Below are 228,921 nucleotides of genomic sequence, written 5' to 3'. Positions count from 1 at the left end.
CGGCTCGTGCGGCGGGCCGAGGACGAGGCTGATCGCGCAGTCGTCGCCGAACACCTCACCCACGGCCGCGGCGACGGCGGGGACGAGATCCGCCACGGACGCACCGGCGATCGGCAGGCGGGCGAGGGTGGACACCGCGGCGGCCACGCGCAGCGCCTCCTCGGACGCGGCCGTCGCCTGCTCGGCCACACCGGCGGCCAGCTCGGCGATGCGCGCGTGCTGGGCGCGCAGCTCCTCGTCGACGGCCCGCAGCCGCTCGCGTGCCGTCTGGAGCTCGGCGGCGCGCACCTGCGGGTCCGTCGGCGGCCCCGGCGCGTGCGCCCGGCGGACGGCCCCGTCGAGCGCCCGCACGTCGGCCGAGAACCAGCGGCCGGCCTGCCCGGGGCCGGGCGCCGAGGTCTCCGACGCGGTCATGCTCACTCCTCCGCCAGCCGCCGAGCGGCACCGTGCAGCGGTTCTCGCACACAGATGGTGCGCAGGAGGTGCGGGCTGCGCAACCGGAGCGCGCCCGCTGCGGGCGGCGTACGCCCGGCCGGTCACAGGCGCGGGTCGACGGGCTCCGACTCGAGCGCCAGCACGGCGAACACCGCCTCGTGCACGCGCCACAGCGGCTCGCCCTCGACCGCACGCGCGAGCCCTTCGAGGCCCAGCGCGTACTCCCGCAGCGCGAGCCCGCGCTTGCGCCCGAGGCTGCGCTGCCGCAGCCGCTGCAGGTGGTGCGGCTCGGTGTAGTCGGGGCCGTAGATGATCCTCAGGTACTCGCGGCCGCGGACCTTGATGCCGGGCTGCACGGGTCCCCGACGCCCGCGCACGAGGTTCGCGAGCGGCTTGACGACCATCCCCTCGCCGCCCGCGGCCGTCAGGTCGGTCCACCACGCGACGCCCGCCGCGACGGAGGCCTCGTCGGCGAGGTCGACGACGAGCCGGGCCGTCGTGCGCAGCACACCGGTCGGGTCGGCGGCGGCGAGACGGTCCGCCACGTCGAGGTGCCACAGGTGGTCGTGGGTCTCGAACGTGCGCCCCTCGGAAGCGAGCACCTGGAACGGCGCGAGGCGCACCCCGTCGAGGCCGTCGGTCGGCCACACGTACCGGCGGTACGCGTCGGCGAACGCGTCCGCGTTGCGGCTGCGGGACTCGGTGCGGGCGAGCAGGTCGCCCACGTCCAGACCCCGCCCCGCGGCGGCGTGCAGCGTCGCGACGGCCGCCGGGAGGGACGTGCGTGCCGCCGCGCCGACCGACGCGTACTGCTGGCGCAGGAGCTCGGACGCCTTGAGCGACCACGGCATGAGCTCCGCGTCGAGCAGCAGCCAGCCGGTCGGGCCGCCGTCGGGGCCGAGCGTGTCCCACACGCCGGCGGACCCGGCCGCGTCGCGCACGACGGCGAGCAGCGCCTCGGCCCGCGCGTCGTCGAAGAACGGCCGTCCGGTGCGGGTGTGCACGGCACCCGTGACGCCGTCGGGCAGGCCGAAGCGGGCCGCGGCGGTCGCGCCGTCCCGGCAGACGAGCACGACGGCGCGCGAGCCCATGTGCTTCTCCTCGCACACCACCCGGTCGACGCCGTCGGACCGGTACGCCTCGAAGGCCTCCGCGGGGTGCTCCAGCAGGTCGCCGTCGGGTGCGGTCGCGCACGGGCTCATGGTGGGCGGCAGGTAGAGCAGCCGGCGCGGGTCGACGGCGAACCGGCTCATGACCTCGAGCGCGCCCGCCGCGTTCTCCTCCGCGACCGTGACACGCCCCAGAAGGCGCGTCTCGACGGCCCGGCGTCCCAGCACGTCGCTCACGTCGAGCACGTCGGGGTCGCGCCGGTCCGCCCCTACGGCCGCGGCAGGGTCCGTCCCCGCGACCGGGAACGGCTTGGGCGAGGCGAACCACACCTGCTCGGCCGGCACCTGCACGACCTCGCGCTCGGGGTAGCGCAGCGCAGTGAGGTGCCCTCCGAACACGCAGCCCGTGTCGAGGCACATCGTGTTGTTCACCCACGTCGGCACGGGCGTCGGCGTGTGGCCGTACAGGACGGTCGCGCGGCCGCGGTAGTCGTCCTGCCAGGCCAGCCGCACCGGCAGGCCGTACTCGTCCCGCTCGCCGGTCGTGTCCCCGTACAGCGCGAACGAGCGCACCCGTCCCGACGCACGCCCGTGGTACTCCTCCTTGAGGCCGGCGTGCGCGACGACGAGCCGGCCGTCGTCGAGGACGAGGTGCGCGACGAGCCCGTCGCAGAAGTCGCGGACCTCCCGCCGGAACTCGGCGCTCTCCCCCGCGAGCTGCTCGAGCGTGACCTCGAGGCCGTGCGCCGCCTGCACCTGCCTGCCGTCGAGCGCCCGCACGAGCTTGTGCTCGTGGTTGCCGGGCACCGCGAGCGCGTGCCCCGCCGCGACCATGCCCATGACGAGCCGCAGCACGCCCGGGCTGTCCGGACCCCGGTCCACCAGGTCCCCGACGAACAGCGCGCGGCGGCCCTCGGGGTGGGCGGCGTCGACCGGCCGCCCGGCGTCGTCGCGCACGAGGACGTACCCGAGCCGGCCGAGCAGGCTCTCGAGCTCCGAGCGGCACCCGTGCACGTCGCCGACGACGTCGAACGGTCCGTGGTCGTGCCGCAGGTCGCTGCGCAGCGGCTGCCGCTCGACCACCGCGGCGTCGACCTCCTCGACCGACCGCAGCACGTGCACGGTCCGGAACCCCTCGCGCGCCAGCCCGCGCAGCGAGCGCCGCAGCTGGTCGCGCTGGCGCGTGACCACGTGCGCGCCGAAGTCCCGGTCGGTGCGGGCGGCGTTGCGCGCGACGCACACGTCCTCGGGCAGGTCGAGGACGATCGCGACGGGCAGCACGTCGTGCGCACGCGCGAGCTCGACCAGCGAGCGCCGCGCGGTCGCCTGCACGTTCGTCGCGTCGACCACCGTGAGCAGCCCCGCGTCCAGCCGGGCACCGGCGACGTGGTGCAGCGCCTCGAAGGCCGCCGTCGTCGCCCCCTGGTCGTTGGGGTCGTTCGAGACGAGCCCGCGGAAGAAGTCCGACGAGAGCGTCTCGAACGGGCCGAACGCGCGGGCCGCGAACGTCGACTTGCCGGAGCCCGACGCACCGACGAGGACGACGAGCGACAGCGCCGGGACGGCGAGCGCGGTCATCGGGCCTCCTCCGTGGGGGTCGTGCGGCGGACGAGCACCGCCATCTGCGTGGGCGGCCCCACGTCGGGGTCGTCGTCGCCGATGCCGCTCAGCTCGACGTCGTAGCCGTACGCCTCGCCGGCGGCGTGCGCCCACGCCGCGAGCTCCGCGCGGGTCCACTCGAACCGGTGGTCGTGGTGGCGCATCGTGCCCGCGGCCAGCGTCGGGTAGCGGACGTTGTGCTCCGCGTTCGGGGTCGTCACGACCACCGTCGCGGGCCGGGCGGCGCCGAGCACGGCGCGCTCGAGGGCGGCCAGGCGCGGCGGGTCGACGTGCTCGATCACCTCCATGAGCACCGCGGCGTCGAACCCGGCGACCCGCGCGTCGGTGTATGTGACCGACGACTGCACGAGGTCGACCTTGGAGCGCAGCCGGTCCGGGAGCGTGTCGAGGTGCAGCCGCCGCGCGGCGACCGTGAGCGCCCGCGGCGAGACGTCGACGCCCAGCAGCCGGTCGACACGCGGGTCGGAGAGCAGCGCGCTCAGGAGGTGCCCCTCGCCGCAGCCCAGGTCGACGACGCTGCGGGCGCCCGCCGCGCGCAGCCGGTCGACGACCGCGTCGAGGCGGCGGCGGGCGAGCGGCACCGCGGCGGGCGGGTCGCCGTCCTCGCCCGGGACGGCCTCGACGGCCCCGGGCGCGTCGACGGGCTGGGTGACGTCGCCGGGGACCGCGTCGTCGAGCGCCTCGGGCGCCACGTCGTCCACCTCGGCGAGCCGGGCGAGCGCGCTCGCCGCGAGCGTGCCGCGGTGCGCGAGGTACCGGCGGGCGATCTCGTCGCGTGCGGGGTGCTCGGCGAGCCAGCCCTGCCCGACCCGGACGAGCTTGTCGACCTCGTCGCTGCCGACCCAGTAGTGCTTGGCCCCGTCGAGCGTGGGCAGCAGCACGTAGAGGTGGCTGAGCGCGTCCGCGACGCGCAGCGTGCCCCGCAGCCGCAGGTCGACGTACCGGGAGTCGCCCCACGCGGGCAGCTGCGGGTCGAGCGGCACCGGGCGGGCGTCGACGTCCCAGCCGAGCGGCTCGAAGAGGCGCCGTGCGGCGTCGGCGCCGCCGCGGCACGGCACGGACGGCACGTGCACGTCGAGGTCCCACGCCCGCCCCGGCAGGTCGGGTCGGGCGTCGCAGCGGCCGGCCATGGCGGTCCGGAACACCGAGCCGAGCGCGACGGCGAGCATCGACGACGCGGCGTAGGGGCGGTCGTTCACGTACTGCGCGAGGCTGAACGCCGCGTCCCGGCCGCCCTTGCCCCGCACGAGCGCGACCGGGTCGACCTCGAGCACGAGCGCCACCGTCGTGACGTCGTCGTCCGCCCGCGGGTACAGCACGTGGGCGACGCCGAACGCCTGCTCGAAGCGCTGGACCCGGTCGGGGTGCTTGTGCAGCAGGAAGCCGAGGTCACGGGCGCCGTCGCCGCGGGCCGTCAGGGTGAGGAGCACCCCGGAATCCTGCCAGCACGCGCAACCAGCACGGAGCGCTTTCGCCGGGCGGCTCAGGCTCGCTGCGGCACGGCGCCCGTGGCGGTGAACCCCGCCGCGCGGCGCTCGTCGGCGGCGGACCACAGGGTCGTCGACACCTCCGCCTGCACGAGCGGCACGACCTCCTCGGCGAACCTGCGCAGCACGTCCTCCTGCCGTGACGGCTCGAGGAGGTGGTTCACGGAGACCGACTGCAGGTCGTGGCCGAAGCTGGCGTGGTAGTCGAGGATCTTCTCGGCGACCCGCTCGGGCGAGCCGACGAGCGCGGGGCCCCGCTCGACGGCGTCCTCGATCGTCCGGAAGCTCGTCACCTTCCCGACCGCGGCGGGGTCGTGCCGACGCGCGTCCTGAGCGCGGACCAGGCCCTCGTACAGCGGCCGGTACTGCTCGACGGCCTCCTCGGTGGTGTCGGCGAGGAACAGCCCGCCGGACCCCGACCCGACGTACGCGTGCCGGGGGTCGTGCCCGTGCGCGGCGTGCTGCTCCCGGTAGTGATCGATGAGGACCTGGTAGGCCTCGCGCGGCTGCAGCGCGTTCGCGGAGACGATCGGGTCACCCCACCGGGCGGCGAGCTCGACCGCGAACCGCGAGGTCGCGGACCCGTGCCAGATGCGGAAGGGCCCGGAGAACGGTCGCGGCAGGGTCGTGGCGTGCTCCAGCGACGGCCGGTGGCGGCCCTGCCAGGAGACGTCCTCGCCGGACAGCAGCAGCCGCAGCAGCTCGTAGTTCTCCTCGAGGTACTCGTACTGCTTCGCGATGTCGAGGCCCAGCAGCGGGTACTGCAGCACCTCGTTGCCCTTGCCGATGACGATCTCCAGCCGCCCGCGGCTCAGCTGGTCGACGGTCGCGAGGTCCTCGGCGACGCGCACCGGGTCCAGCAGCGACAGCACCGTCACGCCCGTGGACAGCAGGATGCGGGACGTGCTCGCGGCGACGGCACCGAGGATCACGGTCGGTGCCGACGACAGCACCTCGCCGGCGTGCCGCTCCCCCACGGCGAACGAGTCGAACCCGAGCTCTTCGGCGAGGACCGCGTGGTCGATCACGCGCTGGAGCCGGTCGGACGGCGGGACGGCCTCGCCCGTGACGGGGTGCGGCGGGTTGAAGACGATGTCGAGCAGCTGGAAGCGCATGTCCCGTCCCCTCAGGCGGCCTGCGCCGCGGCGGCGTCGCGCGCGGCGACACCCTCGCGGACGAGCGGGATGACGTAGCGGCCGAAGTCGGCGGCGTCGTGCAGCAGGTCGTACCCGCGCGCGGAGATCACGCGGACGCCGAGGTCGTAGTAGGCGAGCAGCGCCTGGGCGACGGTCTCGGGCGTGCCCACCAGCGCGTTCGAGTTGCCCGCCCCGCCGGTCGCCTTCGCCGTGGCGGTCCAGAGCGCGGTGTCGAACCGCTCGCCCTGCGCAGCGATCTGCAGGAGGCGCTGCGACCCGGTGTTCTGCGGGGCGTCGACCGGGTGGTGGCGGCCGAGCGTGCCGCCGAGCGCCGCCGTGCGCGCCTCGATACGGCCGAGGACCGCGTGCGCCTTCTGCCAGGCGAGCTCCTCGGTCGGCGCGATGATCGGCCGGAACGCGGCGTGGATGCGCGGCGGGGTGACGCGGCCCGCGGCGGCGGCCTCGCGGTGGATGCGCGCGACCTGCTCGGCGGTCCGGTCGAGCGGCTCGCCCCACACGGCGAAGATGTCGGCCTCGGCGGCGCCCACCCGGTACGCGGCGTCGGACGAGCCGCCGAACGAGATCGTCGGGGTGCGACCCTCGTACGGCGTGACGTCGAGCACGAAGTCGCGGAACTCGTAGAAGTCGCCGGCGTGGTCGAACGGCTCGCGGCTCGCCCACGCCTTCTTGACGACCTGGATGTACTCCTGCGTGCGGGCGTACCGCTCGTCCTTCGTCAGCGTGTCGCCCTCGCGCCGCTGCTCGTGGTCGTTGCCGCCGGTGATGAAGTGCACCGACAGCCGGCCCTCGGAGAGCTGGTCGAGCGTCGCGAACGACTTCGCGGCGAACGTCGGGTACGACACGTTGGGCCGGTGCGCGAGCAGCAGCTCGATCGTCTCGGTGCGCGCGGCGGCGTGCGCGAGCAGCGCGGACGGCTCCGGGCCCGACGAGCCGTAGGCGAACAGCACGCGGGTCCAGCCGTACTCCTCGTGCGTCCGGACGATCCGCTCGAGGTACTGGCGGTCGAACGGTGCGGTGGTGCGCTCGGACGTCTCGGAGGCGTCGCTGGTGGTGGCGATGCCGAGGAACTCGACGGGCACGGTCTCTCCTGCTCTCGGTGGGTCCGCGGGGCGGCGGGGGTCTGTCAGACGGCTGCGGAGACGGGCTCGCGGTCCGCGGCGTGGGTGGCGCGTGCGGCGGGTGCCGCCCACGCCTGCGCGACGAGCTCGAACGAGCGCACGCGGTCGTCCGGGTCGTGCACCTCGGTGGTGAGCAGGAGCTCGTCGGCGCCCGTCACGCGCTGCAGCGCCTCCAGCCGCGCGACGACGGTCGCCGCGCTGCCGACGAACCGCGTGCTCACGCGGTCGAGCAGCAACGCCCGCTCGTCCTCGGGGCGGTCCTCCCAGCGGGTGCCCGTGCCGGGGCGGCGGTAGGTGGCCGCCCCGCCGCCGCCGCGGATCGACAGCACCCAGTCGGCGAACCCGTCGGCCAGCGCCGCGGCCCGCTCGTCCGTCTCGGCGGCGAGCACGTCGGCGGACACCACGACGTACGGCGCGTCGAGCACGCCCGGCCGGAACGCCGCGCGGTACTGCTCGACGGTCTCCAGCACCGTCGCGGGGCTCACGTGGTAGTTCGCGGCGAGCGGCAGGCCCAGCTCGCCCGCGACGCGGGCGCTCTCGCCGCCGCTCGACGCGAGGACCCACACGTCGAGGCCGGCGCCCTGCACGGGCGGGCTGACGTGGTGCCGGCCGTCGGCGTCGTGGAACGTCCCGGCGAGGAGCCCGAGGACGACCTCGAGCTCCTCGCGGAAGACGCCGGGCGTGCGGCTCGCGCCGACGACGCGGGCCTGCGCGAGGAACCGCTCGCGCAGCGCCGAGTCGCCGCGGTCGAGCGGCGGGGCCGCGGGGACGTGCAGACCGTCGACGTCGCGCGCGGGCTGCGGCGCGCGGTGCGGCGCAGCGGACGCGGCCGGCGCGGCTGCGGTCGCGGCCACCTCGGCTCCGGTCGCCGCTCCGGGCGCCGTCGACGTCGCGCCGGACGCGGGTGGTGCGAACGCCCGGCCGAGGCCGAGGTCGACGCGTCCGGGGTGCAGCGCGGCGACGGCACCGAACTGCTCGGCCGCGACGAGCGGGCTCGTGGTGCTGAGCAGCACCGCGCCCGACCCGACCCTGATCCGCGCGGTGCGCTCGGCCGTCAGCGCGGCGAGCACGGCGGGCGACGCCGAGGCGACCCCGGGCGCGAGGTGGTGCTCGGCGAACCAGAACCGGCGGTAGCCGAGCGCGTCGGCCCGCACCGCGAGGTCGAGGCTGGCGCGGATCGCGTCCTGCCCCGTGGCGCCCTCGCCGACGACCGCGAGGTCGAGGATCGAGAGCGGGACGCGGGCGGGGGTGGTGGGGCTCATGGCGGTCCTGTCGTCGGTGGTGCGGGGGTGGCGCGAGGGTTCGGGGGGCGGGCGCTCAGGCGGGGGCGCGGGTGCCGAGCCGGTGCAGCGCGAACCGGGCGGCGACGGCCCGCGAGGGTATGTCGGGGTCCTCCGCGGCGAGGTCGGCGAGGACGCGCCCGACGGCCGGGGCGAACTTGAAGCCGTGGCCGGAGAAGCCCGCGGCGACGACCACGCGGCCGCGGCGGTCGAGCACGAAGTCGTGGTCGGGCGTCGTCGTGTAGGTGCAGGAGACGGGGACGAGGTGGTCGGGGTCCGCACCCGGCACCCAGGCCCGGACGTAGTCGCGCAGCAGCGCGAGCTGCCCCGGCTCGGGCCGGTAGGTCCGCCGGTCGGGGTCGGTCACGGGTCCGACCCCGTGGAACCCGATCTTCAGGCCCTCCACCGGGTCGACGAGCCCGTAGGTCCCGCTGGGCCATCCGGCGAGGTCGCGCGGCTGGTGCGTGAACACCGGCCAGCTCTCGGGGGTGGGCGCGTGCGGGCGCAGCGCGACGTGCGCCGGCTGCTCCTGCGTGACGACGAGCGGCGGCAGCCCGTCGGAGACGTCCCGCGCGTCCGGGCCGTCCGCCGCGGTCAGGAGCCGCTGCGTCCAGGCGCCGACGGCGACGACGACCGAGCGGGCGACGAGCTCGTCGGTCGCGGTCCGGACCAGCACACCCCCGGGGACGGGCACGAGCGCGGTGACCTGCTCGCCGTGCCGGACGCTCGCACCGTGCCGGCGCGCGGCGCGCTGCAGCGCCTCGACCGCGCGGTCGGCGTGCAGGCGACCGGCGGTGCGGCTCTCGTGCAGGACCGGCAGCTCGAACCTCAGCCCGGGCCACCGCTCCGCCGCCTCGGCGGGGTCGACGAGCCGGGCGGCGACGCGGCGCGCGGCCAGTGCGTCCGCGAGGTCCTGCAGGCCCGGGCCGTGGCTGATCCCGTCGGTGTGCTTGAGCACGGGCGCCACGTCGGCCTCGTCGGCGACGGCCGACCACAGCGGGAGCGCCTCCTGCGCGAGGTCCAGGTACTCGGCCTGCGTGTAGGTCGTGCGGTAGATGCGGCCGCTGCCGTGCGACGCGCCGTGCGCGTGGCCGGGCGCGAACCGCTCGAGCAGCACGACGTCCCGGCCGCGCCGGGCGAGCTGCCAGGCGGCGGCGGAGCCCATCACGCCGCCGCCGACGACGACGTGGTCCACGAGGCTCATGCGGTGTCTCCTTCGATGGCGGCCGGAGCCGGGACGGTCGCGCGGGCCGCGGCCGCGGCTCGTGCGGGCCGGCCGGGCGTGCGCACCCGGCCGGCCCGCAGGGGTCACTCGGTCTTCGGGAGCCCCGGCGGGTTCTCCTCGGACTTCTCGATCGCCTCGTCCTGCAGGCCCCAGCGCTCGAGGACCTGGGCGTAGGAGCCGTCCTCGATCGCGTGGTTCAGCGCGGCCGTGAACGCGGCGGACAGGCCGTTGCCCTTGAGCGTCGCGGCGGCGATCTGCGCGGTGTTCGGCCAGCCGCCGTTGAGCGTGCCGACGACCTTGAACTCGTCGGGCGAGACGCGGACCTTGTACGCGGCCGTCGCGTTCGGGCCGAACGAGACGTCGATGCGGCCGGACTGCAGCGCGAGGATCGTGTCGCCGTCGTTCTCGAAGTACTCGACCGTGATCGGCTCGAGGCCGGCGGCCGTGTTCTCCTCGTCCCACGCCAGCAGGATCTTCTCCTGGTTCGTGCCGGAGCCGACGGCCACGGTGAGGCCCGCGATGTCCGCGGGCTCGGTGATCGACTCCAGGTCGGAGTCGGCGCGTGTGAGCCAGCCGAGCTGGTCGTTGCGGTAGGACGCGAAGTCGTAGAGCTCCTTGCGCTCCTCGGTCACCGTGATGTTGGAGATGGAGGCGTCGACGTCGCCGGACTGCAGCGCGAGCGGCCAGTCGGCCCACGCCTTGACCTCCCACTCGACCTTCTTGCCGAGGGCGTCGCCGATGAGCTGCGCGATGTCGGTCTCGTTGCCGATGGGCGTCTTCTCGTCGTCCGCGAGGAACGCGAGCGGCGCGACGTACGCGGAGACGGACACCGTCAGCGTGTCCACGTCCTTGTAGGCGTCGGGCAGCAGCGCGATCGCCTCGGCGCTCTCCGTGGTGCGGATGCGGTCCTGGTCGGGCGTCGTGTTGACCTCCAGGCCGGCCTTGTCCGCGGCCTCCTGCAGGTCGCTCCCCCCGGCCTCGTCCTGCGCCTCCGCGCTCGACGAGCAGGCGGCGAGCGCGACGAGCAGCGGGAGGGCGACGGCCGCGGCGAGGAGCCGGGTGCGGCCGGGGGCTCGGCGGGTGCGGGGCGTTGTCATCGGTGGTGCCTCTCGTGTGGTCCCTCGGACGGGGACGGGTGCGGTGCTTCTCGGGGGCGGAGCGGGTCGCCGGGCAGTGCCGGCGCGACGGGTCAGAGGACCTTGTCGAGGAACGCCCGGGTGCGGGCGTGGACGGGGTGGTCGAGCACCTGGGCGGGCGGGCCCTGCTCGACGACCCGGCCGCCGTCCATGAAGACGACGGTGTCGGCGATCTGGCGGGCGAACGCGATCTCGTGCGTGACGAGCACGATGGTCGTGCCGCCGTGCGCGAGGTCGTGGATGACGTCGAGGACCTCGCCGACGAGCTCGGGGTCGAGCGCGGAGGTCGGCTCGTCGAAGAGCAGCACCGTGGGTCGGGTGGCGAGCGCCCGGGCGATCGCGACGCGCTGCTGCTGCCCGCCGGACAGCTGCCGCGGGCGGGCGTCGGCCTTGTCGGCCAGCCCGACGCGCTCCAGGAGCGCCCGCGCCTCGGCCTCGACCTCGGCGCGCGGCCGGCCCTGCGCCGAGATCGGCGCCTCGGTGACGTTCTCCAGCGCGGTGAGGTGCGGGAACAGGTGGAAGCTCTGGAAGACGAACCCGATGCGGGTGCGCTGCCGGAGGATCTCCTTCTCCTTGAGCTCCCGGAGCGTGTCGCCGCGGCGGGCGTAGCCGATGAGGTCGCCGTCGAGCGCGACGAAGCCGCGGTCCACCTTCTCCAGGTGGTTGATGACGCGCAGCAGCGTCGACTTGCCGGAGCCCGAGGGCCCGATGACGACGGTCACCTCGCCGGGCCGGACCACGAGGTCGACGCCCTGCAGGACCTCGAGCGTGCCGTAGCTCTTGTGCACGCCGTGCACCTCGAGCAGCCCGCCGGGTGCGGTGGTCGTGGCGGTTACGCGGCACCTCCCCGGGCGGTGAGTCGGGTCCACGACCGGCGGACCGCACGCCGCGCGCGCTGCAGCGGCGTCGGCGGGAGGGTGCGCAGCGCGCCGCGGGCGTAGTACCGCTCGAGGTAGAACTGCGCGACCGTGAGGACGGTCGTGAGCACGAGGTACCAGATGCCTGCGACGAGCAGCAGCGGGACCACCTGCAGGTTGCGGCCGTAGATGACGCCCACGGTGTAGAACAGCTCGCCGTACGCGAGCACGTAGACGACCGACGTGCCCTTGACCAGGCCGATCACCTCGTTGACCGAGGTCGGGACGATGGTGCGCATGGCCTGCGGCAGCACGATCCGCCACTGCTGGCGGGCCCGCGGGATGCCGAGCGCCGCCGCCGCCTCGTGCTGGCCCTGGTCGACGCCGAGGATGCCCGCCCGGACGATCTCCGAGGAGTACGCGGCCTGCGAGAGCCCGAGCCCGAGGATCGCCGCACCGAACTTGTCGACCACGTCGAGCGTGCCGAACTCGGTGAACGCGGGCCCGAACGGGATGCCGAGCGTGAGCGTCGGGTAGAGGTACGCGAGGTTGTACCAGAGCAGCAGCTGCAGGATGAGAGGCACCGACCGGAACACCCAGACGTACGCCCACGCGACGGACTGCAGCAACGGCGAGCGGGACAGGCGCATGAGCGCGAGCACGGTGCCGAGCCCGAAGCCGACGACGGCCGCGACCGCGGTGAGCCGGATCGTGCCCCACAGTCCCTCGAGCACCGACGGCCAGGTGAGGTACTGCGTGACGACGTCCCAGCCCCACTTCTCGTTCGTCGCGAGCGAGCTCACGACCATGGCGAGCAGGACGGCCACCGCGGCCGTCGCGACCCAGCGGGCCGGGTGCCGCGACGGCACGACGCGCAGGCGCTCGAGCTCCTCGCGCCCGGACACCGCGGAGGTCGCCGCGTCACGCGGGACGTCCGCGACGGGCACGGGGACGACACCGGCGACGCGGCGGTGCACGTCGTCGTGGCGCAGGTCGAGGGTGCTCATGCGGTCCTCCGCTCGGTCCGCGTGCCGGTCGGCGTGCGCTCGCCCGCCTCGACGGCGAACGGCAGGTGGTTGCCGAGCACCGGCGAGGGGCACGTGCCGAAGTCCGTGAACGCGTAGGGCAGGTTGAGCGTGCGGTTGAGGTCGAGCCGCAGCGTCGTCGCCCCGTCGGCCGTGCGGGCGGTGTGCAGCACGCGCCAGCCGGCGACGTCGTCGGCCTCGTCGGAGAACAGCAGCGCGACGCCGTCGGTGCCGGGCGCCTCCACGAGACGCAGCGTGCGGACGGTGCCGCCCCGCTCCACGTCGACCTCCCCGACCACGGTCGCGTCGTGCACGAGCCCGGGCTGCGCCGCACCGACGACGACCTGCTGCGGCGCGTCGTACCAGCGCACGGGCGCGTCGAGCACCCAGGACTCGTCGTACGGGAACGTCGGCACGCCGGTGAACCGGCCCCGCGTCGCGGCCTGCGGGTCGCGCAGCCGAAGGCCGTAGCGGCCGGTGCGCCGCACGAGCTCGACGACGACCTCGACCTCGTCGGGCGCCGCGAGCGGGTCCCGGCCGGCGGGCAGGTGGCGCGCGACGACGAGCGAGCCGTCCTCCGGCACGTGCCAGGTGCGTTCCCCGCGCACCGGTCCGTCGGCGTCGGTCAGGGCGTCGTCGTCGACCGCGAGCAGGTGCGCGCCGTCGTCGTCGGCCGACCAGAGCCCGGGCAGCCCGGGCAGGAGGCGGCGCTGCGCGCGCAGCCACAGCAGGGCGACGGGCGTGAGCCAGCCGTGCGGGGCGGTGAGGGCGCGCTCACGCTCGGCGTGCCAGGCCTCCCAGGCGGCACGTGGGTCGGTCGCCGCGCCGGCGGGCGCGCCGGAGTCGGCCGGGGCGGCCGGCGGGCGGGTGGCGGTGTCGGTCATCGTGGCGCTCCTGTCAGCCGACGGGCTGCTGGTCGAGGTGGGCGGTCGCGGCACGGCCCTCGGCCGGGCGGTCGAGCCCGAGGTGGTCGCGCAGCGTCGGGCCGGCGTACTCGGCCCGGAAGGAGCCGCGCTCCTGCAGCAGCGGCACGACCGTCGCCAGCACGTCGTCGAGACCGTGCGGCGTGAGGTGCGGCACGAGGATGAAGCCGTCGCTCGCGTCCTGCTGGACGTAGCGGTCGATCTCGTCGGCCACGTGCGTGGGCGTCCCGACGAACCCGCCCCGGCTGGTCACCGCGATGACGAGGTCGCGGATCGACAGGCGCTCGGCCTCGGCCCGCGCGCGCCACGCGGCGACCACGGGGCGCGGGTCCTTGACGTGCCGCACGCGGCCCCGCGTGATGTCGGCGTTGCCGACGTCGGGCTCCACGTCGGGCAGGGGCCCGTCGGGGTCGTAGGCGGTGAGGTCCACGCCCCACACCTGCTCGAGGAACGCGATCGCGCCCGGGCCGGAGACCTGCTGGCGCCGGATGACGCGCGCCCGCTCGGCGGCGTCCTCGGCGGTGTCGCCGAGCACGACGCTCGTCGCCGGCAGGATCTTCAGCGAGTCCTCCCGGCGGCCGAGCGCGGGCAGCCGGTCCTTGACGTCCCGGTAGAACGCCCGGCCGTCCTCGAAGGTCGAGTGCATGGAGAACACGACGTCCGCGGTCGCGGCGGCGAAGTCGCGACCCTGCCCGGAGTCGCCGGCCTGGAAGAGCACCGGGTGCCCCTGCGGGCCGCGCGGCGTCGGGAACGTGCCGCGCACCTGGAAGTGCGGGCCGACGTGCTCGACGTCCCGCAGGAACGCACCACCCTCGCGGTCGCCCAGCACGGCGTCGTCGTCCCACGAGTCCCAGAGCGCGCGGGCGACCGCGACGAGCTCGGCGGCCCGCTCGTAGCGCTGCTCGTAGGGCAGGAAGCCGCCGCGGCGGAAGTTCGCACCGGTGAACGCGTCGGGCGACGTCACGAGGTTCCACGCGGCGCGCCCGCCCGAGAGCACGTCGAGCGTCGCGAACTGCCGCGCGACCTCCCACGGCTCGTTGAACGTCGTGTTGATCGTGCCGACCAGGCCCAGCCGGTCGGTCACGGCCGCGAGCGCGGCGAGCACGGGCAGGGTGTCGGGCCGCCCGACGACGTCGAGGTCGAAGATCTCGCCCTTGTGCTCGCGCAGGCGCAGGCCCTCGGCGAGGAAGAAGAAGTCGAGGCGCGCGTCCTCGGCCGAGCGGGCGAGGTGCTCGAACGACGCGAAGTCGATCTGGCTGCCCGAGTCGGGCTCGGTCCAGACGGTGGTCGAGTTGACGCCCGGGAAGTGCGCGCCGAGGTGGACCTGCTTGCGGGGGACGGTCATGGCGCGGCTCAGGCGATCGCGGAGGCGTAGCGGGAGGCGGGGCGCGCGAGCCCGAGGGTGTCGCGCAGCGTCGTGCCGGGGTAGGTGTCGCGGAACGCTCCCGCGGCGCGCAGCAGCGGGACCACCTCGTCGGCGATGCCGTCGACGTCGGTGTGCAGCGCGGCAGGCCGCAGCACGAACCCGTCGACCGCGCCCGTGACCGTCCAGTCCTCGACGGTCGCCGCGAGCTCCGCGGCCGTCCCGACGTGCGCGTACCCGTCGGGTCGGCGTGCGTCGCCGGCGAGCGCGTCGAGCAGGGCCAGGCGCTCGCGTGCCGCGGCGGCGGTCCCGCCCAGCACGACGAGCACGTCCGCGAGGACCCGGATCTCGTCGGGGTCGCGCCCGACGGCCGCGGCGGCGGCCCGGATCTCGGCGCGCTGCACGGCGGCGTCCGCGCGGTCGGTCACGGCGATCCGGACGACGTCCGCCTGGTGCGCGGCGAAGGCACGCGCGGGCGACGAGGTCGCACGCACGACGACGGGCGGCTGGCCCTGCGGCGAGCGCGGTGTGATCGACGACCCGCGCACGACGAACCGGACGCCCTCGTGGTCGATCCGGTGGATCTTGTCGCGGTCGACGAACCGGCCGGTCGCGACGTCGCGGATCTCCGCGTCGTCCTCCCAGCTGTCCCAGAGCTTGCGCACGACGTCGACGGCCTCGTCGGCCTCGGCGACCGCGTCGGCCTCGTCCTGCACCTGCTTGCGTCCGAAGGCCGCGGTGACCTGCGGCGACGTCGACCAGGCGACCTGCCAGGCGGCGCGCCCGTGGCTGACGTGGTCGATCGTCTGCAGCGCCTTGGCGACGTGGAACGGCTCGGTGTGCGTGGTGTCGACCGTCGCGACCAGCCCGATGCCCGCGCTGCGGGGGGCGAGCCGCGCCGAGACGAGGGCCGCGTCGAGCCGCCCCCGCAACGTGGTGTTGCGGCTCGTGTGGAGCGCGAACGCGTCGTCGAACAGGACGAAGTCGAGCGTCGCGCGCTGCGCGGTGTCGACGAGCTCGCGCAGCCGCTCGGGGTCGAAGAGCCGGTGCGGCTCCGACCCGGACGTGCGCCACGCCTCGGGGTGCGGGCCGGCGTCGGAGAGGTCGAGGCCGAGGTGGGTGCTGCGGGGAGAGACGGTCATGGGGGTGCCATCCGTTTCGGGGTGCGCGGCGGTGCGGACGCGCGGGTGCGCGCCCGGACCGGGGCGTGGCGGGTGCGTGGGACGGGTGCGGCAGGGGCCGCGACGGCGCGTCAGCGCTCGGGCTGCGCGGGAGCCTGTGCCTGTGCGGGGGGCCGGTGGCCGGCCGGCGACGGTGTCGTCGGGGTGCTCAGCGGGCGCGACAGGAGGGCGTGCAGGGGCGACAGCGACACGTGAGGCCGGCTGCGTGCCGGGGTGCTCGCCCGCTGCTCATCGCTCTCTCCTCACGGCAGGCCCTGGGCCTGCGTCCGCGCCGTTGCCGTGGGGTCCACGGCCTGGTCGTCACCCGGGGCACCCCGCCGCGCGGGAGGGTTGCCGTCCAGCGAGCCGGGGCTTGGTGCTGGAGCTCATGACCCCGGACCCGTCGGACCCCGGTGCCGAGAACAGTAGAAAACCCGACTGGATCGGTCAACTATCTGCCGGGCGCGGCTCACATCGTGGACAGCGGTGTCCACCGCGCACGCCGGAGCCGGCCGGCACCCGTGCGGACGGCGATCCGAATACCACCCGCCCGCGCCCCTCGCCCGACATGCGAGACGCCCCTTGCGGCAGGACGATGTCGTGTGGTGACCGAAGAACCCTGGTCACCGGGTCAGGTCGGTGGTCACGAGGCCGCCGAGTCGAGAGAGGCAGTCCGATGGCTCTGTGGCTCATCCTCATCATCGCCGGCGTCGTCATGATCGTCCTCGGCGTCGCCGTCGAAGCCGCGCAGGTCCTCCTCTGGATCGGCGTCATCCTGCTCGTCGTCAGCCTCATCGGCTGGCTCGTCGGGCGCGGACGACGCGCCGTCTGACCCGACCGCCACGACCGGAGAGGAGCCCACCATGGGTCTCGACGACAAGATCGAGCACGCCGCCGAAGAGGCGAAGGGCAAGGTCAAGGAGGGCGTCGGACGCGCGACGGACGACGAGCGCCTCGAGGCCGAGGGCCGCGGCGACCAGGCGTCGGCCAACGTCAAGCAGGCCGGCGACAAGGCCGCCGACGCCGTCGACGACGTCAAGGACGCCTTCAAGAAGTAGCAGCCGCTCGGCGGGGCCCGGCCTGGGACACCGGACCGGGCCCCGCCGCGGACCGCCCGCCCACAGCCCGGCGGGGCTCCCCGGACGCGTCAGAGAGGACGCCGACGTGGCGACGCGCAACGCCGTGCAGCTCATCACCTACGCCGACCGGCTCGGCGGCGACCTCCCCGGCCTCGCGCGGCTGCTGCGCTCCGAGCCGTTCGCAGGCGCGTTCGGCGGGGTGCACGTCCTGCCGTTCTTCACGCCCTACGACGGCGCCGACGCCGGCTTCGACCCCGTCGACCACACCGCCGTCGACCCGCGGCTCGGCACGTGGGAGGACGTCCGGGACCTCGCGCGCACGCACGACGTCGTGGTCGACCTCATCGTCAACCACGTGTCGGCGCAGTCCGCCGCGTTCCTCGACGTGCGGGCGCGCGGCGACGCGTCGCCCTTCGCGCCGATGTTCCTCACGCTGTCGTCGGTGTTCCCCGACGGCGCCCGCGAGGAGAACCTCGCCCGGATCTACCGCCCGCGTCCTGGCCTGCCGTTCACGGCGCTGCGGCTCGGCGACCGGCTGCGGTACGTGTGGACGACGTTCACGCCGCAGCAGGTGGACGTCGACGTCCGTTCCGAGGCAGGCCGCGCCTACCTGACGTCGATCCTCGACGCCGTCGCCGCCGCGGGCGTCGGGCTCGTGCGCCTCGACGCCGTCGGGTACGCCGTCAAGACGCCCGGCACGACGTGCTTCATGACGCGCGAGACGTTCGCCTTCATCGAGGACTTCACCGCGCAGGCGCGCGCCCGCGGCGTCGACGTGCTCGTCGAGGTGCACTCCTACTACCGGCGCCAGGTCGAGATCGGGCGCGCCGTCGACCTCGTCTACGACTTCGCCCTCCCCCCGCTCGTGCTGCACGCGCTGTACGCGGGCGACGGAACCGCGCTGGCCGGCTGGCTGCGCGACCGCCCCCGCAACGCGGTCACGGTGCTGGACACGCACGACGGCATCGGCGTCATCGACGTCGGCCCGGACCAGACGGTCGAGCCGGGCGACGAGCCGCGTCCCGGGCTGCTGACGCCCGAGCAGGTCGACGCGCTCGTCGCGGGAATCCACGCCCGCACGGGCGGGGCCTCCGCGCAGGCGACCGGTGCGGCCGCGTCCAACCTCGACCTCTACCAGGTCAACTCGACGTTCTACGACGCGCTCGGCCGCGACGACCACCGCTATCTCGCCGCGCGCGCCGTGCAGCTCTTCACGCCGGGGATCCCGCAGGTCTACTACGTCGGCGCGCTCGCCGGCGGCAACGACGTCGACCTGCTCGCGCGGACGGGCGTCGGCCGGGACGTCAACCGGCACCACTACACCGCGCAGGAGATCGCCGCCGACCTCGCCCGGCCCGTCGTGCGCGCGCTGCTCGGGCTGTGCCGGTTCCGGAACACCCACCCGGCGTTCGACGGTGACGTCGAGGTGACGCTCGACGGGCCCGTCCTCACGCTCGTGCGCCGCGGCGTCGCGCACCCGGGAGCGTCGGCGACGCTCGTCGTCGACCTCTCCACGGGTGCCGCACGCGTGGACTGGGACGGGCCGCACGGGCGCGGCCGGACGGAGGACCTGCTCCACGCCCCGCTCGACGCCGTGGGCACCGGGGCGGCGGGCGCCGGTTCCTAGCCGGGCGCGTCACCGGGCGGTCCTCGCCGCCGCCCACGCCCCTGTGCAGGTCAGCCGAGGCGCGGGAGCACCTGGTCCTCGTCGAGGACCACACGGAACGGGTCGCCGCGCTCCGCGAGCCGGTCCAGCACGGTGCGGACCGTGAACGCGTCCGGGCGCAGCCACGGCGCGTCGAGCTCGTCCCACGTGATCGGGGCCGACACCGGCGCCCCGGCGGCGGCCCGCGGGCTGTAGGGCGCGACGAGGGTCTTGTTGATCGCGTTCTGCGTGTAGTCCAGCCGCGCCTGGCCGCCACGCTCCCGCACCTCCCAGCGCCAGCTCACGAGCTCCGGGACCACGGCGCCGACCGTGCGCGACAGACGCTCGACCCACGCTCGCGTCTCCGCGAAGTCGGGGCCCGCCGCCACCGGCACCCACACCTGGACGCCTCGACGCCCGGTGAGCTTGGGCGCCGCGCGGACGCCGAGGTGCGCGAACGCGTCGCGGTGGAGCCGGGCGAGCACGAGCACCTCGTCCCACGTGGTCGAGCCGCCCGGGTCGATGTCGACCAGCGCGTACGTCGGGCGGTGCGGGTCGGACGTGCGCGACGTCCACGCGTGCCACTCGAGAGCGCCGAAGTTGGCCGCCCACACGAGCGCCGCCGGCTCGTCGACGACCAGGTACGTCGTCGTCTCCCCGTCGTCGGCCTCCGGGTTGTCCCAGCGCGGCAGCCAGTCCGGCGCATGGGACGGCACCTGCTTGTGCCAGAAGCCGGGCCGGTCGGCGCCCTCGGGGTACCGGTGCAGGTTGAGCGCCCGCCCGCGCAGGTACGGCAGGACGACGGGCGCGATGCGCGCCGCGTACGCCAGCAGCTCACGCTTGGTGACGGGCGCCTCCCCCGGCCGGCCCGGGAACAGCACCTTGTCGAGGTTCGTGACCTTGAGCCGGCGGCCGTGCACCTCCCACGTCCCGCCCCGACCGAGCTCCGCCAGCGCGTCGAGCGCCGTCTCGTCCTGCTCGCCCACCGCTCACCCCACGGTCCGCGTCGTCCGCCGGCGCTGCCCCCGGCCCCACCAGCCTGGACGACCGTGCGCAGTGCCGCGCGACGAGCCGCGCGGGAGGTCAGCCGACGAGGACGCCCCGGCCGGGCTCCCACGCGCAGCTCGGGTCCTCCGCGAGGAGGTCACCCGTGCGCGCGTACGCCTGCGAGCGCGACCCGCCGCACACGCCCAGGAACTCGCAGCGCCCGCAGCGGCCGCCGAGCGCGCCGGGGTCGCGCAGCGACGTCAGGACGGGCGAGGTGCGGTAGACGTGCGAGAAGGGCGCCTGCCGGACCGACCCCGCGACCATCGGGAGGAACCCGCTCGGGTAGACGTCGCCCACGTGGTCCACGAACGCGAACCCGCGGCCCGAGCCGACGTCCATCGGGGGCCGCGGGGGCCGCCGCGGGAAGTCGCCGCCCGCGAGCGCGACCGCGGTGTCCCGGCGCAGCCGCTCACGCAGCGCGCCGGCGGGGAACGCCGCGGCCGGGTCGGCGACCGACGCGCGCTGCACCGCGATCCGCCGGTAGTGAGCCGCCTCCGTGGCCTTGACCGCGACCAGGTCGGAGACCTCGTGCAGCCAGTGCAGGACGTCCTCCTCGTCCTGCGCCGACAGGGCGCCGAGCGTCTGCCCACGGCCCGTCGGGACGAGGAAGAACACGCTCCACAGCGCGGCGCCGGCGTCGAGCACGCGCCGCAGGACCCACGGCAGCTCGTGCACCGTCCCCGCCGTGACGGTCGTGTTCACCTGGAGCCGGATCCCCGCGGACCGCACGGCCTCCATCGCGGTGAGCGTCGCGTCGTAGACGCCCGGCACCCCGCGGAAGGCGTCGTGCGTCTCGGCCTGCGCGCCGTCGAGCGACACCGACACCGCCTTCGCGCCCGCGTCCCGCAGCTCGAGCAGCACGTCCCGTGTCAGCCGCGGCGTGACCGAGGGGGCGAGCGCGACGCTGAGCCCGATCGACGTGCCGTACGCGACGAGCTCGGTGAGGTCGGGCCGCTCGAACGGGTCGCCGCCGGTGAGCACGAGCAGCGGCCGCGGTGCCCCGAACGACGCCAGGTCGTCCATGAGCCGCTTGCCGTCGTCGGTGTCGAGCTCGCGCGGGTCACGGCGCGGGATCGCGTCGGCCCGGCAGTGCCGGCACGCCAGCGCGCACGCCCGCGTGACCTCCCAGATGACGAGGAACGGCCGGTCGGACACGTCGTGGTGCAGCACCCGCACCGGGCGCCCGCGCGCCCCCGTGCCCGCGACCGGTCCTGCTCCCCGCACCTCGTCCACGCGCGCCCCCTCGTCCGTGCCGTCCCGGCCAGCACCCACCGGCCCCGCCACGCTAGGCAGCCCGCACGTACCGGTCCGGGACCTACGTCCCGCCGGGACCCGGCCGCGGGCGGATCAGTACGTGAACGCCGCGACGCGCGTCTGCAGGTCCTGCGCCATCCCCGACAGCTCGCGGATCGAGGACTCCATCTGGCTGAGCACCTCGGTCGTGGACTGCGCGGCGGTCGCCACGCCCGTGATGTTCGCCGCGATCTCCGTGGCGCCCGAGGCCACCTCGACCACGCCGCGGGACATCTCGTTCGTCGTCGCCGTCTGCTCCTCGACCGCGGACGCGATCGTCAGCTGGTAGTCGTTGATCTGCGCGACGATGTCCGCGATCTGCCCGATCGCCGCGACGGCGTCCTCGGTGTCCGCCTGGATCGCCTCGACGCGCCGGGCGATGTCGTCCGTCGCGTTCGCCGTCTCCTGCGCGAGGTCCTTCACCTCGCCGGCCACGACGGCGAACCCCTTGCCTGCCTCCCCGGCACGCGCCGCCTCGATCGTCGCGTTGAGCGCGAGGAGGTTGGTCTGGGCCGCGATCGACGTGATGACCTTGACGACGTCACCGATCTCGCGCGAGCTCGTGCCGAGCTTCGCGACGGTGTCGTTCGTGCGTGCGGCGACCGTCGTGGCCTGCTCCGCGACCTTCGCGGCGTCGTTGGCGTTCTCCGCGATCGCGCGGATGGACGCGCCCATCTCCTCGGCACCCGCGGCGATGACCTGGACGTTCCGGCTGACCTGGTCGGCCGCCGCCGCGACGACACCCGCCTGCGCCGACGTCTCCTCCGCCCCGGCGGCCACCTGGGCGCCTGCGGCCGACATCTGCTCGGAGGCCGCCGCGACCGTGCTCGACGCCTCGTTGACGCCGGCCAGGGTGCTGCGCAGCGCGTCCTGCGCCCGCGTGAGGGCCGACGCCATCTCGCCGATCTCGTCGCCGGAGCTCACGGTGGTGGCGACCGTCAGGTCGCCGCCCGCGAGCGCGTCGACGCTGCGCCGCACGTCCTGCACCGCACGCCGCACGCTCGCCGCGAGCACCAGGCCGAGCGCGACGGCCACGACGATGCCGGCGCCCGCGACGGCGGTCATCGTCAGGCGTGCGCGAGCCGCCTCCGCCTCGGCCTGCTGCTGCCGCTCGACGACGGCCTCGTCGACGTGCGTGCCCAGCGCGGCGAGCGACTCGACGAGCGCGGCCCCGACGTCCGCCATCGCCCCTCGCTCCTGGGCCCACGTCTCACGGTCGTCCGCCATGGCGGGCGGCAGGACCTTGGCGTCGACACCGGCGCGGTACTCGCCGTAGACGGCGAGGAACTCGTCCCACTCGGGCGGCAGGTCGCCGTACGTGGTGCGGAACACGTCCGCGAACGCGTCGGCCTCGGTGTCGAACGCGCCGTAGGCCGCCTGCACCGCGTCGTACTGCTTCTGCTTGTCGGCCGCCGCGGGGTACGCGGGGACGCTCGTCACGGTGATGCGGACGGTCCACAGCGCGTTCGTCAGCGTCGCCAGCCCGGTCGTGACCTCCTCGACCGCCCGCGAGTCCTCGACGGCCTCGTCGGCCAGCGACGACAGCACGACGATCCCGTACCCGCCCACGAGGACGAGCACGGCGGTGAGGACGCCCACGAGGCCGAGGATCTTGGTGCGGATCGAACGGTCCGCGACGACACGGGCGCGCGGGTGGGTGCTGGCGGGCATGGCGGGGGGCCTCCTCGGTCGCGACGGCACCGGGGGTGTCTTCCCGGCAGCCTCCTGATCGGCTCGCGCACCGGACGTGTGACGGGACCCGCCGGGTGGTCCTGCGCAGAAGCGCCCGTTCGCCGAGGTGGTTGCCGGGCGCACCCGTCACGGTGCGCCCGGCGACACCCTCGGGACGTCAGACGGTGAACCGTCCGACGAGCGCCTGCAGCGAGGTCGACATGCGCGCGAGCTGCGCGACGGCGTCCTGCGACTGCGTGACCCCCTGCGTGGTGAGCTCGGCCGCGTCCGCCACGCCGGCGATGGTGGCCGCGATCTCGCCGGACCCGGTCGCGGCCTCGACGACGTTGCGGCTCATCTCCGACGTCGTGGACGTCTGCTCCTCCACCGCGGACGCGATGGTCAGCTGGTAGCCGCTGATCGCCCGGATGACCTCGTCGATCTCGTGGATCGCCGCGACGGCGCCGTCGGCGTCCTCCTGGATCGCCTCGACGCGACGCGCGATGTCCTCGGTCGCCTTGGCGGTCTCGGTCGCCAGCTCCTTGACCTCGCCGGCGACGACCGCGAAGCCCTTGCCCGCCTCGCCGGCGCGCGCCGCCTCGATGGTCGCGTTGAGGGCCAGCAGGTTCGTCTGGGCGGCGATCGACGTGATGAGCTTGACGACGTTGCCGATCTCCTTGCTCGACTCACCGAGGCGCCCCATGGCGTCGCCGGTGGTCGCGACGCTCGCCACGGCCTGCTGGGCGACGTCGGCGGCGCGCGTCGCGTTGAGCGAGATCTCCTTGATGGAGGCGCCCATCTGCTCCGAGCCCGCCGCGACCGTCTGGACGTTGCGGGAGACCTGCTCGGCGGCGGCCGAGACGGCACCGGCCTGCGCCGACGACTCCTGCGCCGTGGACGCGATCTGCGACGTGGTCGCCGACATCTGCTCGGCGGCCGACGCCAGCGACGTCGACGACTCCTCGATGGTGCCGACCATGCCGCGCAGCACGCCCACGGCCGCGTCGAGGGAGGCACCCATCCGACCGACCTCGTCGCGCGACGTCAGCCCCGCGGTCACGGTGAGGTCGCCCGCCTCGAGCGCGTCCGTGACCCGCCGCACGTGGTCCAGCCCGCGCACGATCCCGCGCGACACCGCGAGCCCGAGCCCGAGCGCGACGAGCGACCCGAGCACCAGGAGCGCGACGACCTGCAGCCGGCTCGCGCGGTAGTCACGCGCCGCGGTCGCCGCCGCATCGCGCGCGCCCTCCTTCTCGGACTCCACGAGGCCGGTGGCGGCCTCGGTCATCGCGTCGATCGACGGCTGTGCCAGCTCGTCGCGCGCGGCCGTGAACTCCGCGACGGCGTTGCGGCGGCTGAGCGGCAGCAGCTCGTCGTCCCGGATCCCGACGTACTCGTCGAGCCCCGCGGTGAACGCGGCCAGCATCTCCTCCTGCTCGGGCGTCATGGGGATCTGGCGGTAGTCCTCGACCGCGGCCCGCACCTCGTCCTCGCTGGCGGCGATCGTGTCCTCGACGGCCCGCTTGCCCGCCTCGTCGGCCGTGATCGCGTGGTTCGCGACGGACAGGCGCATCTGGATCATCGCGCGCCGCATCACGGCGGCGTGCTCGAGGCCGGCGAAGTTCTTCTCGTACATCCGGGTGGTCGCGGCGTTCGTCGACGCGAGCGCGGAGACCCCGAGCGCCCCGACGGTCACGCCGACGAGGACCGCGACGACGACCGCCGTCACGACCCGCGCGTTCACCCCCCGGTCGTGGAACCAGGACACGATCGGTACCCGTCTCGGCGCAGCCTCCATCACGGAGCCCCCTGTCTCGCTCGGGGCACCCTCCGTGAGCACCCTGCGCCGGATCGATCGGCCGGGGCAACCGAACGGGGATAGGACCTAGGTCGCCACCTGCACCGCCGTCAGCGCACCGGCGACTCCGTCGCCCGCCTGACCTCGGGGGTCGGGTCCTGCCGTCGACCGCCAGCTCGGCCGGTCGCGGAGCAGCACGCGGCGAGCCCCCGTCGCGCTCGCGTGCAGACGGGCGGCTCCAGACCATAGCGCGAACGACGAAGGCCCGGACCGTCTGGTCCGGGCCTTCGTCTTCTTGTAGCGGGGGCAGGATTTGAACCTGCGACCTCTGGGTTATGAGCCCAGCGAGCTACCGAGCTGCTCCACCCCGCGTCGGCTTGATTACCTTACGTCACCCGCCGGACCAGACCAAATCGGCGAACGTCCCACCCGGCTCGCCGGGCCGCCGACGCGCCGCGACCGCCCAGGTCAGGGGCACGCGCGGCAGACGAGTGGTCCTCGTCACGGCCGCGGGCCGGGCGCCACGGGTTCCCGTGGTCACCCGGCCCGCCGACCGTTGCGGTGGGCTCAGCCGCCCGCGGCCTCCAGGTCGGCCTCGGCCTTGACGGCGTCCTCGACGGCCTGCGTGAGCCGGTCCTGGGCCTCGCCGTAGGCGGCGAAGTCACCGGTCTGCAGCGCGGCCTGGCTCTCCTGCAGCGCCTGCCGGGCCTGCTGGAGCGCCCGGTCGAGGGACGCACGCGCGGTCGCCTGGTCCGGCGGCACGCCGTCGGTCGGGGACTCGGTGGCCCCGTCGGTGGGTGCCGGGGTCGGCTCGCCGGGGGCGGGGGTCTCCCCCTCGCCGGGCGACGTGCCGGCGTCACCGGCGTCCGCCCCGGAGTCGCCGCCGAACACCTGGTCCAGCGCGCCGTCGAGGGTGTCGGAGAACCCGATGGAGTCGCCGAACGCGACGAGCACGCGCTGCAGCAGCGGGAACGCGGTGCCGGAGGCGGCCTGCACGTACACGGGCTGCACGTAGAGCAGACCGCCGCCGACGGGCAGCGTCAGCAGGTTGCCGCGGACCACCTGGGAGTCGCCGCGCGCCAGGATGTTGAGCTCGTTCGACACCGTCGGGTCGGCGTTGAAGTTGTTGTTCACCTGGCCGGGGCCGGGCACGGTCGAGTCGCGTGGCAGCTCCAGCAGGCGCAGCTTGCCGTAGTCCTCGGACGGCTTGCCGGCCTCGCTGCCCGCCTCGGCGTCGACCGCGAGGTAGCCCGTGAGGACCTCACGCGCCCCCGAGCCGCCCGGGATGAACGTCGACATGAGCGAGAACCGTGCCTGCTCCTGGTCGGGCATCCGCAGCGTCAGGTAGTACGGCGGCTGCGCGACGTTGACGTTCGGGTGCGTCGGGTCGACCGGGTTGGCCCAGAAGTCGTTGCCGGAGAAGAACTGGTTCGCGTCCTCGACGTGGTAGCGCGTGAGCAGGGCACGCTGCACCTTGAACAGGTCCTCGGGGTAGCGCAGGTGGCTCATGAGCGGGCCGCTGATCTCGGACAGCGGCTGCAGCGAGGTCGGGAACACCTCGGACCAGGCGGCGAGCACCGGGTCCTCGGGGTCCCACGCGTACAGGTCGACCGAGCCGTCGTACGCGTCGACCGTGGCCTTCACCGAGTTGCGGATGTAGTTCACGGTCTTGGGCTGCAGGGCCTGGATGGTCTCGGTCGTCTCGGTCAGCGCGTCCCGCGTGGCGCTCTCGAGCGACCGGCCGGCCGAGTACGGGTACTGGTCGGACGTCGTGTAACCGTCGACGATCCACTTGACGCGCCCGTCGACGACCGCCGGGTACACGCGCCCGTCGAGCGTCAGGTACGGGGCCACCTTGGCGACGCGGTCGCGCGGGTTGCGGTCGTAGAGGATCTGCGAGACGTCGGTGACGCGGTTGGAGAACACGAGCTGCTCGTCGCCGAACTTCAGCGCGTACAGCAGCTTGTTCCACGGGTTGCCGATGCTCGGACCGGCGGACACGTCCTGGGTCGGGAAGCGCGTGAGCTCCTGGCCCGCGGCGTCGTCGGACGGGTAGTCGAACTCCCACCCGTCGCCGCTGGGCGCACCGACGATCGAGTACGTCGGCGCCTGCGGGCTGAAGTAGATCCGCGGCTCGTACTCGCCCATCGAGCCGCGCGACGGGATGCCGCCCTCCCAGAAGTCGGGGGCGCCCCGGCCGGCGGTCGTGTTGCCGTAGGCGGCGACGACGCCGAAGCCGTGCGTGTACACGGTGGTGTCGTTGGTCCAGTTGCGCTGCTGGTCGTCGAGCCCGTCGAGGTCGAGCTCGCGGACCGCGATGACCGTGTCGCGGCTCTCCCCCTCGACCTCGTACCGGTCAACCGACAGCGAGTCGGGGAAGTGGTAGAAGCCGCGGATCTGCTGCAGCTGCTTGAACGACGGGCTGACGACCTGCGGGTCGAGCAGACGCACCGACGCGGTCGTGTCCGCGTCGGCCCGCAGCGCGCCCGCCTCGGTGGTGACCTTGGCGTTGTACTCCGACGTCTGCACGTCCTCGAGCCCGTAGGCGGCGAGCGTCGCGTCGATGTTGCGCTGGATGTAGGGCGCCTCGCGGTCCTGCTGGTTCGGCTGGACCTGGAAGCGCTGGACGACGGCCGGGTAGATGCCGCCGACCGCGATCGCCGCGATGACCATGAGGCCGACGCCGATGGCGGGCAGCCGCCAGTTGCCGCGCACGGCCGTGACGAGGAACGTCACGGCGACGAAGATCGCGATGCCCGCGAGGATCGCCTTCGACGGGATGACGGCGTGCACGTCGGTGAACGCCGCGCCGTGGAACTTCTCGCCGGCCTTCGTGAGGATCGAGTAGCGGTCCAGCCAGTAGCTCGCCGCGATGAGCAGCATGAGCACGGCGCCGATGACCGACAGGTGCACGCGCGCCGCGCGGGTGGTGCGCGGCCCGCTCCCCCGGCCGCCGCCGACCCGCAGGCCGCCGTACAGGTACTGCGTCGCGATGCCGGCGATCGCCGCGAGGATCGTCACCGCCATGAGGAACGAGACGACGAACCGCAGGCCCGGCAGCGTGAACAGGTAGAACCCGAGGTCGATCCCGTACTGCGGGTCCTTCTCGCCGACCTCCTGCCCGTGCATCCACAGCTGCACGGTCGCCCACTGCTGCGACGCGGCGGCACCGGCGAACAGGCCGAGCACCGCGGGCCCGACGACCATGACGAGCCGGCGCAGCGGCTCGATCGCCTCGCGGTACTGGTCGAGGTTCGCCTGCTCGGGCGTCGAGGGCGCGTAGACGGGCCGCGACCGGTACCCGAAGGACAGGCTGCCTGCGACGGCGCCCGCCATCACGAGGAACCCGAGCACGAACAGGACGGCGCGCGTGCCCCACTCGGTGCCGAGCACCTGCAGGTAGCCGAGCTGGTCGAACCACAGGACCTCGGTCCACACCTGCGCCATGACCAGGACGAGGACGACGAGCACGCCGAGGACGACGAGCGTCGGGGCGAGCGCTCCGCGCCGGCGGCGGCCGGCTGGTCGTGGGCGGGGCGGGCTGGCGAAGGTCACGGAGGCGTCCTCGTCGTCGTCGGGCGGGTCGACCACGGTGTGCGCCGTGGCCGGCGGCTCGTGCACGCGCACGACCGCTCGCGGTGTGAACGTGCTGCTCGAGGCCCAGGTTCCCACACGGGTGCGACGATGGTCCGGTGACCCAGCCCTCCACCGCCCCGCACCCCGGACAGCAGGCTCTCGCGGACGCGGTCCGCGAGGTCGAGCACCACGTCGCCGCCGCCGGCTGGGACGGGCCGGTCCGGGTCTTCGCCCTGGTCAGGACGCAGGCCGCGCTCGCGACCGAGCCGGGTCTGGCCGACCAGCTCGCGGCCGACGTGCTCGCCGCGGCGCAGGCCGACGCGTGGCACCTCACGTCCGTCGAGCAGGAGGGGCTGCCGTCGGCCCCGGACCTGGAGTCGCTGCTCGCCGGGCTGTCGTGGCCGGACGCCGTCGACGGCGTCGCCGTGACCGTCGAGCGCGTCGTGCTGCCGCCCGCGGCCGAGGCCGAGATGCCCGCCGACGCGGACGCCGCGCTCGCCTACCTCATGTCCCACCCGGACCGCGCCGACGTGCGGCTGGCCGTGGGCGTGCTGCGCGACGGGCCGTCGTGGTGCGCGGTGCGCACGCGGGAGCACGACGCGGACGACCAGGTCGGCCAGGGACCGGACCTCGTGCCCGGCCTCGTCGCGGCCCTGCGCTCGACGCTGGAGTAGCGCCCGGCGGGCGCGCACGCCCTCGGGCCGGCACGTCGGCCGGTCCGAGCAGCCCGCCTGCCGCCCGCACGTCCGCGTGCCGGCCTGCGCGTCAGCCCTCCGACGGGCTCGCGGTGCCCGCGTCGGCCGTGCACGTCGGCAGGTCGCCGGCCTCGCCCGCCCCGATCGCCTCCATCGCCTCGCGCGCCTCGTGCAGGGTCGCGACGCGCACCACGCGCAGGCCGTCCGGCACGTGCCCGACGACCTCGTCGCAGTTGGCCGCGGGCGCCAGGAACCAGGCGGCCCCGTCCCGCCGCGCCCCCGCGAGCTTCTGCCGGATCCCGCCGATCGGCCCGACCTCGCCGGTGACGTCCATCGTCCCCGTGCCGGCGATGTGCTCGCCGTCGGCCTCGTCGGCCGCGGTGAGCTTGTCGACGATCCCGAGCGCGAACATGGTCCCTGCGCTCGGCCCGCCGATGTCGTCGATGCTGATCGTCACGTCGACGGGCATGTCGAACGTCGGGTCGATGAGCACGCCGATCTGCGCGCCCCCGCCCTCGCGCTCCGTGGTGACGACCGGCACGTCGACCGGCTGCCCGTGCCGGCGCACGGTGAGCGTGACGGTCTGACCGGGCTCGACGTCGGCCAGGTCGTCGACGAGCGTCTGGTAGTCGGGCAGCGGCGTCCCGTCGAACGCGACCAGGACGTCGTTCTCCTCGAGCTTGCCCTCGGCGTCGGTGCCCTCGACCGTGCCCGCCACGAGCAGCGTCGCCGGCACCTCGTAGCCCAGCTCGGTCAGGGCTGCGACCGTCGCGTCCTCCTGCGAGGACACCATCTCGGCCTCGTTGGACTCGTCGAGCTGCTCCTGCGACACGTCGGGCGGGTAGACCTGCTCGACCGGCAGGACGACGGACGACGCCTCGAACCAGCCCGTCAGGGCGCCGAGGATGCTCGTCGGGTAGCCGGGCCCGCCCGTGCTGGAGACCGTGGTCAGGCGCAGCTCGCCGGTCGAGTCGAACGTCTCCGCCCCGGACACCTGGATCATCGGCGTGCCGTCGAGCTCGCCGAGCACGTCCCGGGTCGGCCCCGGGCTGTTCACCGCGTACGGGGTCGGCAGCAGCACGAGCACCGCGAGGAGCGTCGCGGTGCCGAGCATGGCGGCGGTGAGCGTCATCGAGCGCGGCGCGAGCGGGCGCGGCTCCGGCAGGACGTCGTCGGACGACGGGTCGGGGGCGTCGAGCACCGACCGATCATCCCCTACCCGGCTGTGCGTCACCGACCGCGTCGTGCGCGCGCCTGCCGCCACACGGCGGCCGTCCCGATGAGCGCGACCGCGGCGCCGGCCGCACCGAGGGCCGCGGCGTCCCGCGACCCGACGCGCCGGCCCGCGACCGCGACCCGCCCCTGCACGCCCTCGAGCAGCACGTCGAGGCACTCGACGCTCGACCAGCGGGGCGTCCAGCCCGCCGCGAGCAGCCGGTCGGAGGCGACGGTCCACGGGTAGACGACGAACGCCAGCTCCGACGCCGGCGCGGGCAGCACCCCGACGCGGTGCAGCCGCTCGGCGGTGCCGAACGCGGTCGTCGCCGCGAGCTCGACCCGCCGCATGCCGGCCGCGGCCTCGACCTGCGACGGCGAGAGCACGTCGGTGGAACCGACCGTGAGCGCACCGGTCAGGCCGTGCTCGACGGCGAACCGCGCGGCCGACGCGACGTCCTCGACGTGCGCGAACTGCCACTGCCGCACCGCACCCCGCACGGTGAGCAGCCGCGGCGCCTCGAAGTGCCGCGTCACGAACGTGTCCACGCCCGCACCGGCGAGCGCCGCGGGCCGCAGCACCGTGAGCAGCGGCGACCGCCGGCGCCCGGCGCGGGCCAGCACCGCCTCGACCGCGACGAGCTCGCCGACGAGCCCGTCGTGCGGCGCGTCGGCACCGCGCGCCACCGGGTCGGCGTCGTGGATGACCGGGCGGTCGCGCCACGCCCCGTGCACGGCCGCCGACCCGACGACGACGACGTGCCGGGCCCCGGCCGAGCGCGCCGCCGCGAGCGCGCGCTGCGCCCGGGCCACCGCGCTCGCCTGCCGGTCCCGCGCCGCCGGCCCGTCGGCCGCCCCCAGGTCGCCGCGGTGCGCAACCACCAGCACGACGTCCGGGCTGCCCAGCGCCTCGTGCGGGTCGTGCTCGGGCAGCTCGTCGACCAGGCGTGCCGTCGGCCACGCCGCGCACAGCGCGTCCGCGACGGGCCCGCCCCCGAGCACGACGACGTCGTCCTCGTGGCGCCGACCGTCCGGAGCCGGGGCGCCCGTGCGCCCTGAGCGAACCTGCCCGCCCACCGTCCCTCGTTCCTGCGCTGCGTGGTTACCGTGGTTCGCAGCCCGGCCCCATCGTCGCAGGAGGTCCCCGTGAGCCCCGACAACCCCGCCGTGCCCGGGCCCGACGGACCCGAGAACCCGGCCTGGGAGCAGATGCTGCGCGCCATGCTGGGCGACGGCGCCGACGAGGCGATCCGCGAGATGCGCGCCCGCGGCTTCGACCCGTCCGCGATGGCCGCCGCGTCCGGCCTGCCCACCGACCCCCGCATGCTCGAGCAGGCGGTCGCCCAGATCCGCCGCATGCTGGCGGCGTCCGGCGACGAGCCCGTGAACTGGCGGATGGCGCACGACCTGGCCCGCCAGCAGGCGTCGCTCGGCGGCGACCCCTCGCTGAGCCCCGCGCGCTCGCGCGAGGTCCTCGAGGCGCTGTCGGTCGCGGAGCTGTGGCTCGACGCGGTCACCGACCTGCCGCCGTCGACGGGCACGCCGCACGCGTGGAGCCGGGCGGAGTGGGTCGAGGCGACGCTCCCGACGTGGCGCACGCTCACCGAGCCGGTCGCCGGCTCGCTGTCGGCGGCCCTCGTCGACGCCCTCGGCTCGAGCCTGCCGGAGGACGCGGCCGACGCGCTCCCCGGCGGGCTGGACCCGTCGCTCCTGCTGCGCCAGCTCGGCTCGGCGGTGTTCGGGATGCAGGTCGGCCAGGGCGCCGGCACGCTCGCCCGCGAGGCGTTCGGGACGACCGACATCGGCCTGCCGCTGCTCGACAGCCCCGCCCCGGCGCTCGTGCCGGCCAACGTCGACGCGTTCGCCGAGGGCCTGGACGCGCCGCGCGAGGAGGTCCGCCTGTTCCTCGCGCTCCGTGAGGCCGCCGCGACGCGCCTGTTCACGCACGTGCCGTGGCTGCGGGCGCACCTGCTCGCGACCGTCGAGGCGTACGCGCGCGGCATCCGGATCGACGTCGACCAGCTCGAGGAGGCGGTCCGCTCGATCGACCCGACCGACGCCGCCGCGCTGCAGGCCGCGCTGTCCGGCGGCGTGTTCGCGCCGCACACCACGCCCGAGCAGAAGGCCGCGCTCGAGCGCCTCGAGACGGCGCTGGCCCTCGTCGAGGGCTGGGTCGACGAGGTGAGCGCGGCCGCCGCGATCGCGCACCTGCCGCACACGGTCGCACTGCGGGAGATGGTCCGCCGCCGTCGTGCCGCGGGCGGCCCCGCGGAGCAGACGTTCGCGAACCTCGTGGGCCTCGAGCTGCGCCCGCGCCGCCTGCGCGACGCCGCCGCGCTGTGGGCGCAGATCGCGCGCGACGCAGGCCCGGCCGGTCGCGACGCGGTGTGGGACCACCCCGACCTGCTCCCGACGACGCAGGACCTCGACGACCCGGCCGGGTACGGGCGCCGCCGCGCCGAGGCCGTCGACGAGACCGCCGAGGTCGACCGGGCGCTCGCGCAGATCCTCGGCGAGGACCCGCAGGAGCCGCCGGCGGGCTGACGGCCCCGCTCGGTCCCGTCCGACCCGATCGCACCGGCACCGTCGGCGCGGGACGTCCGGGCGCGGTCAGGGCGGCAGAGGCGCGGTCGGGGCCGGACCCTCGGTCAGGCGGGTTCGAGCTCGTCGAGGGCGACGACCGCGTCCGGCCCGTCCACGGCCGGGTCCTCGTCGTCGACCGCGCCACCCGAGGTCCCGCCGGGCGGGTCGTCGGCCGCGCCGTTGCGGTCCGCCGCGTACGCGACGCCCTCGAGGAACCCGCGGGCCCGCTGCGTGCGCGGGTACGACTCGAGCTCGGCCCAGAACTCGGGGCCGTGCCCCGCGTGCAGCAGGTGCGCGAGCTCGTGCAGCAGCACGTAGTCGACGACCCACCGCGGCATCCCGCGCATCCGGTCGGACAGGCGGATCGTCCCCTCGCTGGGCGTGCACGAGCCCCAGCGCCGGCCCTGGTTCGTCGACCACGCGACGCTCGTCGGCTGCGCCCGCCCGCCCAGGTACCGCGCCGAGAGGTCCGCGGCGCGCGCCGCGAGCTCCTCGTCGGACGGCCGACGACGCCGCTCCTGCGCGGCGAGCCGGGTCAGCATGCGCCGCACCCACTCGTGCTCCTGCGCACGCGTGAACCGTGCCGGGATCGCGACGATCGTCCGGTCCCCCTCGCGCCACGCGGTCACCGTGCGCGCGCGCCTGCGCGAACGGCGGACCTCGACCTGCGAGAGGTCGTACGTGGGTTGCACACCTGCACGCTAGCCCTCCGGACCCCCGCCGTCCCGCTCTTCACCCCCCGTCCTGCGGCGCGTCCCGCGTGATCACGGGCCCGCGAGGGGTCGCCGCCGCTACTGTGGACGACGCTCGGGCGCATCCGCACGGACCGCGGCCGGCCGCCGGCACCGTCCTCGGTCCGGTGCTCGACACCGAGGGAGGACCACATGGCCGACACCTACTCCGGCGAGTTCTACTGCGTGAAGTGCAAGGAGAAGCGCGAGGCGGAGGGCGAGGTCGTCGTCTCCGAGTCGGGCCGTCGCATGGCGAAGGCCACGTGCCCCGTGTGCGGCACCAAGCTCAACCGCATCCTCGGCAAGGCCTGACGCGCCGAGTCACGCAGCACCGCATCGGGGGCGCCGTCCGGACGGACGGCGCCCTTCGTGCGCCCACCACCGGTCGACGTCCGGACGGCGCGGGCGGCAGAGCCACGCTCCGCCGGACGCCGGATGCCGGACGCCGGGCCCCGGGGCGCCACGGCCCGCCTGCGCCGACCCTGTGGACGACGGGCCGCCTCCCGGCGCGCCCGGTGCCACAGTGACGCGAGCGTCGAGGAGGGGTCATGCGTCTGCGTCCGGGTCTGCAGGTCCTGCGCCGCGGCGCCGCGGAGGTGCAGGTCGGGACCGACCCGCGGTGGGCCGTGCGGCTCGTCGACCTCGACCCCGCGGACGCCCGGGCGCTGACCGGCCTCGACGCCGGCACCGACCTCGACGACCTCGACGACCGAGGAGCGTCGGCCGACGCCGCCGCCCGCCTCGCTCCCCGGCTGGCCGCCGCGGGCCTGACCACGACGGACGACGGTCGGACCGCGCCGGGACCGTCGTGCGCAGACGCCGCCGTGTGGTCCCTGCTCCTTCCGGACGGGAACGGCCGGGGACTCGTCGCCACGCGGTCCGCACGGTGCGTGGGTGTCGTGGGCCTCGGCCCCGTCGGGCTCGCCGTCGCGGTGACGCTCGCCGCGGCGGGCGTCGGGCACGTCCTCCTCGACGACGACCGCCCGGTCCGCGCCGGCGACGTCGGCCCCGCCGGCTACCGCTGGGGCGACGTGGGGTCCCGCCGGGCGGCGGTCGCGGCGCGGCTGCTGCGGGACACGGCCCCCCGGGTGGGTGTGGACGACGGGACCCCTCCCGACCTGCTGGTCGTGGCCGAGCACGGGGCGGCCGACCCGGCGCGGTCGGCGGTGCTCGTCGGGTCCGCGGTCCCGCACCTGTCGGTCGTCGTGCGGGAGGGCGACACGGTCGTCGGTCCCCTCGTGGTGCCGGGCAGCGGCCCGTGCCTGCGGTGCCTCGACCTGCACCGCACGGACCTCGACCCGGGCTGGCCGGTGCTCCTGGCGCAGCTCACCGCACCCGCCGACGACCGTCCCGAGGTCGGCGTCGTCGCCGCGGTCGCCGCCGGCGTGGCGTCCGCCGCGGCACTCGCGCACCTCGACGGCGTCGTCGCGCCGCGACCGGGCGTCACGTTCGAGGTCACGCTGCCGGACGCGGTCCCCCGGGAACGCACGTGGGCGGTGCACCCCGACTGCGGGTGCACCGCCCTGCCCGTCCCCTCGGGACGGTGATGCGCACGAGGCCCGCACCCCCTCCGGTGCGGGCCTCGTCCGTCAGGCTGCCGGGGCCGCGTTCTTCCGCGGGCGTCCGCGACCGCGCTTCATCGGGACGACGACGCCGCCGATGAAGACCTGGCCACCCCAGACGCCCCACGGCTCGGCCCGCTCGAGCGCGCCGGCGAGGCAGCCCTCGATGATCGGGCACTCGCGGCAGAGCGCCTTGGCCCGCTCGACGACGGCCGTCTGCTCGGCGAACCACAGCTCCGGGTCGTTCGTCCGGCACGGGATGAGGTCGGCGACGAGCGCGTCGAACTGGGTGTCGTCGGTGGTCGCGGTGCTGCCCGTGGGAGGCCAGGCGCCCGATCCGCCCTGGTTCACGGTGTCGAGCAGCGTCGTGAGCCGCACGATGTCCTCCTGATGTCCTCGCTGGTGAGCGTGTCGTTCTGTTGACGGACCAGACCGACGTACTCACCCCGAGTCATCGGGGAAATACGAAGGCCGCGGGTCCGGGTGAGGGACTCCGCGGCCTGGTTGACGACCCTGTGGGGTCAGACCTGTGGAGCCCTGAGGCGGATGTAGCGGTCGTTGCTCGGGCGCTTGTGCCACGTGGGAAGGGAATCCGCTCCGGTGGCCGGGAACCGCAGCCGTGCGGTCTCGACGAGCATTCCGGCGGCGGACACACCACGCCCCTGGAAGCCGGCGCCGGTGGGCGCGACGACGACACGGGACGCCTGTGCGGCGCACGACGTCACGATCAGAGTCGTGTTCATCTCGTTCCCACCTCCTTCCGGCGAGGGGCTCGCACCTCTCGGCGCAGCCCACGTTCAAGGACGAGGATCACAGTAGGCCCGGCCTGTGACGTCGGACAACCGAATAAACGACATCTTGTCGACGAATCTGTGACGGTCGCCCGATCAGCCCTGCGGCACCGCCGCGACCGCCCGCCGCACCACGTCGAGGACCTCGTCTCCCAGCGACGCGAGCGCCTGCGCACCGACCCCCGGGACGCGTCCCAGCTCCTCGCGCGTGCGCGGCTGCTGCGCCGCGACGTGCGCGATCGTCGCGGCCGTGAGCAGGCGCGCCGGGCTGACCCCGGTCGCGCGGGCTCGCTCGTCGCGCCAGGCGGTCAGGTCCGCCACGACGCGCCGCACCCGCGGGTCCGCGCCGTCGGGTCCGCCGTCCACCGGCCCACGGCCCGTCCCCGGGCGCGTCCCACGGCGGCCCGACGACCCGTCGGGCCACACGGGCGTGAGGAAGCGGGACATCGACCGGTTCGGGCGGCCGCCGGGCAGGCGGGACCGCGACCAGGACAGGTGCAGGTGCTCGCGCGCGCGGGTCACGCCGACGTACAGGAGGCGGCGCTCCTCGGCGACGGCCGCCGGGGTGTCCGCGAGCGACGTCGGCAGGAGCCCCTCGCTGAGCCCTGCGAGGAAGACGGCGTCCCACTCGAGGCCCTTGGCGGCGTGCAGCGACGCGAGCGTCACCCCCTCCACCGTCGGCGCGTGCTGCGCGGCGACGCGCTCGTCCAGCTCGGCGACGAGGTCCGCGACCGTCGCACGACGACCGTCCGTCGCGCTGCCCCCGTCCCGTCCCGGGCCGGCCGCGTCGAGCTCGTCGGCGAGGGTCACCAACGCCTGCATGGCGTCCCAACGCTCGCGTGCGGCCCCGCGGGCGGCGGGCGGCTCCTGGGCCCACCCGACGGTGCGCAGGATGTCGCGGACGGTCTCCGGCATCGGCACGTCCGGGTCCGCCGAGCGCGCCCCGCCGCGCAGCAGCACGAGCGCGTCCCGCACGTCACGCCGCGCGAAGAACCGCTCGCCGCCGCGCACCTGGTACGCGATGCCGGCCGTCGCGAGCGCCTCCTCGAAGGCCTCGGACTGCGCGTTCGTGCGGTACAGGACGGCGATCTCGCTCGGCCGGACACCGCCCCGGACCAGGCGTGCGACCGCGTGGGCGATGCCGACCGCCTCCGCCTCGTCGTCGTCGTAGGTCGTGAAGCGGACCTCGGGACCGTCGGGGCGCTGCGCGCGCAGCTCCAGCGGCGCGGGCCCGCCCGCGCGACGGGTGGCGTCGATGACCTGGTTGGCGAGCGAGACGACCTGCGGCGTCGAGCGGTAGTCGCGCACGAGGCGGACGACGGTCGCGCCCGGGTGGGCCGACGCGAAGGACGTCAGGTGGTACGGCGTCGCGCCCGCGAACGAGTAGATGGTCTGGCTCGGGTCGCCCACGACGCACAGCTCGTGGCGGCCGCCCAGCCACTGGTCGAGCAGGAACTGCTGGAGCGGGCTGACGTCCTGGTACTCGTCGACCACGAAGTAGCGGTACTGGTCGCGGACCTCGTCCGCCACGTCGCGGCGCTCGGCGAGCATCGCCGCGAGCAGCAGCAGCACGTCCTCGAAGTCGATGACGCCGCGCTCCGTCTTGACCTGCTCGTACGCCGTCATGAGGCGCGCGACGGCCTGCGGGTCCTGGCCGCCGGGCGCCGGGCGGCCGATCGCGGCGACCGCCTTCTCGTACTCGTCGGCCGTCACGAGCGAGACCTTCGCCCACTCGACCTCCGACGCGAGGTCCCGCACGCCGACCCGGTCCACCGACAGCCCCACCCGGCGGGCCGCCTCGGCGACCACCTGGGCCTTCTGCTCGACGATGCGCGGCGGTGCCCCGCCGACGACCTTCGGCCAGAAGAAGCCGAGCTGCCGCAGCGCCGCGGCGTGGAACGTGCGCGCCTGCACGCCGGACGCGCCCAGGCCCCGCAGCCGCGTGCGCATCTCCCCCGCCGCGCGCGCCGTGAACGTCACCGCGAGGACGTTGGCCGGCCGGTACACGCCGGTGCGGATGCCGTAGGCGATGCGGTGGGTGATCGCGCGCGTCTTGCCCGTGCCCGCACCGGCCAGCACGCACACGGGACCGCGCAGCGCGGTCGCGACGGCCCGCTGCTCGGGGTCGAGGGCGTCGAGGAGGGCGTCGGCGGACATCGTCGACCAGTGTCGCAGCCCGGGCCGACACCACCCGCGGCCCGTCCCCAGGTCGACCGTGCGTGTGGTCCACGCCACACCGCACGCGCGGAACGTCGTGCCGTGCGACCGTGTTGAGGCACCTGACGGGCGAGCCCCGTCGCACCCGCACCGGGGCGGCACCGACCGGCCCGACCGACGACCCGCGAGGACGCATGACCACCGAGACCTTGCCCCAGGCCGGCACCGTGACGATGTACTCCACGACGTGGTGCGGGTACTGCCACCGGCTGAAGAAGCAGCTGGACTCGGCCGGCATCGGGTACACCGAGGTCGACGTCGAGCAGGACCCCGACGCGGCGCAGTACGTGGAGTCGGTCAACGGCGGCAACCGCACCGTCCCGACCGTCGTGTTCCCCGACGGCGGCGCGCTCACCAACCCGTCGCTGGTGCAGGTCCGCGAGCGCCTCGGCGCCTGAGCCGCGACCGCGGCCGTCGCGCGCGCGATCACCCCGGCCCGGACGACGGGCCGAGGGCGGCGGTCACCAGGCCGTCGGCTCCCGCAGCGGCTCGCCCAGCCAGTCCTCGACGAGCGCCCGGGCGATCGACGCCGGCCCGGGCGGGACGACCTCGCCCGCCGCGACGGCCGCGCGCAGGTCGTCCCGGCTGAACCAGCGCGCGTCGAGAACCTCGACGCCGTCCGCCGTGACGGCGGTGGAGCGCGCCCGCGCGCGGAACGCCACCATGAGCGACGCCGGGAACGGCCACGGCTGGCTCCCCCGGTACTCCACGTCGCCGACGACGACGCCCGTCTCCTCGGCGACCTCGCGCCGGACCGCGTGCTCCAGGGACTCACCGGGCTCGACGAAGCCCGCGAGCGTCGACCAGCGGCCCGCGGGCCATGCCGCCGCGTGCGCCAGCAGGATCCGGTCCTGCTCGTCGAGGACCGCCATGATCACGGCCGGGTCGGTCCGCGGGTAGTGCTCGGAGCCGTCCGCGACGCAGCGGCGCACCCAGCCCGCCTGGACGGAGACCGTCACCGCTCCGCACCGCGGGCAGCGCGGGTGGCGCGCGTGCCAGGCGTCGAGCGCCACGGCCGCCGTCGCGAGCCCCGCGTCGCGCGCCGACAGCGCCGCACCGACGACCCGCAGCGGCGACCAGGCGGTCCCCGGCGGGAGGACGGCCGCGGGCGGCACCTCGTCGGCGGACGCCGGAGCGTGCACGAGCACGTCCGAGGCGGAGCCCGTCGGCGGCGCGGCCCGGCGCCCGAGCACGCGGCGCGCGAGGAAGGTCGTGCCCTCGTCGTCACGGCCCAGCAGCAGCCACGCGTCGTCGGCCGCGTCCGGCGCGTCGACGTCGGACGCACCGGCGTGGTCCGCGTGCCCGCCGACCTCGCGCCCGCCGAGCTCGCGCCCGCCGACCCCGTGCACCTCGGCGCCCGAGGACGCGTCGCCCGTCGCGACGGCACCCGCGAGCGCCTGCGCCTCGTCGACGGTGACGAGCGCGAGGGCACCGTCGACGGTCGTGACGACCGCGCCGTCGTCGACCAGCAGGACCCGGGTGGTGGACGTCGAGAGCGCGGCCTGCACGCCGTCACCGCGACGCTCGGCCGCCCTGTCCACCGAGGCACGGGACAGGGGCAGCTCGTCGACGATCACGCCGACACCGTACGCGGAGCGGGCGACGACGGCGGCACGGGCCGGGACGCGGACAGGCAGGAGACGTCCGCCGCCGCACGTCGGGTGCCCGGCGGGCCCCGCTCGCGGGCGCCGGCGCGGCGGGGACGAAACGCGCGCGACGGACGAAGGGGACCGACACGCCGCGGGACGACGACCCGCGCGGCGACGCACCGACCTACCCTGGTCGACGTGCCACGCTCCCCCCTCGCCCTCGCCGCCCTGGCGACGGTCGCCGTCCCGGGCCTGGACGCGTACGACGTCCGCCGTCCGCCGCAGCCCGGCACGGACTACGACGTCGCCGTCGTCATCGACGCCCAGCGCCGCCGGTGGGTGGTCCGCGCGCCGGGCAGCGCCGCCGCCGGTGCCGCGCTCGAGGCCGAGGTCGAGCTGCTGGGGGCGCTCGCGGAGCACGCCGAGGCCGGACGCCTGCCGTTCGCCGTCCCCCAGCCCGTCGGGTTCGCGCACCTGCCCGAGGGCGGGCGCGCCGCCGTGCACGCCGAGATCCCCGGCGCACCGCTGCGCGTCGAGACGCTCACACCCGGCCCGGGGCTCGCCGCGGACGTCGGGCGCGCGCTCGCCGCGCTGCACGAGCTGCCCACCGCGACCGTCGAGAACGCCGGGCTGCCGGTCTACGAGGCCACCGAGTACCGCCAGCGCCGCCAGGCGGAGGTCGACGAGGCGGCCCGCACCGGCAAGGTCCCGCCCGCGCTGCTGCGCCGGTGGGAGGGGCAGCTCGAGGACGTCGCGCTGTGGCGCTTCCGGCCGACGGTCGTGCACGGCGACCTGTCCGCCGACCGGGTCCTCGTCCACGAGGGCCGCGTCAGCGGGATCCTCGGCTGGGGCGACGCGGTCGTCGCCGACCCTGCCGACGACCTCGCGTGGCTGCTCGTCGCCGCCGCGCCCGAGGTGGCCGACTGCGTCTTGGAGGCGTACCTGCTGCGCCGCACCGAGCTCACGGACCCGCACCTGCAGCGACGCGCGTTCCTCGCGGGCGAGCTCGCCCTCGCCCGCTGGCTCCTGTACGGCGTGCGCAGCGGCGACGACGAGGTCGTCGAGGACGCCGTGGCGATGCTCGAGGACCTCGACGAGCACACCCAGGCCGTCGAGGCGGAGTCGGCCTCCTACGCCTGACCCACCCGCCGGCCCAGGTCCGCGGGACGCCCTGGCGCGTCGGGGGCCGCGTCCGGCAGGATCCCGCCGTCCGGCGGCCTCTGCCGGCCCGACGCGAGGAGACCCGTGCGACGCCAGCCCGCCCTCGCCGTGACGCACGTCGTCACGGTCGCCGTCACGGCCGGCTGCTCGGACCGGAGCCCGGACGGCTTCGCCGTCGTCAACGAGAGCGACACCGCCGTGAGCGTGAGCCTCGTGGGCGCCGCCGCCGTCGAGGTCGGCGCCGGGAGACGTGCGGTCGTCGAGACGGAGGACTGCCTGGGCACGGGGGTCGTCGTCGCGGCGGACGGGCCCCCGGCGGTCGAGATCGACGGTCCGGCGTGCGTGGCGTCGGTGCGGCACGTCCGCGCGGACCACACCGCCGACGTCTCGTCGATGCACGGCTGACGGGGTCGCGACCGGACGTCTACGGGCGGTCCGGCGGCGCCGGTGCACGCCGGGACTGCGACTCGGTCGCACGCCCGGGGACGGCCGGGTTGGCACCGCCGCGGTCCACGTTGGACGGCGCCGAGCGGGTGCGCCCGACGCCACGGGCCGGTCCGTCCCCCGGCGCCTGCGCGGACGCGGCCGTCGCGCGGCGCAGCAGGTCCGTGATCTCGGGCTCCGCGAGCAGCCGCTCCGGGTACACGGTCTCCCCCGTCCCCACGTAGCAGAACGCGGCGCGCACGAGATCCAGCGGGGTGCCCGTCCAGCGCGACCACGCGAGCCGGTAGACGGCGAGCTGCAGCTCGCGGGACGCGCGCGCCGCCGGGTCGGACGGCGGCGCGCCCGTCTTCCAGTCGACCACGACGACGGGCCGCACGGCCGCGCCGGCGCCCGCTCCGGCGGGCTGCGGCGCGGCCTCGCGCCCGGCCTCGTCGTCGGCGAACACGGCGTCGATCCGCGAGCGCAGCACGTAGCCGTCGACCGACGTCTCGACGTCCACCTCGATCGCCAGCGGGCTGCGGTCCGCCCACGGCGTGCGCAGGAAGGACGCGCGCAGGGCCGCCTCCTCCAGGTCGACCAGGTCCGAGTCGTCGTCGGCCCCCGGCAGCGCGTCGAGGTCGACGAGCGTCGCCGCCCCGTACCAGCCCTCGACCCAGGCGTGGAAGCGGGTGCCGCGCCGGGCCTGGGGGGACGGCTCGCGCGGGACCGGGCGGCGCAGGCCGCGCGCGAACTCCGCCGGGTCGGCGTGCAGGCGAACGAGCGACGACGCGGACAGGTGCGCGGGCAGCTCGACGCCGCGCTCCGGGCGCCGCACCCGCTCCTGCTCCGCGAGCAGCCGGTCCGCCAGGTCCTCCCACCGCGACCCGCCGGGCTGCCCGCTCGAGTCCGCGCCCGCCGCGAGGGCGTCGCGCACGAGCGTGGCCGCCGCCTCGACGGCGGGGCGCCGACCCGGGCCGCCGTCGACCGCGAACGGGTCGGCGGGCCACTGCGCGGTCAGCACGAGCTCGTCGCGCGGGTTGCCGACGCCTTGCTCGGGCCGCTCGACCCACGACCCGGACCCGACGACGCCCGCCTCGGCGAGCTCCTCGAGGAACGACGAGAGCTCACGCGGCCTGGCCGAGTCGCCCCACCACGCCGCGGTGAGCAGCAGGTCGCTGCGCGCGCGCGTGAGCGCGACGTAGGCGAGGCGACGCTCCTCGGCCACCTGGTGCAGGCCCGCGTCGAGGAGGAACTGCTTGCGCCGCTCGTCGAGGTCCTTGTGGTCCGCCGCGCCGGCGTACGCTAGGACGGGCAGGTCGTGACGGTCACCGCGCAGCGGGTACGGCAGCGTGCCGAGCCCGGTGAGCCACGCCGAGTCCTTCGGGCCGTCCTGCCCGCGCGTGCGCGTCGCGGGCAGGATGCCGTCCACGAGCCCGGCCACCGCGACGACGTCCCACTCGAGCCCCTTGGCGGCATGGATCGTGATGACCTGCACCGCGTCCGGGTCGGGCTCGGCGACGGGCATGTCGAGGCCGCTCTCGCGCACCTCCGCCGCGTCGAGCCACGTGAGGAAGCCGCCGAGGGTCGGGTGGTCCGCGGTGCGCGCGAACTCGACCGCGACGTCGCGGAACGCGTCGAGGTTGGCCCGCGCCCGGCCGGGGGTCGTGCCCGCGCGGGCCGCGACCTCGATGTCGAGTCCCAGCAGGCGCTCGGCCTCGGCGACCAGCTCGGGGACGGCGAGGTAGGTGTGCGACCGCAGGGCCGTCAGCAGCCGGGCGAGCTCGGCCAGGCGGGCGCGGCCCGCGTCGCTGAGCTCGCGGCCGTTCCGGCTGCGCCACCCGGAGCGGGGCAGGTCGTCGAGCGCGTCGACGATGCTGCGCTCGTCGACCACGTCCGCCTGCACACCCGTGTCCCTCCCCGCGCGGCGACCGGCACGCCCCGCGAGCTCGTCGGCCCAGGCCCCGAGCGCGTGCAGGTCGGCCGCGCCCAGGCGCGTGCGGCCCCCGGTGAGCAGCCGCATGAGGGCGTCCCCGCGCGACGGGTCGTGCGCGGCCTGCAGGGCGGCGACCAGGTCGACGACCTCGGGCGTCGCCAGCAGCCCGCCGAGCCCGACGACCTCGACGGGGAGCCCGGCGGCGCGCAGCGCGCGCTGGACCGCCGGGAACTGCGAACGCTTGCGGCACAGCACGGCCGCGGTCACGCGCTCCGTCCCGGGCGACGCGGGACGCCACCGCGCAGCCACGAACTCCGCGACCGCGCGCGCCTCGTCCTCGACCGTGTCCGCGACGTGCGCGTGCACGCGTCCGTCACCCGCCCCGGGCCGGGCCGCGAGCACCGGCACCTCGACGCGCGCGGCGGCGGCGCGCAACGGCCCGGCGACGACGTTCGCGGCGTCGAGGATGCGACGGTCGTTGCGCCACGACGTCGACAGCACGTGCACGTCGGCGGGCCGGCGGCGGCCGTCCGCGTCGACCGCCGGGAACGACGTCGGGAAGCTCTCGAGGCCGCCCGCGCTCGCGCCGCGCCAGCCGTAGATCGACTGGTGCGGGTCGCCGACGGCCGTGACGGGGTGCCCGTCGCCGAACAGCGCGCCGAGCAGGGTCAGCTGCGCGTAGGACGTGTCCTGGTACTCGTCGAGCAGCACGACCCGGAACCGGTCGCGCTCACCGGCCGCGACCTCCGGCACGTCGCGGGCCAGCCGGGCCGCCAGCGCGACCTGGTCCCCGAAGTCGATCGCGTCCGCCGCGCGCTTGCGCTCGCGGTACTCGGCGACGAGGTCGAGCACGCGCGAGCGCTCGCCGAGCAGCCGCACGAGCGCCTGCACGTCACGGTACGGCTCCCGGCGCCGGCCCGGTCCGTCGGGCGTCGCCGCGATGGCCTCGACGATCTCGGCGATCCCGCTCTGCGCCTGCGCGGGCGTCAGCAGGTGCTCGTCGAGCGCGCCGCACAGCGACAGCACGGCGTCGACGACGGTCGAGACGGCCGCGTCGGTGTCGACGTCGCCCGTCCACGCCTCGACGACCTCGTGCGCGAGCTGCCACTGCGCCGCCTCGCCGAGCAGGCGCGCGGACGGGTCGAGGCCGAGCCGCAGCGCGTGGTCGGTGACGAGCGACGACGCGTACGCGTTGTACGTCGCGACCGTCGGCCGGGCGAGGCTGCCGAGCACGTCGCCCGTGGTCCCGGCGAGCGCGGCACCGCCGGGCAGCTCGACGCCCTCCTGCGCCGCCGCCCGGGCGAGCCGGCGAAGCCGCCGCCGCACGCGCTCGGCGAGCTCCGCCGCGGCCTTGCGGGTGAAGGTCAGCCCCAGCACCTGCTCGGGCGCGACCAGCCCGTTCGCGAGCAGCCAGACCACGCGCGCCGCCATCGTCTCGGTCTTGCCGGATCCCGCACCGGCGACGACGAGCGCCGGGGACAACGGCGCCTCGACGACGCGCTCCTGCTCGGGGGTCGGCGGCGGCTGGCCGACGAGCGCGGCGATGCGGGCGGCGGGCAGCAGGCTCATGCGACCACCTGGCTGCCCTCGGTGCGTGCCGGGCAGGACCGTCGCACGGGGCACCGGTCGCACAGGTCGTTGGTCGTGGCGGCGAACGTCGAGGCGGCCATCCGGTCCGCGACCTCGTCGACGAGCGTGCGGGCCCAGCTGGGGCCGTCGTCCTCGCCGCCGAGCGCGGGCTGCGGCCGCTCGGTCGCGTTCGAACCGGCCCCGACGTACACGAGCACCGCACCGGTGCTGCGCGCGTCGGCGGGGAGCTCCGCGAAGGCGCCCCCGTCGACCGCGAGCTGGTAGGCCCCGAGCTGCGGGTTCACCTCCGCCTTCGCCTTGCTCGGCACCGTGCTGCCGGTCTTGAGGTCGACGACGCGCACCGGCGTGCCGGCGTCGTCGGGGGCGGCGGGGTCCCGCTCGACGCGGTCCACGGTCCCCCGCACGACGGCCCGGTCGGTGCGCAGCGTGAACCCGCCCTCGACGAGCAGCGGCGCACCCGCGCCCTGCAGGTAGCCCGCGAGGCGGTCGATCATCGCGTCGGCGCGTCGTCGGGTGGCACGGGCCGGCCAGCCGTCGCCGAGCCCGAGCTCGCTCCAGCGCCGGTCGAGCTCGGCCGCGAGCTCCGTGCGCGTACCCGTGGGCAGCTCCTGCGCGATCGCGTGCACCAGCGTCCCGAGCGTCTGCCCGCTCGAGTCGGCGGCGGTGCCGCCCGCGGCCTCGAGCGCCCAGCGCAGGGCGCACCGCTGCGCGGTCTCGAGGCGGGACGGGGACACGGGGACACGCTCGTCGTCCGCCCACAGCGGGGAGTCGGTGGTCGGGTCCGCCAGGCCGTGCCACTCCGCCGGGTCCGCGCCGGGCACGCCCTCCCGCGCGAGCCGCGCGAGCGTGCGCACGACCGCAGGGTCCGGGCGGGCGCCCGACGCCACGGCGTGCTCGAGGGTGCCGCGCAGCTCCGCGACGAGGCCGCGCAGGTCGGCCGCGGCGGGGGCGGTGGTGCGGCGGTGGTCCGTCTCGTCGTCGGCCGGCTCGACCAGGTCGAGGAACGGCGACGGCTGCTGGTCGGCGTCCGCGACGGCCGTCACGACGAGCCGGTGGCGGGCGCGGGAGCACGCGACCGCGAACGACCGCAGCTCGTCGGCCAGCACCGCCGCACGAGCCTGCGCGGCACGCGCACCCGGGTCGGTGCCGTCGACGGCGCGGTCCGCGACCACGTCGACGAGGGCCTGCGAGCCGAGCAGCGAGTCCCGCAGCCGCAGGTCGGGCCAGACGCCGTCCTGCACGCCCGCGACGACGACGACGTCCCACTCCTGCCCGGCCGCGCCCGCCGGGGTCAGCACGGGGACGGCCAGGCGCCGCGCGGCCGCCGCGAGCGAGTCCGACGGCAGGTCCTGGGCGGCGAGCCAGTCGGCGAACGCGCCCGCGGTGGCGCGCGGCATCCGGTCGACGAACGTCTCGGCCGCCCGGAACAGCGCGAGCACCGCGTCGAGGTCCCGGTCGGCCCGCTCCCCCGCGACGCCGCCCACGAGCGCCGCGCGCCGCCACGGCTCCGCGAGCCCCGACGCGTGCCACAGCGACCACAGCACCGTCTGGGCGTCGGCCCCCGGACGCTCCGCCGCGCGCCGTCCGGCGGCGAGGACCTCCGCGAGCCGGGCGACGGGGCGGGCCACCGACGCGGGCAGGGACGCGACCCGCCCCACGTCCTCGAGCGCCTCGACCAGCAGGACGTCGCTCGTGCGCCCCCCACCGGCCGCGAGCTCCTCGGCCCGCAGCGCGCGCCGCACCCGGCGCAGCCCGACCGCGTCGAGCCCGCCGAGCGGGGAGCACACGAGCCGCGCCGCGGCCGCCGGGTCGAGGGGGGCGTCGCCGACCACCACGCGCACCGCCTCGAGGAGCGGCCGCACCGCGGGCTCCTCGCGCAGCGGGACGTCGCTGCCCACGACCGTCACCGGGACCGACGCGCCGGCCAGCGCGCGCCGCAGCGCCGTCACCTGCCCGCCCGAGCGCGCGACGACGGCCATCCGGTCCCACCCGACACCGTGCTCGAGGTGCGCGGTGCGCAGCGTGTGCGCCACGAACGCCGCCTCCTGCGCCGCGCTCGGGAGCACGGCGGCCTGCACCTGCGGCGGCGCGGCGGGGTCCGGCCGGAGCGCCGAGGCGGCGCGCCGGTGCTGCACCGCGCCGACCGACCCGATGCGCTCCGTGACCCGCGCGGTCACCTCGCGCACCGCGGGCCCGTGCCGCCAGACGGTCCCGAGCACGAGCGTCGCGGCACCCAGCTCGCCGTCGCCGTCGCCCGCGACGGGTGCGCGCCCGACGAGCGCGGGTGACGCGCCGCGGAACGTCTGCACCGCGGTGTCGGGGTCGGCGAGCAGGAGCAGCCGCGCGCCGTCGGCCGTGAGCACGCGCAGCAGCCGGGCCGTCGCGGACGTGCTCTCCTGGTGGTCGTCGACGACGACGAGCCGCCAGCGCGGGCGCGGCACGTCACCGACCTCGTCCTCCCAGGCCACGAGGGCCTGCGCGGCCTCCTCGACGACCACGGCGGGGTCGAGGCGGGCGCCCAGGTCGGGCGTCGCGGACCGCAGCACGAGCACGTCGAGGTACTCCTCGTACACGCGCGCCGCGGTCTCCCACTCGGGCCGCTCGTGACGCCGCCCGAGGTCGGCGAGGTCGGCCGGCGTGAGACCCCGCTCCGCCGCGCGCATGAGCAGGTCCCGCAGCTCGTCGCGGAAGGCCCGCATGGTCGGGACGTCGGCCGGCACGTGCGGGGGCCAGCGCAGGGGGACGCCCTCGCCCGCCGCGTGCCCCGCGAGCAGCTCGGCGAGCAGCAGGTCCTGGTCGGCGCCGCCGACGAGCGTGGGCGGCACGTCGCCGAGGAGCGCGGCACGGGACCGCAGCACGCTGAACGCGACCGCGGGGGCGGTCTGCACGAGCGGGCGGCCCGACGTGGTGCGCAGCCGGGCCGCGAGCCGGTCGCGCAGGTCGGCGGCAGCCCGGCGCCCGGCCGACACGACGAGCACGTCCTGCGGGGACAGCCCCGCGTCGACCGCGGCGACGACCGTCTCGAGCGCGACGGTCGTCTTGCCCGTCCCGGGCGCGCCGAGGACCAGGAGCGCGGGGTCCGGCCCGTGCACCGCGCGGTCGACCGCCGCCGCCTGCGCGTCGTCGAGCACCACCCGGCTGCCCGGCCCCGACGACGGCCCGTCGGCGAGGGCGGGGCGCACGAGGCGCAGCGCGGGGGTCGTCGTCACGGCGCCGATCCCATCACGGACCGCCGACAACCACCGCCACCCCGAGGTCCCCCCGCGTGGCCGCCCGCTACGGCGCGGGGAACGGCCAGGGGTTGGGGACGCACGGCGCCGCGCGGTACGACTGCTGCTGCATGAGCGGCGCGAGCGCCCCGGGCGCGGGGCACGTCTCGTGGCCGTGGCCCAGCAGGTGCCCCACCTCGTGGTTCACGAGGTACTGGCGGTAGGCGGCCTTGTCCGCGGCGTACTCGTCGGTCGCGAGCACCCATCGGCGGAAGTTGAGGACGGCGTTGCCGCTGCGGCCGCAGGACACCTGCCCCTCGGTCTCCAGCGGGTAGCAGAGGTCGTCGACGGTCTCCGGCGACGCGAGCAGCACACGGAGCTCGGCGTCGCCGTCGGTGCGCGCGAAGGACACCGAGCCGTCAGCGCCCCAGCCGCGCGGGTCGTTGAGGGTCGCCATGACGGTCGCGGCGAACCTCGCCCCGTCGACGGGGAGCCCGTCCTCGACCTCGACGCGGATCGTGCGCACCCGGCCGGTCCCGGGACCCGGGTCGGATCCCGGGACGACGGTGAACGTCTGCCGGGCGCGCTCCGGGACGTCGGCGGCGAGCAGCCCCGACTCGACGTCGACCATCGTCAGGCCGGGTGGCAGCGCGAGCACCGGGGGGTCGGCGGAGAGCAGCGTCTCGTGCGCGACGACCGGCTCCTCGACCGGCGCACGCAGGCTGCCGCGGCTCGCGGTCTCGTCGCCGTCGGCGGCGCGGTCGTCGGCGGCCGACGCGTCCGGTGCCGTCGTGCTGCGCACCGCCGCGAGGCGCGCGACCTGCGCGGACCGTCCCAGGACGTCGCGGACCGCCTCCGTGGCGGCACCCGCCGGCAGCGTCACGACCGCCGTCCCCGCTCCGACGAGCAGGCCGCCCACGGCGACCACCGCGCCGACGACGGCCCGGCGTCCCCGCCCAGGACCGCGCCCGGCGGCGCCTCCGCGGCCGACCGGCGCCACAGACGCCCCGGCTGCGTCCGTACGGGGCATCTCGGGCGGGGTCACCCGGACATCGTCGCATCCCGGACACGTGCCGTGGCTACCATGCCGGGATGACGGACGGGACGGACGGCTCGCGTGCCCGGCCGCGCGGCCCCCGCATGGCCCGGGACGCACGGCGCGCGCAGGTGCTGCGCATCGCGCAGGGCCTGTTCTCGTCCGAGGGCTTCCACCACGTCTCGATGGACGACATCGCGGACCGCGCCGAGGTCAGCAAGCCCGTCCTCTACCGGCACTTCCCGTCGAAGCTCGACCTGTACCTCGCGGTCGTCGACCAGTGCGGCGCGGACCTGCTCGCCGCCGTCGAGGACGCGGTAGCCCCCCTCGAGGCGGGCCCGGTGCACCGCGGCGCGGGGCGCGACGTGATCGCCGCGATCGTGCGCGCGTACATCGACTTCGTCGACGTGGCGGGCGAGTCCTCGACGCTCCTGTTCGAGTCGGACGTCACGCACGACGCCGACGTGCGGGCGCGGGTGGAGCACGCGTCGTCCGAGGCGGCGCGCCGGATCGCCGCGGTGCTGTCCCGGGTGACCGCGCTCGCGGACGACGCGGCGGCCACGCTCGCCGTCTCGCTCATCGCGATGGCCCAGGGCGCAGCGACGCACCGGCTGCGCACGACGCCGGTCGCGGACGCGGCGCGCACGGCCGAGCTCGTGACGCAGCTCGCGTGGGGCGGGGTCGCGGGCCTCGTCCGCCCCGACTTCGTGTACGAGGACGCCTAGGATCGTCGAGGCGGGCCCCCGGACCCGCGAGCGGACGACCTGGAGGACGAGGAACAGATGGCCGTGGAGATCACGATCGGCGTGCAGAACCTGCCGCGGGAGATCGTCCTGGAGACCGACCGCACGGCCGACGAGGTCGCCGCGACGGTGGCGGCCGCGCTCGACGGCGGTGCCGTGCTCGAGCTGACCGACACGCGTGGCCGCCGGGTCATCGTGCCGACGGCGACGCTCGGCTACGTGGAGATCGGCTCCGAGACGAAGGCGCGCGTCGGCTTCGGCAGCATCTGACGCCGGGGCCCGCAGGCCACGCACGACGAGGCCCCGCCGACCGTCCGGTCGGCGGGGCCTCGCGTCGTCCTGGCGGGCCGTCCTGGCGGGCCGTCCCGGCCCGCGCGTCAGGCCGTCAGGCCCAGCCGGGACATGCGACGCGTGTGCTGCGCCGTGAGCTCGCCGAACAGCTTCGTCGGCGGGTTCGCCGGCGACGGGCGCCCCTCGGCCTGCTGCTCGGCGGGCGCGACGGGCTCCTCGCGCTGCTCGACGAGCCGCACGAGGCCGGGCCGCTGCACGAGCAGCCGCTGCACGACGCCGAGCGCCTCGCCGACGAGCCGCCGCCCCCACAGCGCGAGCCGCGCGGACAGCACGCCGTCGTCCGAGCCGGCCGCGTCGAGCTCGGCGACCGCGAGCTCCGCGTGCGCGGCGTCGTCGAGCACCGCCAGCACCACGCGTCGGGACTCCTCGTCGAGACCCTCCGCGGCGAGGCGGCAGAAGTCGTCCGCGACGCCGTAGCCGACGTACGCCTTGAGCAGCCGCTCCCACCACGTGCTGGGCTGCGTGCGCGCGTCGAAGTCGTCGAGCACGTGGTCGAACTGGCCGATCGCCGCGACGGGGTCCGCACCGAGCTCGGTGAGGCGGGCCAGCACGGTGTCGCGCCGTGCGACCGCCGCCGCGGCGAACCGCGTGAGCTGCAGGCGCTGGTCGGTGGACGGGGCGACGGCGGCGTCGGCGGCGAGCCGCGCGAACGCGACCTGCTCGAGCTGCGCGACGAGCCCCAGGAGCTCCACGGTGTCCGCGTGCCGCACCCGGTCGGGACCGTCCGTCACGGCGGCCGCCGGCCCGGCCGGCGCCCCGGTCGCGTCGTCGGGACCGGCCGGGCGTGCGTGCGTGGTCATCCGTGGATCGTATGCCCACGCCCGGCACGCCGCGGCCGGTCGGGCCCCCGCCGAGGGCCCGTCCGATACGCTGTGCGGGTACATCGGTTGCCCGGTCGTCTCGGAGGGGACGCCGTCCCCGGTCCCAGGACCGGCTCGCGCAGCGCCGGACGTCGAGTCCGCACGCGGCTCGCGAGCGACTTTCACGATCGGCTGCCGGCCAACCCGCGTGGTGACCGCTGTCGCCCGGGAGGGTGCGACCGCCGGTCGCCGCCCGGACAGCGCGCGGCCCACCACCCTTCGCAGTGAGAAGCGACCGTGACCACGACCGACCACAGCACCGTCACCCCCGACGACGCGACCACCGGGACCGCGGAGACCGCCGCCAGCGCGCTCGCCGCCCCCCTGACCCGTCCGCTGCGCAGCACCGCCTCGTCGGTGCAGGCCGTGGACGCCTCCTTCGCGGACTTCGACGTCCGCCCCGAGATCGTCCAGGCGCTCGCCGACGCGGGCATCTCGCACCCGTTCCCCATCCAGGCGATGACCCTGCCGGTCGCGCTGTCGCGGCACGACATCATCGGCCAGGCCAAGACGGGAACCGGCAAGACGCTCGGCTTCGGCGTCCCGCTGCTCAACGCGGTCGTGGCCCCGGGCGAGGACGGCTACGACGCGCTGCCCGCGCCGGGCAAGCCGCAGGCGCTCGTCGTGGTGCCGACCCGTGAGCTGGCCGTCCAGGTGGCGGGCGACCTCGCGACGGCGTCGGCTCGGCGCTCGGTCCGCGTCGTGCAGGTGTACGGCGGGCGGGCGTACGAGCCGCAGATCGACGCGCTCAACAAGGGCGTCGATGTGGTCGTCGGCACGCCGGGCCGCATGATCGACCTGCTCAAGCAGCGCCACCTCGACCTCACCCGCGTGCGGACCGTCGTGCTCGACGAGGCCGACGAGATGCTCGACCTGGGCTTCCTGCCCGACGTCGAGACGCTGCTCGCCGCGACCCCCGCGTCGCGTCACACGATGCTGTTCTCGGCCACGATGCCGGGCGCGGTCGTCGCCATGGCGCGCCGCTACATGACGCAGCCCACGCACATCCGCGCGGCCGACCCGGACGACGACGGCAGCCAGACCGTCAAGAACATCAAGCAGGTCGTCTACCGCGCGCACGCGCTGGACAAGGTCGAGCTGCTGGCCCGCATGCTGCAGGCGAACGGCCGCGGCCTGACGATCGTGTTCGCGCGCACCAAGCGCACGGCCGCGAAGGTCGCCGACGAGCTCGTTGAGCGCGGGTTCGCCGCGGGCGCCCTGCACGGCGACCTCGGCCAGGGGGCGCGCGAGCAGGCGCTGCGCGCGTTCCGGCACGGCAAGGTCGACGTGCTCGTCGCGACCGACGTCGCGGCGCGCGGCATCGACGTCGAGGACGTCACGCACGTCGTCAACTACCAGTGCCCCGAGGACGAGAAGACGTACCTGCACCGCACGGGCCGCACCGGCCGCGCGGGCAACAAGGGCACGGCCGTGACGTTCGTCGACTGGGACGACATGCCGCGCTGGTCGCTCATCGACAAGGCGCTCGGACTCGGCATCCCCGAGCCGGTCGAGACGTACTCGAGCTCGCCGCACGTGTACACCGACCTCGACATCCCCGAGGGCGTCAAGGGTCGGCTGCCCAAGGCGCAGCAGACGCGTGCCGGCCTCGCCGCGGAGGCGATCGAGGACCTCGGCGAGACGGGCAAGCGCGGCGGCGGTCCCCGTGCCGGCGGTGCCGGTCGCGGCGAGCGTCGGGACGGCGAGCGTCGGGACGGCGAGCGTCGGGACGGCGAGCGTCGGGACGGCGAGGGACGCGGTGGCGAGGGACGCGACGGCGGTCGCGGTCGCCGCCGCGGCGGCCGCGGCGGTTCGGGCGCTCCGAGCACCTCGGACGCCCCGGCCGGCGACGCCGCGCCGAGCGCCGAGGGCGCCCCGTCCGACGCGCCGCGCGCCGAGGGCGCCGAGGGTGCGCCCGCGGGCGAGGGCCGTCGCCGGTCCCGCAACCGCCGGCGCACGCGCGGCGGCCGTCCCGCCGAGGGTGGCGCCGCCGCCCCTGCGGAGGCCTGACCGGCGCACCTGCCGGCGCGAACGACACGCGAGGGGCGCCCGTCCGACCGGACGGGCGCCCCTCGTCGTCTCCCCGCCGGGCGGTGGCGGGCGGTGCCGGGCGGCGGTGGCTCAGGCCGCCGCGACGAACGCCTCGACCGCGTCGGCGACGAGCTGCACGGCGATGGCGGCGAGCAGCAGACCCGCGATGCGCGTGACGAGGATGGTGCCGGACTCGCCGAGGACCCGGTGGATGACGTTGGCGAACCGCATCGCGAGCCACAGGCACACGTGCACGGCCAGCACGCCGAGCGCGATCGCGACCCAGTCGGCCGCCGAGCCGTCGGTCTGGGTGACGAAGACCATCGTCGCCACGATCGCGCCGGGTCCGGCGAGCAGCGGGGTGCCGAGCGGGACGAGCGCGACGTTGACGTTGGTGTTCCCGGACGGCTGCGGCTCCTCCATCTTGCCCGTCAGCAGCTCGAGCGCGACGAGCAGCAGCAGCAGGCCGCCGGACGCCTGCAGCGCGGGCAGCGACACGTGCATGTACGACAGCAGCGACTGGCCGAACAGCGCGAACGCGACGATGACGCCGAACGCGACGGCGACCGCCTGCCGGGCGGCCCGGTTGCGCTGCGCGCGGGACATGGCGCTCGTCAGCCCGAGGAAGATCGGCACCGTCCCCGGGGGGTCCATGATGACGAACAGCGTGATGAACACCGACGCGAACAGGTGCACGTCGAGGACGTCCGACACCCAGGCTCCTTACCCTCCGAGCACCGGCACGCGGCCCTGCTCCTCGATGGCCGCCAGGACGTGCGGCCCGGTGAGATTCTCCCCCAGCCGGTTGGCCTTCCCGGACCCGTGGTAGTCGCTCGACCCCGTGACCAGCAGCCCGAGCCGCCCGGCGATCGCGGCCAGACGCTCGCGCTGGGCCGGCGAGTGGTCCCGGTGGTCGACCTCGACCCCGGCGAGGCCGGCGGCGGCGAGCTCGTCGAACACGGCGTCGGGCACGACCCGGCCCCGCGCGTCGGCGCCCGGGTGCGCGAACACCGGGACGCCGCCCGCGGCACGGATCGCCCGGACGGCCGCGGCCGCCGCGGGCGCGTAGTGCGGCACGTGGTACGGCCCGTCGGCGCGCAGCAGGTGCGCGAACGCCGCGTCCCGGTCCGGCACGACGCCGCGCTCCACGAGCGCGTCCGCGATGTGGGGGCGGCCCACGACGACCGCGTCCGCCGCCTGGTCCAGGACGTCCTGCCAGGTGATCGGCACGTCGGCGGCCAGCAGCTCCACGATGGCCTCCGCCCGGTGCAGCCGGGCGCGCCGGGTCCGCTCGAGCTCCGTGACGAGCGCGGGGTGCGTCGGGTCCTGCAGGTAGGACAGCAGGTGGATGCTGATGCCGGACGAGCGCGCGGAGACCTCGGTCCCCCGCACGAGCCGGAGCCCGTGCGCCGCGGCGGCGTCGGCCGCCTCGTCCCACCCGGCGGTCGTGTCGTGGTCGGTGAGCGCGACGACGTCCAGGCCGGCGGCAGCGGCGGCGGCGACGACACCGGCCGGCGCGTCCGTGCCGTCCGACGCGGTCGAGTGGGTGTGCAGGTCGATGCGCATCGGGCCAACCTAACCGGGGCGCGCGACGCGGGGCGCCGCCGACGGACGGTCCCCGCGGCACCGGTGGGACAATGGCGCGATGACCACGGAGCCCCTGCCCGAGACCTCGACCGACCACGACGAGCAGCCGCTCGCGGACCGCGGGAGCAACCGCTCGCAGCGGCCGGGGTCGGCGGAGTTCCTGCGGTTCGTGACGTCGGGCTGGGGCGAGCGGCCCGCGTCGAGCGCCGCGCGCGGCCCCGCCGCCGACCACACGGCCGCCCGCCGCGCGGCCGTCTCGGCGCAGTTCCCGGGCGACCGCCTCGTGATCCCGGCCGGGACGTTCAAGGTGCGGTCGAACGACACCGACTACCGGTTCCGCCCCCACTCCGCGTTCGCGCACCTCACGGGTCTCGGCGTCGAGCAGGAGCCCGACGCGGTGCTCGTCCTGCACCCGGTCGAGGACGGCGCGGGCGACGACGGCGGCGGCCACCAGGCCGTGCTGTACCTGCGCCCGCTGGCGGGCCGCGACACGGCCGAGTTCTTCTCCGACTCCCGCTACGGCGAGTTCTGGGTGGGTGCGCGCCCGACGCTCGAGGACGTGCAGACCGAGACGGGCATCCGCACCGCGCACCTGGACGACCTGCGCGACGCGCTCGCGAAGGACGCGGGGCCGGACGGCGTGCGGCTGCTCGTCGTGCCGGACGTGGACGAGGCCGTGGAGGCCGTCGTCGAGGAGATCCGGGCGACCGAGGAGGCGGGGACGCGCGACGAGCGGCTCGCGGAGGCGCTCTCGGAGCTGCGCCTGGTCAAGGACGCGTACGAGGTCGAGCAGATGCGCCTCGCGGTCGACACCACGATCGAGGGCTTCGAGAAGATCGTGCGCGCGCTGCCCGCCGCGCAGGAGCACCGGCGCGGCGAGCGCGTGATCGAGGGCACGTTCGTCGGGCACGCCCGCCAGGAGGGCAACGCCGTCGGGTACGAGACGATCGCGGCCGCGGGCGAGCACGCGACGACGCTGCACTGGATCGACAACGACGGCCCCGTGCGCGCGGGCGACCTCGTGCTCGTCGACGCGGGCGTCGAGGTCGACTCGCTGTACACCGCGGACGTCACGCGCACCCTGCCCGTCGACGGCACCTTCACCGAGGTGCAGCGCCGCGTGTACCAGGCGGTGCTCGACGCCGCGGACGCCGCGTTCGCGGTCGCACGGCCGGGCACGAGGTTCCGTGACGTGCACGACGCCGCGATGCGCGTCATCGCCGCGCGCCTCGAGGAGTGGGGCCTGCTCCCGGTCACCGCCGAGGAGTCGCTCGAGCCCGACAACCAGCACCACCGGCGCTGGATGGTGCACGGCACGAGCCACCACCTCGGGCTCGACGTGCACGACTGCGCGCAGGCGCGGGCCGAGCTCTACCTGGACGCCGAGCTGCAGCCGGGCATGGTGTTCACGATCGAGCCCGGCCTGTACTTCAAGTCGGACGACCTGCTGGTGCCGCAGGAGTACCGGGGCATCGGCGTGCGCATCGAGGACGACGTGCTCGTCACCGCGGACGGCCACGAGAACCTCTCCGCGGCGCTCCCCCGCGACCCCGACGCCGTCGAGGCGTGGATGGCAAGGCTGCTCGGGCGCTGACGCCCGACCGGTCTCAGCGGCCGCCGGCGTCCCCCGCGGGGGGTGCCGGCGGCTGCGGCACGTCGGGGCGCGCCGGCGGCTGGGCGGGACCGCCGTCGGCTCCCGGCGCGGGCGCCGGACCGGGCGTGGGCGGCGTGACCGTGGGCCGCGCGGGCCACCCCGACTGCACGCCGCCGATCTCGCGCAGGAGCTCGCGCGCCTTGTGCGCCTGCTCGGTCTGGCAGAGCACCGCGTAGGACGAGGCGACGATCTGGCTCGACGACGTGAAGTCCCGCCGCCCGCGCGAGAACGAGTACGTGATGACCGAGAAGAGCAGGCCGAACGCCCCGCCGATGAGGATCGCGGGCACGAACGGGCTGCTCGACCCCGGCGGGGCGAACAGGCTGAGCAGCAGGCCGACGAAGAGGCCGAACCACGCGCCGGACATGAAGCCGCCGAGCGCGACGCGCGGGTAGGACAGCCGGCCGGTGACGCGCTCGACCATCCGCAGGTCGGTGCCGACGATCGTCACGAGCTGCACCGCGAACGCCTTGTCGGCCAGGTGGTCCACCGCCCGCTGCGCCTCCAGGTACGTCGCGTACGACGCGACCGTCTCGCCCTGCGGCGGCGTGGGGGTGCGGGGGACGCGCGGGCCCGTGAACGACATGCGGCGATCCTCCCGCACGCCGCGCGCGGGTGCCACCAGCCGTCGCGGCCGGGCGCGGTTAGGCTGGCCGCCGTGAGCAGCGTCGGGACCAGGGTGTTCGTCGCGCGCCTCGCCGGCACCACCGTCTTCGACCCGATCGGTGACGAGGTCGGGCGGGTGCGCGACGTCGTCGTGCTCGTGCGCCCCAAGGGCCCGCCGCGCGCCGTGGGGCTCGTGGTCGAGGTGCCGGGCAGGCGGCGGGTGTTCCTGCCGCTCACGCGTGTGACGTCGGTCGACGCGGGCCAGGTCATCTCGACGGGGCTCGTGAACATGCGCCGGTTCGAGCAGCGCTCGACCGAGACGCTCGTCGTGGGCGAGCTGCTGGACCGCCCCGTCGAGCTCGCGGACGGCTCCGGTCAGGCGACGGTCGAGGACGTCGCGATCGAGCTGCAGCGCGGCGGCGACTGGCTCGTCACCAAGCTGTTCGTCCGGCGCCGCCGCCCGGGCAAGTCGGGGCTGCTGCACCGCCGCGGGGAGACGCTGCTCGTCCCGGTCGACGCGGTCGTCGCGCTGGGCCGCACCTCGACCGCCGCGCAGGGCGCCGAGCTGCTGCTCGCGCAGTACGAGGACCTCAAGGCCGCGGACCTCGCGGACGTGCTGCACGACCTGGGCCGCACGCGCCGCCTCGAGGTCGCGTCGGCGCTCGACAACGAGCGGCTCGCCGACGTCCTGGAGGAGCTGCCCGAGGACGACCAGGTCGCGATCCTGCAGGGTCTCGCGCTCAACCGCGCGGCCGACGTGCTCGAGGCGATGCAGCCCGACGACGCGGCGGACCTGCTGGGCGAGCTGCCCGACGACCAGGCCGCCGAGCTCCTGGGGCTCATGGAGCCCGAGGAGGCGAAGGACGTCCGGCGGCTGCTCGCGTACGAGGACAACACCGCGGGCGGTCTCATGACGACCGAGCCCGTGATCCTCGGCCCGGAGACGTCGATCGCGGCCGCGCTGGCCCACGTGCGCCGGCAGGACCTGGCGCCCGCGCTCGCGTCGATGGTGTTCGTCGCGCGTCCCCCGCTCGAGACGCCGACGGGCCGGTTCATCGGCGTCGTGCACCTGCAGCGCATGCTCCGCGAGCCCCCGCACGAGGCGATCGGCTCGATCGTCGACACGGACGTCGAGGCGATCCCCGTGGACGCACCGCTCATGTCCGTGACCCGCCAGCTCGCGACGTACAACCTGCTCGCGCTGCCCGTCGTCGACGAGGACAAGCGCCTGCTCGGCGCGGTGTCGGTGGACGACGTGCTCGACCACCTGCTGCCCGAGGACTGGCGCGAGACCGACGAGGAGCCGACCCTCCCGTCGGTGCCCGCGACCCGCACGACGGGGACGGTCGGGGGCGGTCGTGGCTGAGCGGCTCGACCAGCCGCGCGAGACGCGGCGGGTGCTGCTGCCACGCCCGCGCGTGGACGCCGACCGGCAGGGGCAGTGGTCGGAGTCGATCGCGCGGTTCCTCGGCACGCCGCGGTTCATCATCTGGCTCACGCTGTTCTGCATCGTCTGGATCGCGTGGAACACGTTCTCGCCGGTGGCGCGGTTCGACAAGGCCAGCAACGGCTTCACCGCGCTGACGCTCATGCTGTCGCTGCAGGCGTCCTACGCCGCGCCGCTCATCCTGCTCGCGCAGAACCGGCAGACGGACCGCGACCGCGTGCAGGCCGAGCAGGACCGCCAGCGCGCCGAGCGGAACCTCGCCGACACCGAGTTCCTCGCCCGGGAGATGGCGGCGCTGCGCATCGCGCTGTCCGAGGTGGCGACGCGCGACTTCGTCCGTTCCGAGCTGCGCAACCTGCTGGAGGAGCTCGCCGAGGAGCGCGAGGCCGAGCGGGAGGAGCGCGAGCGGGAGGAACGCGAGCGGGAGGAACGCGAGCGGGAGGGACGCGAGCGGGAGGGACGCGACCGGGACGGCGACGCCACGGCGTGACGCAGACCCGCCCGCGCCCGGCCACGGGACCCTGGTCCCGGAGCGACCCGGCCCGCCACCTACGATGAGGGCATGCCCCAGCCCGACCTGACGCCCCTGGACTCGGCCGTCCGCACCGCGCTGGCGACGGTGCTCGACCCGGAGATCCGGCGCCCGATCACGGACCTCGGCATGGTCCGCTCGGTCGACCTGCGCGAGACGCCGGCGGGCGCCGCGGTGCGCGTGGGCCTCGACCTGACGACGCCCGGCTGCCCGCTCAAGGACACGCTCACGCGGGACGTGACGGCGGCGGTCGCGTCGGTCGAGGGTGTCGCGGAGGTCGCGGTCGACCTGGGGGTCATGACGGCGGAGCAGCGTCAGGAGCTGCGCCGGATGCTGCGCGGCACGGACGCCGAGCCGGAGATCCCGTTCGCGAAGCCCACGTCCCTGACGAAGGTGCTCGCGATCGCGTCGGGCAAGGGCGGGGTCGGCAAGTCGTCGGTGACGGCGAACCTCGCGGTCGCGATGGCGGCGGACGGCCTGCGGGTCGGCGTGGTCGACGCAGACATCTACGGCTTCTCGATCCCCCGCATGCTGGGCGTGACGCGGCCGCCGACGAAGGTCGACGACATGCTGCTGCCGCCGGTCGCGCACGACGTGAAGGTCGTGTCGATCGGGATGTTCGTGCCGCCCGGCCAGCCGGTGGTGTGGCGCGGCCCGATGCTGCACCGCGCGCTGCAGCAGTTCCTCGCGGACGTGTTCTGGGGCGACCTGGACGTGCTGCTGCTGGACCTCCCGCCCGGGACGGGCGACATCGCGATCTCGGTCGCGCAGCTGCTGCCCGGCTCGGAGATCGTCGTGGTCACGACGCCGCAGGCCGCGGCGGCGGAGGTCGCGGAGCGCGCGGGGGCGGTCGCCGTGCAGACGCGCCAGCACGTCGTCGGGGTCGTGGAGAACATGTCGTGGCTCGCGCAGCCCGACGGCTCGCGGCTGGAGATCTTCGGGTCGGGCGGCGGCGAGCGCGTCGCGGCGAACCTCGCGCAGCTCACGGGCGGCGACGTGCCCCTGCTGGGGCAGGTGCCGCTCGACGTGTCGCTGCGCGAGGCGGGCGACGGCGGGACGCCGGTGGTGCTGTCCCACCCGCAGTCCCCTGCGGCGGTCGCGCTGCGGGAGGTCGCACGCTCGCTGGCGGCGCGGCGGCGCAACCTCGCGGGACGGTCGCTGGGGCTCACGCCCGCCGGCTGACCGGGCGACGCCGTCCGGGCGTCTGTGTTTGAAGTTGTTCGGTTGTGTGTGATGATGTCGGGGTGTTGGCGAGCCAGCGGCAGGAGCACATCCTCGGCGTCGTGCGGGCGCACGGGGCTGCGCGCGTCGCGGACCTCGTGACCGCGCTCGACGTCTCCGACATGACCGTCCGGCGCGACATCGCCGAGCTCGCCCGCGCGGGCCTCGTCCGCCGCGTGCACGGGGGCGCGGTCGCCCCCGACGCGGGCGGCCGCCCCACCGACGAGCCCGGCTTCGAGGCCAAGCGGGCGTGGGCGCAGCGGGAGAAGCACGCGATCGCGCAGGCCGCGCTCGCCTCGGTCGAGCCGGGGCAGGCCATCGCGCTGTCCGCGGGCACGACGACCCACCTGCTCGCCGAGCTCCTCGCGGCTGCGCCCGCGCTGCGCCCGCTCACGGTCGTCACCAACTCGGTCGGCGCGGCCGACGTCCTGCACCACGCCGCCCCCGGCGCCGACCGGCTCGAGGTCATCCTCACCGGCGGCGTCCGCACGCCGTCCGACGCGCTCGTCGGTCCCGTCGCCGACACGGCTCTCGCACACCTGCGCGTCGACCGTGCGTACCTCGGCGTGCACGGCCTGGACGCGGACGGCCTCACCACGCCCAACCTCGCCGAGGCCGCGACCAACCGTGCGCTCATCGCGTGCGCCGCCGCGACCACCGTCGTCGCCGACCACTCCAAGTGGGGGGTCACCGGCCTGGCCCGGATCGCGACGCTCGACGAGGTCGACGTCCTGCTGAGCGACGACGGCCTGCCCGCCGACGCCCGGACCGCCGTCGCCGCGCACGGCACCCGCGTCCAGCTCGTGCCGGCACCGGCCGGCGCCCCCGCAGCACCCGCCCCACCCACCCCGCAGCAGCCCACCGGAGGCCGTCCGTGACCACCGCTCCCCCGCCCGTGCGCAAGACGACGACCCGGCTCGCCGACGGCCGCGACCTCATCTACTTCGACGACAGCGAGCCGTACGTCTCGGGCGCCGCGACGCGCCGCCTGGACGACCCGCGCCCGCTGCCCGACCGGTTCGCCCCTGTCCTCGACGAGCACGGGACCGCGCACCCGGTCACGGGCCCCGAGCTGCGCCGCGACCCGCTCACCGGGGACTGGGTCGCCGTCGCCGCGCACCGGATGAACCGCACGTTCCTGCCGCCGGCCGACGCCAACCCGCTCGCCCCCGCGCGCCCGGGCGCGGAGTACCAGGACGGCGAGATCCCCGACACCGGCTACGACGTCGTCGTGTTCGAGAACCGCTTCCCGTCGCTGCTCGCCGTGCCGGGCGTGATCGACGAGCCGACGGCCGTCGACGGCGAGGACGTGTGGGTCCGTCGCCCCGCGGCCGGGCGCTGCGAGGTCGTGTGCTTCTCGTCGGACGCGACCGCGTCGCTGCGCACCGTGGGTCCGCGCCGCATGCGCACGATCATCGAGGCCTGGGCCGACCGGACGCAGGAGCTCGGCGCGCTGCCCGGCATCGAGCAGGTGTTCGTGTTCGAGAACCGTGGCAAGGAGATCGGCGTCACGCTGCACCACCCGCACGGGCAGATCTACGCGCTGCCGTACCTCGCGCCGCGCACCGACGCGATGGTCGCGCGTGCGACCGAGCACCACGCACGCACGGGCCGCCTGCTGGGCCGCGACCTGCTCGACGCCGAGCTGCGCGCGGGCACGCGCGTGGTGCTCGAGTCGGAGCACTGGGTCGCGTACGTGCCGTTCGCGGCCCGCTGGCCTGTCGAGGTGCACCTCGCACCGCGCCGTGACGTCCCCGACCTGCCGGCGCTGACCGACGACGAGCGCGAGGACCTCGCGCACGTCTACCTCGAGCTGCTGCGCCGGCTCGACCTGTTCTTCGTCGACGACGAGTCGGCGATCCCGCTGCCGTACATCGCGGGGTGGCACCAGGCGCCCACGCACGAGGGACGCGAGGTGTCGCGGTTGTTCCTGCAGGTGTTCTCGGTGCTGCGCGCACCGGGCAAGCTCAAGTACCTCGCGGGCATCGAGTCCGGGCTGGGCGCATGGGTCAACGACACCACGCCCGAGCGCATCGCGGCGCGTCTGCAGGACCTCGCGTGAGCGCCCCGCAGTGGCTCGAGGCGTGGTCGGCGCCGGACGGTGCCGCGCGGGCGCGTGCGCTGTTCGTCGAGCGGTTCGGCGAGGAGCCCGACGGCACCTGGTCGGCCCCGGGGCGCGTCAACCTCATCGGTGAGCACACCGACTACAACGGCGGCCTGTGCCTGCCGGTCGCCCTCCCGCACCGCACCTACGTCGCGCTGCGCCGCCGCGAGGACGGCTCGGTCCGCCTGACGTCGGCGCAGGACGCGGGCCGGCTCCGCCAGGTCGCGCTCGCCGACGTCGCCCCCGGCACGGTCGAGGGGTGGCCCTCCTACGTCGCGGGCGTCGCGTGGGCGCTGCGCGAGGACGGGCACGCGGTCGGCGGGTTCGACGTCGCGGTCGACTCGTGCGTGCCGTTCGGCGCGGGCCTGTCCTCGTCGGCGGCGCTCGAGTCCGCCGTGGCCGTGGCGCTCGACGCGACCTCCGGCCTGGGCCTGGCGGGCCCCGGCGGCGACCCGGACGACGCGGGCCGCGCGCGCCTCGCCGCGGCGTGCGTGCGTGCCGAGAACGAGATCGCCGGCGCCCCGACGGGCGGCATGGACCAGTCGGCGTCGCTGCGCGCCCGCGAGGGGCATGCGCTGCTCCTCGACTGCCGGGACGGCTCGGTGCGGCAGGTGCCGTTCGACCTGTCGGCGGACGGGCTCGCGCTGCTCGTGGTGGACACCCGCGCGGAGCACGCGCTCGTCGACGGCCAGTACGCCGCACGGCGCGCCGCGTGCGAGGCGGCGGCGGCCCGGCTCGGGGTGCCGACGCTGCGCGAGATCGCCCCGTCCGGGCTGGAGGCGGCGCTCGCGACGCTCGACGACGGGTCCGACGAGGGCGCGGTCCAGGTGCGCCGGGTGCGGCACGTGGTCGGCGAGATCGCGCGCGTCGAGGAGTTCGTGGCGCTGCTCGACGCGGGGCGTCTGCGCGAGGTCGGGCCGCTGATGGACGCGTCGCACACGTCGCTGCGGGACGACTACGAGGTGTCGTGCCGCGAGCTCGACGTGGCGGTCGAGGCCGCCCGCGCCGCGGGTGCGCTCGGCGCGCGGATGACCGGCGGCGGGTTCGGCGGCTCGGCGATCGCGTTGGTCGAGCACGACCGGGTCGACGACGTCGCCGCGGCGGTCGCGGGCGCGTTCGCGGCCCAGGACCTGCGTGCCCCGGCGTTCGCGGTGGTGCTGCCGGGGGCTGCCGCCCGCTGACGGCCGCCGCGCTCCGGTGCGCGAGCGGGTGACACGGGTCAGCCGTCTCGGTGACGGACGGATGCGCCGGACGGGTGAACGATCGCCTACCCTCCACCCCCGTGCCTCCTTCGTCCTCTTCCTCCGCTTCCCGCCCGCTTCGCCCGGTTCTCGCGGCGCTGACCGCCGTCGCCTCCCTCGCCCTCGTCGGGGCGTGCGCGAACGGCGCGGGGGGTGCGGACGCGCCCGCGCAGTCGGCGGCCCCCGCGCCCTCGAACCCGCTCGACGCCTACTGGGCCCGCACGGGCACGCTCGGCGACCCCGACCGCGACCGCTACGAGCTGGAGCAGAGCCTCGTCGAGCGCTGCATGACGGAGCAGGGGTTCGACTACGCACCCGTGCCCTACCGTCCTGCGTCGGTCGAGGTGCTCCCCGGGTACGGCACGCTGCCGTGGGCCCGGGAGTTCGGCTACGGCGTCTCGACGCACGTCGAGGCGATCGACGCGGCCGTCGGCGTGCCGGGCCCCGACCCGAACACGGCCGCGGTCGGGCGCCTGTCCGAGGCGGAGTCGACGGCGTGGTCGATCGCGCGCGAGGGCGCCGGCGCGCAGGCCGAGGGCGGCTGGCAGGTCCGCGGCTGCGAGGGTGAGGCGGAGCACCAGGTCGCGGCGGCGGCGCTGCCGTGGGACGACCCCGACCGGGTGGCGCTGCTCGAGGCGTACGCGGCCGCGCCGCTGGACCTGGCGGCGAGCCCCGAGGGCGCGGAGGCGGTCGCCGCGTGGGCGGCATGCGCGACGGCGGCGGGCCTCGAGGCGGCGACGCCGGCCGCGGCGCGGCAGCTCGTGGTCGACGCGCAGGCGTCGGGGATGCCCCGCGACGAGCTGCAGCACCTCGAGGTCGAGGTGGCCGTCGCCGACCTGACCTGCCGCGAGTCGTCGGGGTTCACGGCGGTCGAGCGTCGTCTGCAGGACGCGCACGACCAGGCGTTCGTCGACGCGCACGTCGCCGAGCTGGACGCGCTGGTCGAGCGGTGGGGCGACGCCGGCTGACGGTCCTGGCGCTAGTGCGCGTGGCGCAGTAGTGTTCGCCGCGGAGTAACACCGTTGTCCTCCCGCGGGTGGATACGAGCCCCGGGCGACCGTCGGTACGGTGCCTCCGCCGCGCCGTCCGCACGCCTGTCCGCCCGACACCGCGAGGAGCTCGCCCGTGGGCGTCACCCGCCGCATCATCTTCCCGACCATCCGCCTGCTGCTGTGGGCCGTCATCGCCGCCGCGCTCGTCAAGATCGCGTTCGCCGGCGCCGAGCTCGACGGCCCCGTCGACGCCCTCGTGCCCACCGGCGCGGTCGCCGAGCCGACCGTGCAGGCGGAGACCGGCACCATCACCAACGCCGTCACCGTCCAGGGCTCCGTCGTCGCCGACCCCGCGGTCGCCGTCCGTGCCACGCTCGCGGGCGCGGTCTCGAAGGTCCTCGTGGCCGACGGCGCCGCCGTGCAGGCCGGCACCCCGCTGCTCGAGATCCGCCAGGAGACGCCCCAGGAGCCGCTGGTCAGGACCGACCCGGTCTCCGGGGAGCAGGTCACGACCGAGCGCAAGCCCAAGGTCACGGTCGAGGTGGTCAAGGCACCCGTCGCCGGCACGCTGGCCATGCCGACGCTCAAGGACCAGGTGGTCGCGGTCGGCGACGAGGTCGGCACGGTCTCCCCCGGGAGCCTGTCCGTCAGCGGCACGCTCACCCCCGAGCAGCAGTACCGGCTCGTCGGGGCGCCCGCGACGGCCCAGGTCACGCTCAACGGCGGCCCCGCCCCGTTCGAGTGCACGGGCCTGCGGGTGGGCGCGGCGAGCACGGGCGCGGGTGCGGACCAGGGCGAGGACGCCGGCACGACGCCCGCGTCCGGCACCCTGACCTGTGCCGTGCCGGCGGGCGTGACCGCGTTCGCCGGGCTCGGTGCGACGCTCGACGTCGTCAACGGCGAGGCGACCGACGCGGTCGTCGTCCCCGTCACGGCCGTCCAGGGCATCGTGCAGAACGGCAACGTCTGGGTGGTCACGAAGGAGGGGGCCGAGCCCGAGCAGCGGGCCGTCAAGCTCGGCCTCACCGACGGGCGCACCGTGCAGATCACCGAGGGCCTCGCCGTCGGCGACACGGTCCTGCAGTTCATCCCCGTGCCCGGCGGCGCGGGCGAGGTCGACTGCAACGACCCGTCGCAGTTCGACCCGGCGGTGTGCGGCGGATGAGCCTCCTCGAGCTCGCGGACGTCACCCGGTCGGTCCGGCTGCCCGACGACAGCCTGCTGCACATCCTGCGCGGCGTGACGCTGGACGTCGACGCCGGCGAGCACGTCGCGATCGTCGGCCGCTCCGGCACCGGCAAGTCGACGCTCCTCAACATCCTCGGCCTGCTCGACGCCCCCACCTCGGGCCAGTACCTGCTGGAGGGCACGCCCGTCCAGCGGTTGTCGAACCGCACGCGCACGGTCCGCCGCGGGCGCGACTTCGGCTTCGTGTTCCAGCAGTTCAACCTGCTGCCCGGCCGGACCGCGCTGGAGAACGTCACCGCTCCCCTGCTGTACGCACGCGGCCGGCAGTTCTGGGGGCGCACGCGGATCGCCGCGGCGATGCTCGAGCGCGTCGGCCTCGGCGACCGGCTCGACACGATGCCCGACAAGCTGTCCGGCGGCGAGCAGCAGCGCGTCGCGATCGCCCGCGCGCTCGTGCGCGGCCCGCGCGTGATCCTGGCCGACGAGCCGACCGGCGCCCTCGACGTCGAGACCGGCGGCGAGGTCATGGACCTGCTCGACGACATCGCGTCGCAGACCGGCGCGGCCCTCGTCACCATCACGCACGACCTGGCCGTCGCCGCGCGCGCCGAGCGCCAGTACCGGCTCGCGGAGGGCGTGCTCGTGCCCATCACGCTCGACACCGCGTCGCACTGGGTCGGCGACGTGCCGACCCAGGTCGCCGACCGCTCCGCCGCGGTCGAGCGCCGGTTGCTGCCGACCGGGACGGGCGCCGTCGACGGCCCCGCCGGCGGCGCGTCCGGCACGGCCGAGGAGGTGCGCGCGTGACCGGGGTCGTGGGCGCGCTCGTCGAGGCGTGGGACGAGCTGCGGATCCACAAGCTGCGCGTCCTGCTGGCGCTCGTCGGCGTCGCGTGCGCCGTGACCGCCATCACCGGCGTGACCGCCGCCGTCGCCATGATGAAGCAGGCCTTCGACGAGCAGTCGGAACGCATGAACGGCCGCAGCGTCACCGTCACGTTCGACGCGTGGCCGATGTCCGAGAACCCCGAGGGCACGGTCGAGACGCTCGACGCGCAGTACGCCACGGCGCTCGAGCGGTACGGGATCGAGTACGCGAGCCGCAGCCAGTACGTCGAGGTCGAGGCGCGGTTCCCGGACGGCACGCAGCGGGTCCAGGTGCAGGCGGTCGACCCCGAGCTCGCGGTCCTGCGCCGGCTCGTCCCGCAGTCGGGCCGGTGGTTCACCGACGCCGACGCGGAGGCGTACGCGCCGACGCTCGTCGTGAACGAGTCGTTCCTGCGGGCCCTCGGCCACAGCGACCTGTCCGGGCGGCCGACCGTCGAGCTGGGCGGAGCGACGCCCGTCACCGCCACCGTCGTGGGTGTGACCGCCGACGACTGGCCAGACATGCCCCCGACCGCGTACGTGCTGTACGACCAGTACGCACGCTGGCTGTCCGGCTCCCGCCCGGGCGCGGAGGGCGGCCCGTCGCTCATGTCCGGCCAGGCCGCACCCCAGCTGCTCGTATGGGTCCCCCGCACCGAGCACCGCGCGCTGCAGGAGCAGATCCGCCGCGACGTCCGCGCCTCGATGCCGGGCTGGGACGTGCAGTCCTACGACAACGACTTCGACCAGGGCGGGATCGACGCCGCCGCCAAGTGGGTCGGGATCGGGGTCGGCGGGTTCGCGCTGCTGCTGGGCGGCCTCGGCCTCGTCAACATCGCGCTGGTGACCGTCCGGTACCGCATCCGCGAGATCGGCATCCGCCGCTCCTTCGGTGCGACGTCGGGCCGCGTGTTCTTCGGCGTGATGCTCGAGTCCGTCGTCGCGACCGTCGTCGCCGGCCTGGTCGGGGTCGTGCTCGCGGTCGCCATCATCAAGAACCTCCCCGTCGAGCGCGTCTTCGGCGGGCAGATCCAGGACATGCCGCCGTTCCCGTTCTCGGCCGCGCTGGTCGGCATGGCCGCGGCGACCGCCGTGGGCGCGCTGGCCGGGCTCATCCCCGCCACGTTCGCGGTGCGCGTCAAGGTCATCGACGCCATCCGGTACTGACCGTGGCCGCCCGGGCCGCGCGACGACCAGGCCCGCAGGAGGAGCCGGCACGCCCGCCGAACTCCTCCCTGAGGTGGACCCGCGGCCCGGTCCTGCACCGATATGGTCCGGTGCGACACGAGTGATACCTCCCGTCACGCACGCCGTCCGTGCGCGAGCCGAAAGGTCCCTGCCGATGCGATCGCCCCTCGTCCCCGCCGCCCTGACCGGGTGCGCCCTCGTGCTGCTGCTCGGCGCGTGCACCTCCGGTGGCGACACCCCCAGCGGCGACGAGTCGCTCTCCTACGAGGACAGCCCGCTGTCCGCCTACTTCGAGAAGCTCGGCGGCTCGCCCGAGGACGCCGACATCCAGGCGCAGGCGCGCGAGGCTGAGGAGCTCGTCGCCTCCTGCATGCAGGAGCAGGGCTTCGAGTACCAGCCGCAGGACGTGTCGCAGATGATGTCCGACCCTGAGGACTCCGACCTGCCCGACTGGGACTCGCTCGAGTTCGCCGAGCAGTACGGGTACGGCGCCACGACCGGCGAGGCCCTCTCCGAGGCGCAGCCGAGCGAGGAGTGGGTGGACCCGAACGCGGAGTACGTCTCGGCCATGAGCGAGGGCGAGCAGGCGGCGTACTACGAGGCGCTCTACGGCAAGCAGGACGAGATGCCGGCCGAGGGCGAGGAGGTCGAGTACGACTGGACGACCGCCGGCTGCCAGGGCGAGGCGCAGCACACGGTCTACGAGGAGGGCCAGGTCTGGGACGACCCGGAGTACAAGGAGCTCATGGACGAGCTGACCGACCTGTACACCCGGTCGCAGGACAGCGAGGACGTCAAGAAGGCTGCGAAGGACTGGCAGCAGTGCATGGCGGACGCGGGCTTCGACTTCGACAACCCGGAGGCCGCGCAGAACAGCATCTACGAGGCGCACAGCCAGATCCCGTTCGCCGAGGACGGCACGCAGGACGCCGCCGCGCTCGCCGAGCTCAAGGAGAAGGAGCTCGCGACAGCCGTCGCCGACCGCACGTGCCAGATCGACGTCGACTACACGAACGTGCAGATGCGCGCGCAGTTCGCGATGGAGCAGGAGTTCATCGACGAGCACAAGGCCGAGCTCGACGCGATGGTCGAGAAGGCCGAGAGCGCGGGCAAGTGACGGTCGAGCGGATCCGAGAGGGAGGCGGGACGCCGCGATGAGTGCGATCGCAGGCGGTCGTCGCACCGTCCTCGTGCTGGTGGCAGTAGCCGTGGTGAGCCTGGCCGCCGGGCTCGGCCTGAGCCAGGTGCTCGTCTCGCCGGGCAAGGCCGCCGCCGACGCCGCACCGCCCGAGGCGGGGCCGATCACCGTTCCGGTCGAGCGCCGGGTCATCTCGAACGAGGTGATCCTGCGCGGGGACGTCGGCTACGAGGACCCCGTGGGGCTGCGCGTCGAGACGGCCGACCTCGGCAACACCGCCGTGGTCACGGGCCAGGTGCCGGAGGTCGGCGTCACCCTCGACGCGGCGTCGGTCGCGCTCGAGATCGTCGGACGGCCCGTCATCGTGCTGCCCGGCGAGCTCCCGACGTACCGCTCGCTGCGCGCGGGCGTGTCCGGTCCCGACGTCGCCCAGCTGAAGCAGGCGCTGACGTCGCTCGGCATCGACGTCGGCGACGCGGGCTCCGCGACGTACGACGCGCGGACGGCCGCGGCGGTCCGCGCCCTCTACCAGCGGGTCGGGTACGAGCCCCCGACCGCGGGCGAGGAGCTGCAGACCGCGGTCACCACGGCCCGCGAGGCGGTCCGCACGGCGCAGGACGCGCTCGGTGCGGCGCAGCGTGAGCTGTCGACCGCGTCCGCGGGTCCGCTCCAGTCGGTGCTCGTCGGCCTGGACTCCGCGGTCGCCGTCGCCCAGGCGACGCTCGCCGAGGCGCAGGCGGCCTGCGCCGCTGCGACCCCCGAGGAGCCGTGCAGCCAGTCCGCGGTCGTGGCCGCGCAGGGGCAGCTCGACGAGGCGGTCGCGGCCCGGTCCGAGGCCGGTGCCCGGCCGGACGTGTCGGCGCAGAGCGCCTCCGTCCGGTCCGCGCAGCAGGCCCTCACGGCGGCGCGCGAGCAGCTCGCGACCGCGGAGGCGGCCACGCTCACGCCGCTGCCCGCGAGCGAGGTCGTGTTCGTCCCGTCGCTCCCCCGCCGCGTCGACTCCGTCGAGGTGCGCCGTGGCGGAACAGTCACGGGCGAGTTCATGCGCGTGTCCGGCGCGACCGTCCAGGTCACCGCCACCGCGTCGCGCGCCGACGCCGACCTCCTGACGGTCGGGGCAGCGGGCGTCGCCGTCCTCGACGACCTCGAGATCCCGGTCACGGTCGCGTCCGTGGGGCCGACCGGCACGGCCGGCGGCGAGCAGGCGGCCGGCTCCGGCGACGGGGACGGCACCGGCGACGGCGCGGCCGGAGCGGGTGACGGCGGCTCCGGCGACGGCGCGGGCGGGTCGGGTGACGGCGCGACGTCGGGCGGGGACCGCCGGACGGTCGTCTTCACGCTCGGCGCGCTCACGCCCGAGCAGCTCGCGACCATCCAGGGGGCCAACCTGCGGATCCGCGTCCCCGTCAGCTCGACGCAGGGCGACGTCCTCGCGGTCCCGCTGGCGGCGCTCACGGCCGGGCCGGCCGGGGAGTCCCGTGTCGAGGTCGCGGACACGAAGGGGGCGTCGCACCTCGTCACCGTCACGACCGGGCTCGCGGCCGACGGATTCGTCGAGATCGCCGGGTCCGAGGAGCCGCTCGAGGAGGGGACCCTCGTCGTGGTCGGGGTCAGCGAGGAGCGGCCGGACGACGAGCCGACCGAGGCGGAGGACGCGTGACGGTGCTCGACCTGCTCGGCCCGCAGGAGGACGTGCAGGCACCGTCGCCGGTCATCGAGCTGCGCGCGGTCGAGCGGGTGTTCGACGGCGACCCGCCCGTGCACGCGCTGCACCCGACCGACCTGCGGGTCGAGGCGGGCGAGTACGTGTCGATCATCGGCCCGTCCGGCTCGGGCAAGTCGAGCCTGCTCAACCTGCTCGGGCTGCTCGACCGGCCGTCCGCCGGCGAGTACCTCCTGGACGGCGTCCCGACGGCGGACGTCGGCGAGGGGCGTCGGGCCGCCCTGCGCGCGGGGCACATCGGGTTCGTCTTCCAGTCGTTCCACCTGATGCCGCACCGCACGGTCCTCGAGAACGTCCTGCTCGCGACGCTCTACAGCGGGGTGCCGCGGGCCGAGCGGCACGACCGTGCGATGGCCGCGCTCGAACGCGTCGGGCTCGGGCACCGCGTCGGCTTCCTGCCGCCCGTCCTGTCGGGCGGCGAGCGGCAGCGCACCGCGGTCGCGCGCGCCGTCGTCGCGCAGCCCCGGCTGCTGCTCGCCGACGAGCCGACCGGCAACCTCGACTCCGAGAGCACCGAGGGCGTCCTCGAGCTGTTCGACGAGCTGCACGCCGACGGCCTGACGCTGCTCGTCATCACGCACGACGTCGAGGTGTCCGCACGGGCGCAGCGCCGCGTGCGCATCGCCGACGGCCGCCTGCAGGAGGTCGCGTGAGCACCACGGTCGCGACGCCCGCGCGCGCCGACCGGTTCGGGGTGCGCGACCTGCTCGCCGAGGCGGCCGCCGGCATCGGCGCGCGCCCCGGGCGCCTGCTGCTGACGATCCTCGGGACGGTGCTGGGCATCGCGTCCGTCGTCGTCACCGTCGGACTCGCGCAGACCGCGGCCGGGCAGATCAACAAGCAGTTCGACGCGGTCGCCGCGACGCAGGCCGTCGCCCGTCCGTCCACGGAGCGCGGCTTCGACGGGAGCGAGCGCGCGACCTCCACGCTGCCCTGGGACGCCGCCGAGCGTGCTTCGCGGCTCGCGGGCGTCGAGGCCGCCGGCACGTTCTCGACCGTCGACGTCGAGGACGCCGAGGTCTCGGCGGTCCCGGTGCACGACCCGTCCGCGGCGCGCACCACGCCGCCCGACGTCCTGGCCGCCTCACCCGACGCCCTCGCGGCGGTCCGCGGCCGGGTCGTGCAGGGCCGGTGGTTCGACAGCGGGCACGACGCGCGCGCCGACCGCGTGGTCGTGCTCGGCGTCGACGCGGCCGAGCGGCTCGGGGTCACGCGCGTCGACCGGCAGCCGTCGATCTTCATCGGCGAGGACGCCTACCAGGTGATCGGCGTCGTGGACGACGTGCAGCGGCGGACCGACGTGCTCGGCGCGGTGATCATGCCCGACGGGACCGCGCGCGCCGACTTCGGCCTCGCCGCACCCGAGGAGCTGCACGTCCACCTCGCCGTCGGCGCGGGCCCGGTCCTCGCCGAGCAGCTCCCCGTGGCGCTCGAGCCGAACGCTCCCGAGACGGTCGACGTGCGTGCGCCCGCGGGCTCGTCCGGCGTCGAGGAGAGCGTGCAGGCCGACATCAGCACGATCTTCCTCGCGCTCGGCGGGGTCGCGCTGCTCATCGGCGGCGTCGGCATCGCGAACGTCACGCTGCTGTCGGTGCTCGAGCGGGTCGGCGAGATCGGCCTGCGGCGCGCGCTCGGCGCGACCCGGCGGGACATCGCCGCGCAGTTCATGGTCGAGTCGGTGATCGTCGGCCTGCTGGGCGGGCTGGTCGGTGCGTCGCTCGGCGTCGCGACCGTCGTCGGCGTGAGCGCCGCGCAGGACTGGACACCGATCCTCGACCTGCGCATGGTCGGCGTCGCGGCCCTGGCCGGCGGCCTGATCGGGTTGCTCGCGGGCCTGTACCCCGCGCTCAAGGCCGCGTCCGTCGAGCCCGTCTCGGCGCTGCGCGGCGGGGTCTGACGTCAGGCGCGGTCGCGTGCCCCGGGGGCCGCGTCGCGCGTGACGTCCTCGTGCACCGCGAGGAAGACGGAGTACGCCGTGCCGCCGGGCGTCGGTGGGCGGTCCGCGAACTCGTCGGCGAGCGCCTGCAGGCGCGCGAGAAGCTCGGCGTGGCCGGTCGCGTCGAGCCGCAGCCCCAGGCGGGTCGCGACGACGGTGTCCGGGTCGACGAGGCGGACCTCCTCGAGGAACGTGTCGATGAGCGTCGGCACCAGCCCGCTCTTGTCCCGCAGCCCCCACGTGCGGCGGGTCGCCCGGTACGGGACCTCGCGGGACCCGCGCGCGCCGCGACGCACGGGCTCGGCGACCAGGAACCCGCGGTCGACGAGCGTGCGGACGTGGTGGAGCACGGTCGCGGGGTTGCGGTCGAGGCGCTCCGCGAGCTCGCGGTTGGTCAGCGGCTCGTCCAGGCACAGGCGCAGGATCCGCAGGCGGACGGTGCTCGCGAGGGCACGTGCGTCGGCGTCCCGGTCGCCGTGCCCGTCGTCCGGCGCGACGTCCTGCTGCTGTGCTGCGGTCACGGGACCAGCCTCGCACACACTGATTGACTTTTCTCAACCAGTCGCGCCACCCTGGCGTCGTGAGCACCGCACCCCCTCCCGCCGAGGCGCCTCCCGCACCCCGACGGTCGCTCGTCCACCACCCGGACTTCCGCCGGCTCTGGACGGGCGACGCCCTCGGGCAGCTCGGCGCACAGCTCACCGGCATCGCCCTGCCCGTCCTCGCGGTCCAGAACCTCGCCGCCACCGAGTGGGAGATGGGCGTCCTCACGGCCGCCGAGACGCTCGCGTTCCTCGTCATCGGCCTTCCCGCGGGCGCGTGGGTCGACCGGATGCGCAAGCGCGACGTCCTCGTCGTCGCGGACGTCGTGCGCGGGACCGTGCTCGCCGTCGTCGTGGCGGCCGCCCTCACCGGGCACGCCTCGATGCCCCTGCTCATCGGTGCAGCGCTCGTCGTGAGCGTCGCCAGCACGTTCTTCGACGTCGCGCACCAGAGCTACGTGCCCTGGCTCGTCGGCCTCGACCACGTCGTCGAGGGCAACTCCAAGCTGCAGTCCACGCAGTCGGTCGCGATGGTCGTCGCCCCCGCCGTGGCCGGGGCGCTGCTGCGCGTGGTCACCGCACCGCTGCTCATCGCGGCCAACGTCGTCACCTACCTGCTGTCCGCGTTCGCCGTCAGCCGCATCCGCCACCGCGAGCAGCCGCCCGCACCCGAGACGCGCCGCCCGCTGCGCGCCGAGATCGCCGAGGGCCTGCGCTTCGTCGTGCGCCAGCCGCTGCTGCGCCGCATCGTCGCGTGCACCGGCATCGGCAACCTGTTCGGCAGCGCGACCGGCGCGCTCGGCGCGATCTACGCGCTGCGCGTCCTGGGCCTGGACACCGCGGCGTTCGGCACCGTGCTGTCCGCGGGTGCGATCGGCGGGCTCGTCGGCGCGGTGGCCGCGGACCGGCTGTCCCGGCTCGTGGGCGAGGCACGGATCATCCCCGTCTCCGCGCTCCTGTTCGTGCCCGCCGCCGCGCTGCCGCCCCTCGCCGCGGTCGTCGACTGGCCGCCGCAGGTGCTGCTCATCGCCGGCGGGGCGCTGTTCAGCTTCGCCGTCGTCGTCTACAACGTCGCGCAGGTGAGCTTCCGGCAGCGGCTGTGCCCGCCCGCGCTGCTCGGCCGCATGAACGCCTCCGTGCGGTTCTTCGTCTGGGGCACGATGCCGCTCGGCGGGCTCCTCGGCGGCTGGCTCGGCACGACGATCGGCGTCGTCCCGACGCTGTGGGTCGGCGTCGCGGGGGTCTTCGTGTCCGCTCTGCCGGTGGTCCTGTCCCCGCTCGTCCGCATGGACGAGCTGCCGCGACCCGACTCCCCCGCCGTGACGACCGACGGCAAGGACGTCACGTCGTGACCGTCGGTCTACGCCAGGGTCTTCTTGAAGAACACCGCTGAGTCGTCGTAGCCCAGGGCGACGTAGAAGGGGCCGGCGCGGCGGCTGGCGAGGGCGACGTAGGCGGCGCCGCCGTCACGCGCCCAGCCCTCCGCGTGGCGCATGAGCTCGCGACCGACACCGCACCGCCGGTGGCTCTCCTCAACCATCAGCTCCTCGACCCAGGCGACCGGGCCGTTGGCGAGGAACGTCGGGTGGAGGTGGCCCAGCAGGTAGCCGACGATCCCGCGGTCCGGCGTCTCCGCGACCGCGACGAGCGTGCCGGGCGCCTCGCCGAGGCTGCTCCAGGTCACGTCGAACGCTGCGCGTTCCGGTGTGAACGAGGTGGCGAAGTCGCGGGCCAGGGGCCACACCGCACCGGCGTCGGCCGGTCGCGCAGGACGGACGAGGACACGCTGGTCGACAGGCACCGATGCAGTCTCCCGGGTGCGCGTGCGGGCGGCAACGCACGGCCAGAACGCCTCAGAGGTCGTACTCGACGACCAGCGGCGCGTGGTCGGAGAAGCGCTCCGCGTACGTCGGCGCACGGTCCACCGTCGCCGCCACGGCCGCGTCGGCCAGGTCGGGCGTCGCGAGCTGGTAGTCGATCCGCCACCCGGAGTCGTTGTCGAACGCCTGCCCGCGCCACGACCACCAGGTGAAGGGGCCGGGGCCCTCGCCGCCGAGCTCACGGCCCAGGTCGCGCCACGACAGGTCGTCGAACCAGCGGTCCAGGTACGCGCGCTCCTGCGGCAGGAAGCCCGCCGACCTGAGGTTGCCCTTCCAGTTCTTGATGTCCGCCTCGCGGTGCGCGATGTTGAGGTCGCCCGCCACGACCGCGTACCCGCCGGCCTGCGACAGGTCGCCCAGGCGCGCCGTCACGTGGTCGAGGAACGCGTACTTCTCGTCCATCGAGGGCGTCCCGAGCGTCCCGGAGTGGATGTAGGTCGAGACGACCGTGACCGTCCGCGCCGGGGCACCGTCGTGCGACGGCACCGCGAGGTCCGCCTCTACCCACCGTCCCGTGTCGCCCGTGACGCCCGTCCTCAGCCCGATCCGCACGGCGTCCATGGGCAGCCGGGACGCGATGGCGACACCCGCGCGGCCCTTCGTCTCCGACGCCTCGTGCGCGAGGTGCCACCCGTCCTCGGCGGTGAGGTGGTCGGCGAGGATCTCGTCGGACGCGCGGACCTCCTGCAGCAGCAGGACGTCGGGCTTGCGGACCGCGAGCCACTCCCCCATGCCGCGCTTGTAGGCCGCGCGGATGCCGTTGACGTTGACGGTGGCGATCGTGAGCACCGGACCATCCAACCCCACGCCACCGACACCGCCGCACGGGCGGCGACGGCGTCACTCGCCGCGGTAGGCGGCCTCCAGGGCTGCGATGTCGAGCTTCTTCTGACCCAGCATGGCCTGCGTCGCGCGCGCCGCACCGGCCGGGTCGGCGTCCGGCGAGACCGTCCACTGCGCGAGCTGGCGCGGGACCACCTGCCACGACAGGCCGAACCGGTCGGTGAGCCAGCCGCACGCGACCTCCTGGCCGCCCCCTTCGAGCAGCGCGTCCCAGTAGCGGTCGAGCGTCTCCTGGTCGTCGACGTCCACGAGGAACGAGAAGGCGGCGTTCAGCGTGAGCGAGTCACCCGCCGCGATGGCCGTGACGGGCATGCCGTCGAGCACGAACTCGACGACGAACGCGTCGCCCTTCGTCACGCCCGGCATGTCGGCGGGCGCGTGGACGACGTTCGTGACCTTCGAGTTGGGGAAGATGGAGACGTAGAACTCGGCGGCCTCGACGGCGTTGTCGTGGTACCAGAGGTGCGGCTGGACGATGCCCATCGTGGGGTCCTCCCGGGATCGGCGGTCGATCGGGTCGTCGACCACTCTCCTCCCGACAGACCGGCCCCGGCACCCGAAGTCATCGGGTGCCGGGGCCTGGGGTCGGCGCGAGGACCCGCGTCAGCCCGCGAGGCGCTCCGCGGTGTCGACGACGTTGGTGAGCAGCATCGCGCGCGTCATGGGCCCGACGCCGCCCGGGTTGGGCGACACCCAGGACGCGATCTCGAGGACCCCCGGGTCGACGTCGCCGACGACGCGGCTCTTGCCGGTCTCCGGGTCGGTCGCGCGGGACACGCCGACGTCGATGACGACGGCACCCGGCTTCACGATGTCGGCCGTGATGATGCCCGGTACGCCCGCGGCGGCGACGATGACGTCGGCGTTGCGGGTGTGCTCGGCGAGGTCCTCGGTGCCCGTGTGCGTGAGCGTGACGGTCGCGTTGATCTCGCGCCGCGTGAGCAGCAGCCCGATCGACCGGCCGACGGTGACGCCGCGACCGACGACGACCACGTCCGCGCCGTGCAGGTCGACGTCGTGCCGCAGCAGCAGGTCGACGATGCCGCGCGGGGTGCACGGCAGCGGGCTGGTGACGGGCTCGTTGACGCGCAGGACGAGACGCCCAAGGTTGGTCGGGTGCAGGCCGTCGGCGTCCTTGTCGGGGTCGACCAGCTCGAGCACGCGGTTGGTGTCGATGCCCCGCGGCAAGGGCAGCTGGACGATGAACCCGGTGCACTCCGGGTCCTCGTTGAGCCGACGCACCGCGGCCTCGATGTCCTCCTGCGTCGCGTCGGCCGGGAGGTCCTCCCGGATCGAGGCGATGCCGACCTCCGCGCAGTCGCGGTGCTTGCCCTCGACGTACCACCGCGAGCCGGGGTCGTCGCCGACGAGCAGCGTGCCCAGCCCGGGCCGGACCCCCCGGGCGGCGAGCGCCGCGACCCGCTCGGTGAGCTCGGCCTTGATCGTCGCCGCGGTGGCCTTGCCGTCGAGCAGCTGTGCCGTCATCCGTGCCGCCTCAGTACTGCTGGAGGCCGGAGTACAGCGGGAACGCCTCGGCGAGCTTGGCCACGCGGGCCCGCAGCGCCTCGACGTCCGTCGCCGCACCGCCGACGAGCGCGGTCGCGATGATGTCCGCGACCTCGGTGAACTCGGCGTCGCCGAAGCCGCGGGTCGCCAGCGCGGGCGTGCCGATCCGCAGGCCCGAGGTGACGCGCGGCGGCCGCGGGTCGAACGGGACGGCGTTGCGGTTCACGGTGATGCCCGCGGCGTGCAGGAGGTCCTCGGCCTGCTGGCCGTCGAGGTCGGAGTGCCGCAGGTCGACGAGGACGAGGTGCACGTCGGTGCCGCCCGTGAGCACGCTGACGCCGGCGTTCGCGACGTCGGCCGCGGTGAGGCGGTCCGCGATGATCCGCGCACCGTCGATCGTCCGCTGCTGGCGGTCCTTGAACTCCTCGGTGCCCGCGACCTTGAACGAGACGGCCTTCGCGGCGATCACGTGCATGAGCGGACCGCCCTGCTGGCCCGGGAAGACGGCGGAGTCGATCTTCTTGGCGTACTCCTCGCGGCTCAGGATGAAGCCCGAGCGGGGGCCGCCGATCGTCTTGTGCACGGTCGAGGACACGACGTCCGCGTGCGGGACCGGCGACGGGTGCAGGCCCGCGGCCACGAGGCCCGCGAAGTGCGCCATGTCGACCCACAGCTTGGCGCCGACCTCGTCGGCGATCTCCCGCATCGCGGCGAAGTCGAGGTGCCGCGGGTAGGCCGACCAGCCACCGATGATGACGTCCGGGCGGTGCGCGAGCGCGGCGGCACGGATGGCCTCGGGCTCGATGCGGAACGTCTGCGGGTCGACGCCGTAGGCGGCCACGTCGTAGAGCTTGCCGGAGAAGTTGATCTTCATGCCGTGCGTCAGGTGGCCGCCGTGCGCGAGCTCGAGGCCCAGGATCTTGTCGCCCGCGTTGATGAGCGCGTGCAGGACGGCCGCGTTGGCCGTGGCGCCCGAGTGCGGCTGGACGTTGGCGTGCTCGGCGCCGAACAGCGCCTTCGCACGGTCGATCGCGATGTTCTCCGCGATGTCGACCTGCTCGCAGCCGCCGTAGTAGCGACGGCCCGGGTAGCCCTCGGCGTACTTGTTGGTGAGGACGGAGCCCTGCGCCTGCAGGACCGCACGGGGCACGAAGTTCTCGGAGGCGATCATCTCGAGCGTGCCCTGCTGGCGGGCGAGCTCGCCGTCGAGGACGGCGGCGATCTCCGGGTCGAGCTCGGAGATGTTCTGGTCGAGGATCGGGGTCTTGTCGGCGCTCATCGGGCGACTCCCTGGGGCATCAGCGGACGGATCTTCTCGTGACGGGAGGTGTGCACCGGCACGCGGGCGGGCACGCACACACTCTCGCTGGTGTGGTGACCGTGGGCCCAGGCGTCCGACCCGAAGTCTGCTGCTGCTGCGTCGCTCCCCGGTGGTGACCCACCCGCTGCGCCAGTCGCGACCGGCCCAGAGTAGCAACCCGGCACGCCACGGCCACGCCCTTCCACCTCGTGGGCGACCTGTGGATGTCGCGCCCGCGGCGGGGACGCCCTCCCCTAGCGTCCCGGCGACGGCGACGGGCCGTCCGGGCAGAGGGAGACGACCGTGCGACGCACCGTCAGCAGCACCGTGAGCACCACCGACCGACGGGTCCTGTGGGCCGTCCTCGCCCTGGGGGTGCTCGTCGCCTGCGTCGTCGCGGCCTGGCTGGCGTCCCCGGGCCGCACGGCGCGCCCCGCGGGCACGAGCGGGCCCGTCGCCGTCGACGGCGACCGACCGGTGCGGATGCTCGGCACCACCGTCCGGACGCCCTGCTTCACCTACGACGTGCCCGACGAGGGCTGGGTGCTGGTCCCGGGCGCGGCGGGCTGCACCACCGCCATCAGCTACGGCGAGGTCGCGGACGACCTGACGACGCTGCACGTGCGCGCGCAGGCCGGGACCACGGGTGGCGACGTCGCGGAGCTGGTCGAGGTGAGTCGCCGGTCGCTGGCCGACGCGGGGATGGACGACTGGGAGGTGGACGTGACGACGGTGGGGGGCCGGACCGTCGTGCGGATGAGCGGTCGCGACGCGTGGGGCTTCCCCCGGGTCACCTACCAGGTGCCGCTCGAGGGCGAGCGGTTCTCGCAGGACGGCCGCGCGTTCGACGCGGTCTGGGTGGACGGGCCGCCGTCGAGCGCCTCGGAGGCGTGGCTCGACGCGGTCATCCGCTCGCTGCGGGTCCGCTGACCGGTGGGCGGCGAGCGCCGTCGCGGGGGTCCTCGAAGACGGCGAGCCAGCGACGCAGGACGCGTTCGAGCTGCTCGGCGTCCGCCGGGTCGAGGGCGTCGAGGAGGCGACGCTCGTTCGCCATGTGGTCGGTGAACGCGGCGTCGATGACCTCGCGCCCGCGCGGCGTGAGGGCGACGACACGGCCCCGCCCGTCGGTCTCGGAGACCCGCCGGGAGACCAGCCCGGCGGCCTCGAGCCGGTCGACGCGCTTGGTCATGGCACCGCTCGTGACGAGCGTGTTCGCGCACAGGTCGCCCGGCGTCCGTTCGTACGGTGCGCCGGCGCGGCGCAGGGTCGCCAGGACGTCGAAGTCGCCCTCGCCGAGACCGTGCCGCCGGTAGACCGCGACGAGCTCCTCCGTGAGGTGACCGGCGACGCGGTGCAGGCGCCCGATGACCCCCTGCGGCCGCACGTCGAGGTCGGGCCGCTCGCTGCGCCAGGCCTCCTGGATGCGGTCGAGCCGGTCGGGGGCGTCGTCGCCGGTCGTCATGGGGTCGATCATATCTTCCAAGGAAGGTATGTTGTCTTCCATGGAAGACAAGTCGCTGCGCTGGTCGCTCCTGACCGCCGTCGCCCCCCTCACGTGGGGCACGACCTACTACGTGACGAAGCACGCGCTGCCGGCCGACTTCCCGCTCTGGGGCTCCGTGCTGCGCGCCCTGCCGGCCGGGCTCGTCCTGCTGCTCCTCGTCCGCCGGCTCCCCCGCGGCGCGTGGTGGTGGCGCTCCCTGGTCCTCGGCACCCTGTCGATGGGCGCGTTCTTCGCGCTGATCTACGTGGCCGCGCAGCTCCTGCCGTCGAGCGTCGCCTCCACGGTCATGGCGACGTCACCCGTCGTCATGATGCTCGTCGCGTGGGCGCTGCTCGCGCAGAAGCCCCGCGCGCTCGGGCTCGCCGGTGCCGGGCTCGGCGTCGTGGGCGTCGCGGCCATGCTGCTCACGGGTGGCGGTGAGATCCAGCCGCTCGGCGTCGCCGCGTCCGTCGCCGCGATGCTCATGTCCAGCCTCGGCTTCGTGCTCGCCACTCGCTGGGCCGGCGGCGTCGACGTCGTCTCGTCGACCGCGTGGCAGCTCGTCGCGGGCGGGCTCGTGCTCGTCCCCTTCGCCGTCGCCGTCGAGGGCGGGCCGCCGCCGCTGGACGCCCGGGCGCTGCTCGGCTTCGCCTACGTCTCGCTCGTCGCGACCGCGGTCGCGTACCTCGCGTGGTTCACCGGCCTGCGCAGGCTGCCCGCCGGCACCGTCGGCCTGGTCGGGCTCCTCAACCCCGTCGCGGGCGTGCTCGTCGGCGTCGCCGTCGCGGGCGAGCGGCTCGGGCCGCTGCAGGTCGCGGGCCTCGTCGTCGTGCTGCTCGGCGTGCTCCTCGGTCAGCCCGCCGCCGACCGGCTCCTGCGCGCCCGGCGCTCGCGCTTCGTGGACGTGAGGGAGCCCGAGGAGCTGACCAGCAGCATCCCCGCCACGGCGAGCCGCTGACCCTGCCACTGGTCCGCTCGTGAGAAGCGCGCCAGCCAACGGGGGCCACCGCGCCGACGGACGACGAGCGGCACCAGGACGAGCGCGAGAACACCGACGGACGGCAGCAGCCGCACGGCCGCCTTCGCGGGCTCGGCCAGCACCGCGAGCACGGACAACCATGCCCACAGGAGCGCGGACACGCTGCCGATCGTGACGACGATCCACGAGCGCGGCACGGCCAGGCAGCCACCGAGAAGGGCTCCGAGCGCGAGCAGGACGACGAGCGCCAACATCATCCCCACCGCCGCCGAAGCGGCGTTCTCACCGACAGGCGACCCGGCGAGCACCGCGACCCCGACCGCGGCGGCGCTCAGCATCACGCCGACGCCTGCGGCGACCAGCACGAGCGGGAGGAGGAGCGGCCACAGACGGGCCGCGACGTGACGTCGCCAGGCTGGTTCGCCCACGGGAATGCCGCCGTTCAGCCAGGCGAGCCGCTCGTCGACGAGCCACTGCCGGTACCGCGTGATCACCCGTTCGTGACGGGCGAGCGAGTCAGGCACCCGCTGACCGCCGGAGTCCAGCCAGAGGACCTGTGACAGTCCCCCGAGAAACGCGTTGACCTGGGCCAGCGACACGCTCAGCAGCACCGTCGCGACCCTCGAGCCCCCGGCACCGGAACCGAGGACCGCGTCGACGGCGATCCAGAGACCAGCGCAGGTGGCGACGATCCCAGCGACCACGCTGGTGACCGCCAGCGCACGCTCCTGGATCGCCTCCTCGAACGAGGCACCGTTGATGACGGCCGTCCCGGCGCTCCGGACGATGATGGCCTGGAACGACAGCGCGAACGCCAGGACCGCCAGTCCTTCCCTCGCCGGGACTCGGGGCACAGCCGTCACGGCGGGGAGCCAGTCGCCCGTGGTCACGACGGCCAGCGTGGCCGTCGTGACCACGGCGAGCAGCCACATCGAGCCGCTGACTGACAGGCTCCGGCGGACGAGTGCTCGGGACGCCTGGACCCTGTCGCGCGTGCTCGGCGTTCGGCGTGGTGGCCGTGCGGGTGCCGTCATCGCGCCGTCAGGTGGCATCCCACAACCGCCGGTAGTAGTCCGTGCGTGCGGGGTCGGGCGCGACCCCGTAGGCGTCGAGTAGCGGCTCCTCGTAGCCCGGCCCGTAGTTCCACAGGGTGCTGTAGGTCGCGACGGCCAGGTCCGCCCAGCGGTCGGCGACGCCCAGAGCACCGAGGTCGACGTGCGCGAGCCACGAGCCGTCGTCCGCCAGGAGCGTGTTGGGCGCGCAGGCGTCGCCGTGGCACACCACGAGCCGGTCGACCGGCGGCGGCTCCCCCAGCGCAGCCCGCTCCGGCGACCGGCCGCCCTCGCGCGCGTCCGCCACCGCCAGCCGCCGCGGGACGCCCCAGTCGAACGGGCACCCGTCGAGCGGGAGCGCGTCGTGCATCGCCCGCAGCCCGGCCCCGATCGCCCGCACCGCCGTCAGGGGCTCGTCGAGCCAGCGCGGGTCCACGGCACTGCGCCCGGCGAGCGGGTGCGTCACGATCCACGCGCCCTCGTCGTCGGCGCCCGCCTCCAGCACGGTCGGCACGGGCGTGAAGCGCGCCGCCCAGCGCAGCCGCACCACCTCGGCGTCGAGGTCGAGCGGCAACCCGGTGGGCACCCACTTGACGAAGCGCTCGGGCTCGTCGAGCAGGAACGTCAGCCCGCCGAGCTCGTTGCGCCACACGACCTCACGCACACCGCCCATGCCCGCCACGGCTCGCGGCACGACCGCCGGGTCCACCGGCCGCCCCGCGAGCTCCGCACCCGCGACGGGCACACGCCCGGAGCCGGGCACGTCAGGCGTCGGCGCGCTCGTCGTCGCCGAGGATCTTGCGCAGGTACGCATACGTCAGGTCGCCCGCGAGCTTGTCGTGCTGGTGCTCGTAGCCGTGCTTCTCGTACAGCGAGATGTTGTGCAGCGAGTCGCGTCCCGTGAAGACCCAGACCTCTTCGATGCCGTCGGGCAGGATCGGCAGGATCGCCATGAGCAGGCGCGTGCCCACCCCCTTGCCCTGCAGGTCCGGGGCGACCGCGAACCGGCCGAGGGTCGCCTTGGTGCCCTCGGTGACGACGCGGATCGAGCCGATGAGGCGGTGGCCCGACCACGCGCCGAGCGTGATGACGCCGTCCGCCGTCAGGTCGGCGCGGAGCTCGTCGAGCGTCTGCGTCAGCGGCGGGATGTGGGGGTCCCCGTACTGCTGCGCCTCCGTGACGAACGCGGCGCGGCGCAGCGTGAGGAGCTCGCCCGCGTCGTCGAGGGAGACCGTGCGGATGTCCAGGTCGGCCTGCGTCATGGCGTCATCGTCTCAGCCCCTCGCGCGGGCGCACTACTCTCAGGGTCGTGTCCGACGCCGCGTCTCAGCATGCAGATGAGCCCACCCACTGGGTCCTGACCCTGTCCTGCCCCGACCGTCCGGGGATCGTGCGGGCCGTCGCGGGCGTGCTCGCGGACCACGGCGGGAACATCACCGAGTCGCAGCAGTTCGGCGACCCGCTGTCGGGGCTGTTCTTCATGCGGGTCCAGGTGTCCGCGTACGCGCCGCGCGAGGTGCTGGCCGGCGCCATGAGCACGGTCGCCCGCACGTTCGCCATGACGTGGTCGCTCGACGTCGTCGGCCGGCCCGTGCGCACGCTCGTCATGGGCTCGACCGCGGCGCACTGCCTCAACGACCTCGCGTTCCGGCAGCGCTCCGAGAAGCTGCCCGTCGACCTCGTCGCCGTCGTGTCCAACCACACCTCGCTCGCGCCGCTCGCCGAGTTCTACGACATCCCGTTCCACCACGTCCCGGTGACGTCCGCGACCAAGGCGCAGGCCGAGGCACGGCTGCTGGAGCTCGTCGAGGAGCTCGACGTCGAGCTCGTCGTCCTGGCGCGCTACATGCAGATCCTGTCCGACGACCTGTGCCGCCGCCTCGCGGGCCGGGTCATCAACATCCACCACTCGTTCCTGCCGTCGTTCAAGGGCGCGCGCCCCTACGCGCAGGCCCACGACCGCGGCGTCAAGCTCATCGGCGCGACCGCGCACTACGTCACGGGCGACCTCGACGAGGGGCCGATCATCGAGCAGGACGTCGAGCGGGTCGACCACACGCGCTCGGTCGACGACCTCGTCGCGCTCGGGCAGGACGTCGAGCGCCGGGCGCTGGCGCGGGCCGTCCGCTGGCACGCCGAGCACCGCGTCCTGCTCGACGGGCACCGCACGATCGTCTTCCGGTAGGCGACCCGTCCGGCGCACGGCGACGGGCCCGCCGCCCCCGCAGGGGTGACGGGCCCGTCGGCGTGCCGGGAGGTCAGGGCGTGGTCGCGCCCAGGGTGTAGGAGCCGGAGCCCGCGTAGGCGTACACGCCGTACCGGTACTGGCCGGCGGTGCCGGTGTAGCTGATCGTCTCGTCGGCCGACGAGGACGTCGCCGACGCGACCGACGCCCACGAGGACCCGTTCCACTTCTGCAGGTAGAGGTCGAAGTCGGAGCCGGTGGGGCCGTCGAGGCACAGGCGGATCGTGCCGCTCGAGGACACGGTGACGTAGCTGCCGCTCGGCTGGATCGCGGAGCGCCCGGTGCTGAGCGAACCCGTGTAGGTGCGCGCGTAGCCCGAGCAGCCGGTCGGCGGCGGCGGGGTCGTGCCGCCGGAGGTGACGAGCGTCAGGCCGTAGGCGGAGAGCGCCTCGTTGACGGGCTGGAAGTACGTGGTGCCGCCGCTGGAGCAGTTGCCGGAGCCGCCCGACGTCATGCCCTGCGCCTGGTTGCCGGCGACGAGCGAGCCGCCCGAGTCGCCGGGCTCGGCGCACACGTTCGTGCGGATGAGGCCGGAGACGCTGCCCTCGGCGTAGTTGACGGTCGCGTTGAACGCCTGGATGGTGCCGCACCGCCAGCCGGTGGTGGAGCCCGAGCGGCACACGGTCGCACCGACGGCGGCCTGGGTCGAGCCGGCGACGGCGACCGTGCCGCCGCTGTAGTTGTTCACCGCGCCGACGGGCGTGTTGCCCGACGCGACCCGCACCCACGCGTAGTCGTTGCCCGGGAAGCTCGAGCCGGCGAACGTGCCCGACGGGCTCGTCGTGGCCGCGCCGGTGCGGCCGCAGTGCCCGGCGGTCACGAAGCCCCCGGTGACGGCGAACCCGACGGAGCAGCGGCCGCCGCCGATGTAGTACGCGTTGCCCCCGATGACGTCGATGAACGTGCGCGGGGCCTCGGTCGTCTCGACGACACGGACGGCGTCGGCCGGGACGCCCGCGGCTGCGACCAGCGAGCGCGCCTGCTCGACCGCGCCCGCGGTGGCGTTGACGACGACGCTGTTGGTGGTCACGTCGACGTACCAGGACGGGACGGTCGCGGCGACGGGCGTGAGGGCGGCGTCGAGGCCGGCGCGCCACCCGTCGAGCTCGGCGAGCGTGTGGGCGGCGACGACCGGGCGTGCGCCGGCGGCGCGCACGGCGGGCCCGTCGGCGGCGTCGGTGACGGCCACGTGCAGGACGTTCGCCTTCGGGTCGAGCCAGGCGCCGGCCCAGTCGGCGCCGATGCGGGCCTGCAGCGTCTGCTCGGTCTCCGCGGCGGCGGCCTGGAACGCGAGGCGGTCCTGCGCGGCGCTCCGCGACATGCCCAGGTCGCGCTGCATGGCGTCGAGCACGCCGTTCGCGACCTTGGGCGCGGAGGTGGGGCCGGGGGCGTCGACGTCGGGGTCGGGCGACGCCGCCCAGCCGGCGGCGGGGACGAGGGCGAGCGCGGTGGCGAGCCCGGCGATGGCGATGGTGTGTCGCATGCGTCTCATGTCACAGCTCCGTAAGTAGACGAATGACTGGTGTCATCGACTGGTGCGACACGGATGCTACTGGGCGGTAGCGCTCCCGCGGAACGGTGACTTTCCGGGCATCTCGGCATCTCTCGGAGCACGACAAGGGGCCCGCACCCCTCCTCCGGTGCGGGCCCCTCGCGGTGCGGCGGCGCGGGGTGGGAGCTGCGGATCCCCCACCCCGCGACCACATCAGCCGCCGAACCAGCCGAGCAGCCACCTCCACGAGGCGCCCGGCCCGTCCTCACCGAACCAGTCCCGCACGCCGTCCCACCAGTGGGACGGGTGGTGCGAGCCGGTCGTGTCCTTCTCGACGAGCACTGCCACCGTACGGGCTGGCACCGTCACGGCGCCCGTCGACCGGTCCCACGTCGTCGCCTTGACCACCGAGTCGCCGCCCCGCGCCTGCACCGTCGAGAGCGTGTACCGGTCGCCCGCGAGCGCCGGGATCGTCTGCGTCGTCGCCTCGTCGGAGGCGTTGACGACCACGAGCAGCCCGTCGAGCTTCCGGTCGACGTCGCGGTCCCAACGCCGCGTCTCCCGGTTCCAGCCGCCCTCGTCGGCCACGTGCATGACGACCACGCCCGGGTCGGCGTCGGGGCCGGAGCCCGGGAACGTCACCTTCCGCTCGATGAGGTCGGCGGAGCCGAGCCGGAACAGGGGCGTCGAGAACCGCAGACGGAGCAGGTCCTCCGCGGCCGCCGAGGCCGCCGCGATGTCCGCCGGCGCGGGCTTGAGGGCCGGGTCGGCGAGCAGCGGCTGCTGGAACGCCCACTTGGCCTCGTTGTCGGGCCGCGGCGGCAGGCCGCGACCGAAGCCGTTGTCCTGCATCGACGGGTCGAACAGGTTGAACCAGTCGCCCGAGTCGTAGGAGTTGCGGTCGAGCGACTTGCTGCGCAGCAGGTCGGCGCCCGCGTGCCAGAAGCTCGGCGTCTGCGCCAGCGCCGTGGTGGACAGCGCGACGGTGTTCATCCGCACGCGGTCCGCCATGGTCGTCGACTGCGGGAGCTTGTACGTCAGCGCGTCGAACAGCGTCTCGTTGTCGTGCGCGTCGACGTAGGTGACGACCTCCTCCGGCGAGTCCGCGTAGCCCGCCGGCTGGCCGTTGTAGTCCAGCTCGTCTCCCGCCTGGACCTCCCCCGCCGAGGTGAGGAACGCGTAGTCCCGCAGGTTGCCGGCCATGCCGAGCCGCACCAGGTCGGCCGCGTGCTGGACACGAGCGAGCTGCTCGGCCTCGGTGCCGTTGACCGGGTCGCCGTTCGGGTCGGTGTACGCCCCCGAGCCGAAGCCCTGGATGCGCGGGTTCTCGTCGAACGGGCCGCCGCCGCGGACCGCGTCGCGCAGCCGGTCGGAGAACGTGCCGATCCCCGTCCCGCCGAGCTGCCCCTGCGTGGCCTGGTAGAAGAGCCGGTTGTCGGCGACCTCGCCGAAGTTCCAGCCCTCGCCGTACAGGTAGACCTTGCGGCCGTCGACGCCGTCCTTCTTCGGCGTCAGCCCGTCGAGAGCGTCGCGGACCGCCTCCATGGTGTCGCGCGAGTGGTGGCCCATGAGGTCGAAGCGGAACCCGTCGACCTTGTAGTCACGAGCCCACGTGACGACCGAGTCGACCATCATCTTCTCGGCCATGCGGTGCTCCGTCGCGACGTTCTGGCAGCACGTGGACGTCTCGACCGCACCGGTCGCGTTGAGCCGGTGGTAGTAGCCGGGGACCACGCGGTCGAGGACCGACTTCGGGTCCTGGCCGCTCGCCGCGGTGTGGTTGAACACCTGGTCGAGCACGACCTGCAGGCCGTCGGCGTGCAGCGCCCCCACCATCGTGCGGAACTCCGCGACGCGCGCTCCGCCGTCGGCGTCGACCGCGTACGAGCCCTCGGGCGTCGTCCAGTGCAGCGGGTCGTAGCCCCAGTTGAAGCCGTCCTGCGCGGCCACCGCGGTGACGCACGCCTGCTGCTCGGGCGAGTCCGGCGGGAACGCGGCGAGGTCGCACTGCGGCGTCGCCTGGTCGGCGCGGTCCTCGGGGATCGTGGCGATGTCGAACGTGGGCAGCAGGTGCACGGTCGTCAGCCCGGCGTCGGCGAGCGAGCGCAGGTGCTGGCGCCCGGCGCCGTCCGTCGCGAACGCGAGGTACGTGCCGCGCTTCTCGGCCGGGACGGTCGGGTCGCTGATCGAGAAGTCGCGGACGTGCAGCTCGTAGATCGTCTGGTCGACGGGCCGCACGACGGGCTGCTTCGCCTTCTCCCACTGCTTCGGGCGGTACTCCTTGTCCGCCAGGTCGACCAGCACCGAGTGCGTGCTGTCGAGGGTGAGCGCGACCGAGTACGGGTCGGTCACCCGGTTGACCTCGACGGCGTCCGTCGTCGGGGCGTACACCGTGACCTCCCACAGGTAGGCCGCGCCCTTCCACGACTTCTTCCCGGCGACGGTCCACGTGCCGTCGTCCTGGAGCTCCGCCGCGACGCGCTGCGGCTCTGCGGAGGTGTCCACCGCACCGGACCGGTTCGCCGGCCAGAGCAGCAGGTGCACGTCCTGGGCCGTCGGCGCCCACAGCGCGAGCGTCGGGACGCCCTTGCGCCACGTGGTGCCCAGCGCCCGGTCGGACGCGTCGTCGGCGTACAGGTCGTCGAGCACGCCCGGGACCTGCACACCGGTCGCCGCCTGGAGCGCGCCGTCCGCCGCCTCCTGGGTGACGAGCAGCTCGCCGCGCAGCAGCTCGCGAGCGTCGTCGGCCGACGCGTCGACCCGCAGCGCGAGGTAGCCCGCGAGCGCCGGGAAGCGTTCGAGCTGCGCGTCGCTGAGCCCGTCGGGGTCGTAGGTGAGGTCGACGGTCGTCGTCGCGCCGGTCACCGCCCCGTCGGTCACGCCGAGCGAGCCGTCCGGCGCACCGTGCAGGTGCCACGTCGAGGCCGCCGGGTCGGTCGCCCACTCGGCGGGCCACGCGATCGTCTCCGCGTCGATCCACTGCGCCCGCTCCTCGCCCGTGCCGGGCAGCGGCGGGTCGGTGACCTCGACCGTGAGGACGTGCGTCGCGAGGACGTAGGAGAACGTCACGGGCTTGCCGCCGGGCACGGTGAACGGGATGTTCGCGCCGCCCGGGGCGCCGCCCGCGCCGTAGTTCTCGTCCCACGACAGGCCGTGCGCGACCTTGGCCTCGTACGCGCCCGCGGGGATCTTGTCCGTCGTGAACGTGTAGGTGCCGTCGCCGTCCGGGTCCTGCAGCCACGTCCTCAGGCAGTCGGGCGACCAGTCGGCCGCGCAGCCCAGCTCGGAGTTGTGCGAGCCCGGGACCGTGAGGACCGGGCCCTGCGCGGTCGACGTGAACCAGTGCGTGACCGGGTCGTAGTAGAAGGTCACGGCGGTCGGCGCCGCCAGCGTGTACGTGACGTTCGCACCGTCGCGCACTCCACCCGCGCCGTAGTTCTCGGTCCAGGAGCCGCCGATGGCGACCTTGTACTCGTACGAGCCGGCGGGCAGCGTGAACGTGCCCGCGTAGACGCCGTCGGCCCGGTAGGTCAGGCGCGCGGTCTCGCACGCCGGTGCCCAGTCGCCTGCGCAGCCCATCTCGCTGTTGTGGCTGCCCGGCACCGACACGACGAGGTCGCCCGGGTCGGGGCCCTCGTCCACGTCGCCGTCGACGCGGATGCCGACGCTGCCGAACGTCGAGGCCGCCGACCGGTGGCCGGCCGCGTCGACCGTGACCGCGCGGTACTCGACGAGCGTGCCGCGGTCGAGGTCCGTGACGTCGTGGTAGACGCGCGGGCTGGTCGTCTCGGACGTCCCGAGCGCGGTCCAGCCGGTGTCACCCACGACGCGGTAGGCGAACGACGTCTGGCTCCACATGTCGTCCGCGACGTCGGCGCCGACGGGAGCGACGCCGCTCACGGCCGCACCCGCACCGGGCACGTCGACAGTGATCGGACCAGCGGTGGCCGGGGCGCCGACCGTCGTCCCGGCGCGCAGCACGACCGCCGACAGCGCGGGGATCGTGAGCGGCACCGTGCCGTCGGCCGCGGCCGTGACCGTGCCGGTCGTGCCGTAGAGGCCGGTGAACGTCGCGCCCGGGGTGAGCGTGTCGACCGTGACCGTCGCCGGCGCCGTGCCGTTGTTGAGCGCGACGAGGTGCTCGACCTTCTCCGACGCGTCGACGCGCGAGAACGCGTAGACGCCGCCGTCGGAGTAGCGCTCGATCTGCGCACCCGTGCGCAGCGCGGGCGTCTCGGCGCGCAGCGCTGCGAGGTCCGCGATGGTCCGGTAGAGCACCGTGTCGGTGTCGTAGCGGTCGACCGCACCGGCGGTCGTGCCGTCGAGCAGCGCCTGGTCGGCGTACTCGTCGACCTGCGTCGCGAACAGCGACTGGCGCGCGTCCTTGTCCGTGCCGTTGAGCGAGCCGTCACCGACGAAACCCTGCTCGTCGCCGTAGTAGACGACCGGCTGCCCACGCGTCAGGTACATGAGCGCGTGGGCGAGCTGCGAGCGCGCCTGCGGGTCGCTCGCGTTCTTGACGAAGTAGCCGATGCGGCCCATGTCGTGGTTGCCGAGGAACGTCGGCAGCGCCTGCGCGTTCGACGTCGGGGTCGTGTAGTAGTCGTCGCCCGCGAACAGGGTCGACAGCGCCTCGGCCGACGAGGAGCCGCCCGCGTACCCCGCGGCGGCCGACTGGAACGTGAAGTCGAGGACCGCGTTCATGTCGGTCCGGCGCACGTACGGCGACAGCTTCGCCGGGTCGGCGTCGTACACCTCGCCGAACATGAAGAAGTCGGGGTTGCCGACCGACGCGGCGTGCTCGCCGATCGCGGTGGCCCACTCCTGCCAGAACTCGAAGTTCACGTGCTTCGCGGTGTCGATGCGGAACCCGTCGATGCCGAGGTCCACCCACGCCTCGTAGACGTCCTCGAACCCGTCCACCACGGTCGGGTGCTCGGTCATGAGGTCGTCGAGGCCCGAGAAGTCGCCGTACGTGACGGACTCGCCCGTCCACGTCGAGTTGCCGCGGTTGTGGTACAGCGTCGGGTCGTTGAGCCAGGCCGGGACCTTGACGTCCGCGTCGGCCGGGTCGACCACCGGCGTGTACGGGAACGACGTCGCGGGGTCGAGCGCGGGGAAGTCACCGGTACCGGCGTAGTCGCCCGGGTCGAACGGCGTGCCGTCGGCCGCCCGGTACGGGTCCGTGGCCTGGTCGACGTAGCCGTACGTGCCCTCGGCGTAGTCGATGACGTCCGCCGTGTGGTTCGTGATGATGTCGAAGTACACGTCGATCCCGCGGGCGTGGGCCTCGTCGATGAGGGCCTCGAGCTCGGCGTTCGTGCCGAGGTGCGGGTCGATCTGCGTGAAGTCGGTGATCCAGTACCCGTGGTACCCGGCGGACGCGTCCGCGCCGGTCCCCTGCACCGGGTTGTTCTTGAAGGACGGCGTCAGCCAGATCGCCGACGTGCCGAGCCCTTCGACGTAGTCGAGCCGCTCGCGCAGACCGGCGATGTCGCCGCCGTGGTAGAAGCCCTTGTCGGTCGGGTCGAGACCCGTCGTGAGGCGGTCGCCCGTGAGCCCGCCGGTGTCGTTCGACGGGTCCGCGTTGGCGAACCGGTCCGTCATGACGAAGTAGAAGCTCTTGCCCGCGCCCGGGTCGCGGACGGGCTCCGCGACGAGCGCCGCGTCGGCGTCGGTGTAGCCGCCGCCCAGCCCGAGCGGCGTGACCGAGGTGCGGTGCGTCGCGTCGTCGTACGTGACGCGCAGCGTGGTGGGTCCGGCGAGGACGAGCGGGCTGTTGTCGCCCGAGCCGTCGACGCCGTACGACTCGTCCCACGCGTCGTTGAGCGCGACCTTGTACTCCCAGGCGCCCGCGGGGACCTCGAAGTCGGCCGTGAACCGGCCGTCGCCCGTCGGGGCGAGCTCCGTGGCGGCGCAGTCGGGTGCCCAGTCGCCGGCGCAGCCGAGCTCCGACTGCAGGCTGCCGACGAGGGCGGCTGTGGTCGCGACGGCGGCGGCGGGCGGCGCGGTCGCCGCGGCGAGGGCGGCGGTGCCGACGAGCCCGGCTCCGACCGCGAGGGCGGTGAGCCCGGCGGTGAGCCGTCGTCCGGTCGGGGCGGGTCCTCCCGCAGGGGCAAGGGGGCGGCGCGACATGGCGACTCCTTCGTCGACCCGGCACAGCGGTGTGGCGGGACGTCGCCGACCGTACTTCCTTGCAGCAAGTTGCAGCAAGGGTTTCGGGCGTATCGGAGGAGCGTTCGCCAACCGGACATCCCGACGCCCAGTCCAGCACGCCGACGACGTCCCCGCCCGGCGACGCCGACGACCTCCCGCTCCCGACCGGGCCGCGCGGCTCGCCTCAGTGCGGGACCAGCAGCTCCGCGACCCGGCCGCGCACGTCCTGCGTCACGACGGCGTCGTCGACCTCCGCGACCTTGTCCCGGCTCGTCGCGCCCGACACGAGCGACACGTGGCGACGTCGCACCCCGAGCGCGTCCGCCAGCGCGGCGAGCGCCGCCTCCGTCGCCGCGCCGTCGACCGCCCGCGCCTGCACGGCCACCACCAGCCGGTCCCCGTGCAGCCCGCCCACGCGGGTCCGCGACGCCCCCGGCCTCACCCGGATCGCGACACGCACGCCCCCGCCCCCTCCCGGCGCCCCGCCGGGCACCACGTCAGCCCCGCGCGCCCGTGCGGCGTCACTCGGCGCGCTCGTAGAAGACCTTGTGCCCGCTGTCGGGGTCCGGGTGGAAGTACACCGACCCGCTGGGGGCGACGTACAGCTGCACGCCGCCGACACGGGAGGTCCCGCCGGCCACGTCGTCGACCGACAGGTACACGACGTCGGACGCGCTCATGTCCAGGTACTCCCACGTCCCCGCGAGGTCGACCACGTCCGCGTCCGTGACGTCGCCGAGCACGTCCACCGGCACGTCGACGGCGTCGAACCCCCCGTCCGGCCGCAGCGTCAGGCCGCCCTCCCCGTCGACCGCGACGTACTCGCCCGGCAGTGTCTCGGGATCGACACCCTGCACCGCGCAGCCGGCCGTCGCGAGGAGGACCGCGAGCACGGCCGAGGCACCGATCCCCCACCGCGGAACGGACGTCGCGGCACCACCGGCAGGCGTGCGGGACGCCCCGTCGGTCCGGTCGTGTGCGGACGGGCGGGTGGCTGTGAGAGGCACGCCTGCACCGTAGCGGTCACCGACAGCGGCCCGTGGAAGCGTCGCGCCTGCTCGCAGCCTCGACGACGCGAGCCGCCGGAGGACGCCGGCGTCAGACGAGCCCCAGCGCGCGGACCGCCTCGCGCTCCTCGACGAGCTCCGCGACGGAGGCGTCGATCCGCTCGCGGGAGAAGTCGTCGACGTCGAGGTCCGGCACGATCCGCCACTCGCCGCCCGAGGACGTCACCGGGAACGACGACACGAGCCCCTCGGGCACGCCGTAGGAGCCGTCGGACACGACGCCCGCCGACGTCCAGTCGCCCTCGGGGGTGCCGTGCACCCAGGTGTGCACGTGGTCGATCGCGGCGTTCGCCGCCGACGCGGCCGACGACGCACCGCGCGCCTCGATGATCGCCGCACCGCGCTTGGCGACCGTCGGGATGAACGTGTCCCGCACCCACGCCTCGTCGTCGACGACCTCGAGCGCCGGGCGTCCGGAGATCGTCGCGTGCGTGAGGTCCGGGTACTGCGTCGCGGAGTGGTTGCCCCAGATGGCGAGGCGCTGGATGTCGCTCACCGTCGAGCGGGTCCGTGCCGCGAGCTGCGCGAGCGCCCGGTTGTGGTCGAGCCGCGTCATCGCGGTGAACCGGTCCGCCGGGACGTCGGGCGCGTGCTGCGCCGCGATCCACGCGTTCGTGTTGGCCGGGTTGCCCACGACGAGGACGCGCACGTCGGACGCGGCTCCCGCGTTGATCGCGGCGCCCTGCGGGCCGAAGATCCCGCCGTTCGCGCTGAGCAGGTCGCCGCGCTCCATGCCCGCGGTGCGGGGGCGGGCGCCGACGAGCAGCGCCACGTTCGTGCCGTCGAACGCGGCGGTCGCGTCGTCGTGGATGTCGATGCCCGCGAGCAGCGGGAACGCGCAGTCGTCGAGCTCCATCGCGGTGCCCTCGGCGGCCTTCACGGCCTGCGGGACCTCGAGCAGCCGCAGCCGCACCGGCGTGTCCGGTCCGAGCAGCTGGCCCGACGCGACGCGGAACAGCAACGCGTACCCGATCTGGCCGGCGGCTCCCGTGACGGTCACGTTGACAGGCTGGCTGACGGGCACGGCGGCCTCCTCGTTGACGGTGCAGGTGCGCACCCGCACGCTATCGCGTCGGCGTCCGCCGGGAACGCCGACGGCGCCCGTCCCGGGAGGGAGCGGGCGCCGTCGGTGGGGCTCAGGCCAGGCGCGCGGCGAGGTTCTCGTCGAGCGCGGCGAGGAACTCCTCGGTCGTCAGCCACGGCTGCTCGGGGCCGATGAGCGCCGCGAGGTCCTTCGTCATCTTGCCGCTCTCGACGGTCGTGATGACGACGTCCTCGAGGGTCTCCGCGAACTGCGTGACCTCGGGGGTGCCGTCGAGCTTGCCCCGGTGCTTGAGGCCGCCGGTCCAGGCGAAGATCGACGCGATCGGGTTGGTCGACGTCGGCTTGCCCTGCTGGTGCTGGCGGTAGTGGCGCGTGACCGTGCCGTGCGCCGCCTCGGCCTCGACGGTCTTGCCGTCGGGCGTCATGAGGACCGACGTCATGAGGCCGAGCGAGCCGAACCCCTGCGCGACGGTGTCGGACTGCACGTCGCCGTCGTAGTTCTTGCACGCCCAGACGTAGCCGCCCTCCCACTTCATGGCCGCGGCGACCGTGTCGTCGATGAGGCGGTGCTCGTAGGTGAGGCCCTTCTCGGCGAACGCGGCCGCGAACTCCTCGTCGAACACCTCCTGGAAGATGTCCTTGAACTGGCCGTCGTAGGCCTTGAGGATCGTGTTCTTCGTCGACAGGTACACCGGGTAGCCGCGCTGCAGGCCGTACGCGAACGAGGCGCGCGCGAAGTCGCGGATCGACTCGTTGAAGTTGTACATGCCCATCGCGACGCCACCCGTCTCCGGGTAGGTCACGACCTGCTGCTGGATCGGCTCGGAGCCGTCGGCCGGCGTGAAGGTCAGCGTCAGCGTGCCGGCGCCGGCGACCTTGAAGTTCGTCGCCTTGTACTGGTCGCCGTGGGCGTGACGGCCGATGATGATCGGCTTGTTCCAGCCCGGGACCAGGCGCGGGATGTTGCTGATGATGATCGGCTCGCGGAACACGACGCCGCCGAGGATGTTGCGGATCGTGCCGTTCGGCGAGACCCACATCTTCTTCAGGCCGAACTCCTCGACGCGCGCCTCGTCGGGCGTGATCGTCGCGCACTTCACGCCGACGCCGTGCTCCTTGATGGCGTGCGCCGCGTCGATCGTCACCTGGTCGTCGGTGGCGTCGCGGTTCTGGATCGACAGGTCGTAGTACCGCAGGTCGATGTCGAGGTACGGGTGGATCAGGCGGTCCTTGATGAACTGCCAGATGATGCGCGTCATCTCGTCGCCGTCGAGCTCGACGACCGGGCCGACGACCTTGATCTTCGCCATGCGGGGGTCTCCTGTGCCGTGGGGACGGGCCCGTGAAGGCCCAGGGGCCGCGCCGCCCGCTCAGCGCGCGACGGCCGGCGTTTCCGCGGACAAGATTACTCGACGTCAAGACATCTCGGGGACCGGACGGTGTCCCGTCTCGGTGCCCCCGCTCACACTTCGCTGGCATGCTGGCCCCCATCAGCAACGGCGCGGCGGACGGGTGACGAGCCCGCACGTGCACGGCGCCCGCGGACCCGCTCACACGATCGGACCCCCATGTCCCACGACACCCCCGACCAGCCCGCCGACGCGCCCCGGGCCGCGGACCCCGCGCCGGGGGCCGCCGCCGCCGCGAGCGCCGACGCCGCCGCCGCGCCGTCCCCGGAGGCCGCTCCCGCGCCGTCGCTCGCGAAGCAGGCCCCCGTGACGCCGCCGCCGCCCGCACCCGCCCCCGCACCCGCGGACGACGACCTCGACGCCTACGTCGTGCCCGCGGGCACGCTCGTCGCGGCCGGACCCGGGCTCCTGTCGCGCTTCGGCGCCGAGGCGTTCGGGACGTTCGTGCTGGTGCTCGCCGGCATCGGCACGGCCCTGTATGCCGGCGCCACGGGCGCAGGGGCGCTCGCCGTGGCGCTCGCGTTCGGTGTCGCGCTGCTCGCGGCGCTGTCCGCCGTCGGGCACGTCTCCGGCGGGCACTTCAACCCGGCCGTGACCTTCGGGGCGGCGCTCGCAGGCCGGACCTCGTGGAAGGACGTGCTGCCGTACTGGCTCGCGCAGCTCCTCGGGGCGGCGGCGGCCGCGGCGGTGCTGTTCGTCGTCGCGACCACGCTGCCCGCCCTCACGGGCCAGGAGCGTCAGTTCTTCTCGTCGGCCGCGAACGGGTTCGGCGAGCACTCGCCGATCGCCGCGCAGACCGGCGAGGGCTTCTCCTGGATCGGCGCGGGCCTCGTCGAGCTCGTCGCCACCGCGGTGCTCGTCGGCATCATCCTCGGCGCCACGGACCGCCGGGCGAAGGCGCCCGCCCCGGTGGCGATCGGCCTCGCGCTCGCCGCGCTGCTCCTCGTCGCCACACCCGTCACCAACGGCTCCCTGAACCCGGCACGGTCGTTCGCGGCGGCGATCTTCGCCGAGGGCTGGGCGTGGAGCCAGATGTGGCTGTTCTGGGCGGCACCCCTGCTCGGCGCGGCGATCGCGGCGCTCGTCTACCGCGCGTTCGCCGCCGAGCCGGTCGAGGACAACCTGCTCGAGGAGGACGACCTGTACGTCACGACGCAGGACACGCTCGTGGTCGAGGAGCACCGCGGCGCCTGAGCACCACCCCGACGCCCCGGCGTCCGCCCCCGGCCGTCGCACCCGCGACCGCCGAGCGGGCGGGCCCGGGGCGTCGCTCCGTCAGCCCGCTCCGGGCAGGACGTGCGCGAGGAAGCCGATGGACGCCGCCGCGCCGAACAGCAGCAGCAGGTCGAGCGGCTTGGCCCGCACCGAGACGGCGACCGGCCCCGGCGACGGCCGCACGGCCCGCACGACGCCGCACACCGCGAGGACTGCCGCGAGGGTGTACGCACCGGCGCGCGCGCCCGTCGCGAACGCGACGAGCAGGGTCAGCAGCACACCGCCGGCCGTCCACCACAGGGACGCGTTGCGCGCGGCGTCGAGCGAGGCCCGGGCGATGGCGCGCGGGTCGAGCGGCGCCTCCTCGACCGGGATCGGGCCCGTCGACGGGACCGGAGGGTCGGCGGGAGGGACCGGTTGCACCGGCTTCGGGACCTCGTGCCCCATGACCCGCTCCTGCACCATCGATCGATCGCCTCCCGACGGGAGACTACCGTTGCGCGGGTGACGACCAGGACCTCCTCGGACGACCAGCCGCACGTCACACCGCCACCGGTCCGCGCAGCCGCCCCCGTGCCGCGCGACGTCGTCGTCGTCGGCGCCGGCCTGGCCGCCACCCAGACCGTCGCGGCGCTGCGCGAGCGGGGGTTCGACGGCCGCGTCGTCGTCCTCGGCGCCGAGGGGGTGGCCCCCTACGACCGCCCGCCGCTGTCCAAGCACCTGCTCGACCGGCCCGGCCCGACGTGGCTGACGGACGAGATCGGCACCGACGTGACCGTCCTCGCCGACGAGGTGCACCTCGACCGGCCGGCGCGTGGTCTGCGCGTCGACGCCGCGGGTGTCGCGGTGGGGACGGACACCGGGGAGGTGACCGCGGACGCGGTCGTCGTCGCCAGCGGAGCCCGCGCCGTGCGGCCCGCCGGGTGGGAGGCCGCGCTCACGCTGCACACCGCTGCGGACGCCGACCGGCTGCGCGCCACCGTCGGGCCCGGGCGCCGGCTGGTCGTCGTGGGTGCCGGCTGGATCGGCGCGGAGGTCGCGGGTGTCGTCGCGGCGGCCGGTGGCGAGGTCACCGTCGTCGAGGCCGCCGCGTCGCCGCTCTCCGTGGCGCTCGGAACCGCGGTCGGCGCGCTCACGGTCCCCTGGTACGCCCGGGCCGGGGTCCGGCTCGTCACGGGGGCGCAGGTCGTCGAGGTCCGGCCCGACGCGGTCCGGCTCGCCGACGGCACGGTGCTCGCCGCCGACGCCGTGCTCGCCGCGGTCGGTGCCCGCCCGGCGACGGCGTGGCTCGGCGACGCCCTGCCCCGTGAGCCCGACGGGTCGCTGCGGGTCGACGCGTCGCTCGCCGTCGTGGGCGCACCTCGGCACGTGCGCGCGGTCGGCGACGTCGCGCTGCGGCGGTCGGCCCGGCACGGCTGGGTGCCCGGCGGGCACTGGGACGGCGCGTTGCGCACGCCCGCGGCGCTGGCCGCAGACCTGGTCGGGGACCCGGCACCGGCCGAGGACGTCGCGCCCTACGTGTTCTCCACGCAGCTCGGCCACGAGCTGGCCCTGTTCGGCCTCCCCGGCGCCGCCGACGACGTGGAGCTGCGCGGCGACCCCGCCGACGACGCCGGGTGGACCGCGCTGTGGTTCCGGCCGGGCACCGGCACGTGCACCGCCGTCCTCACGGTCGACCGCCCGCGCGACGTCGGGGCGGCCCGCCGGCTGTTCGCCGGTGCCGCGCTCCCTCGTCTCGACCGCGGGCTCGCGCGCGACGCCGGCCGGGCCCTGCGCGAGGCGGCCCTCGCCTGACCCCCGAGCGACGCTGAGGCCTCGCGTGCGACTGATGCGGGCCCCGCGTGCGACTGGTGCGGGCCCGGGGCGCGCGGCGGCGCCCCGGGCCCGGTCGCGTCAGTGCGCGAAGTGGCGCGTGCCCGTGAGGTACAGCGTGACGCCCGCGGCCTGCGCCGCCGCGACGACCTCCTCGTCGCGCACCGAGCCGCCCGGCTGCACGACCGCGCGCACGCCCGCGTCGAGCAGGACCTGCAGCCCGTCGGCGAACGGGAAGAACGCGTCGGACGCCGCGACGGCGCCGCGCGCGCGCTCGACGTCGCCCGTGTTGGCGCGCTCGACGGCCAGGCGGCAGGAGTCGACGCGGTTGACCTGGCCCATGCCGACGCCGACGGACGCACCGTCTGCGGCGAGCAGGATGGCGTTCGACTTCACGGCGCGCACGGCCCGCCAGGCGAACACGAGGTCCGCGAGGGTGGCGTCGTCGGCGGCGTCGCCGGCGGCGAGGGTCCACGTGGTCGGGTCGTCGCCGGGCGCGTCCACCCGGTCCACCTGCTGCACGAGCAGGCCGCCGGTCAGCGGGCGCTGCTCGACGGCCGCGGCACCGAGCGGCGTGACCTGCAGCAGCCGCACGTTCTTCTTGCGCGTCAGGACCTCGACCGCCTCCGGCTCGAAGTCGGGCGCGACGACGACCTCGGTGAACACCGGGGCGATCTGCTCCGCTGCGGCCGCCGTGAGCGTGCGGTTGGTCGCGATGACGCCCCCGAACGCCGACACGGGGTCGCACGCGTGGGCCTTGGCGTGCGCGTCGGCGACGTCGGCGCCGACCGCGATCCCGCACGGGTTGGCGTGCTTGATGATCGCCACGGCCGGGGCGTGGTGGTCGTGCGCCGCGCGCCACGCCGCGTCCGCGTCGACGTAGTTGTTGTAGCTCATCTGCTTGCCGTGCAGCTGGCGCGCACCCGCGAGCCCGCGACCCGCAGCGCCGTCCGCGGTCACGTACAGCGCGGCCGCCTGGTGGGGGTTCTCGCCGTAGCGCAGCACGTCCGACCGCGTCCAGGTGGCACCCGTGAACGCGGGGAACGCGTCCTCGCCCGGCGCGTAGTCGGTCGCGAACCAGCCCGCGACGGCGACGTCGTAGGCGGCCGTGTGCGCGAACGCCTGCGCGGCCAGCGCGCGGCGCTCGGCGAGCGTGAAGCCACCCGCGGCGACGGCCGCCGCGACGTCGGCGTACCGCGCGGGGTCGACGACGACGGCCACGCTCGGGTGGTTCTTGGCCGCGGCGCGCACCATCGACGGCCCGCCGATGTCGATCTGCTCGACGCACTCGTCGGGCGACGCACCCGAGGCGACCGTCGCGGTGAACGGGTACAGGTTGACGACGACCAGCTCGAACGGCGCGACACCCAGGTCCTCGAGCTGCGCGAGGTGCTCCGGCAGCCGCGTGTCGGCGAGGATCCCGGCGTGCACGCGGGGGTGCAGCGTCTTGACCCGGCCGTCGAGGCACTCCGGGAACCCGGTGAGGTCCTCGACGCGCGTGACGGGCACGCCCGTGGCGGCGACCGTCGACGCCGTCGAGCCGGTCGACACGATCTCGACGCCCGCGGCGTGCAGGGCGGCCGCCAGCTCGGTCAGGCCGGTCTTGTCGTAGACGCTGACGAGCGCGCGGCGGACCGGGCGACGGGCGGCGTCGGAGAGCCCGGCGGCAGGGGTGGCGGAGGAGGACATCGGCAGCTCCCGGAGGGGTGGGTCGGTCGAGGGACCCAGGCACCCAGGCGGGCGGTGCTCGGCGGGGGCACTGCGGCCGCTCCCCGGTGGTTGCACCCACCTGCGCCAGTCACGACCGCGGCCGAGTCTATCCGGTCGACCCCGTGCACGGGCTCCTCCGGTGCCCCGCGACGCGGGTCGCGGCCGGTGTCAGGCGGGCGGTCCGATGACGGCGGTGCGTCCCTCGACGTGCAGCCCCTCGCGCACGATGCGCCCGACGCAGTCCACGAGCAGCCGGCGCTCGACGACCTTGATCCGCTCGTGCAGCGTGGCCTCGTCGTCGCCCGGCAGCACCGGCACGGCCTCCTGCGCGAGGATCGGGCCGCTGTCCACGCCCGCGTCGATGACGATGACGCTGCAGCCCGTGACCTTGACGCCGTACGCGAGGGCGTCGCGCACGCCGTGCGCACCGGGGAACGACGGCAGCAGCGCGGGGTGGGTGTTGACCATCCGCCCGCCGAACCGCTGCAGCGACGGGGCGCCGAGGATCTTCATGAACCCCGCGTGGACCACGAGGTCGGGCGAGAACACGGCCATCGCCTCGGCCATGGCGACGTCCCACGCGGCGCGGTCCGGGAAGTCCTTGAGCGACACGACGGCGGTCGGCACGCCCGCGTCGCGCGCGATGTCGAGCGCGCGGATCCCGGGCCGGTCCGACACCACGCCCACGACCCGCCCGCCGAACGCGGGGTCGTCGTGGGCGGCGAGCAGGGCCGCGAGGTTGGACCCTGTGCCGGACACGAGCACGACGATGCGGCCGGACGCCCGGGTGGCCGGTCGGTCGTCGGCCGGGCCGGGGCGGGCGGAGGTCTCGGGTGCGCCGGGAGTCACGGCGCCGACCCTACCCGCGGCGCGCCGACCGCCGGACCGTGTGCCGCGGGCGTGGTCGCGGTAGGCGTGCTCGTGACGGGCGTGGTCGTGGCGGGCGACGACGCGCCGCGCGCACGGGTCGGGCTCGCGTGGTCGGCGCGGGCGCCGCCGCCGCGCGGTGCGGGACAATGGCGCGGTGAGCAACCCGTACGCCCCGCCGGAGGACCGCCCGCGCACGCAGGACGACACCCCGGCCGCGCCGGCACCGGGGCGCCCGGAGCCGGCGCCCGCACCGCGCCCCGCGGTCACGGTGCCCACCGAGGCGGACCGCCGGTCGACCGACGGCGCCCCGGACCCCGACGGCGTCGTCAGGACGGCGGAGCGCGCGCGTCTCGTCGGCATCCTGCTGCTGTCGTCGGTGCTCGTCGCGACGCTCCCCCTGCCGTGGCAGGCCGCGGCGACGGTGTTCGCGCTCGCCGCGCTGGTGATGGGGATCCGCACGCTGGTCGGGGCGGTGCGTGCCCGGGCGCGCGGCATGCTGCCGGGCGTCGTGGCGGCTCTCGTCGTGCTGTCGGCGCTCTGGTCGTTCGGCTCGGTGGGTCGCCTGCTCGCGTGGTCGGTCGAGGTGGAGCGTCAGGAGTGCATGGCGGGGGCGCTGACCGTCACGGCGACGCGGGCGTGCGAGCAGGCGTACCAGAAGGGCCTCGTCGACCTGCAGGACTCGCTGCGCGAGCGCGCGAACAGCTGAGCCGACGCGCCGGCTCGGCGTCGCGCACGGACCGAGCTCGACGCCGGCGACGGCGGCGGCCGGTCAGTCCCGGGAGCGCACGCGGAGCACGCGCCGCAGCTCGGCGCGCAGCAGCGCGTCGCCGGGCAGGACCACGAGCAGGCTCCCCAGCAGGACACCGAGGGCGACGGTCCCGCCGACCGCCCACCCGTGCGCTCCCACGGACGCCATCCGCCCCGGCCCCGCGGCGCCGCTCGCCGCGGACACGAGCAGGGCGACCAGCGCCCCCGCGCTCACGGCGAGCACGCCGCACGTCGCGGCCGCGTGCCACGCCCGTTCGGCACGCAGCCGCCGGTGCACGTAGACGCCGGCGACGAGACCCACGAGCACGAGCACCACGGGCGCGGCCACCGACGTCGGGCCGACCGCGTCGGCGGACGGCAGCGCGCCGAGCAGCGGGACGGCCGGCAGCGGGGTGGTCGTGACCTCGGCCGGGGCGAACCGGCTGCCGAGCCCCACCGCGAACCCGGGCCCGGCCAGCCACGCGAGCGCCCAGACGACGAGGTTCGGCAGGAACGCCAGCTCGGCCACCGCGAGGACCACGCCGCCGACGACGTCGAGGCTGAGCCCGCGCACCACGTCGGCGACGGTGGCCCGCCCGGCGAGCACCCACACGGCGACCAGCAGTGCGGCCACGGCAAGGAGCAGGGCGGTCGCGAGCAGTCCCGCCGCGGCGCCGACCCGGGCGAACGGCGCGACGCGCGACCACGCGGGCCGCGTGAGCTCGCGTCCCGACGGCGCCCCCGGGCGCCGCAGCAGCCCGGCACCGAGTCCCGCACCCGCGACGAGCAGCGCGCCGACGGCGGTCCGCAGGACCGTGCCCGCGCCACCGCCGTGCAGGGCCGCGACGACGACGGCGACCAGGAGGTAGGCGCCCACCGCCGCGGCGTACCCGGACCAGCGCGCGACGCCCGACCGGCGCGCGGACGCGTAGCAGGTGAACACCGCGAGCGCCGTCAGCCCGAGCGGCACGAGCGTGACGGGCGTGCCCGCGACGACGACCGGCGTCCCGTGCCCGAGCAGCCACAGCGCCCCACCGACGCGGACCGCCTGGGTCCAGCCGACGCCGTCGTTGCTCGGGTCGGCGGACGTCGCGACGAACGCGGCGACGGCGGGCAGCGTCAGGGCCGCGAGCGAGAGGACCGCGGCCTGCAGCGCGCACAGCGCACCGGTCGCCCAGTGCGGTGCGCCGTCGAGCGCGCTCGTGAAGAACGCGGACCGGCGGCGGTCGGCGGGTGCACCCGTGCGGCCCGTGCGGGTCAGCACGGGCGGCCGGCCCGTGGGCGGTCCTGCGGCGCTCATCCGGACATCGTCGCCGCAGCCGGACGGACCCGCGGGCACCTGGCCCCGGCGAGTCGGGACACCGGGTGCGTCACGTCCCCGGACGACCGTGGTCGCCGCTGCTCCTGCGGGGCAGGTGCGGCGGCGACCACGAGGCCCGTGCGGGACGGGGGCGAGCGGACGGCGTCAGGCGGGCGTCAGGCGCGCGTCAGCAGCTCGCGCGCGAGGGCGGCCGTCTCGGACGGCGTCTTGCCGACCTTCACACCCGCGGCCTCGAGCGCCTCCTTCTTGGCCTGCGCCGTGCCCGACGAGCCGGACACGATCGCGCCAGCGTGGCCCATCGTCTTGCCCTCGGGGGCGGTGAAGCCCGCGACGTACCCGACGACCGGCTTCGTGACGTGCTCGCGGATGTAGGCCGCGGCCCGCTCCTCGGCGTCGCCGCCGATCTCGCCGATCATGACGATGACCTCGGTCTCGGGGTCCGCCTCGAACGCCGCGAGCGCGTCGATGTGCGTGGTGCCGATGATCGGGTCGCCGCCGATGCCGATGGCCGTCGAGAACCCGAAGTCCCGCAGCTCGTACATCATCTGGTAGGTCAGCGTGCCGGACTTCGACACGAGGCCCACGCGGCCCGGGCCGGTGATGTCCGCCGGGATGATGCCGACGTTCGACTTCCCGGGGCTGATGAGACCGGGGCAGTTCGGGCCGACGAGCCGAACGCCCTTGGCCTGCGCGTAGGAGAAGAACTCCGCGGTGTCGGCCACCGGCACGCCCTCGGTGATGATGACCACGAGCGGGATGCCCGCGTCGACGGCCTCGACGACCGCGCCCTTGGTGTGCGCGGGCGGCACGAAGATCACGGACACGTCCGCGCCGGTCTTCTCGATGGCCTCGGCCACCGAGCCGAACACGGGGACGTCGACGTCGCCGAACGACTGGGTCGTCCCGGCCTTGCGCGGGTTCACGCCGCCGACGACGTTCGTGCCGGACGCGAGCATGCGCGTCGTGTGCTTGGTGCCCTCGGAGCCGGTCATGCCCTGGACGATGACCTTGGACGCCTCGGTGAGGAAGATCGCCATGTCTGTCTGCTTCTCTCTGCTTCTCGAGGCGGGTCTCAGGCGGCGGCGTGCGCCAGGCGGGCGGCCTCGTCGGCGCCGCCGTCCATGGTGTCGGCGAGCGTGACGAGCGGGTGGCCCGCGTCCGCGAGGATGCGGCGGCCCTCCAGCACGTTGTTGCCGTCGAGGCGCACGACCAGCGGCTTCGACGCCTCGTCACCGAGGATCTCGAGCGCCGCGACGATGCCGTTCGCGACCGCGTCGCACGCGGTGATGCCGCCGAAGACGTTGACGAACACCGACTTGACCTGCGGGTCCGTGAGGATGATGTCGAGGCCCGCGGCCATGACCTCCGCGGAGGCGCCGCCGCCGATGTCGAGGAAGTTGGCGGGCTTGACGCCGCCGTGCGCCTCGCCCGCGTACGCCACGACGTCGAGCGTGCTCATGACGAGCCCCGCGCCGTTGCCGATGATGCCGACCTCGCCGTCGAGCTTGACGTAGTTGAGGTCCTTCTCCTTGGCGCGCGCCTCGAGCGGGTCGGCGGCGGCCTTGTCCTCGAGCGCCTCGTGGTCGGCGTGCCGGAAGTCCGCGTTGGCGTCGAGGGTGACCTTGCCGTCGAGCGCGACGACCTCGCCGTCCTCCGTGAGGACCAGCGGGTTGACCTCGACGAGCGTGGCGTCCTCGTCACGGTAGACGAGCCAGAGCTTCTGCAGGACGTCCGCGACCTCGCCCGCGATCTCGGGCGCGAAGCCCGCGGCGGCGACGATCTCGTCGGCCTTCGCCTGGTCGATGCCGGTGCGCGGGTCGACCGCGACCCTGGCGAGCGCCTCGGGGCGCTCGACCGCGAGCTGCTCGATCTCCATGCCGCCCTCGACGGACGCCATCGCGAGGTAGCGGCGCTCGGCGCGGTCCAGCAGCAGCGAGAAGTAGAACTCCTGCGCGATCTTCGCGCCCGCCGCGATCATCACGCGGTGGACCGTGTGTCCCTTGATGTCCATGCCGAGGATCTCGCCGGCCTTCTCAGCCGCCTCGTCGGCGGACCGGGCGAGCTTGACGCCGCCGGCCTTGCCGCGGCCACCGGTCTTCACCTGGGCCTTGACGACCACGACGCCGCCCTCGGCGGGCAGCAGGCGGGTCGCGGCCTCGCGGGCCTCGTCGGGGGTCGTGGCGACGATGCCGCCGAGCACGGGCACGCCGTGCTTCTCGAAGATGTCACGTGCCTGGTACTCGAACAGGTCCACTGTGGTCCAGTTCCTCTCGTCCGACCGGCCTGCGCGACCTCGGTCCGGCCGCAGCGCCGTCGACGATCGTAGCCGCCGGGCGGAGATATCTTCACATCGAGAGATGTGGTGTGCGCGACGTCACCGACGCCGGTCAGCCGTCGACGACGGGCACGTCGGTGAGCCGGAACGCCGGGCCGCCGAACGGGATGTTCGCCGTGGTCGCGTAGTGCACCGGCACGTCGACGGTGACGCTCTCCTGGCCCGCGTCGGGCCAGACGACGGTGACCGTCCGGGTCCCGCCCAGCGGGACGACGTTCACGAGCCGGTCGGCGAGCGGCTCGCGGATCTCGCGGTCGCCGACGACCCGACGGACGTAGTCGAGCGCGTACGTCCGCCGGTCGCCCTCGAGGAGCGTCACGTTGGTCGCGGCGAACTGCAGCGACGCGTCGAACTCGCCGCGGGCGTCCCACGCGCCGCTCGCGAGCGTCCCGTCGATGGTCTCGCTGTCGCCCGCCACGTGGGTCACCTCGAGCTCGCCCACGAGGTACCGGCCCTGGCGGCGGACCTCCGGCAGCCGCACGGTGAACGTGTCGTCGTCGTCCTGGTAGCTGACGCCCTCGGCGCCGGACGCGACCGGCCCCTCCGCCACGGGCAGCTCGCCGGCCACGGGCTCGGCGGCCTCGGGCTCCCCCTGCGGCACGAGCACGATCTCGACGCGACGGTTCAGCGCACGTGCGTCCGGGGAGGTGCCGGCGACGGCCGGCTGGCTCTCGCCCTTCGCGTCGACCGTCACGTCGAACCCGGACAGGTCGGCGACCTGCGCGAGGCGGGCCGCGACCGTGGCGGCCCGTCGCTGCGACAGGTCGAGGTTGTAGGCGTCGTCCGCGACGTCGTCGGTGTGCCCGACGACCGTGAGCGTGCCGCCGGGGTACGCGGTCACCTGCGCCGCGGCCGCCGCGAGCGCCGCCTCCGCCTCCGGTCCGAGCAGGTCGGAGTCGACCGCGAACAGCACGTCGGACGCGACCTGCACCGTCACGGCCTCGGGCGTCTGCCGTGCGCGGACGGTCCCGCCGACGACCTCGGTGTAGGCCTCGAGCGGGACGACGGGTGCGTCGGCGACACCGCCCTCGGCGAGCTCCTCCGGCGGAACGGTGAGCACCCCCGCGTCGTCGGCGGGCACCACCGGCACGTCCGCCACCCAGCCGCCCTGCGGCAGCATGACGTCGACGCGTCCGGCGTCCGGCGCGGCGAACGCCGCGTACACGACCTCGTCGCCGTCGGCCGCCTCGTCGCCGGCGTCCGTGGCCGGGCCGCCGGGCGTGCTGTTGCCGGACATCACGGCCCGGTCGAGCTCGTCGCGCGCGACCGGCCGGACCACCCCCTCCTCGGTGTCGACGAGCCGCACACCGCTCGGGCCGGGGCTCGACAGGTTCTCGAAGACGTCCCAGAGCGCGAACCGGAGGAACGGGGTCTGCGTCGGTGCGGCGACCCGCAGCACCGCGACGTCGCCGTGGACCGCGACCGGCCCGACCTCGAGCTCGACCTCCTCGCCGTCGAGCACGACCGTCCGCACGACGGGCTCGACGGCGACCGCCGTCGCCGTCGGCCCGGTCGGGCCGGGTGCGGGCTCAGGCCCGGCCGTGCACGCGGCGGTCAGGGCGAGCACCGCCACGGGGACGAGGGCGGTGGTGGGGCGCAGGCGCACGCGGGGTCCTCCGGTGGTCGGGGTCGGAGTCGGATCGGGTCCGGGGTGGGGGTCGCGGCGCGCGGAGCGGCCGGCGCGACCTGCGACGGTACCGCGCGGCGCGGCCCGACCGTCGTCCGGTTCGTCCGGTTCCCTCGTTCGTGCGGAGCATCCTGGGAGGCGCGGCGGGGACCCGGTGCGTCAGCAGCCGACGCAGCGCGTCGCCGTCGGGCGGACCGCGAGCCGCGCGGGATCGATCGGCCGCCCGCAGACGAGGCACGTGCCGTAGGTGCCCGCCGCGAGCCGGCCGAGGGCCGCATCGACCTCCGCGAGCCGCTCCTGGGCGGCCCGGGCGAGCGCGTCGACCTGCGCACGCTCGAAGGCGATGGTCGCCCCCTCGGGGTCGTGCTCGTCGTCGGCGTTGCTGTCGCGCGACGCGTCCACGACCGCCGTGTGGTCGTCGCGCAGCGCCGCGAGCCGTCGCGCCGCCTCCGCGCGCACGTCGAGCAGCCGCTCGCGGGCCTCCTCGTCCACCATGCGTCCAGCGTCTCGCACGCCACCCACGCACGGCCCCGGGGGCCGCACGCTACGGTCGCGTGCGTGCCGACGCCCATCCCGACGCCCGTCCGCGCGTCCGTCCTCGCGGCGCTCGCCGCACGGGTCCCGCCCGCGGCCGGGCGGCCCGTGCTCGTGGGCGTGGACGGGGTCGACGGCGCGGGCAAGACCGTGCTCGCCGACGAGCTCGCGACGGTCCTGCGCGCGCAGGGGCGGACGGTGGTGCGGGCCTCGGTCGACGGCTTCCACCGGCCGCGCGCCGAGCGGTACGCCCGGGGACGGTCCTCGCCGGAGGGCTTCTACCTCGACTCGTACGACCTCGACGCGCTGCGCCGCGAGCTCCTCGAGCCGTTCGCGGCGGGCGGGTCGCGCCGGTACCGCACGGCCGTCCGGGACGTCGCGACCGACCGCGTCCTCGACGGCGCCCCCGCCACGGCCCCGGACGACGCGGTGCTCCTGGTCGACGGCATCTTCCTGCACCGCCCCGAGCTCGCGCCGTGGTGGGACGTCTCGGTGTTCCTCGACGTGCCGTTCGCGGTGACGTACGCGCGGATGGCCGTGCGGGACGGCTGCCCGGCCGATCCCGAGGACCCGGCGAACACGCGGTACCGCGAGGGCCAGCGGCGCTACCTGCGGTCGGTCGACCCGGCGCGGCGGGCGACCGTCGTGGTCGACAACGCCGACCCGGCGGCGCCCGTGCTCGTGCGCGCCGACGCCGTGCCGGCCTGACGCGGCCGCCAGGCGTCGTCAACATCGGTTGACATGCCGTCGTCCGTCAACCTATGTTGACGGCATGTCCGCAGAGCTCCTGACCGCCGCCGCCGGCGAGGACCCCGCCGAGGGCCTGCGTGCCGTCCGCTCGCTGCGTGTCCTGGCCGACCGGCTCGAGGCGCTGCACGTCGAGCGCGCCCGCCGCCTCGGCTGGCCCTGGCAGCACATCGCCGACGCGCTCGGCGTCACCCGGCAGGCCGTCCACAAGAAGTACGGGAAGAGGTACCCCTGATGTTCGAGCGCTTCTCCCACGACGCCCGCGTCGCCGTCGAGCAGGCCCAGACCGTCGCCCGCCGGCTCGGGTCGAACCACATCGGCGCCGAGCACGTGCTGCTCGGCGCGACGGCCCCGGGCGACGCCGTCGCGCGCCGCGCCCTCGCCCGCGTCGGTGTCGAGCCCGCCGACCTCGAGCGCGCCGTGCGCGCCCGCCTGTCCGACGCGCTCGACGCCGACGCGCTCGCCGGGCTCGGCATCGACCTCGACGCGGTGCGCGAGCAGGTCGAGGCGACCTTCGGCCCGGGTGCGCTGGACGTGCCCGCCGCGAGCACCCGCCGCGGGCACATCCCGTTCGACACGCACGCGAAGAAGATGCTCGAGGTCTCGCTGCGCGAGGCGATCCGGTTCCAGCACCGCCGCATCGACACCGGCCACCTGCTGCTCGCCGCCGCGCGCCTCGACACCACGCCCGCCGGCCGGGCGCTGCGCGACCTGGGCGCGGACCGCCCCGCGGTCGAGGCAGCCGTGGTCGCGACCTGGGCCGATGCCGCCTGACGGCGCCGCTGCGCGGGCCCGTGGCCTCGCGGCCGGCCGGTTCGCGGCACGGCAGGCGGGACCGGCCGGGCGGGCAGGCGGGGACCACGGCGCGGGGGGCGCCGGACCCGGCCCCGCTCAGAGCTTGGTGACCGGCGAGTACCGCAGCAGGAGCCGCTTGGTGCCCTCGGTGCCGAAGTCGACCTTCGCCACCGCGTTCGGCCCGGCGCCCTCGAGCCCCACGACCGTGCCGAGCCCGTACGCGTCGTGCGTCACACGGTCGCCGATCGCCAGGCTCGGGACGGCGGCGTCCGACCGCGGGGTCGCCGAGCCGAACTTCGCACCCGTCGACGGCAAGGACGCGCGCGGCTCCTTCTCGGCCCGGCCGCCGGCCCTCGTCCCCGACCCGCCCGAGCGGTAGCCGCCCGATCCGGACCCGCCGCGACCCGAGCCGTAGCCACCGCCCGACCCGAAGCCCGACCCCCAGCCGCCGCGCAGCGACGACGTCGACGACTCGCGCCGCCGCCAGTCGACCAGCTCCTCGGGCAGGTCGTCGAGGAACCGGCTCGGCGGGAACTCGTTCGGGACGCCCCACGCGGTCCGCACCGCTGCGCGCGAGATGTACAGCCGCTCGCGCGCGCGGGTCAGGCCGACGTACGCGAGCCGGCGCTCCTCGGCGAGCTGGTCGGTGTCCGTCAGCGACCGCATGTGCGGGAACGTCCCGTCCTCCATCCCGGTGAGGAACACGACCGGGAACTCCAGGCCCTTCGCGGTGTGCAGCGTCATGAGCGTGACGACGCCCTGGTCCGGGGTCCGCGGGCCGTCCTCGTCCGCGTCGGCACCGTCGGGCGTCGGGATCTGGTCGGAGTCCGCGACGAGCGACACGCGCTCGAGGAAGTCGGCGAGGTCCCCGTCGGGGTCGCTCTGCTCGAACTCGGTCGCGACCGCGTGCAGCTCCGCGAGGTTCTCGACGCGCGACGCGTCCTGCGGGTCCTCGCTCGCACGCAGCTCGGCGAGGTAGCCGGACCGGTCGAGGACGGCGCCCAGCACCTCGGCGGGCCCCGCGCCCTGGAACGCGAGCACGCGCAGGTCGGACATCATCGACGCGAACGACGACAGCCCGGTGATCGCGCGCGTGCCGAGCCCCGGGACCTCGTCGAGCCGTTCGAGCGCGGCACCGAACGAGATGCGCTCGCGCTCGGCGAACGACGCGACCATCGCCTCGGACCGGTCCCCCAGCCCACGCTTCGGCACGTTGAGGATGCGGCGCAGGTTGACGTCGTCGTCGGGGTTCGCGATGGCCCGCAGGTACGCGACGGCGTCCTTGATCTCCTTGCGCTCGTAGAAGCGCGTCCCGCCGACCACCTTGTACGGCAGCCCGACGCGGATCAGCACCTCCTCGAGCGCGCGCGACTGCGCGTTGGCCCGGTAGAAGATCGCGACGTCGCCGGGCCGCACGCCGTCGGAGTCCCCGAGGCGGTCGATCTCCTGCGCGACGAACCGCGCCTCCTCGTGCTCGGTGTCGGCTACGTACGCGACGATCTGCGCGCCCTGGCCGGAGTCGGTCCACAGCCGCTTCGGCTTGCGCCCGGGGTTGCGGCTGATCACGGCGTTCGCGGCCGACAGGATCGTCTGCGTCGACCGGTAGTTCTGCTCGAGCAGGATCGTGCGCGCGTCCGGGTAGTCCGCCTCGAACTCGAGGATGTTGCGGATCGACGCGCCCCGGAAGGCGTAGATCGACTGGTCGGCGTCGCCGACGACGGTCAGCTCCCCGCGCGGCACCTCCTCGCCGTCCGCACCCGCCGCCGAGCCGCTGTGCCCCACGAGCTCGCGCACCAGCACGTACTGCGCGTGGTTGGTGTCCTGGTACTCGTCGACCAGCACGTGCCGGAACCGGCGGCGGTAGTGCTCCGCGACCGCGGGGTGCGCCTGCAGCAGGTGGACCGTCGACATGATGAGGTCGTCGAAGTCGAGCGCCTGGGCCTGGCGCAGCCGCGCCTGGTAGCGCGTGTACACCTGGGCGAGCGCGGTGTCGAAGTCGTTCGCCGCTCCGCCACCGTTGGTCGCCGCGAACGTCTCGGGGTCGACCAGCTCGTCCTTGAGCGCGGAGATCTTCGCCGACAGCGCCTTGGCCGGGTACTTCTTCGGGTCGAGGTCGAGCTCGCGCGCCACGAGCGTGAGCAGGCGCTGCGAGTCGGCCGCGTCGTAGATCGAGAAGCTCGAGCGCAGGCCGAGCGTCGCCGCCTCGCGGCGCAGGATCCGCACGCACGCCGAGTGGAACGTCGAGACCCACATGTTCCGCGCGGCGGGGCCGACGAGCTGCTCGACGCGCTCGCGCATCTCCGCCGCGGCCTTGTTGGTGAACGTGATCGCCAGGACCTCGCCCGGGCGGGCCCGGCGGGTCGCGAGCAGGTGCGCGATGCGGTGCGTGAGCACGCGCGTCTTGCCCGAGCCGGCGCCCGCGACGATGAGCAGCGGGCCGCCGTGGTGCACGACCGCCTCGCGCTGCTGCGGGTTGAGGCCGACGAGCAGCGCGTCGGCCCTCTCCTGGCGGCGGGCGTCGCGCTCCTGGGCGTCCGTGTCCTCGCCGCGCGGAGGCACGACGGCGGGCAGGCCCGACGGGTCGCCGGAGCGCCGGCGGGTCGGCACGGCGCCGGCCGGGACGGGCAGGGAGAGGCTCTCGAACAACGATGTCATGACGGCACCAGCCTAGGCGCCGCCACCGACACCCGGATCACGCGGCCCACGGCCGCGCCGCCCGCTCGGGTCCGTCCCGCGCACCGGCGCGGTCAGGCGCGCGGTCGGGCGCGCCGTCACGTGACGGCGAGCCCCACGCCCCACGCGGCGGTCGCGACGAGCGCCCCCGCGAGCTCGACGAGGATCGTCACGCCCGTGGCCTGCAGCGCTGCCACCGTGGCCTTCCAGGCGGGCGCGTGCTCGCGCTGCCGGACCCGCTCCGCGACGTACGTGCCGACGACGAACCCGAGCGGCAGCCCGACCACGGGCACCACGAAGAACCCGACGACCCCGAGGAGCCCGCCCCACACCAGCGTCGAGCTCGGCACGCCCTTGCGCTGCAGGTGGCGGCCGGCGAGGAGGTACTTCCCGACGGCCGCCAGCCCGGTCGCGAGCACCGCGACGGCGACGACCGTCCACCCCGCGGGCCCGCCGGTGATCGCGCCCCACGCGATCACCGCTCCCGCCACCAGGAGCCCGCCGGGCAGCACCTGCACGACGACACCGAACAGCCCGACCAGCACGACGGCACCGATCAGCACCTCACCGACCACACCCATGGCGGCAGACCCTAGCCGCCCGCGGGCCCGGCCACGCCCCGGCGCCCGGTCATGCCCCGGCGCCGGTCACGCCGCGTCGCCCGGGCTCAGCGCCAGAGCACCGCGATGCCGACGTTGAGGACCGTGAGACCGAGGACCGCGCCGAGCAGGCCCTTGGTGACCTTCTCGGGGCGCCGCGCGCCGTAGACGACGAGACCCGTCACGACGAGCGCGACCACGAGCTTGACGGCGACCTTGGTGGTGTTCGGGTCGCGCAGCTCGTCGCTCGCCGACGCGAGGCCGACCATGAGGATCCCCGTCACGAGCGCGGTGAGGATCCCGTGCAGCGCGCCCCTGGGCAGGCGGGTGTCGCGCATCGTCACGATCGTCCCGCCGAGGACGATCGCCCAGCCGAGGAGGTGCAGGAAGAGGAGCACGTGCTGCAGGAGTTCCATGCCCCCGGAGCCTAGTCGAGCGTCGGGGCGTTTTCTGACACCGCGTCAGGTCGATCGGGTCGGTCGCGTCACAGCAGGCGGCGCGCCGCGGCCCACCGCGTCAGCTCGTGCCGGCTCGAGAGCTGCAGCTTGCGCAGCACCGCGGACACGTGGGTCTCGACCGTCTTCACGGAGATGAACAGCTCGGAGGCGACCTCGCGGTACGTGTACCCGCGCGCGATGAGGCGCATGACCTCGCGCTCGCGCGCCGAGAGGCGGTCCAGCTCGTCGTCGCCCGTCGCGACGTCGCCCGCGGCGGCGCCGAACGCGTCGAGGACGAACCCCGCGAGCCGCGGCGAGAACACCGCGTCCCCGCCCGCCACGCGGCGCACGGCGTCCGACAGCTCGCCGCCGTCGATCGCCTTCGTCACGTAGCCGCGCGCGCCCGACCGGATCACCGCGACGACGTCCTCCGCGGCGTCCGACACCGACAGCGCGAGGAACCGCGTCGTGCCCTGCAGGTCCGTGCAGCGCCGGATCACCTCCGCGCCGCCACCGCCGTCGCCGCCCGGGAGGTGCACGTCGAGCAGCACCACGGGCGGCTGCAGCTCGTGCACCACCCGCACCGCCGACTCGACGTCGTCGGCCTCCCCGACGACACGGACCCCCGCGTCGAGCGACGCCTTGACGCCCGTGCGGAACAGGTGGTGGTCGTCGACCAGCACCACGTCCACGGCGGTCGCGTCCGCACCGGTCGTGCTCATGACCGTTCCCCTCCCTCGTCCACCGGCGCCGCCGCACGGACGGGCACCACGAGGTGCACCTCCGTGCCGCGGCCCGGTCGGCTCGTCACCGTCGCGGTCCCCCCGCGCCGGCGCACCCGTCCCATGATCGACTCCCGGACGCCGAACCGGTCGGGACCGATGGCGTCCACGTCGAACCCGTCGCCGCGGTCGCGCACGAACACCTCGACCGCGTCCGACCGGACCTCCAGGTACAGCGACACCGGCGGGCGGCCGTGCACGACCGCGTTGACCAGCGCCTCGCGCGACGCCTGCACGAGCGCCTCGGTGTCCGCGTCGGGGACCCGGTCCCCCACGACGACCGCGTCGATCGCGACGGGGTCACCCGTCGGGCCCGAGCGCGAGTCCTCGACCTCGGCGACGACGTCCTTGAGCGCCGCCGCGAGCGACGTGCCCGGCGCGGGGCGCTCGTCGTACATCCACTCGCGCAGCTCGCGCTCCTGTGCGCGGGCCATGCGCGCGACCTCCGCCGCGTCGTCGGCACGCGCCCGGATGAGCGCGAGCGTCTGCAGGACCGAGTCGTGCAGGTGCGCCGCGATGTCCGCGCGCTCCGACTCGCGCGCCCGCGCCGCCCGCTCGTCGCCGAGCTCGCGCACGAGCCGCAGCCACCACGGCGCGAGCACGAGGGCGACGCCCGCCAGGACGGCGACCGCGGCCACGACGGCCTGCACGAACACCGCAGGCTCGACGCCCGTGCCCGTGATCTGCGCGACCAGCAGCAGCCCACCGACGCCCGCGAGCACGACTCCGCCCAGGAGCCGCAGCACGCCGGTCGTCGGCCGCCCGGTCTCGGTGCGCCACCGCTGCCGCGGGACGTGGTCGAGCTGGCTCCACGCGAGCCCCAGCCCGCCGAGCAGCACGAGCGACGGGAGCAGCCAGTCGAGGTCCAGGTCCGCGCCGCGGCGCACCGCGACGAGCACGACCGCGACCACGACGAGCACCGCACCCGTGACGATCGCCGAAACCGGCAGCCGCCGCGCCGGGTCGGCGTCGTGCTGGCGGCGCGCGAGCCGGGTCAGCGCCGTCGGTCGCGCCTCCTGCGCCGCCGCCGCGGGGTCACCCTGCGGGATGGTCAGCCACCAGAACAGGTAGAGCAGAGGCCCCACCCCGGCGACGGGCACGAGCAGCAGGAACGCGAGCCGCACGAGGCCGACGGGCACGTCGAGGTGCGCCGCGAGGCCGATCGCCACGCCCGCGAACCAGCGGCCGCGCGCGGGACGGCGCAGCGGCAGCCGGGTGCGGGCAGTCCCCGGCGTCGCGGGGGCGGGTGCGGACGTCACGGACCGATCGTCACACGTCCGGGACCCTGCCCACGGCTCCCCGGGGCTGTTCAGGGCCAGGATCAGGGCGCGACCGGGGCAGGATCAGGGTCGGCTCAGGGGGGCACCGGATGCCGCCGGGGTACCGGTGCGCGTCAGGATCGAGCCATGGACACGACCACTCCTGCCGGCGGCCAGGCCGGCCCGGACCCGACGAGCATCGGTACCCCGCCGAGCCCCGCGACTCCCCCCGCCCCGACCGGATTCTTCGCCGCCGTGCGCCGCACCGGCATGTTCCGGGGTGACGACCGCTGGATCGGCGGCGTGTGCGACGGGCTCGCCCGTCGGTTCGGCCTCGACCCGCTGCTCGTGCGCGGCCTGTTCGCCGCCTCCGTGCTGCTCGGCGGCCTCGGCCTCGTGGCGTACGGCGTCGCCTGGGCGCTGCTGCCCGAGCAGCGCGACGGCCGCATCCACCTGGAGGAGATGGTCGCGGGTCGCTTCGACGTCGCCCTGCTCGGGGCGCTCGGCGTCCTGCTCGTGGGCCTGGCGCGCGGCGACCAGTGGTTCTGGTTCTGGGACGGCCCGCCCGGGTGGCTCCAGGGGATGCTCTGGGTCGCGTTCGTCGTCGGCCTCGTCGCCCTCGTCGTGACCGCGGCCAACCGCCGGTCGCCCCGGCCGGTGCCCGTGTGGACCGCCCCCGCGGCCCCCGGCGCCCCCGGCACCGACCCGTGGGTGAAGCAGCCCGCCGCGACCGGTCCCGCGCCGCGCCCGACGAGCCCCTACGGCCCGCCGCCCGTCCCCCGCCCGACGAGCCCGTACGCGGCGACGCCGGCGAGCCCCTACGCCTCGGCGCCCGTCGGCGCACCCCCCGCGCCCGGTCCCTACGGGCCCTACCGGCAGGGCCCGCCGCCGGTCCCGCCGGTCCCGGTGCCCCCGCACCCGCCCGTGCCGCCCGTGCCGCCGCGGCCGCCCAAGCCCCGCACCCTGGGACCGGGCGTCGGCACCGTGGGCGTCGTCGTCGCCCTGAGCCTGCTCGGCGTGGCCGTCCTGCTCCTCGCGGAGCGCTCGGGCGACTTCACCGGACCGGTGCTGCTCACCGCGCTGGGCATCGGCGTCGTGCTCTGCGGCCTCGGGATCGTCCTGTCCGGCCTGCGCGGTCGCCGCAGCGGCACGCTCGGCTTCCTCGCGATCACCGGCATCCTCGTCGCGCTCCCCGTGGGCGCCGCGCAGAACGCCGACTGGGTGTGGGAGGACGGCTCGTTCCGGCAGCTCGAGGCCAGCACCTACGTCGTCGACTCGCGCGACTCCGCCGCGGCCGGCTTCGACCTGGGCTTCGGTGACGCGACGCTCGACCTGACGTCCCTCCCGCTCGACGGCACCACGCTCGACGTCCCCGTCTCGATCGGCGCCGGGAACCTGACGATCGTCGTCCCCGCCGACGCCGCGGTCGCCGCCGACGTCAAGGCCGGGGTCGGCAGCGTCACGTGGGCGGTCGACGGCGAGGAGCGCCGCACGGAGGGCATCGGCATGGCCGACCAGACGTACCGGGACGAGCAGTCCCGCGACGGCTCGCCGCAGATCCTGCTGCACGTCAGCGTGGGTGCCGGCGACCTGCGGATCGAGGAGGACCGATGAGCACCGACGACACCCGTCGCGACGAGGAGACACCCGTGCACGACGACGACACCCCGGTCGCGGCCACGCCGGACGACCGTGACGGCGAGACCCAGGTGCTGCCGCCGCACGACGCGCCCGACCCGCTGGACGAGACCCAGGTCCTCCCGCCGCACGACGCGGCCGACCCGGTCGACGAGACCCAGGTCCTGCCGCCGCACGACGCGCCCGACCCGGCCGACGAGACCCAGGTCCTGCCACCGCACGACGCGCCCGACCCGGCCGACGAGACCCAAGTCCTGCCACCGCACGACGCGCCCGACCCGGCCGACGAGACCCAAGTCCTCCCGCCGCACGATGCGCTCGACCCGGCCGACGAGACCCAGGTCCTTCCGCCGCACGACGGCACCGCGCCCCTGCTGACCAAGCAGCCGGCGCCGACGGCACCGCTCCCCGCGGCCGCCGCCCCGTCGGGCCCGACGCCGACGGCCGCCGGACCGGCGGCCTCCGGACCGCCGCGACCCGAGCCGGTCCCGCCCGTGGCGGCCCCGGCGGTCGCGTCTCAGCCCGTCGCGGCCGTCCGCGCGCCGGACCCGGTGCGGGCCGACGACCGGGCGCCGGACGACGCGCCGCGTCCGCGGCTGCGTGTGGGCACGGTCGTGTGGGGCCTCGTGCTCGCCGCGATCGGCGTGGGGCTGCTGGCCTGGGCCGCGGGGCTGTCGATCGACGTGCAGCTCGCGCTCATCGTGCTGCTGGCCGCCGCAGGCGGGCTGCTGCTCGTCGGGTCGATCGTCTCGGCGGTACGCGCGTCACGGCGCTGACGCCACGCACGAGAGGCCGGCCCCCGCTCGGGGACCGGCCTCTCGTCGTCGATCCCGTCAGACCGTGGAGCCGGCCGGCGGTGCGGTCGCCGGGGCGGCCGCCATCGGCGCGACCCGGGCGACCGTGCCCAGCTTGCGCAGCGCCCACCCGACGAGCACGAACGTGACGCCGACGCCGAACACGAGCAGCGCGACGCCGAACGCCACGACGGACGTGAACAGCGAGGCCCGCAGGAACGACGCCGTCATGACGGTCTGCCGCGCCGGGTCCTCCCGGTCGAGCTCGGCGTACGTCTGGCCGTCGGTCTCGGCCAGCGCGTGCGTGTTGATGATGTCGGCCTGGACCCAGGCCTCCCAGGGGGTGTCGACGAGCTCCCCCTGGAACGCCGTCGCGTCGTCCGACACCGTGATCTTCTCGGCGGCGAGGTTGCTCGCCACCGCTCCCCACGTGACCCCTCCGGCGACGATGAACACGACACCGAGGATGAGGACGATGAGGCCGAGGACGCGCGCCGTTCCCGACCGCTCCCCCACAGCAGTACTCGACATTTCCCAGTCCCTTCTGCACCACCGACAGAACGGGCCCGGACACCCGGGCCCGACAGGCCGAGCTCACGAGACAGCAACCGTGCGCGTCGAGCGTATCCCCAGGTCGTGGCGGGGGCAGGAGGAGGCGGGCGACACGCCCTCGGCGGTGCGACGTCCGGCGGCCCGCGGGGCGATGCCGCGGACGGCGGCCGGGCGGTCCGACGCCGGTGCGCCGGACCGCCGGCTGCCTGCCCGTCAGGCGGGGACGGGGACGGCTCGGGCGTCGTCGGCCGCGCCGGGCGCCGGGGCGTCCGGGGACGCGGGCGTGGCGAGGGAGCGCAGGGACGCCCCCGCGAGCAGGAAGCCGGTGCCGACGCCGACGACGAGCAGCGCCACGCCGAACGCGGTGACCGACGTCATGAGCGACGCGCGCAGGAACGCGGCGGTCTGGACCATGGGGCGGGCGGGGTCCTCACGGTCGAGCTCGGCGTAGGTGCGCCCGTCGGACTCGGCGAGCGCGTGCCCCTGGATCGCCTCGGCCTGCGCCCAGGCCTCCCAGGGCGTGTCGACGAGCTGGCCGGCGAACGCGGCGGCGTCGTCGGAGACGTGGATCTCCTCCTCGGCGAGGCTGGCGGCGATGCCGAACCAGGTCGCGATGCCGGACACGAGGAGCAGCGCCCCCAGCGCGAGGACGAGGGTGCCGAGGAGCCGGGCGGGCCGGCGGCGTGCACGTGCGGACATGGTGGTCCCCCTGTTCGGGTCTGCTTGCGGACAGGTCGTGACGGGGCGGCTCCGGCTGAGACGCGCCGCGGGTCGCCGACGCTACCCACAGTCATGTCCGCGATGCCCGTAGTTGTCCAGCATGTGACTGCGTTTGCATGAATCGAAACGCTTAGGCCGCCGCTGGGCCGCCGAGAGCAGACGGCGAGGTCAGCGCAGCGCGCGGGCGCGCTCATACTCGGCGAGCGCCGCCCCGAGCACGTCGTCCCACCCGAACGCGGGCCGGACCGTGCGGTTGTGCTCCCGGATCCCGGCGAGCAGGCGGCCGTCCTTCGCGAGGTGCACGACGGCCTCGGTCATCTCGGCGTCGTCCGTCACCAGCAGCCCGTCGACGCCGTCGGTGACGAACTCCGCGATGCCCGTCCCGCGACGGGCGACGATCGCCAGCCCTGCGGTGCGGGCCTCGAGCGCGGCGATCCCGAACGCCTCGAGCTCCGCGGGCGCGAGGAACACGTCCGCGTGCGCGTAGGCGGCCCGGACCTGCGGGCGCGGCAGGCGTCCGCGCAGGTCGACCACGTCATCGAGGCCCTGCGCGGAGACAGCGGAGCGGACCCGGCCCAGCGCGGGCCCCGAGCCGATGAGCGACAGGTGCAGGCGCCCCCGCGGGAGCCGGCGCGCGGCCGCGCCCACGAGCTCGACCAGAGGCACGGCCCGCTTCCGCGGGGCGAGCCGCATGGTCGAGACGAGCCGGACCGGCGCGTCGTCGTCGTGCACCACGGCAGGGTCGTCGTCGCACGGGGCCCACGCGTCGAGGTCGAGGCCGTTCGGGACGACCGCGACCGGGGCGTCGAACACGTCCCGCACGCGCGCCGCCGCCGCGCTGCTCACCGCGGACAGGGCGACGGGGGCGTCGGCCCACCGCGTCCGCCGGACGGCACCCCGGAGGGCCGGGACGGTGCCGTCGAGCATGCAGTGCCACGTGACCGCCGTCGGCAGGCCCGCGTCGAGCGCGAGCCGTGCGCCGTCGAACGCGAACGGCGACAGCACGCCCGCGTGCACGTGCACCACGTCGGGCCGCAGGTCCCCGAACGCCGCGCGGAGCAGGCGCGGACCGGCCGCCGGGTTGACGGGCAGGTCGAACGGCAGCCGCGCGCCCAGACGGTGGACGTGCACCCCGCCCTCGACGTCGACGATGCCCCCGCGCTCCCCCGCCGTGCCGAGCGTCGCCGTCAGCACGTGGACCTCGTGCCCACGGTCGGCCTGCCGCGCGGCGAGGTCACCGACCTGCGACTCGATGCCGCCGGTGCGCGGCGCGAAGCAGTCGGAGACGTGGACGATCCGCACGGGCGCCCCCGTCAGGCGCGCGCGTCGATCGCCGCGACGGCCTCGCGGTGCACGCGCCGCTCGAGCACGAACGACATGACGGGCACGACGCCCGCGGCCGCGAGCGTGAGCAGGCGGCCGAGCCGCCAGCGCATCGTCGACCACAGGTCGAAGCACGTGACGAGGTAGACCACGTACACCCACCCGTGCACCATCGCGATGATGCGCGCGGCCTCGGACCGCGGGTCCCCCTCGACGGTGAACCCGGGCACCTTCAGGACGTACTTGAGCAGCATCTCCACGCACAGGAGCAGCAGCATCGTGCCCGTGATCCAGGCGAGCACCCGGTACCGCTGCGCCGCCCCGCGGGCCTTGCGGACCCAGGGGTCGGTCGTCGTCGCCGTGCTGTCGCTCACGAGCGCTGGCCCTTCCGTCGTCCCACCGGTCACTCCCACTCGATCGTGCCCGGCGGCTTGCTCGTCACGTCGAGGACGACCCGGTTGACCTCGGGCACCTCGTTCGTGATGCGCGTCGAGATCGTCGCGAGGACGTCGTAGGGCAGGCGCGTCCAGTCGGCCGTCATGGCGTCCTCGGACGACACGGGCCGCAGCACGACGGGGTGGCCGTAGGTGCGGCCGTCGCCCTGCACGCCGACCGAGCGGACGTCCGCGAGCAGCACGACGGGGCACTGCCAGATCTCGCGGTCCAGGCCGGCCCTCGTGAGCTCCTCGCGCGCGATCGCGTCGGCGGCACGCAGGACGTCGAGACGCTCCGCGGTGACCTCGCCGATGATCCGGATGCCGAGGCCCGGGCCGGGGAACGGCTGGCGCCAGACGATCGCCTCGGGCACGCCCAGCTCGAGGCCGACCGCGCGCACCTCGTCCTTGAACAGCGTCCGCAGGGGCTCGACGAGCTCGAACTGCAGGTCGTCCGGCAGCCCGCCGACGTTGTGGTGCGACTTGATGTTCGCCGCCCCCTCGCCGCCGCCGGACTCCACGACGTCGGGGTAGAGCGTGCCCTGGACGAGGAACTTCACAGCCTCGCCGTGCGCGCCCGCGTCCTCGACGACCTCGCGCGCCGCGTCCTCGAACACGCGGATGAACTCGCGGCCGATGATCTTGCGCTTGGTCTCGGGGTCGGTGTGGCCCGCGAGCGCGTGCAGGAACCGCTCGCGCGCGTCGACGACCTTGAGCTGCACGCCGGTCGCGTCGACGAAGTCCTTCTCGACCTGCTCGGCCTCGCCGGACCGCAGCAGCCCGTGGTCGACGAACACGCAGGTCAGCTGGTCGCCGACGGCCCTCTGCACGAGCGCCGCCGCGACGGACGAGTCCACGCCGCCGGACAGCCCGCAGATGACGCGCGCGTCGCCGACCTGCGTACGGATCCGCTCGACCTGCTCGGCGATGACGTTGCCGGGGTTCCAGTCGGGCGCGAGGCCCGCACCCTCGTAGAGGAAGTTCTCGAGCGCCTTCTGGCCGAGCGGCGAGTGCTTGACCTCGGGGTGCCACTGCACGCCGAAGAGGCGCCGCTCGCGGTCCTCGAACGCGGCGACGGGGCTGCCGGCGCTCGTCGCGAGGACGTCGAACCCCTCGGGCGCGGCGTGCACGGCGTCGCCGTGGCTCATCCAGACCGTCTGCTGCTCGGGGCTGCCCGCGAGCACGGTGCCGGCGTCGGTGACCTCGACGGCGGTGCCGCCGTACTCGCGCTGGCCCGTCTGCGCGACCGTCCCGCCGAGGGCCTGCGCCATCGCCTGGAAGCCGTAGCAGATGCCGAGCACGGGCACACCGGCCTCGAACAGCGACGGGTCGACGAACGGGGCGCCCGCCGCGTACACGGACGACGGGCCGCCGGACAGGATGATCGCCGCCGGGTCCTTCGCGAGCAGGTCCGCCACGGAGGCCGTGTGGGGCACGATCTCGGAGTAGACGTTGGCCTCGCGCACGCGCCGCGCGATGAGCTGCGCGTACTGGGCGCCGAAGTCGACGACGAGGACCGGGCGGTGGGACGGTGGCTCAGGCGTCTGGGTCACGCCCTCAGGGTAGTCGTCGCGACGGGGTCCTCGGCCCGCTCGTCCACGGGCCCGGCGCACGGGGGGACGCGCGGGGGACGAGGTCGCGGGCGCGCGGGCGAGGGCGCCGATAAGCGTTCGAGCGGTGTCGGTACCCGGTCGTAGCGTTGACGCTCGTGCGCTCACTCCCCCTCGACGACCCCGGCACCCCGCCGCTGACCGGACCGCTCACCTACCTGTGGTGGCTCGCCCGTCGGCAGTGGGGCATCCTCACGGTCGCGCTGCTGCTGGGGATCGTGCTGTTCGCCTGCCAGGCACTCCTGCCCTACCTCACCGGTCGCGCCATCGACGGCGGCCTCGAGCACGGCTTCGGCCCGGACCTGTGGCGCGCCGCCGGGTCGCTCGCCGCCCTCGGCGTCGTCAGCGCCGCCGCGGGCGCCGTCGGCCACCGGTACGACGTCCAGAACTGGCTGCGCGCCGCCTTCACGTCCTCGCAGCTCGTCGGCCGCACGGTCGCGCGCTCGGGCCACACGATCACCGCGGAGCTGCCCACCGGCGAGGTCGTGTCCGCGGTCGCCAACGACGCGCTGCGCGTCGGCGAGGTCTACGCGGTCGCGGCGCGGTTCGTCGGCAGCCTCGTCGCCTACGGCGTCGCCGCGGTCCTCATGCTGCGCGTCTCCGTCCCGCTCGGCCTCGTCGTGCTGCTGGGCCTGCCGACCGTGGCCGCGGCGCTCGGCCTGCTCGTCAAGCCGCTGCAGAAGCGCCAGGTCGCGCAGCGCGAGGCGTCGGGCCGCCTGACGACGCTCGGGGCCGACACCGTGTCCGGGCTGCGGATCCTGCGCGGCATCGGCGGCGAGGGCGTGTTCAACGCGCGCTACCGCGAGCAGTCCCAGCGCGTGCGCCACCGCGGCGAGGAGGTCGCGGTCACGCAGTCGTGGCTCGACGCCCTGCAGGTGCTGCTGCCCGGCCTGTTCGTCGCGGTGCTCATCTGGCTCGGCGCGCACATGGCCCTCGACGGCACCATCACGCCGGGTCAGCTCGTCTCGACCTACGGGTACGCGGCGTTCCTCGCGTGGCCGGTGCAGAACGCGACGATGTTCCTGCAGTCGGCGACGCGCGCGCACGTCGGCGCGGGCAAGGTCGTCAAGGTGCTCCAGGTGGTGCCCGCGACGGGTGCGCGCCCGGGCACGGCCGAGGCCCCGCCCGCGGGCTCACCGCTGGTCGACGAGACGAGCGGCGTCGTGCTCGAGCACGGCCGCGTCGTCGCGCTCGTGAGCGCCGACCCGGACGAGTCCGCACGCATCGCGACCCGCATGGGCCGGTTCGACGACGAGGCCGAGAAGGACACACCCGTGCGCCTGGGCGGCGTGCTGCTCGCCGACCTCCCCAAGGAGGACGTCCGGCGGCGGGTCGTCGTGGCCGAGGCGACGCCGCACCTGTTCTCGGGCGCGCTCGGCGAGGAGCTCGACGTGCACGGCTCGGGCGACGAGCAGCGGCTGCTCGAGGCCATCGCCCTGGCCGACGCGCACGACGTCCTCGACTCCGTGCCGGACGGCCTGGCCGGCGAGCTGCCCGAGAAGGGGCGGTCGCTGTCCGGCGGTCAGCGCCAGCGCGTCGCGCTCGCGCGTGCGCTGCTCCTGGACCCGGAGATCCTCGTGCTGGTCGAGCCGACCAGCGCCGTCGACGCGCACACCGAGGCACGCATCGCGTCGCGGCTGGCCGACCACCGGCGCGGGCGCACGACGCTCGTCGTGACCGCGTCGCCGCTCGTGCTCGACCACGTCGACGAGGTGCAGCTCGTCGAGGACGGCCGGCTGATCGCGCGCGGCACGCACGCCGAGCTGCTCGACGGCGCCGCCGGCCCGGCCGTGGCCGCCGCCTACCGGCGGGTCGTCGGCCGCCAGATGGACGAGGGCGACACGCCCCCGGACGGCGTCCCCGTCTCCGACGGGCTCGCCGACGAGATCTCGCACGCAGGAGGACGACCGTGAAGCTCCCCATCGCCGACTCGGCGGCGGTGCGCGCGTACACCGCCCGCCTGTTCCGGACGCACCGCTCGGACCTGGGCCGGATCGCGACGCTGCACACGCTCGCCGCGGTCGCCGGTCTCACCGGCCCCCTGGTGCTCGGTCGGCTCGTCGACGCCGTGACCGGGGGCACGACCGCGACGTACGTCGACACGCTCGTCGTCGTCGGCGTCGTCGCGGTGCTCACGCAGACGGTGCTCATCCGGTTCGCGCAGCGCACCTCGATGGTGTTCGGCGAGAAGGTGTTCGCCGAGCTGCGCGAGGAGTTCATCTCCACGGTCACGTCGCTGCCGCTGTCGACCGTCGAGCGCGCCGGCACGGGCGACCTGGTGGCACGCACGACGAACGACGTCAACCGGCTGCAGCACGCGGTCCGGTTCGGCGTGCCGCGCGTGATCGTCGCGGTCGTGACGATCACGCTCACGGTCGTGGCCAGCGTCCTGCTGTCGCCGCTCGTCGCCGTCGCGATGTTCGTCGGCGTCCCCGGGATGCTCGCGATCGTCCGGTGGTACCTCAAGCGCGCGACGCCCGCCTACCAGCGCGAGTCGGCGTCGTACGCCGCGCTCAACGGCACCATCACCGAGTCCGTCGAGGGGGCCCGGACGGTCGACGCCCTGCGGCTCGGCCCTCGCCGGCAGGCCCGGGTCGACGCCGACCTGCGCGAGGCGTTCGCCGCCGAGAAGGTCACGCTCGACCTGCGCACCGTGCTGTTCCCCGGCATCGACCTCGCGTTCGTGCTCGCACCCGCCGCGGTCCTGCTGTGGGGCGGCTACCTGGCGTCGCAGGGCTACGCGACGCTCGGCGCCGTCACGACGATCGTGATGTTCACCTACCAGGTCAGCGGCCCGGTGTGGGAGCTCATCTTCTGGGTCGACGAGATCCAGGTCGCCGCGACGTCGCTCGCGCGCATCGTCGGCGTGCAGCTCGTCGAGACGGACCGCACGGCCGGCGACGTGGAGCCCGTCGACGAGGACCTGAGCGCCCGCGGCCTGCGGTACGCGTACCGCGAGGGCCACGACGTGCTGCACGGCATCGACCTCGACCTGCGCTCCGGGGAGCGGCTCGCGGTCGTCGGCCCCTCGGGCGCGGGCAAGTCGACGCTCGGTCGGATGCTCGCGGGCATCCACCCGCCCACGGGCGGGTCGGTGACCGTGGGCGGCGTGCCGCTCGTCGAGCTGCCCCTGGAGGACCTGCGCGGCCACGTCGCGCTCGTCACGCAGGAGCACCACGTGTTCGTCGGGGAGCTCGCCGACAACCTGCGCCTCGCGCAGGAGGACGCGACCGACGCGGACCTGGAGCGTGCGCTGCGGGCCGTCGACGCGTGGGAGTGGGTCGCGGCGCTGCCCGACGGCCTGCGCACCGAGGTCGGCTCCGGCGGCACGCCGCTCACGCCGGCCCAGGCCCAGCAGGTGGCGCTCGCCCGCCTCGTGCTGCTCGACCCGCACACGCTCGTGCTGGACGAGGCGACGTCGCTGCTCGACCCGCGCGCCGCGCGGCACCTGGAGCGGTCGCTGTCGGCCGTCCTCGAGGGGCGCACGGTGGTCGCGATCGCGCACCGCCTGCACACCGCGCACGACGCGGACCGCGTGGCCGTCGTCGACGGCGGGCGGATCACCGAGATCGGGCCGCACGACGAGCTCGTCGCGGCGGGGGGCGACTACGCCGCCCTGTGGCACTCCTGGCAGCACGAGTGACATGACCGCGCCGATCGCCCTGCGAGGGGGTGTCGTCCTCCCGGACGACACCCTCTCGTGGCGCTTCTCGCGGTCGAGCGGGCCCGGGGGGCAGGGGGTCAACACCGCCGACTCGCGCGTCGAGCTCTCGGTCGACGTCTCGGCGGTGCTCTGGACCGTCCCCGAGCAGGAGGTGCGCGTCCGCGAGCGCCTCGCGCACCGTCTGCGCGGCGACGTGCTGACCGTCGCCGCGTCCGAGCACCGCTCGCAGCTCCGCAACCGCGAGGCGGCGCTCGCACGGGTCGTCGCGGCTCTCGACGAGGCGCTCGCTCCCCCGGGTCCGCCCCGACGCGCCACCCGGCCCAGCCGGGCCTCGCGCGAGCGCCGGGCCGCGGGCGAGCGTCAGCGCCGCGCCGTCAAGGAGCTCCGCCGGCGACCCCCGCTCGGCGGCTGACCCGGTCCGCGCGGCCGTCCCTCCCGGCGCCGCCTCCTCGCGCGGGTGCGACGACCTCGGTGCAACCCGGCACCTGCGAGCCGTGGCGCGTCGACCACGTCCGGCGGTCCGGTCGGCCACGCCCACGGCGGCCCGGGACGCCCCGCTCAGCCGCCGGCGCGCACCAGCCCCGTCTCGTACGCGACGACCACGGCCTGGACCCGGTCCCGCACGCGCAGCTTCGCCAGGATGCGCCCGACGTGCGTCTTCACCGTGGCCTCGGACAGGAACAGCCGGTCGGCGATCTCGCCGTTGGACAGGCCCTCGGCGACCTCACGGAGCACCTCGACCTCGCGAGGCGTCAGGCCCGCCAGACGCGGGTGCGGGGCGTCCCGGCCCCGGTCGGCGCCCGCGGCAGGCAGGTGCTCGGCGAACAGCTCCAGCATGCGGCGTGTGACCCGCGCCGAGACCACGGCCTCGCCGCCGGCCACGGTCCGCACCGCGGCGGCGAGGTCCGCGGGCGCCGCGTCCTTCAGCAGGAACCCGCTGGCACCGGCGCGCAGCGCCGCGAACGCGTACTCGTCGAGGTCGAAGGTCGTGAGCACGAGCACGCGCGTGGCCGGGTGCGTCTCGACGATCCGCGCGGTCGCGTCGATGCCGTTGACACCGGGCATGCGGACATCCATGAGCACGACGTCGGGGCGCAGGGCGGCGACCTGCTCGATCGCCGACTGACCGTCCTGCGCCTCGCCGACGACCTCGAGGTCGTCCGTGCTGTCGATGAGCAGCCGGAAGCCCATCCGGATCAGCGCCTGGTCGTCGACCAGCAGCACGCGGATCATGCCTCTCCCTGCGTCGTCGGGTCACTGCCGGGACCAGGTGCGGCGCTCACGCCGCGGGTCGCGCCGGCGCCCGCCCCGGGCAGCACCGCGCGCACGCGCCAGCCGTCGCCGTGCGGACCCGCCTCGAGGGTGCCACCGAACGCGTCGACGCGTCCCGCCATGCCGGTGATCCCACGCCCCGGGCTCCTCGACGCACCGGCCGCGCCGGTCACGGCGGGCACGACGGCGTCGGGTCCGGCTCCCCGGTCTGCGACGACGACCTCGAGCGCGTCGGCGGCCCGTCGCACCACGACGTCGACCGCCGCGGTGCCGGGCGCGTGCCGCAGCGTGTTCGTCAGCGACTCCTGCACCACCCGGTACACGGTGAGCTGGGCCGTGGGGTCCAGGCCGTCGAGCCCCGCTACCACCAGGCCGGACGTGCGCACGGGCAGGCCCGCGGTGCGGAAGCGGTCGACGAGGCGGTCGAGGTCCTCCACCCCCGGCTGCGGGGCCGTCAGCACGTCACCGCCCGAGGCGTCGCCGTCCGCGACGTGCGGAGCACCCGGGGCGGGCGTGTGCAGCACCCCGAGGATCCGGCGCACGTCCTCCAGCGCACCACGCCCGGTGTCGACGAGCTCCTCGAGCGCGTGCCGTGCGTGCTCGGGCGACCGGTCGAGCGCGGCCGCCGCACCGCCGCCGAGCGCGACCATCACGGTGATGGAGTGCGCGATGACGTCGTGCATCTCCCGCGCGACGCGGGCGCGCTCGTCCGCCTGCGTGAAGCGCGCACGCTGCTCCTGCTCGGCGGCGCGCGCCGCGGCGGCCTCCTCGAGAGCGGCGGTCCGCAGCCGCGTGGTGCGCACGAGCGTGCCGAACGCGACGCCGAACAGGGCCAGCACCACGACGGGCAGCGCGGTCACGATCCACCACGGCGGCACGACGTCGCCGAGCTGCCCGGGCAGCCGGAACCACCCGACGGCGTCCAGCTCGCCGGGGACGCCCCCGGCCGCGAGCGACCCGACCAGCGTCACGAGCGGCGCTGCCCGCGCGACGACGAGGACCGGGACGACCACGGCCGCGGTCAGGAGCCACGCCGTACGCGGTGGGCACGCGGCAGCCACCGTGAACAGCGCGGCGCCGATCGCCAGCTCGTACCCGTTGGTCGCACCGGCGAGCAGCAGGGAGCCGGCGGCCAGGACGGCGACGGTCCCGGCCACCAGCAGGGGACGCCTGTGCCGCGCGAGCAGCACCGCCGCCCCGACGAGCGTGAGCACCACCGACGCGGACGCCATCGCGTCCGTCCGCTGCTGCCCGACGTGCCGGCTCAGCAGGAACATCGACTCGGCGCCCACGGCGAACGCCACGCCCCACGCGACGAAGACGACCACGAGGGTCGCCGTCCCGAGCACCCGCAGCCACGGCCCGGCGGTCGTGCCCGCCGGGCCGCGCAGGTGGGGTGCCGCGTCCGTCACCCGGGCATCCTCCCAGCCCACCCGCTCACGCGTCCCGGCGGCGCAGCAGGACGGCGGCGACGACGACCGAGGTCACGGCCCACGCGACGAGCACGCCGAACCCCTCCCACGGCCCGAGCGTGACGCTCTGCGACCCCGACGTCACCGAGCCCATGGTGTCGGAGGTGACGAGCCGGGAGCCCGCGGCGGACGGCAGGAGCGCGGCCAGCTGCTGCAGCGGCTCCCACGGGATGCGCGCGAACGCGGGCTCGACGACGAACACGAGCCCCATGACGGTCGCGATGCCTGCCGCGGAGCTCCGCAGGGTGGCGCCGATCCCGAACGCCAGGGCGGCCATCGCCACCAGGTAGAGGGGTACGCCCAGCATGAGCCGCAGGTGCTCGGGGTCCGCGAGGTCGACGGTCATGCCCGCCCGGGCGAACGAGGGGGCGGCGCCGGCCCACCCCGCGGCGGCGCCCGCGAGCCCGGCGACCAGCACGGCCCCGAGGACGACCACGAGCTTCGCGACGAGGGCCGGGACGCGCGCGGGGGCCGCGGCGAGGGTCGAGCGGATCTGGCCGGTGCGGTACTCGGCGGTGACCGCGACGACGGCGAGACCGCTCAGCGCGAGCTGGGCGACCAGCAGCCCGGACGTCGCGTACACCGGTCCGACGAGCGCGCCGTCGGGGACGTCCTGCGCGATCGAGGCGATGCTGGAGGCCCGCAGCCAGCCGAGCGCCGCGAAGGCCGCGACCGCGAGGATCAGGGTCCACCACGTCGAGCGCAGGGACCGGAGCTTGACCCACTCCGCGGCGACGAGCCGCCCGAAGGTCACGGGCTGCACGGCGACCCGCGGGCGGATGCGGGTGGCGGACGGGGTGGCGGACGGGGCTGCGGCGGTCATCGGGTGGCTCCTGACACGTGACGGGTGGGGACGTCGGCGGTCGCGCGGTACTCCACCGCGTCGCCGGTGAGCTCCAGGTACGCGTCCTCCAGGGACGCCTGGACGGGCGCGAGCTCGTGCAGCACGATCCCGGCGCCCGCGGCGAGGGCTGCGACCTGCGGGGCGGTCGCGCCGGCGACGTCGAGGACGTCGGGGCCGGTGGACGTCAGCTCGACGCCCGGCGCCGCCGCGAGCAGTGCCGCGAGCCGACGCACGTCGGGCGTCCGGACGCGCACGGCGGGCGGGCCGGCGAGCGCCACGACGTCGGCGACGGGCGCGTCGGCGACGACCCGCCCGCGTCCGATGACGACGAGGTGGTCCGCCGTGAGCGCCATCTCCGACATGAGGTGCGACGACAGGAACACGGTGCGCCCCTCGGCGGCGAACCCGCGCAGCAGGTGCCGCACCCACAGGACCCCCTCGGGGTCGAGACCGTTGACGGGCTCGTCGAGGACGAGCGTCTCCGGGTCGCCGAGCAGGGCCGCGGCGATCCCGAGCCGCTGGCTCATGCCGAGCGAGAACCCCCCGGCGCGCCGGCGTGCCACCGGGCCCAGGCCCGCGATCTCGATGACCTCGTCGACGCGCCGGTGCCCGAGGCCGTGCGAGAGGGCGAGCGCGAGCAGGTGGTCCCGGGCGGTCCGGCCGCCGTGCACCGCCTTCGCGTCGAGCAGCGCACCGACCTCGCCGAGGGGTGCGCGGTGCTGCGCGTACGCCCGGCCGTTGACGGTGACCCGGCCCGAGCTCGGGCGGTCGAGCCCCAGCATCATGCGCATCGTCGTGGACTTGCCGGCGCCGTTCGGCCCCAGGAACCCCGTCACCTTGCCGGGCTGGACCGTGAAGGTGACGTCGTCGACGGCGGTCCGGTCGCCGTACCGCTTCGTCAGTCGTGTGGCCTCGATCATGCGTCCTCCTGCGTTCGGATGAGACTCGAACGTACGGACGCGCCCGGTGCCGCCGGGACGCCCGTGAGGACCATCCGTGCCGGTCGTGCGCGTACGCCGCGAGGACGACCTCGTACGACCTGGGACGGCGCCCGGCGCCCGGATGCGCGCGACCGGCGCCGGCCCGCCCGGCCGTCACCGCCCGGACGTGGGACGGTCAGGAGCCGCCGGACCCCGACGGCTCGGGCGCTGCCTGGACCGTGGGCGCGGGCATCTCGGGGCGGCCGCCGGCGGCCTCGTCGCGGACCAGGCGCCACCACAGCAGGACGGCGAAGCCGCCGAAGATCCACCACTGCGCGGCGTAGGCGAGGTTCTGGACGTTGAGGCCCGCACCGGGCGAGCGCGGCGGGTCGAGCAGCGCGACGTCCGGCGACTGCGCGGGGTCGGACGACGCGACGACGAGGTAGCCCGTCCAGATCGGGCCGCCCCACACGTTGAGCAGCTCGGGCGAGGAGATCGCGTCGGTCCGGCCGTCGCGCACGCCGCTGCCCGCGGACTCGGACACCTGGAGGTAGCCGAGGAGGTCCACCTCACCGGAGGGCGGCTCGTCGGCGTCCGCCGGCGCGGCCACCCAGCCGCGCACGACCGGGAGCACGGCGTCCTCGCCGTCGGCGGCACCGGGCACCCGCAGGGGCGTGAGGACGAGGAGACCGGTCGTGCCGTCGTGCGCGCGCCCGGGGACGAGCAGCTGGCCGTCGGCGTCGTACGTGCCGGTCACGGACACCTTGCGGCCCACCAGGTCCCCGTGGAAGGAGGTCTGCGGGGCGAGCACGTCGGCGAGCGGGACGGGGTCGGCCGCGACGAGCTCGGCGACGTGCCGCTCCTCGGCCCGCGCGCCGCGGACCTCGGCCCGGTCGAGCTGCCACGCGCCGAGCCGCGCGCACACCGCCGCGGCCCCGAGGAGCAGCAGGAGCAGCAGCACCATGCGCGGCCGGCGGGCGGCCCGCCACAGCGTCGTCGGCGCCTGCGGGTGGGTCACGCCGCCACGGTAACGCGCGCGTGGCGCACGTCTCTCACCCGCCCGGAGCACACGGGGGCGACGGCCGGGTGACGGGCACCTCGACGACCGCTGACCTGCGCGTGGACACCCGTCGACCGCCCCGACGAGACGAACGTCACCACGGGCGTCCGGCGGTGGATTGCGGTTGTATGGCGGGTGGGCGTGCCACTGTTCACCGACGTTAGGTCGGAAGTCCCGGACCGGGGTGCGATCCCAGGGAACGCTGGCTGCGGGGGCACGGCGAACAACATGCCGGACGACGATGGGGAGCGACCAATGAGCACTGCGACGTCGGCCGAGACCACCTGGCGCAGGGGGTCCGGCGACACCGTCACCGCGGAGACGCTGGAGAGGATCGACCAGTGGTGGCGGGCAGCCAACTACCTGTCCGTCGGGCAGATCTACCTGCTCGACAACCCGCTGCTGCGGGAGCCGCTGACGCGTGACCACGTCAAGCCGCGCCTGCTCGGCCACTGGGGGACGACGCCGGGACTGACCTTCCTGTACGCGCACCTGAACCGCGTCATCGCGGAGCGCGCGCAGTCGACGCTCTACGTCACGGGCCCGGGCCACGGCGGTCCGGGCCTCGTCGCGGGTGCGTACCTCGACGGCACGTACTCGCACGTGTACACGGACATCACGGAGGACGAGGAGGGCATCAAGCGGCTCTTCCGCCAGTTCTCCTTCCCGGGCGGGATCCCGAGCCACGTGGCCCCGGAGACGCCGGGCTCGATCCACGAGGGCGGCGAGCTCGGCTACGCGCTGTCCCACGCGTACGGTGCGGCGTTCGACAACCCGGACCTGCTGGTCGCGGCGGTCGTCGGCGACGGCGAGGCGGAGACGGGCCCGCTGGCGACGAGCTGGCACTCGAACAAGTTCGTCAACCCGGTCAAGGACGGCGTCGTCCTGCCGATCCTGCACCTCAACGGGTACAAGATCGCCAACCCGACGGTGCTCGCGCGCATCAGCGACGACGAGCTCGAGGCGCTCATGGTCGGCTACGGCCACAAGCCGCACGTGTTCGTCGCGGGCTTCGACGACGAGCCGGCCGAGCAGGTCCACCGCCGCTTCGCGGAGCTGCTCGACGAGGTGCTCGACGAGATCGCGGACATCAAGGCGCAGGCGCGCGACGGCAAGGACGACCGGCCGCAGTGGCCGATGATCGTCTTCCGCACCCCCAAGGGCTGGACCGGCCCGGCGTACATCGACGGCAAGAAGACGACGGGCTCGTGGCGCGCCCACCAGGTGCCGCTCGCGAGCGCGCGGGACACGGCGGAGCACCTCGACGTGCTGCGCGAGTGGCTCGAGTCGTACCGCGCCGACGAGCTCTTCGACGAGCAGGGGCGCCTGCGCGAGGAGATCCGCGCGCTGAACCCGCCCGAGGGCCTGCGGATGAGCGACAACCCGCACGCCAACGGCGGCCTGCTGCTCAAGGACCTGCGCCTGCCGGACTTCCGCGAGTACGCGGTGGACGTGCCGACGCCGGGCGGGTCGATCAGCGAGGCGCCGCGCGTGCTCGGCCAGTGGCTCACGGACGTCATCCGGCAGAACCCGGACAACTTCCGGATCTTCGGCCCCGACGAGACCGCGTCGAACCGTCTGCAGGCGGTGTTCGAGACCACGGACAAGCAGTGGAACGCGGACTTCCTCGGCGAGGAGGTCGACGACAACCTGTCGCGCGCGGGCCGCGTGCTGGAGATGCTCTCGGAGCACCAGTGCCAGGGCTGGCTGGAGGGCTACCTGCTCACCGGCCGCCACGGGCTGTTCAACTGCTACGAGGCGTTCATCCACATCATCGACTCGATGTTCAACCAGCACGCCAAGTGGCTGAAGGTCACGAACCACATCCCGTGGCGCCGGCCCATCGCGTCGCTCAACTACCTGCTGTCGAGCCACGTCTGGCGGCAGGACCACAACGGCTTCAGCCACCAGGACCCCGGCTTCATCGACCACGTGGTCAACAAGAAGGCCGAGGTCGTCCGGGTGTACCTGCCGCCGGACGCGAACACGCTGCTCTCGACGTACGACCACTGCCTGCGCAGCCGGCAGTACGTCAACGTCGTGGTGTCCGGCAAGCAGCCCGCGCCGAACTTCCTCACGATGGACGAGGCCGTCGCGCACTGCTCGCGCGGCCTGGGCATCTGGGAGTGGGCCGGCACGGAGGTCGCGGGCGAGAAGCCCGACGTCGTCCTGGCCGCTGCGGGCGACGTGCCGACGCTCGAGGTCCTGGCGGCGGCGGACATCCTGCGTCGTGAGCTGCCGGACCTCAAGGTCCGCGTCATCAACGTCGTCGACCTCATGCGCCTGCAGGACGAGCGGGAGCACCCGCACGGCCTGTCCGACGCGCAGTTCGACGGCCTGTTCACCGCGGACCGCCCGGTCGTCTTCGCGTACCACGGCTACCCGTGGCTCATCCACCGCCTCACGTACCGCCGCAACGGGCACGCGAACATCCACGTGCGCGGGTACAAGGAGGAGGGCACGACGACGACGCCGTTCGACATGGTCATGCTCAACGACCTCGACCGGTACCACCTGGTCATCGACGTCATCGACCGCGTGCCGAACCTGGGCACCGCGTACGCGGGCCTGCGCCAGCGCATGGTCGACAAGCGCATCGAGGCCCGCGAGTGGACCCGCGAGCACGGCGACGACCTGCCCGAGGTGCGCGACTGGGTCTGGCCCGACGCGGGCGAGACCGGCACGGAGCAGGGTGGCCCGCAGCAGTCGGCGACCCTCGCGACGGGCGGTGACAACGAGTAGCACCCGTCGGGGCCCCTGACGGGGCCTCACCGGACCTGGGACGGGTCGCGCCGACGCCACCGCGAACCGCCGCGACCCGTCCCGCCGGTCCATGCACGACACGCAGGAGCACCGAGCACCACCCCCGCACCCGGGGTCCAGCACCAGGAGACGCCCACCGTGGCTCGCAGCATCTACCTCACCTCCCCCGAGGGGGACTCCGGCAAGTCCGTCGTGGCCCTGGGCCTCGTCGACCTGCTCTCGCGCACCGTGCAGCGGGTGGGGGTGTTCCGGCCGGTGGCCCGCTCCACCAAGACGCGTGACTACGTCCTCGAGCTGCTGCTCGCGCACGACGGCGTCGACCTGACGTACGAGGAGTGCGTCGGCGTCACGTACGAGCAGATGCTGGCGGACCCCGACCAGGCGCTCGGGCAGATCGTGCAGCGCTACCACGAGGTCGCGCGCCGGTGCGACGCGGTCGTGGTGGTCGGCACGGACTACACGGACGTCGCGGGCCCGACCGAGCTCGCGTACAACGGCCGGATCGCCGCGAACCTCGGCGCGCCCGTGGTGCTCGTCGTCAACGGCAGCGGCCGCACGCCCGAGGCGATCCACCAGGTCGTCGACATCGTCGTCGCGGCCATGCAGGACGAGCACGCGCAGGTCGTCGCCGTGACCGTGAACCGCTGCGGCCCAGCCGCGGTGGACGCCGTGAAGGCGGAGGTCGAGCAGGGCACGGGGCTGCCGACGTGGGCCCTGCCGGAGAGCTCGCTGCTCACCGCACCGACGGTCCGCCAGCTCATGGAGTCCGTCGGCGGGCACCTGCTGGCGGGCGACGAGGAGCTGCTGTCGCGCGAGGTGCTCGACGTGCTCGTGGGTGCGATGTCGGTCGAGCACCTGCTGGACCGGATCGCCGACGGCGCCGTCGTCATCACGCCGGGCGACCGCTCGGACGTGCTGCTGGGTCTGCTCATCGCGCACCAGGCGGAGGGCTTCCCGTCCCTCGCGGGCATCATCCTCAACGGCGGGTTCGAGCCGTCGCCGGTCGTGCAGCGCCTCATCGACGGCCTCGGCACGCGGCTGCCGATCATCGAGACGTCGCTGGGCTCGTTCCGCTCGGCCAGCGCGGCGGCCGCGACCCGCGGGCACCTGAGCGCCGACTCGCAGATCAAGCTCGACACCGCGCTCGCGCTGTTCGAGGAGCACGTCGACGGGACCGCGCTGCTGGGCGCGCTCGACGTCGCGCGCCCCGAGGTCGTGACGCCGCTCATGTTCGAGTACGAGCTGCTGGACCGGGCCCGCGCCGACCGCAAGCACATCGTCCTGCCCGAGGGCAACGACGACCGCATCCTGCGCGCGGCGTCGACGCTGCTGCGCCGCGGCGTCGCGCGCCTGACGATCCTCGGCGAGCCGGCCGCGATCCGCAGCCGCGCCACGGAGCTGGGCCTCGACCTGGCCGACGCGGACCTGATCGACCCGCACGACCCCGAGCTGCTCGAGCGGTTCGCGGCGGAGTACACCCAGATCCGCGCGCACAAGGGCATGACGCCCGAGCGGGCCCGCGAGATCGTCCCGTCCGTCTCGTACTTCGGCACGATGATGGTGCACCTCGGCCTCGCGGACGGCATGGTCTCGGGCGCCGCCCACACCACCGCGCACACCATCAAGCCGTCGTTCGAGATCATCAAGACGGCCCCCGGCACGAACAACGTGTCGAGCTGCTTCCTCATGTGCCTCGAGGACCGCGTGCTCGTGTACGCCGACTGCGCGGTCATCCCCGACCCGACGGCCGAGCAGCTCGCGGACATCGCGATCTCGTCGGCGGCGACCGCGGTGCAGTTCGGGATCGAGCCGCGCATCGCGATGCTGTCGTACTCGACGGGCGCGTCGGGCACGGGCGCCGACGTCGACAAGGTGCGGGCCGCGACCGCGCTCGTGCGCGAGCGTCGCCCCGACCTGTCGGTCGAGGGCCCGATCCAGTACGACGCCGCGGTCGACGCGTCCGTCGCCCAGACGAAGCTGCCCGACTCGGCCGTGGCCGGCCGCGCGACGGTGTTCGTCTTCCCCGACCTCAACACCGGCAACAACACCTACAAGGCGGTCCAGCGGTCCGCCGGCGCGGTGGCGGTCGGCCCGGTGCTGCAGGGGCTCAACAAGCCGGTGAACGACCTGTCGCGCGGTGCCCTCGTGCAGGACATCGTCAACACGGTCGCGATCACGGCGATCCAGGCGCAGGCGCAGGACGCACCGGCAGGCGCACCCACGACCACGACGGAGGCGGTCGCCCGATGACCAGCACGCAGCACACCACCACGCGAGGCACGGTCCTCGTCGTCAACTCCGGCTCGTCGTCGATCAAGTACCAGCTGGTCGACCCGGTCGGGGGCGAGGCGATCGCGTCGGGCCTGGTCGAGCGGATCGGCGAGGACGTCGGCACGATCAAGCACACGTACGCGGGCAGCACGACGCAGCGCGACGAGCCGATCGCCGACCACGGCGCGGGCCTGCGTCTCGTCCTCGGCCTGTTCGACGAGATCGGACCGGAGCTGGCGTCGGCGCACATCGTCGCCGTGGGCCACCGGGTCGTGCACGGCGGGTCGGACTTCGCGGGTCCCGCGCTCGTGGACGACGACGTCGTGCGGCGCATCGACGCGCTGTCGCCGCTCGCGCCGCTGCACAACCCGCCGAACCTCACGGGCATCCAGGTCGCGCGCGAGCTGCTGCCGGACGTGCCGCACGTCGTCGTGTTCGACACCGCGTTCTTCCACACGCTGCCCGACGCAGCTGCGACGTACGCGATCGACCAGGGCGTCGCGACGGCCTACGGGGTGCGGCGCTACGGCTTCCACGGCACGTCGCACCAGTTCGTGTCCGGCGAGGTCGCGCGGTTCCTCGGCCGACGCGTCGAGGACCTCAACCAGATCGTCCTGCACCTCGGCAACGGCGCGTCGGCGTCGGCCGTGCGCGGCGGCGTGGCGGTCGAGACGTCGATGGGCCTGACCCCGCTCGAGGGGCTCGTCATGGGCACGCGGTCGGGCGACCTGGACCCCGCGGTCCTCATCCACCTGCAGCGCAACGCCGGCATGTCGGTCGACGAGATCGACGACCTGCTGAACCGCCGCTCGGGCCTCAAGGGCCTCGCGGGCGAGAACGACTTCCGCGAGATCCACCGCCTCGTCGAGGAGGGCGACGCGAGCGCGCGCCGCGCCCTGGACGTGTACATCCACCGGCTGCGCAAGTACGTCGGCGCGTACCTGGCGGTCCTGGGCCGCGTGGACGTCATCACGTTCACGGCGGGTGTCGGCGAGAACGACGACATCGTGCGCGCCCTCGCGCTGGCGGGCCTGGAGCCGCTCGGCATCGCGGTCGACGCGGAGCGCAACGCGGGCCGTAAGAAGCAGCCGGTCGTCATCTCCCCCGACTGGACGCCGACGAAGGTGCTCGTCCTGCCCACGAACGAGGAGCTCGCCATCGCGCGCCAGGCGGTCGCGACCATCGAGGCCGCCGGCCTGGAGGGCACGAGCGAGGAGACGGACCCGGCCCCTGCCGCCGCGGGCCACGCCTGACGCCTCCCGCCCCGCAGCAGCCCGACGCCCCCGACCGCACGCGCGGCCGGGGGCGTCGGTGCGTCCGGCTCAGGGCAGGCGGGCGGCCTTCATGGCGCGCAGCACCTGCCCGTACACGCGCGGCCACGTCTCGGTCCCGAGGTCGAACAGCCGGTGCAGGCCCAGCCCGGAGTGCACCCCGTGCTGCACGGCGACCGTCTGCACGCGCGTCGTCTCCCACAGCCCCTCACGCCCGTGCCGGTGCCCGTGCCCCGACGCGCCGATCCCGCCCTGCGGTGCACCGAGGGAACCCCACGCGGCGACGTACCCCTCGTTGACGTTGACGGTGCCGGCCCGCACGCGCCGGGCGAGTGCCGCACCGCGGCGCGTGTCGGCCGTCCAGATGCTCGCGTTGAGGCCGAGGTCGCTGTCGTTCATCGCGGCGACGGCCTCGTCGTCCGACGCGACCGGGTAGAGCGCGACGACGGGACCGAACGTCTCCTCGCGGTGCAGGCGCGCCTCGGGCGGCACGTCCGCGAGGATCGTCGGCTCGTAGAAGTACGGCCCGAGGTCGCTGCGGTGCACGGCCCCGGCCAGGACGGTCGCGCCGTGCCCGATCGCGTCCTCGACGTGCTCGACGACGGTGGCCAGCTGCGCGGCGGACGTGAGCGACCCGACGTCCGACCGGTAGTCGAGGCCGGCGCCGAGGCGCAGCGCGCGCGTGCGGCGTGCGAACGCCTCCGCGAACGCGTCGAACACCTCTCCGCGCACGTACACGCGCTCGACGCTCACGCACACCTGCCCCGCCCCGACGAAGCACGCGCGCACGGCCCCCTCGGCGGCGACCTCGACGTCGACGTCCTCCGCGACGTACATGGGGTTCTTGCCGCCGAGCTCGAGCGTCGCGGGCACGAGCCGCTCCCCCGCGGCCGCGGCGACGACGCGCCCGGTCGCGGTCGACCCGGTGAAGCTCACGTGGTCGACGTGCTCGACGACCGCGGCGCCCACGGTCGGGCCGTCGCCGACGACGACCTGCAGCAGGCCCTCGGGCAGCCCGGCCTCCTCGAGCAGCTCGGCCGCCCACAGCGCGGTGAGCGCGGTCTGCGGGTCGGGGCGCAGCACGACGCCGTTCCCCGCGACGAGGGCGGGCAGCACGTCGCCGAGCGTGAGCGTGAGCGGGAAGTTCCAGGGCGCGACGATGCCGACGACGCCCACGGGGTGCCGCAGCACGCGGGTGGTCGTGAGCCCCGGGATGAGGCCGGGCACGGTCCGCGGGCGCAGGTAGCGACCGGCCCGCACGGCGTAGTGCCGGGCGACCATCGCGATGTCGCAGACCTCCTCGAACGCGGACGCGCGGGACTTGCCGGACTCGAGCTGGATGAGGTCGAGCACGTCGCTCTGCCGCTCGAGCACCAGGTCGTGCAGCCGCGACAGCACCGCGGTGCGGCGACGCAGCGGGGCCGCGGCCCACAGCCGGTGCGCGGCTCGCGCGGCCCGGGCGGCACGCGCCACGTCGTCGGGCGTGGACAGCGGGACGGCCGCGATGGGGCCGCCCGTGAACGGGGCGTGCGCGGTGTGGGTCGCCGCGCCCGGCTGCGCGACGACGCGCGCGAGCAGGGTGCGGACGTCGTCGGGCTCGAGGACGTAGGTCGCGAGCGGGTCGGTCTCCGGGTCGTGCAGCTCGGTTCCGTCGTGCGCCATGCGCGTCAGGGTACGCGCGGCACCACCGGGACGGGCCGTGAGGGCGGCGGTGCGGCGCGGTCCGCGTCGTGGGCGAGCGCGACGAGCCGCTCGGCGGTCGCGGCCACGAGCGCGTCCGGCCCGACCGGCTCGTCGGCCGCGATGCCGAGGTAGGCGGCCCGGGCGCGGCGCAGGACGGCGGCGGAGTCGGCGGGCAGGTCGTCGGCGACTGTGGCCGCGGCCTCGTCCTTCGGCACGATCCAGCCGGTGCGCACCGTGACGACGACGCGCGCGAGGGTGAGCAGCACGTTGCGCTCGTCGCCCCGCAGGTCGTCGAGCAGGGCGCCGACGCCGTCGAGCACCGCACGGCGCAGGTCCGCGCCCGGGACACGGTCGAGGACCGTCACGGCACCGGGCCCCACGACGGGGACGCCGTGCGCGCGCACGACCGTGAGCAGCACCGCGAGGTCCGCGTCGACGCCCCGCCGCGGCAGGTCCCCCGCCTCGCACCCCTCCCGCAGCCACTCGCCGTACAGCAGGTCGCACACGGGCGGGTACCGCCAGGGCAGGACGTCGTCGCGCACGACGACCGCGAGCTCGACCGGCCGGGCCGCCGCGTCGCGGCGCGGGTACCGGCCGGACACCTCCAGCAGGCCCGCGACGAGGGCGGCGCGGCGCGCGTCGTCGAGCGGCCGCGCGACGACCGCGAGCACGTCGACGTCGCTGTCGGGGCGCAGGCCGCCCGCGACCGCCGACCCGTGCAGCCACACCCCGACGAGGTCGTCCCCCACGACGCGGCGCAGCAGCCCGCCCACGTCGGTCGCCTCGCACGGCACGGGCGCGGCGTCCGCCCGCCACGCGCGCGGCCCGGGCGCGGGCCAGGTCCCGGCGCCCACGCTCAGACCCCGAGGGTGGCGCGGACCTCGGGCACGAGCAGGGCGACGACGGCGGCGCGGGCCGCCTCCGCCGAGGGTGCCGCGAGCGCGGCGGCGGCGATCGTCGCGCACTGCGCGCGCGTGTGGTGGCGCAGCGCGTACCGCACGGCGGGCACGGCGCCCGCGGACATCGACAGGCTCGTCACGCCGAGCCCCACCAGGACCAGCGCGAGGAGCGGGTCCGACGCGGACTCCCCGCACACGCCGACGGGCTTGTGCAGCTCCTGGCCGGCCCGGGCGGTCGCGTCGACGAGGTCGAGGACCGCGGGCTGCCACGGGTCGAGCAGGTCGGCGAGCTCGCCGCGCAGCCGGTCGGTGGCCATCGTGTACTGCGCGAGGTCGTTGGTGCCGAGCGACACGAAGTCGACCTCCGCGAGGATCTCCCGCGCCCGCAGCGCAGCGGCGGGGACCTCGACCATGACGCCGACCGTGGCGATGCCGTGCGCGCGGGCGCGGGCGGCGAAGTCGCGGGCCTCGGCCGCCGTGGACACCATCGGTGCCATGACCCAGGGAGGCGTGCCCGCCTCCGACTGCGCCGCACCGAGCGCCGCGAGCTGCACGTCGAGCAGCTCCGGGTCGCGCCGCACCAGCCGGTAGCCCCGCACGCCGAGCGCCGGGTTCTCCTCGTCGGGCTGGGTGGCGAACGCGAGCGGCTTGTCCGCGCCGGCGTCGAGCGTCCGCACGACGACCTTGCGCTCCCCCATCGCGGCCAGCGCCTGCGCGTACGCGCGCGCCTGCTCGTCGCGCGTCGGGGCGGTCGTGCGCTCGAGGAACAGCACCTCGGTGCGGAACAGGCCCACGCCCTCGACGGCGGTGCCGGCCACGCGCTCGGCGTCCTGCGGCGTCCCGATGTTCGCGAGCAGCTGGACGGCGTGCCCGTCGGCGGTGGCGCCCGGGGCCTCGTCGGCGGCGAGCGCGTCCTCGGCCTGCGCGCGCCGGGCCAGCTCGGCCCGCAGCGCGTCGTCCGGGTCCACCGTGACGGTGCCGGCGGCCGCGTCGACCGCGACCTCGGTGCCGTCCTGGAGGGTCGTCGCGAACGGGACCTGCACGAGGCACGGCAGGCCGAGCTGGCCCGCGATGATCGCGGTGTGGCCGGTGGGTCCGCCGAGCTCGGTCACGATCGCGAGGACGTTGTCGAGGTCGAGGGCCGCGGTGTCGGCCGGCGCGAGGTCCCGCGCGACCACCACGGACGGCCGGTCGAGGGCCGGCACGCCCGGGGCCGGCAGCCCCAGGGCTCGGGCGACGACCCGGTCGCGGACCGAGTGCAGGTCGGTGACCCGCTCGGCGAGGTAGCCGCCGGCCTGCTCGAACATGGTGGCGAACATCGCCACGACCCCGTCGACGGCGTGCACCACGTGGTCGCCCGCGGCGACGCGCGTGAGCACCTGGCTGCGCAGCGCCTTGTCGTCGGCCATCTGCGCGGTCGCGGCGAGGACGTCGCGCACCGTGCCGGTGGCGCGCGCGGACTGGGCCCGCAGGTCGTCGACGACGTGCGTGAACGCGTCGTCGACGACCTGCCGTGCGGTGGCCGGGTCGGCCGGGACCCCGTCGACGAGCAGCGGGGCGTCGTCCTGCACGAACGGCGCGGGCTGCACCTGCGCGACGGGCCCGACGACCCCGCGACGGCCGACGCCGACGCCGCGCAGCACGCGGTCGCCGGTCACGACGCCGACCCTCCCGACGCGCCCGTGGGGGCGTCCTGCGCGTCGAGGTCGGTCTCGAGCAGCGTGACGAGCTCGTCGAGCACGCGCTCGGCACCGTCCTCGGTGGTGAGCGTGACCTCCTCGCCGTGCGGGACGCCGAGCGACATGACGAACAGGATGCTGCTCGCGTCGACGGGCTCGCCGCCCGGCCGGGCGAGGGTCACCGGGACGCCGGTGGCGGCGACCGCGTTGGTGAAGATCATCGCCGGGCGGGCGTGCAGCCCCACGCGGGAGGCGACGACGGCGGTGCGCTGAGCCATGGGTTCTCTCCGTTTCCGATGCGATCCGGCCGGTGCCGCGCTCAGGCGGTCTGGCCGACGAGGGCCTGCTGGTCGGCGGCCTGCTCGGCCTGCACCAGCGGGTTGGGCTTGGCGCTCTTGAGCACGACGACCACCGCGGCGGTGACGACGGTGCCGATGGCGACCGCGGCGAGGAACCCGAGCGGGTTCCCGATGAGCGGCAGCACCCAGATGCCGCCGTGCGGGGCGCGCAGCGTCGAGCCGAACGCCATGACGAGCCCGCCCGTGACGGACGACCCGACCACGGACGACACGATCACGCGCCACGGGTCGGCGGCGGCGAACGGGATCGCGCCCTCGGAGATGAACGAGGCCCCGAGCAGCCACGCGGCCTTGCCGTTCTCCTGCTCGGCGTGCGTGAACAGCTTCTTGCGCACGACGGTCGCGAGCGCCATCGCGAGGGGCGCGACCATGCCGGCGGCCATGACGGCGGCCATGACCTTGTACTGGGTGGCACCGGCCTCGAGGCCCTCGGTGGCCAGGCCCGTGACCGCGAAGGTGTACGCGACCTTGTTGATCGGACCGCCGAGGTCGAAGCCCATCATGGCGCCGAGCAGCAGGCCGAGGAGCACGAGGTTGGAGCCGGACAGGCCGTTGAGCCAGCTGCTGAGCCCGTCCATGAGGCTCGCGATGGGGCGGCCGATGACGACGAACATCACGAGCCCGACGACGAACGACGACAGCAGCGGGATCACCACGACGGGCATCACGCCGCGCACGCCCTTCGGGACCTTCCAGCGGGAGATCCACAGCGCCACGAACCCGGCGAGGAAGCCGGTCACGAGACCGCCGAGGAAGCCGGCGCCGACGGTGACGGACACCGCGCCCCCGACGAACCCGGGCACGAGGCCGGGCCGGTCGGCGATCGCGTAGGCGATGAAGCCGGACAGCACGGGGACGAGGAACCCGAAGGCCACCCCGCCGGTGCGGAACAGCAGCACCGCCCAGTCCTGCAGCGAGACGACGTTGAACGACGTCATGAGGTCCTCGACGGGCACCTGCGTGACGAGGACGACGCCCTCCTCGCCCCACGCGACCTGCGCGAGCATGAACGACAGGGCGATGAGGATCCCGCCCGCGGCGACGAACGGGATCATGTACGACACGCCCGTCATGAGCCACTGCCGGATGCGCGTGCCGGCGCCGGCGCCGGAGTCGACCTTGGTCGCGGGGCCGGTGCCGGGTGCGTGCGCGGTGGCGGCGGGGGCGGGCACGCCCGACGCGACGGCCGCGACGGCGGCCGCGATGACGCCGGGGGCGTCGTGCACGGCCTTCTTCACGCCGACGTCGACGAACGGCTTGCCGGCGAACCGGTCCTTGTCCTTGACCTCGAGGTCGGCGGCGTAGATCACGCCGTCGGCGTCGGCGATGACGCGCGGGTCGAGCGGCATCGAGCCGGCGGCACCCTGCGTCTCGACGGCGACCTCGTGGCCGGCGGCGCGGCCGGCCTGCTCGAGCGCCTCGGCGGCCATGTACGTGTGCGCGATCCCCGTGGGGCACGAGGTGACGGCGACGAGCTTCATGCGGGCACGACCTCTCGGGTGACGATCTCGGCGACGGTCGCGGCGTCCGGTGCGTCCTTGAGGGACGTCCGGAACGACTCGTGCACGAGGCGCCGCGCGAGCGCGGCGAGGATCTGCAGGTGGGCGCTGTCCCCCGAGTCGGGGGCGGCGATGAGGAAGACGAGCGTCGCGGGCCCGTCCGGGGCGCCGAAGTCGACGCCCGCGGGCACCTTGCCGACCGCGAGGCTCGGCACGGTGACGTGCGCGGAGCGCGCGTGCGGCAGGCCGATGCCGCCGGGCATGCCGGTCGCCATCTGCGCCTCGCGGGCACGCACGTCGGCGTGGAACCCGTCGGCGTCGGTGACACGGCCGGCGGCGGCCAGCAGGTCGATGAGCTGACGGGTCGCGTCGTCGCGGTCCGTCGCGACGAGGTCGACGGCGACCAGGTCGGCGGTGATGAGGGGGGTGGTCACGTCACAGCTCCTTCAGCGCGGTGCGGGGGTCGGGGTCCTCGACGACTCGGACGTCGTCGAGCTGGATCTGGTCGGGCAGGGGCACCTCGGTGCCCGGCAGGAGGACGGCGGCACGGCCGAAGGCGACGGCCCGGCGCAGGCGCTCACCCGCGTCGCCGTCGCCCGCGAGGAAGCCCGCGAGCGTCGAGTCGCCCGCACCGACGGTGGACTGCGGCACGAGACACGGGCCGCCCGCCCACCAGGAGCGCTGCGCGGACACGAGCAGCGCACCGTGCGCACCGAGGCTCACGAGCACCGCGCGGGTCCCGGCGGCGACGACCTCGCGTGCGGCCTCGACGACGTCGCCGACGGTCACGAGCTCGCGCCCGACGAGCTCGGCGAGCTCCTCGTCGTTGGGCTTGACGAGCGCGAGGCCGCCCGAGCGAACGGCCCGCGTCAGCGGCAGGCCCGACGTGTCGAGCGCGAACGGCACCGCGTGGCGTGCGGCGAGGCCCGCGACGCGGACGAAGAAGCACTCGGGTGCGCCGAGCGGCAGCGAGCCGGCGCTGACCAGCGCGGCGGGCTGCAGGGCCAGCTGCTGCTCGACGGCGGCAAGGAGCGCCTCGACCTCGTCCTCGGTGAGCGCCGGGCCGGGCGCGTTGACCTTGGTCGTCGTCCCGCCGCGCTCGACGAGCGTGAGGTTGGTGCGCGTGTCCTCGGCGACGGGCACGGGCAGGGCGGGCACGCCCTGCTCGCCCAGCAGCTCGGTGAGCCGCGCGCCGTCGGCGCCGCCGACGGGCAGGACCGCGAGCGTGGGCACGCCGTGCGCGACGAGCACGCGCGAGACGTTGATGCCCTTGCCGCCGGGGTGGACCCAGGCAGCCTCGGCCCGGTTGACGCCGCCGACCTCGAGCCGGTCGACCTCCAGCGCCCGGTCGAGGCTGGGGTTCGGGGTGAGCGTGAGGATCATGCGCGCACCACCCGGGTGCCGGCGGCCTCGATCTCGTCGACGAGCTCGGGCTCCGCGCCGGTGTCGGTGACGACCGTGTCGACGTCGGCGAGCGGGACGACGTGCGCGAAGTCCACGCGGCCGAGCTTGGTGTGGTCCGCGAGCACGACGGTGCGCCGCGCGCTGCGCACGAGCGCGCGCTTGACGGCCGCCTCGGCGAGGTCGGGCGTCGTGAGCCCGTGCTCGACCGACAGCCCGTTGGTGCCGACGAACGCGACGTCGGCGTGGATGTCGGCGAGGGCGCGTACGGCCCACGACCCGACGGCCGCGAGCGTGCGGCCGCGGACGGTGCCGCCGACGAGGTGCAGCGTGATGCCGGGGCGCGGCGCCAGGACGGTCGCGACGGGGAGCGCGTGCGTGACGACCGTGAGCTCGCGGTCCGACGGCAGCAGCTCGGCGAGCCGGACCGTCGTCGTGCCCGCGTCGAGGATGACGGCGCCACCGTCGGGCAGCTCGTCGAGCGCGGCCTTGGCGATCCGCTCCTTCTCCCCCGCGAGCACGCCCTCGCGGTCCGCGATGCCGGGCTCGAACCCGAGGCGCTCGACGGGGATCGCGCCGCCGTGCACGCGACGCACGAGCCCGTGCCGCTCGAGGGCGGTCAGGTCGCGCCGGATCGTCTCCGGGGTGACGTCGAGCTGGTCCGCCAGCGCGGTGACGTCCACACGGCCCTCGGCCCGGGCGCGAGCCAGGATCTGCTGGTGCCGCTCCGGTGCGTACACGCTGCCTCCGTCGTGCCGGACGCCGCTCCCGTAGCGACGTCTGATGCGTCCAGAGTCCTCGCCACACCGTTGCATGTCAAGCCATTCGGGCCCATTCGGGCACAATCAAACGTTGACCTGGACGCTTGTTCCGGGCAGCGGATGCCCGTTTCCCGCCACGACCGGGCCTCTACGGGCAGAGACCGGGCATCGGACCAACCGCAGATGTCCGATCGGGCATCTGTCCGCGCACGGCCGCCGCGGTGTCCCCGGGATGCGACGACGCCCGCCCCGGAGGTCCGGAGCGGGCGTCGTCGGTGAGCCTGTGGCGCGTCGGTGCGACTGGCGTCGGTGCGGCTGGTGTCAGTGCGACTGGTGTCAGTGCGGCTGGTACGGCGAGACCACGACCTCGACCCGCTGGAACTCCTTGAGGTCCGAGTAGCCGGTCGTCGCCATCGCCCGGCGCAGCGCGCCGATGAGGTTGAGCGTGCCGTCCGCCGTGTGGCCGGGGCCGAACAGGATCTCCTGCAGCGAGCCGGCCGTGCCCACCTCGACCCGCTCCCCGCGCGGCAGGTGCGGGTGGTGCGCCTCGGGACCCCAGTGCCAGCCGCGGCCCGGAGCCTCCGTCGCCCGCGCGAGCGCCGCACCCAGCATCACCGCGTCGGCGCCGCACGCGACCGCCTTGACCAGGTCGCCCGAGCGGCCGACCCCGCCGTCCGCGATGACGTGCACGTACCGGCCGCCGGACTCGTCGAGGTAGTCCCGCCGCGCCGCCGCGACGTCCGCCACGGCCGTCGCCATGGGCGCGTGGATGCCCAGCGACACGCGCGTCGTGTGCGCCGCGCCTCCGCCGAACCCGACCAGGACGCCCGCGGCGCCCGTGCGCATGAGGTGCAGCGCCGCCGTGTACGTCGACGCGCCGCCGACGATCACGGGGACGTCGAGCTCGTAGATGAAGCGCTTGAGGTTGAGCGGCTCGGCGCGACCCGAGACGTGCTCGGCCGAGACCGTCGTGCCCCGGATGACGAACAGGTCGACGCCCGCGTCGACGACCGTGCGCCACAGCTCCTGCGTGCGCTGCGGCGACAGCGCGCCCGCGACCGTGACCCCGGCCGCGCGGATCTCCTTGAGGCGCGCGCTCACCAGGTCGGGCTGGATGGGCGCCGCGTAGACCTCTTGCATGCGCGCCGTGGCGCGCGCCGGGTCGAGCGCCGCGATCCCCGCGAGCAGCGGGGTCGGGTCCTCGTAGCGCGTCCACAGGCCCTCGAGGTCGAGCACGCCCAGCCCGCCGGCCTGACCGAGGGCGACCGCCGTCGCGGGGCTCATGACCGAGTCCATGGGCGCCGCGAGCACCGGCAGGTCGAAGTGGTACGCGTCGATCTGCCAGCCGACCGAGACCTCCTCCGGGTCCCGCGTCCGCCGCGACGGGACGACCGCCACGTCGTCGAAGGAGAAGGCCCGCCGTCCGCGCTTCCCGCGCCCGATCTCGATCTCGTTGCTCACCGCACCAGGCTACCGGCGCGGCCACCCGCCCCCGCCCACGGCACGATGGCGGCATGCGGACGTGGCCTCTCGACGTGGACGGACACCGGTTCGAGGTCGGCGAGCGCGCCCCGGGCACCTACGACCTCACGTGGGTGACGGGCCCGAACGACGGGTACGGGTTCACGATCGGGACGAACGACGGCTCACCGGTCCCCCCGGAGAGCCTCGAGAGCGCTGCCCGCGACTTCCTGCGGGACGTCGACCCCGAGACCGGGTACCTGCGCGAGGACTGAGGCGGCACGCCGGTCGTGTCGCTGCGTCGGGGTGTCGGTGGCGGGTGCGATCCTGGCGAAGCGGGCGGCACGACGGGCCCGCCGCCCGGAGGGCCGGTGCCCCGAGGGCGAGCACGACGGACGAAGGACGCGCGATGGGCTGGAACGACGGACCCCTGCTGGGCTTCGACACGGAGACCACGGGGCTCGACGTCGACCGCGACCGGATCGTCACCGCCGCGCTGGTCCGCCGCGACGCCGCAGGCACCCACGTCCGCACGTGGCTGCTGGACCCGGGCGTCGAGATCCCCGAGGCCGCGGCGTCCATCCACGGCGTCAGCACCGAGCACGCGAAGGCGCACGGCGTCGCCCCGAAGGCGGCGCTCGACGAGATCGCGACGGAGCTCGCCGGGGCGTTCCGCGCCGGCGTCCCGGTCGTCGCCTACAACGCCGCGTTCGACCTGTGCCTGCTCGACGCGGAGCTGCGCCGCCACCGGCTGCCCACGCTCCCCGACCGCCTGCTCGGCGCCGCGCGGCCCGTCATCGACCCGCTGGTGCTGGACCGGGCCGTGGACCGCGAGCGTGAGGGCAAGCGCAAGCTGGTCGACCTGTGCGGCGTCTACGAGGTCGTCGAGTCGGGGGACCTGCACAACGCGGACGTCGACGTCGTCGCGACGCTCGACGTGCTGGAGCGGATCGTCGGCCGCTTCCCGCACCTCGCCGACCTGGACCTCGACACGCTGCACGAGTACCAGGTGACCGCGCACCGCGCGTGGGCGGAGAGCTTCAACGCCTGGCGCACCGAGAAGGGGCTCGACGGCCCGGGCGCGGAGCCCACGTGGCCCGCGCGCGAGCCCGTCGGCACGCTCTGGTAGCACGCCCTCGGCCGCCGCGCACGGGGACGACGACGCCCGGGCACCCGCTCGGGGGTCCCGGGCGGCGCGGCAGTCAGCGCGAGCTGTAGTTCGGCGCCTCGACCGTCATCTGGATGTCGTGCGGGTGGGACTCCTTGAGCCCCGCCGGGGTGATCCGCACGAACTGCCCCTTCGCCTGCAGCTCGGGGATCGTGTGCGCACCGACGTAGAACATCGACTGGTGCAGCCCGCCGATGAGCTGGTGCGCGACCGCCGCGAGCGGGCCACGGTAGGGCACCTGGCCCTCGATGCCCTCGGGGACGATCTTCTCGTCGGTCGTGACGTCGGCCTGGAAGTAGCGGTCCTTCGAGTACGAGACGCGTCCGCGGGAGGCCATGGCGCCGAGCGACCCCATGCCGCGGTAGTGCTTGTACTGCTTGCCGTTGACGAACACGAGCTCGCCCGGGGACTCGTCGCACCCCGCGAGCAGCGAGCCGAGCATCACCGTGTCCGCGCCCGCGACGAGCGCCTTCGCGATGTCGCCCGAGTACTGCAGGCCGCCGTCGCCGATGACCGGCACCCCCGCGGGCTTGCACGCCTGCGCGGCGTCGTAGATCGCGGTGACCTGCGGCACGCCGACGCCGGCGACGACGCGCGTCGTGCAGATCGAGCCCGGGCCGACGCCGACCTTGACCGCGTCCACGCCCGACTCGACGAGCGCGAGCGCGCCGGCCGTCGTCGCGACGTTGCCGCCGATGACCTGGACGCCGCGCGTCGCGGGGTCCGACTTGAGCTTGCGGACCATGTCGAGCATGAGACGTGCGTGCCCGTTGGCCGTGTCGACCACGAGCACGTCGGCGCCTGCCTCGACGAGGGCCGTCGCACGCTCCCACGCGTCGCCGAAGAAGCCGATCGCGGCACCGACGACCAGGCGCCCGTCGGCGTCCTTCGTCGCGTCCGGGTACTGCTCGGACTTCACGAAGTCCTTGACGGTGATGAGGCCCCGCAGCACGCCGCGCTCGTCGACGAGCGGGAGCTTCTCGATCTTGTGCTTCGCGAGCAGTGCGGCGGCCTCGTCCCGGTCGATCCCGACGGGGGCCGTCACGAGCGGCATCGCGGTCATGACCTCGCGCACGCGGCGCGTCTCGAAGTCGGCCGCGGGGACGAACCGCAGGTCGCGGTTGGTGATGATGCCGAGCAGGCGCCGGTCGTCGTCGACGACGGGCAGGCCCGACACGCGGTAGGTGCCGCACAGGCGGTCGAGCTCGGCGAGCGTCGCGTCGGGCGAGACCGTCACGGGGTCGCTCACCATGCCCGACTCGGAGCGCTTGACCCGGTCGACCTGGTGGGCCTGGTCCGCGATGGACAGGTTGCGGTGCAGGATCCCGACGCCGCCCTGCCGGGCCATCGCGATCGCCATGCGGGACTCGGTCACGGTGTCCATCGCGGCCGACAGCAGCGGCACGCGCACCGAGATCTCGCGGGTGAGCCGCGACGTCGTGTCGACCTGGCTCGGGATGACGTCCGTCTCCCCGGGGAGCAGCAGGACGTCGTCGTACGTGAGTCCGACCCGCGCGAAGGGGTCGTTCGCCGAGGGGGTGCCCGTCATCCCGCAAGGATACGTCCGCACGGACCCACCCCCGGGCGCGCGGTCCGCCCGCCGGACGGCGTCCCGGGCGCACCGCGCACGGCCCGCCGGCCCCGCCCGCCCCGGCCAGCCGCGGCACCGCTCCGCGGGCCCGAGGCCGGCGCCGGCGGCCGGAGGTCAGCGGATGAGTCCCCGGCGCAGGCCGATCGCGACCGCCTGTGCGCGGTCCTTGGCGCCGAGCTTGCGGAACAGCCGGCGCGCGTGCGTCTTGACGGTGTCCTCCGAGAGGAACAGCTCCGCCCCGATCTGCGCGTTGGACCGGCCGTTGCTCATGCCGATGAGCACCTCGATCTCGCGCTTGGTCAGCGGCGCCGGGCCCGGCTCGGGGGGCCGCACCGTCGCCGTCGACCGCGGTCGCCGTGGCACCGCGCACGCCCTCGGGCGCCGGGCCGCCGATCGGCGTCGGCACGTCGACCGCCGGGCGCTGACCGCCCTGGACGGGGAGCACCGCGCTGGCCAGCACGTGCGCCGCGACCGCGGACAGCTCGGCCCGGCCGACGTCCGGGGCGAGGAAGCCCCGCGCACCGAGCGACAGCGCACGGTCGAGCGCGACCGAGTCGTCGGGGTTGGCCAGCAGCACGATCGCCGCCGAGGGTGCGACGGCCCGCAGCCGCCGGATCGCCTCGGACGCACCGGGCACCGGCAGGTGCGCGTCGAGGAGCACGACCGTCGGCGGGACCCGCCGCGCGAGCGTGACGAGCTCGTCGACCGAGGCCGCCGCACGCACGGGCGTGAGGGCAGGCACCCCGATCGAGGTCACCACCAGGCGCTCACGGATCACCGCTGAGCCGTGACAGACCACGACTCCCGCCATCGTTCCTCCAGTTGCCAGTTGCCGAACCGTTGTCGGACGTCCGTCGGCTCCGACGGATGTGGCGCGGCCCCCGCCGACCTGTCCGCGACCCGGACGTCCTGATGTCACGGGTATCGGTCGACGCGCACGCAGACGTTAGCCCTCTCGGGCCACCTGGCGCCTCCCCGTGCCCCGTTTTCTCCCGCCGCGGGGGCTCCTGGCGTGGATTGTCGCTCGGCCGGTCGGGCGACGGCCGGGCGGCCCCGAGGTGCGTCCGGACGGGTCATGCGCGGCGACCGCGGGGGCCTCAGCGGGCGGTGGGTCGCGCGACCGCGAGGACCTCGTGCAGGAGCCCGGTGAACGTCCGCGCGCGGTGCACGTGGCGCGCCACGGGGACGTGCTCGTGCGCGGTGTCGGGGAGCATGACGAACTGCGGCACGTCGGGGTGGTCCTTCGCGAGGCGCTCGACGACGCTCAGGTCCGGGTCGGGGCGCCGCCCGACCGTCACCACGGCCCGCGCACGCGTCATCGCGACGAGCTCGGCGGCGTGGTGCCCGCCGACGGGTCCGCCGACCATGCGCGCGTCGACGCCGTGCTCGACGAGCGCGGCTGCGAGCGCGTGCACGACGAGGGGACGGTCCTCGCCCGCCGGGACGAGCACGAGCACGACGGGGCTGCTCGGGTGGGGCGAGGCCGCGGTCGCGGCCCGCAGCGCAGCGGACGCGGCGGCGCGCACCGTGAGCGGCGCGTCGACGCCGGGGCGGTCGACGACCGTCTGCCGCGCGAGCCGGGCGAGCGCGGGCTCGACGAGCTCCGTCCACCAGCGCGCGGCCGAGCCCGGCGCGGTCCCGAGGGCGAGCAGCCGCGCGCAGCGCTCGGCGTCGCCCGCGAGCGCGGCGTCGACGACCGCGGTGGGGCTGGCGTCGGGGTGCGGGGCACGCGGGTGCGGCACGGTGTCGACCGTGCTGCCGCGGCCCGGGGTGTCGACGTCGGTCGCGAGCGCGATGCGGGCGGCCTCGCCGGGGGCGACGCCGTCGAGCGTGAGCCGGCGCATGACGAGCAGGCGCTCGACGTCGGTCGCGCTGTAGCGGCGGTGGGCGCCGGCGGCGTGCTCGGACGGCCCGAGGCCGTAGCGCCGGTCCCACGTGCGCAGCGTCGCGGGCGCGACGCCGAGGCGCTTGGCCACGGCGGCGACGGCCAGGGCGGGCGCGGCCGTCCCGGTCGCGCCCGTCGCGGGCGTCGAGCCGTCCTCGTCGGCGGGCATGACGCGATTGTGCCAGCCCGTCGGGGCGTCCTCGACGGACGACGGGCCGGATCGCGTCGCGCGTCGGCGCGGCGACCAGCACAGGCGTCCAGAACCGCTTCATCACACGATCGTGCGAAGCGGTCTTGAACAACTTCTGGCGCGGTTGTACTGTTTCGCTTCATCGCACCACCCGCACCACCGTGCGGGGCTGCCTGACAACCGAGCCACCGAGCGCGACCGCCTCGCGGGACCGCGGACTCGGTACGACTGAGGAGGACGCATGGCGGAGATCTCGCGGTTGCCCGGACCGGTGATGGACCTGTGGGAGTGGCAGTTCGAGGGAGCCTGCCGCGACGCCGACCAGGACCTGTTCTTCCACCCGGAGGGTGAGCGGGGGTCGGCACGACGCCGGCGCGCCGAGGCCGCGAAGGCCATCTGCGCGACGTGCCCGGTGCTCAAGGAGTGCCGCGAGCAGTCGCTCGCGGTGCGCGAGCCGTACGGCGTGTGGGGCGGCCTGTCCGAGGACGAGCGGGCCGCGATCCTCGCGCAGCGCAACGGTCGCCGCGCCGTCGTCTGACGCTCGCCTCGCACGAGCCGGAGAGGCCCGTCCCGCGCACGCGGGGCGGGCCTCTCCCCTGTCCGCACCGGGCGCGGCGGCCGTCGCCCGCGCTGCACCGCCGACCGGGCCCCGAGGACGACGACGGCCCCCCGACCGCTCCCGCAGGAGGGTCGAGGGGCCGCGGAGGGTGCGCCGCCGGACGTCACGGACGCACGACGGGCACCCCGGACGTCACTTGACGACGACCGCGAGGATGTCGCGCGCCGAGAGGATGAGGTACTCCTCGCCGGCGTACTTCACCTCGGTGCCGCCGTACTTCGAGTAGATGACCTTGTCGCCGACGGCCACGTCGAGCGGGACGCGGTTGCCGTTGTCGTCGACACGGCCCGGGCCGACCGCGAGGACCTCGCCCTCCTGGGGCTTCTCCTTCGCGCTGTCCGGGATGACGAGACCCGAGGCCGTCGTCGTCTCCGCGTCGAGCGTCTTGACGACGATCCGGTCCTCGAGGGGCTTGATGGAGACCGACACAGCGGACCTCCCCTTCGCATGTGAGTAGTTCCGAGCAGTCCGAGCGCGCCGGCTCACGTCGTCGCGGGTGCCGTGACCAGGTGCGCAGCTGGCACACTCACCGGGAGAGTGCCAGCTCCTCACTCTAGGAAGGCGTTAGCACTCGGTCAAGGCGAGTGCCAACGACCCGCCGGGGCGCGGCCGCGGGACGGCGGTCCGGGCGCTCGGTGGGCTCCCGCACGGCGTGCGAGGATCGCCCGCATGGACGCCGCCGGCCTCACCGCACTGCTCAGCCCCCAGGGCTGGGCCCTGCTCTCGGCGCTCCCGCCCTACGACGAGCACCGCGCCATGGCGCTCTCGGAGCGCCTGCACGCCGAGGGCATCGACCCCGGCCTCGTCGCGGCCGCGCTCACGCAGTCGCGCCTGCGGTCGCGCGCCCGGGCGAAGCTCGGCGACTTCGCCGACGGCATGCTGTTCACCGCCGCGGGGCTCGAGCAGGCGACGCGCCTGACGGTCGCCGCGCACCACGCCCGCCGGTACCGCGACGCGGGCACCACGCGGGTCGCCGACCTGACGTGCGGCATCGGCGCCGACTCGCTCGCCTTCGCCGGCGTCGGCCTCGCGGTGCTCGCGACCGACGTCGACGAGGCGACCGCCGCGATCGCCACCGTCAACCTGCGGCACTTCCCCGACACCCACGTCCGGCACGGCGACGGCCTCGCGCTCGACCTGCGGGCCGAGGGCGTCGACGGCGTCTACGCCGACCCCGCACGGCGCACCTCCGCGGGCAGCCGCGTCTTCGACCCCGCCGCGTACGCGCCGCCGCTCGACGCGGTGCTCGCGCTGCGGGACCAGGTCCCCGCGCTCGGGCTCAAGCTCGGGCCGGGCGTGCCGCACTCCGCGCTCCCCCGCGACGCGCAGGCGCAGTGGGTCTCCGTGGACGGGGACGTCGTCGAGGTGGGCCTGTGGTTCGGCCCCTGGCACCCGAGGGCCCCGGCCGCTCGGCGCTCGTGCTGACCGACGGCGGTGCGCACACGCTGCACGCCGGGCCCGACGGTCCCGCGGTCGTCCCCGCCGGGCCGGTGGGCGCCTACCTGTACGAGCCCGACGGGGCCGTCATCCGCGCCGGGCTCGTCGGCGACGTCGCGCAGCGCGTGCACGGCACGCTCGTGGACACCACGATCGCCTACGTGACGTCCGACGAGCTGCACGACGAGCCGGTGGCGACCGCCTACCGCGTGCTCGACACCCTCCCGTTCGGCCTCAAGCGGCTGCGCACCTACCTGCGCGAGCGCGGCGTCGGCCGGCTCACGATCAAGAAGCGCGGCACGGCCGTGGTGCCCGAGCAGCTCCGCAGGCAGCTCGACCTGCGCGGCGACGCCGAGGCGACCGTCGTGCTCACCCGCGTCGCGGGACACCAGCAGGTGCTGGTCGTGGAGCGCGTCTGATGGCGGCCCCGGTCACGCTGCCGTTCGCCCGCTCCGAGCGCTCCACGGTCGGGCTGGAGTGGGAGGTCGCGCTCGTCGACGCCGACTCCGGCGACCTGCGGCAGGCGGCGCAGTCGATCTTCGACGCGGTGCGCCCGGCGGACGGGAGCGACCACCCGTCCATCAAGCAGGAGCTGCTGCTCAACACCGTCGAGGTGTCCTCCGGGGTGTGCCGCACCGTCGGGCAGGCCGGCGAGGACCTGCGGCGGGCCCTCGACGAGGTCGCCGCCGCCGCGGAGCCGCTGCGCATCCAGCTCATGGGCGGCGGGACGCACCCGTTCGCGAACTGGGCGCAGCAGAAGGTCTCCGACAAGCAGCGGTACGCGACGCTCATCGACCGGACGCAGTGGTGGGGCCGGCAGATGCTCATCTTCGGCGTGCACGTGCACGTCGGCATCGAGGACCGCGACAAGGTGCTGCCGCTGTCGCGCGCGATGCTCACGGTGTTCCCGCACCTGCAGTCCCTGTCGGCGTCGTCCCCGTTCTGGGGCGGCAAGGACACGGGCTACGCGTCGAACCGTGCGCTGCTGTTCCAGCAGCTGCCGACCGCGGGGCTGCCGTTCGGCTTCGCGCGGTGGGAGGAGCTCGAGCAGTACGTCGGCGACATGCTGCACACCGGCGTCATCGACCAGTTCGACGAGGTCCGGTGGGACATCCGGCCCGCGCCACGGTTCGGGACGCTCGAGATGCGGATCGCCGACGGCGCGACCAACCTGCTCGAGGTCACCGCGATCTCGGCCCTCACGCACTGCCTCGTGGAGCACTTCTCGACGATGCTCGACCGCGGCGAGACCCTGCCGACCATGCCGCCGTGGTTCGCGCAGGAGAACAAGTGGCGCTCGGCCCGGTACGGCATGGACGCGATCATCATCACGAACGCCGCGGGTGACGAGGAGCTCGTCACGGACGCGGTCTCCCGGTGGCTCGTGGAGCTCGCGCCCGTCGCGGAGCGGCTCGGCTGCAGCGAGGAGCTCGACCAGGTGCGTGTCGTGCTGCGCCGCGGCGCGTCCTACCAGCGGCAGCGCGCGGTGGCGCGGCGCAACGCGGGCGAGCTCGACGCCGTCGTCCGCTCGCTCGTCGCGGAGATGGCGGCGGGCCGGCCCCTCTGACGCCTGGGCACGGGCGGCGCGGGCACACGTGCTCGCGCGGGCACGGCACGGCACGGCACGAGCGCACCCGGCGCCGACGCACGCCGCGGGGGCCGCTCCGGAGCTGCTCCGGTGCGACCCCCGCGGCCGGTCGGTCAGGCGCGGCGCTCGCGGCGGTAGAGCGAGCGCGCCCACACGTAGCCGGCGACGCCCAGCACGGCGCACCAGGCCAGCGCCTGCACGACGACGGCCCCCTCCAGGCCCTCGCCGCCCGCGAGCAGCCCGCGGACCGTCTCGATGATCGGCGTGAACGGCTGGTGCTCGGCGAACCAGCGCACCGCCGTCGGCATCGTCTCGACCGGCACGAAGCCGCTGCCGAGGAACGGCAGGATCAGCAGGATCAGCGGCGCGTTGCTCGCCGTCTCGACGCTGCGCGCGTTCAGGCCCAGCGCGACGCACAGCCAGTTGAGCGCGAGCCCGACGGCGGACAGGACGCCGAGCAGGGCCAGCCAGTCCAGCGCGTCGGCCTCGGGCCGGTAGCCCATGGCGACGGCCGCGCCGAGCACGAGCGCCACCGCGACCAGCGCCTGCAGCAGGAACCCGACGACCTGGCCCGAGAGCACCGACCCCGGCGCGATCGGCATGGTGCGGAACCGCGCCATGATGCCGCCCGCGGCGTCCATGGCCGCGCTCGTCGCCACCGACGTCGCGCCGCCGACCACCGTGAGGACCAGCAGGCTCGGCGCGATGTAGTCCAGGTACGCGGCGCGGCCGTCCGCGCCGGGCTCGACGCCCGGCGCGACGCCGGCCCCGAACGCCCCGCCGAAGACGTACACGAACAGCACGAGCATGAGGATCGGGCCGAGGACGAGGAAGACCGTCAGCCCCGGGTAGCGCACGGCCCGCAGCAGGCTGCGGCCGACCATCGTGGCGACGTCGGCCACCGGGCGCGGGCGGGCGGTCGCGGGCAGGGTCGTGGCGACGGCGGTCATCGGACGGTCTCCTCGTCGGTCGAGACGGTGCCCGTGCGGGCGCCGGTGCGGGTGTCGGGATCGGGGTCGGTGTCGGAGGGCGGCGCGGTGAGCGCGAGGAACACCTCGTCGAGCGAGCCGGCGTCGTGCACCTGCTTGAGCTCGGCCGGCGTGCCCTGCGCGACGACCCGCCCCTGGTGCAGGACCGCGACGGAGTCGGCGAGCTGGTCGGCCTCCTCCAGGTACTGCGTGGTGAGCAGGATCGTGGTGCCCGCGGCGACCAGCGCCCGCACCTCGTCCCACAGCGCTCGCCGGCTGCGCGGGTCGAGCCCTGTCGTCGGCTCGTCGAGGAAGACCACGGACGGTGCGCCCACGAGCGTCAGGGCGAGGTCGAGCTTGCGCTTCATGCCGCCCGAGTACGTCGCGACCGGCTTGCCCGCGGCGTCCGCGAGGTCGAAGCGCTCGAGCAGCTCGGTGGTCCGGCGCTGCCCCTCGGCACGTCCCAGGTGGTGCAGCCGCGCCATGAGACGCAGGTTCTCGGCGCCCGTGAGCAGGTCGTCGACGGCCGTGATCTGGCCCGTCACGCCGATCGACGCGCGCACCGCGTCGGCCTCGCGCACCACGTCGTACCCGGCGACGCGGACGACGCCGGCGTCGGCGCGCAGGAGCGTCGACAGGATGCCGACGGTCGTGGTCTTGCCCGCGCCGTTCGGGCCGAGCAGCGCGGTGACGGTCCCGGCCGGCACGACGAGGTCGACGTCGTCGAGCACGACCTGCTCGCCGGACGACGAGCGGTAGGTCTTGCGCAGGCCGGCGATCTCGATCGCCGGCCTGGCGAGGGTGGTGGGCATGGGAGCTCCTTCGGTGGCGGTGGGTGGTGTGCCGTGGCGCGGCCCGGTCAGAGGCTCCGGGCCGTGATGTCGCCGAGGCTCGTGGTGGCGGTGACGGCGAGCTGCGGCGTGCCGTCCGTGCGCAGCGCGTCGCTCACGCGCCCGAGGGCTGTGCCCGCGTCGAGCGTCGCGGCGACGCCGGCCGCGGCGGTCACGTCGATGTCGCCCATCTGCGTGCTGAGCACGACCCGCCCGCCGTGGGCCTCGGAGACCCGGACGTCGCCCTTGGTCGTGGCGATCTCGGCGGGACCGGCCAGGCGGCCGACCACGACGTCGCCCGCGGCCGCGGTGATCCGCGCGGTGGCGACCTCGTCGAGGGTCACCGCGCCGTAGGAGCCCGCGACCGTGACGTCGCCGAGCCGCCCGACGGCCTGGGTCTGGGCGCTGCCGTCCACACGGACGTCCGAGCCGGCAGGCAGGTGCACGGTCACGTCGACCTGCCCGGACGGACCGAGCAGCTCGTGCCGGACCGGCGTCGTGATGCGCAGGACGCCCTCACGCAGCTCGACGTCGGTGCGTTCGGCGGCGGCGGTGTCCCGTCGGCGGGACGGGTCGGTCGGGCGCAGCTCGACGGTCGTGTCGGTGCGCGGTCCGGCGACGAGCCGCACGCGACCGGCGGGGACGTCGACGGCGACGGACAGCGGGTGCGGCGTGGCGAAGGTGTGCACGGTGTCTCCTCGGTCTGCGGTGCGGGTCGGTGTGTTTCCGATGTGCGAAACGCTACGTAGCGTTTCCTAGGCACGCAACATCCTTGTTGCATCGGAACGCCGTTACCGCAGGTCAGCCGGACCTTTTCGTTGCACCAGGCCACCACGCAATGCAACACGCCTCGGCGCACCGCGTTGCATTGGGTGTCCGAGAACGCTACTGTCGCCCCCAGCGACGAAGGAGGACCGCATGCCCGGGGGCCGGCTCACGCAGCCCGAGCGCCAGCAGATCGCGCTGGGGCTCTCTGACGACCTGACGTACGCCGAGATCGCCCGGCGGCTCGACCGCCCGACCTCGACCGTCACGCGCGAGGTCCTGCGCAACGGCGGCCCCGGCTCCTACCGCGCCGACCTGGCGCAGCGCGCGGCCGCGCGTCGCGCGCGCCGCCGTCCCGCCACGGCACCCGCTGCGCCGTCACCCGCGCGGTCGGGCGACGCGCACGCGCTGCGCGAGTTCGAGGAGTGGTTCACGACGCTGCTCATGCAGTCCGGCCTGCCGCGCACCCCCGCGGGCGTGCTCATGTGCCTGTACCTCAGCAACGACTCGGGACTCACCGCCGCGGATCTCGTGCAGCGACTCGGCGTGAGCCCGTCGGCGGTCTCCAAGGCGATCGCCGGGCTCGAGACGCACGGCCTGGTCCTGCGCGAGCGCGTCGCGGGCCGCCGCGAGCGCTACGTGGCCGACGGGGACGTCTGGTTCCGCTCGCTCCTCACGGCGGCCCGGACCAACGCCGACCTCGCCGAGGCGTCCCGCCAGGGCGCCCAGCTGGTCGGGCCCGACACACCCGCCGGGATGCGCCTCGCCAGCATGGCGCGGTTCATGGACCTGGTCAGCGACAGCATCCTGCGCGCGGCGGCGGACGCGCGGGTGATGCTCGAGACCGAGGCCCCCGACGCCCCGGCCGGCGCGGCGTCGGCCTGACCGCCGACCCCCAGGGCGACCAGGGCCCGTGCGGTCACCCCGCGGGGGTCACGAGCACGTCGTCCCAGCGCACGGTCACGGGCCCGGTGGTCGCGGACGACGACAGGTAGGACATGAGCCGCACGGAGCCGGCGGCCTGCAGCGCCGCGGTGCCGTCGGTCGCGGCGTACTGCCACGTCGACGGCTCCGGGCTGCCCTCGAGCCACGCACGTGCACGGACCGTCGTCGGCGCCGTCCCCTGCACCTGGACGCGGACCCGCAGCCGTGCGCCGGGCGTCAGGACCACCCCGGGCAGGGTGCCTCCCGTGAGCACCGTGCCGGTCCGCTCCGTGTGCAGCTGCACGGCACCCGTCGTGAGCACCTTGACCCGCGCACCGAGGTCCGCGCCGCCGACGACCCGGCCGGACAGCGTCGCGTACAGCGGCCCGTCGGGGACGGAGGCCAGGGCGAGGCTCGCCGTGAGGTCGGTGGACGTGCCGGACACCGCGCCGAGCCCGGCGGTGAGCGTGGCACCCGCCGGGACCTGCATGGCGCCCGCGCCCGCCGCGACCGAGAAGCGCGACGCGCCGCCCGCGACGGTCCAGGGCCCGCCCGTCGCCGCCGCGCCCCAGCCACCGGTCACGGTCCGGTCGAACGGGTCGGCCGCGAGCACGCCGACCGGGGGCGGGGCGCTCACGGTCACGGCCCGCGCCGTGGACGCGACGGCCCCGTCGTCGTCGGTGACCGTCAGCGTGACGGTGTAGGTGCCCGCCGCCGCGTAGGTGCGTGCGGCTGTCGTGCCGGACGCGGTGGCGCCGTCGCCGAACGCCCACGACCGCGCGACGACGATGCCGTCCGGGTCGCTCGAGCCGGACGCGTCGACGGCCACCGTGAGCCCGTCCGTCGCGACCGTGAACGACGCGACGGGCGGCTGGTTCACGGGTGGGGGCGGCGGGGGCGCCGCCCCGATGCGGGTCGCGAGCAGGTCGTCCCAGCGGACCGTGAGCGCCCCGCCCGTGGTGGTCGAGCTCACGTAGGTCATGAGGCGCACGCCGCCGGCACCCTGGAGGGCCGGGGTCGCGTCGGTCGCGGTGTGCTGCCACGTCGACGGCTCGGGCTGCCCGTCCTCCCACGCGCGCACGCGCACGACCGTCGGGCCGGTCCCCTCGACCTGCACCCGCACGCGCAGCCGCTCGCCCGAGGTCAGCGAGACGCCCGGCAGCGTGCCGCCCGTGAGCACCGTGCCCGAGCGTTCGGTGTGCAGCTGGACGGCGCCCGTCGCGAGCACCTTGAGGCGCGCGCCGTAGTCGCCGGACCCGACGACCCGCCCTGACACGGTCGCGTACAGCGCGTTGCTCGGGATGCGGTCGAGCGCGACGGAGGCTGTCACGTCGGTGGCCGTGGACTGCACCGAGCCCAGCGTCGAGGTGACCGTCCCGCCCGGTGCGGGCGACTGCTGCCCCGTGCCGCCGCCGACCGCGAACCGGCTCGAGCCGCCGCCCACGGACCAGGCGCCGCCGGTGTCGGCACCGCCCCAGCCGCCTGTGAGCGTGCGTCCGAACGTGTCGGCGGCGAGCGGCCCCGGGTCGGGGTCGGGCGGTACGCCCGTCATGGCGTACGGGAGCGTGAAGCTGCTGTCGGCGTCGGTCTCGTACCGGTCGAGCGTCGGCGAGTACGTGGTCGCGCGGATCTCGTCGGCGGCGGGGTCGAACGTGTAGTACCGCAGCCAGCCGTCGCCTCCGCGGGCACGGTCCTGGTAGTCGGTGAGGACCGCGTGCACCGGGTCGCCGCACGCGTTGGTGTCGGTGCGCCGCGCCTCTCCGAGGTCGCCCTCGCTGAAGTGGCCGCTGACGACCAGGAAGACCGAGCACGAGGGCCGCACGAGCTCCTCCCAGATCGCGCGGCCGCTGTTGCCGCCGTCGGCCCGCGCGACCTGCGTCGTCAGGCCGCCCGCGGTGTCGACGTAGGAGTGCGTCGCGACGATCGCACGCCGCTCGGGATACGCGGCGAGCACCCGCCGGCCCCAGTCGAGCGCGTAGTCGGGGGCGTTCATCTCGAGGCTGAGCAGGAGGAAGTCCATGCCGCCCGCGCTGAACAGCGCGAAGCTGTCCATGTTCTGCCGGTCGACGGGGTCGGGCCCGACGACGTGCTGCCCGAGGTGGCCGCCGTAGGACGCGGCGGCGCCGTTCCAGGAGGCGTTCGCGTACCGGCTCGGCGGGAAGTACTGCCGGAACAGGGGCGCGTCGCCCGTCGTGAGGTCCATGTCGTGGTTGCCCGGCAGCACCGCGTTCGGCACGCCCGCGGCGTCGAGCACGGCCATGTGCTGCGACGCCCGCTGCCACTGCACCTCCGCCGTGTCGACCCCGACGAGGTCGCCCACCTGGGAGACGAACGCGATGTCGAGGTCGTCGCGGTGGTCGGCGATCCACTGCGTCTGCACGCCCATCGTGGCCTGGTTCGTCGACGTGCTCACGTAGTTCTGCGTGTCGGGCAGCACGACGAACGTGAACGGCTCGGGGTCGGCGGCGCCGGCGGGTGCGGCCACGAGACCCCCGGCCAGCACGGCACCGACGAGGGCGAGGGTGCCGGCGAGACGACGGCCGTGCCGGCGCGGGCCGGGGACGACCGCGCGCGCGTGCGCGAGGCGACGGGGGTGCTCGGGCCGCTCGTGGCGGGCCGACGCAGGGACGGGCATGGCGGCTCCTGGGTTCCGGTCCAGTGGAACGGGCGCGGCAAACCATGTCAATCACCCACGAAAGGGACCGCCGGGTGAACTGCTACGGCACTAGTTGTCATTGCCCGCTAGCAGGCATAGCCTCGCCGTGTGGACGACAACCGCGACCCCCAGCTGCTCAAGGGCGTGCTGCCGATGCTCGTGCTCGCGCTGCTGCGCGAGGACGAGTCGTACGGCTACGAGCTCGTCACCCGCCTGCGCGACGCCGGGCTGCAGGACCTCGGCACCGGCACCCTCTACCCCGTGCTCAGCCGGCTCGAGCGCGACGCCCGCGTCTCCTCCCGCCTCGTCGCGTCGCCGTCCGGGCCCGCCCGCAAGTACTACGCACCCACCGACGCCGGCCTCGCCGAGCTCGCCCGCGCGCAGCGCTCGTGGCAGCACCTGAGCGCCACCGTCACGCACGTCCTCGACCACCCCGCCACCGACCCCACCGGGAGCACCCGATGAGCACCCTGACGCTGCGCGACCTGCTGGTCCGCGAGGCCTTCCTCACCCGCTTCTCCTGGGCGGTGCAGGACTACCCCCGTTCGGAGCGGCTCGTCCGCGACCTGCGGCGCGAGCTCACGGCGGCGGCCGACGACGTCGGCGTGCGTCGCGCCGTCGCCGACCTCGGGCACCCGCGCGTGCTCGCCGAGGGATACCTCGCGACGCTCGACCACCGCGTCCCGCGCTGGGCGACGGGCGCGACGTGGGCCGCGCTCGCGGTCGGCGCGGTCGCGTACCTCGTCGTCGCGTACGCGGTCGGCACGCTGGACACCCTCGCCGACCTGGGCGGCGGCACGCTCACCCGCACCACGCTCGGCGCCACGACGGTATACACGTCGACGGACGGCGAGCTCTCGGTCGGGACCGAGGCGTCGTGGCAGTGGCTCGTGCTCTACGGCGCGGTGTTCGCCGTCGTGTTCACCCTCGGCGCGCGGCTGTGGCGCCTGCTGCCCACCCGGGAGCGGGACCTCACACGAGCACCTGCGTGAGCGGCATCGAGGAGTCGACCGGCAGGTCGAGCGACGACGGCGGCAGCCCGCGGCGCACGACGGCCGAGCCCAGCGCCGCGATCATCGCGCCGTTGTCCGTGCAGTAGCGGATCGGCGGGATGCGCAGCTCGATCCCCGCCTCCGCGCACCGCTTCGCGGCCATGTCGCGAAGCTGCGAGTTCGCCGAGAAGCCCCCACCGACGACGAGCGTCTCGACGCCGTGCGCGCGGCACGCGGCGATGGTCTTGGCCGTGAGCACGTCGGCGACCGCCTCCGCGAACGACGCCGCGACGTCGGGCAGCGGGATCTCCTCCCCCGCGTCCTGCCGCGCCTCGACCCAGCGCGCGACAGCCGTCTTGAGGCCCGAGAACGAGAAGTCGGCGGCGTGCCGGGCCTGGTCCTTCGGGGCCGTGAGGCCGCGCGGGAACCGGATCGCGTGCGGGTCGCCCTCGCGGGCGAGGCGGTCGATGTGCGGGCCGCCCGGGTACGGCAGGCCCAGCAGCCGTCCCACCTTGTCGAACGCCTCGCCGGCGGCGTCGTCGAGCGTCGAGCCGAGCTCGGTGACGTCGACCGTGTCGTCGAGGAGCAGCAGCGAGGAGTGGCCGCCCGAGACGACGAGGGCCATGACCCGCTCGGGGAACGGCCCGTCGACGAGCTCGTCGACGACCGCGTGGCCGATGACGTGGTTGACGCCGTACAGCGGCTTGTCGAGCGCGATGGCGAGCGCCTTGGCGGCGGACGCCCCGACCGTGAGCGGGCCGACCAGTCCCGGGCCCGCCGTCACGGCGATCGCGTCGACCTCGCCGAGCGACACGTCCGCGGTCGCGAGCGCCCGCTCGATCGTCGGGACCATGGCCTCGAGGTGGGCGCGCGACGCGATCTCGGGGATGATCCCGCCGAACCGCGCGTGCTCGTCGACCGAGCTCGCGACGGCGTCGACCAGCAGGTCGTGGCCCCGCACGAGCGCGACGCCCGTCTCGTCGCAGGACGTCTCGATCCCGAGGACGAGGGGCTGGGCGCCGGTCGCGGACATGGGGACCAGGATAGGCGGGCGCACGGCGTGACCACCGTCACGTCCGTGGCCGGAATGTCGACGGGTCGTTCACGATTCAACCAACCATGACGACCGACAGCACCGTCCTCGACGGCCTCGACTTCCCCACGTCCGGCCTCGCCGTCCCCGACGACGTCGCCGACCTGCTGTTCCGGCAGGCCCGCACCGTCGGCGCGTTCACGCCCGAGGAGGTCACCGACGAGCAGCTCGCCGCCGTGTACGACCTCGTCCGGTGGGGCCCGACGGCCCTCAACACCGTCCCGCTGCGGCTGCTCGTCGTGCGCACTCCCGAGGCCCGCGCCCGGCTCGCCGCGCACATGAACGAGTCGAACCGCGAGCGCGTCCTCGCCGCCCCCGTCTCGCTCGTCCTCGCCGCCGACCCCGGCTTCCACGCGCACCTGCCCGTCCTCGCGCCGCACATGGCCGCGCTCGCCGACGCGCTCGAGCCGCAGCCCGAGCAGCGTGAGCAGATGGCCCGCACCAGCGCGCTCCTGCAGGTCGGCTACCTCATCGTCGGCCTGCGCGCCGCCGGCCTCGACGTCGGCCCCATGAGCGGCATGGACGCCCACGGCATCGACGCGGAGTTCTTCGCCGAGTCGGGCTGGCGCTCGCTCCTCGTGGTCAACGTCGGGCGCCGCGACGGCGTCGGCACGCCGCACCCGCGCGCCGCGCGCCTGGACTACGACCAGGTCGCGCGCACCGTCTGACCGCGCCACGCCGCAGGGCCGTCCCGCTGCCGGGGCGGCCCTGCGGCGCGTCCGGACGGTCCGGCGCGCGCCGCGGGCTGCCGGAGGCGACGCGCGGGGACGCGGCCGGGCCGGTCAGCGCCCCGTGGCCACCGGCCGGGCCGGGTCGTTCGACCACTGCGACCACGACCCCGGGTACAGCGCGGCGGGGACGCCCACCGACGCGAGCGCCGCGACCTCGTGCGCCGCGGTCACGCCGGACCCGCAGTACACCGCGACGGGCGCGCCGGGCTCGACCCCGAGCCCCCGGAACCGCTCCCGCAGCGCGTCGTCGGGCAGGAACGTGCCGTCGGGACCGAGGTTGCCCGCCGTGGGGGCGCTCACGGCGCCCGGGATGTGCCCGGCACGCGGGTCCACCGGCTCGACCTCCCCGAGGTAGCGGGGCAGGGCACGCGCGTCGAGCAGCGTGCCCTGCCAGGCGGCGGCCTCGTCGGCCGAGACCGTCGGCATGCCACCCGTGGTGAGCACCACGTCGCCCGCCTCCGCCGTCACCGGCCCGGCCTCCACCGGCAACCCGGCCGCCGTCCATGCCGCCAGCCCGCCGTCCAGCAGGCGCACGTCCGTCAGGCCCGCCCAGCGCAGCAGCCACCAGGCGCGCGCCGCCGACGTCGCGCCCGCGTCGTCGTACACCACGACGGCGCGGTCCTCCCGCACGCCCCAGCGCCGGGCGGCGACCTCCAGGTCGGCGACGGCCGGCAACGGGTGCCGGCCCTCGGCCGGGCTCGGCATGGCCGCGAGCTCGGTGTCGAGGTCGACGTAGACCGCGCCCGGCAGGTGCCCGGCGAGGTACTGCTCGTGGCCGTCGTCCCGGCCCAGCGACCAGCGCACGTCCAGCACGACCGGCGGCTCGTCGCCGGCCGTCAGCCCCGCCAGGTCGATCGGGTCGACGAGCACCGCGTCGCGTGCCGCCGACGCCCCCCGCCGCTCGGTCCGCTGGTCCGTCATCGTGCCTCCCCCTCGTGGCGGCGCAGCTCGAGCCGCATGGTCCATGCGTCCGCATTCTCCGGCTGGTAGTACCCGCGGCGCAGGCCGAACCGCTCGAAGCCGACGCTCTCGTACAGGTGCAGCGCAGGGTCGTTGTCGACGCGGACCTCGAGCAGCGCGACCGCGGCCCCCAAGGTGCGCGCCCGGTCGAGCAGGGCGCCCAGCAGCAGCCGCCCCACGCCCTGCCCCTGCCGGTCGCGCGCCGTGCCGATCGTCATGACCTGCACGTCGAACCCGTCGAACCACAGGCCCGCGTACCCGACGAGCGCACCCGACGCCGTGTCCTGCGCCCCGACGTACCAGCGCCCCGGGCCGACGACCTCCTCGGCGAGCATGGCGGCCGACCACGCGCCCGCGCCGAACAGCTCGACCTCCATCGCGACGAGCGCCGGCACGTCGTCCGGGGTCAGCGCGCGGACGACGACGCCCGGGCGGCCGTCGGTCATCCGAGGACGCGCTTGCGCGCCGCCGACGGGACCGCGTCGGGCCGTCGCAGGTACAGCGGCGCCGTCGGCAGCTCCGCACCGCGGGAGGCCCGCAGCCGCGCGAGCGCCGCGAGCTCGACGGGATCCGGGTCGAGCAGGCCGTGCGCGTCGAGGTCCGGGTCCGCGACGCCGAGCACCGGGTGCAGCAGCGCGCCCCGGCCCACGACGGCCGCACCGGCGACGCGCTCGTCGGCCGCGACGTCCGCCGGTGCGGCGACCTCGGGTGCGACCAGCACGTCGACCTCCCCCGGGCCGGTCACCCGGTACAGCGACCAGTACACCTCGCGGCGCCGTGCGTCCGTCGCGACGAGGACGGTCGACCCCGGCGCGAGCACGCGGGACGCCGACGCGCCGATCGCGTCGAGGCTCGGCACACCCAGCGCCGGCACCCCCAGCGCGAGCGCGAGCGTGCGCGCGGTGACGAGGCCGACGCGCAGGCCCGTGAACGGGGCGGGGCCGGTCCCGACGACGACGGACGTCAGGTCGGTGCGGTCGACGCCCGCGTCGGCCAGCACGGCCGCGACCATCGGCGCGAGGAGCTCGGCGTGGTGCCGGGGCTGGTCGTCGCTGCGAGCCGCGAGGACGGCACCGGAGTCGTCGAGCAGGGCGACGGCCACGGCCGCCGAGGTGTCGAGGGCGAGGACGGGCACGGCGTCAGCCTGCCAGGTCCGCGCCGGGCAGCTCCACGCCCACCCAGCGGCTGCCGACGGCGCGCACCGTGACGGCGCGCTCCCCCGCGGCGGCGTCGACGTCGTCGCCCGGCGCGACGCCCCCGCGCGGCCGCGTCAGGCTGACCTCGAGGCGGTCCGCGGCGAGGCCCTCGACCCACCCCTCGCCCCACTCGACGACCGTCACCGACTCGTCCAGGCTCGCGTCGAGGTCGAGCGCGTCGACCTCGTCGAGCGACGACAGGCGGTACGCGTCGACGTGCACGAGCCCCGGACCGCGCACGCCGTCGGGTCCCGGCACCGGGGGGTGCTCGCGGGCGATGATGAACGTCGGCGACGCGACCTGCCCGCGCACGCCGAGGCCCGCACCGATGCCCTGCGTGAGCGTCGTCTTGCCCGCACCCAGGTCACCCGTGAGCACGACCAGGTCGCCCGCGCGCAGCACCCGCGCGAGCGCGCGGCCGAACGCACGCGTCGCGTCGGCGTCGGGCAGCGTCACGCTCGTCGACGCGACGGTCTCGTCGCGTGTCTGCGCGCCCGCGGGCGCACCGTGCCGGCCGGTCATCGGGCCACCTCCTGGGTGCGGTCCGCCCCCTGCGAGGGCGCCGCGGTGTCGACGTGGACGCGCGGCACACGGGCGCCGACGCGGGTGACGATCTCGTACGCGATGGTGCCGGCGGCGTCCGCCCAGTCCTGCGCGGTCGGGCCGCCGTCCGCGCCCGTGCCGAACAGCTCGACGCGGTCCCCGGCCACCTCGCACGCACCCGGCCCGAGGTCGACGACGACCTGGTCCATGCAGACGCGGCCGGCGACGGCGAGCGTGCGGCCCCCGACGCGCAGCGGCCCGCCCGGGCCGTCCTGCCCGCCCGACGCGTGCCGCGGGACGCCGTCCGCGTACCCGACGGGCACGATCCCGACGACCGTCTCCTGCGGCGTGACGTACCGGTGCGCGTAGGACAGGCCCTGCCCGGCCGGCACGGTCTTCACCGTCGCGAGCTCGGCCTCGAAGGTCATGGCGGGCACCAGCCCGAAGTCCGCGGGACCGCCGACCTGCGGCACGGGCGAGAGCCCGTAGACCGCGATCCCGGGGCGGACCAGGTCGTGGTGGACCGACGGGTCGGTGAGCGTCGCGGCCGAGTTGGCCAGGTGCCGCACCTCCGGGCGCAGCCCGGCCTGCTCGACGGTGCGGACCGCGTCGGCGAACACCCCGGCCTGCGCGCGCACGGTCGGGTGGGCGGGCTCGTCCGCGAACGCGAGGTGCGACCAGACGCCCACGACCTCGACGGCCCCCTCCGCCTGCGCGCGCAGCACGGCGGGCAGCAGCGCCGCCAGGTCGCCCGGGGTCAGCCCGTTGCGGCCGAGGCCCGTGTCGACCTTGAGGTGCACGCGGGCCGTGCGATGCGCGACGCGGGCCGCCGCGACGACCTCGTCGAGCGCCCACGCCGCGGCCACGGACACGTCGACGACCGCGGCGACGGCGTCGGCGAGCGGGGCGCCGGGCGCGTACAGCCAGGTCAGGACGCGCGGCCCGACGACGCCCGCGCGCCGCAGCTCGAGCGCCTCGGCGACCTGCGCGGCACCGAGCCACGTGGCGCCGCCCTCGACCGCGGCGCGCGCCGACGGCACGAGCCCGTGCCCGTACGCGTCGGCCTTGACCACGGCCATGACCTGGGCGGACGGGGCGTGCGCCGCGAGGCTGCGCACGTTGCCGCGGATCGCGGCGAGGTCGACGACGGCTCGAGCGGGGTACAGGCTCACGGCGCCCAGTCTCGCACCCGCGGGCGGCACGACGGGCCGGGGCGTCGTCCCCCCGGGCGGGCGGCTCACCGCGGCCGCACCACGACGTCCGCGCGCGCGGCCGTGCCCGCGACGAGCCGCGCGTTGCGCTCGTCGGGCCCGTGCGCCCACGCCCGCGCGGCGTCCGCCGGCTTGCCGAACGCCTCGTGCCGCGCCACCAGCCGGGCGAGCCGCACGTCGTCGTCCGGCGCGACGAACCACGCCTCGTCGAGCAGGCCCGCGACGGCACCGAACCCGTGCGCGTCGAGCAGCAGGTAGTTCCCCTCGGTCACGACGAGCGGGACGGCCGGCCCCACCGCGATCGCCCCCGCGACGCCGTTGCGCAGGTCCCGCCGGTACTCGGGCGCGTAGACGACCTCGCCGGCGGGGGCGTCCCGCAGCCGCCGCAGGAGCGCGACGAACCCCGCGGCGTCGAACGTGTCGGGCGCGCCCTTGCGGTCCGCGCGGCCGATCCGCTCGAGCTCGCTCTGCGCGAGGTGGAAGCCGTCCATGGGGACCACGACCGCACGTCCCGGGTAGGCCGCGGCGACCTGAGCGGCGAGCGTGGACTTGCCCGCCCCGGGCGCTCCCGCGATGCCCAGGACGACGCGCCCGCCGCGGTCGAGCAGCGCGTCGACGCGTGCCGCGAGGGCGGGGTCGAGCGCCGCGGCGGGTGCGGCGCCGGGCACGCGCGTGGTCGGCGGGTTCGTCCGGGACGTCACCGGGCCAGTGTGCCCGTCGCGCGGAGCAGCTCGGCGACGGTCGCCGGGACGGCGTGCGCGACCGCGAGCGCGACGATCGGCCCGTCCGGCACGGCCCGGTGCGCCGCCCGGCCGTGCACGAGCGCGGCCGCGGCGGCGAGCGCCGCGGCGAGCGACGGGTCCTCGTGCACGTCGTCCACGCGGGCCGCGAGCAGCGCGCCCAGGACCCCGGCGAGCACGTCCCCGGCTCCCGCGGTCGCGAGCCACGTCGGGCCGTCGGACTGCGCGTAGACCGCGCCGTGCGCGCCCACGACGACGGTCGTGCCGCCCTTGAGCAGCACGGTCGCCCCGGTCCGGTCGTGCGCCTCGCGCGCCCACCGCAGCGGCTCCGCCTCCACCGCCGTGCGCTCGACGTCGACCCCGTGCTGGGCGAGCAGGCGCGCGAGCTCCCCCGCGTGGGGGGTCAGCACCACGTGCGGGCCGACGCGCTCGGGCAGCAGGTCGAGCGCGCCCGCGTCGACGACCGCCGCCTCCCCGCGGTGCAGGACCCCGTCGAACGCCCTCTGCACGCGCCGGCGCTGCGCGGCGTCGTCCGGCGACACGCCCGGCCCGAGCACCCACGCCTGCACCCGCCCGGGCCCCACGACCACCTCGGGGCGCGCGGCGAGCACCGCGTCCCCCGCGTCGCCGACGTACCGCACCATCCCGACGCCCGCGAGCGCCGCACCGCTCGACGCGAGCACCGCGGCGCCCGGGTACGTCCGCGTCCCCGCGACGACGCCGACCACCCCGCGCGCGTACTTGTGCGCCGCCCGCTCGGGTACGGGCCACAGGGCGGCGACGTCGTCCGGACCGAGCGAGGCGACGTCCGCGGGCCCCGCCAGGGCGAGGCCGAGGTCGACGACCTCCACCCGGCCGGCGGCCCACGCGGCGGGCGGCAGCACGAGCCCGGGCTTGGCGCCCCCGAACGTGACGGTCAGGTCGGCGTCGAGGACTGTCCCCGCGCGCGTCCCGTCGTCCACGCCGATGCCGGACGGCACGTCGACGGCGACCACGAGCGGCGAGTCACCGTCGGGCCGCGCGGCCGCGACCGCCTCGACGAGCCGGGCGACCGGCCCGCGCAGCCCGCCGCGCGCCCCGATCCCGAGCACCCCGTCGAGCACGACGTCCGCCGCCAGGACCTGCGCGGCGTCGTCGTCCACCGCGTCCGGGACGAGGGCACGCAGCCGTCCGCCCGCGGCGAGCAGCGCGGCGGCGCCCTCGTCGTGCCACCGCTGCGCCGTCGTCAGGGCGAGCACCCGGGCACCGCGGCGCGCGAGCAGCGCACCGGCGTGCAGCGCGTCCCCGCCGTTGTTGCCCGCGCCCGCGAGCACCACGACGACCGCTCCCGCGACCCGGCCGCGACGGGCCCGCAGCTCGCGCGCGACCGCGACGTGCAGCGCGAAGGCGGCGTGCGCCATGAGCGGCGCACCGGCCGCGAGCAGGGGTTCCTCGGCCGCCCGCACCCGGGCCGCGTTCCACGTCAGCAGCACGGGTCTCATCCTCGCGGCTCCGCAGGTAACGTGCCCAGCATGCGCTTCGGACTCTTCATCCCCCAGGGCTGGCGGCAGGACCTCACCGGAATCGAGCCGCGCGACCACTGGGCGGTCATGAACGGCCTCGCCCAGCACGCCGACACCGGCGACGCCTTCGACTCGATCTGGGTGTACGACCACTTCCACGCGGTGCCCGAGCCGAACGGCGAGGCGACGCACGAGGCCTGGAGCCTCATCAACGCCTACGCGGCGACGACGTCGCGCGTGAAGCTCGGCCAGATGTGCACGTGCATGGCGTACCGCAACCCCGCCTACCTGGCGAAGGTCGCCGCGACCGCCGACGTCATCTCGGGCGGCCGCGTGCAGATGGGCATCGGCGCCGGCTGGTACGAGCACGAGTGGCGCGCGTACGGCTACGGCTTCCCGCGTGCGGGCGAGCGCCTGGCGATGCTCGACGAGGGCGTGCAGATCTTCAAGCAGCTCTGGACGAACGGCGTCGCGACCTTCCAGGGGAAGCACTACCAGGTCGACGGTGCGCAGCTCGCGCCGCTTCCCCTGCAGGTCGACGGACCGCCGCTGTGGATCGCGGGAGGCGGCGAGCGCAAGACCCTGCGGATCGCCGCCGAGCACGCGCAGTTCACGAACTTCGACGGGCACCCCGAGGTGTTCACGCACAAGTCCGAGGTGCTGCGCGGGCACTGCGAGGCGATCGGCCGCCCGTTCGAGGAGATCACGCGCTCGTCGAACTTCAACGTCGTCATCGGCGAGACCGAGGCGGACGTCGACGACCGCATGGCGTGGGTCGAGGAGCACCTGTCGCTCACCGTGCCGGACAAGGCCCCCGAGGTCGCCGAGGAGTTCCGCAAGGGCGTGCTCGTCGGCACCCCGGAGCAGCTCGTCGAGAAGCTCCGGGACCTCGAGAAGCTCGGCATGACCTACGCGATCACGTACTTCGCCGAGGCCGCCTACGACCGCTCGGGCATCGAGCTGTTCGAGCGCGAGGTCGTCCCGGCGCTGCGCTGACCGACCGCGGAGCCAGGTCCGTCCGAGGGTGGGTGCCGGTGAGCGCCCACCCTCGGCCACCGCCACGCCGCCCTGCGGGCCGTGCGGGGCGTCAGTCGCGCTCGGCGACCACCACCGCCGACGCGATGCCCGCGTCGTGCGAGATCGACAGGTGGAACCGGGTGACACCCAGCTCGGCGGCGCGGGCCGCGACCGTGCCGCGCACCTCGAGCACCGGCTGGGCGCCGGCCGTGCGCGGGACGGCGGCGTCGTGCCAGTGCATGCCGGGCGGCGCGCCGAGGGCCTTGGCGAGCGCCTCCTTCGCCGCGAAGCGCGCGGCCAAGGAGGTCTCGGGCATGACGCGCTCGGCGGGCGTGAACAGCTTGTCGCGCAGCGCGGGGGCGCGGTGCAGCGTCGCGACGAACCGCGCGATGTCGACGACGTCGATCCCGACGCCGACGATCACGCCCGGACCGCCGTGACCAGCGCGCTCACTCGACCGTGACGGACTTGGCCAGGTTGCGCGGCTGGTCGACGTCGAGGCCCTTCGCGGTCGCGAGCTCGCACGCGAACACCTGGAGCGGCACCACGGCGAGCAGCGGCGCGAGCAGCGTCGGCGCCTGCGGGACGTAGAAGACCTCGTCGGCGAACGGGCGGACCGCCTCGTCGCCGTCCTCCGCGATCACCAGGGTGCGCGCACCCCGGGCACGGATCTCCTGGATGTTCGAGACGACCTTCGAGTGCAGCGAGTCGCGGCCGCGCGGCGACGGGACGACGACGAACACCGGCTGGCCGGGCTCGATGAGCGCGATCGGGCCGTGCTTGAGCTCACCCGCCGCGAACCCCTCGGCGTGGATGTACGCGAGCTCCTTGAGCTTGAGCGCGCCCTCCATCGCGACGGGGAACCCGACGTGCCGGCCGAGGAACAGCACGGACTGCGTGTCGGCCATCCAGCGGGCGATCTCGCGCACCCGGCCGGAGCGGTCGATGACCTGCTGGATCTTGTCCGGCATCGCGCGCAGCTCGGCGAGCACGGCGGCGACCTCGTCCGGGAACTTGTTCCCGCGCAGCTGCGCGAGGTAGAGGCCCAGGAGGTAGGTCGCGGTGATCTGGGCGAGGAACGCCTTGGTCGACGCGACCGCGATCTCCGGGCCGGCGTGCGTGTACAGCACGGCGTCGGACTCGCGGGGGATCGTCGAGCCGTGCGTGTTGACGATCGCGAGCACCTTGGCGCCCTGCTCGCGCGCGTGCCGCACGGCCATGAGGGTGTCCATCGTCTCGCCGGACTGCGAGATCGCGACGACGAGCGTCTGCTCGTCGACGACCGGGTCGCGGTACCGGAACTCGTGCGCGAGCTCGACCTCGACCGGGATGCGGCACCAGTGCTCGATCGCGTACTTCGCGACGTGCCCCGCGTAGGCGGCGGTGCCGCAGGCGATGACGACGATCTTGTCGACGGCCCGCAGGACCGACTCGTCGATGCGCACCTCGTCGAGCACGAGCTGACCGCGCACGTCCGTGCGGCCGAGCAGCGTGTCCGCGACGGCGTGCGGCTGGTCGTGGATCTCCTTGTCCATGAAGGACGCGAAGCCGCCCTTCTCCGCGGCAGCCGCGTCCCAGTCGACGGTGTAGCGGCGCGCCTGCGCCGGCTTGCCGTCGAAGCCCGTCACGGTCACGCCGGTCGGGGTGATGGTGACGACCTGGTCCTGGCCGAGCTCGAGGGCCTCGCGGGTGTGCGCGATGAACGCCGCGACGTCCGAGCCGAGGAAGTTCTCCCCCTCGCCCAGCCCGACGACGAGCGGCGAGTCGTGCCGTGCGCCGACGACCACGTCGGGCGCGTCGGCGTGAACCGCGAGCAGCGTGAACGTGCCGTGCAGCGTGCGGGCGACCTCCGTCAGCGCCTGCGTCAGGTCGCCGGTGCGGTCGTAGGCACGTGCCACGAGGTGCGCGGCGACCTCGGTGTCGGTCTCCGAGGTGAACTCCACGCCGTCGGCGAGCAGGCCGGCCTTGAGGGTCGCGAAGTTCTCGACGATGCCGTTGTGGATGAGCGCGAGGCGGCCGGCCACGTGCGGGTGGGCGTTGACGTCGTTCGGCGCGCCGTGCGTCGCCCACCGGGTGTGCCCGATCGCGGCGGTCGACGCTGCCATCGGGTGCGCGTCGAGCTCCTCGACGAGGTTCGCGAGCTTGCCGGCCTTCTTGGCGGTGTCGAGCCCCGCTGCCGGGCTGACGAGTGCGACGCCGGCGGAGTCGTAGCCCCGGTACTCCAGCCGTCGCAGGCCCTCGAGCACGACGTCCAGCGGACGGTCGCTCGCGGTCTGGGATCCGACGTAGCCCACGATTCCACACATGGCCGCGAGTCTATCCGCCGCACCCCGACCCCCGGGCGCGGGGTGCTCAGCGTCACGACCTGCACCGTCGCCGCGACCGGCGACCCGGGGCCCGACAGACGCTCAGGACGCGCCGTCGCCGCCCGATGGGACGGGCAGCACCGCACACCGTCCCCCAGGAGCACCCCTGTGAGCAGCACCCTCTCGACCTCCCCTGCACCGACGCCGCACCAGCCGCGGTGGACCTGGACCGTCGGCCGCCGGCTCGTGGCCGGCTACGCCGTCGCGCTCGTCCTCATGACCGGCATCGGCGTCGTGTCGTTCGTCAACACCCAGGCGCTCGTGACGAGCAGCGGCTGGGTCGAGCACACGCACGAGGTGCTGGGCGAGACCGACGCGATCCTGTCGTCCCTCAAGGACGCCGAGACGGGCCAGCGCGGCTACCTCATCACGGGCGTCGACTCCTACCTCGCGCCCTACACGGCGGCGCGCGAGGAGGTGCAGGACCACCTGGACGCCGTCCGCGGGCTCACGAGCGACAACCCCGTGCAGCAGGACCGTCTCACCGAGCTCGAGCCCCTCGTCGCGGCGAAGTTCGCGGAGATGCAGGAGACGATCGACGTCCGCGACTCCCAGGGGTTCGAGGCCGCCCGCGCGATCGTCGTGTCCGACGAGGGCAAGGCCGTCATGGACCAGATCCGGGGCGTGCTCGAGGACGTCCGCGCCGACGAGCAGGCCCTGCTCGAGCAGCGGGCGCAGGAGTCGGCCGCGGCCGCGGGCGCCACCAAGGCCGTCGTCGTCGGCGGCTCGGCGCTCGCCGTGGTCGTCGTCGTGGCCCTCGCGACGTTCCTCACGCGCAGCATCACGCGGCCCATCGGCGAGCTCACCGCGCGCCTGCGGGAGATCGCGGACGGCGACGGCGACCTCACGCAGCAGGTCGACGACTCGCGACGCGACGAGATCGGCGCCCTCGCGGCCGTGTTCAACCGCTTCGTCGCGAACATCGCGGCCCTCGTCCGCCAGATCGGCGAGACCGCGGGCACGTCCTCGGCCGCGGCGCAGGAGCTGTCGGCGATCACCGCCGAGATGAGCCGCCAGTCCGCCGAGGCCGCGCACCAGGCCGCCGCCGCCGCGGCCGCCGCCGAGCAGGTCTCCTCCAACGTGCAGACCGTCGCCGCCGCGAGCGAGCAGATGGGCGCGTCGATCCAGGAGATCGCCCGCAGCGCGTCGGACGCGAACGCCGCGGGCCACACGGCCGTCGCGAGCACCGACGAGGCGAACGCCACGATCACCCGGCTCGGTGACTCGTCCGCCGCGATCGGCGGGGTGGTCGCGCTCATCAACACGATCGCGCAGCAGACCAACCTGCTCGCGCTCAACGCGACCATCGAGGCGGCGCGCGCCGGGGAGGCCGGCAAGGGGTTCGCGGTCGTCGCCGGCGAGGTCAAGGAGCTCGCGCAGGAGACGGCGCGCGCGACCGAGGAGATCACCGCCCGGATCACGCAGATCCAGGCGGACGTGGACGTCGCGGTCGCGGCGATCTCTACGACGACGCACGTCATCGGGCAGGTCAACGACCACCAGAGCAGCATCGCGGGATCGGTCGAGGAGCAGAGCGCCACGACGTCGGAGATGTCGAACACCATCGCGGAGGCCGCCGTCGGCGCGACGACGATCGCGGACAACGTGCGCTCGATCGCCGACAACGCGCAGTACACGGTGGGCCACATCGACCAGATCCGCTCGTCGGCGGACGAGGTCGCCCGCAACTCCCACGAGCTCGACGCGCTGGTCGGGCGCTTCCGGGTCTGATCTGGGGCGCGGCGCAGCGTCGACGGACCGTCCCACCCGCAGGGCGGCACCGAGCGGTGCGCCGCGTCCGGCACAATCGTCCCCGTGCCACCGTCGCTCACCCCGGCCACGCCGTACGTCGACCTGGACCGTGACGCCTGGCGGCGCCTGTCCGCCTCGACGCCGCTCCCGCTCACCGACGCGGACGTCGACCGGCTCGCCGGGCTCGGAGACCCGATCGACCTGGCCGAGGTCGACGCGATCTACCGGCCGATCTCCCGCCTGCTCGACCTGTACATCGAGGCGACGCGCGGCCTGCACGCCGCCTCCACGACGTTCCTGCGCGAGGACGTCGGCGGGACGCCGTTCGTCATCGGCGTGGCCGGGTCGGTGGCGGTCGGCAAGTCGACGACCGCGCGGCTCCTGCGCGAGCTGCTGGCCCGCTGGCCCGCGACCCCGCGCGTGCAGCTCATCACCACCGACGGCTTCCTCTACCCGAACGCCGAGCTGGAGCGACGCGGGCTCATGGACCGCAAGGGCTTCCCCGAGTCGTACGACCGCCGGGCGCTGCTGCGGTTCGTCTCGAAGGTCAAGGCGGGACGTCCCGAGGTCCGGGCACCCGTCTACGACCACCTGACCTACGACATCGTCCCCGGCAAGGAGATCGTCGTCAGCCGCCCCGACGTCCTCATCATGGAGGGCCTCAACGTGCTGCAGCCGGCGCGGCCCACGCAGGAGGGCACGTCGAACCTCGCCGTGAGCGACTTCTTCGACTTCTCGATCTACGTCGACGCGCGCACCGCCGACATCCGCCAGTGGTACGTCGACCGGTTCCTCAGCCTGCGCGCGACCGCGTTCGCCCAGCCCGAGTCGTACTTCCACCGGTACGCGTCGCTGTCCGACGACGAGGCGGTGGAGCGCGCCGAGGGCATCTGGGACAGCATCAACGCCCCGAACCTCGAGCAGAACATCCTGCCGACGCGCAGCCGCGCGACCCTCGTCCTCACCAAGGGCGCGGACCACTCCGTCGAGCGGGTCCGGCTGCGCAAGCTCTAGGTCAGCGGCCGGACGGTGCCGTCGGCTCCACGCGCTCCACGGGGTAGTCCGTCGAGTCGGTCTCGTCGAGCGCGTCGAGCGCGTCCTGGACCTCGGCCACGGGGACCCCGCACGCGTCCGTGGGCCACACGGGTCGCACCGCGCGGCCGAGCGCGTCCACGAGCCAGAGCACCGTGGGCGCGGCCGCGCCGGACGCCTGGCACGTTCCCGTCGGTTCCTGCGACGGCCGCTCGAGCGCGTCGAGCAACGGCGCCAGGTCGCCCTCGCGGCGGCTCTCGGTGACTGCCGCCCACGTCCCGGACACCGACCGCAGCGTCCCGGACGCCGAGCAGACCAGCACGCTCACGGGCGCGAACCCCTCGGGGACCGCCCCCGGGCGCACCTCGCTCACCCCCTGCGACGCCCCGGCCGACCCGCCCTCGTCGGGCACGAGGCCCAGGTCGCGCACGACGCGGCCGTCGAGGCAGTCGGCCTGCACCGAGACGCGCGCCTCGGGCGCGTCGGTCATCTCGGGCGCCGCGCCCGCACAGCCGGCCAGCGTCCCGACGACGGCGACGACGAGCGCCGCCGCCGCGCGTGGGCGCGGCGAACCGTCCGCCCGGTCCGGCGGTCGACCGTGTCGCGTGCGCGCTGCCATGTGTGCCCCCTGTGGCGTCGACCCGCGACACCGGCCGTGAGGCCACGCGGGTCGCGGGAGTGCGTCGACTCCCGCGTCGACCCACCTCCGAGCCTAGGCACACGCACCGCGCCCGGACGCCGCTGCAACCGGATCGTTAGCAGCGGCGCGAGGATCGTGAGCAGACCGTGACCAGGCGCCGTGACCAGGCACCGTGACCATGCGCCCGGCTCAGGCGACCGCGTCGTCCTCGACGACCTCACGCGGCACCACGCCGTCGGGGCGCAGCGGGACGGGCGGCACCGCGACCCGGCGGCGACGGCGCGTCACGAGCGCCTCCCAGCTGCGCAGCACCCAGTCGACCAGGACGCCGAGCAGGATGCCCCCGACGACCCCCGCCGCCACCGCCAGGAGCGGGTTGTGACCGAGCCACGCCGCCGCACCGATCCCGATCGCGCACGAGTACACGCCCCACGTCAGGGCGGCGATGCCGGCGAGCGCGGTGAACCGTCGACGGCTGTACCCGAGCGCGCCCGCCGTCATGTTGACCGCGACGCGCCCCACCGGGATGTACCGGGCCGCGATGATGAACGACGCGCCGCGGTGCTCGAGCGCCCGCTCCGCCCAGTCGATCGCCGCCTGGGCGCGCGCCGACCGCAGGAACCGCACCTCGCGGACCCGCACCTTGGTGCCGATCTGGTACGCGATCTGGTCGCCCGTGAACGCGCCGGCCGCCGCGACGAGCACGACGAGCGCGAGGTTCGGCTCGCCGTGCGACATGGCGAGCGCGGCGAGCGCGATGACGATGGACTCGCTCGGGATCGGGGGGAAGAAGCCGTCGATGGTCGCGAACAGGTACAGGACGACGAACATCCAGGGGGAGCCCACCAGTGCGAGCGTCCATGCCTCCACGTGCCATCAGCTCCAGCGGTCGTCGGGCGCTGGCCCTGCACGGGCCGCGTCGTGACTCCCACGGTAGGCCGATGACCCCGTCCGGGACATAGGGGATACCCCCGGATCCTCCCTGAGGTCACCCCGACAGAGACGTCGGGTGGAGGCCGCCGTCGCGCGTCTCCACCCAGGGCGGGAGGTGCGACGGGGCCGCCGTGGGGGCCGAGCCGTCAGGCGGGCTCGGGGGCGCGGTCGTCCACCCGGTCGCCCTCGACCGGCGCGCCGGTACCGCCGTCGGCGTCGGCGGCGTGGTCGGGGGGCGGCTCGACGGTCGCCTCCGCGGGCACGTGCGCCGGGTCGGGCTCCGCCGGCTCGGGTGCGGGCTGCTCGGGTGCAGGCTGCTCGGGTGCAGGCTGCTCGGGTGCGGGCTGCCCGGACGGGGCCGGCGGGAGGTCCTGCGCCGCGTCCCGCTCGTCATCCACGCCGTCGGCGGCCGTCCCCGCAGCGCTCGCGTGCGCGCCGCCCGCACCGTCGAGGGCGAACCCGAGCGCGAGCGCGGCGGTCGTCGGTCGCGGCTCGCTCGCCCAGCGCAGCCCGAGGGCGTCGGCCGCGGCCAGCGAGCGCAGCTCGGCGCGGTCGAGGTACAGCACGCCGCCCAGGTGGTCCGTCTCGTGCTGCACGATGCGCGCGGGCCAGCCCGTGAGCACCTCGTCGAGGGGGCGGCCCCGCTCGTCCGCACCGACCAGGTGCACCCGGCGAGGACGCGCGACGACGGCCTGGTAGCCGACGACGCTGAGGCACCCCTCGTAGAACGCGCGGCGCTCGTCGTCGACGGCTGCGTACCGCGGGTTGACGAGCACGCGGAACTCCAGCGGCGCGCGCTCCCGCACCTGGGCGACGTCCCCGTCGGGCGGACCGGAGTCCTCCAGCACGGCGACGGCGACCGGCAGGCCGATCTGCGGCGCGGCCAGGCCCACGCCCGGCGCGGCGTGCATGGTCGCGCGCATGACGTGCACCAGCGACTCGAGCTCGTCGTCGGCGAGCTGACCGTCGTAGGGCAGCGCCTGCGCGCGCAGCACCGGGTGCCCGGCCTGCACGATCGGCACCTTGCCCGTCCCCTGGGCGGAGTCCAGCAGCCGCAGCACGAGGTCGCGCAGCGCGATGTCCCGCTGCCGGCTGGACCCGCCCCCGCTCACAGCGCGAGCCGGTCCGAGACGACGCCGGCGAGCTCGCGCGCGACCGCGTCCGCGTCCTGCTGCGTGCCCGCCTCGACCATGACGCGCACGAGCGGCTCCGTGCCGGACGGGCGCAGGAGCACGCGTCCGGTGTCACCCAGCCGTGCCTCGGCCGCACGCACCGCTTCCAGGAGCGGGACGTCGCTGCCGGCACGGGCCTTGTCGACGCCCGCGACGTTCACCAGGGTCTGCGGCAGCCGCTGCACGATCCCGGCCAGCTTCGCGAGCGGCTCACCCGTCGCCGCGACGCGGGCCGCGAGCTGCAGGGCCGTCAGGACACCGTCGCCCGTCGTGGCGTGCGCCGCCATGATGATGTGGCCGGACTGCTCGCCGCCCAGCGCGTACCCGCCCGCGCGCATGGCCTCGAGCACGTAGCGGTCGCCCACCGCGGTCTCGACGGTCCGCACCCCGTGGTCACGCATCGCCAGGCGCAGTCCCAGGTTGCTCATGACGGTCGTGACGAGCGTGTCGTCGACGAGCGTGCCCGCGTCCCGCATGGCGAGCGCGAGGACACCCATGATCTGGTCGCCGTCGACGAGGCGTCCGTCGGCGTCGACGGCGAGGCACCGGTCGGCGTCCCCGTCGAAGGCGACGCCCAGGTCCGCCTCGGACGCGACCACCGCGGCGAGCAGCTGCTCGGGGTGCGTCGAGCCGCACTTCTCGTTGATGTTGCGCCCGTCGGGCGAGGCGTTGATGACGACGACGTCCGCGCCGGCCTCGCGCAGCGCCGCGGGTCCCACGTCGCTCGCGGCACCGTTCGCGCAGTCCACGGCGATGCGCAGACCCTCGAGCGAGACGCCGATGGTGGAGACGAGGTGCTCGACGTAGTCGTCGCCCGCGCGTCCTGTGTCGAGGCGGATCCGCCCGACGTCGGCGCCGACCGGACGGTCCCAGGCCTCGCCCATGCGCGCCTCGATGGCCCGCTCCAGCTCGTCGTCGAGCTTGTGGCCCCCGCGCGCGAGGAACTTGATGCCGTTGTCCGGCATCGGGTTGTGCGACGCCGACAGGACGACGCCGAGGTCGACCTCGAGCTGCGCGGTCAGGTACGCGACCGCGGGCGTGGGGAGCACGCCGACGTTCACGACGTCGACGCCGGCCGACGCGAGCCCTGCGGCGACGGCCGCCGCGAGGAACTCCCCCGACGCGCGTGAGTCGCGGCCGACGACGGCCCGGGGCCGGTGGCCCTCGAACGCGCCGCTCGCGCCGAGCACGTGCGCCGCCGCCACGGACAGGTCGAGCGCGAGCTCGGCCGTCACGTCGCGGTTCGCCAGGCCTCGCACCCCGTCGGTGCCGAACAGTCGGGTCATCAGGACTCCTTCGCCGTCGCGCGACGTCGCCGGCGCGTACCCGCGCTTCCCCGCTCCGTCGCTTCGTTCACGATGCCGCAGACGCCGATGGCCCCGCAGGTCGTTCGACCGACGGGGCCATCGGATGAGGCGCTGGGATCAGCGCTTCGAGTACTGCGGCGCCTTGCGGGCCTTCTTGAGACCGGCCTTCTTGCGCTCGACCACTCGGGCGTCACGCGTGAGGAAGCCGGCCTTCTTGAGGGCCGGACGGTTGTGCTCGGCGTCGATCGCGTTGAGCGCGCGGGCGATGCCCAGGCGCAGCGCGCCGGCCTGGCCGGTGACGCCACCGCCGGTGATGCGCGCGACGACGTCGAAGCGACCCTCGACGTCCACGAGCTTCAGCGGCGAGTTGACGAGCTGCTGGTGCACCTTGTTCGGGAAGTAGTCCTCGAGCGTGCGCCCGTTGATCTTCCACTGGCCGGTGCCGGGGACGAGCCGCACGCGGGCGATCGCCTCCTTGCGGCGGCCGAGTGCCTGGCCGGGGGCCGTGATGGACTGACCGCGCCCCTGGGGGGCGGCCGTCTCGCTGGTGTAGCTGGTGGGCGTCTCGTCGCCCTCGAGGTCGATGTCGACCGTGGTCTCTGCCACTGGTGTCCTCGGTTCCTGTCTGCTCTACGCGCGGCGGCCGTCAGGCCTGCTGCGCGACCTGGGTGATCTCGAACGGCTTCGGCTGCTGGGCGGCGTGCGGGTGCTCGGCGCCGGCGTAGACCTTGAGCTTGCCGAGCTGCTTGGCAGCGAGCGAGCTCTTGGGGAGCATGCCGCGGACGGCCTTCTCGATCGCGCGCTCCGGGTGCTTCTCGAGGAGCTCGCTGTAACGCGTCGCCCGCAGACCACCCGGGTAGCCGGAGTGGCGGTAGGCGAGCTTGGTCTCGCGCTTGTTGCCGGTGAGGGCGACCTTGTCCGCGTTGATGACGATGACGAAGTCGCCGCCGTCGACGTGCGGAGCAAAGGTGGCCTTGTGCTTGCCGCGCAGCAGCGTGGCCACGTGGGTGGCCAGGCGGCCGAGGACGACATCGGTCGCGTCGATGACGTACCAGGTCCGCTCGACGTCGCCGGGCTTCGGGGTGTACGTACGCACGGGTCGTAAGCCTTCGTTCGTTGTGTCTGCATGTCACGGTCGTCGCGCGAGCGGCGCCGTGGAGGGCTGTCGGAGCATCCCTCCGGCGAGTGGGAACCGCACCGGGACGCCACCGCAGCGCTCAGGTGAGAAGTCCGGGCGCGCGACAGGGGACGCACAACAACGCACAAGACTACCGGCGCTGCGGAGCGACGGTCAAAACGGCACCCCCGCGAGGCCCGGGCCTGCGGCGGGGCGTCCGTGCACCTCCATCGCGCACCCGCGAAGGGCCGCGGAACGCCGCCGACCGCCCCGCGACCGGCGCCGCCGACCGCCCCGAGGCCGGCGTCGTCGGCCGCGTCCCGCACGGCGTCAGCGGTGCAGCACGCGCGCCGCGGCCACCACGCGAGCGGTGAGGTCGTCCAACGTCGGTGTGCGCAGCGACCAGTGCTGCCAGAACAGCGGCACGTCGAGCCACCGGCCCGGCTCGAGCTCGACGAGCGTGCCGTCCGCGAGCGGCCCGGCGGCCGCCTGCTCGGGCACCATCCCCCACCCGAGCCCCGCCTGCACGAGCGCGACGAACGCCCCCTGCTCGGGCGCGTAGTGCACGGGCAGGGGCGGGGCGTCCCCCAGCACCTGCCGCACGAACGCGTGCTGCAGCCCGTCCGCGCGGTTGAACGCGAGCGCCGGCGCGCGGGCGGCCGACCCGGTGTCCAGCCCCGCCGGGAACCAGCGCGAGCGCGCGTGCGGCGCGGCGACCGCGACGTACCGCATCGCCCCGAGCGGCCGGACGCGGCAGCCCTGCACGGCGCGTTGCTCCGCGGTGACCGCGGCCGCCACGGTCCCGTCCCGCAGGAGCGTCGCGGACAGGTCCTGGTCCTCGCGGCGCAGGTCGAGCAGCAGGTCGGCCGGCAGGTCCGCGAGCGCCGCCGGGAACCAGGTCGAGAGCGAGTCGGCGTTGACGGCCACCGCGATCCGGCGGCGCCCGAGCACGTCGGGTGACGCGTCGGTGCCGGCGTCGGCACCCAGCTCGACGAGCGCGTCGCGCGTGAGCAGGTCGACCTGACCAGCGAGCCGCACGAGCACCTCTCCGGCGGGCGTCGGCAGGCAGGGGCGGGTCCGCCGCACGACGACGCCCCCGACCTGCTGCTCGAGGGCCTTGATCCGCTGGCTCACCGCGGAGGGCGTGAGGTGGAGCGCCTGAGCCGCGGCGTCGAACGACCCCTCGGCGACGACGGCCGCGAGCGTCCGCAGCTGCTCGGAGTCGATGGACATGAAGCGATGCTAATGCTTCACCAGAAACATGAACTGGTCTTCAGGGGCATCCGTACCTAGCGTCGTGGCGTGCTTCCCGCCACCCTCGCAGGCTTCCTCACCGGCCTCTCGCTCATCGTCGCCATCGGCGCGCAGAACGCCTTCGTCCTGCGCCAGGGGCTGCGGCGCGAGCACGTGCTGCCGGTCGTCCTCGTGTGCGCCGGGGCGGACGCGCTGCTCGTCTCGGTCGGCGTCGCCGGGCTCGGCTCGCTCGTCGCCGACCGGCCCGTCGTCCTGCAGGTCGTCCGCTGGGCCGGCGCGGCGTTCCTCGCCGTGCTGGCGGTCGGTGCCGCCCGGCGCGCGCTGCGTCCCGAGCACCTCGACCCCGCGGCCGACGGCCCGGCCCGGCGCTCCGCCGTCGTCCTCACGTGCCTCGCCCTGACGTTCCTCAACCCGCACGTCTACCTCGACACCGTGGTCCTGCTGGGCGGCCTCGCGCAGCAGCACCCGGCCGCGGGCGGGTGGGCGTTCGGTGCGGGCGCCGTGGTCGCGTCGATCACCTGGTTCACGACGCTCGGGTTCGGCGCCGCGCGGCTGCGCCCGCTGTTCGCCCGGCCGCGCGCGTGGCAGGTGCTCGACGTCGGCGTCGCGCTCGTCATGGCAGGGCTCGCCGTGTCGCTCGTCGTCGGCTGACCCCGGTGACGCCCGTCCTCGGCCGACCGCCCGCGACGCCGCGACGGAGGCACCCGTCGCACCGGGGCGCGGAGCGGAGGTCCCGTCAGACGGCCGCGGGCGACGCCGGGGCCGGCTCGCGCAGCCGCGCCGGCAGCAGCGGCAGCAGGTCCTGCACGGGCACCACGTTGGCGTGCCGCCCGCGCCGCTGCCGCGCCCGCTCCACGAGCGAGCCCAGCGCGTCCTGGAACGCCGCACGCTGCGCCTCGGCGACGCGGTGCCGCTCGTCGGCCAGCAGGTGGTCCGTGAAGTCGCACCGGTCCAGCGACAGGTCGCCGAGCTGGCGCATGAGCACGCCCGACGCGAGCGCGATGCGCTCGAGCGCGGCCGAGCACCGCTCGAGCTCCTCCTGGTCGGTGGTGCTCGCGAGCTGCACGTGGGAGAGCCACTCGGCGAGCGTGCTCAGGGCCGCGGCGTCGTCGACACGCGCGGATCGGTGGACCCACGGGGCGGTGGTGTTCGACATCCCGCCATTCTCACGCCCGCAGGCCTCTCCCGGCGGGTGAGAAACGCGGCGGCGCAGGTCAGCGGCATGCGGCCGTAGTGCATCCGGGTGACCGCGCTCCGCCCGGGCGGAGCGCCCGTCGCCCGTCCGGCTCAACGCGCGCGCTCGACCCGCGCCGCGTCCCACACCGGCTCGGGCGTCTCGACGACCGACCCGTCGGCCGCGAACACCAGGAAGCGGTCGAACGTGCGCGTGAACCACCGGTCGTGCGTGACCGCCACGACGGTGCCCTCGAACGCGGCCAGCCCCGCCTCGAGCGCCTCGGCGGAGTGCAGGTCGAGGTTGTCCGTCGGCTCGTCCAGCAGCAGCAGCGTCGCGCCGCCCAGCTCGAGCAGCAGGATCTGCAGCCGCGCCTGCTGACCGCCCGAGAGCGTCTCGTACGGCTGCTCCGCCCGCTCGACCAGCTCGTACCGGTCCAGCGCGCGGCTCGCCTGCTCGCGGCCCATCCCCGCCCGGTGCGCGTCGCCGCGGTGCAGGATCTCCAGCAGGGTCCGGCCGACCAGCTCGGGGTGCGCGTGGTTCTGCGCGAACCACCCCGGGCGCACGCGCGAGCCGAGGACGACCGACCCCGTGTGCCGCACGGGCGCCACCGCGGTCTCCCCCGCAGGCACGTGCTCGGGCCCGGGGTCGGAGCCGCCCGCAGCCAGCAGCCGCAGGAAGTGCGACTTGCCCGACCCGTTCGAGCCGAGCACGGCGACCCGCTCTCCGAACCACACCTCCAGGTCGAACGGCCGCATGAGCCCCGTGAGCTCGAGCCCCTGGGCGACCACGGCGCGCTTCGCGGTCCGCCCGCCCCGCAGCCGCACCCGCACCGACTGCTCCCGGACCCGGACCATCGGCGGCCCGGCCTCCTCGAACTTGCGCAGCCGGGTCTGCGCGGCCTGGTACCGCGACGCCAGGCCGTCGTTGAAGGCGGCCTTCGTCTTGAGCGTCAGGACGAGCTCGCGCAGCTTGGCGTGCTCCTCCTCCCACCGCCGCAGCAGCTCCTCGAGCCGCGAGCGCCGGTCCTCGCGCGCCTGGTGGTACGTCGCGAACCCGCCGCCGTGCACCCACGCCGACGCCCCCACCGCGGTCGGCTCCAGGGTCGCGACGTGCGTCGCCACCCTCGCGAGCAGCTCGCGGTCGTGGCTCACGAGCAGCACCGACTTCGGCGACGCGACGAGCCGCTCCTCGAGCCAGCGCTTCGTCGGGACGTCGAGCGCGTTGTCGGGCTCGTCGAGCAGCAGCACCTCGTCCGGCCCGCGCAGCAGCGCCTCGAGGACGAGGCGCTTCTGCTCGCCGCCCGACAGCGTCCGCACCTCCCGGTGCTGCGCACGCTCGAACGGCACCGAGAGCACCGCGTCCGTCACGCGGTCCCAGCCGGCCTCCGCCTCGTACCCGCCGACGTCCGCCCAGTCGACGAGCGCCTGCGCGTACCGCATCTGCGCCGGCTCGTCGTCGACCTCCATGATCCCCAGCTCGGCCGCCGCGAGCTCCGCCGCCGCGTCGCGCACGGCCGGGGGTGCGAGCGAGGCCAGCAGGTCCCGGACGGAGCGGTCGTCGTCGATCCGCCCCACGTCCTGCCGCATGACGCCGAGCCCGCCGCTGCGCTGGACCGACCCCGCGTGCGGCTGCTCGTCGCCCGCGACGACGCGCAGCAGCGTCGACTTGCCGACGCCGTTGGGCCCGACGAGCGCGACGCGGGCCCCCTCCCCCACCCGGAACGTCACGTCGTCGAGCAGGGGGCGGCCGTCCGGCAGCACGTAGCCGACGCCGCCGATGTCGAGATGACCCATGCGCACAGTGTCGCCGCCCGGAGCGCCCCGTCGAACCGCATTCCTGGCCGTCGCGCTCCCCTGGCGCCGTGCGCGACGCGGTGCGAGGGTCGTGCCATGAGCGACGAGACCCCCGCCACCAGGACAGATCCCGAGCTCGGCAGCGAGGGCGACACCGACCAGCTGACCGGCGACGACACGCTGCTCGAGCGTGGCGTCGACGACCTGCTGGACGAGGGCTACTCCCCGCCCGAGCGCGAGCGCCCGCGGTCGTCCCACTACGGCGAGACGCCGTGGGAGGAGCAGCACCGGGAGACCATCGACCAGCGCATCGCGCAGGAAGAGCCCGAGGTCTGGGAGGCCCGGCCGCGCGTCGAGGGGCACCGCGAGGAGCTCCGGGCGGGACGCCTCGTCGCCGACGACGGCGCCGTCGAGGCGGGCCCGACGGACACGTTCGCCGTCGACGCCGGTGTCTCGGGCGGGGCCGCGAGCGCCGAGGAGGCCGCCGTGCACCTCATCGAGGAGGAGTACGTCGACGACCGGCGCTACACCGAGGACGACGACCGCCTCTGACGAGGCCACGGACCGGCGGGCGTGCTGCTCAGCAGCAGCCCGCCGGTCCGTCCGTCCCCGGGCGCGGGTCGACGTCGTGCGCCTCACGGCGGGCGCGCGTGCGGGCCGCCCGCTCCGCGAGCTCCGCGTCGGGCGGGTAGCCGACCTCCTCCAGCGTCAGGCCGTGCGCCGCGACGACGTGCGCCGCCGCGTCCCGCCGCCCACCGGCGAGCAGCTGCGCGGGCCACGCGACCGGTCGCCGACCCTCGCCCACCGCCACGCTCGCGCCGACCAGCGCCCGGACCATCGAGTGGCAGAACGCGTCCGCCTGCACGCGGGCGACCACGAGCCCCGCCTCCGCACCGCCGGACGCCCGCTCCCACACGAACTCCTCGAGCGTGCGGATGGTCGTCGCCCCCTCACGCGGCTTGCAGTACGCGGCGAAGTCGTGCCGGCCGACGAGGGTGCGCGCGGCGGCGTCCATCGCCGCGACGTCGAGCGGGCGGCGGTGCCACAGCACGTGCGCGCGGCTCAGCGGGTCCCGCGCGCCGCTGTCGTCGCAGATGCGGTACGCGTACCGGCGCCGCAGCGCGGAGAACCGCGCGTCGAACCCGAGCGGGGCGACGGCGACGCGGTGCACGACGACGTCCGCGGGGAGCACACCCGCGAGCCGCGCGACAAGGGCGTCGGTGGGCGTGCGGTCGGACCGGCCGCGGACCGCGTCGAGCACGTGCGGCGCGACGTCCATGTGCGCGACCTGCCCCCGCGCGTGCACCCCCGCGTCGGTGCGGCCGGCGACCGTGACGTGCGGCGCCGGCTCGCCGTGCGCGGCGGTGCGCAGCACGGTGGCGAGCGCGTCCTCGAGCACGCCCTGCACGGTCCGCAGCGCAGGCTGCCGCGCCCAGCCGCTGAACGACGTGCCGTCGTAGGCGAGGTCGAGGCGCAGCCGCACCGCGTCCGCGTGCGTCGGGGCACCGCCCGGGGTCTCCTGCTGCGTCACGGGCCACCACGGTAGTGCCGCCGTGGTGCCGCCGTGGTCGGGCGCCGGGCGGCGCTAGCGTGGACGGGTGCCGAGCCTCTCGTCCCATCCCTTCACGCTCGCCGTCGACTGCGGGGGCGGCGGGATCAAGGCGTCGGTGCTCGACGCCGCCGGCACGCTGCATGCACCCGCGGTCCGGGTGCCGACGCCCTACCCGTTGCCGCCGTCGCGGCTCGTCGACACGATCGCGCAGATCGCCGCGGGCCTCCCCGACGCGGACCGGGCGACGGTCGGGATGCCCGGGATGATCCGGCACGGGGTCGTCGTCGCGACACCGCACTACGTCACCCGGTCCGGGCCGCGGACCGCGGTCGACCCGGCGCTCGTGACCGCGTGGGCGGGGTGCGACATCCGCGCGGCCCTGCAGGAGCGGCTCGGCGTGCCGACGCTCGTGCTCAACGACGCCGAGGTCCACGGCGCCGGCGTGGTCTCCGGCACGGGCGTCGAGCTCGTGCTCACCCTCGGCACGGGACTCGGGTCCGCGCTGTTCGACGGCGGCACGCTCGCGCCGCACCTCGAGCTGTCGCACGCGCCGGTGCGCTGGGGCACGACCTACGACGCGTACATCGGGCAGGTCGAGCGGGCCCGGCTCGGCGACGGGCTGTGGTCGCGGCGCGTGCGTCGCGTCGTCGAGGGCCTGCGCCCCGTCGTGCACTGGGACCGCCTGTACCTCGGGGGCGGCAACGCACGGCAGGTGACGCCGCAGGTGCTCGAGCGGCTCGGCGATGACGTCGTCGTCGTGCCCAACCAGGCGGGCATCGTCGGCGGCGTGCGGGCCTGGAGCCTGCAGACCTGACGGCCGTCCGGGTGACGGTCCCGGACATGTCCCCTGACCTGCGCCTACGGTGGCGACGTGCCCTCGTTCTTCCGTCGGCGGCGTGCCGATCAGCCCTCCCCCGCGCCCGACGCCGCGCCGGCACCCCGCCCGCCGGACCTGCCGCGCGTCGCCGCGGGCATCGTTCCCGCCGGCATCCTGCCGGCCGACGCCGGCCCCGCGCTTGGCCCGCACCTCCAGGCCTGCGCGATGCTGCTCTTCGACGGCGAGCCGCGGCCCGTGCACGACCTCGGCGAGCGTGGTGGCTGGGCGGTGCACGCGCCGGAGGCGCTCGCGGGGACTCTCCGGCTCCCCCTCCCGGAGTGGCACGTCGTCGGCTTCCGCGGCGGCGGCGACATGCACGTGCTCACGACGCAGGACCAGCTCGCACCGAGCCGCGTGCTGGTCGTCGACCAGCTGTTCGCGGCGGTGGGCCGGCGCAGCGACGAGGGCGCGGGGATGCTCGTCGCCGTCCCGCACGCGTCCGCGGTCGCGGTGCACGTCGTCTCGGGCGGCACCGTGCTGTCCGCGGCCCGCGGCATGCTCGACTGGGCGACGAGCCCGCGGCCGTCGACGCTCCTGCCCGTGACGCCGCACCTGCACCACCGCGCCCCGGACGGGGCCCTGCGCCCGGTCACCGTGCGCGCCGCCGACGGCACGGTGCGCCTGGACACCGCGCTCCTCGCCGAGCTCGTCGGCGGCTGAGCCCCCGCCGGTCGCTCCCGTCGGACGACCGTCCCCGCGGGTCGTCCGCGGTCAGCCTGCGCGCTCGTCCGTGGGGCTTCCGGCCGCCGTCGACGGGAGCGCCGGGACGGCGGTCCGGGTGGGGGGTCGGCCCGCGTCGATCGCGTCGAGCTCGTCCAGCGCCTCGAGCACGACGCGCGTGAACCGTTCCGGCGCGACGAGGCTGACGAGGTGCGTCGCACCGGGCACGACGACGAGCCTGCCGTCCGCGCACGCGCGCACGAACAGCCGCTCGTCGCCGCGGAAGTGGTCGAACCGGCCGTTGACGACCCACACCGGCACGCGCAGCCGGGCGAGGTCCTCGACGGGCGTCGCCCGCGCGACCTCCCGCAGCACGTCCTCGGTCACGAGGAGCGCGAACCCGCCCGCCCCGACGTCCTGCGCTCCCTGCGGCGGCAGGAACCGCCGGACCATCATCGCGTTGAGCCCGGCACCGTGGTCCGGGAGCCGGACGATCCCCCGCGCCGCGAGCGACCAGCCGCCGACCAGCAGACGCAGCGGCCGCGTCGAGCACGACGCCGCGACCAGCCCCGCGACCTGCTCGGGGTGCCGGGCGGCGTGCGTGATGGCCGTGTAGCCGCCGAGCGACAGGCCGACCACGAGCGCCCGCCCGCCGACACCGTCCACGGCGTCGGCCACCGTCGCGACCGCACCGTCGAGGGTGAACGGTTCGTCGGCGCGCTCACCGTGCCCGGGCAGGTCCATCGCGACGGCGACGCGACCCGCACGCTCGAGCGCGTCGACCTGCGCGCGCCACATGGTCCGCGACGTGCGCAACCCGTGCACGAAGACGACCGGAAGTCCCATGCCCCGACCCTACGACCGCGTGGGGCGTCCGGGTCTGGGACCGACGACGGGCCCGGAACCTGTGCGGTTCCGGGCCCGTCGTGCTGCGGTGGAGGGCTCAGGCCTTGTCGGCGTCGCCCTCGGTCGCGGTCTCCTCGGCCGGGGCCTCGGTGGACTCGGCGGCAGGCGCTTCCTCGACCTTCGCGTCCTTCTTCTCAGCCTTCGGGGCAGCCTTCGCGGTGGCCTTCGTGGCCTCCTTGACGACGGCCTGCTTCGGCGACAGCGGCTCGAGCACGAGCTCGATCACGGCCATGGGCGCGTTGTCGCCCTTGCGCGGACCGATCTTCGTGATGCGCGTGTAGCCACCCTGACGCTCGGCGACGGCCGGCGCGATCTCGGTGAACAGGGTGTGCACGACACTCTTGTCCTTGACGACGGTCAGGACACGGCGGCGGGCGTGCAGGTCACCGCGCTTGGCGAAGGTGACGAGGCGCTCGGCGAGGGGGCGCAGGCGCTTGGCCTTCGCCTCGGTCGTCGTGATCCGCTTGTGCTCGAACAGCTGCGTCGCGAGGTTCGCGAGGATCAGACGCTCGTGCGCCGGTCCGCCACCGAGCCGGGGACCCTTGGTGGGCGTGGGCATGGTCTCTACTCCTTGAGTTCCAGTGATCGGCGACGCGCGCCCGGGTCAGACCCGGGTGCGCGTTCCCCGGGCGTCAGTACTGCTCGTCCTCGACGAAGTCGCCCTCGTCCTCGCCGTAGTAGGCGGACGCGGTCGGGTCGAAGTCGAGCGGGCTGTCCTTGAGCGTCAGGCCGAGCTCGGCCAGCTTCTCCTTGACCTCGGTGATGGACTTCGCACCGAAGTTGCGGATGTCCAGCAGGTCGGCCTCGCTGCGCGCCACGAGCTCACCCACCGTGTGGATGCCCTCACGCTTGAGGCAGTTGTACGACCGGATGGTCAGCTGCAGGTCCTCGATCGGCAGCGCGAGGTCCGCGGCGAGCGCGGCGTCGGTCGGCGACGGGCCGATCTCGATGCCCTCCGCCTCGACGTTGAGCTCGCGCGCCAGGCCGAACAGCTCGACGAGGGTCTTGCCGGCCGACGCGAGCGCGTCGCGCGGGCTGATCGCCGCCTTCGTCTCGACGTCGACGATGAGCTTGTCGAAGTCCGTCCGCTGCTCGACACGCGTCGCCTCGACCTTGTAGGTCACCTTGAGCACCGGCGAGTAGATCGAGTCGACCGGGATCCGGCCGATCTCGGCCTCGAACGACTTGTTCTGGGCGGCGGAGACGTAGCCACGGCCACGCTCGACCGTGAGCTCGATCTCCAGCTTGCCCTTGTCGTTCAGCGTCGCCAGGTGCAGGTCGGGGTTGTGCACCTCGACGCCTGCCGGCGGGACGATGTCGGCGGCGGTGACGACGCCCGAACCCTGCTTGCGCAGGTACATCACGACCGGCTCGTCGTTCTCCGAGGAGACGACGAGGTTCTTGATGTTGAGGATGATCTCGGTGACGTCCTCCTTGACACCCGGCACGGTGGAGAACTCGTGCAGCACGCCGTCGATCCGGATGGACGTGACGGCGGCACCGGGGATGGAGGACAGCAGCGTCCGGCGCAGCGAGTTGCCGAGCGTGTAGCCGAAGCCGGGCTCGAGCGGCTCGATGGAGAACCGCGAGCGGTTCTCCGAGATGACCTCTTCGGTCAGGGTGGGGCGCTGTGCGATGAGCACGGTGGGTTTCCTCTCAGCGGGCGTCCGCCATATGACGCTCCGCAGTACTTCGTGACGGCCATGCCTCGGTCCACATGACCGGTGGGTCGGACGAGCGACGCCGTGGCCGGTGCGTCGGGTGACGAGCGCCGGCCACGGCGGAGCCGGGTGTCAGACGCGGCGGCGCTTCGGCGGGCGGCAGCCGTTGTGCGCCTGCGGCGTCACGTCCTGGATCGAGCCCACCTCGAGGCCGGTGGCCTGCAGCGAGCGGATCGCGGTCTCACGGCCCGAGCCGGGGCCCTTGACGAAGACGTCGACCTTGCGCATGCCGTGCTCCTGCGCGCGACGGGCAGCGGCCTCGGCGGCGAGCTGCGCGGCGAACGGCGTCGACTTGCGCGAGCCCTTGAAGCCCACCTGGCCGGAGGACGCCCACGCGATCACGGCACCCGAGGGGTCCGTGATGGAGACGATGGTGTTGTTGAACGTGCTCTTGATGTGCGCCTGGCCGTGGGAGACGTTCTTCTTCTCCTTGCGGCGCGGCTTGCGCACGGAACTGCGGGTCTTGGGAGGCATCTGCTTCTTCTCTCGTGGTCGTCAGGCTGCTGTGCCGGCGTCCCGGGACACGCGCCGTGGGGCGTGGTCCTCGCGGGACGGGCGGGTTACTTGCGCCCGGCCTTCTTCTTGCCGGCGACGGTGCGCTTCGGGCCCTTGCGGGTGCGCGCGTTGGTCTTCGTGCGCTGACCGCGCACGGGAAGGCCACGGCGGTGGCGGAGGCCCTCGTAGCAGCCGATCTCGACCTTGCGGCGGATGTCCGCGGCGACCTCGCGACGGAGGTCACCCTCGAGCTTGAAGTTGCCCTCGAGGTAGTCACGCAGCGCGACGAGCTCGGTGTCCCCGAGGTCCTTCACGCGGACGTCGGGGCTGATGCCCGTGGCGGCGAGGGTCTGCTGGGCGCGCGTGCGGCCGACCCCGTAGATGTAGGTGAGCGCGATCTCCAGCCGCTTCTCGCGGGGGAGGTCGACGCCGATGAGACGTGCCATGTGCCTGGTGGCTCCTGAACTGCGTCGGAGGTCTTCCGCACCGCCCTCCCGCGTGCTGCGGGCCCCGGCCTCCGACCGAGGGTTCGCCGGCCCGGCCAGGCGTGGAGCCCGGCACCGGCCGGAGTGGCGGTGCGCTTGCCGGCCCCGAGGGGCCGTGGTCCCCGTGGGGACCGGTGGTGCTGCTCGACCTGTGCCGCGGACACCGTCCGCGGCCCACGTCAGGGCGTCAGCCCTGGCGCTGCTTGTGGCGCAGGTTCTCGCAGATCACCTGGACGCGACCGTGCCGGCGGATCACCTTGCACTTGTCGCAGATCTTCTTGACGCTGGGCTTGACCTTCATCGCGTGTTCCTCCGCCGCCGTGGACCCCCGTTCCCGGGGGCGTGACGGCGTGTTCGAGTGGTGGTTACTTGTAGCGGTAGACGATTCGACCGCGGGACAGGTCGTACGGGCTCAGCTCCACGACCACCCGGTCCTCCGGGAGGATGCGGATGTAGTGCTGACGCATCTTGCCCGAGATGTGGGCGAGCACCTTGTGGCCGTTGGTGAGCTCCACGCGGAACATCGCGTTCGGCAGAGCCTCCACGACGCTGCCCTCGATCTCGATGACACCGTCCTTCTTCGCCATGTCCTCCGCTAACTGTCGGTCGGTTTCGATCAGCCCACGTCAGCCGTGGCCCCCGCGCGTGCGGGGACGGGACCGGCGTTCGTGGAGAGTGCTGCCCCGCCACGGTGAGGCCCCGGGAAGGAGACCTGTCGCGCGACGATGTTCGGGCACACACCCAACGGACCATGGTACGGCATCCGGCACGATGGACGAAACCGCCGGTCCCCCGCCAGGAGCCGCCGCCGGCACCGCTGCGGCGCGCAGCGACGTGCACCGCGCCTCGGTCCTCGACGCAGGGCGCCCCCCCGGTGCGGGACCGGCCGTCGGCGGGTGCCGGGTGCGCCCGGACAGCACGACGGCCGGCGAGCCCACCCGCAGGGAGCTCACCGGCCATCATGTGCCGGGGCGACGCGTCAGGCGTCGGAGCCGTTCGACCGACGACGCTGCCGCAGGGCGACGAGCACACCACCGGCGGCCACCAGGACCCCGGCCCCGATCGCCACGGGGAGGACGGTCGAGCCCGTCGTGGCCAGCGCCGCGTCACCCGCGGCGAGCACCTCCGAACGGACCGTGGCGGACGGCGTCGGGCGCGGCGTCGCGGCGAGCACCTCCGACGTGGGCGTGGTCGTCGGCGCGGGCGTCGCGGAGGACGTCGGGGCGGGCACGGCGGACGGGGTCGTCGTCGGCGTGGCGCTCGGCGTCGGGCCCGACTGCGTCACCGTCGGCGTGGGGGTCGGCACGGGCGGCACCGACGGCGTGGGCGTGGGCGTCGGCACCGGGTAGGTCGGGGCGCAGTCCGGGACGGCCCCGACGTGCTCCTCCAGGTCCCAGTGGTCCGCGTCGAACAGCGGCCCGCCCTTGTCCGTCCACTTCAGCACGCCGTCCGGGTAGTGGGGCGCCTCGGAGTCCGTGAACACCTCGGTGCCGCCGTACGCGGCGTCCTCCTGCACGGCCCAGCCGGCCCCGCAGACCTCGACGGGCACCGCGTCACGGATCTGCTCCCACGTGATGTTGCGCCACTCGGCGCCCTCCCACGCCGCGACGAGGTACTGCTGCCCCGAGTTCTCCCAGTACGCGCCCTTCGACGGGTCGAGCTTGAGGTAGACGTACGCCGCCGTCGCGGTCGGACCGCCGCGCGTCGGGCGGGGCTGCTCGGAGGGCTTGGGCGTCGGGGCAGTCGTCGTGCGCGTCGACCCGTCGCGGTACCCGTCGGAGCCGCCGTGAGCCGAGACGCCCGCCGCAGCCGGCGCCGCGGCGAGCACGCCGGCGGCGAGGACGGTCGTCCCGACGGCGGCGAGCCGCCGGGCGTGGGAACGGACGGACGGACGGCTGCTGCGCTGCATAGGGACCAACCCATCGTTGTGCGGCAGGCATGACGAGGGGCGCACGCCTGCGTGGCCGGCGGACCGCGCACGAGCACCTCGCCGCGGGTGGGCGACGAGGTGCGAAGGCGGTCCTGGCGGGAGGACGAACCCGCCGCGGGCACACTATCCGACAAACCGGACCGCGTGGGGCCATTTGCGCAGGTGGGATGCAATCGGACGGCTGTTGGACACGTGTTCACCCGATCGTGTGGTGCGCCCGGAGCGGCCGGTGCGGCCCCCGGGGGCAACCGGTCCAGCCGCGCGCGCACGCGCCGGTCCCCGGGGGCTGCGCTCGCCCCCCACGACCCCCGGACGTCAGCCGCACACGACGGGTCGTCACCCTCCCGACGCCGGACGCCCGCAGGAACGTCCGCACGCCACGACCAGGGGCACGCCGGAGACGGGTCGGACGCCGTCGACGGGGTCGGACGCCCGCTCTCGGTCGCACGCCGACGACCAGTCGCAGGCCGGAGACGGCTCGGACGCCGTCGACCGGTCACGGGCTGGGGACCGGTCGCACGCCGAGGATCCGTCGGCTCAGTCGAGCGGTGCGACCTCGACACCCAGCGCGGCGAGCGCGGCCGCGCCACCGTCACGAGCGGTGAGGACCCACAGCCCGCCCTCGCCCACCGCGACCGTGTGCTCCCAGTGCGACGCCCGTGAGCCGTCCACCGTCACGACGGTCCAGTCGTCGTCGAGGACCTGCGTGAACCGCTGCCCACGCACGACCATGGGCTCGATCGCCACGCACAGGCCGGGGCGCACGCGCGGTCCGCGGTCACGCGTCCGGTAGTTGAGGACGTCGGGCGGCTGGTGCATGGCCGTGCCGATGCCGTGGCCGACGTACTCCTCGACCACGCCGTAGCGCTGACCGCCGTTGCGCCCTTCGGCGGCGGCCGCGTCGACGACGTCCTCGACGGCCTCCCCCACCGCACCCAGGCGCTCGGCCGTGGCCAGGGCGGCGATGCCGGCCCACATCGCCTGCTCCGTGGTCGCTGCGAGGTCGAGGTCGGCCGGGTCAGCCCCCTCGAGCACGATCGTGACGGCGGAGTCGCCGTGCCAGCCGTCGACGACCGCACCGCAGTCGACGGACACGACGTCACCCGGCTCGAGCACGCGCGAGCCCGGGATGCCGTGCACCACCTCGTCGTTGACGGAGACGCACAGCGTCGCCGGGTAGCCGTGGTAGCCGAGGAACGACGGCGTCGCTCCGGCGTCGGCGATGACCTTCGCGGCGACCGCGTCGAGGTCGGCCGTCGTCACGCCCGGGCGGACGTGCTCGCGCACCGCGGCGAGAGCGTCGGCGACCACCAGGCCCGCACGCCGCATGACGCGCACCTGGTCCGGGGACTTGTACTCGATGCGCTCACGACCGAACACGCGACACCACCAGGTCGGCGGTCACCAGGACGACCCGCCTCAGCGGGTCGCGGGACCGATCGCGGCGAGCAGACGCTCGGTGACCTCGTCGACGTCGCCGATGCCGTCGACCTGGACCAGCAGCCCGCGCTCCGCGTAGACCGCCGAGATCGGCGCCGTCTGCTCGGCGTACACGTCGAGCCGGTGCCGGATCACGTCCTCGGTGTCGTCCTCGCGGCCCTCGATCTCGGCCCGCTTGAGCAGACGCCCGACCACGACGTCCGGGTCGGCGGTGATCTCCACGGCGAGGTCGACGGCGCGCTCGCCGAGGATCTCGTCGAGCGCCGCGACCTGGGCCACGTTGCGGGGGTAGCCGTCGAGCAGGAACCCGTCGGCGGTGTCGGCCTGCGCGAGGCGGTCGCGCACGAGGTCGTTCGTGAGCTCGTCCGGGACGAGGGCGCCCGAGGCCGTGATCGCCTGGACCTTCTTGCCCAGCTCCGTGCCGCCCTTGATGTTGGCGCGGAAGATGTCGCCCGTCGAGATCGCCGGGACACCGAGCTTCTCGGCGAGGCGCGCGGCCTGCGTGCCCTTGCCTGCTCCGGGAGGGCCGAGGAGGACGAGACGAGCGGTCACCGCAGGAACCCTTCGTAGTGCCGCTGCTGCAGCTGCGACTCGATCTGCTTGACGGTCTCCAGACCCACACCGACGACGATGAGGATCGACGAGCCGCCGAACGGGATGTTGGTGCCGACCTCGAGGACGATGAACGCGATCGTCGGGATCAGCGCGACGAGGGCCAGGTACACCGACCCGGGCGCCGTGATGCGCGTGATGACGTAGTCGAGGTACTCGGCGGTCGGGCGGCCGGCACGGATGCCGGGGATGAAGCCGCCGTACTTCTTCATGTTGTCCGCGACCTCGTCCGGGTTGAACGTGATCGCCGTGTAGAAGTAGCAGAAGAAGATGATGAGGACGACGTAGATCGCGATGTGCCACGGCGAGGCCGGGTCCGCGATGTAGCGGGACACCCACTGCACCCAGCCCGCGGCCGGGTCGCCGAACTGGGCGATGAGCCCGGGGACCGCCAGCAGCGACGAGGCGAAGATGACCGGGATGACGCCGGCCATGTTGATCTTGATCGGGATGTAGGTGCTCGACCCGCCGTACATGCGGCGCCCGACCATGCGCTTGGCGTACTGGACGGGGATGCGGCGCTGCGACTGCTCGACGAACACGACCAGGCCGATGACGAGCACGACGATCGCGAGCACGACGACGAACTTCGTCGCGCCGTTGTCGCCACCCGCGATCGACCACATGGCCGTCGGGAAGCTCGCGGCGATCGACGTGAAAATGAGCAGCGACATGCCGTTGCCGACGCCGCGCTCGGTGATGAGCTCGCCGAGCCACATGATCAGGCCGGTGCCCGCGGTCATGGTGATGACCATGATGAGCAGCGTGACCCAGCTCGAGTCGGGGATGACGTCGACGGTGCAGCCCTGGAACAGCTGGCCGCTGCGCGCGATCGTGATGATCGTCGTCGACTGCAGGATCGCCAGCGCGATCGTCAGGTACCGCGTGTACTGCGTGAGCTTCGCCGTCCCCGACTGGCCCTCGCGGTGCAGCTCCTCGAAGCGCGGGATGACCACGCGCAGCAGCTGGATGATGATGCTCGCCGTGATGTACGGCATGATCCCGAGCGCGAAGACGGAGAGCTGCAGGAGCGCTCCCCCGCTGAACAGGTTCACCAGGCCGAGCAGGTCGTTCGACCCCTGCGTCTGGTCGATGCAGGCCTGCACGTTCGGATAGCTCACGCCCGGGGTCGGCAGGAACGAGCCGACCCGGAAGATCACCATGATCCCGATCGTGAAGAGCAGCTTGCGCCGCAGGTCGGGCGTCCTGAACGCCCGGACGAATGCGCTGAGCACCTGGTCCTCCTGGGCCGCCGAGGGCGGCATCTCGTACGACCCGGGCGGTCCCGGACCGTGCACCCCCGCCACGACGCGGGGCAACGAGGCACCCTAACGGATGCCTGACGACAAACGGAACGAGGCCGGTGGGAAGTGAGATCCCACCGGCCTCGTCCGGCGATCAGTCCTGCGCGACGCTGCCGCCGGCGGCCACGATCTTCTCCTTCGCCGACGCCGAGTAGGCGTCCACGGCGACGGAGACCTTGACCGTCAGCTCGCCGGTGCCGAGCACCTTGACGGGCTGGCCCTTGCGGACCGCACCCTTCGCGACCAGGTCGGCGACCGTCACGTCGCCACCGTCCGGGTACAGCGCCGAGAGCTTGTCCAGGTTGACGACCTGGTACTCGACGCGGAACGGGTTCTTGAAGCCGCGGAGCTTCGGCAGCCGCATGTGCAGCGGCATCTGCCCGCCCTCGAAGCGGTCCGGCACCTGGTACCGGGCCTTGGTGCCCTTGGTACCGCGACCGGCCGTCTTGCCCTTCGACGCCTCACCACGACCCACGCGGGTCTTGGCGGTCTTGGCGCCGGGGGCCGGACGCAGGTGGTGCACCTTGAGGGTGCCACCGGCGCCGGGCTGGGCAGCGGCCTCGGCCGCCTTGACGGCGGCCTCGGACTTCTCCGCCGTGGCCTTCGCCGGAGCGGCGGCCTTCTTCGCGGGCGCCTTCTTCTCGGCAGCCGGCTTCTCCGCGGCGGAGGCGGTCTCGGCCTTGGCGGCCTTCGCCTTCGTCGTCTTCGGAGCCTCGGCAGCCGCGTCGGCGGCCTTCTTCGCGGGAGCCTTCTTGGCGGCGGCCTTGGGGGCCGTCACCTCCTCGGTCTCCTTCTTCTCGTCAGCCATCACTCCACCTCTTCGACCGCGACGAGGTGCCGCACGGTCTGGACCATGCCGCGGATCTCAGGACGGTCCTCCTTGACGACGACGTCGCCGATCCGCTTCAGGCCCAGGGTGCGCAGCGTGTCGCGCTGGTTCTGCTTGCCACCGATGCCGGAACGCGTCTGCGTCACCTTCAGGCGAGCCATCAGGCACCCACCTTCTCGGTCGCCGCGGCGGCACGGCCCTCGGCCTGCGCCCGCAGGAGCGCAGCCGGGACGACGTGCTCGACCGGCAGGCCACGGCGCGCGGCCACGGCCTCCGGCTGCTCGAGGCCACGCAGGGCCGCGACCGTCGCGTGCACGATGTTGATCGCGTTCGACGAGCCGAGCGACTTGCTCAGGACGTCGTGGATGCCGGCGCACTCCAGGACGGCGCGGACGGGACCACCGGCGATCACACCGGTACCCGGCGACGCCGGACGCAGGAACACGACTCCGGCGGCGGCCTCACCCTGGATGGGGTGCGGGATGGTGCCCTGGATGCGGGGGACGCGGAAGAAGTTCTTCTTCGCCTCCTCGACACCCTTGGCGATCGCCGCGGGCACCTCCTTGGCCTTGCCGTAGCCGACGCCGACCGTGCCGTCACCGTCGCCCACCACGACGAGCGCGGTGAAGCTGAAGCGGCGACCACCCTTGACGACCTTGGCCACACGGTTGATGGTCACGACGCGCTCGACGAACGCGCTCTTCTCGGCGGCGTCCTGACGACGTCCACCGTCACGACGGCCGCCGTCGCGGCGGTCGCCGCCGGTGCCGCCCTGGGCACCGGTGTTGCTGCGTGCAGGAGCAGCCATCAGTGAGTCCTCTTCTTCCCGGTGTACGTCGTCACAGCGCCAGACCACCCTCGCGGGCACCGTCGGCGACCGCGGCCACCCGGCCGTGGTACTTGTTGCCGCCGCGGTCGAAGACGACCGCGTCGATGCCCTTGGCCTTCGCGCGCTCGGCGACGAGCTCGCCGACCTTGCGGGCCTTGGCGGACTTGTCGCCCTCGGCGCCGCGCAGGTCGACCTCGAGGGTCGACGCCGACGCGATGGTCTGGCCGATGCCGTCGTCCACGACCTGGGCCGTGATGTGACGGGCGGAGCGGGTGACGACGAGGCGCGGCCGAGCAGCCGAGCCCACGACCTTCTTGCGCAGGCGCAGGTGCCGGCGCTGGCGGGCGATCGTCTTGCCCTTGCCCTTGATGCTGATCGCCATGGCTTACTTCCCAGCCTTTCCGACCTTGCGGCGCACGTTCTCGCCCGCGTACCGCACGCCCTTGCCCTTGTACGGCTCGGGCTTGCGGATCTTGCGGATGTTCGCGGCGACCTCGCCGACCTGCTGCTTGTCGATGCCCTGCACCGAGAAGCGGGTCGGGGCCTCGACGACGAAGGTGATGCCCTCCGGCGGCGTGACGACGACCGGGTGGCTGAAGCCGAGCGCGAACTCGAGGTCCGTACCCTTCGCCGTCACGCGGTAACCGGTGCCGACGATCTCGAGCTTCTTCGTGTAGCCCTCGGTGACGCCCGTGACGAGGTTCGCCAGGAGCGTGCGCGTCAGGCCGTGCAGCGAGCGCGACAGGCGCTCGTCGTTGGGGCGGGTGACCACCAGGGCACCGGCCTCGTCACGCGCGACCTCGATGGGGGCGGCGACCGTGTGCGAGAGGGTGCCCTTGGGCCCCTTCACCGTCACGACAGCACCGTCGATGTTGACGTCCACGCCGGTCGGGACCGAAACGGGGACTCTGCCGATACGAGACATGGCTAGCTCCTTTCCGTCTCGGGATTACCAGACGTAGGCGAGGACTTCCCCACCCACGCCCTTCTTGGCGGCCTGCTTGTCGGTGAGGAGACCGGAGGACGTGGACAGGATGGCCACGCCCAGGCCGCCGAGCACCTTGGGCAGGTTGGTCGACTTGGCGTACACGCGCAGGCCGGGCTTCGACACGCGCTTGAGGCCGGCGAGCGCACGCTCGCGGTTGGGGCCGTACTTCAGGGTGACGACGAGGTTCTTGCCCACGGGGGCGTCCTCGACGGTCCAGCCCTGGATGTAGCCCTCGGCCTGCAGGATCTCCGCGACGTGCGACTTGAGCTTCGAGAACGGGATCGACACCGTGTCGTGGTGCGCCGAGTTCGCGTTGCGCAGACGCGTGAGGAAGTCTGCGATCGGGTCGGTCATGGTCATGGGGGCCTCAGCCCTTTCTCGCCGGGGTATCCCGGACCCGCTGCGCGGGCCCGGGACCTACCGACGATCGGTTCGTACTGGGGGTCTTACCAGCTGCTCTTGGTGACGCCGGGGAGCTCGCCGCGGTGGGCCATCTCCCGCACGCAGATCCGGCACAGGCCGAACTTGCGGTACACCGAGTGCGGACGGCCGCAGCGCTGGCAGCGCGTGTAGGCACGCACCGCGAACTTCGGCTTGGCGGCAGCCTTGTTGATCAGAGCGGTCTTCGCCATGGTCAGTTCTCCTTGAACGGGAAGCCGAGGAGCTTGAGGAAAGCGCGACCCTCGTCGTCGTTGTCGGCCGTCGTCACGATCGTGATGTCCATGCCACGGACGCGGTCGATCTTGTCCTGGTCGATCTCGTGGAACATCGACTGCTCCGTGAGGCCGAACGTGTAGTTGCCGTGACCGTCGAACTGCGTGGCCGACAGGCCGCGGAAGTCGCGGATGCGCGGCAGCGCGGTCGACAGCAGGCGGTCCAGGAACTCCCAGGCGCGGTCGCCGCGCAGCGTGACGTGCGCGCCGATCGGCATGCCCTCACGCAGCTTGAACTGCGCGATGGACTTGCGGGCCTTGGTGACCTGCGGCTTCTGGCCCGTGATCTGGGTCAGGTCGCGGATCGCGCCGTCGATGAGCTTGGAGTCCTTGGCGGCCTCGCCGACACCCATGTTCACGACGACCTTCACCAGGCGCGGGACCCGGTTGATGTTGTCGTAGCCGAACTGGGTGTTGAGCGCCGGCTTGATCTCCTCGGCGTAGCGGGTCTTGAGACGCGGCTGGGCCGGAGCGGTGATCTCGGTCATCAGATGTCCTTACCGGAACGCTTGGCGACGCGGACGCGGACCGTCCGGGTACGACCGTCACGCTCGACCTGCTCGGTGCGGTAGCCGACCCGGGTGCCCTTCTTGGTCTCCGGGTCGACGAGCATCACGTTGCTGATGTGGATGGGGGCCTCGACCGTCTCGATGCCGCCCGTACGGGTGCCGCGCTGCGTCTGGCCGGCCTTGACGTGCTTCTGCACGCGCTGGACGCCCTCGACGACGACGCGCTGCGTCTCGGTGAGCACCTCGAGCACACGGCCCTGCTTGCCCTTGTCGCGACCCGAGATGACGAGGACGAGGTCGCCCTTCTTGATCTTGGCCATGGTCAGAGCACCTCCGGAGCCAGCGAGATGATCTTCATGAACTTCTTGTCGCGCAGCTCGCGCCCGACCGGGCCGAAGATGCGGGTGCCACGGGGCTCCCCGTCGTTCTTGAGGATCACGGCGGCGTTCTCGTCGAACTTGATGTACGAGCCGTCCGGACGGCGGCGCTCCTTGCGGGTGCGCACGACGACGGCCTTGACGACGTCGCCCTTCTTGACGTTGCCGCCCGGGATCGCGTCCTTGACGGTGGCGACGATGACGTCACCGATGCCGGCGTAGCGGCGGCCGGAGCCGCCGAGCACACGGATGCAGAGGATCTCCTTCGCACCCGTGTTGTCAGCGACACGCAGTCGCGACTCCTGCTGGATCATCTACCTACTCCTGTCGTCTGGCGGGTTCTCGGACGGTGGCCGCCGAGCCTGGCCATACGGATAGTTGCCGTGATGCACACGTCGCGGCGGGGGTGCTCCCTCGCGGGGTCACCCCCGCCGCCCGTGGGCAACTTGGGTGGTGCTGGGTCTTACTTGGCCTTCTCGAGGATCTCCACCAGACGCCACCGCTTGGTCGCGGACAGCGGGCGGGTCTCCATGATCAGGACGAGGTCACCGATGCCGGCCGAGCCCTGCTCGTCGTGCGCCTTGACCTTGCTGGTGCGTCGGATGACCTTGCCGTAGAGCGGGTGCTTGACCCGGTCCTCGACCTCGACCACGACGGTCTTGTCCATCTTGTCGCTGACGACGTAGCCGCGGCGCGTCTTGCGGTACGCGCGGTGCTCCGCCGTGGCGGTGGTGCTCTTCTCGTTCATGCTGCCCTCACTCGCCCACGGTCGGAGCGGTACGGATGCCGAGCTCGCGCTCGCGCAGGATCGTGTAGATCCGGGCGATGTCGCGGCGGACGGCCTTCAGACGGCCGTGGCTCTCGAGCTGACCGGTCGCGGACTGGAAGCGGAGGTTGAACAGCTCCTCCTTGGCCTTCTTCAGCTCGGCGACCAGCTTCTCGTCGTCGAAGGCGTCCAGCTCGGTGGGAGCCAGGTCCTTGGTTCCGATAGCCATCAGTTACCACCCTCGCGAACCACGAAACGGGTCTTCATCGGGAGCTTGTGCTGCGCGCGGCGCATGGCCTCGCGAGCGAGCGGCTCCGGGACGCCGGCGAGCTCGAACATCACTCGGCCGGGCTTGACGTTGGCGATCCACCACTCGGGCGAGCCCTTGCCGGAACCCATGCGGGTCTCGGCGGGCTTCTTCGTGAGGGGACGGTCCGGGTAGATGTTGATCCAGACCTTCCCACCACGCTTGATGTGGCGGGTCATGGCGATACGCGCAGCCTCGATCTGCCGGTTCGTGACGTAGGCGGGCTCGAGAGCCTGGATGCCGTACTCACCGAACGAGATCGACGTGCCACCGGTCGCGGCGCCGGAGCGCCCGGGGTGGTGCTGCTTGCGGTGCTTGAGTCGGCGCGGGATGAGCACGGCTCAGGCCTCCGTTCCGGTCTCAGCCGAGGTCTCCGCCGCGGGAGCGGCCTCGGTCGCGGGGGCCTCGAGAGGGGCGTCCGAGGTGCGCTCGCGACGGCCGCCGCCACGGGGGCCACGGTCGCCACGCTCGCCACGGTCACCGCGCGGGCCACGGGCCGGGCGCGGGGCCTGGGTCGCCTGCTCGCGGGCGAACTCCTTCTCGGTGACGTCGCCCTTGTAGACCCACACCTTCACGCCGATGCGGCCGAAGGTCGTGCGGGCCTCGAAGAAGCCGTAGTCGATGTTCGCGCGGAGCGTGTGCAGCGGCACACGACCCTCGCGGTAGAACTCCGTGCGGCTCATCTCCGCGCCGCCGAGGCGGCCGGAGACCTGCACCCGGATGCCCTTGGCACCCGCGCGCTGGGCCGACTGGATGCCCTTGCGCATCGCGCGACGGAACGACACGCGGCTCGCGAGCTGCTCGGCGATGCCCTGGGCGACCAGCTGAGCCTCGATCTCGGCGTTCTTGACCTCGAGGATGTTCAGCTGGACCTGCTTGCCCGTGAGCTTCTCGAGCTCGCCGCGGATGCGGTCGGCCTCCGCGCCACGACGCCCGATGACGATGCCCGGGCGGGCGGTGTGGATGTCGACGCGGACGCGGTCACGCGTGCGCTCGATCTCGACCTTCGCGATGCCGGCGCGCTCGAGACCCGTGCTCATGAGCTTGCGGATCTGCACGTCCTCGCGGACGTAGTCGCGGTACCGCTGACCCGGCTTCGTCGAGTCGGCGAACCAGCGCGACCGGTGGTCGGTGGTGATGCCCAGGCGGTACCCGAGCGGGTTGACCTTCTGTCCCACTATCGGGTCCGTCCCTTCGTCTCGCGCTCCGCGACGACCACGGTGATGTGGCTCGTGCGCTTGAGGATCTGGCTGGCCCGCCCCTGCGCCCGCGGACGGAACCGCTTGAGCGTCGGCCCCTCGTCCACGAACACCTCGGCGACGTAGAGGTTCGCCTCGTCGAGCCGCTCGCTGTTGCGCTTGGCCCCCTCGACCGCGTTCGCGATCGCGGACTGCACCGTCTTGAGGACGGGCTCGGCGGCGGCCTGCGGCGCGAACTTCAGCACCGCCACGGCCTCCCCGGCCTGCTTGCCACGGATGAGGTCCACGACGCGCCGGGCCTTCTGGGGCGTGACGCGGACGAACCGCGCCTTCGCCTTGGCTTCCATTGTGTCCTGCCTTCTTGTCTCTGCCGTCAGGGCGTCACACGCTGACCGAGGTCAGCGGCGACGGCCCTTCCGGTCGTCCTTCTCGTGGCCGCGGAACGTCCGCGTCGGAGCGAACTCGCCGAGCTTGTGCCCGACCATCGACTCCGTGACGAACACCGGCGCGTGCTTGCGCCCGTCGTGCACCGCGAACGTGTGGCCCAGGAAGTCCGGGGTGATGACCGAACGGCGGGACCACGTCTTGATGACGTTCTTCGTACCGGCCTCGTTCTGAGCGTCGACCTTCTTCTGGAGGTGGCCGTCGACGAACGGGCCCTTCTTGAGGCTGCGAGGCATCTCGGGCTCCTATCAGCGCTTCTTGCCGGTGCGCCGACGGCGCACGATGAGCTTGTCGCTCGGCTTGTTCGGACGACGGGTGCGGCCCTCAGGCTGACCCCACGGGCTGACCGGGTGGCGACCACCGGAGGTCTTGCCCTCACCACCACCGTGCGGGTGGTCGATCGGGTTCATCGCGACACCGCGGACGGTGGGGCGCTTGCCCTTCCACCGCATGCGGCCGGCCTTGCCCCAGTTGATGTTCGACTGCTCGGCGTTGCCGACCTCGCCGACCGTGGCGCGGCAGCGCAGGTCGACGTTGCGGATCTCGCCGGACGGCATGCGCAGCTGCGCGTACGGGCCGTCCTTCGCGACGAGCTGCACGGACGCACCGGCCGAGCGCGCGATCTTCGCACCGCCGCCGGGCCGCAGCTCGATGGCGTGGATGACCGTACCGGTCGGGATGTTGCGCAGCGGCAGGTTGTTGCCGGGCTTGATGTCGGCGCCGGGGCCGTTCTCGATGACGTCACCCTGCGACAGCTTGTTCGGCGCGATGATGTAGCGCTTCTCGCCGTCGGCGTAGTGCAGGAGCGCGATGCGCGCCGTGCGGTTGGGGTCGTACTCGATGTGCGCGACCTTGGCGGGCACGCCGTCCTTGTCGTGACGACGGAAGTCGATGACGCGGTACGCACGCTTGTGACCGCCACCCTGGTGGCGCGTGGTCACACGACCGGTGGAGTTGCGGCCACCCGTCTTGTGCAGCGGGCGGACCAGCGACTTCTCCGGCGTGGAGCGCGTGATCTCGACGAAGTCGGCGACCGACGAGCCACGGCGGCCCGGCGTCGTCGGCTTGTACTTACGGATTCCCATGAGTCCTCAGATCCTTCCGGGCCGCTCAGCCGACCGGTCCGCCGAAGATGTCGATCGTGCCCTCGCGGAGGGTGACGATCGCACGCTTCGTGTCCTTGCGGCGGCCGATGCCGAACCGGGTCCGACGGGCCTTGCCCTGGCGGTTCGCGGTGTTGACCGACTCGACCTTCACGCCGAACACCTGCTCGACGGCGATCTTGATCTCGGTCTTGTTGGCGCGCGGGTCGACGAGGAAGGTGTACTTCCCCTCGTCCAGAAGGCCGTAGCTCTTCTCGGACACGACCGGCGCGATCAGGATGTCGCGGGGGTCCTTGCCGACGGTGGTCACTTCGTCTCCTCCTCGGCGGCCTCGGACTCGCTCGCCACGGCCTTGGCACCCTTGGCGGGGCCGGCCAGGAACGCGTCGAGGGCGCCCTGCGTGAACACGACGTCGTCAGAGATCAGCACGTCGTAGGTGTTGAGCTGGTCGGCGACCAGCAGGTGCACCCGCTCGACGTTCCGCAGCGACTTCCACGTGATCTCGTCCTGACGCTCGACGACGACCAGCACGTTCTTGCGGCCCGACAGGTTGTCGAGGACGGCGAGAGCGGACTTCGTCGACGGCGCCGTGCCCGGGGCGAAGCCCGAGACGACGTGCACGCGGCCGGCACGGGCGCGGTCCGAGAGAGCACCGCGGAGCGCCGCGGCCTTCATCTTCTTCGGGGTGCGCTGCGTGTAGTCGCGCGGCGTGGGGCCGTGCACGACGCCACCACCGGCGAACTGCGGAGCACGCGTCGAACCCTGGCGGGCGCGACCGGTGCCCTTCTGCTTGTACGGCTTCTTGCCGCCACCGCGGACCTCACCACGCGTCTTGGTGTCGTGGGTGCCCTGGCGCGCCGCGGCGAGCTGGGCGACGACGACCTGGTGGATCAGCGGGACGTTGGTCTGCACGTCGAAGACGTCCGCGGGCAGCTCGGCCTGGCCGGCCTTCTTGCCCTGCGGGTCGAGGACGTCGACCGTCAGCGTGTCGCTCATGGAGGTCACGCACCCTTCACAGCGGAACGCACGACGACGACGCCACCCTTGGGGCCGGGAACGGCACCCTTGACGAGCAGGAGACCCCGCTCGGCGTCGACCGCGTGCACGGTCAGGTTCTGGGTGGTCTGACGGGCGTTGCCCATCCGACCGGCCATGCGCAGGCCCTTGAACACGCGCGACGGCGTCGACGCGCCACCGATCGAGCCCGGCTTGCGGTGGTTGCGGTGCGAACCGTGGGACGCGCTCACGCCGGCGAAGCCGTGGCGCTTCATGACACCGGCGGTGCCCTTGCCCTTGGTCGTCCCGATGACGTCGACGAGCTGGCCGGCCTCGAAGGCGGCGGCCGTGAGCTCCTGACCGAGCGTGAACTCGGCGGCGTCCGACGTACGGATCTCGGCCACGTGCCGGCGCGGCGTGACGCCGGCCTTCTCGAAGTGGCCCTTGAGCGGCTTGGTGACCTTGGTCGGCTTGATCTCGCCGAAGGCGAGCTGCACAGCGGCGTAGCCGTCGGTCTCAGCGGAGCGGACCTGCGTCACGACGTTGGTGCCGACCGCAACCACGGTGACGGGCACGAGACGACCGTTGTCGTCCCAGAGCTGCGTCATGCCGAGCTTGGTGCCGAGCAGCGCCGTGACGGGGCGCGCGTTCTGCTGGGTAACCATGAAGATCAGTTCCTTCCCAGCGTCAGAGCTTGATCTCGATGTTCACGTCCGCAGGCAGGTCGAGACGCATGAGCGAGTCGACGGCCTTCGGCGTGGGGTCGATGATGTCGATCAGCCGCTTGTGCGTGCGCATCTCGAAGTGCTCGCGGCTGTCCTTGTACTTGTGGGGCGACCGGATGACGCAGAAGACGTTCTTCTCCGTCGGCAGCGGCACCGGACCCACGACCGACGCACCAGCGCGAGTCACCGTGTCGACGATCTTGCGCGCCGAGCTGTCGATGACCTCGTGGTCGTAGGACTTGAGCCGGATGCGGATCTTCTGTCCCGCCATGGCGTCGTCTACTTCTCTCTCTTCGAACCGGTCCGTCCGACCCCCGCACTCGGGCGTGTCGCTTTTCGCGACGCACCTCTGCGCTGCGTACCGTCTCCGGCACGAGGTCGGTGGTTGTAGTCGAGCGTCCACCTCCGGGTGACCCCGGGGTCCGGACGCTCTCCACGTCTGTCTGCCCTGCCGGTCGGGCGCACGTAGGCACACCACCCCCAGCGGGCAACTTGTACAGTCTGCCAGACGGACCGCGGATACTCCAATCGCGCTCCGCTGTGCGCTCCCCCACAGCACGCCGGCCAGTACGGTTCGGCGCATGACCTCACCGCTGCTCGGGCGCACCGCCGTCGCGCTCGCCGCCGTCCTCACCCTTGCCGCCTGCACCGCCGGGACGCCCGCCGCGACGACGTCCGCCTCAGCCACGGCGGCGACGACGTCTGCACCCGCCCCGGCGGCCTCGCCCACGCCGACGCCCACCGCGAGCACGCCTGCCGAGCCGGCGCCCGCACCGTCGGCCACCGTCCGGCCCGGCGACCCGTGCGACCCGGCCGCGGGCGACCCCGACTGCACGGACGCGACCGTCGACGGCACGTTCCGGCACGTGGAGGGCTACGCCGACTGCGTCGCCAGCTTCGGCGACGACGAGGCGTACGGCCTGTGCCAGGACCTCGACGGCGACGGCGAGGCGATGTACCCCGACTCCCACTGACGCCGTCCGGGGCACCGCCGCCGCGGACGGCGAAGGGCCCGGGAGCCGAAGCTCCCGGGCCCTTCGTGCAGCGATCAGCCCCGAGGGGCGGGGATCACTTGAGGATCTTCGTGACCCGGCCCGAGCCGACGGTGCGGCCACCCTCGCGGATGGCGAAGCCGAGGCCCTCCTCCATGGCGATGGGCTGGATGAGGTTCACGTGGATCTCGGTGTTGTCACCGGGCATGACCATCTCGGTGCCCTCGGGCAGCGTGATGACACCGGTGACGTCCGTCGTCCGGAAGTAGAACTGCGGACGGTAGTTGCCGTAGAACGGGTTGTGACGGCCGCCCTCGTCCTTGGCCAGGATGTAGACCTGGCCCTCGAACTCGGTGTGCGGCGTGATCGAACCCGGCTTGACGACGACCTGGCCGCGCTCGACCTCCTCGCGCTTCGTGCCGCGCAGGAGCAGACCGACGTTCTCGCCGGCCTCGGCGTAGTCGAGCAGCTTGCGGAACATCTCGACGCCGGTGACCGTGGTCTTGATCGCCTTCTCCTTGATGCCGACGATCTCCACCTCCTCGTTCACCTTGAGCTGACCGCGCTCGACACGGCCGGTGACGACGGTGCCACGACCGGTGATCGTGAAGACGTCCTCGATCGGCATGAGGAACGGCTTGTCGATGTCGCGGACCGGGTCCGGGACGTTCTCGTCGACCGCGTCCAGCAGGTCCTCGACGGACTTGACCCAGACCGGGTCGCCCTCGAGGGCCTTGAGGCCGGAGACGCGCACGACCGGGACGTCGTCGCCCGCGAAGCCCTGCGAGGAGAGGAGCTCGCGCACCTCGACCTCGACGAGCTCGAGGATCTCCTCGTCGTCCACGACGTCGGACTTGTTGAGCGCGACGAGCAGGTAGGGCACGCCGACCTGACGGGCGAGCAGGACGTGCTCACGCGTCTGGGCCATCGGGCCGTCCGTCGCGGCGACCACGAGGATGGCGCCGTCCATCTGCGCCGCACCCGTGATCATGTTCTTGATGTAGTCGGCGTGACCCGGAGCGTCGACGTGCGCGTAGTGGCGCTTCTCCGTCTGGTACTCGACGTGCGCGATGTTGATCGTGATACCGCGCTGCTTCTCCTCCGGCGCCTTGTCGATCTCGTCGAACGGCGTGAAGGGGTTCAGGTCCGGGTACTTGTCGTGCAGCACCTTCGAGATCGCGGCGGTCAGCGTCGTCTTGCCGTGGTCGACGTGACCGATGGTCCCGATGTTGACGTGCGGCTTGGTCCGCTCGAACTTCGCCTTGCCCACTGGGTGTCCTCCTCAGGACTTGGTAGAGAGTGCCCGTCTGCGGCTACCGGGACGGTAGTCGCGAGGCGTGCGGTCCTACGGGTCGGTTTGTGTGATGGAACTACAGGTGTCGACCTGTGGGACTACTCGCCCCGGGTCTTCTTGATGATCTCGTCGGCAACGTTCCGAGGAACCTCGGCGTAGCTGTCGAACTGCATCGAGTACACCGCACGACCCTGGGTCTTCGACCGCAGGTCACCGACGTACCCGAACATCTCGGAGAGAGGAACCTGGGCGCGGATCACCTTCACGCCCGTCGCGTCCTCCATGGACTGGATCATGCCGCGGCGCGAGTTGATGTCGCCGATGACGTCACCCATGTAGTCCTCGGGGGTGCGGACCTCGACGGCCATGACCGGCTCCAGGAGGACCGGGTCGGCCTTGCGGACCGCTTCCTTGAGGATCATCGAGCCGGCGATCTTGAACGCCATCTCCGAGGAGTCGACGTCGTGCGACGCGCCGTCGAGCAGGATCGCCTTGACGCCCACGAGCGGGAAGCCGGCGAGCACGCCGAGCTGCATCGCGCTCTGGATGCCGGCGTCGACCGACGGGATGTACTCGCGCGGGATGCGGCCACCGGTGACCTTGTTCTCGAACTCGTACAGCTCGCCCTCGGCGGGGTCCAGCGGCTCGAAGGTCATCTGGACCTTCGCGTACTGGCCCGAGCCACCGGTCTGCTTCTTGTGCGTGTAGTCGATCTTCTCCACCGAGCGGCGGATGGTCTCGCGGTACGCGACCTGCGGCTTGCCGACGTTCGCCTCGACCTTGAACTCGCGACGCATGCGGTCGACGAGGATGTCGAGGTGGAGCTCGCCCATGCCGCCGATGACGGTCTGGCCGGTCTCCTCGTCGAGCTTGACCCGGAACGTCGGGTCCTCCTCGGCGAGCTTCTGGATGGCCGTGGAGAGCTTCTCCTGGTCACCCTTCGTCTTGGGCTCGATGGCCACGTCGATGACGGGCTCCGGGAAGGTCATCGACTCGAGGACCACCGGCGCCGCCGGGTCCGTCAGGGTGTCACCGGTGGTGACGTCCTTCAGGCCGATGAAGGCGTAGATGTGGCCCGCGGTCGCGTCCTCGACCGGGTTCTCCTTGTTGGAGTGCATCTGGAAGAGCTTCCCGATGCGCTCCTTCTTGCCCTTCGTCGAGTTGAGCACCTGGGCGCCCTGCGAGACCTTGCCCGAGTACACGCGGACGTAGGTCAGCTTGCCGAAGAACGGGTGCGCGGCGACCTTGAAGGCCAGCGCGGAGAACGGCTCCGTCGCGTCGGGGTGACGCTCGATGACGACCTCGGGGTCCTTGGCGTCGTGGCCCTCGACCGCCGGGACGTCCAGGGGCGTCGGCAGGTAGTCGATGACGGCGTCGAGCATGGGCTGCACGCCCTTGTTCTTGAACGCCGAGCCGCACAGGACCGGGTAGGCCTGCGAGGCGACCGTGAGCTTGCGGATGCCCGCCTTGATCTCGGCGGTCGTCAGCTCCTCGCCACCGAGGAACTTCTCGAGCAGCTCGTCGTCGGTCTCGGCGACGGCCTCGAGGAGCTCGGCGCGGTACTGCTGCGCCTTCTCCTGCAGGTCGGCCGGGATGTCCTCGATCTCGTACTTCTCGCCGAGGGCCGTCTCGCCGCGCCACACCAGGGCGCGCATCTCGACGAGGTCCACGACGCCGACGAAGTCGCTCTCCGAGCCGATCGGCAGCTGGATGACCAGCGGCTTGGCCTTGAGGCGGTCGACGATCGTCTTCACCGTGAAGTAGAAGTCCGCACCGAGCTTGTCCATCTTGTTGACGAAGCAGATGCGCGGCACGTCGTACTTGTCGGCCTGGCGCCACACCGTCTCGGACTGGGGCTCGACGCCCTCCTTGCCGTCGAACACGGCGACCGCACCGTCGAGGACGCGCAGCGAGCGCTCCACCTCGACCGTGAAGTCCACGTGGCCGGGCGTGTCGATGATGTTGATCTGGTTGTTCTTCCAGTAACAGGTCGTCGCGGCCGACGTGATCGTGATGCCGCGCTCCTGCTCCTGCTCCATCCAGTCCATCGTCGACGCGCCGTCGTGCGTCTCACCGATCTTGTAGTTGACCCCGGTGTAGAACAGGATCCGCTCGGTGGTGGTGGTCTTGCCGGCATCGATGTGCGCCATGATGCCGATGTTGCGGACCTTCGTCAGGTCCGTCAGCACGTCCAGTGCCACGTGAGTTGCCCCTTGTCGGTTGGCTTGTGGTGGTGCCGCCGCCCCGCCCGCACCTGCTGAGCAGCACGGACGGGGCGCGGCGACCGGCTGGGATTACCAGCGGTAGTGCGCGAACGCCTTGTTGGACTCGGCCATCTTGTGCATGTCCTCGCGGCGCTTGACCGCGGCACCCAGGCCGTTCGAGGCGTCCAGGATCTCGTTCATGAGGCGCTCGGTCATCGTCTTCTCGCGACGGGCGCGCGAGTAGTCGGTGAGCCAGCGCAGGGCCAGGGTCGTCTGGCGCACGGGGCGCACCTCGACCGGGACCTGGTACGTGGCACCGCCGACGCGACGCGAGCGGACCTCGAGCGAGGGGCGCACGTTGTCGAGCGCGCGCTTGAGCACGACGACCGGGTCGCCCTGCGTCTTCTCGCGCACGCCCTCGAGGGCGCCGTAGACGATCGACTCCGCGACGGACTTCTTGCCGTCGAGGAGGACCTTGTTGATCAGCTGCGTGACGACCGGCGACCCGTAGACCGGGTCGGAGATCAGCGGCCGCTTCGGGGCCGGACCCTTACGAGGCATCAGCCCACCTTCTTCGCGCCGTAGCGGCTACGCGCCTGCTTGCGGTTCTTGACGCCCTGCGTGTCGAGGGCGCCACGGACGATCTTGTAGCGGACACCCGGGAGGTCCTTCACACGGCCGCCGCGGACGAGCACGATCGAGTGCTCCTGCAGGTTGTGGCCGACACCGGGGATGTACGCGGTGACCTCGACCTGGCTCGAGAGACGCACGCGGGCCACCTTGCGGAGGGCCGAGTTCGGCTTCTTCGGGGTCGTGGTGTAGACGCGGGTGCACACACCGCGTCGCTGGGGGCTGCCCTTGAGGGCCGGCGTCTTCGACTTGTTCGTCTTCGCCTGCCGGCCCTTGCGGACCAGCTGCTGGATCGTAGGCACTACGTCTCCGTCTGTTGGATGAGCTCTGGTCGACCGGACCCCGTCACCCTGGACGGCCGGCAAGCTGGGGGTCGTCGCCCGTCGCGCGACTACGTCCCGTGGTCTGGAGTCCCGCACCGACCCCCGCGCCCGGGCGTGTCGCCCCGGTCTTCCGCGGCGCTTCCCGTCCGGTGTTCCGTGACGGAGGTGACGCGGTGGAGGGGGAACCACCCGGTGCTCCCGGCCCGCTCCCCCGCGTCAGCGAGGGGTACGTCCGAGTGCACGCATGAGGGCCCGACGGCGCGGGCACGGTGTCCTACGTTACCTGGGCGCCTCCGGAGCGTCAAAGAGACGGCCCTCACCCACGCTACGCGATCCTCGTCGGGCCGCACGCGGGGCAGGAACCGGCTCCCCGCTCCCGCGACGCCCGAGGGGGCCCACCGCGGACGGTGGACCCCCTCGGGTCGACGGGACGCCTCGACGTCAGCGGAAGTCGCCGAAGTCGATGTCCTCGAGCGGGATCGCCTCGCCGGAGCCGAGGCCCAGGGCGGGGAAGTCGATCTCGTCGTAGCCGAAGGTCGGGTACAGCTCGGCCTTCGCCTCCTCGGTGGGCTCGACCGCGATGTTCCGGTAGCGGGGCAGACCCGTGCCGGCCGGGATGAGCTTGCCGAGGATGACGTTCTCCTTGAGGCCCAGGAGCGGGTCGGAACGACCCGACATCGCGGCCTCGGTGAGGACGCGCGTCGTCTCCTGGAAGGAGGCCGCCGACAGCCACGAGTCGGTCGCGAGCGACGCCTTCGTGATGCCCATGAGCTCGGGACGGCCCGACGCCGGCTGGCCACCCTCGGACACGGCCTTGCGGTTCGCGTCCTCGAACCGGCTGCGCTCGGCGAGCTCGCCGGGCAGCAGGTCCGTGGTGCCGGAGTCGAGGACCGTCACGCGCCGCAGCATCTGCCGCACGATGACCTCGATGTGCTTGTCGTGGATGTCCACGCCCTGCGAGCGGTAGACCTCCTGCACCTCGTCGACCAGGTGCTTCTGCGTGGCACGCGGGCCGAGGATGCGCAGCACCTTCTTCGGGTCGACCGCACCCTGGACCAGCTGGGTGCCGACCGCGACGTGGTCGCCGTCGTTGACCAGCAGGCGCGAGCGCTTCGTGATCGGGTAGGCGATCTCCTCCGAGCCGTCGTCCGGCGTGAGGACGATGCGCCGCGAGCGGTCACCCTCCTCGATCGCGATGCGGCCCGAGAACTCCGCGATGGGCGCCTCACCCTTGGGGGTGCGGGCCTCGAAGAGCTCCTGGACACGCGGCAGACCCTGCGTGATGTCGTCCGCCGAGGCCACACCACCGGTGTGGAACGTGCGCATCGTCAGCTGGGTGCCGGGCTCACCGATCGACTGGGCCGCGATGATGCCGACGGCCTCACCGATGTCGACGAGCTTGCCCGTCGCGAGCGAACGGCCGTAGCACTTCGCGCACGTGCCGACGCGCGACTCGCAGGTGAGCACGGAGCGCACCTTGAGCGTGTCGACGCCCGACTCGAGCAGGCGGTCCAGCAGCACGTCGCCGACGTCGTCACCGGCGTGGCCGATGAGCTCGCCGTCGACCTCGATGTCCGTCGCCAGCGTGCGCGAGTAGACGCTCGTCTCGACCTTGTCGTGACGACGCAGGCCGTCGCCGGCCGGGATGCCGATCGGCATCGTCAGGCCGCGCTCGGTGCCGCAGTCCTCCTCGCGGACGATGACGTCCTGCGAGACGTCCACCAGACGACGCGTCAGGTAGCCCGAGTCGGCGGTCCGCAGAGCGGTGTCCGCCAGACCCTTGCGGGCGCCGTGCGTCGCGATGAAGTACTCGAGGACGGACAGGCCCTCGCGGTAGTTCGCCTTGATCGGGCGCGGGATGATCTCGCCCTTCGGGTTGGCGACCAGACCACGCATGCCCGCGATCTGGCGGACCTGCATCCAGTTGCCTCGCGCGCCCGAGCCGACCATGCGGTACACCGTGTTGCGGGCAGGGAAGTTCTCCTGCATCGCCTTGGCGACCTTGTCCGTGGCCTGGGTCCAGATCTCGATGAGCTCCTGACGGCGCTCGTCGTCCGTGATCAGACCCTTGTCGTACTGGCCCTGGACCTTGGCGGCCCGCGCCTCGTGCTCCTCGAGGATGTCCTTCTTCGCGGCCGGGGTCGCGACGTCGGAGATCGAGATCGTCACGCCGGAACGCGTCGCCCAGCGGAAGCCGGCCTCCTTGAGCGCGTCGAGGGACGCCGCGACGGCGACCTTCGGGTAGCGCTCGGCGAGGTCGTTGACGATCGCCGAGAGGCGCTTCTTGTCGACGACGCCGTTCTCGTACGGGTAGTCGACCGGCAGCAGCTCGTTGAAGAGCGCACGGCCGAGCGTCGTCTCGAACAGCAGCGGCTCGCCCTCGGTCCAGCCCTCGGGCGCGTCCGCCTCCGACAGCACGAGGTCGTCGAAGCGGATCTTGACGACCGCGTTGAGGTCCAGCGTGCCCTGGTCGAACGCCATGATCGCCTCGGACACCGAGCTGAACGCCCGGCCCGCGCCCTCCGGGTCCTCCTTGTCGGAGGTCAGGTGGAACAGGCCGATGATCATGTCCTGCGAGGGCATGGTCACCGGACGGCCGTCCGACGGCTTGAGGATGTTGTTGCTCGACAGCATGAGGATGCGGGCCTCGGCCTGCGCCTCCGCGCTCAGGGGCAGGTGGACGGCCATCTGGTCGCCGTCGAAGTCCGCGTTGAACGCGGCGCACACGAGCGGGTGCAGGTGGATCGCCTTGCCCTCGACGAGCTGCGGCTCGAACGCCTGGATGCCCAGACGGTGCAGCGTGGGTGCGCGGTTCAGCAGCACCGGGTGCTCGGTGATGACCTCCTCGAGCACGTCCCACACGACCGGGCGGGCGCGCTCGACCATCCGCTTGGCGGACTTGATGTTCTGCGCGTGGTTGAGGTCCACGAGCCGCTTCATGACGAACGGCTTGAAGAGCTCGAGCGCCATCTGCTTCGGCAGGCCGCACTGGTGCAGCTTGAGCTGCGGGCCGACGACGATGACCGAACGGCCCGAGTAGTCGACGCGCTTGCCGAGCAGGTTCTGGCGGAACCGGCCCTGCTTGCCCTTGAGCATGTCGGAGATCGACTTCAGCGGCCGGTTGCCGGGGCCCGTGACCGGGCGACCACGACGGCCGTTGTCGAACAGCGAGTCCACGGCCTCCTGGAGCATCCGCTTCTCGTTGTTGACGATGATCTCCGGCGCGCCCAGGTCCAGGAGCCGCTTGAGGCGGTTGTTCCGGTTGATGACGCGGCGGTACAGGTCGTTCAGGTCCGACGTGGCGAAGCGGCCACCGTCGAGCTGGACCATCGGGCGCAGGTCCGGCGGGATGACCGGGACCGCGTCGAGGACCATGCCCGTCGGCGAGTTGCTCGTCGTGAGGAACGCGTTGACGACCTTCAGACGCTTGAGGGCACGCGTCTTGCGCTGGCCCTTGCCCGTCTTGATGATCTCGCGCAGGTTGTCGGACTCCGCCTCCAGGTCGAACGCCTCGAGACGCTTCTGGATCGCCGCGGCGCCCATCGAGCCCTCGAAGTAGTTGCCGTAGCGGTCCTGCAGCTGGCGGTAGAGCAGCTCGTCGCCCTCGAGGTCCGCGACCTTGAGGTTCTTGAACCGGTCCCACACCGTCTCGAGGCGCTCGAGCTCCGCGTCCGCGCGCTTGCGGATCTGGGCCATCTCGCGCTCGGCCGAGTCGCGGACCTTGCGGCGCGCGTCGGCCTTGGCACCCTCGGCCTCGAGCTCGGCCAGGTCGGACTCGAGCTTGAGCGCGCGGGCGTTGATGTCGTTGTCGCGGCGGTCCGCGATCTCCTTCTTCTCCAGGTCGATCTCGTTCTGGAGGTTCGGGAGGTCCTCGTGACGGCCCTCCTCGTCGACCCACGTGATCATGTAGGCCGCGAAGTAGATGACCTTCTCGAGGTCCTTGGGCGCCAGGTCGAGCAGGTAGCCCAGGCGCGACGGCACACCCTTGAAGAACCAGATGTGCGTGACCGGCGCGGCCAGCTCGATGTGGCCCATGCGCTCACGGCGCACCTTCGAGCGCGTCACCTCGACGCCGCAGCGCTCGCAGATGATGCCCTTGAAGCGGACACGCTTGTACTTGCCGCAGTAGCACTCCCAGTCCCGGGTGGGACCGAAGATCTTCTCGCAGAAGAGACCGTCCTTCTCCGGCTTCAGGGTCCGGTAGTTGATGGTCTCGGGCTTCTTCACCTCGCCGTGCGACCAGGCACGGATGTCGTCGGCCGTGGCCAGGCCGATGCGCAGCTCGTCGAAGACGTTGACGTCGAGCAAGGGGTCCTACTTCCTTCGCTTGCCGGGTCGTGCCCGGCGGACGGAATGGTGCAAGGGGTGCGGGCGCTGCCGCGGGCGGTCGGGACCGCCCGCGGCAGGCTCGGCGTCAGATCTCTTCGATGCTGCTGGCGTTGGGGCGACGCGACAGGTCGATGCCGAGCTCCTCCGCGGCGCGGTAGACCTCGTCGTCGTTCTCCTTCATGTCGATGGACACGCCGTCGGACGACAGCACCTCGACGTTCAGGCAGAGCGACTGCATCTCCTTGAGGAGGACCTTGAAGGACTCCGGGATGCCCGAGTCGGGGATGTTCTCGCCCTTGACGATGGCCTCGTAGACCTTCACGCGGCCCGGCACGTCGTCGGACTTGATGGTGAGGAGCTCCTGGAGCGTGTAGGCGGCGCCGTACGCCTCGAGGGCCCACACCTCCATCTCGCCGAACCGCTGACCGCCGAACTGCGCCTTACCACCCAGCGGCTGCTGCGTGATCATCGAGTACGGGCCGGTCGAGCGGGCGTGGATCTTGTCGTCGACCAGGTGGTGCAGCTTGAGGATGTACATGTAGCCGACCGCGACCGGGTCCGGGAACGGCTCGCCGGAGCGGCCGTCGAACAGGCGCGCCTTGCCGTCCTGCTGCACGGTGCGCTCGCCGTCACGGTTCGGCAGCGTCGAGCCGAGCAGACCCGTGAGGGTCTCCTCCGGCACGCCGTCGAACACCGGCGTCGCGACCGGGTTGCCGGCCGGCGACTTCGCGGCGACCGCCGGGACGCCCTCGCGCCACGACACGTCACCCTCGGCCAGCTCGATGTCCCAGCCCTGCTTCGCGACCCACCCGAGGTGCGTCTCGAGGACCTGCCCGACGTTCATACGACCGGGCACACCCAGCGGGTTGAGCACGACGTCGACCGGCGTGCCGTCCGCGAGGAACGGCATGTCCTCGACGGGGAGGATCTTCGAGATGACGCCCTTGTTGCCGTGACGACCGGCGAGCTTGTCGCCGTCCGTGATCTTGCGGCGCTGCGCGATGTACACGCGGACCAGCTCGTTCACGCCGGCGGGCAGCTCGTCGCCGTCCTCGCGGCTGAACGTGCGCACCTCGATGACCGTGCCGGACTCGCCGTGCGGCACCTTGAGCGACGTGTCGCGGACCTCGCGCGCCTTCTCGCCGAAGATCGCGCGGAGCAGACGCTCCTCGGGGGTCAGCTCGGTCTCGCCCTTCGGGGTGACCTTGCCGACGAGGATGTCGCCCGCCGCGACCTCGGCGCCGATGCGGATGATGCCGCGCTCGTCGAGGTCCGCGAGGACCTCCTCGGAGACGTTCGGGATGTCCCGCGTGATCTCCTCGGGGCCGAGCTTGGTGTCGCGCGCGTCGACCTCGTGCTCCTCGATGTGGATCGAGGACAGCACGTCGTCCTGCACGAGGCGCTGCGACAGGATGATCGCGTCCTCGTAGTTGTGGCCCTCCCACGACATGAACGCGACGAGCAGGTTGCGGCCGAGCGCGAGCTCGCCCTCGTCCGTCGCCGGGCCGTCCGCGAGCACCGAGCCGACCTCGACGCGCGCGCCGGTGTCGACCAGCACGCGCTGGTTGTAGGACGTGCCCTGGTTCGAGCGGCGGAACTTCGCCACGCGGTACGTCGACGTGGTCGCGTCGTCGTTGGCGGTGACGATGAGGTCCGCCGACACCTCCGTGACGACACCCGGCTTCGTCGCGACGATGACGTCGCCCGCGTCGACCGCCGCACGACGCTCCATGCCGGTGCCGACGAGCGGCGCCTCGGAGCGGACCAGCGGCACGGCCTGGCGCTGCATGTTGGCGCCCATGAGGGCACGGTTCGCGTCGTCGTGCTCGAGGAACGGGATCAGGGCCGTCGCGACCGACACCATCTGGCGCGGGGAGACGTCCATGTAGTCGATGTTCTCGCCGGTGACGTACTCGATCTCGCCGCCCTTGACGCGGACGAGGACGCGGTCCTCCTCGAACGTGCCGTCCTCGAGGAGCGGCGCGTTCGCCTGCGCGATGACGTGACGGTCCTCGTCGTCGGCCGTGAGGTAGTGCACCTCGTCGGTCACGCGGCCGTCGACGACCTTGCGGTAGGGCGTCTCGACGAAGCCGAACGGGTTGATCCGCCCGAACGACGCGAGCGAGCCGATGAGGCCGATGTTCGGACCCTCAGGGGTCTCGATCGGGCACATGCGGCCGTAGTGCGACGGGTGGACGTCGCGGACCTCCATGCCGGCGCGGTCGCGGGACAGACCACCCGGGCCGAGGGCCGACAGACGCCGCTTGTGCGTCAGGCCCGCGAGCGGGTTGTTCTGGTCCATGAACTGCGACAGCTGGCTCGTCCCGAAGAACTCCTTGATGGAGGCGACGACGGGACGGATGTTGATGAGCGTCTGCGGCGTGATGGCCTCGACGTCCTGCGTCGTCATGCGCTCGCGCACGACGCGCTCCATCCGGGACAGGCCCGTGCGGACCTGGTTCTGGATGAGCTCGCCGACCGCACGGATGCGGCGGTTGCCGAAGTGGTCGATGTCGTCCGTCTCGACGCGGATCTCGATCGCCTCGCCGGCCCGCGTGCCGGGCAGCGTGGGCAGGTCGATGTGCAGCGACGCGAGGTACTTGATCGTCGCGACGACGTCCGCGAGCGTCAGGACCGAGTCCGCGAGGGGCGCGTCCTGGCCGAGCTTCTTGTTCAGCTTGTAGCGGCCGACCTTCGCCAGGTCGTAGCGCTTGGGGTTGAAGTAGAAGTTCTCGATGAGCGCGCGGCCGGCCTCGACGGTCGGCGGCTCGCCCGGGCGGATCTTGCGGTAGAGGTCGAGCAGCGCCTCGTCCTGCGTCTGGACGTGGTCCTTCTCGAGCGTCTCGATGACGGCCGGGTACGCGGCGAACTCCTCGCGGATCTCCGCCTCGGTCATGCCCAGCGCCTTGAGCAGGACGGTCGCGTTCTGCTTGCGCTTGCGGTCGACGCGGACGCCGACGTTGTCGCGCTTGTCGATCTCGAACTCGAGCCACGCGCCACGGCTCGGGATGACCTTGGCCGTGAGGATGTCCTTGTCGGACGTCTTGTCGGCCATGCGCTCGAAGTACACGCCGGGCGACCGGACGAGCTGCGAGACGACGACGCGCTCGGTGCCGTTGATGATGAACGTGCCGCGCTCCGTCATGAGCGGGAAGTCGCCCATGAAGACCGTCTGGCTCTTGATCTCACCGGTCGTGTAGTTGACGAACTCGGCGGTGACGAACAGCGGCGCCGCGTACGTGAAGTCCTTCTCCTTGCACTCCTCGGCCGTGTACTTCGGCGGCTCGAAGCGGTGCTCGCGGAACGAGAGGGACATGGACCCGCCGAAGTCCTCGATCGGCGAGATCTCCTCGAAGATCTCCTCCAGCCCGGCCGTCTCGGGGACGTCCTGGCGGCCGGCCTCGAGGGCGGCGGCCACGCGGGCCTGCCAGCGCTCGTTGCCGAGCAGCCAGTCGAAGCTCTCGGTCTGCAGACCGAGCAGGTCGGGGACCTCGAGCGGCTCGTGGATCTTGGCGAAGGAGATGCGACGGGATGCGGTGCGGTTCGCGATGGCGTCAGCGGTCGGTGCAGAAGGGGTGCGCGAGGCAGCCAAGAGGGGTCCTTCCCTGCGGATCGTGTGCACGCTGCGCAGGTCAGGCGGGGCGCGATCCCCCGGCCGTGCGAGCTGCGGAACCGTCGCGCACGTACGACGTCCACTGCTCGGGTTATACGGGATCGCGGGCACAGGCCAGCGCAAAGCGCTAGCATACTCAACCGGCATGGGAAAGTCCACCCGGCGTCGACCGACGACCGAGGCCTCGACGCCGTCGTCGACACCCTTCCCTTGCCCTGCTCGATACGGGCGGCTCCGCCCGCACGACGACCCCGTTGTCGCCGCCGCACATGGTGGCACACGTCACCCGCCACGCGAAAGCCGGGCAGGTCGGACAGCGGATCCCGGCCACCGTCGACCCCGCCACCGGCCCGCCCCGGAGCGCCACGACGGGCCTGTGCACGGCCCCGTGGGGCACGACGAAGGCCGCACCCCCGTCGCGGGGATGCGGCCTTCGTGCGGAGCGCCTCCGGCAGCCCAGGGCCGCCGGAGTCAGATCACTTGAGGGTGACCGTGGCGCCGGCGCCCTCGAGCTGCGCCTTCGCCTTCTCGGCGGCCTCCTTGTTGACACCCTCCAGGACGGCCTTGGGGGCCTCGTCCACCAGGTCCTTGGCCTCCTTCAGGCCGAGGGACGTGAGGGCGCGCACCTCCTTGATGACCTGGATCTTCTTGTCACCGGCGGCCTCGAGGACGACGTCGAACGAGTCCTTCTCCTCCTCGGCCTCGACCTCGGCCGCGCCACCACCGGCGGCGGGGGCCGCGACGGCGACGGGGGCGGCGGCGGTGACCTCGAAGACCTCCTCGAAGGCCTTCACGAACTCGGAGAGCTCGATGAGGGTGAGGCCCTTGAACTGCTCGATGAGCTCGTCGGTGCTGAGCTTCGCCATGATGGCGTTCCTTTCGTCGGGTGCCCGGTCAGCCGCTGCGGCTGCCGAAGCAGATGTGGGGGTGTGCGCGACGCGAGGCCGCCCCGGGGACCGGGACGGTCAGGCGGCAGCGCCTTCCGACTCCTGCTTCTGACGCAGGGCATCGATGACACGGGCGGCCTGGGCGGTGTTCGCGGTGAAGACGTACGCAGCCTGGTAGAGCTTCGCCTTCATCGCACCGGCCGCCTTGGCCAGGAGCACCTCGCGGGACTCGAGGTCCGCGAGCTTCGTGACCTCCGCAGCGGTCAGGGCGCGTCCCTCGAGGACACCGCCCTTGATGACCAGTGCGGGGTTCGCCTTGGCGAAGTCACGCAGACCCTTCGCGGCCTCGACCGGGTCGCCGGTGACGAAAGCGATCGCCGACGGGCCCGCAAGCGCGTCGTCGAGGCCCGTCAGGCCGGCGTCCTTGGCCGCGATCGCGGTCAGCGTGTTCTTCACCACGGCGTAGGTTGCGTTGCCGCTGAGCGCCTTGCGCAGAGTCTTGAGCTGCGCGACGGTGAGCCCGCGGTACTCGGTCAGCACGGCCGCGTTGGACTCACGGAACCGGTCCGTGAGCTCTGCGACAGCGGCTGCCTTGTCCGGCCTCGCCATGGCAATCCTTCCGATGGTGGTGCCGCCGGTGTCCAGGTCCCGCACAAAAGAAAGAGCCCCGCGCAGGCGCGGGGCTCGACATCGGGATCGGCGTGGCCGTTCCGTCCGGGAACTCTCACCTGCGCTGGCCTCCGCTGCTGCGGGACTTCGGTCGAGGTCACGGAACGCGACGCCGACGACCGGCGGTCTTGGGCCCCACAAGACTACGGCACGCCCGCCGCGGGCCCAAATCGCGCCTCAGACCGGTGCGCCGAAGCACATCAGCGGTGCGACCTCCCCCGTGCGCTGCGCGTCCCTCTCGACCGCCGCCGCGACCGCGCGCGCCACCGGGACGCCGTCGCGCAGCAGCGCGTGCACGTGCGTCATGACACGCATCGCCGTCTCGTCCGGCAGCGGGGCGATCGCCGCGACGACGCAGCCCACGCCCCGGCGCAGCAGCACGCTCGCCATGCCCAGGGCCTCACCGCCCGCACGCACGCTCGCGCGGCCCACCTCGCACGACGAGAGCACCACCAGGTCCGGCGTGCGGCCCCCCGCGTCGAGCTCGTGCGCGAACAGCGGGCCGTCCGCCAGGCGCACCGACGAGAACAGCGGGTTGTCCGGCTCGTGCCGGCCGTGCGCCGCGAGGTGGACGATCCCCGGCGACCCGAGCAGCTCGATCATCCGCGCGACCGTCGCGTCCGCGCCCACGACCGACCGGCCCTGCGGCCACGCGGCCCCGACCTCGCGCGCCTCGTCGTCGGCGTGCCGCAGGCCCGGTCCCGCGACCGCCGTGACCTGCTCGGGCACCTCCGGCGCCGTCCCCGCGTACCGGGCCCAGTGGTGCACCGACGGGGCGACCACCGTCGCTCGGCCCCGACGCGGGCCGAGCATCGACCACGGCAGCGCCCCCAGCCAGCCCGTCGCCACGACCACCAGCTCGTCCGGCGCGTCCAGCACCGGCGCCAGGCGGGACTCGAGCGACGCCGTGCCGTGCGCGAGGGACCGGTGCGCCACGTCGCGCAGCTCGGCCGGGACCAGGGGGTTCGCCGTCACCTCGAGGTCCGCGTGCACGCGCCGCACGAGCTCGGCGACGTCGGACGCCTCCCCCAGCTCGTGCAGGACCGCGCCTCGCGCCGAGAACGTCACCGCGAGGAGCCGGCCCCCGTGCACCCCGATGTCGACCAGGACGCTGCCCGGCCGTGCCGCGAGCACGCGGCGCACGTCCGCCGCGCGCCCGGGACGCTCGTCGCCCGCCTGTCCCCGCTCGTGCCACGAGCGGGCGAGGATCTCGTGCTTGAGCCGCTGCGCCTCCCGGAACGCCCGCGAGCGCACCGGGTCCGCGCTCGCGCGGCCGATCACGCCGCGCGAGTCGTCGATGAGCCGCCGCAGCTGCGACAGCAGGGCCGCGGACTCCGGGTCGCTCGGCGGGTTGACGCGCGGGGTGCCGCCGATCACCGCGCGCACCCGCTCGGCCGCGTCCAGCACCGCCGCCGGCCGGCCCGTCGCGAGCGCGAGCTCGATGTCGAGGGACGCCAGCGCACGCCCGTGCACCGCACCCGCCGTCCGCAGGTCCAGGGAGCCGAACCGCGAGCGGTGCAGCGCCAGGTCCCGCTGACCCGCGTGCACGAACCGCACGGCCCGCGACCGCTCGCCCGCCGCGAGCGCGAGCTTGGCGCGCAGCCAGCGGCCGTGCAGCCGCACCGCGATCGGGTCGCTCCCCCGCACCGTGCCCAGCTCGTCCAGCAGCACGCCCGGCGCGTCCAGCGCCCCCCGGGCCAGGTCCGCCTCGATCCGCACGTACGCCGCCCCGACCTCCCAGCCCGTGCGGCCCGTCGCCCGGCACGTCGCCTCGAGCCGCGCCGCGCGCCGCGCGAGCCCCGCCCACAGCGCGCGCGTGCGCGGGTCGTCCGCCGGCGCCTGCGCGAACGCGACCGCGTCCACCTGCAGCGCGAGCAGGTCGGCCCGCACGACCCACGCGTCCTCCCGGCGGCGGCGGAACCGGCGCGCGGCCGACGCCGCGAACCCACGAGCCGCGACGACGTCGCCGCGCAGCAGCGCGCACTCCGCGCGGCCCAGCTCGCACTCCGCGACGTCCCGCACGCGGCGGTGCTGCTCGAACAGCGCCGCCGCCTGCTCGAGCGTCTGGTCCGCGACCCCGACCAGGCCCGCCTCCAGCAGCACGCGGGCACGGTCGAGCAGGGCCGTCGGGCGCGGCGGTCCGGGCAGGATGCGTGCCGCCGCCTCCATCCGGGCCAGCGCCTCCGGCAGGTTCCCCGCGACGAAGTCCAGGTAGCCGAGGTTGTGCTCCGCCTTGAACGTCAGCAGCTCGAACCCCGCCCGGCGCGCGCGGCGCGCGCACTCCGCGTAGTCCGCGCGGGACAGCGCGACGTGGTGCATGTCCGTGTGCAGCACACCCCGGTTGAGCAGCACGCGGCACGCGTCGATGGGGTCGGCGTCGTCGATCGACGCGACCGCCTCGTCCAGCCAGTGCAGCGCCTCGTGCTGACGGCCCGCACGCAACGCCAGCAGTCCGCGCAGCCCCGCGACCGCCGGGACCAGGCCCGGCCAGCCGCGCACCGGGTCGCGCTCGTGCTCCACGAGCATCGCGTCGAGCTCGTCGAGCGCAGGGCCCGGTGCCCCCCGCGTCTCGAAGTCCGCCTTCGCGAGCTCGACCAGCGCGCGCCCGCGCAGCCGGGCCACGTCCGGGCTGCGTGTCAGCCCCGACAGCTCGTGCAGGAGCGGGCGCAGCCGTCGGCGGGCACGCGTCGGCCTCCCCTCGGCGTTCTCGGTCTCGGCGCGCGCCAGCGCCTCTCCGAGGACGACGAGGGAGGGCGGCCCGGCCGCCGCCGGGCCGCCCTGCTCCGACATCTGCGCTACAGCTCGATCTGCGGTGTCACGATCGGGACCCGCGGGTCCGACGGGCGTCGCAGGACCAGGCGCGCCGGGCCCCGCTCGACCTCGGAGAACGAGAACCGGCCGTCGACGTCCGACGTCACCGTCGTCACGTCACCCGACTGGTGCAGCTCCACCGCGAGCTCCGCGGCCGGGGCCGCCCAGCCGTCGACGCGCACGCGACCCGCCTCCGGGTGGACCGAGATCATCACGGTCAGCACGTCCGTCGTGAACGTGATCGTGCCGGCCTCGATGCTCGTCTCGTCGGCGCGGACCGCGAGCGCCGGGTCACCGACGAGGTGCAGCTCGGCGAGCTCGGCGTGCAGGGCCTCGATCGTCAGTGCCATGCCGATCCGGTCCACGAGGCCCGCAGGCACCGGGTCCGAGGTGTCCACGAGAGCCGCGAGACGGGTGAGGATCTCGAGGTCCGCGACGTCCAGGGGACCGGCCGCCACCATGGCGAGGGTGCTCTCGTCGGTGCTCATGACAGGCTCCAGGCGGGGTCGTCGGACAGGGCGAGGCGGAGCTTGGCGAGGCAACGGCCGCGGGTCGGGCCGATGCTCCCGACCGGCATGCCGAGCGCCCGTGACACGACCGTGTAGTCCGGCCGGTCCACGAGCGCCACCAGCCCGAGCAGACGCCGGCAGCGGTCCGGCAGGCTCGCGACGTGCTCCCACAGCACCCGGTCCCGCTCCGAACGGAGCGCGACGGTGTCCGGCCGGTCGTCGGCCGGGGCCGACAGCCAGTCCGTCACGTGCTCGTCGTGCTCGTGCCGGACGAGGTCCTCCCGCGTGCGTCGCACGGCCCGCCACGCCGCGCGCTTCGCCGTCACCAGCATCCACTGGAGCGTCGCGCGCGGGTCGCGGATGGACTCGATGTCCCGCACGAGCGTGAGCCACACGTTCTGCACCAGGTCCTGCGCCTGCTCCGCGTCCACGCCCTGGGCGCGGACCGTGTGCCACAGCAACGGCGTCATGACCTGCACCAGCGCGGCGAGCGGCGCCCGGTCCCCCTCGCGGTAGGCGACCACCGCACGGGCAGCCTGGTCGGCCAGCCCCTCACCCTCGCGAAGCGCGGCATCCACCGGCTCCACCAGGTCGTCACTCATCATGGACCCCTCACAGGCTGGCCTCGTCGGGCGGCCGCGCCCCTGACACAGTAGGGCGGCCCTGACAACCCCGACAAGGAGGACACGGGCGGACGATCGGCGCGCGCCTGCGGACGCCGCTCCCCCGTGCCGGGGTCGACGGACAGGAGCCGTCCCGACCGCTCCAGATACACGCGCCGGGAAGAAACCTGCTGCGACGTGTATCTGGGCCGCTCCCGACGGCTCCTCGCCAGCACCCGCCCGACCGACCCCCTGTGCAGCCCGCTCGTCGGGCCGCGTCCCGGTCAGCGGCGGACCGTGGTTCTCGACCATCCGAGGAGACGCAGGACATGACCGAGCAGGACAGCGCGCCCGAGCCCCTGAGCCGGGACCAGATCCGTCCCACGAAGCGCGGCCACGAGGACGCGCTCATCGCCCGCCCCGGCGTCGTGGGGGTCGACATCGGCGAGAAGTGGTCCGACGGCCGCCCCACGGGCCGTCAGGCGATCGTCGTGCACGTCGCCCGCAAGCTCGACGCGGCCGACCTGCCGGACGACCAGCGCATCCCCGCGAGCATCGACGGCGTGCCGACCGACGTCGTCGAGCACCGCGTCGTGCTGCACCAGGAGGCGACCGTCGAGGGGACGCCGACCACGCTCATGCGCGGGCGCGTCCGCCCGCTCGCCGGCGGCGTCAGCATCGGCCCCGTCGACCCCGTGACGATCCAGGGCGCGTCGTCCGCCGAGCTGCGCACCGTCAACGGCACGCTCGGCGTCGTCGTCACCGAGCGTCACACCGGCCGGGCGCTCGCGCTCACCAACTGGCACGTCGCCGCCGGCGACGGGCTCGAGGACGTCGGCAGCCGGTGGGTGCAGCCCGCCCGCGCCGACGGCGGCGGCCCCCGCGACCAGGTCGGCGTGCTCGTGCGCGGCGCCCTCACCGACCGCATCGACGCCGCGCTCGTCGCGCTCGTGCCCGGCGCCCGCTGGGTCCCGGGGATCGTCGGCATCGGCGCCGTGACCGGCTCCGCGGACGCCGTCGACGGCACGCTCGTCCGCAAGCACGGCCGCACCACGGGACTGCGCACCGGTCGCGTCGTCTCGACCGACTTCACCACGTCCGTCGACTTCGGCCCCGGCATCGGCTGGCGCACGCTGCGCGACCAGATCCGCATCGAGCCCGAGCCCGGTCAGACGTCCTTCTCCGCCGGCGGGGACTCCGGGTCCGCCGTGGTCGACGAGGACGGCAAGGTCGTCGGGCTGCTGTGGGCCGGCGAGCACGACGGCTCCTACTCCGTCGCGAACCCCATCGACGCGGTGCTCGGCACCCTCGGTGTCGACGTCGCGACCCCCGCGACCGTCCGCGCCGCCCGCGCACGGGTCGCCGCGGCAGGGCGCGCTGCGCAGGCGCAGGCCCTCTCCGGCGCGAGCGCCGCAGGCGGCCTGTTCCCGCCCGTGTCCGCCGCCTACCGCGCGCGGCGGCGACGCCGTCCCGCCGGGCAGCGTCCGTCGGCCCCCGCGGGCGGCGGACGCGTCACGGCGCCTCGGCCGACCGGCACACCCGCGGGTCCCGACGTCCGTGACGGCGGTGCCGGGGTCCGCGAGCACCGTCTGGGCGCGGCCGCGCAGCCGTTCACCGAGCCCTTCACGGAGCCGTTCACCGAACCGTTCACCGAGCCCTTCACCGAGGCGCTCGGCGCGAACCCGTTCACCGAACCCTTCACCGAGCCGTTCACCGAACCGTTCACCGAACCCTTCACCGAGCCCTTCACCGAGGCGCTCGGCGCGAACCCGTTCACCGAACCCTTCACCGAGCCGTTCACCGAACCGTTCACCGAGCCCTTCACCGAGCCCTTCACCGAGGCGCTCGGCGCGAACCCGTTCACCGAACCCTTCACGGAACCGTTCACCGAACCGTTCACCGAACCCTTCACCGAGCCCTTCACCGAGGCGCTCGGCGCGAACCCGTTCACCGAGCCGTTCACGGAACCGTTCACGGAGCCCTTCACCGAGCCGTTCACCGAACCGTTCACCGAGCCCTTCACCGAGCCCTTCACCGAGGCGCTGCTGCAGGCGTACGCGCAGGTGCACGGCCGGCAGAACGCGGCGGCCCTCGTCGCACGCGCCCGCGCCGCTGCCGCGCGCAGCCGCCGGGAGGCGTTCTGGGCCGGCTATGTCACCGCCGTCGTGCAGGGTCGGGCGCGGT

General features: G+C 74.5%; 214 protein-coding genes, 1 tRNA gene, 1 pseudogene and 3 riboswitches (2 of these 219 running past the window's edge). Of the genes and pseudogenes, 64 read left to right on the top strand and 152 right to left on the bottom strand.

All coding sequences use genetic code 11. The annotated features are described in order from the left end of the window. From CELF_RS19435 to CELF_RS05980, 13 genes are all read right to left on the bottom strand, one after another. Positions 1-414 carry the 5' portion of a GAF and ANTAR domain-containing protein gene (locus CELF_RS19435; RefSeq protein WP_013770362.1) on the bottom strand. 555 nt of this gene lie to the left of the window's left edge, so the window shows 414 of its 969 coding nt (coding positions 1-414); it begins with the start codon at positions 412-414; its stop codon lies off the left edge, out of view. A 122-nt stretch (positions 415-536) separates the two neighbouring features. Further along, positions 537-3,122 (bottom strand): polynucleotide kinase-phosphatase, encoded by a 2,586-nt coding sequence (locus tag CELF_RS06035; RefSeq protein WP_013770361.1) that lies wholly within the window; start codon positions 3,120-3,122, stop codon positions 537-539. After that, positions 3,119-4,594, bottom strand: a complete 1,476-nt coding sequence (locus CELF_RS06030) for a 3' terminal RNA ribose 2'-O-methyltransferase Hen1 (protein ID WP_013770360.1) — start codon at positions 4,592-4,594, stop codon at positions 3,119-3,121. Before CELF_RS06030 ends, CELF_RS06035 begins: the two co-directional genes overlap by 4 nt. 53 nt (positions 4,595-4,647) lie before the next feature. After that, entirely contained in the window at positions 4,648-5,766 is a 1,119-nt protein-coding gene (locus CELF_RS06025; RefSeq protein WP_013770359.1) for an LLM class flavin-dependent oxidoreductase, read from the bottom strand. Between the two features lie 11 nt (positions 5,767-5,777). Beyond that, the gene (locus tag CELF_RS06020) at positions 5,778-6,887 is read right to left on the bottom strand and encodes an LLM class flavin-dependent oxidoreductase (RefSeq protein WP_013770358.1); all 1,110 of its coding nucleotides are present in this window, start codon (positions 6,885-6,887) and stop codon (positions 5,778-5,780) included. 44 nt (positions 6,888-6,931) lie between these two features. After that, positions 6,932-8,188, bottom strand: coding sequence for an LLM class flavin-dependent oxidoreductase (locus CELF_RS06015; RefSeq protein WP_013770357.1), 1,257 nt, complete (start codon positions 8,186-8,188; stop codon positions 6,932-6,934). 55 nt (positions 8,189-8,243) lie between these two features. Next, a complete protein-coding gene (locus CELF_RS06010) occupies positions 8,244-9,410 on the bottom strand; it encodes an FAD-dependent oxidoreductase (protein ID WP_013770356.1) in 1,167 nt (388 codons plus the stop codon). A gap of 104 nt (positions 9,411-9,514) precedes the next feature. Further along, positions 9,515-10,528, bottom strand: a complete 1,014-nt coding sequence (locus CELF_RS06005; protein ID WP_013770355.1) for an ABC transporter substrate-binding protein — start codon at positions 10,526-10,528, stop codon at positions 9,515-9,517. A gap of 92 nt (positions 10,529-10,620) precedes the next feature. After that, entirely contained in the window at positions 10,621-11,364 is a 744-nt protein-coding gene (locus tag CELF_RS06000) for an amino acid ABC transporter ATP-binding protein (protein ID WP_013770354.1), read from the bottom strand. 35 nt (positions 11,365-11,399) lie between these two features. Then, positions 11,400-12,431, bottom strand: a complete 1,032-nt coding sequence (locus tag CELF_RS05995) for an amino acid ABC transporter permease (protein ID WP_013770353.1) — start codon at positions 12,429-12,431, stop codon at positions 11,400-11,402. Beyond that, a complete protein-coding gene (locus CELF_RS05990) occupies positions 12,428-13,333 on the bottom strand; it encodes a DUF1684 domain-containing protein (protein ID WP_013770352.1) in 906 nt (301 codons plus the stop codon). The genes CELF_RS05995 and CELF_RS05990 overlap by 4 nt, the downstream gene beginning before the upstream one ends. Positions 13,334-13,346: 13 nt before the next feature. Further along, on the bottom strand, positions 13,347-14,717 hold the full coding sequence (locus tag CELF_RS05985) for an NtaA/DmoA family FMN-dependent monooxygenase (RefSeq protein ID WP_013770351.1): 1,371 nt from the start codon (positions 14,715-14,717) through the stop codon (positions 13,347-13,349). An 8-nt stretch (positions 14,718-14,725) separates the two neighbouring features. After that, complete coding sequence (locus tag CELF_RS05980) at positions 14,726-15,877, bottom strand: LLM class flavin-dependent oxidoreductase (RefSeq protein WP_013770350.1); 1,152 nt, start codon at positions 15,875-15,877, stop codon at positions 14,726-14,728. A 304-nt stretch (positions 15,878-16,181) separates the two neighbouring features. After that, positions 16,182-16,289, bottom strand: a riboswitch (SAM riboswitch). A 282-nt stretch (positions 16,290-16,571) separates the two neighbouring features. On the opposite strand from CELF_RS05980, the gene CELF_RS20360 reads away from it, so the two are divergent. The 3 genes from CELF_RS20360 (at position 16,572) to gtfA (ending at position 18,601) form a co-directional block, all read left to right on the top strand. After that, entirely contained in the window at positions 16,572-16,727 is a 156-nt protein-coding gene (locus tag CELF_RS20360) for a hypothetical protein (RefSeq protein ID WP_013770349.1), read from the top strand. Positions 16,728-16,758: 31 nt separating this feature from the next. After that, positions 16,759-16,953 (top strand): CsbD family protein, encoded by a 195-nt coding sequence (locus CELF_RS05975; protein ID WP_013770348.1) that lies wholly within the window; start codon positions 16,759-16,761, stop codon positions 16,951-16,953. Positions 16,954-17,059: 106 nt separating this feature from the next. Continuing rightward, positions 17,060-18,601, top strand: a complete 1,542-nt coding sequence (gene gtfA, locus CELF_RS05970) for a sucrose phosphorylase (RefSeq protein WP_013770347.1) — start codon at positions 17,060-17,062, stop codon at positions 18,599-18,601. 50 nt (positions 18,602-18,651) lie between these two features. On the opposite strand, the gene CELF_RS05965 is transcribed toward gtfA, so the two are convergent. The 6 genes from CELF_RS05965 to CELF_RS05940 form a co-directional block, all read right to left on the bottom strand. Continuing rightward, a complete protein-coding gene (locus CELF_RS05965) occupies positions 18,652-19,605 on the bottom strand; it encodes a DNA polymerase domain-containing protein (RefSeq protein ID WP_013770346.1) in 954 nt (317 codons plus the stop codon). A gap of 97 nt (positions 19,606-19,702) precedes the next feature. Then, positions 19,703-20,899, bottom strand: a complete 1,197-nt coding sequence (locus CELF_RS05960; protein WP_013770345.1) for a TIGR04053 family radical SAM/SPASM domain-containing protein — start codon at positions 20,897-20,899, stop codon at positions 19,703-19,705. A 114-nt stretch (positions 20,900-21,013) separates the two neighbouring features. Beyond that, on the bottom strand, positions 21,014-22,630 hold the full coding sequence (locus CELF_RS05955) for a methyl-accepting chemotaxis protein (RefSeq protein ID WP_013770344.1): 1,617 nt from the start codon (positions 22,628-22,630) through the stop codon (positions 21,014-21,016). A 178-nt stretch (positions 22,631-22,808) separates the two neighbouring features. Beyond that, on the bottom strand, positions 22,809-24,374 hold the full coding sequence (locus CELF_RS05950) for a methyl-accepting chemotaxis protein (protein ID WP_232014311.1): 1,566 nt from the start codon (positions 24,372-24,374) through the stop codon (positions 22,809-22,811). 352 nt (positions 24,375-24,726) lie between these two features. Next, a tRNA-Met gene (locus tag CELF_RS05945) sits at positions 24,727-24,800 on the bottom strand. A 195-nt stretch (positions 24,801-24,995) separates the two neighbouring features. Then, on the bottom strand, positions 24,996-27,983 hold the full coding sequence (locus CELF_RS05940) for a UPF0182 family membrane protein (protein WP_041553875.1): 2,988 nt from the start codon (positions 27,981-27,983) through the stop codon (positions 24,996-24,998). A gap of 137 nt (positions 27,984-28,120) precedes the next feature. Between CELF_RS05940 and CELF_RS05935 the strand changes: the two genes are divergently transcribed. Next, the gene (locus CELF_RS05935) at positions 28,121-28,678 is read left to right on the top strand and encodes a PPA1309 family protein (protein ID WP_013770341.1); all 558 of its coding nucleotides are present in this window, start codon (positions 28,121-28,123) and stop codon (positions 28,676-28,678) included. Positions 28,679-28,769: 91 nt separating this feature from the next. On the opposite strand, the gene CELF_RS05930 is transcribed toward CELF_RS05935, so the two are convergent. Next, the gene (locus tag CELF_RS05930) at positions 28,770-29,900 is read right to left on the bottom strand and encodes a YlbL family protein (protein WP_013770340.1); all 1,131 of its coding nucleotides are present in this window, start codon (positions 29,898-29,900) and stop codon (positions 28,770-28,772) included. A 29-nt stretch (positions 29,901-29,929) separates the two neighbouring features. After that, positions 29,930-30,991: an NAD-dependent epimerase/dehydratase family protein gene (locus CELF_RS05925; RefSeq protein WP_083835694.1), complete on the bottom strand. Its 1,062-nt coding sequence runs from the start codon at positions 30,989-30,991 to the stop codon at positions 29,930-29,932. Between the two features lie 69 nt (positions 30,992-31,060). Between CELF_RS05925 and CELF_RS05920 the strand changes: the two genes are divergently transcribed. Then, entirely contained in the window at positions 31,061-32,458 is a 1,398-nt protein-coding gene (locus CELF_RS05920) for a zinc-dependent metalloprotease (RefSeq protein ID WP_013770338.1), read from the top strand. A gap of 104 nt (positions 32,459-32,562) precedes the next feature. On the opposite strand, the gene CELF_RS05915 is transcribed toward CELF_RS05920, so the two are convergent. After that, a complete protein-coding gene (locus tag CELF_RS05915) occupies positions 32,563-33,189 on the bottom strand; it encodes a M48 metallopeptidase family protein (RefSeq protein WP_013770337.1) in 627 nt (208 codons plus the stop codon). Positions 33,190-33,381: 192 nt separating this feature from the next. Between CELF_RS05915 and CELF_RS20610 the strand changes: the two genes are divergently transcribed. After that, positions 33,382-33,540, top strand: coding sequence for a DUF5679 domain-containing protein (locus CELF_RS20610; RefSeq protein WP_013770336.1), 159 nt, complete (start codon positions 33,382-33,384; stop codon positions 33,538-33,540). Positions 33,541-33,776: 236 nt separating this feature from the next. Continuing rightward, on the top strand, positions 33,777-34,775 hold the full coding sequence (locus CELF_RS05910; protein WP_013770335.1) for a ThiF family adenylyltransferase: 999 nt from the start codon (positions 33,777-33,779) through the stop codon (positions 34,773-34,775). A 42-nt stretch (positions 34,776-34,817) separates the two neighbouring features. Here CELF_RS05910 and CELF_RS05905 read toward each other — a convergent pair whose 3' ends face one another. From CELF_RS05905 to CELF_RS05895, 3 genes are all read right to left on the bottom strand, one after another. Continuing rightward, positions 34,818-35,168, bottom strand: a complete 351-nt coding sequence (locus CELF_RS05905; RefSeq protein ID WP_013770334.1) for a WhiB family transcriptional regulator — start codon at positions 35,166-35,168, stop codon at positions 34,818-34,820. Positions 35,169-35,311: 143 nt separating this feature from the next. Beyond that, the gene (locus tag CELF_RS05900) at positions 35,312-35,533 is read right to left on the bottom strand and encodes a hypothetical protein (RefSeq protein WP_013770333.1); all 222 of its coding nucleotides are present in this window, start codon (positions 35,531-35,533) and stop codon (positions 35,312-35,314) included. A 144-nt stretch (positions 35,534-35,677) separates the two neighbouring features. Beyond that, positions 35,678-37,738 (bottom strand): ATP-dependent helicase, encoded by a 2,061-nt coding sequence (locus tag CELF_RS05895; RefSeq protein WP_013770332.1) that lies wholly within the window; start codon positions 37,736-37,738, stop codon positions 35,678-35,680. 194 nt (positions 37,739-37,932) lie between these two features. On the opposite strand from CELF_RS05895, the gene CELF_RS05890 reads away from it, so the two are divergent. Then, positions 37,933-38,196, top strand: a complete 264-nt coding sequence (locus tag CELF_RS05890) for a mycoredoxin (protein ID WP_013770331.1) — start codon at positions 37,933-37,935, stop codon at positions 38,194-38,196. A gap of 63 nt (positions 38,197-38,259) precedes the next feature. On the opposite strand, the gene nudC is transcribed toward CELF_RS05890, so the two are convergent. Next, on the bottom strand, positions 38,260-39,375 hold the full coding sequence (gene nudC, locus CELF_RS05885; protein WP_013770330.1) for an NAD(+) diphosphatase: 1,116 nt from the start codon (positions 39,373-39,375) through the stop codon (positions 38,260-38,262). Positions 39,376-39,585: 210 nt separating this feature from the next. Between nudC and CELF_RS05880 the strand changes: the two genes are divergently transcribed. Together CELF_RS05880 and CELF_RS05875 are read left to right on the top strand one after the other, a co-directional pair. Then, positions 39,586-40,527 (top strand): phosphotransferase, encoded by a 942-nt coding sequence (locus CELF_RS05880; protein ID WP_013770329.1) that lies wholly within the window; start codon positions 39,586-39,588, stop codon positions 40,525-40,527. 105 nt (positions 40,528-40,632) lie between these two features. Then, positions 40,633-40,953 carry a hypothetical protein gene (locus tag CELF_RS05875; RefSeq protein ID WP_013770328.1) on the top strand — a complete coding sequence of 107 codons (321 nt, stop codon included), beginning with the start codon at positions 40,633-40,635 and terminating at the stop codon, positions 40,951-40,953. A gap of 19 nt (positions 40,954-40,972) precedes the next feature. On the opposite strand, the gene CELF_RS05870 is transcribed toward CELF_RS05875, so the two are convergent. From CELF_RS05870 to CELF_RS05860, 3 genes are all read right to left on the bottom strand, one after another. Beyond that, a complete protein-coding gene (locus CELF_RS05870) occupies positions 40,973-44,473 on the bottom strand; it encodes an ATP-dependent helicase (RefSeq protein ID WP_013770327.1) in 3,501 nt (1,166 codons plus the stop codon). After that, positions 44,470-47,703, bottom strand: a complete 3,234-nt coding sequence (locus tag CELF_RS05865) for an ATP-dependent helicase (protein ID WP_013770326.1) — start codon at positions 47,701-47,703, stop codon at positions 44,470-44,472. The genes CELF_RS05870 and CELF_RS05865 overlap by 4 nt, the downstream gene beginning before the upstream one ends. 67 nt (positions 47,704-47,770) lie before the next feature. Beyond that, positions 47,771-48,622, bottom strand: coding sequence for a DUF3152 domain-containing protein (locus CELF_RS05860; protein ID WP_013770325.1), 852 nt, complete (start codon positions 48,620-48,622; stop codon positions 47,771-47,773). Positions 48,623-48,795: 173 nt separating this feature from the next. On the opposite strand from CELF_RS05860, the gene CELF_RS05855 reads away from it, so the two are divergent. Beyond that, the gene (locus CELF_RS05855; protein ID WP_013770324.1) at positions 48,796-49,464 is read left to right on the top strand and encodes a TetR/AcrR family transcriptional regulator; all 669 of its coding nucleotides are present in this window, start codon (positions 48,796-48,798) and stop codon (positions 49,462-49,464) included. 63 nt (positions 49,465-49,527) lie between these two features. Further along, positions 49,528-49,752 carry a DUF3107 domain-containing protein gene (locus tag CELF_RS05850; RefSeq protein ID WP_041553871.1) on the top strand — a complete coding sequence of 75 codons (225 nt, stop codon included), beginning with the start codon at positions 49,528-49,530 and terminating at the stop codon, positions 49,750-49,752. Between the two features lie 107 nt (positions 49,753-49,859). On the opposite strand, the gene CELF_RS05845 is transcribed toward CELF_RS05850, so the two are convergent. Further along, complete coding sequence (locus CELF_RS05845) at positions 49,860-50,633, bottom strand: ferritin-like fold-containing protein (RefSeq protein ID WP_013770322.1); 774 nt, start codon at positions 50,631-50,633, stop codon at positions 49,860-49,862. A 297-nt stretch (positions 50,634-50,930) separates the two neighbouring features. On the opposite strand from CELF_RS05845, the gene CELF_RS05840 reads away from it, so the two are divergent. Further along, positions 50,931-52,703, top strand: coding sequence for a DEAD/DEAH box helicase (locus CELF_RS05840; protein ID WP_013770321.1), 1,773 nt, complete (start codon positions 50,931-50,933; stop codon positions 52,701-52,703). A gap of 111 nt (positions 52,704-52,814) precedes the next feature. On the opposite strand, the gene CELF_RS05835 is transcribed toward CELF_RS05840, so the two are convergent. Next, positions 52,815-53,438, bottom strand: a complete 624-nt coding sequence (locus CELF_RS05835) for a MarC family protein (RefSeq protein ID WP_013770320.1) — start codon at positions 53,436-53,438, stop codon at positions 52,815-52,817. Between the two features lie 9 nt (positions 53,439-53,447). Next, on the bottom strand, positions 53,448-54,290 hold the full coding sequence (locus CELF_RS05830; protein WP_013770319.1) for a PHP domain-containing protein: 843 nt from the start codon (positions 54,288-54,290) through the stop codon (positions 53,448-53,450). Between the two features lie 79 nt (positions 54,291-54,369). On the opposite strand from CELF_RS05830, the gene CELF_RS05825 reads away from it, so the two are divergent. Beyond that, entirely contained in the window at positions 54,370-55,905 is a 1,536-nt protein-coding gene (locus CELF_RS05825) for an aminopeptidase P family protein (RefSeq protein WP_013770318.1), read from the top strand. Positions 55,906-55,918: 13 nt separating this feature from the next. On the opposite strand, the gene CELF_RS05820 is transcribed toward CELF_RS05825, so the two are convergent. Then, on the bottom strand, positions 55,919-56,551 hold the full coding sequence (locus tag CELF_RS05820) for a YflT domain-containing protein (protein ID WP_013770317.1): 633 nt from the start codon (positions 56,549-56,551) through the stop codon (positions 55,919-55,921). Between the two features lie 72 nt (positions 56,552-56,623). Here CELF_RS05820 and CELF_RS05815 point away from each other — a divergent pair, with 72 nt between their 5' ends. The 14 genes from CELF_RS05815 to CELF_RS05750 all read left to right on the top strand — a co-directional run bounded on the left by CELF_RS05815 (position 56,624) and on the right by CELF_RS05750 (position 72,108). Then, the gene (locus tag CELF_RS05815; protein WP_013770316.1) at positions 56,624-57,937 is read left to right on the top strand and encodes a magnesium transporter MgtE N-terminal domain-containing protein; all 1,314 of its coding nucleotides are present in this window, start codon (positions 56,624-56,626) and stop codon (positions 57,935-57,937) included. Next, the gene (locus CELF_RS05810; protein WP_013770315.1) at positions 57,930-58,508 is read left to right on the top strand and encodes a DUF1003 domain-containing protein; all 579 of its coding nucleotides are present in this window, start codon (positions 57,930-57,932) and stop codon (positions 58,506-58,508) included. Before CELF_RS05815 ends, CELF_RS05810 begins: the two co-directional genes overlap by 8 nt. Before the next feature lie 72 nt (positions 58,509-58,580). Beyond that, positions 58,581-59,732, top strand: a complete 1,152-nt coding sequence (locus CELF_RS05805) for an Mrp/NBP35 family ATP-binding protein (protein WP_013770314.1) — start codon at positions 58,581-58,583, stop codon at positions 59,730-59,732. Positions 59,733-59,794: 62 nt separating this feature from the next. Further along, positions 59,795-60,649, top strand: a complete 855-nt coding sequence (locus CELF_RS05800; RefSeq protein ID WP_013770313.1) for a DeoR/GlpR family DNA-binding transcription regulator — start codon at positions 59,795-59,797, stop codon at positions 60,647-60,649. Then, positions 60,646-61,833, top strand: coding sequence for a galactose-1-phosphate uridylyltransferase (galT, locus tag CELF_RS05795; protein WP_013770312.1), 1,188 nt, complete (start codon positions 60,646-60,648; stop codon positions 61,831-61,833). Before CELF_RS05800 ends, galT begins: the two co-directional genes overlap by 4 nt. Then, entirely contained in the window at positions 61,830-63,056 is a 1,227-nt protein-coding gene (gene galK / locus CELF_RS05790) for a galactokinase (protein ID WP_013770311.1), read from the top strand. The genes galT and galK overlap by 4 nt, the downstream gene beginning before the upstream one ends. 101 nt (positions 63,057-63,157) lie before the next feature. Beyond that, positions 63,158-64,084, top strand: coding sequence for a hypothetical protein (locus CELF_RS05785; RefSeq protein WP_013770310.1), 927 nt, complete (start codon positions 63,158-63,160; stop codon positions 64,082-64,084). Between the two features lie 157 nt (positions 64,085-64,241). Continuing rightward, positions 64,242-65,273: an efflux RND transporter periplasmic adaptor subunit gene (locus CELF_RS05780; protein ID WP_013770309.1), complete on the top strand. Its 1,032-nt coding sequence runs from the start codon at positions 64,242-64,244 to the stop codon at positions 65,271-65,273. After that, positions 65,270-66,103, top strand: coding sequence for an ABC transporter ATP-binding protein (locus tag CELF_RS05775; RefSeq protein WP_013770308.1), 834 nt, complete (start codon positions 65,270-65,272; stop codon positions 66,101-66,103). Before CELF_RS05780 ends, CELF_RS05775 begins: the two co-directional genes overlap by 4 nt. Continuing rightward, a complete protein-coding gene (locus tag CELF_RS05770; protein ID WP_013770307.1) occupies positions 66,100-67,329 on the top strand; it encodes an ABC transporter permease in 1,230 nt (409 codons plus the stop codon). Before CELF_RS05775 ends, CELF_RS05770 begins: the two co-directional genes overlap by 4 nt. Positions 67,330-67,504: 175 nt before the next feature. Then, on the top strand, positions 67,505-68,467 hold the full coding sequence (locus CELF_RS05765) for a hypothetical protein (RefSeq protein ID WP_013770306.1): 963 nt from the start codon (positions 67,505-67,507) through the stop codon (positions 68,465-68,467). 37 nt (positions 68,468-68,504) lie between these two features. Beyond that, complete coding sequence (locus CELF_RS05760) at positions 68,505-70,148, top strand: hypothetical protein (protein WP_013770305.1); 1,644 nt, start codon at positions 68,505-68,507, stop codon at positions 70,146-70,148. Further along, the gene (locus CELF_RS05755; protein WP_013770304.1) at positions 70,145-70,864 is read left to right on the top strand and encodes an ABC transporter ATP-binding protein; all 720 of its coding nucleotides are present in this window, start codon (positions 70,145-70,147) and stop codon (positions 70,862-70,864) included. Before CELF_RS05760 ends, CELF_RS05755 begins: the two co-directional genes overlap by 4 nt. After that, positions 70,861-72,108 carry an ABC transporter permease gene (locus CELF_RS05750; RefSeq protein WP_013770303.1) on the top strand — a complete coding sequence of 416 codons (1,248 nt, stop codon included), beginning with the start codon at positions 70,861-70,863 and terminating at the stop codon, positions 72,106-72,108. Before CELF_RS05755 ends, CELF_RS05750 begins: the two co-directional genes overlap by 4 nt. Before the next feature lie 2 nt (positions 72,109-72,110). On the opposite strand, the gene CELF_RS05745 is transcribed toward CELF_RS05750, so the two are convergent. Next, on the bottom strand, positions 72,111-72,668 hold the full coding sequence (locus CELF_RS05745; RefSeq protein ID WP_013770302.1) for an ArsR/SmtB family transcription factor: 558 nt from the start codon (positions 72,666-72,668) through the stop codon (positions 72,111-72,113). 59 nt (positions 72,669-72,727) lie between these two features. On the opposite strand from CELF_RS05745, the gene CELF_RS05740 reads away from it, so the two are divergent. Continuing rightward, positions 72,728-74,041, top strand: coding sequence for an MFS transporter (locus CELF_RS05740; RefSeq protein WP_013770301.1), 1,314 nt, complete (start codon positions 72,728-72,730; stop codon positions 74,039-74,041). An 8-nt stretch (positions 74,042-74,049) separates the two neighbouring features. On the opposite strand, the gene CELF_RS05735 is transcribed toward CELF_RS05740, so the two are convergent. The 5 genes from CELF_RS05735 to glyA form a co-directional block, all read right to left on the bottom strand. Further along, positions 74,050-74,490 (bottom strand): GNAT family N-acetyltransferase, encoded by a 441-nt coding sequence (locus CELF_RS05735; RefSeq protein ID WP_013770300.1) that lies wholly within the window; start codon positions 74,488-74,490, stop codon positions 74,050-74,052. Between the two features lie 52 nt (positions 74,491-74,542). Continuing rightward, positions 74,543-75,358, bottom strand: a complete 816-nt coding sequence (locus tag CELF_RS05730; RefSeq protein ID WP_041553354.1) for an exodeoxyribonuclease III — start codon at positions 75,356-75,358, stop codon at positions 74,543-74,545. Between the two features lie 51 nt (positions 75,359-75,409). After that, a complete protein-coding gene (locus CELF_RS05725) occupies positions 75,410-75,895 on the bottom strand; it encodes a VOC family protein (protein WP_013770298.1) in 486 nt (161 codons plus the stop codon). 120 nt (positions 75,896-76,015) lie between these two features. Continuing rightward, positions 76,016-76,897, bottom strand: coding sequence for a bifunctional methylenetetrahydrofolate dehydrogenase/methenyltetrahydrofolate cyclohydrolase (locus tag CELF_RS05720; protein ID WP_013770297.1), 882 nt, complete (start codon positions 76,895-76,897; stop codon positions 76,016-76,018). A 10-nt stretch (positions 76,898-76,907) separates the two neighbouring features. After that, complete coding sequence (gene glyA / locus CELF_RS05715; protein ID WP_013770296.1) at positions 76,908-78,197, bottom strand: serine hydroxymethyltransferase; 1,290 nt, start codon at positions 78,195-78,197, stop codon at positions 76,908-76,910. Between the two features lie 98 nt (positions 78,198-78,295). Further along, positions 78,296-78,386, bottom strand: a riboswitch (ZMP/ZTP riboswitch). A gap of 135 nt (positions 78,387-78,521) precedes the next feature. Here glyA and CELF_RS05710 point away from each other — a divergent pair. Further along, on the top strand, positions 78,522-79,148 hold the full coding sequence (locus tag CELF_RS05710) for a hypothetical protein (protein ID WP_013770295.1): 627 nt from the start codon (positions 78,522-78,524) through the stop codon (positions 79,146-79,148). Here the strand turns inward: CELF_RS05710 and CELF_RS05705 are convergent. Then, a complete protein-coding gene (locus CELF_RS05705) occupies positions 79,123-79,680 on the bottom strand; it encodes a MarR family winged helix-turn-helix transcriptional regulator (RefSeq protein ID WP_049791435.1) in 558 nt (185 codons plus the stop codon). The genes CELF_RS05710 and CELF_RS05705 overlap by 26 nt on opposite strands. A 40-nt stretch (positions 79,681-79,720) precedes the next feature. Between CELF_RS05705 and CELF_RS05700 the strand changes: the two genes are divergently transcribed. Beyond that, positions 79,721-80,659: a DMT family transporter gene (locus CELF_RS05700; protein WP_013770293.1), complete on the top strand. Its 939-nt coding sequence runs from the start codon at positions 79,721-79,723 to the stop codon at positions 80,657-80,659. Here the strand turns inward: CELF_RS05700 and CELF_RS05695 are convergent. The 3 genes from CELF_RS05695 to CELF_RS05685 all read right to left on the bottom strand — a co-directional run bounded on the left by CELF_RS05695 (position 80,554) and on the right by CELF_RS05685 (position 82,994). After that, on the bottom strand, positions 80,554-81,612 hold the full coding sequence (locus tag CELF_RS05695; protein ID WP_041553352.1) for a hypothetical protein: 1,059 nt from the start codon (positions 81,610-81,612) through the stop codon (positions 80,554-80,556). The genes CELF_RS05700 and CELF_RS05695 overlap by 106 nt on opposite strands. A 109-nt stretch (positions 81,613-81,721) precedes the next feature. Continuing rightward, entirely contained in the window at positions 81,722-82,495 is a 774-nt protein-coding gene (locus CELF_RS05690; RefSeq protein WP_013770291.1) for an aminoglycoside 3'-phosphotransferase, read from the bottom strand. 1 nt (position 82,496) lies between these two features. Beyond that, the gene (locus tag CELF_RS05685; protein ID WP_013770290.1) at positions 82,497-82,994 is read right to left on the bottom strand and encodes a GNAT family N-acetyltransferase; all 498 of its coding nucleotides are present in this window, start codon (positions 82,992-82,994) and stop codon (positions 82,497-82,499) included. A gap of 47 nt (positions 82,995-83,041) precedes the next feature. On the opposite strand from CELF_RS05685, the gene purU reads away from it, so the two are divergent. Continuing rightward, entirely contained in the window at positions 83,042-83,917 is an 876-nt protein-coding gene (gene purU / locus CELF_RS05680; protein WP_013770289.1) for a formyltetrahydrofolate deformylase, read from the top strand. Between the two features lie 73 nt (positions 83,918-83,990). Here the strand turns inward: purU and CELF_RS05675 are convergent, their stop codons facing one another. From CELF_RS05675 to CELF_RS05650, 6 genes are all read right to left on the bottom strand, one after another. Further along, a complete protein-coding gene (locus CELF_RS05675; RefSeq protein ID WP_013770288.1) occupies positions 83,991-85,469 on the bottom strand; it encodes a S1 family peptidase in 1,479 nt (492 codons plus the stop codon). A 213-nt stretch (positions 85,470-85,682) separates the two neighbouring features. Beyond that, positions 85,683-91,604 carry a pullulanase-type alpha-1,6-glucosidase gene (pulA, locus tag CELF_RS05670; protein WP_013770287.1) on the bottom strand — a complete coding sequence of 1,974 codons (5,922 nt, stop codon included), beginning with the start codon at positions 91,602-91,604 and terminating at the stop codon, positions 85,683-85,685. A gap of 205 nt (positions 91,605-91,809) precedes the next feature. Then, positions 91,810-92,085, bottom strand: coding sequence for a DUF167 domain-containing protein (locus tag CELF_RS05665; RefSeq protein ID WP_013770286.1), 276 nt, complete (start codon positions 92,083-92,085; stop codon positions 91,810-91,812). A 61-nt stretch (positions 92,086-92,146) separates the two neighbouring features. After that, a complete protein-coding gene (locus CELF_RS05660; RefSeq protein WP_126297676.1) occupies positions 92,147-92,632 on the bottom strand; it encodes a hypothetical protein in 486 nt (161 codons plus the stop codon). Positions 92,633-92,723: 91 nt separating this feature from the next. Beyond that, positions 92,724-93,749 carry a malate dehydrogenase gene (locus tag CELF_RS05655; protein WP_232014309.1) on the bottom strand — a complete coding sequence of 342 codons (1,026 nt, stop codon included), beginning with the start codon at positions 93,747-93,749 and terminating at the stop codon, positions 92,724-92,726. 79 nt (positions 93,750-93,828) lie between these two features. Then, the gene (locus CELF_RS05650) at positions 93,829-95,046 is read right to left on the bottom strand and encodes an NADP-dependent isocitrate dehydrogenase (protein ID WP_013770283.1); all 1,218 of its coding nucleotides are present in this window, start codon (positions 95,044-95,046) and stop codon (positions 93,829-93,831) included. Positions 95,047-95,304: 258 nt separating this feature from the next. Between CELF_RS05650 and CELF_RS05645 the strand changes: the two genes are divergently transcribed. Next, positions 95,305-96,339 (top strand): aquaporin, encoded by a 1,035-nt coding sequence (locus CELF_RS05645; protein WP_013770282.1) that lies wholly within the window; start codon positions 95,305-95,307, stop codon positions 96,337-96,339. Positions 96,340-96,420: 81 nt separating this feature from the next. Here CELF_RS05645 and CELF_RS05640 read toward each other — a convergent pair whose 3' ends face one another. Further along, the gene (locus tag CELF_RS05640) at positions 96,421-96,807 is read right to left on the bottom strand and encodes a DUF3017 domain-containing protein (protein ID WP_212758802.1); all 387 of its coding nucleotides are present in this window, start codon (positions 96,805-96,807) and stop codon (positions 96,421-96,423) included. A 57-nt stretch (positions 96,808-96,864) separates the two neighbouring features. Here CELF_RS05640 and CELF_RS05635 point away from each other — a divergent pair, with 57 nt between their 5' ends. After that, positions 96,865-98,154 (top strand): NAD(P)/FAD-dependent oxidoreductase, encoded by a 1,290-nt coding sequence (locus CELF_RS05635; RefSeq protein ID WP_232014308.1) that lies wholly within the window; start codon positions 96,865-96,867, stop codon positions 98,152-98,154. A 99-nt stretch (positions 98,155-98,253) separates the two neighbouring features. On the opposite strand, the gene purH is transcribed toward CELF_RS05635, so the two are convergent. Beyond that, positions 98,254-99,861, bottom strand: a complete 1,608-nt coding sequence (purH, locus tag CELF_RS05630; protein ID WP_013770279.1) for a bifunctional phosphoribosylaminoimidazolecarboxamide formyltransferase/IMP cyclohydrolase — start codon at positions 99,859-99,861, stop codon at positions 98,254-98,256. Positions 99,862-99,895: 34 nt separating this feature from the next. Next, positions 99,896-99,984: riboswitch (ZMP/ZTP riboswitch) on the bottom strand. 66 nt (positions 99,985-100,050) lie between these two features. Continuing rightward, complete coding sequence (gene purN, locus CELF_RS20150) at positions 100,051-100,731, bottom strand: phosphoribosylglycinamide formyltransferase (RefSeq protein ID WP_013770278.1); 681 nt, start codon at positions 100,729-100,731, stop codon at positions 100,051-100,053. A 175-nt stretch (positions 100,732-100,906) separates the two neighbouring features. Between purN and CELF_RS05620 the strand changes: the two genes are divergently transcribed. Next, positions 100,907-101,458 (top strand): hypothetical protein, encoded by a 552-nt coding sequence (locus CELF_RS05620; protein WP_013770277.1) that lies wholly within the window; start codon positions 100,907-100,909, stop codon positions 101,456-101,458. Between the two features lie 63 nt (positions 101,459-101,521). Here CELF_RS05620 and CELF_RS05615 read toward each other — a convergent pair whose 3' ends face one another. The 5 genes from CELF_RS05615 to CELF_RS05595 all read right to left on the bottom strand — a co-directional run bounded on the left by CELF_RS05615 (position 101,522) and on the right by CELF_RS05595 (position 107,277). Beyond that, positions 101,522-102,799 (bottom strand): cell division protein PerM, encoded by a 1,278-nt coding sequence (locus tag CELF_RS05615; RefSeq protein ID WP_013770276.1) that lies wholly within the window; start codon positions 102,797-102,799, stop codon positions 101,522-101,524. Positions 102,800-102,975: 176 nt separating this feature from the next. Then, positions 102,976-103,857, bottom strand: a complete 882-nt coding sequence (sucD, locus tag CELF_RS05610) for a succinate--CoA ligase subunit alpha (RefSeq protein ID WP_013770275.1) — start codon at positions 103,855-103,857, stop codon at positions 102,976-102,978. Between the two features lie 35 nt (positions 103,858-103,892). Further along, positions 103,893-105,074 carry an ADP-forming succinate--CoA ligase subunit beta gene (gene sucC, locus CELF_RS05605; protein WP_013770274.1) on the bottom strand — a complete coding sequence of 394 codons (1,182 nt, stop codon included), beginning with the start codon at positions 105,072-105,074 and terminating at the stop codon, positions 103,893-103,895. Between the two features lie 133 nt (positions 105,075-105,207). After that, positions 105,208-106,761 carry an OmpA family protein gene (locus CELF_RS05600; RefSeq protein WP_013770273.1) on the bottom strand — a complete coding sequence of 518 codons (1,554 nt, stop codon included), beginning with the start codon at positions 106,759-106,761 and terminating at the stop codon, positions 105,208-105,210. Between the two features lie 180 nt (positions 106,762-106,941). Beyond that, on the bottom strand, positions 106,942-107,277 hold the full coding sequence (locus tag CELF_RS05595; protein WP_013770272.1) for a TraR/DksA family transcriptional regulator: 336 nt from the start codon (positions 107,275-107,277) through the stop codon (positions 106,942-106,944). Between the two features lie 63 nt (positions 107,278-107,340). Between CELF_RS05595 and CELF_RS05590 the strand changes: the two genes are divergently transcribed. From CELF_RS05590 to CELF_RS05580, 3 genes are all read left to right on the top strand, one after another. Continuing rightward, entirely contained in the window at positions 107,341-108,024 is a 684-nt protein-coding gene (locus CELF_RS05590; protein WP_013770271.1) for a nucleoside/nucleotide kinase family protein, read from the top strand. Between the two features lie 64 nt (positions 108,025-108,088). After that, positions 108,089-108,298 (top strand): hypothetical protein, encoded by a 210-nt coding sequence (locus tag CELF_RS05585; protein ID WP_013770270.1) that lies wholly within the window; start codon positions 108,089-108,091, stop codon positions 108,296-108,298. Further along, positions 108,298-108,837 carry a Clp protease N-terminal domain-containing protein gene (locus tag CELF_RS05580; RefSeq protein ID WP_013770269.1) on the top strand — a complete coding sequence of 180 codons (540 nt, stop codon included), beginning with the start codon at positions 108,298-108,300 and terminating at the stop codon, positions 108,835-108,837. The genes CELF_RS05585 and CELF_RS05580 overlap by 1 nt, the downstream gene beginning before the upstream one ends. Positions 108,838-108,954: 117 nt before the next feature. Here CELF_RS05580 and pcrA read toward each other — a convergent pair whose 3' ends face one another. From pcrA to CELF_RS05555, 5 genes are all read right to left on the bottom strand, one after another. After that, positions 108,955-111,513, bottom strand: coding sequence for a DNA helicase PcrA (gene pcrA / locus CELF_RS05575; RefSeq protein WP_013770268.1), 2,559 nt, complete (start codon positions 111,511-111,513; stop codon positions 108,955-108,957). A gap of 116 nt (positions 111,514-111,629) precedes the next feature. Further along, a complete protein-coding gene (locus CELF_RS05570) occupies positions 111,630-112,112 on the bottom strand; it encodes a DUF456 domain-containing protein (RefSeq protein WP_013770267.1) in 483 nt (160 codons plus the stop codon). 86 nt (positions 112,113-112,198) lie between these two features. Next, the gene (locus CELF_RS05565) at positions 112,199-112,546 is read right to left on the bottom strand and encodes a hypothetical protein (RefSeq protein WP_013770266.1); all 348 of its coding nucleotides are present in this window, start codon (positions 112,544-112,546) and stop codon (positions 112,199-112,201) included. Positions 112,547-112,614: 68 nt separating this feature from the next. Next, positions 112,615-113,289 (bottom strand): LuxR C-terminal-related transcriptional regulator, encoded by a 675-nt coding sequence (locus CELF_RS05560; RefSeq protein ID WP_013770265.1) that lies wholly within the window; start codon positions 113,287-113,289, stop codon positions 112,615-112,617. After that, positions 113,286-114,608, bottom strand: a complete 1,323-nt coding sequence (locus tag CELF_RS05555; protein WP_013770264.1) for an ATP-binding protein — start codon at positions 114,606-114,608, stop codon at positions 113,286-113,288. Before CELF_RS05555 ends, CELF_RS05560 begins: the two co-directional genes overlap by 4 nt. A 147-nt stretch (positions 114,609-114,755) precedes the next feature. On the opposite strand from CELF_RS05555, the gene CELF_RS05550 reads away from it, so the two are divergent. Together CELF_RS05550 and CELF_RS05545 are read left to right on the top strand one after the other, a co-directional pair. Further along, positions 114,756-116,222: a PspC domain-containing protein gene (locus CELF_RS05550; RefSeq protein ID WP_013770263.1), complete on the top strand. Its 1,467-nt coding sequence runs from the start codon at positions 114,756-114,758 to the stop codon at positions 116,220-116,222. Then, positions 116,219-117,022, top strand: a complete 804-nt coding sequence (locus CELF_RS05545) for a hypothetical protein (RefSeq protein WP_013770262.1) — start codon at positions 116,219-116,221, stop codon at positions 117,020-117,022. The genes CELF_RS05550 and CELF_RS05545 overlap by 4 nt, the downstream gene beginning before the upstream one ends. Before the next feature lie 57 nt (positions 117,023-117,079). Here the strand turns inward: CELF_RS05545 and CELF_RS05540 are convergent, their stop codons facing one another. The 5 genes from CELF_RS05540 to guaA form a co-directional block, all read right to left on the bottom strand. Continuing rightward, positions 117,080-117,571, bottom strand: coding sequence for a hypothetical protein (locus tag CELF_RS05540; RefSeq protein WP_013770261.1), 492 nt, complete (start codon positions 117,569-117,571; stop codon positions 117,080-117,082). A gap of 234 nt (positions 117,572-117,805) precedes the next feature. Further along, the gene (locus tag CELF_RS05535) at positions 117,806-118,291 is read right to left on the bottom strand and encodes a hypothetical protein (RefSeq protein WP_013770260.1); all 486 of its coding nucleotides are present in this window, start codon (positions 118,289-118,291) and stop codon (positions 117,806-117,808) included. 189 nt (positions 118,292-118,480) lie between these two features. Beyond that, positions 118,481-119,614, bottom strand: a complete 1,134-nt coding sequence (locus tag CELF_RS05530; protein ID WP_013770259.1) for a glycosyltransferase family 4 protein — start codon at positions 119,612-119,614, stop codon at positions 118,481-118,483. Between the two features lie 11 nt (positions 119,615-119,625). After that, positions 119,626-120,009 carry a DUF3817 domain-containing protein gene (locus tag CELF_RS05525; protein WP_013770258.1) on the bottom strand — a complete coding sequence of 128 codons (384 nt, stop codon included), beginning with the start codon at positions 120,007-120,009 and terminating at the stop codon, positions 119,626-119,628. A 29-nt stretch (positions 120,010-120,038) separates the two neighbouring features. Continuing rightward, complete coding sequence (gene guaA / locus CELF_RS05520) at positions 120,039-121,622, bottom strand: glutamine-hydrolyzing GMP synthase (RefSeq protein WP_013770257.1); 1,584 nt, start codon at positions 121,620-121,622, stop codon at positions 120,039-120,041. A 155-nt stretch (positions 121,623-121,777) separates the two neighbouring features. Here guaA and CELF_RS05515 point away from each other — a divergent pair, with 155 nt between their 5' ends. Genes CELF_RS05515 through arfB form a run of 3 tightly spaced genes read left to right on the top strand, consistent with a single transcriptional unit; the run spans position 121,778 to position 125,755 of the window. Next, positions 121,778-123,592: an ABC transporter ATP-binding protein gene (locus tag CELF_RS05515; protein ID WP_013770256.1), complete on the top strand. Its 1,815-nt coding sequence runs from the start codon at positions 121,778-121,780 to the stop codon at positions 123,590-123,592. Beyond that, positions 123,589-125,322: an ABC transporter ATP-binding protein gene (locus CELF_RS05510; RefSeq protein WP_013770255.1), complete on the top strand. Its 1,734-nt coding sequence runs from the start codon at positions 123,589-123,591 to the stop codon at positions 125,320-125,322. The genes CELF_RS05515 and CELF_RS05510 overlap by 4 nt, the downstream gene beginning before the upstream one ends. Before the next feature lies 1 nt (position 125,323). Beyond that, entirely contained in the window at positions 125,324-125,755 is a 432-nt protein-coding gene (gene arfB / locus CELF_RS05505; RefSeq protein WP_013770254.1) for an alternative ribosome rescue aminoacyl-tRNA hydrolase ArfB, read from the top strand. Between the two features lie 146 nt (positions 125,756-125,901). Here arfB and CELF_RS05500 read toward each other — a convergent pair whose 3' ends face one another. The 5 genes from CELF_RS05500 to CELF_RS05480 form a co-directional block, all read right to left on the bottom strand. After that, entirely contained in the window at positions 125,902-126,576 is a 675-nt protein-coding gene (locus CELF_RS05500) for a response regulator (protein WP_013770253.1), read from the bottom strand. After that, positions 126,573-128,027 (bottom strand): sensor histidine kinase, encoded by a 1,455-nt coding sequence (locus CELF_RS05495; protein ID WP_013770252.1) that lies wholly within the window; start codon positions 128,025-128,027, stop codon positions 126,573-126,575. Before CELF_RS05495 ends, CELF_RS05500 begins: the two co-directional genes overlap by 4 nt. A 25-nt stretch (positions 128,028-128,052) precedes the next feature. Next, positions 128,053-128,910 carry a putative ABC transporter transmembrane protein gene (locus CELF_RS05490; RefSeq protein ID WP_013770251.1) on the bottom strand — a complete coding sequence of 286 codons (858 nt, stop codon included), beginning with the start codon at positions 128,908-128,910 and terminating at the stop codon, positions 128,053-128,055. Beyond that, the gene (locus CELF_RS05485) at positions 128,907-129,851 is read right to left on the bottom strand and encodes an ABC transporter ATP-binding protein (protein WP_013770250.1); all 945 of its coding nucleotides are present in this window, start codon (positions 129,849-129,851) and stop codon (positions 128,907-128,909) included. Before CELF_RS05485 ends, CELF_RS05490 begins: the two co-directional genes overlap by 4 nt. A gap of 196 nt (positions 129,852-130,047) precedes the next feature. Beyond that, positions 130,048-130,869, bottom strand: coding sequence for an SURF1 family protein (locus CELF_RS05480; protein WP_013770249.1), 822 nt, complete (start codon positions 130,867-130,869; stop codon positions 130,048-130,050). Between the two features lie 297 nt (positions 130,870-131,166). Between CELF_RS05480 and CELF_RS05475 the strand changes: the two genes are divergently transcribed. From CELF_RS05475 to CELF_RS05465, 3 genes are all read left to right on the top strand, one after another. After that, complete coding sequence (locus CELF_RS05475) at positions 131,167-133,653, top strand: phosphoketolase family protein (RefSeq protein ID WP_013770248.1); 2,487 nt, start codon at positions 131,167-131,169, stop codon at positions 133,651-133,653. 159 nt (positions 133,654-133,812) lie between these two features. After that, positions 133,813-135,924 (top strand): phosphate acetyltransferase, encoded by a 2,112-nt coding sequence (gene pta, locus CELF_RS05470; RefSeq protein ID WP_013770247.1) that lies wholly within the window; start codon positions 133,813-133,815, stop codon positions 135,922-135,924. Next, positions 135,921-137,198: an acetate kinase gene (locus CELF_RS05465; RefSeq protein ID WP_013770246.1), complete on the top strand. Its 1,278-nt coding sequence runs from the start codon at positions 135,921-135,923 to the stop codon at positions 137,196-137,198. The genes pta and CELF_RS05465 overlap by 4 nt, the downstream gene beginning before the upstream one ends. 69 nt (positions 137,199-137,267) lie before the next feature. On the opposite strand, the gene CELF_RS05460 is transcribed toward CELF_RS05465, so the two are convergent. From CELF_RS05460 to CELF_RS05420, 9 genes are all read right to left on the bottom strand, one after another. Further along, the gene (locus CELF_RS05460; RefSeq protein ID WP_013770245.1) at positions 137,268-138,878 is read right to left on the bottom strand and encodes a succinic semialdehyde dehydrogenase; all 1,611 of its coding nucleotides are present in this window, start codon (positions 138,876-138,878) and stop codon (positions 137,268-137,270) included. Positions 138,879-138,883: 5 nt separating this feature from the next. Next, on the bottom strand, positions 138,884-139,753 hold the full coding sequence (locus CELF_RS05455) for an aminoglycoside adenylyltransferase family protein (protein WP_013770244.1): 870 nt from the start codon (positions 139,751-139,753) through the stop codon (positions 138,884-138,886). 2 nt (positions 139,754-139,755) lie between these two features. Further along, positions 139,756-141,456 (bottom strand): phosphoenolpyruvate--protein phosphotransferase, encoded by a 1,701-nt coding sequence (gene ptsP, locus CELF_RS05450; RefSeq protein ID WP_013770243.1) that lies wholly within the window; start codon positions 141,454-141,456, stop codon positions 139,756-139,758. Then, complete coding sequence (locus CELF_RS05445; protein WP_013770242.1) at positions 141,453-141,755, bottom strand: HPr family phosphocarrier protein; 303 nt, start codon at positions 141,753-141,755, stop codon at positions 141,453-141,455. The genes ptsP and CELF_RS05445 overlap by 4 nt, the downstream gene beginning before the upstream one ends. A 41-nt stretch (positions 141,756-141,796) precedes the next feature. Then, complete coding sequence (locus tag CELF_RS05440) at positions 141,797-143,317, bottom strand: PTS fructose transporter subunit IIC (RefSeq protein ID WP_013770241.1); 1,521 nt, start codon at positions 143,315-143,317, stop codon at positions 141,797-141,799. After that, a complete protein-coding gene (locus tag CELF_RS05435) occupies positions 143,314-143,769 on the bottom strand; it encodes a PTS sugar transporter subunit IIA (RefSeq protein WP_013770240.1) in 456 nt (151 codons plus the stop codon). The genes CELF_RS05440 and CELF_RS05435 overlap by 4 nt, the downstream gene beginning before the upstream one ends. A 1-nt stretch (position 143,770) precedes the next feature. Continuing rightward, positions 143,771-144,718 (bottom strand): 1-phosphofructokinase, encoded by a 948-nt coding sequence (pfkB, locus tag CELF_RS05430; protein WP_013770239.1) that lies wholly within the window; start codon positions 144,716-144,718, stop codon positions 143,771-143,773. Next, a complete protein-coding gene (locus CELF_RS05425) occupies positions 144,715-145,476 on the bottom strand; it encodes a DeoR/GlpR family DNA-binding transcription regulator (RefSeq protein WP_013770238.1) in 762 nt (253 codons plus the stop codon). Before CELF_RS05425 ends, pfkB begins: the two co-directional genes overlap by 4 nt. Positions 145,477-145,833: 357 nt before the next feature. Continuing rightward, the gene (locus CELF_RS05420) at positions 145,834-146,958 is read right to left on the bottom strand and encodes a GuaB3 family IMP dehydrogenase-related protein (protein ID WP_013770237.1); all 1,125 of its coding nucleotides are present in this window, start codon (positions 146,956-146,958) and stop codon (positions 145,834-145,836) included. A gap of 53 nt (positions 146,959-147,011) precedes the next feature. On the opposite strand from CELF_RS05420, the gene CELF_RS05415 reads away from it, so the two are divergent. Both CELF_RS05415 and CELF_RS05410 read left to right on the top strand, forming a co-directional pair. Then, positions 147,012-147,233 (top strand): hypothetical protein, encoded by a 222-nt coding sequence (locus tag CELF_RS05415; RefSeq protein ID WP_013770236.1) that lies wholly within the window; start codon positions 147,012-147,014, stop codon positions 147,231-147,233. 134 nt (positions 147,234-147,367) lie between these two features. Further along, a complete protein-coding gene (locus tag CELF_RS05410) occupies positions 147,368-148,087 on the top strand; it encodes an exonuclease domain-containing protein (protein WP_013770235.1) in 720 nt (239 codons plus the stop codon). Between the two features lie 73 nt (positions 148,088-148,160). On the opposite strand, the gene guaB is transcribed toward CELF_RS05410, so the two are convergent. The 3 genes from guaB to CELF_RS05395 form a co-directional block, all read right to left on the bottom strand. Then, a complete protein-coding gene (gene guaB, locus CELF_RS05405) occupies positions 148,161-149,675 on the bottom strand; it encodes an IMP dehydrogenase (RefSeq protein ID WP_013770234.1) in 1,515 nt (504 codons plus the stop codon). Between the two features lie 156 nt (positions 149,676-149,831). Then, entirely contained in the window at positions 149,832-150,050 is a 219-nt protein-coding gene (locus CELF_RS21505) for a response regulator transcription factor (protein WP_269471694.1), read from the bottom strand. Positions 150,051-150,814: 764 nt separating this feature from the next. Next, complete coding sequence (locus CELF_RS05395; protein WP_013770233.1) at positions 150,815-151,771, bottom strand: MerR family transcriptional regulator; 957 nt, start codon at positions 151,769-151,771, stop codon at positions 150,815-150,817. Positions 151,772-152,033: 262 nt separating this feature from the next. Here CELF_RS05395 and CELF_RS05390 point away from each other — a divergent pair, with 262 nt between their 5' ends. After that, positions 152,034-152,330 carry a WhiB family transcriptional regulator gene (locus CELF_RS05390; protein WP_013770232.1) on the top strand — a complete coding sequence of 99 codons (297 nt, stop codon included), beginning with the start codon at positions 152,034-152,036 and terminating at the stop codon, positions 152,328-152,330. A 213-nt stretch (positions 152,331-152,543) separates the two neighbouring features. On the opposite strand, the gene groES is transcribed toward CELF_RS05390, so the two are convergent. Further along, a complete protein-coding gene (gene groES / locus CELF_RS05385; RefSeq protein WP_013770231.1) occupies positions 152,544-152,840 on the bottom strand; it encodes a co-chaperone GroES in 297 nt (98 codons plus the stop codon). Between the two features lie 240 nt (positions 152,841-153,080). On the opposite strand from groES, the pseudogene CELF_RS05380 reads away from it, so the two are divergent. Together CELF_RS05380 and CELF_RS05375 are read left to right on the top strand one after the other, a co-directional pair. After that, a pseudogene (locus CELF_RS05380) lies at positions 153,081-154,267 on the top strand (class I SAM-dependent methyltransferase). Next, the gene (locus CELF_RS05375; protein ID WP_013770230.1) at positions 154,267-155,415 is read left to right on the top strand and encodes a glutamate--cysteine ligase; all 1,149 of its coding nucleotides are present in this window, start codon (positions 154,267-154,269) and stop codon (positions 155,413-155,415) included. The pseudogene CELF_RS05380 and the gene CELF_RS05375 overlap by 1 nt, the downstream one beginning before the upstream one ends. A gap of 134 nt (positions 155,416-155,549) precedes the next feature. Here CELF_RS05375 and CELF_RS05370 read toward each other — a convergent pair whose 3' ends face one another. From CELF_RS05370 to CELF_RS05360, 3 genes are read right to left on the bottom strand one after another with little or no spacing between them, the layout of a single operon-like run. Then, positions 155,550-156,386 carry an ABC transporter permease gene (locus CELF_RS05370; RefSeq protein WP_013770229.1) on the bottom strand — a complete coding sequence of 279 codons (837 nt, stop codon included), beginning with the start codon at positions 156,384-156,386 and terminating at the stop codon, positions 155,550-155,552. Next, positions 156,383-157,216, bottom strand: coding sequence for an ABC transporter ATP-binding protein (locus tag CELF_RS05365; RefSeq protein ID WP_013770228.1), 834 nt, complete (start codon positions 157,214-157,216; stop codon positions 156,383-156,385). Before CELF_RS05365 ends, CELF_RS05370 begins: the two co-directional genes overlap by 4 nt. Positions 157,217-157,263: 47 nt before the next feature. Next, positions 157,264-157,923: a DUF4097 family beta strand repeat-containing protein gene (locus CELF_RS05360; protein ID WP_013770227.1), complete on the bottom strand. Its 660-nt coding sequence runs from the start codon at positions 157,921-157,923 to the stop codon at positions 157,264-157,266. A gap of 229 nt (positions 157,924-158,152) precedes the next feature. Between CELF_RS05360 and CELF_RS05355 the strand changes: the two genes are divergently transcribed. Continuing rightward, the gene (locus tag CELF_RS05355; protein WP_013770226.1) at positions 158,153-158,884 is read left to right on the top strand and encodes a GbsR/MarR family transcriptional regulator; all 732 of its coding nucleotides are present in this window, start codon (positions 158,153-158,155) and stop codon (positions 158,882-158,884) included. A 34-nt stretch (positions 158,885-158,918) separates the two neighbouring features. Here CELF_RS05355 and CELF_RS19420 read toward each other — a convergent pair whose 3' ends face one another. Next, the gene (locus CELF_RS19420; protein ID WP_013770225.1) at positions 158,919-161,558 is read right to left on the bottom strand and encodes a PKD domain-containing protein; all 2,640 of its coding nucleotides are present in this window, start codon (positions 161,556-161,558) and stop codon (positions 158,919-158,921) included. A gap of 129 nt (positions 161,559-161,687) precedes the next feature. On the opposite strand from CELF_RS19420, the gene CELF_RS05345 reads away from it, so the two are divergent. Continuing rightward, positions 161,688-162,044 carry a PadR family transcriptional regulator gene (locus CELF_RS05345; protein WP_013770224.1) on the top strand — a complete coding sequence of 119 codons (357 nt, stop codon included), beginning with the start codon at positions 161,688-161,690 and terminating at the stop codon, positions 162,042-162,044. Next, positions 162,041-162,571: a hypothetical protein gene (locus CELF_RS19415; RefSeq protein WP_013770223.1), complete on the top strand. Its 531-nt coding sequence runs from the start codon at positions 162,041-162,043 to the stop codon at positions 162,569-162,571. Before CELF_RS05345 ends, CELF_RS19415 begins: the two co-directional genes overlap by 4 nt. On the opposite strand, the gene tsaD is transcribed toward CELF_RS19415, so the two are convergent. Next, positions 162,552-163,604, bottom strand: a complete 1,053-nt coding sequence (tsaD, locus tag CELF_RS05335) for a tRNA (adenosine(37)-N6)-threonylcarbamoyltransferase complex transferase subunit TsaD (protein WP_041553350.1) — start codon at positions 163,602-163,604, stop codon at positions 162,552-162,554. The genes CELF_RS19415 and tsaD overlap by 20 nt on opposite strands. An 86-nt stretch (positions 163,605-163,690) precedes the next feature. Between tsaD and CELF_RS05330 the strand changes: the two genes are divergently transcribed. Next, complete coding sequence (locus CELF_RS05330) at positions 163,691-164,332, top strand: malonic semialdehyde reductase (protein WP_013770221.1); 642 nt, start codon at positions 163,691-163,693, stop codon at positions 164,330-164,332. A gap of 114 nt (positions 164,333-164,446) precedes the next feature. Here CELF_RS05330 and CELF_RS05325 read toward each other — a convergent pair whose 3' ends face one another. The 7 genes from CELF_RS05325 to CELF_RS05295 are packed head-to-tail and all read right to left on the bottom strand — an operon-like array spanning position 164,447 to position 170,526. Next, positions 164,447-165,316 carry a sulfurtransferase gene (locus tag CELF_RS05325; RefSeq protein ID WP_013770220.1) on the bottom strand — a complete coding sequence of 290 codons (870 nt, stop codon included), beginning with the start codon at positions 165,314-165,316 and terminating at the stop codon, positions 164,447-164,449. Then, entirely contained in the window at positions 165,313-165,801 is a 489-nt protein-coding gene (gene rimI / locus CELF_RS05320; RefSeq protein ID WP_013770219.1) for a ribosomal protein S18-alanine N-acetyltransferase, read from the bottom strand. The genes CELF_RS05325 and rimI overlap by 4 nt, the downstream gene beginning before the upstream one ends. Beyond that, the gene (gene tsaB / locus CELF_RS05315) at positions 165,798-166,490 is read right to left on the bottom strand and encodes a tRNA (adenosine(37)-N6)-threonylcarbamoyltransferase complex dimerization subunit type 1 TsaB (RefSeq protein ID WP_013770218.1); all 693 of its coding nucleotides are present in this window, start codon (positions 166,488-166,490) and stop codon (positions 165,798-165,800) included. The genes rimI and tsaB overlap by 4 nt, the downstream gene beginning before the upstream one ends. A 4-nt stretch (positions 166,491-166,494) precedes the next feature. Further along, positions 166,495-167,073 carry a tRNA (adenosine(37)-N6)-threonylcarbamoyltransferase complex ATPase subunit type 1 TsaE gene (tsaE, locus tag CELF_RS05310; protein WP_013770217.1) on the bottom strand — a complete coding sequence of 193 codons (579 nt, stop codon included), beginning with the start codon at positions 167,071-167,073 and terminating at the stop codon, positions 166,495-166,497. Further along, complete coding sequence (alr, locus tag CELF_RS05305) at positions 167,070-168,275, bottom strand: alanine racemase (protein ID WP_041553832.1); 1,206 nt, start codon at positions 168,273-168,275, stop codon at positions 167,070-167,072. The genes tsaE and alr overlap by 4 nt, the downstream gene beginning before the upstream one ends. Before the next feature lie 56 nt (positions 168,276-168,331). Then, complete coding sequence (locus CELF_RS05300) at positions 168,332-169,006, bottom strand: nucleoside/nucleotide kinase family protein (RefSeq protein ID WP_013770215.1); 675 nt, start codon at positions 169,004-169,006, stop codon at positions 168,332-168,334. Next, positions 169,003-170,526, bottom strand: coding sequence for an NAD(P)H-hydrate epimerase (locus CELF_RS05295; protein ID WP_013770214.1), 1,524 nt, complete (start codon positions 170,524-170,526; stop codon positions 169,003-169,005). Before CELF_RS05295 ends, CELF_RS05300 begins: the two co-directional genes overlap by 4 nt. A 30-nt stretch (positions 170,527-170,556) precedes the next feature. Between CELF_RS05295 and CELF_RS05290 the strand changes: the two genes are divergently transcribed. After that, positions 170,557-171,543 carry an LLM class F420-dependent oxidoreductase gene (locus CELF_RS05290; protein WP_013770213.1) on the top strand — a complete coding sequence of 329 codons (987 nt, stop codon included), beginning with the start codon at positions 170,557-170,559 and terminating at the stop codon, positions 171,541-171,543. Between the two features lie 91 nt (positions 171,544-171,634). Here CELF_RS05290 and CELF_RS05285 read toward each other — a convergent pair whose 3' ends face one another. After that, entirely contained in the window at positions 171,635-171,988 is a 354-nt protein-coding gene (locus CELF_RS05285) for a holo-ACP synthase (protein ID WP_013770212.1), read from the bottom strand. Between the two features lie 25 nt (positions 171,989-172,013). Beyond that, complete coding sequence (gene glmS, locus CELF_RS05280; protein WP_013770211.1) at positions 172,014-173,870, bottom strand: glutamine--fructose-6-phosphate transaminase (isomerizing); 1,857 nt, start codon at positions 173,868-173,870, stop codon at positions 172,014-172,016. 168 nt (positions 173,871-174,038) lie between these two features. On the opposite strand from glmS, the gene CELF_RS05275 reads away from it, so the two are divergent. Then, a complete protein-coding gene (locus CELF_RS05275; RefSeq protein WP_013770210.1) occupies positions 174,039-175,661 on the top strand; it encodes a methyl-accepting chemotaxis protein in 1,623 nt (540 codons plus the stop codon). Positions 175,662-175,745: 84 nt separating this feature from the next. Continuing rightward, positions 175,746-176,696: a type I pantothenate kinase gene (gene coaA / locus CELF_RS05270; protein ID WP_013770209.1), complete on the top strand. Its 951-nt coding sequence runs from the start codon at positions 175,746-175,748 to the stop codon at positions 176,694-176,696. A 1-nt stretch (position 176,697) separates the two neighbouring features. Here coaA and CELF_RS05265 read toward each other — a convergent pair whose 3' ends face one another. The 7 genes from CELF_RS05265 to CELF_RS05235 form a co-directional block, all read right to left on the bottom strand. After that, a complete protein-coding gene (locus tag CELF_RS05265; protein WP_013770208.1) occupies positions 176,698-177,333 on the bottom strand; it encodes a hypothetical protein in 636 nt (211 codons plus the stop codon). 210 nt (positions 177,334-177,543) lie between these two features. Continuing rightward, entirely contained in the window at positions 177,544-178,200 is a 657-nt protein-coding gene (locus CELF_RS05260) for a DedA family protein (protein ID WP_232014307.1), read from the bottom strand. Positions 178,201-178,433: 233 nt separating this feature from the next. Further along, entirely contained in the window at positions 178,434-179,399 is a 966-nt protein-coding gene (locus tag CELF_RS05255) for a peptide deformylase (protein WP_013770206.1), read from the bottom strand. Continuing rightward, positions 179,396-180,745 carry a phosphoglucosamine mutase gene (glmM, locus tag CELF_RS05250; RefSeq protein ID WP_013770205.1) on the bottom strand — a complete coding sequence of 450 codons (1,350 nt, stop codon included), beginning with the start codon at positions 180,743-180,745 and terminating at the stop codon, positions 179,396-179,398. The genes CELF_RS05255 and glmM overlap by 4 nt, the downstream gene beginning before the upstream one ends. Positions 180,746-180,883: 138 nt before the next feature. Continuing rightward, complete coding sequence (rpsI, locus tag CELF_RS05245) at positions 180,884-181,372, bottom strand: 30S ribosomal protein S9 (protein WP_013770204.1); 489 nt, start codon at positions 181,370-181,372, stop codon at positions 180,884-180,886. Between the two features lie 40 nt (positions 181,373-181,412). Beyond that, positions 181,413-181,862 (bottom strand): 50S ribosomal protein L13, encoded by a 450-nt coding sequence (gene rplM / locus CELF_RS05240; RefSeq protein WP_013770203.1) that lies wholly within the window; start codon positions 181,860-181,862, stop codon positions 181,413-181,415. A gap of 351 nt (positions 181,863-182,213) precedes the next feature. After that, positions 182,214-183,116, bottom strand: a complete 903-nt coding sequence (locus CELF_RS05235) for a LysR family transcriptional regulator ArgP (RefSeq protein ID WP_013770202.1) — start codon at positions 183,114-183,116, stop codon at positions 182,214-182,216. A gap of 69 nt (positions 183,117-183,185) precedes the next feature. Between CELF_RS05235 and CELF_RS05230 the strand changes: the two genes are divergently transcribed. Further along, positions 183,186-183,788 (top strand): LysE/ArgO family amino acid transporter, encoded by a 603-nt coding sequence (locus CELF_RS05230; protein WP_013770201.1) that lies wholly within the window; start codon positions 183,186-183,188, stop codon positions 183,786-183,788. Between the two features lie 85 nt (positions 183,789-183,873). Here CELF_RS05230 and CELF_RS05225 read toward each other — a convergent pair whose 3' ends face one another. Then, entirely contained in the window at positions 183,874-184,293 is a 420-nt protein-coding gene (locus CELF_RS05225) for a hypothetical protein (protein WP_013770200.1), read from the bottom strand. 131 nt (positions 184,294-184,424) lie between these two features. Next, positions 184,425-186,107, bottom strand: a complete 1,683-nt coding sequence (locus CELF_RS05220; protein ID WP_013770199.1) for an ABC-F family ATP-binding cassette domain-containing protein — start codon at positions 186,105-186,107, stop codon at positions 184,425-184,427. A 96-nt stretch (positions 186,108-186,203) separates the two neighbouring features. On the opposite strand from CELF_RS05220, the gene CELF_RS05215 reads away from it, so the two are divergent. Next, on the top strand, positions 186,204-186,659 hold the full coding sequence (locus CELF_RS05215) for a DUF5709 domain-containing protein (RefSeq protein ID WP_013770198.1): 456 nt from the start codon (positions 186,204-186,206) through the stop codon (positions 186,657-186,659). Between the two features lie 28 nt (positions 186,660-186,687). On the opposite strand, the gene truA is transcribed toward CELF_RS05215, so the two are convergent. After that, positions 186,688-187,638 carry a tRNA pseudouridine(38-40) synthase TruA gene (gene truA / locus CELF_RS05210; protein ID WP_013770197.1) on the bottom strand — a complete coding sequence of 317 codons (951 nt, stop codon included), beginning with the start codon at positions 187,636-187,638 and terminating at the stop codon, positions 186,688-186,690. A gap of 67 nt (positions 187,639-187,705) precedes the next feature. On the opposite strand from truA, the gene CELF_RS05205 reads away from it, so the two are divergent. Both CELF_RS05205 and CELF_RS05200 read left to right on the top strand, forming a co-directional pair. Next, positions 187,706-188,473: an ROK family protein gene (locus CELF_RS05205; protein WP_013770196.1), complete on the top strand. Its 768-nt coding sequence runs from the start codon at positions 187,706-187,708 to the stop codon at positions 188,471-188,473. Between the two features lie 57 nt (positions 188,474-188,530). Then, positions 188,531-189,196, top strand: coding sequence for a hypothetical protein (locus CELF_RS05200; RefSeq protein WP_013770195.1), 666 nt, complete (start codon positions 188,531-188,533; stop codon positions 189,194-189,196). Between the two features lie 51 nt (positions 189,197-189,247). Here the strand turns inward: CELF_RS05200 and CELF_RS05195 are convergent, their stop codons facing one another. From CELF_RS05195 to rpsJ, 32 genes are all read right to left on the bottom strand, one after another. Beyond that, complete coding sequence (locus CELF_RS05195; RefSeq protein ID WP_013770194.1) at positions 189,248-190,042, bottom strand: alpha/beta fold hydrolase; 795 nt, start codon at positions 190,040-190,042, stop codon at positions 189,248-189,250. A 97-nt stretch (positions 190,043-190,139) separates the two neighbouring features. Continuing rightward, positions 190,140-190,661: a 50S ribosomal protein L17 gene (rplQ, locus tag CELF_RS05190; RefSeq protein WP_013770193.1), complete on the bottom strand. Its 522-nt coding sequence runs from the start codon at positions 190,659-190,661 to the stop codon at positions 190,140-190,142. 73 nt (positions 190,662-190,734) lie between these two features. Next, positions 190,735-191,745: a DNA-directed RNA polymerase subunit alpha gene (locus tag CELF_RS05185; RefSeq protein WP_013770192.1), complete on the bottom strand. Its 1,011-nt coding sequence runs from the start codon at positions 191,743-191,745 to the stop codon at positions 190,735-190,737. A 150-nt stretch (positions 191,746-191,895) separates the two neighbouring features. After that, positions 191,896-192,297 carry a 30S ribosomal protein S11 gene (gene rpsK / locus CELF_RS05180; RefSeq protein WP_013770191.1) on the bottom strand — a complete coding sequence of 134 codons (402 nt, stop codon included), beginning with the start codon at positions 192,295-192,297 and terminating at the stop codon, positions 191,896-191,898. A gap of 86 nt (positions 192,298-192,383) precedes the next feature. Further along, on the bottom strand, positions 192,384-192,764 hold the full coding sequence (gene rpsM, locus CELF_RS05175) for a 30S ribosomal protein S13 (RefSeq protein WP_013770190.1): 381 nt from the start codon (positions 192,762-192,764) through the stop codon (positions 192,384-192,386). A 226-nt stretch (positions 192,765-192,990) separates the two neighbouring features. Then, on the bottom strand, positions 192,991-193,104 hold the full coding sequence (rpmJ, locus tag CELF_RS05170; protein ID WP_013117849.1) for a 50S ribosomal protein L36: 114 nt from the start codon (positions 193,102-193,104) through the stop codon (positions 192,991-192,993). 64 nt (positions 193,105-193,168) lie between these two features. Then, positions 193,169-193,390, bottom strand: a complete 222-nt coding sequence (infA, locus tag CELF_RS05165; RefSeq protein WP_013770189.1) for a translation initiation factor IF-1 — start codon at positions 193,388-193,390, stop codon at positions 193,169-193,171. A 392-nt stretch (positions 193,391-193,782) separates the two neighbouring features. Continuing rightward, positions 193,783-194,712 carry a hypothetical protein gene (locus CELF_RS20355; RefSeq protein ID WP_013770188.1) on the bottom strand — a complete coding sequence of 310 codons (930 nt, stop codon included), beginning with the start codon at positions 194,710-194,712 and terminating at the stop codon, positions 193,783-193,785. 558 nt (positions 194,713-195,270) lie between these two features. Continuing rightward, a complete protein-coding gene (gene map / locus CELF_RS05155) occupies positions 195,271-196,113 on the bottom strand; it encodes a type I methionyl aminopeptidase (protein WP_013770187.1) in 843 nt (280 codons plus the stop codon). A 39-nt stretch (positions 196,114-196,152) separates the two neighbouring features. Continuing rightward, positions 196,153-196,725: an adenylate kinase gene (locus CELF_RS05150; protein ID WP_013770186.1), complete on the bottom strand. Its 573-nt coding sequence runs from the start codon at positions 196,723-196,725 to the stop codon at positions 196,153-196,155. After that, entirely contained in the window at positions 196,722-198,020 is a 1,299-nt protein-coding gene (secY, locus tag CELF_RS05145) for a preprotein translocase subunit SecY (protein ID WP_013770185.1), read from the bottom strand. Before secY ends, CELF_RS05150 begins: the two co-directional genes overlap by 4 nt. 163 nt (positions 198,021-198,183) lie before the next feature. After that, positions 198,184-198,897 (bottom strand): 50S ribosomal protein L15, encoded by a 714-nt coding sequence (rplO, locus tag CELF_RS05140; protein ID WP_013770184.1) that lies wholly within the window; start codon positions 198,895-198,897, stop codon positions 198,184-198,186. Then, the gene (gene rpmD / locus CELF_RS05135; protein ID WP_013770183.1) at positions 198,897-199,079 is read right to left on the bottom strand and encodes a 50S ribosomal protein L30; all 183 of its coding nucleotides are present in this window, start codon (positions 199,077-199,079) and stop codon (positions 198,897-198,899) included. Before rpmD ends, rplO begins: the two co-directional genes overlap by 1 nt. Next, positions 199,079-199,726, bottom strand: coding sequence for a 30S ribosomal protein S5 (gene rpsE / locus CELF_RS05130; protein ID WP_013770182.1), 648 nt, complete (start codon positions 199,724-199,726; stop codon positions 199,079-199,081). Before rpsE ends, rpmD begins: the two co-directional genes overlap by 1 nt. Positions 199,727-199,757: 31 nt before the next feature. Further along, entirely contained in the window at positions 199,758-200,129 is a 372-nt protein-coding gene (gene rplR / locus CELF_RS05125; protein ID WP_013770181.1) for a 50S ribosomal protein L18, read from the bottom strand. A 3-nt stretch (positions 200,130-200,132) separates the two neighbouring features. Beyond that, positions 200,133-200,672, bottom strand: coding sequence for a 50S ribosomal protein L6 (gene rplF, locus CELF_RS05120; protein ID WP_013770180.1), 540 nt, complete (start codon positions 200,670-200,672; stop codon positions 200,133-200,135). Positions 200,673-200,696: 24 nt separating this feature from the next. After that, positions 200,697-201,095 (bottom strand): 30S ribosomal protein S8, encoded by a 399-nt coding sequence (rpsH, locus tag CELF_RS05115; protein ID WP_013770179.1) that lies wholly within the window; start codon positions 201,093-201,095, stop codon positions 200,697-200,699. Positions 201,096-201,181: 86 nt separating this feature from the next. Continuing rightward, on the bottom strand, positions 201,182-201,367 hold the full coding sequence (locus CELF_RS05110; protein ID WP_013770178.1) for a type Z 30S ribosomal protein S14: 186 nt from the start codon (positions 201,365-201,367) through the stop codon (positions 201,182-201,184). Positions 201,368-201,369: 2 nt separating this feature from the next. After that, complete coding sequence (rplE, locus tag CELF_RS05105) at positions 201,370-201,936, bottom strand: 50S ribosomal protein L5 (protein WP_013770177.1); 567 nt, start codon at positions 201,934-201,936, stop codon at positions 201,370-201,372. Then, positions 201,936-202,277, bottom strand: coding sequence for a 50S ribosomal protein L24 (rplX, locus tag CELF_RS05100; protein WP_013770176.1), 342 nt, complete (start codon positions 202,275-202,277; stop codon positions 201,936-201,938). Before rplX ends, rplE begins: the two co-directional genes overlap by 1 nt. A 2-nt stretch (positions 202,278-202,279) precedes the next feature. Continuing rightward, complete coding sequence (rplN, locus tag CELF_RS05095; protein ID WP_013770175.1) at positions 202,280-202,648, bottom strand: 50S ribosomal protein L14; 369 nt, start codon at positions 202,646-202,648, stop codon at positions 202,280-202,282. Positions 202,649-202,797: 149 nt separating this feature from the next. Continuing rightward, entirely contained in the window at positions 202,798-203,082 is a 285-nt protein-coding gene (gene rpsQ / locus CELF_RS05090; RefSeq protein ID WP_013770174.1) for a 30S ribosomal protein S17, read from the bottom strand. Positions 203,083-203,089: 7 nt separating this feature from the next. Continuing rightward, positions 203,090-203,329, bottom strand: coding sequence for a 50S ribosomal protein L29 (rpmC, locus tag CELF_RS05085; protein WP_013770173.1), 240 nt, complete (start codon positions 203,327-203,329; stop codon positions 203,090-203,092). Continuing rightward, positions 203,329-203,745 (bottom strand): 50S ribosomal protein L16, encoded by a 417-nt coding sequence (gene rplP, locus CELF_RS05080; protein WP_013770172.1) that lies wholly within the window; start codon positions 203,743-203,745, stop codon positions 203,329-203,331. The genes rpmC and rplP overlap by 1 nt, the downstream gene beginning before the upstream one ends. Positions 203,746-203,748: 3 nt before the next feature. Further along, positions 203,749-204,585, bottom strand: a complete 837-nt coding sequence (gene rpsC, locus CELF_RS05075; protein ID WP_013770171.1) for a 30S ribosomal protein S3 — start codon at positions 204,583-204,585, stop codon at positions 203,749-203,751. Beyond that, complete coding sequence (gene rplV, locus CELF_RS05070) at positions 204,585-204,953, bottom strand: 50S ribosomal protein L22 (protein WP_013770170.1); 369 nt, start codon at positions 204,951-204,953, stop codon at positions 204,585-204,587. Before rplV ends, rpsC begins: the two co-directional genes overlap by 1 nt. A gap of 51 nt (positions 204,954-205,004) precedes the next feature. Beyond that, the gene (rpsS, locus tag CELF_RS05065; protein ID WP_013770169.1) at positions 205,005-205,286 is read right to left on the bottom strand and encodes a 30S ribosomal protein S19; all 282 of its coding nucleotides are present in this window, start codon (positions 205,284-205,286) and stop codon (positions 205,005-205,007) included. A gap of 12 nt (positions 205,287-205,298) precedes the next feature. Beyond that, entirely contained in the window at positions 205,299-206,135 is an 837-nt protein-coding gene (gene rplB / locus CELF_RS05060) for a 50S ribosomal protein L2 (protein WP_013770168.1), read from the bottom strand. A gap of 25 nt (positions 206,136-206,160) precedes the next feature. Beyond that, positions 206,161-206,463, bottom strand: coding sequence for a 50S ribosomal protein L23 (gene rplW / locus CELF_RS05055; RefSeq protein ID WP_013770167.1), 303 nt, complete (start codon positions 206,461-206,463; stop codon positions 206,161-206,163). Continuing rightward, positions 206,460-207,149, bottom strand: a complete 690-nt coding sequence (rplD, locus tag CELF_RS05050) for a 50S ribosomal protein L4 (protein WP_013770166.1) — start codon at positions 207,147-207,149, stop codon at positions 206,460-206,462. Before rplD ends, rplW begins: the two co-directional genes overlap by 4 nt. 5 nt (positions 207,150-207,154) lie before the next feature. Then, positions 207,155-207,814 carry a 50S ribosomal protein L3 gene (gene rplC, locus CELF_RS05045; RefSeq protein ID WP_013770165.1) on the bottom strand — a complete coding sequence of 220 codons (660 nt, stop codon included), beginning with the start codon at positions 207,812-207,814 and terminating at the stop codon, positions 207,155-207,157. Between the two features lie 22 nt (positions 207,815-207,836). Beyond that, a complete protein-coding gene (gene rpsJ, locus CELF_RS05040; protein ID WP_013117879.1) occupies positions 207,837-208,145 on the bottom strand; it encodes a 30S ribosomal protein S10 in 309 nt (102 codons plus the stop codon). A gap of 310 nt (positions 208,146-208,455) precedes the next feature. Between rpsJ and CELF_RS05035 the strand changes: the two genes are divergently transcribed. Continuing rightward, positions 208,456-208,848 carry a hypothetical protein gene (locus CELF_RS05035; protein ID WP_013770164.1) on the top strand — a complete coding sequence of 131 codons (393 nt, stop codon included), beginning with the start codon at positions 208,456-208,458 and terminating at the stop codon, positions 208,846-208,848. Positions 208,849-208,942: 94 nt separating this feature from the next. On the opposite strand, the gene tuf is transcribed toward CELF_RS05035, so the two are convergent. From tuf to CELF_RS04980, 11 genes are all read right to left on the bottom strand, one after another. Further along, a complete protein-coding gene (tuf, locus tag CELF_RS05030) occupies positions 208,943-210,136 on the bottom strand; it encodes an elongation factor Tu (RefSeq protein WP_013770163.1) in 1,194 nt (397 codons plus the stop codon). A 122-nt stretch (positions 210,137-210,258) separates the two neighbouring features. Continuing rightward, positions 210,259-212,361 carry an elongation factor G gene (fusA, locus tag CELF_RS05025; protein WP_013770162.1) on the bottom strand — a complete coding sequence of 701 codons (2,103 nt, stop codon included), beginning with the start codon at positions 212,359-212,361 and terminating at the stop codon, positions 210,259-210,261. Between the two features lie 93 nt (positions 212,362-212,454). Next, entirely contained in the window at positions 212,455-212,925 is a 471-nt protein-coding gene (rpsG, locus tag CELF_RS05020) for a 30S ribosomal protein S7 (RefSeq protein WP_013770161.1), read from the bottom strand. Then, entirely contained in the window at positions 212,925-213,296 is a 372-nt protein-coding gene (gene rpsL / locus CELF_RS05015) for a 30S ribosomal protein S12 (RefSeq protein WP_013770160.1), read from the bottom strand. Before rpsL ends, rpsG begins: the two co-directional genes overlap by 1 nt. Before the next feature lie 462 nt (positions 213,297-213,758). Then, on the bottom strand, positions 213,759-217,625 hold the full coding sequence (locus CELF_RS05010) for a DNA-directed RNA polymerase subunit beta' (RefSeq protein WP_013770159.1): 3,867 nt from the start codon (positions 217,623-217,625) through the stop codon (positions 213,759-213,761). 106 nt (positions 217,626-217,731) lie between these two features. Continuing rightward, positions 217,732-221,238 (bottom strand): DNA-directed RNA polymerase subunit beta, encoded by a 3,507-nt coding sequence (gene rpoB, locus CELF_RS05005; RefSeq protein ID WP_013770158.1) that lies wholly within the window; start codon positions 221,236-221,238, stop codon positions 217,732-217,734. 497 nt (positions 221,239-221,735) lie between these two features. After that, positions 221,736-222,125 (bottom strand): 50S ribosomal protein L7/L12, encoded by a 390-nt coding sequence (gene rplL, locus CELF_RS05000; RefSeq protein WP_013770157.1) that lies wholly within the window; start codon positions 222,123-222,125, stop codon positions 221,736-221,738. Positions 222,126-222,224: 99 nt separating this feature from the next. After that, a complete protein-coding gene (rplJ, locus tag CELF_RS04995) occupies positions 222,225-222,755 on the bottom strand; it encodes a 50S ribosomal protein L10 (RefSeq protein WP_013770156.1) in 531 nt (176 codons plus the stop codon). Between the two features lie 237 nt (positions 222,756-222,992). Beyond that, complete coding sequence (locus CELF_RS04990; RefSeq protein ID WP_013770155.1) at positions 222,993-225,605, bottom strand: CHAT domain-containing protein; 2,613 nt, start codon at positions 225,603-225,605, stop codon at positions 222,993-222,995. A gap of 5 nt (positions 225,606-225,610) precedes the next feature. Continuing rightward, positions 225,611-226,114 (bottom strand): carboxypeptidase regulatory-like domain-containing protein, encoded by a 504-nt coding sequence (locus CELF_RS04985; protein ID WP_013770154.1) that lies wholly within the window; start codon positions 226,112-226,114, stop codon positions 225,611-225,613. Further along, the gene (locus tag CELF_RS04980) at positions 226,111-226,737 is read right to left on the bottom strand and encodes an RNA polymerase sigma factor (protein ID WP_232014306.1); all 627 of its coding nucleotides are present in this window, start codon (positions 226,735-226,737) and stop codon (positions 226,111-226,113) included. Before CELF_RS04980 ends, CELF_RS04985 begins: the two co-directional genes overlap by 4 nt. 329 nt (positions 226,738-227,066) lie before the next feature. Here CELF_RS04980 and CELF_RS19410 point away from each other — a divergent pair, with 329 nt between their 5' ends. Further along, positions 227,067-228,921, top strand: the 5' portion of a protein-coding gene (locus CELF_RS19410; protein ID WP_013770152.1) for a trypsin-like peptidase domain-containing protein. It continues 2 nt past the right edge of the window; only the first 1,855 of its 1,857 coding nucleotides appear in the window; its start codon is at positions 227,067-227,069; only part of the stop codon is in view: it crosses the right edge, with 1 base visible at position 228,921.

Source organism: Cellulomonas fimi ATCC 484, assembly GCF_000212695.1.
Taxonomy (GTDB): Bacteria; Actinomycetota; Actinomycetes; order Actinomycetales; family Cellulomonadaceae; genus Cellulomonas; species Cellulomonas fimi.
Note: the sequence above shows the minus strand (reverse complement) of the source record. Positions and strands in the feature narration are given on the sequence as shown.

Excerpts from the sequence above, each read along its gene's own strand:
- CELF_RS06035 (WP_013770361.1), bottom strand. The coding sequence starts at position 3,122 with ATGACCGCGCTCGCCGTCCCGGCGCTGTCGCTCGTCGTCCTCGTCGGT.
- CELF_RS06025 (WP_013770359.1), bottom strand. The coding sequence starts at position 5,766 with ATGCGCTTCCAGCTGCTCGACATCGTCTTCAACCCGCCGCACCCCGTC.
- CELF_RS06015 (WP_013770357.1), bottom strand. The coding sequence starts at position 8,188 with ATGAGCCCCACCACCCCCGCCCGCGTCCCGCTCTCGATCCTCGACCTC.
- CELF_RS06010 (WP_013770356.1), bottom strand. The coding sequence starts at position 9,410 with ATGAGCCTCGTGGACCACGTCGTCGTCGGCGGCGGCGTGATGGGCTCC.
- CELF_RS06005 (WP_013770355.1), bottom strand. The coding sequence starts at position 10,528 with ATGACAACGCCCCGCACCCGCCGAGCCCCCGGCCGCACCCGGCTCCTC.
- CELF_RS05995 (WP_013770353.1), bottom strand. The coding sequence starts at position 12,431 with ATGAGCACCCTCGACCTGCGCCACGACGACGTGCACCGCCGCGTCGCC.
- CELF_RS05990 (WP_013770352.1), bottom strand. The coding sequence starts at position 13,333 with ATGACCGACACCGCCACCCGCCCGCCGGCCGCCCCGGCCGACTCCGGC.
- CELF_RS05985 (WP_013770351.1), bottom strand. The coding sequence starts at position 14,717 with ATGACCGTCCCCCGCAAGCAGGTCCACCTCGGCGCGCACTTCCCGGGC.
- CELF_RS05980 (WP_013770350.1), bottom strand. The coding sequence starts at position 15,877 with ATGACCGTCTCTCCCCGCAGCACCCACCTCGGCCTCGACCTCTCCGAC.
- CELF_RS20360 (WP_013770349.1), top strand. The coding sequence starts at position 16,572 with ATGGCTCTGTGGCTCATCCTCATCATCGCCGGCGTCGTCATGATCGTC.
- CELF_RS05975 (WP_013770348.1), top strand. The coding sequence starts at position 16,759 with ATGGGTCTCGACGACAAGATCGAGCACGCCGCCGAAGAGGCGAAGGGC.
- CELF_RS05955 (WP_013770344.1), bottom strand. The coding sequence starts at position 22,630 with ATGCCCGCCAGCACCCACCCGCGCGCCCGTGTCGTCGCGGACCGTTCG.
- CELF_RS20610 (WP_013770336.1), top strand. The coding sequence starts at position 33,382 with ATGGCCGACACCTACTCCGGCGAGTTCTACTGCGTGAAGTGCAAGGAG.
- CELF_RS05910 (WP_013770335.1), top strand. The coding sequence starts at position 33,777 with ATGCGTCTGCGTCCGGGTCTGCAGGTCCTGCGCCGCGGCGCCGCGGAG.
- CELF_RS05900 (WP_013770333.1), bottom strand. The coding sequence starts at position 35,533 with ATGAACACGACTCTGATCGTGACGTCGTGCGCCGCACAGGCGTCCCGT.
- CELF_RS05895 (WP_013770332.1), bottom strand. The coding sequence starts at position 37,738 with ATGTCCGCCGACGCCCTCCTCGACGCCCTCGACCCCGAGCAGCGGGCC.
- CELF_RS05890 (WP_013770331.1), top strand. The coding sequence starts at position 37,933 with ATGACCACCGAGACCTTGCCCCAGGCCGGCACCGTGACGATGTACTCC.
- CELF_RS05870 (WP_013770327.1), bottom strand. The coding sequence starts at position 44,473 with ATGAGCCTGCTGCCCGCCGCCCGCATCGCCGCGCTCGTCGGCCAGCCG.
- CELF_RS05855 (WP_013770324.1), top strand. The coding sequence starts at position 48,796 with ATGACGGACGGGACGGACGGCTCGCGTGCCCGGCCGCGCGGCCCCCGC.
- CELF_RS05845 (WP_013770322.1), bottom strand. The coding sequence starts at position 50,633 with ATGACCACGCACGCACGCCCGGCCGGTCCCGACGACGCGACCGGGGCG.
- CELF_RS05830 (WP_013770319.1), bottom strand. The coding sequence starts at position 54,290 with ATGCGCATCGACCTGCACACCCACTCGACCGCGTCGGACGGCACGGAC.
- CELF_RS05825 (WP_013770318.1), top strand. The coding sequence starts at position 54,370 with ATGACCACGGAGCCCCTGCCCGAGACCTCGACCGACCACGACGAGCAG.
- CELF_RS05820 (WP_013770317.1), bottom strand. The coding sequence starts at position 56,551 with ATGTCGTTCACGGGCCCGCGCGTCCCCCGCACCCCCACGCCGCCGCAG.
- CELF_RS05805 (WP_013770314.1), top strand. The coding sequence starts at position 58,581 with ATGCCCCAGCCCGACCTGACGCCCCTGGACTCGGCCGTCCGCACCGCG.
- CELF_RS05775 (WP_013770308.1), top strand. The coding sequence starts at position 65,270 with ATGAGCCTCCTCGAGCTCGCGGACGTCACCCGGTCGGTCCGGCTGCCC.
- CELF_RS05765 (WP_013770306.1), top strand. The coding sequence starts at position 67,505 with ATGCGATCGCCCCTCGTCCCCGCCGCCCTGACCGGGTGCGCCCTCGTG.
- CELF_RS05760 (WP_013770305.1), top strand. The coding sequence starts at position 68,505 with ATGAGTGCGATCGCAGGCGGTCGTCGCACCGTCCTCGTGCTGGTGGCA.
- CELF_RS05725 (WP_013770298.1), bottom strand. The coding sequence starts at position 75,895 with ATGGGCATCGTCCAGCCGCACCTCTGGTACCACGACAACGCCGTCGAG.
- CELF_RS05720 (WP_013770297.1), bottom strand. The coding sequence starts at position 76,897 with ATGACGGCACAGCTGCTCGACGGCAAGGCCACCGCGGCGACGATCAAG.
- glyA (WP_013770296.1), bottom strand. The coding sequence starts at position 78,197 with ATGAGCGCCGACAAGACCCCGATCCTCGACCAGAACATCTCCGAGCTC.
- CELF_RS05705 (WP_049791435.1), bottom strand. The coding sequence starts at position 79,680 with ATGACGACCGGCGACGACGCCCCCGACCGGCTCGACCGCATCCAGGAG.
- CELF_RS05700 (WP_013770293.1), top strand. The coding sequence starts at position 79,721 with ATGGAAGACAAGTCGCTGCGCTGGTCGCTCCTGACCGCCGTCGCCCCC.
- CELF_RS05695 (WP_041553352.1), bottom strand. The coding sequence starts at position 81,612 with ATGTGGCTGCTCGCCGTGGTCACGACGGCCACGCTGGCCGTCGTGACC.
- CELF_RS05685 (WP_013770290.1), bottom strand. The coding sequence starts at position 82,994 with ATGACGCAGGCCGACCTGGACATCCGCACGGTCTCCCTCGACGACGCG.
- CELF_RS05675 (WP_013770288.1), bottom strand. The coding sequence starts at position 85,469 with ATGAGACGCATGCGACACACCATCGCCATCGCCGGGCTCGCCACCGCG.
- pulA (WP_013770287.1), bottom strand. The coding sequence starts at position 91,604 with ATGTCGCGCCGCCCCCTTGCCCCTGCGGGAGGACCCGCCCCGACCGGA.
- CELF_RS05650 (WP_013770283.1), bottom strand. The coding sequence starts at position 95,046 with ATGGCGAAGATCAAGGTCGTCGGCCCGGTCGTCGAGCTCGACGGCGAC.
- CELF_RS05645 (WP_013770282.1), top strand. The coding sequence starts at position 95,305 with ATGTCCCACGACACCCCCGACCAGCCCGCCGACGCGCCCCGGGCCGCG.
- CELF_RS05640 (WP_212758802.1), bottom strand. The coding sequence starts at position 96,807 with ATGGGGCACGAGGTCCCGAAGCCGGTGCAACCGGTCCCTCCCGCCGAC.
- purH (WP_013770279.1), bottom strand. The coding sequence starts at position 99,861 with ATGTCCTCCTCCGCCACCCCTGCCGCCGGGCTCTCCGACGCCGCCCGT.
- CELF_RS05615 (WP_013770276.1), bottom strand. The coding sequence starts at position 102,799 with ATGAGCGCCGCAGGACCGCCCACGGGCCGGCCGCCCGTGCTGACCCGC.
- sucD (WP_013770275.1), bottom strand. The coding sequence starts at position 103,857 with ATGGCGATCTTCCTCACCGAGGCGTCCAAGGTCATCGTCCAGGGCATG.
- CELF_RS05595 (WP_013770272.1), bottom strand. The coding sequence starts at position 107,277 with ATGGTGGACGAGGAGGCCCGCGAGCGGCTGCTCGACGTGCGCGCGGAG.
- CELF_RS05585 (WP_013770270.1), top strand. The coding sequence starts at position 108,089 with ATGTCCGCAGAGCTCCTGACCGCCGCCGCCGGCGAGGACCCCGCCGAG.
- CELF_RS05580 (WP_013770269.1), top strand. The coding sequence starts at position 108,298 with ATGTTCGAGCGCTTCTCCCACGACGCCCGCGTCGCCGTCGAGCAGGCC.
- pcrA (WP_013770268.1), bottom strand. The coding sequence starts at position 111,513 with ATGACATCGTTGTTCGAGAGCCTCTCCCTGCCCGTCCCGGCCGGCGCC.
- CELF_RS05570 (WP_013770267.1), bottom strand. The coding sequence starts at position 112,112 with ATGGGTGTGGTCGGTGAGGTGCTGATCGGTGCCGTCGTGCTGGTCGGG.
- CELF_RS05565 (WP_013770266.1), bottom strand. The coding sequence starts at position 112,546 with ATGGAACTCCTGCAGCACGTGCTCCTCTTCCTGCACCTCCTCGGCTGG.
- CELF_RS05560 (WP_013770265.1), bottom strand. The coding sequence starts at position 113,289 with ATGAGCACGACCGGTGCGGACGCGACCGCCGTGGACGTGGTGCTGGTC.
- CELF_RS05550 (WP_013770263.1), top strand. The coding sequence starts at position 114,756 with ATGGACACGACCACTCCTGCCGGCGGCCAGGCCGGCCCGGACCCGACG.
- CELF_RS05545 (WP_013770262.1), top strand. The coding sequence starts at position 116,219 with ATGAGCACCGACGACACCCGTCGCGACGAGGAGACACCCGTGCACGAC.
- CELF_RS05540 (WP_013770261.1), bottom strand. The coding sequence starts at position 117,571 with ATGTCGAGTACTGCTGTGGGGGAGCGGTCGGGAACGGCGCGCGTCCTC.
- CELF_RS05535 (WP_013770260.1), bottom strand. The coding sequence starts at position 118,291 with ATGTCCGCACGTGCACGCCGCCGGCCCGCCCGGCTCCTCGGCACCCTC.
- arfB (WP_013770254.1), top strand. The coding sequence starts at position 125,324 with ATGACCGCGCCGATCGCCCTGCGAGGGGGTGTCGTCCTCCCGGACGAC.
- CELF_RS05500 (WP_013770253.1), bottom strand. The coding sequence starts at position 126,576 with ATGATCCGCGTGCTGCTGGTCGACGACCAGGCGCTGATCCGGATGGGC.
- CELF_RS05490 (WP_013770251.1), bottom strand. The coding sequence starts at position 128,910 with ATGACCGCCGCAGCCCCGTCCGCCACCCCGTCCGCCACCCGCATCCGC.
- CELF_RS05485 (WP_013770250.1), bottom strand. The coding sequence starts at position 129,851 with ATGATCGAGGCCACACGACTGACGAAGCGGTACGGCGACCGGACCGCC.
- CELF_RS05475 (WP_013770248.1), top strand. The coding sequence starts at position 131,167 with ATGAGCACTGCGACGTCGGCCGAGACCACCTGGCGCAGGGGGTCCGGC.
- CELF_RS05465 (WP_013770246.1), top strand. The coding sequence starts at position 135,921 with ATGACCAGCACGCAGCACACCACCACGCGAGGCACGGTCCTCGTCGTC.
- CELF_RS05460 (WP_013770245.1), bottom strand. The coding sequence starts at position 138,878 with ATGGCGCACGACGGAACCGAGCTGCACGACCCGGAGACCGACCCGCTC.
- CELF_RS05445 (WP_013770242.1), bottom strand. The coding sequence starts at position 141,755 with ATGGCTCAGCGCACCGCCGTCGTCGCCTCCCGCGTGGGGCTGCACGCC.
- CELF_RS05440 (WP_013770241.1), bottom strand. The coding sequence starts at position 143,317 with ATGAAGCTCGTCGCCGTCACCTCGTGCCCCACGGGGATCGCGCACACG.
- pfkB (WP_013770239.1), bottom strand. The coding sequence starts at position 144,718 with ATGATCCTCACGCTCACCCCGAACCCCAGCCTCGACCGGGCGCTGGAG.
- CELF_RS05415 (WP_013770236.1), top strand. The coding sequence starts at position 147,012 with ATGCGGACGTGGCCTCTCGACGTGGACGGACACCGGTTCGAGGTCGGC.
- CELF_RS05410 (WP_013770235.1), top strand. The coding sequence starts at position 147,368 with ATGGGCTGGAACGACGGACCCCTGCTGGGCTTCGACACGGAGACCACG.
- guaB (WP_013770234.1), bottom strand. The coding sequence starts at position 149,675 with ATGACGGGCACCCCCTCGGCGAACGACCCCTTCGCGCGGGTCGGACTC.
- CELF_RS05395 (WP_013770233.1), bottom strand. The coding sequence starts at position 151,771 with ATGCCCGCCGACGAGGACGGCTCGACGCCCGCGACGGGCGCGACCGGG.
- CELF_RS05390 (WP_013770232.1), top strand. The coding sequence starts at position 152,034 with ATGGCGGAGATCTCGCGGTTGCCCGGACCGGTGATGGACCTGTGGGAG.
- CELF_RS05375 (WP_013770230.1), top strand. The coding sequence starts at position 154,267 with ATGGCGGCCCCGGTCACGCTGCCGTTCGCCCGCTCCGAGCGCTCCACG.
- CELF_RS05370 (WP_013770229.1), bottom strand. The coding sequence starts at position 156,386 with ATGACCGCCGTCGCCACGACCCTGCCCGCGACCGCCCGCCCGCGCCCG.
- CELF_RS05365 (WP_013770228.1), bottom strand. The coding sequence starts at position 157,216 with ATGCCCACCACCCTCGCCAGGCCGGCGATCGAGATCGCCGGCCTGCGC.
- CELF_RS05355 (WP_013770226.1), top strand. The coding sequence starts at position 158,153 with ATGCCCGGGGGCCGGCTCACGCAGCCCGAGCGCCAGCAGATCGCGCTG.
- CELF_RS19420 (WP_013770225.1), bottom strand. The coding sequence starts at position 161,558 with ATGCCCGTCCCTGCGTCGGCCCGCCACGAGCGGCCCGAGCACCCCCGT.
- CELF_RS19415 (WP_013770223.1), top strand. The coding sequence starts at position 162,041 with ATGAGCACCCTGACGCTGCGCGACCTGCTGGTCCGCGAGGCCTTCCTC.
- tsaD (WP_041553350.1), bottom strand. The coding sequence starts at position 163,604 with ATGTCCGCGACCGGCGCCCAGCCCCTCGTCCTCGGGATCGAGACGTCC.
- CELF_RS05330 (WP_013770221.1), top strand. The coding sequence starts at position 163,691 with ATGACGACCGACAGCACCGTCCTCGACGGCCTCGACTTCCCCACGTCC.
- CELF_RS05325 (WP_013770220.1), bottom strand. The coding sequence starts at position 165,316 with ATGACGGACCAGCGGACCGAGCGGCGGGGGGCGTCGGCGGCACGCGAC.
- rimI (WP_013770219.1), bottom strand. The coding sequence starts at position 165,801 with ATGACCGACGGCCGCCCGGGCGTCGTCGTCCGCGCGCTGACCCCGGAC.
- tsaE (WP_013770217.1), bottom strand. The coding sequence starts at position 167,073 with ATGACCGGCCGGCACGGTGCGCCCGCGGGCGCGCAGACACGCGACGAG.
- CELF_RS05295 (WP_013770214.1), bottom strand. The coding sequence starts at position 170,526 with ATGAGACCCGTGCTGCTGACGTGGAACGCGGCCCGGGTGCGGGCGGCC.
- CELF_RS05290 (WP_013770213.1), top strand. The coding sequence starts at position 170,557 with ATGCGCTTCGGACTCTTCATCCCCCAGGGCTGGCGGCAGGACCTCACC.
- glmS (WP_013770211.1), bottom strand. The coding sequence starts at position 173,870 with ATGTGTGGAATCGTGGGCTACGTCGGATCCCAGACCGCGAGCGACCGT.
- CELF_RS05265 (WP_013770208.1), bottom strand. The coding sequence starts at position 177,333 with ATGGCAGCGCGCACGCGACACGGTCGACCGCCGGACCGGGCGGACGGT.
- glmM (WP_013770205.1), bottom strand. The coding sequence starts at position 180,745 with ATGACCCGACTGTTCGGCACCGACGGGGTGCGAGGCCTGGCGAACCGC.
- CELF_RS05235 (WP_013770202.1), bottom strand. The coding sequence starts at position 183,116 with ATGTCCATCGACTCCGAGCAGCTGCGGACGCTCGCGGCCGTCGTCGCC.
- CELF_RS05225 (WP_013770200.1), bottom strand. The coding sequence starts at position 184,293 with ATGTCGAACACCACCGCCCCGTGGGTCCACCGATCCGCGCGTGTCGAC.
- CELF_RS05220 (WP_013770199.1), bottom strand. The coding sequence starts at position 186,107 with ATGGGTCATCTCGACATCGGCGGCGTCGGCTACGTGCTGCCGGACGGC.
- CELF_RS05215 (WP_013770198.1), top strand. The coding sequence starts at position 186,204 with ATGAGCGACGAGACCCCCGCCACCAGGACAGATCCCGAGCTCGGCAGC.
- CELF_RS05195 (WP_013770194.1), bottom strand. The coding sequence starts at position 190,042 with ATGGGACTTCCGGTCGTCTTCGTGCACGGGTTGCGCACGTCGCGGACC.
- rplQ (WP_013770193.1), bottom strand. The coding sequence starts at position 190,661 with ATGCCCACGCCCACCAAGGGTCCCCGGCTCGGTGGCGGACCGGCGCAC.
- rpsK (WP_013770191.1), bottom strand. The coding sequence starts at position 192,297 with ATGCCTCCCAAGACCCGCAGTTCCGTGCGCAAGCCGCGCCGCAAGGAG.
- rpsM (WP_013770190.1), bottom strand. The coding sequence starts at position 192,764 with ATGGCACGTCTCATCGGCGTCGACCTCCCCCGCGAGAAGCGGCTGGAG.
- rpmJ (WP_013117849.1), bottom strand. The coding sequence starts at position 193,104 with ATGAAGGTCAAGCCCAGCGTCAAGAAGATCTGCGACAAGTGCAAGGTG.
- infA (WP_013770189.1), bottom strand. The coding sequence starts at position 193,390 with ATGGCGAAGAAGGACGGTGTCATCGAGATCGAGGGCAGCGTCGTGGAG.
- CELF_RS20355 (WP_013770188.1), bottom strand. The coding sequence starts at position 194,712 with ATGCAGCGCAGCAGCCGTCCGTCCGTCCGTTCCCACGCCCGGCGGCTC.
- rplO (WP_013770184.1), bottom strand. The coding sequence starts at position 198,897 with ATGGCTGACGAGAAGAAGGAGACCGAGGAGGTGACGGCCCCCAAGGCC.
- rpmD (WP_013770183.1), bottom strand. The coding sequence starts at position 199,079 with ATGGCTCGCCTGAAGGTGACGCAGACGCGTTCCGGCATCGGTGGCAAG.
- rpsE (WP_013770182.1), bottom strand. The coding sequence starts at position 199,726 with ATGGCTGCTCCTGCACGCAGCAACACCGGTGCCCAGGGCGGCACCGGC.
- rplR (WP_013770181.1), bottom strand. The coding sequence starts at position 200,129 with ATGGCGATCAGCATCAAGGGCAAGGGCAAGACGATCGCCCGCCAGCGC.
- rplF (WP_013770180.1), bottom strand. The coding sequence starts at position 200,672 with ATGTCTCGTATCGGCAGAGTCCCCGTTTCGGTCCCGACCGGCGTGGAC.
- rpsH (WP_013770179.1), bottom strand. The coding sequence starts at position 201,095 with ATGACCATGACCGACCCGATCGCAGACTTCCTCACGCGTCTGCGCAAC.
- CELF_RS05110 (WP_013770178.1), bottom strand. The coding sequence starts at position 201,367 with ATGGCGAAGACCGCTCTGATCAACAAGGCTGCCGCCAAGCCGAAGTTC.
- rplE (WP_013770177.1), bottom strand. The coding sequence starts at position 201,936 with ATGACCGAGATCACCGCTCCGGCCCAGCCGCGTCTCAAGACCCGCTAC.
- rplX (WP_013770176.1), bottom strand. The coding sequence starts at position 202,277 with ATGGCCAAGATCAAGAAGGGCGACCTCGTCCTCGTCATCTCGGGTCGC.
- rplN (WP_013770175.1), bottom strand. The coding sequence starts at position 202,648 with ATGATCCAGCAGGAGTCGCGACTGCGTGTCGCTGACAACACGGGTGCG.
- rpsQ (WP_013770174.1), bottom strand. The coding sequence starts at position 203,082 with ATGAACGAGAAGAGCACCACCGCCACGGCGGAGCACCGCGCGTACCGC.
- rpmC (WP_013770173.1), bottom strand. The coding sequence starts at position 203,329 with ATGGCTATCGGAACCAAGGACCTGGCTCCCACCGAGCTGGACGCCTTC.
- rplV (WP_013770170.1), bottom strand. The coding sequence starts at position 204,953 with ATGGAAGCCAAGGCGAAGGCGCGGTTCGTCCGCGTCACGCCCCAGAAG.
- rpsS (WP_013770169.1), bottom strand. The coding sequence starts at position 205,286 with ATGCCTCGCAGCCTCAAGAAGGGCCCGTTCGTCGACGGCCACCTCCAG.
- rplB (WP_013770168.1), bottom strand. The coding sequence starts at position 206,135 with ATGGGAATCCGTAAGTACAAGCCGACGACGCCGGGCCGCCGTGGCTCG.
- rplD (WP_013770166.1), bottom strand. The coding sequence starts at position 207,149 with ATGAGCGACACGCTGACGGTCGACGTCCTCGACCCGCAGGGCAAGAAG.
- rplC (WP_013770165.1), bottom strand. The coding sequence starts at position 207,814 with ATGGTTACCCAGCAGAACGCGCGCCCCGTCACGGCGCTGCTCGGCACC.
- rpsJ (WP_013117879.1), bottom strand. The coding sequence starts at position 208,145 with ATGGCGGGACAGAAGATCCGCATCCGGCTCAAGTCCTACGACCACGAG.
- CELF_RS05035 (WP_013770164.1), top strand. The coding sequence starts at position 208,456 with ATGACCTCACCGCTGCTCGGGCGCACCGCCGTCGCGCTCGCCGCCGTC.
- rpsG (WP_013770161.1), bottom strand. The coding sequence starts at position 212,925 with ATGCCTCGTAAGGGTCCGGCCCCGAAGCGGCCGCTGATCTCCGACCCG.
- rplL (WP_013770157.1), bottom strand. The coding sequence starts at position 222,125 with ATGGCGAAGCTCAGCACCGACGAGCTCATCGAGCAGTTCAAGGGCCTC.
- rplJ (WP_013770156.1), bottom strand. The coding sequence starts at position 222,755 with ATGGCGAGGCCGGACAAGGCAGCCGCTGTCGCAGAGCTCACGGACCGG.
- CELF_RS04990 (WP_013770155.1), bottom strand. The coding sequence starts at position 225,605 with ATGTCGGAGCAGGGCGGCCCGGCGGCGGCCGGGCCGCCCTCCCTCGTC.
- CELF_RS04985 (WP_013770154.1), bottom strand. The coding sequence starts at position 226,114 with ATGAGCACCGACGAGAGCACCCTCGCCATGGTGGCGGCCGGTCCCCTG.
- CELF_RS04980 (WP_232014306.1), bottom strand. The coding sequence starts at position 226,737 with ATGAGTGACGACCTGGTGGAGCCGGTGGATGCCGCGCTTCGCGAGGGT.